Annotated in this window: 200 protein-coding genes, 1 tRNA gene, 13 pseudogenes and 2 riboswitches (1 of these 216 running past the window's edge); of the genes and pseudogenes, 104 read left to right on the top strand and 110 right to left on the bottom strand. The window is 56.7% G+C overall.

Annotated features, from left to right (window positions below):
* Positions 1-52: 52 nt before the first annotated feature.
* A riboswitch (cobalamin riboswitch) is annotated at positions 53-280 on the bottom strand.
* Between the two features lie 187 nt (positions 281-467).
* Positions 468-681: riboswitch (cobalamin riboswitch) on the top strand.
* A 101-nt stretch (positions 682-782) separates the two neighbouring features.
* From cobW to AB7M29_RS21710, 5 genes are all read left to right on the top strand, one after another.
* On the top strand, positions 783-1844 hold the full coding sequence (gene cobW, locus AB7M29_RS21730; protein WP_007898232.1) for a cobalamin biosynthesis protein CobW: 1062 nt from the start codon (positions 783-785) through the stop codon (positions 1842-1844).
* Between the two features lie 3 nt (positions 1845-1847).
* A complete protein-coding gene (gene cobN, locus AB7M29_RS21725; RefSeq protein WP_454247918.1) occupies positions 1848-5714 on the top strand; it encodes a cobaltochelatase subunit CobN in 3867 nt (1288 codons plus the stop codon).
* A gap of 161 nt (positions 5715-5875) precedes the next feature.
* Positions 5876-6883 carry an ATP-binding protein gene (locus tag AB7M29_RS21720; RefSeq protein ID WP_454247917.1) on the top strand — a complete coding sequence of 336 codons (1008 nt, stop codon included), beginning with the start codon at positions 5876-5878 and terminating at the stop codon, positions 6881-6883.
* 119 nt (positions 6884-7002) lie between these two features.
* Entirely contained in the window at positions 7003-7548 is a 546-nt protein-coding gene (locus AB7M29_RS21715) for a vWA domain-containing protein (RefSeq protein WP_454247916.1), read from the top strand.
* Between the two features lie 184 nt (positions 7549-7732).
* Complete coding sequence (locus tag AB7M29_RS21710) at positions 7733-9379, top strand: phospholipase D-like domain-containing protein (RefSeq protein WP_454247915.1); 1647 nt, start codon at positions 7733-7735, stop codon at positions 9377-9379.
* Between the two features lie 131 nt (positions 9380-9510).
* On the opposite strand, the gene AB7M29_RS21705 is transcribed toward AB7M29_RS21710, so the two are convergent.
* The gene (locus AB7M29_RS21705) at positions 9511-9960 is read right to left on the bottom strand and encodes a thioredoxin family protein (RefSeq protein WP_454247914.1); all 450 of its coding nucleotides are present in this window, start codon (positions 9958-9960) and stop codon (positions 9511-9513) included.
* 342 nt (positions 9961-10302) lie between these two features.
* On the opposite strand from AB7M29_RS21705, the gene AB7M29_RS21700 reads away from it, so the two are divergent.
* The 8 genes from AB7M29_RS21700 (at position 10303) to AB7M29_RS21665 (ending at position 16979) form a co-directional block, all read left to right on the top strand.
* A complete protein-coding gene (locus AB7M29_RS21700) occupies positions 10303-11151 on the top strand; it encodes a transporter substrate-binding domain-containing protein (RefSeq protein WP_454247913.1) in 849 nt (282 codons plus the stop codon).
* Positions 11152-11203: 52 nt separating this feature from the next.
* The gene (locus AB7M29_RS21695) at positions 11204-11866 is read left to right on the top strand and encodes an amino acid ABC transporter permease (protein ID WP_105341167.1); all 663 of its coding nucleotides are present in this window, start codon (positions 11204-11206) and stop codon (positions 11864-11866) included.
* 9 nt (positions 11867-11875) lie between these two features.
* Positions 11876-12538, top strand: a complete 663-nt coding sequence (locus AB7M29_RS21690) for an amino acid ABC transporter permease (protein WP_052964342.1) — start codon at positions 11876-11878, stop codon at positions 12536-12538.
* Positions 12535-13326, top strand: a complete 792-nt coding sequence (locus AB7M29_RS21685; RefSeq protein ID WP_063340152.1) for an amino acid ABC transporter ATP-binding protein — start codon at positions 12535-12537, stop codon at positions 13324-13326. Before AB7M29_RS21690 ends, AB7M29_RS21685 begins: the two co-directional genes overlap by 4 nt.
* Before the next feature lie 24 nt (positions 13327-13350).
* Positions 13351-13740, top strand: coding sequence for a RidA family protein (locus tag AB7M29_RS21680; protein WP_123356725.1), 390 nt, complete (start codon positions 13351-13353; stop codon positions 13738-13740).
* 143 nt (positions 13741-13883) lie between these two features.
* Positions 13884-14648, top strand: coding sequence for an IclR family transcriptional regulator (locus AB7M29_RS21675; protein ID WP_201062414.1), 765 nt, complete (start codon positions 13884-13886; stop codon positions 14646-14648).
* Between the two features lie 39 nt (positions 14649-14687).
* On the top strand, positions 14688-15905 hold the full coding sequence (locus AB7M29_RS21670; RefSeq protein ID WP_454247912.1) for an amino acid deaminase: 1218 nt from the start codon (positions 14688-14690) through the stop codon (positions 15903-15905).
* Between the two features lie 141 nt (positions 15906-16046).
* Positions 16047-16979, top strand: coding sequence for a sugar kinase (locus tag AB7M29_RS21665; RefSeq protein ID WP_454247911.1), 933 nt, complete (start codon positions 16047-16049; stop codon positions 16977-16979).
* Between the two features lie 144 nt (positions 16980-17123).
* Here AB7M29_RS21665 and AB7M29_RS21660 read toward each other — a convergent pair whose 3' ends face one another.
* Positions 17124-17399 (bottom strand): peptidylprolyl isomerase, encoded by a 276-nt coding sequence (locus AB7M29_RS21660; RefSeq protein WP_007898282.1) that lies wholly within the window; start codon positions 17397-17399, stop codon positions 17124-17126.
* A gap of 67 nt (positions 17400-17466) precedes the next feature.
* Positions 17467-20004, bottom strand: coding sequence for a PAS domain-containing hybrid sensor histidine kinase/response regulator (locus AB7M29_RS21655; protein WP_217856305.1), 2538 nt, complete (start codon positions 20002-20004; stop codon positions 17467-17469).
* Positions 20005-20123: 119 nt separating this feature from the next.
* Here AB7M29_RS21655 and AB7M29_RS21650 point away from each other — a divergent pair, with 119 nt between their 5' ends.
* Positions 20124-21233, top strand: coding sequence for a PilT/PilU family type 4a pilus ATPase (locus AB7M29_RS21650; RefSeq protein WP_217856303.1), 1110 nt, complete (start codon positions 20124-20126; stop codon positions 21231-21233).
* A 123-nt stretch (positions 21234-21356) separates the two neighbouring features.
* Here AB7M29_RS21650 and AB7M29_RS21645 read toward each other — a convergent pair whose 3' ends face one another.
* From AB7M29_RS21645 to AB7M29_RS21600, 10 genes are all read right to left on the bottom strand, one after another.
* A complete protein-coding gene (locus AB7M29_RS21645; protein WP_217856301.1) occupies positions 21357-23312 on the bottom strand; it encodes an acetoacetate--CoA ligase in 1956 nt (651 codons plus the stop codon).
* Positions 23313-23458: 146 nt separating this feature from the next.
* On the bottom strand, positions 23459-24232 hold the full coding sequence (gene hbdH / locus AB7M29_RS21640; RefSeq protein WP_454247910.1) for a 3-hydroxybutyrate dehydrogenase: 774 nt from the start codon (positions 24230-24232) through the stop codon (positions 23459-23461).
* A 7-nt stretch (positions 24233-24239) separates the two neighbouring features.
* Entirely contained in the window at positions 24240-25631 is a 1392-nt protein-coding gene (locus AB7M29_RS21635) for a GntP family permease (RefSeq protein WP_217856297.1), read from the bottom strand.
* Between the two features lie 283 nt (positions 25632-25914).
* Positions 25915-27330, bottom strand: coding sequence for a sigma-54 interaction domain-containing protein (locus AB7M29_RS21630; RefSeq protein WP_454247909.1), 1416 nt, complete (start codon positions 27328-27330; stop codon positions 25915-25917).
* Between the two features lie 148 nt (positions 27331-27478).
* Positions 27479-29059 (bottom strand): ABC transporter ATP-binding protein, encoded by a 1581-nt coding sequence (locus tag AB7M29_RS21625; protein WP_454247908.1) that lies wholly within the window; start codon positions 29057-29059, stop codon positions 27479-27481.
* 14 nt (positions 29060-29073) lie between these two features.
* Entirely contained in the window at positions 29074-30096 is a 1023-nt protein-coding gene (locus tag AB7M29_RS21620; protein WP_454247907.1) for an ABC transporter permease, read from the bottom strand.
* Entirely contained in the window at positions 30096-31157 is a 1062-nt protein-coding gene (locus AB7M29_RS21615) for a microcin C ABC transporter permease YejB (RefSeq protein ID WP_217856288.1), read from the bottom strand. The genes AB7M29_RS21620 and AB7M29_RS21615 overlap by 1 nt, the downstream gene beginning before the upstream one ends.
* Positions 31157-33025 carry an extracellular solute-binding protein gene (locus AB7M29_RS21610; protein ID WP_454247906.1) on the bottom strand — a complete coding sequence of 623 codons (1869 nt, stop codon included), beginning with the start codon at positions 33023-33025 and terminating at the stop codon, positions 31157-31159. The genes AB7M29_RS21615 and AB7M29_RS21610 overlap by 1 nt, the downstream gene beginning before the upstream one ends.
* A 135-nt stretch (positions 33026-33160) precedes the next feature.
* Entirely contained in the window at positions 33161-33442 is a 282-nt protein-coding gene (locus AB7M29_RS21605) for a peptidylprolyl isomerase (RefSeq protein WP_007898306.1), read from the bottom strand.
* Between the two features lie 134 nt (positions 33443-33576).
* Positions 33577-34458: an esterase/lipase family protein gene (locus AB7M29_RS21600; protein WP_454247905.1), complete on the bottom strand. Its 882-nt coding sequence runs from the start codon at positions 34456-34458 to the stop codon at positions 33577-33579.
* Between the two features lie 338 nt (positions 34459-34796).
* Between AB7M29_RS21600 and AB7M29_RS21595 the strand changes: the two genes are divergently transcribed.
* Positions 34797-35849, top strand: a complete 1053-nt coding sequence (locus AB7M29_RS21595; protein WP_454247904.1) for a hypothetical protein — start codon at positions 34797-34799, stop codon at positions 35847-35849.
* 60 nt (positions 35850-35909) lie between these two features.
* Here AB7M29_RS21595 and AB7M29_RS21590 read toward each other — a convergent pair whose 3' ends face one another.
* Positions 35910-36998 (bottom strand): 3-deoxy-7-phosphoheptulonate synthase, encoded by a 1089-nt coding sequence (locus tag AB7M29_RS21590; protein ID WP_454247903.1) that lies wholly within the window; start codon positions 36996-36998, stop codon positions 35910-35912.
* Positions 36999-37627: 629 nt separating this feature from the next.
* Here AB7M29_RS21590 and AB7M29_RS21585 point away from each other — a divergent pair.
* The 7 genes from AB7M29_RS21585 to AB7M29_RS21555 all read left to right on the top strand — a co-directional run bounded on the left by AB7M29_RS21585 (position 37628) and on the right by AB7M29_RS21555 (position 44234).
* Positions 37628-38386: a carbon-nitrogen hydrolase family protein gene (locus AB7M29_RS21585; protein ID WP_454247902.1), complete on the top strand. Its 759-nt coding sequence runs from the start codon at positions 37628-37630 to the stop codon at positions 38384-38386.
* The gene (locus tag AB7M29_RS21580) at positions 38387-38830 is read left to right on the top strand and encodes a GNAT family N-acetyltransferase (protein WP_217856276.1); all 444 of its coding nucleotides are present in this window, start codon (positions 38387-38389) and stop codon (positions 38828-38830) included. It abuts the gene before it with no gap.
* Between the two features lie 127 nt (positions 38831-38957).
* On the top strand, positions 38958-39599 hold the full coding sequence (gacA, locus tag AB7M29_RS21575; protein WP_008015884.1) for a response regulator transcription factor GacA: 642 nt from the start codon (positions 38958-38960) through the stop codon (positions 39597-39599).
* A gap of 2 nt (positions 39600-39601) precedes the next feature.
* Positions 39602-41425, top strand: a complete 1824-nt coding sequence (uvrC, locus tag AB7M29_RS21570; RefSeq protein WP_123722400.1) for an excinuclease ABC subunit UvrC — start codon at positions 39602-39604, stop codon at positions 41423-41425.
* 33 nt (positions 41426-41458) lie between these two features.
* A complete protein-coding gene (pgsA, locus tag AB7M29_RS21565; protein ID WP_052964322.1) occupies positions 41459-42019 on the top strand; it encodes a CDP-diacylglycerol--glycerol-3-phosphate 3-phosphatidyltransferase in 561 nt (186 codons plus the stop codon).
* Between the two features lie 63 nt (positions 42020-42082).
* A tRNA-Gly gene (locus AB7M29_RS21560) sits at positions 42083-42158 on the top strand.
* A 234-nt stretch (positions 42159-42392) separates the two neighbouring features.
* Positions 42393-44234 (top strand): tyrosine-type recombinase/integrase, encoded by a 1842-nt coding sequence (locus AB7M29_RS21555; RefSeq protein ID WP_454247901.1) that lies wholly within the window; start codon positions 42393-42395, stop codon positions 44232-44234.
* Between the two features lie 530 nt (positions 44235-44764).
* Here the strand turns inward: AB7M29_RS21555 and AB7M29_RS21550 are convergent.
* Positions 44765-45337, bottom strand: coding sequence for an ATP-binding protein (locus AB7M29_RS21550; RefSeq protein ID WP_454247900.1), 573 nt, complete (start codon positions 45335-45337; stop codon positions 44765-44767).
* 392 nt (positions 45338-45729) lie between these two features.
* A complete protein-coding gene (locus AB7M29_RS21545) occupies positions 45730-46620 on the bottom strand; it encodes a LysR family transcriptional regulator (RefSeq protein ID WP_454247899.1) in 891 nt (296 codons plus the stop codon).
* A 92-nt stretch (positions 46621-46712) separates the two neighbouring features.
* On the opposite strand from AB7M29_RS21545, the gene AB7M29_RS21540 reads away from it, so the two are divergent.
* Positions 46713-47321 carry a short chain dehydrogenase gene (locus AB7M29_RS21540; protein WP_454247898.1) on the top strand — a complete coding sequence of 203 codons (609 nt, stop codon included), beginning with the start codon at positions 46713-46715 and terminating at the stop codon, positions 47319-47321.
* Between the two features lie 445 nt (positions 47322-47766).
* On the opposite strand, the pseudogene AB7M29_RS21535 reads toward AB7M29_RS21540, so the two are convergent.
* Positions 47767-48021: pseudogene (locus tag AB7M29_RS21535) on the bottom strand (SulP family inorganic anion transporter); the annotation flags it as partial.
* Between the two features lie 608 nt (positions 48022-48629).
* Entirely contained in the window at positions 48630-50354 is a 1725-nt protein-coding gene (gene mobH / locus AB7M29_RS21530) for a MobH family relaxase (protein WP_454247897.1), read from the bottom strand.
* Positions 50355-50576: 222 nt separating this feature from the next.
* On the opposite strand from mobH, the gene AB7M29_RS21525 reads away from it, so the two are divergent.
* Positions 50577-50771 carry a DUF7740 domain-containing protein gene (locus tag AB7M29_RS21525; protein WP_020300924.1) on the top strand — a complete coding sequence of 65 codons (195 nt, stop codon included), beginning with the start codon at positions 50577-50579 and terminating at the stop codon, positions 50769-50771.
* A gap of 135 nt (positions 50772-50906) precedes the next feature.
* Here the strand turns inward: AB7M29_RS21525 and AB7M29_RS21520 are convergent, their stop codons facing one another.
* Together AB7M29_RS21520 and AB7M29_RS21515 are read right to left on the bottom strand one after the other, a co-directional pair.
* Positions 50907-51866 (bottom strand): ArdC family protein, encoded by a 960-nt coding sequence (locus tag AB7M29_RS21520; RefSeq protein ID WP_454247896.1) that lies wholly within the window; start codon positions 51864-51866, stop codon positions 50907-50909.
* A gap of 134 nt (positions 51867-52000) precedes the next feature.
* Complete coding sequence (locus tag AB7M29_RS21515; RefSeq protein WP_454247895.1) at positions 52001-52330, bottom strand: hypothetical protein; 330 nt, start codon at positions 52328-52330, stop codon at positions 52001-52003.
* A gap of 443 nt (positions 52331-52773) precedes the next feature.
* On the opposite strand from AB7M29_RS21515, the pseudogene AB7M29_RS21510 reads away from it, so the two are divergent.
* Positions 52774-53004 (top strand): annotated as a pseudogene (locus AB7M29_RS21510) (IS5/IS1182 family transposase); the annotation flags it as partial.
* A 250-nt stretch (positions 53005-53254) separates the two neighbouring features.
* Here the strand turns inward: AB7M29_RS21510 and csiR are convergent.
* Positions 53255-53998: a DNA-binding transcriptional regulator CsiR gene (csiR, locus tag AB7M29_RS21505; RefSeq protein WP_454247894.1), complete on the bottom strand. Its 744-nt coding sequence runs from the start codon at positions 53996-53998 to the stop codon at positions 53255-53257.
* A 150-nt stretch (positions 53999-54148) separates the two neighbouring features.
* On the opposite strand from csiR, the gene glaH reads away from it, so the two are divergent.
* The 4 genes from glaH to AB7M29_RS21485 all read left to right on the top strand — a co-directional run bounded on the left by glaH (position 54149) and on the right by AB7M29_RS21485 (position 59474).
* Positions 54149-55126, top strand: a complete 978-nt coding sequence (gene glaH, locus AB7M29_RS21500; protein WP_454247893.1) for a glutarate dioxygenase GlaH — start codon at positions 54149-54151, stop codon at positions 55124-55126.
* 89 nt (positions 55127-55215) lie between these two features.
* Positions 55216-56490 (top strand): L-2-hydroxyglutarate oxidase, encoded by a 1275-nt coding sequence (lhgO, locus tag AB7M29_RS21495; protein WP_454247892.1) that lies wholly within the window; start codon positions 55216-55218, stop codon positions 56488-56490.
* 13 nt (positions 56491-56503) lie between these two features.
* Positions 56504-57952, top strand: a complete 1449-nt coding sequence (gabD, locus tag AB7M29_RS21490) for an NADP-dependent succinate-semialdehyde dehydrogenase (RefSeq protein ID WP_454247891.1) — start codon at positions 56504-56506, stop codon at positions 57950-57952.
* A 100-nt stretch (positions 57953-58052) separates the two neighbouring features.
* Positions 58053-59474, top strand: coding sequence for an aspartate aminotransferase family protein (locus AB7M29_RS21485; RefSeq protein ID WP_454247890.1), 1422 nt, complete (start codon positions 58053-58055; stop codon positions 59472-59474).
* Positions 59475-60115: 641 nt separating this feature from the next.
* Here the strand turns inward: AB7M29_RS21485 and AB7M29_RS21480 are convergent.
* Positions 60116-60859, bottom strand: coding sequence for a PDC sensor domain-containing protein (locus AB7M29_RS21480; protein WP_454247889.1), 744 nt, complete (start codon positions 60857-60859; stop codon positions 60116-60118).
* A gap of 105 nt (positions 60860-60964) precedes the next feature.
* Complete coding sequence (locus tag AB7M29_RS21475; RefSeq protein ID WP_454248746.1) at positions 60965-61699, bottom strand: FadR/GntR family transcriptional regulator; 735 nt, start codon at positions 61697-61699, stop codon at positions 60965-60967.
* Positions 61700-61978: 279 nt separating this feature from the next.
* Between AB7M29_RS21475 and AB7M29_RS21470 the strand changes: the two genes are divergently transcribed.
* The 4 genes from AB7M29_RS21470 to AB7M29_RS21455 all read left to right on the top strand — a co-directional run bounded on the left by AB7M29_RS21470 (position 61979) and on the right by AB7M29_RS21455 (position 66276).
* Positions 61979-63472 carry an aldehyde dehydrogenase gene (locus tag AB7M29_RS21470; RefSeq protein ID WP_454247888.1) on the top strand — a complete coding sequence of 498 codons (1494 nt, stop codon included), beginning with the start codon at positions 61979-61981 and terminating at the stop codon, positions 63470-63472.
* An 87-nt stretch (positions 63473-63559) separates the two neighbouring features.
* Entirely contained in the window at positions 63560-65038 is a 1479-nt protein-coding gene (locus AB7M29_RS21465; RefSeq protein ID WP_454247887.1) for an APC family permease, read from the top strand.
* Between the two features lie 66 nt (positions 65039-65104).
* Positions 65105-65590, top strand: a complete 486-nt coding sequence (locus AB7M29_RS21460) for an ester cyclase (RefSeq protein WP_454247886.1) — start codon at positions 65105-65107, stop codon at positions 65588-65590.
* A gap of 278 nt (positions 65591-65868) precedes the next feature.
* Positions 65869-66276: a DUF3742 family protein gene (locus AB7M29_RS21455; protein ID WP_454247885.1), complete on the top strand. Its 408-nt coding sequence runs from the start codon at positions 65869-65871 to the stop codon at positions 66274-66276.
* Here the strand turns inward: AB7M29_RS21455 and AB7M29_RS21450 are convergent.
* The 5 genes from AB7M29_RS21450 to AB7M29_RS21430 form a co-directional block, all read right to left on the bottom strand.
* Entirely contained in the window at positions 66269-67807 is a 1539-nt protein-coding gene (locus tag AB7M29_RS21450) for a conjugal transfer protein TraG N-terminal domain-containing protein (RefSeq protein WP_454247884.1), read from the bottom strand. The two genes, AB7M29_RS21455 and AB7M29_RS21450, sit on opposite strands and share 8 nt — an antisense overlap.
* A gap of 10 nt (positions 67808-67817) precedes the next feature.
* Positions 67818-68126 carry a hypothetical protein gene (locus AB7M29_RS21445; RefSeq protein WP_454247883.1) on the bottom strand — a complete coding sequence of 103 codons (309 nt, stop codon included), beginning with the start codon at positions 68124-68126 and terminating at the stop codon, positions 67818-67820.
* Positions 68127-68129: 3 nt separating this feature from the next.
* Positions 68130-69512, bottom strand: a complete 1383-nt coding sequence (locus tag AB7M29_RS21440) for an integrating conjugative element protein (protein ID WP_454247882.1) — start codon at positions 69510-69512, stop codon at positions 68130-68132.
* Entirely contained in the window at positions 69509-70465 is a 957-nt protein-coding gene (locus tag AB7M29_RS21435; protein ID WP_454247881.1) for a TIGR03756 family integrating conjugative element protein, read from the bottom strand. The genes AB7M29_RS21440 and AB7M29_RS21435 overlap by 4 nt, the downstream gene beginning before the upstream one ends.
* A gap of 105 nt (positions 70466-70570) precedes the next feature.
* The gene (locus tag AB7M29_RS21430) at positions 70571-70825 is read right to left on the bottom strand and encodes a helix-turn-helix domain-containing protein (RefSeq protein WP_128593176.1); all 255 of its coding nucleotides are present in this window, start codon (positions 70823-70825) and stop codon (positions 70571-70573) included.
* Positions 70826-70993: 168 nt separating this feature from the next.
* Between AB7M29_RS21430 and AB7M29_RS21425 the strand changes: the two genes are divergently transcribed.
* Entirely contained in the window at positions 70994-71251 is a 258-nt protein-coding gene (locus AB7M29_RS21425; protein ID WP_454247880.1) for a LasR-specific antiactivator QslA, read from the top strand.
* A 40-nt stretch (positions 71252-71291) separates the two neighbouring features.
* Here AB7M29_RS21425 and AB7M29_RS21420 read toward each other — a convergent pair whose 3' ends face one another.
* Genes AB7M29_RS21420 through AB7M29_RS21380 form a run of 9 tightly spaced genes read right to left on the bottom strand, consistent with a single transcriptional unit; the run spans position 71292 to position 78756 of the window.
* Positions 71292-74045 carry a conjugative transfer ATPase gene (locus AB7M29_RS21420; protein WP_454247879.1) on the bottom strand — a complete coding sequence of 918 codons (2754 nt, stop codon included), beginning with the start codon at positions 74043-74045 and terminating at the stop codon, positions 71292-71294.
* Positions 74045-74461 carry a TIGR03751 family conjugal transfer lipoprotein gene (locus tag AB7M29_RS21415; RefSeq protein ID WP_454247878.1) on the bottom strand — a complete coding sequence of 139 codons (417 nt, stop codon included), beginning with the start codon at positions 74459-74461 and terminating at the stop codon, positions 74045-74047. The genes AB7M29_RS21420 and AB7M29_RS21415 overlap by 1 nt, the downstream gene beginning before the upstream one ends.
* Complete coding sequence (locus AB7M29_RS21410) at positions 74424-75938, bottom strand: TIGR03752 family integrating conjugative element protein (protein WP_454247877.1); 1515 nt, start codon at positions 75936-75938, stop codon at positions 74424-74426. The genes AB7M29_RS21415 and AB7M29_RS21410 overlap by 38 nt, the downstream gene beginning before the upstream one ends.
* Entirely contained in the window at positions 75928-76743 is an 816-nt protein-coding gene (locus AB7M29_RS21405; protein WP_454247876.1) for a TIGR03749 family integrating conjugative element protein, read from the bottom strand. Before AB7M29_RS21405 ends, AB7M29_RS21410 begins: the two co-directional genes overlap by 11 nt.
* Positions 76740-77381, bottom strand: coding sequence for a PFL_4703 family integrating conjugative element protein (locus AB7M29_RS21400; protein ID WP_079443345.1), 642 nt, complete (start codon positions 77379-77381; stop codon positions 76740-76742). The genes AB7M29_RS21405 and AB7M29_RS21400 overlap by 4 nt, the downstream gene beginning before the upstream one ends.
* Positions 77378-77791, bottom strand: a complete 414-nt coding sequence (locus tag AB7M29_RS21395; protein WP_454247875.1) for a TIGR03750 family conjugal transfer protein — start codon at positions 77789-77791, stop codon at positions 77378-77380. The genes AB7M29_RS21400 and AB7M29_RS21395 overlap by 4 nt, the downstream gene beginning before the upstream one ends.
* 7 nt (positions 77792-77798) lie before the next feature.
* Positions 77799-78170, bottom strand: a complete 372-nt coding sequence (locus tag AB7M29_RS21390; protein ID WP_454247874.1) for a TIGR03745 family integrating conjugative element membrane protein — start codon at positions 78168-78170, stop codon at positions 77799-77801.
* A 17-nt stretch (positions 78171-78187) separates the two neighbouring features.
* Positions 78188-78427 carry a TIGR03758 family integrating conjugative element protein gene (locus AB7M29_RS21385; RefSeq protein ID WP_454247873.1) on the bottom strand — a complete coding sequence of 80 codons (240 nt, stop codon included), beginning with the start codon at positions 78425-78427 and terminating at the stop codon, positions 78188-78190.
* Positions 78424-78756: an integrative conjugative element protein, RAQPRD family gene (locus AB7M29_RS21380; RefSeq protein ID WP_454247872.1), complete on the bottom strand. Its 333-nt coding sequence runs from the start codon at positions 78754-78756 to the stop codon at positions 78424-78426. Before AB7M29_RS21380 ends, AB7M29_RS21385 begins: the two co-directional genes overlap by 4 nt.
* A 304-nt stretch (positions 78757-79060) precedes the next feature.
* Between AB7M29_RS21380 and AB7M29_RS21375 the strand changes: the two genes are divergently transcribed.
* Entirely contained in the window at positions 79061-79432 is a 372-nt protein-coding gene (locus AB7M29_RS21375; protein ID WP_253424766.1) for a histone-like nucleoid-structuring protein, MvaT/MvaU family, read from the top strand.
* A 269-nt stretch (positions 79433-79701) separates the two neighbouring features.
* Here the strand turns inward: AB7M29_RS21375 and AB7M29_RS21370 are convergent, their stop codons facing one another.
* From AB7M29_RS21370 to AB7M29_RS21295, 16 genes and pseudogenes are all read right to left on the bottom strand, one after another.
* Complete coding sequence (locus AB7M29_RS21370) at positions 79702-80433, bottom strand: TIGR03747 family integrating conjugative element membrane protein (RefSeq protein WP_454247871.1); 732 nt, start codon at positions 80431-80433, stop codon at positions 79702-79704.
* Between the two features lie 90 nt (positions 80434-80523).
* Complete coding sequence (gene traD / locus AB7M29_RS21365; RefSeq protein ID WP_454247870.1) at positions 80524-82629, bottom strand: type IV conjugative transfer system coupling protein TraD; 2106 nt, start codon at positions 82627-82629, stop codon at positions 80524-80526.
* Positions 82630-82638: 9 nt separating this feature from the next.
* The gene (locus tag AB7M29_RS21360) at positions 82639-83154 is read right to left on the bottom strand and encodes an integrating conjugative element protein (RefSeq protein ID WP_454247869.1); all 516 of its coding nucleotides are present in this window, start codon (positions 83152-83154) and stop codon (positions 82639-82641) included.
* Complete coding sequence (locus AB7M29_RS21355) at positions 83151-83699, bottom strand: lytic transglycosylase (protein WP_454247868.1); 549 nt, start codon at positions 83697-83699, stop codon at positions 83151-83153. Before AB7M29_RS21355 ends, AB7M29_RS21360 begins: the two co-directional genes overlap by 4 nt.
* Complete coding sequence (locus AB7M29_RS21350; protein ID WP_454247867.1) at positions 83681-84400, bottom strand: TIGR03759 family integrating conjugative element protein; 720 nt, start codon at positions 84398-84400, stop codon at positions 83681-83683. The genes AB7M29_RS21355 and AB7M29_RS21350 overlap by 19 nt, the downstream gene beginning before the upstream one ends.
* A gap of 9 nt (positions 84401-84409) precedes the next feature.
* A complete protein-coding gene (locus tag AB7M29_RS21345) occupies positions 84410-85081 on the bottom strand; it encodes a chemotaxis protein (protein WP_454247866.1) in 672 nt (223 codons plus the stop codon).
* A pseudogene (gene pilL2, locus AB7M29_RS21340) lies at positions 85078-85619 on the bottom strand (PFGI-1 class ICE element type IV pilus protein PilL2). The gene AB7M29_RS21345 and the pseudogene pilL2 overlap by 4 nt, the downstream one beginning before the upstream one ends.
* 154 nt (positions 85620-85773) lie before the next feature.
* Positions 85774-87042: an OprD family porin gene (locus tag AB7M29_RS21335; protein ID WP_454247865.1), complete on the bottom strand. Its 1269-nt coding sequence runs from the start codon at positions 87040-87042 to the stop codon at positions 85774-85776.
* A gap of 94 nt (positions 87043-87136) precedes the next feature.
* Entirely contained in the window at positions 87137-88048 is a 912-nt protein-coding gene (locus AB7M29_RS21330; protein ID WP_454247864.1) for an aldose 1-epimerase, read from the bottom strand.
* Between the two features lie 14 nt (positions 88049-88062).
* Positions 88063-89154 (bottom strand): mandelate racemase/muconate lactonizing enzyme family protein, encoded by a 1092-nt coding sequence (locus AB7M29_RS21325; protein ID WP_454247863.1) that lies wholly within the window; start codon positions 89152-89154, stop codon positions 88063-88065.
* The gene (locus tag AB7M29_RS21320; protein WP_454247862.1) at positions 89151-89960 is read right to left on the bottom strand and encodes an NAD-dependent epimerase/dehydratase family protein; all 810 of its coding nucleotides are present in this window, start codon (positions 89958-89960) and stop codon (positions 89151-89153) included. The genes AB7M29_RS21325 and AB7M29_RS21320 overlap by 4 nt, the downstream gene beginning before the upstream one ends.
* 42 nt (positions 89961-90002) lie before the next feature.
* Positions 90003-91289: an MFS transporter gene (locus AB7M29_RS21315; RefSeq protein ID WP_454247861.1), complete on the bottom strand. Its 1287-nt coding sequence runs from the start codon at positions 91287-91289 to the stop codon at positions 90003-90005.
* A 151-nt stretch (positions 91290-91440) separates the two neighbouring features.
* Positions 91441-91734, bottom strand: a complete 294-nt coding sequence (locus AB7M29_RS21310; protein ID WP_454247860.1) for a Dabb family protein — start codon at positions 91732-91734, stop codon at positions 91441-91443.
* 12 nt (positions 91735-91746) lie between these two features.
* Entirely contained in the window at positions 91747-93153 is a 1407-nt protein-coding gene (locus tag AB7M29_RS21305) for an aldehyde dehydrogenase (NADP(+)) (RefSeq protein ID WP_454247859.1), read from the bottom strand.
* Entirely contained in the window at positions 93150-93614 is a 465-nt protein-coding gene (locus tag AB7M29_RS21300) for a nuclear transport factor 2 family protein (protein WP_454247858.1), read from the bottom strand. The genes AB7M29_RS21305 and AB7M29_RS21300 overlap by 4 nt, the downstream gene beginning before the upstream one ends.
* Positions 93614-94426, bottom strand: coding sequence for an RraA family protein (locus AB7M29_RS21295; protein ID WP_454247857.1), 813 nt, complete (start codon positions 94424-94426; stop codon positions 93614-93616). The genes AB7M29_RS21300 and AB7M29_RS21295 overlap by 1 nt, the downstream gene beginning before the upstream one ends.
* 185 nt (positions 94427-94611) lie before the next feature.
* Between AB7M29_RS21295 and AB7M29_RS21290 the strand changes: the two genes are divergently transcribed.
* Positions 94612-96222, top strand: coding sequence for an IclR family transcriptional regulator domain-containing protein (locus AB7M29_RS21290; protein WP_454247856.1), 1611 nt, complete (start codon positions 94612-94614; stop codon positions 96220-96222).
* A 14-nt stretch (positions 96223-96236) separates the two neighbouring features.
* On the top strand, positions 96237-97250 hold the full coding sequence (locus tag AB7M29_RS21285) for an alpha/beta hydrolase (protein WP_454247855.1): 1014 nt from the start codon (positions 96237-96239) through the stop codon (positions 97248-97250).
* 99 nt (positions 97251-97349) lie between these two features.
* Here the strand turns inward: AB7M29_RS21285 and radC are convergent, their stop codons facing one another.
* The 4 genes from radC to AB7M29_RS21265 all read right to left on the bottom strand — a co-directional run bounded on the left by radC (position 97350) and on the right by AB7M29_RS21265 (position 100102).
* The gene (gene radC / locus AB7M29_RS21280) at positions 97350-97844 is read right to left on the bottom strand and encodes a RadC family protein (RefSeq protein WP_454247854.1); all 495 of its coding nucleotides are present in this window, start codon (positions 97842-97844) and stop codon (positions 97350-97352) included.
* 100 nt (positions 97845-97944) lie between these two features.
* Positions 97945-98202, bottom strand: coding sequence for a hypothetical protein (locus AB7M29_RS21275; RefSeq protein WP_454247853.1), 258 nt, complete (start codon positions 98200-98202; stop codon positions 97945-97947).
* Positions 98203-98273: 71 nt separating this feature from the next.
* Positions 98274-98855, bottom strand: coding sequence for an STY4534 family ICE replication protein (locus AB7M29_RS21270; RefSeq protein ID WP_454247852.1), 582 nt, complete (start codon positions 98853-98855; stop codon positions 98274-98276).
* A gap of 905 nt (positions 98856-99760) precedes the next feature.
* Complete coding sequence (locus AB7M29_RS21265) at positions 99761-100102, bottom strand: helix-turn-helix domain-containing protein (RefSeq protein ID WP_454247851.1); 342 nt, start codon at positions 100100-100102, stop codon at positions 99761-99763.
* 209 nt (positions 100103-100311) lie between these two features.
* Here AB7M29_RS21265 and AB7M29_RS21260 point away from each other — a divergent pair, with 209 nt between their 5' ends.
* Positions 100312-100569, top strand: coding sequence for a hypothetical protein (locus tag AB7M29_RS21260; RefSeq protein ID WP_454247850.1), 258 nt, complete (start codon positions 100312-100314; stop codon positions 100567-100569).
* A 42-nt stretch (positions 100570-100611) separates the two neighbouring features.
* On the opposite strand, the gene AB7M29_RS21255 is transcribed toward AB7M29_RS21260, so the two are convergent.
* From AB7M29_RS21255 to AB7M29_RS21205, 11 genes are all read right to left on the bottom strand, one after another.
* Entirely contained in the window at positions 100612-102579 is a 1968-nt protein-coding gene (locus AB7M29_RS21255; protein WP_454247849.1) for a DNA topoisomerase III, read from the bottom strand.
* Positions 102580-102805: 226 nt separating this feature from the next.
* Entirely contained in the window at positions 102806-103276 is a 471-nt protein-coding gene (locus AB7M29_RS21250; RefSeq protein WP_454247848.1) for a single-stranded DNA-binding protein, read from the bottom strand.
* Positions 103273-103791, bottom strand: a complete 519-nt coding sequence (locus tag AB7M29_RS21245) for a DUF3158 family protein (RefSeq protein ID WP_454247847.1) — start codon at positions 103789-103791, stop codon at positions 103273-103275. Before AB7M29_RS21245 ends, AB7M29_RS21250 begins: the two co-directional genes overlap by 4 nt.
* Positions 103788-104543, bottom strand: a complete 756-nt coding sequence (locus AB7M29_RS21240) for a PFL_4669 family integrating conjugative element protein (RefSeq protein ID WP_454247846.1) — start codon at positions 104541-104543, stop codon at positions 103788-103790. Before AB7M29_RS21240 ends, AB7M29_RS21245 begins: the two co-directional genes overlap by 4 nt.
* Before the next feature lie 242 nt (positions 104544-104785).
* Positions 104786-105976, bottom strand: a complete 1191-nt coding sequence (locus AB7M29_RS21235; protein WP_454247845.1) for an STY4528 family pathogenicity island replication protein — start codon at positions 105974-105976, stop codon at positions 104786-104788.
* On the bottom strand, positions 105973-106521 hold the full coding sequence (locus tag AB7M29_RS21230; protein ID WP_454247844.1) for a DUF2857 domain-containing protein: 549 nt from the start codon (positions 106519-106521) through the stop codon (positions 105973-105975). Before AB7M29_RS21230 ends, AB7M29_RS21235 begins: the two co-directional genes overlap by 4 nt.
* Positions 106518-108146 carry a ParB family protein gene (locus AB7M29_RS21225; protein WP_454247843.1) on the bottom strand — a complete coding sequence of 543 codons (1629 nt, stop codon included), beginning with the start codon at positions 108144-108146 and terminating at the stop codon, positions 106518-106520. The genes AB7M29_RS21230 and AB7M29_RS21225 overlap by 4 nt, the downstream gene beginning before the upstream one ends.
* 14 nt (positions 108147-108160) lie before the next feature.
* Entirely contained in the window at positions 108161-108370 is a 210-nt protein-coding gene (locus tag AB7M29_RS21220; protein ID WP_454247842.1) for a hypothetical protein, read from the bottom strand.
* Positions 108371-108454: 84 nt separating this feature from the next.
* The gene (locus AB7M29_RS21215) at positions 108455-109297 is read right to left on the bottom strand and encodes a ParA family protein (RefSeq protein ID WP_454247841.1); all 843 of its coding nucleotides are present in this window, start codon (positions 109295-109297) and stop codon (positions 108455-108457) included.
* A 4-nt stretch (positions 109298-109301) separates the two neighbouring features.
* Positions 109302-109532, bottom strand: a complete 231-nt coding sequence (locus AB7M29_RS21210; protein ID WP_454247840.1) for an AlpA family phage regulatory protein — start codon at positions 109530-109532, stop codon at positions 109302-109304.
* Between the two features lie 113 nt (positions 109533-109645).
* Positions 109646-110395 carry a hypothetical protein gene (locus AB7M29_RS21205; RefSeq protein ID WP_454247839.1) on the bottom strand — a complete coding sequence of 250 codons (750 nt, stop codon included), beginning with the start codon at positions 110393-110395 and terminating at the stop codon, positions 109646-109648.
* Between the two features lie 474 nt (positions 110396-110869).
* Here AB7M29_RS21205 and rdgC point away from each other — a divergent pair.
* From rdgC to AB7M29_RS21190, 3 genes and pseudogenes are all read left to right on the top strand, one after another.
* A pseudogene (gene rdgC, locus AB7M29_RS21200) lies at positions 110870-111070 on the top strand (recombination-associated protein RdgC); the annotation flags it as partial.
* 87 nt (positions 111071-111157) lie between these two features.
* A complete protein-coding gene (locus tag AB7M29_RS21195) occupies positions 111158-111694 on the top strand; it encodes a GrpB family protein (protein ID WP_454247838.1) in 537 nt (178 codons plus the stop codon).
* A 104-nt stretch (positions 111695-111798) separates the two neighbouring features.
* Positions 111799-111903: pseudogene (locus AB7M29_RS21190) on the top strand (hypothetical protein); the annotation flags it as partial.
* 257 nt (positions 111904-112160) lie between these two features.
* On the opposite strand, the gene AB7M29_RS21185 reads toward AB7M29_RS21190, so the two are convergent.
* Positions 112161-112796, bottom strand: coding sequence for a LysE family translocator (locus AB7M29_RS21185; RefSeq protein WP_454247837.1), 636 nt, complete (start codon positions 112794-112796; stop codon positions 112161-112163).
* A gap of 128 nt (positions 112797-112924) precedes the next feature.
* Complete coding sequence (locus AB7M29_RS21180) at positions 112925-113542, bottom strand: helix-turn-helix domain-containing protein (RefSeq protein WP_454247836.1); 618 nt, start codon at positions 113540-113542, stop codon at positions 112925-112927.
* A gap of 45 nt (positions 113543-113587) precedes the next feature.
* Here AB7M29_RS21180 and AB7M29_RS21175 point away from each other — a divergent pair, with 45 nt between their 5' ends.
* Positions 113588-114283, top strand: coding sequence for a B3/B4 domain-containing protein (locus AB7M29_RS21175; RefSeq protein WP_454247835.1), 696 nt, complete (start codon positions 113588-113590; stop codon positions 114281-114283).
* Between the two features lie 239 nt (positions 114284-114522).
* Positions 114523-115416 (top strand): dihydrodipicolinate synthase family protein, encoded by an 894-nt coding sequence (locus AB7M29_RS21170; protein ID WP_454247834.1) that lies wholly within the window; start codon positions 114523-114525, stop codon positions 115414-115416.
* A 343-nt stretch (positions 115417-115759) separates the two neighbouring features.
* Here AB7M29_RS21170 and AB7M29_RS21165 read toward each other — a convergent pair whose 3' ends face one another.
* Positions 115760-116242 (bottom strand): DinB family protein, encoded by a 483-nt coding sequence (locus AB7M29_RS21165; protein WP_454247833.1) that lies wholly within the window; start codon positions 116240-116242, stop codon positions 115760-115762.
* Between the two features lie 374 nt (positions 116243-116616).
* Between AB7M29_RS21165 and thrC the strand changes: the two genes are divergently transcribed.
* The 14 genes and pseudogenes from thrC (at position 116617) to AB7M29_RS21095 (ending at position 130677) form a co-directional block, all read left to right on the top strand.
* Positions 116617-118053: a threonine synthase gene (gene thrC / locus AB7M29_RS21160; RefSeq protein WP_454247832.1), complete on the top strand. Its 1437-nt coding sequence runs from the start codon at positions 116617-116619 to the stop codon at positions 118051-118053.
* Positions 118034-118471: an Lrp/AsnC family transcriptional regulator gene (locus AB7M29_RS21155; protein WP_454247831.1), complete on the top strand. Its 438-nt coding sequence runs from the start codon at positions 118034-118036 to the stop codon at positions 118469-118471. The genes thrC and AB7M29_RS21155 overlap by 20 nt, the downstream gene beginning before the upstream one ends.
* Positions 118472-118602: 131 nt before the next feature.
* Complete coding sequence (locus AB7M29_RS21150) at positions 118603-119652, top strand: homoserine dehydrogenase (protein ID WP_454247830.1); 1050 nt, start codon at positions 118603-118605, stop codon at positions 119650-119652.
* Positions 119653-119654: 2 nt separating this feature from the next.
* Complete coding sequence (locus AB7M29_RS21145; protein WP_454247829.1) at positions 119655-121073, top strand: aldehyde dehydrogenase family protein; 1419 nt, start codon at positions 119655-119657, stop codon at positions 121071-121073.
* A gap of 69 nt (positions 121074-121142) precedes the next feature.
* Positions 121143-122711: an amino acid permease gene (locus AB7M29_RS21140; RefSeq protein WP_454247828.1), complete on the top strand. Its 1569-nt coding sequence runs from the start codon at positions 121143-121145 to the stop codon at positions 122709-122711.
* A 35-nt stretch (positions 122712-122746) separates the two neighbouring features.
* Positions 122747-123949 carry a trans-sulfuration enzyme family protein gene (locus AB7M29_RS21135; RefSeq protein WP_454247827.1) on the top strand — a complete coding sequence of 401 codons (1203 nt, stop codon included), beginning with the start codon at positions 122747-122749 and terminating at the stop codon, positions 123947-123949.
* 209 nt (positions 123950-124158) lie between these two features.
* Positions 124159-124476, top strand: coding sequence for a DMT family transporter (locus AB7M29_RS21130; RefSeq protein WP_454247826.1), 318 nt, complete (start codon positions 124159-124161; stop codon positions 124474-124476).
* A gap of 544 nt (positions 124477-125020) precedes the next feature.
* Complete coding sequence (locus tag AB7M29_RS21125; RefSeq protein ID WP_454247825.1) at positions 125021-125803, top strand: transporter substrate-binding domain-containing protein; 783 nt, start codon at positions 125021-125023, stop codon at positions 125801-125803.
* Between the two features lie 57 nt (positions 125804-125860).
* A complete protein-coding gene (locus AB7M29_RS21120) occupies positions 125861-126589 on the top strand; it encodes an ABC transporter permease (RefSeq protein WP_454247824.1) in 729 nt (242 codons plus the stop codon).
* A complete protein-coding gene (locus AB7M29_RS21115; RefSeq protein WP_454247823.1) occupies positions 126586-127296 on the top strand; it encodes an ABC transporter permease in 711 nt (236 codons plus the stop codon). Before AB7M29_RS21120 ends, AB7M29_RS21115 begins: the two co-directional genes overlap by 4 nt.
* Positions 127297-127399: 103 nt before the next feature.
* Entirely contained in the window at positions 127400-128161 is a 762-nt protein-coding gene (locus tag AB7M29_RS21110) for an ABC transporter ATP-binding protein (RefSeq protein ID WP_454247822.1), read from the top strand.
* 12 nt (positions 128162-128173) lie between these two features.
* Positions 128174-128671 carry an Lrp/AsnC family transcriptional regulator gene (locus AB7M29_RS21105; protein WP_454247821.1) on the top strand — a complete coding sequence of 166 codons (498 nt, stop codon included), beginning with the start codon at positions 128174-128176 and terminating at the stop codon, positions 128669-128671.
* Between the two features lie 116 nt (positions 128672-128787).
* Positions 128788-129819 (top strand): annotated as a pseudogene (locus AB7M29_RS21100) (HAMP domain-containing protein); the annotation flags it as partial.
* Between the two features lie 72 nt (positions 129820-129891).
* Positions 129892-130677 (top strand): methyl-accepting chemotaxis protein, encoded by a 786-nt coding sequence (locus AB7M29_RS21095; RefSeq protein WP_454248745.1) that lies wholly within the window; start codon positions 129892-129894, stop codon positions 130675-130677.
* 194 nt (positions 130678-130871) lie between these two features.
* Here the strand turns inward: AB7M29_RS21095 and AB7M29_RS21090 are convergent, their stop codons facing one another.
* The 6 genes from AB7M29_RS21090 to AB7M29_RS21065 form a co-directional block, all read right to left on the bottom strand.
* Positions 130872-131744, bottom strand: coding sequence for a phosphonopyruvate hydrolase (locus tag AB7M29_RS21090; protein WP_454247820.1), 873 nt, complete (start codon positions 131742-131744; stop codon positions 130872-130874).
* A 48-nt stretch (positions 131745-131792) separates the two neighbouring features.
* Positions 131793-133013, bottom strand: a complete 1221-nt coding sequence (locus AB7M29_RS21085; protein WP_454247819.1) for a pyridoxal phosphate-dependent aminotransferase — start codon at positions 133011-133013, stop codon at positions 131793-131795.
* Positions 133010-134665: an ABC transporter permease gene (locus AB7M29_RS21080; protein WP_454247818.1), complete on the bottom strand. Its 1656-nt coding sequence runs from the start codon at positions 134663-134665 to the stop codon at positions 133010-133012. The genes AB7M29_RS21085 and AB7M29_RS21080 overlap by 4 nt, the downstream gene beginning before the upstream one ends.
* Positions 134659-135729 carry an ABC transporter ATP-binding protein gene (locus AB7M29_RS21075; RefSeq protein ID WP_454247817.1) on the bottom strand — a complete coding sequence of 357 codons (1071 nt, stop codon included), beginning with the start codon at positions 135727-135729 and terminating at the stop codon, positions 134659-134661. Before AB7M29_RS21075 ends, AB7M29_RS21080 begins: the two co-directional genes overlap by 7 nt.
* 25 nt (positions 135730-135754) lie before the next feature.
* On the bottom strand, positions 135755-136735 hold the full coding sequence (locus tag AB7M29_RS21070) for an ABC transporter substrate-binding protein (RefSeq protein ID WP_454247816.1): 981 nt from the start codon (positions 136733-136735) through the stop codon (positions 135755-135757).
* A 468-nt stretch (positions 136736-137203) separates the two neighbouring features.
* Positions 137204-138502: an aminotransferase class V-fold PLP-dependent enzyme gene (locus AB7M29_RS21065; protein WP_454247815.1), complete on the bottom strand. Its 1299-nt coding sequence runs from the start codon at positions 138500-138502 to the stop codon at positions 137204-137206.
* A gap of 330 nt (positions 138503-138832) precedes the next feature.
* On the opposite strand from AB7M29_RS21065, the gene AB7M29_RS21060 reads away from it, so the two are divergent.
* Positions 138833-139723 carry a LysR family transcriptional regulator gene (locus AB7M29_RS21060; protein WP_454247814.1) on the top strand — a complete coding sequence of 297 codons (891 nt, stop codon included), beginning with the start codon at positions 138833-138835 and terminating at the stop codon, positions 139721-139723.
* Positions 139724-139939: 216 nt separating this feature from the next.
* On the opposite strand, the gene AB7M29_RS21055 is transcribed toward AB7M29_RS21060, so the two are convergent.
* The 10 genes from AB7M29_RS21055 to AB7M29_RS21010 all read right to left on the bottom strand — a co-directional run bounded on the left by AB7M29_RS21055 (position 139940) and on the right by AB7M29_RS21010 (position 148277).
* Entirely contained in the window at positions 139940-140938 is a 999-nt protein-coding gene (locus AB7M29_RS21055) for a GlxA family transcriptional regulator (protein WP_454247813.1), read from the bottom strand.
* 142 nt (positions 140939-141080) lie between these two features.
* Positions 141081-141794, bottom strand: coding sequence for a CbtA family protein (locus AB7M29_RS21050; RefSeq protein WP_454247812.1), 714 nt, complete (start codon positions 141792-141794; stop codon positions 141081-141083).
* 24 nt (positions 141795-141818) lie between these two features.
* Entirely contained in the window at positions 141819-141998 is a 180-nt protein-coding gene (locus AB7M29_RS21045; RefSeq protein ID WP_454247811.1) for a CbtB domain-containing protein, read from the bottom strand.
* Positions 141995-142360: a nitrile hydratase accessory protein gene (locus tag AB7M29_RS21040; RefSeq protein WP_454247810.1), complete on the bottom strand. Its 366-nt coding sequence runs from the start codon at positions 142358-142360 to the stop codon at positions 141995-141997. Before AB7M29_RS21040 ends, AB7M29_RS21045 begins: the two co-directional genes overlap by 4 nt.
* Before the next feature lie 10 nt (positions 142361-142370).
* Positions 142371-142994: a nitrile hydratase subunit alpha gene (gene nthA / locus AB7M29_RS21035; RefSeq protein WP_454247809.1), complete on the bottom strand. Its 624-nt coding sequence runs from the start codon at positions 142992-142994 to the stop codon at positions 142371-142373.
* Positions 142995-143033: 39 nt separating this feature from the next.
* Entirely contained in the window at positions 143034-143783 is a 750-nt protein-coding gene (gene nthB / locus AB7M29_RS21030) for a nitrile hydratase subunit beta (protein ID WP_454247808.1), read from the bottom strand.
* Positions 143784-143810: 27 nt separating this feature from the next.
* Complete coding sequence (locus AB7M29_RS21025; RefSeq protein ID WP_454247807.1) at positions 143811-144314, bottom strand: DUF1097 domain-containing protein; 504 nt, start codon at positions 144312-144314, stop codon at positions 143811-143813.
* Positions 144315-144366: 52 nt separating this feature from the next.
* Positions 144367-145341 (bottom strand): CobW family GTP-binding protein, encoded by a 975-nt coding sequence (locus tag AB7M29_RS21020; RefSeq protein ID WP_454247806.1) that lies wholly within the window; start codon positions 145339-145341, stop codon positions 144367-144369.
* Positions 145342-145792: 451 nt separating this feature from the next.
* On the bottom strand, positions 145793-147436 hold the full coding sequence (locus AB7M29_RS21015) for an MFS transporter (RefSeq protein ID WP_454247805.1): 1644 nt from the start codon (positions 147434-147436) through the stop codon (positions 145793-145795).
* A gap of 61 nt (positions 147437-147497) precedes the next feature.
* Positions 147498-148277: an alpha/beta fold hydrolase gene (locus AB7M29_RS21010; RefSeq protein WP_454247804.1), complete on the bottom strand. Its 780-nt coding sequence runs from the start codon at positions 148275-148277 to the stop codon at positions 147498-147500.
* A 216-nt stretch (positions 148278-148493) separates the two neighbouring features.
* On the opposite strand from AB7M29_RS21010, the gene AB7M29_RS21005 reads away from it, so the two are divergent.
* Entirely contained in the window at positions 148494-149858 is a 1365-nt protein-coding gene (locus AB7M29_RS21005) for a sigma-54 interaction domain-containing protein (RefSeq protein ID WP_454247803.1), read from the top strand.
* A 224-nt stretch (positions 149859-150082) separates the two neighbouring features.
* On the opposite strand, the gene AB7M29_RS21000 is transcribed toward AB7M29_RS21005, so the two are convergent.
* The gene (locus AB7M29_RS21000; RefSeq protein WP_454247802.1) at positions 150083-151036 is read right to left on the bottom strand and encodes a LysR family transcriptional regulator; all 954 of its coding nucleotides are present in this window, start codon (positions 151034-151036) and stop codon (positions 150083-150085) included.
* A gap of 309 nt (positions 151037-151345) precedes the next feature.
* On the opposite strand from AB7M29_RS21000, the gene AB7M29_RS20995 reads away from it, so the two are divergent.
* Positions 151346-152524 carry a M20 aminoacylase family protein gene (locus AB7M29_RS20995; RefSeq protein WP_454247801.1) on the top strand — a complete coding sequence of 393 codons (1179 nt, stop codon included), beginning with the start codon at positions 151346-151348 and terminating at the stop codon, positions 152522-152524.
* Between the two features lie 1484 nt (positions 152525-154008).
* On the opposite strand, the gene AB7M29_RS20990 is transcribed toward AB7M29_RS20995, so the two are convergent.
* From AB7M29_RS20990 to AB7M29_RS20960, 7 genes and pseudogenes are all read right to left on the bottom strand, one after another.
* A complete protein-coding gene (locus tag AB7M29_RS20990) occupies positions 154009-154746 on the bottom strand; it encodes a 3-deoxy-manno-octulosonate cytidylyltransferase (protein ID WP_454247800.1) in 738 nt (245 codons plus the stop codon).
* A gap of 80 nt (positions 154747-154826) precedes the next feature.
* Positions 154827-155165, bottom strand: a pseudogene (locus AB7M29_RS20985) (OprD family outer membrane porin); the annotation flags it as partial.
* Between the two features lie 110 nt (positions 155166-155275).
* Positions 155276-155431: a hypothetical protein gene (locus AB7M29_RS20980; protein WP_454247799.1), complete on the bottom strand. Its 156-nt coding sequence runs from the start codon at positions 155429-155431 to the stop codon at positions 155276-155278.
* Between the two features lie 524 nt (positions 155432-155955).
* Positions 155956-156978 (bottom strand): annotated as a pseudogene (locus tag AB7M29_RS20975) (transketolase family protein).
* Positions 156975-157823, bottom strand: coding sequence for a transketolase (locus AB7M29_RS20970; RefSeq protein WP_454247798.1), 849 nt, complete (start codon positions 157821-157823; stop codon positions 156975-156977). The pseudogene AB7M29_RS20975 and the gene AB7M29_RS20970 overlap by 4 nt, the downstream one beginning before the upstream one ends.
* An 18-nt stretch (positions 157824-157841) precedes the next feature.
* Positions 157842-159141 (bottom strand): annotated as a pseudogene (locus tag AB7M29_RS20965) (MFS transporter).
* Between the two features lie 98 nt (positions 159142-159239).
* Positions 159240-159848: pseudogene (locus AB7M29_RS20960) on the bottom strand (SDR family NAD(P)-dependent oxidoreductase); the annotation flags it as partial.
* Here AB7M29_RS20960 and AB7M29_RS20955 point away from each other — a divergent pair.
* The gene (locus tag AB7M29_RS20955; RefSeq protein WP_454247797.1) at positions 159825-160046 is read left to right on the top strand and encodes an IclR family transcriptional regulator domain-containing protein; all 222 of its coding nucleotides are present in this window, start codon (positions 159825-159827) and stop codon (positions 160044-160046) included. The pseudogene AB7M29_RS20960 and the gene AB7M29_RS20955 sit on opposite strands and share 24 nt — an antisense overlap.
* 474 nt (positions 160047-160520) lie before the next feature.
* Here AB7M29_RS20955 and AB7M29_RS20950 read toward each other — a convergent pair whose 3' ends face one another.
* Together AB7M29_RS20950 and AB7M29_RS20945 are read right to left on the bottom strand one after the other, a co-directional pair.
* Complete coding sequence (locus tag AB7M29_RS20950) at positions 160521-161474, bottom strand: alpha/beta hydrolase (protein WP_454247796.1); 954 nt, start codon at positions 161472-161474, stop codon at positions 160521-160523.
* A 17-nt stretch (positions 161475-161491) separates the two neighbouring features.
* A complete protein-coding gene (locus AB7M29_RS20945) occupies positions 161492-162658 on the bottom strand; it encodes an OmpP1/FadL family transporter (protein ID WP_454247795.1) in 1167 nt (388 codons plus the stop codon).
* Positions 162659-163002: 344 nt separating this feature from the next.
* Between AB7M29_RS20945 and AB7M29_RS20940 the strand changes: the two genes are divergently transcribed.
* The 4 genes from AB7M29_RS20940 to AB7M29_RS20925 all read left to right on the top strand — a co-directional run bounded on the left by AB7M29_RS20940 (position 163003) and on the right by AB7M29_RS20925 (position 168471).
* Positions 163003-164472: a benzaldehyde dehydrogenase gene (locus AB7M29_RS20940; RefSeq protein ID WP_454247794.1), complete on the top strand. Its 1470-nt coding sequence runs from the start codon at positions 163003-163005 to the stop codon at positions 164470-164472.
* A gap of 21 nt (positions 164473-164493) precedes the next feature.
* Positions 164494-165615, top strand: coding sequence for an NAD(P)-dependent alcohol dehydrogenase (locus AB7M29_RS20935; RefSeq protein ID WP_454247793.1), 1122 nt, complete (start codon positions 164494-164496; stop codon positions 165613-165615).
* A gap of 64 nt (positions 165616-165679) precedes the next feature.
* Entirely contained in the window at positions 165680-166570 is an 891-nt protein-coding gene (locus AB7M29_RS20930) for a transporter (protein WP_454247792.1), read from the top strand.
* 89 nt (positions 166571-166659) lie between these two features.
* Complete coding sequence (locus AB7M29_RS20925; protein WP_454247791.1) at positions 166660-168471, top strand: sigma-54-dependent Fis family transcriptional regulator; 1812 nt, start codon at positions 166660-166662, stop codon at positions 168469-168471.
* Between the two features lie 54 nt (positions 168472-168525).
* Here the strand turns inward: AB7M29_RS20925 and AB7M29_RS20920 are convergent, their stop codons facing one another.
* A complete protein-coding gene (locus AB7M29_RS20920; protein ID WP_454247790.1) occupies positions 168526-169428 on the bottom strand; it encodes a LysR family transcriptional regulator in 903 nt (300 codons plus the stop codon).
* A 149-nt stretch (positions 169429-169577) separates the two neighbouring features.
* Here AB7M29_RS20920 and salA point away from each other — a divergent pair, with 149 nt between their 5' ends.
* Positions 169578-170867, top strand: coding sequence for a salicylate 1-monooxygenase (gene salA / locus AB7M29_RS20915; protein ID WP_454247789.1), 1290 nt, complete (start codon positions 169578-169580; stop codon positions 170865-170867).
* 68 nt (positions 170868-170935) lie between these two features.
* On the opposite strand, the gene AB7M29_RS20910 is transcribed toward salA, so the two are convergent.
* The gene (locus tag AB7M29_RS20910; protein WP_454247788.1) at positions 170936-172093 is read right to left on the bottom strand and encodes an alpha/beta hydrolase family protein; all 1158 of its coding nucleotides are present in this window, start codon (positions 172091-172093) and stop codon (positions 170936-170938) included.
* A gap of 304 nt (positions 172094-172397) precedes the next feature.
* On the opposite strand from AB7M29_RS20910, the gene AB7M29_RS20905 reads away from it, so the two are divergent.
* The 12 genes from AB7M29_RS20905 to AB7M29_RS20850 all read left to right on the top strand — a co-directional run bounded on the left by AB7M29_RS20905 (position 172398) and on the right by AB7M29_RS20850 (position 185997).
* On the top strand, positions 172398-173351 hold the full coding sequence (locus AB7M29_RS20905) for a VOC family protein (RefSeq protein ID WP_454247787.1): 954 nt from the start codon (positions 172398-172400) through the stop codon (positions 173349-173351).
* Complete coding sequence (locus tag AB7M29_RS20900; protein WP_454248744.1) at positions 173344-173697, top strand: Rieske (2Fe-2S) protein; 354 nt, start codon at positions 173344-173346, stop codon at positions 173695-173697. Before AB7M29_RS20905 ends, AB7M29_RS20900 begins: the two co-directional genes overlap by 8 nt.
* Before the next feature lie 212 nt (positions 173698-173909).
* A complete protein-coding gene (locus AB7M29_RS20895) occupies positions 173910-175580 on the top strand; it encodes a DUF1302 domain-containing protein (RefSeq protein ID WP_454247786.1) in 1671 nt (556 codons plus the stop codon).
* A gap of 14 nt (positions 175581-175594) precedes the next feature.
* The gene (locus AB7M29_RS20890) at positions 175595-176962 is read left to right on the top strand and encodes a DUF1329 domain-containing protein (protein WP_454247785.1); all 1368 of its coding nucleotides are present in this window, start codon (positions 175595-175597) and stop codon (positions 176960-176962) included.
* 133 nt (positions 176963-177095) lie between these two features.
* Positions 177096-178148, top strand: coding sequence for a WD40/YVTN/BNR-like repeat-containing protein (locus tag AB7M29_RS20885; RefSeq protein ID WP_454247784.1), 1053 nt, complete (start codon positions 177096-177098; stop codon positions 178146-178148).
* A 3-nt stretch (positions 178149-178151) separates the two neighbouring features.
* The gene (locus AB7M29_RS20880; RefSeq protein ID WP_454247783.1) at positions 178152-180644 is read left to right on the top strand and encodes an efflux RND transporter permease subunit; all 2493 of its coding nucleotides are present in this window, start codon (positions 178152-178154) and stop codon (positions 180642-180644) included.
* Positions 180634-181821 (top strand): MFS transporter, encoded by a 1188-nt coding sequence (locus AB7M29_RS20875; RefSeq protein WP_454247782.1) that lies wholly within the window; start codon positions 180634-180636, stop codon positions 181819-181821. The genes AB7M29_RS20880 and AB7M29_RS20875 overlap by 11 nt, the downstream gene beginning before the upstream one ends.
* 61 nt (positions 181822-181882) lie before the next feature.
* Positions 181883-182464, top strand: a complete 582-nt coding sequence (locus tag AB7M29_RS20870; protein WP_454247781.1) for a cupin domain-containing protein — start codon at positions 181883-181885, stop codon at positions 182462-182464.
* The gene (locus AB7M29_RS20865; RefSeq protein ID WP_454247780.1) at positions 182461-183468 is read left to right on the top strand and encodes a fumarylacetoacetate hydrolase family protein; all 1008 of its coding nucleotides are present in this window, start codon (positions 182461-182463) and stop codon (positions 183466-183468) included. The genes AB7M29_RS20870 and AB7M29_RS20865 overlap by 4 nt, the downstream gene beginning before the upstream one ends.
* Complete coding sequence (locus AB7M29_RS20860; protein ID WP_454247779.1) at positions 183456-184466, top strand: NAD-dependent epimerase/dehydratase family protein; 1011 nt, start codon at positions 183456-183458, stop codon at positions 184464-184466. Before AB7M29_RS20865 ends, AB7M29_RS20860 begins: the two co-directional genes overlap by 13 nt.
* The gene (locus AB7M29_RS20855; RefSeq protein ID WP_454247778.1) at positions 184453-185238 is read left to right on the top strand and encodes a cyclase family protein; all 786 of its coding nucleotides are present in this window, start codon (positions 184453-184455) and stop codon (positions 185236-185238) included. Before AB7M29_RS20860 ends, AB7M29_RS20855 begins: the two co-directional genes overlap by 14 nt.
* A gap of 12 nt (positions 185239-185250) precedes the next feature.
* Positions 185251-185997, top strand: coding sequence for a FadR/GntR family transcriptional regulator (locus tag AB7M29_RS20850; protein WP_454247777.1), 747 nt, complete (start codon positions 185251-185253; stop codon positions 185995-185997).
* On the opposite strand, the gene AB7M29_RS20845 is transcribed toward AB7M29_RS20850, so the two are convergent.
* On the bottom strand, positions 185987-186910 hold the full coding sequence (locus AB7M29_RS20845; protein WP_454247776.1) for a LysR family transcriptional regulator: 924 nt from the start codon (positions 186908-186910) through the stop codon (positions 185987-185989). The two genes, AB7M29_RS20850 and AB7M29_RS20845, sit on opposite strands and share 11 nt — an antisense overlap.
* A gap of 283 nt (positions 186911-187193) precedes the next feature.
* Here AB7M29_RS20845 and AB7M29_RS20840 point away from each other — a divergent pair, with 283 nt between their 5' ends.
* The 5 genes from AB7M29_RS20840 to AB7M29_RS20820 all read left to right on the top strand — a co-directional run bounded on the left by AB7M29_RS20840 (position 187194) and on the right by AB7M29_RS20820 (position 193154).
* Positions 187194-188153, top strand: a complete 960-nt coding sequence (locus AB7M29_RS20840; protein WP_454247775.1) for a LysR family transcriptional regulator — start codon at positions 187194-187196, stop codon at positions 188151-188153.
* Positions 188154-188252: 99 nt separating this feature from the next.
* Positions 188253-189263, top strand: a complete 1011-nt coding sequence (locus AB7M29_RS20835; RefSeq protein ID WP_454247774.1) for an ornithine cyclodeaminase family protein — start codon at positions 188253-188255, stop codon at positions 189261-189263.
* A 27-nt stretch (positions 189264-189290) separates the two neighbouring features.
* Positions 189291-190307 (top strand): dihydrodipicolinate synthase family protein, encoded by a 1017-nt coding sequence (locus AB7M29_RS20830; protein WP_454247773.1) that lies wholly within the window; start codon positions 189291-189293, stop codon positions 190305-190307.
* A gap of 16 nt (positions 190308-190323) precedes the next feature.
* Complete coding sequence (locus tag AB7M29_RS20825; protein ID WP_454247772.1) at positions 190324-191793, top strand: NAD-dependent succinate-semialdehyde dehydrogenase; 1470 nt, start codon at positions 190324-190326, stop codon at positions 191791-191793.
* 227 nt (positions 191794-192020) lie between these two features.
* Positions 192021-193154: an FAD-dependent oxidoreductase gene (locus AB7M29_RS20820; protein WP_454247771.1), complete on the top strand. Its 1134-nt coding sequence runs from the start codon at positions 192021-192023 to the stop codon at positions 193152-193154.
* Between the two features lie 31 nt (positions 193155-193185).
* Here the strand turns inward: AB7M29_RS20820 and AB7M29_RS20815 are convergent, their stop codons facing one another.
* From AB7M29_RS20815 to mhpT, 3 genes are all read right to left on the bottom strand, one after another.
* Positions 193186-193380 (bottom strand): helix-turn-helix domain-containing protein, encoded by a 195-nt coding sequence (locus AB7M29_RS20815; RefSeq protein ID WP_454248743.1) that lies wholly within the window; start codon positions 193378-193380, stop codon positions 193186-193188.
* A 289-nt stretch (positions 193381-193669) separates the two neighbouring features.
* A complete protein-coding gene (locus tag AB7M29_RS20810; RefSeq protein WP_454247770.1) occupies positions 193670-193996 on the bottom strand; it encodes a DUF4372 domain-containing protein in 327 nt (108 codons plus the stop codon).
* A gap of 167 nt (positions 193997-194163) precedes the next feature.
* Complete coding sequence (gene mhpT / locus AB7M29_RS20805) at positions 194164-195375, bottom strand: 3-(3-hydroxy-phenyl)propionate transporter MhpT (protein ID WP_454247769.1); 1212 nt, start codon at positions 195373-195375, stop codon at positions 194164-194166.
* A gap of 315 nt (positions 195376-195690) precedes the next feature.
* Between mhpT and AB7M29_RS20800 the strand changes: the two are divergent.
* Positions 195691-196999 (top strand): annotated as a pseudogene (locus AB7M29_RS20800) (OprD family porin).
* Positions 197000-197077: 78 nt separating this feature from the next.
* Here AB7M29_RS20800 and AB7M29_RS20795 read toward each other — a convergent pair.
* On the bottom strand, positions 197078-197566 hold the full coding sequence (locus AB7M29_RS20795) for a MarR family winged helix-turn-helix transcriptional regulator (RefSeq protein WP_454247768.1): 489 nt from the start codon (positions 197564-197566) through the stop codon (positions 197078-197080).
* Positions 197567-197780: 214 nt separating this feature from the next.
* On the opposite strand from AB7M29_RS20795, the gene AB7M29_RS20790 reads away from it, so the two are divergent.
* The 7 genes from AB7M29_RS20790 to AB7M29_RS20760 all read left to right on the top strand — a co-directional run bounded on the left by AB7M29_RS20790 (position 197781) and on the right by AB7M29_RS20760 (position 208379).
* A complete protein-coding gene (locus AB7M29_RS20790; protein ID WP_454247767.1) occupies positions 197781-198611 on the top strand; it encodes a p-hydroxycinnamoyl CoA hydratase/lyase in 831 nt (276 codons plus the stop codon).
* Positions 198612-198717: 106 nt separating this feature from the next.
* Positions 198718-200166, top strand: a complete 1449-nt coding sequence (locus tag AB7M29_RS20785; RefSeq protein WP_454247766.1) for an aldehyde dehydrogenase — start codon at positions 198718-198720, stop codon at positions 200164-200166.
* A gap of 143 nt (positions 200167-200309) precedes the next feature.
* Positions 200310-202187 carry a feruloyl-CoA synthase gene (locus tag AB7M29_RS20780; RefSeq protein ID WP_454247765.1) on the top strand — a complete coding sequence of 626 codons (1878 nt, stop codon included), beginning with the start codon at positions 200310-200312 and terminating at the stop codon, positions 202185-202187.
* Positions 202184-203425 carry a thiolase family protein gene (locus AB7M29_RS20775; RefSeq protein WP_454247764.1) on the top strand — a complete coding sequence of 414 codons (1242 nt, stop codon included), beginning with the start codon at positions 202184-202186 and terminating at the stop codon, positions 203423-203425. Before AB7M29_RS20780 ends, AB7M29_RS20775 begins: the two co-directional genes overlap by 4 nt.
* Before the next feature lie 58 nt (positions 203426-203483).
* Positions 203484-205238: an acyl-CoA dehydrogenase family protein gene (locus AB7M29_RS20770; protein WP_454247763.1), complete on the top strand. Its 1755-nt coding sequence runs from the start codon at positions 203484-203486 to the stop codon at positions 205236-205238.
* A gap of 452 nt (positions 205239-205690) precedes the next feature.
* Positions 205691-206587, top strand: coding sequence for a SphA family protein (locus tag AB7M29_RS20765; protein WP_454247762.1), 897 nt, complete (start codon positions 205691-205693; stop codon positions 206585-206587).
* Between the two features lie 82 nt (positions 206588-206669).
* A complete protein-coding gene (locus AB7M29_RS20760) occupies positions 206670-208379 on the top strand; it encodes a CocE/NonD family hydrolase (protein WP_454247761.1) in 1710 nt (569 codons plus the stop codon).
* A gap of 84 nt (positions 208380-208463) precedes the next feature.
* Here the strand turns inward: AB7M29_RS20760 and AB7M29_RS20755 are convergent, their stop codons facing one another.
* Complete coding sequence (locus tag AB7M29_RS20755; RefSeq protein ID WP_454247760.1) at positions 208464-210080, bottom strand: sigma 54-interacting transcriptional regulator; 1617 nt, start codon at positions 210078-210080, stop codon at positions 208464-208466.
* 258 nt (positions 210081-210338) lie between these two features.
* On the opposite strand from AB7M29_RS20755, the gene mhpA (AB7M29_RS20750) reads away from it, so the two are divergent.
* Genes mhpA (AB7M29_RS20750) through AB7M29_RS20740 form a run of 3 tightly spaced genes read left to right on the top strand, consistent with a single transcriptional unit; the run spans position 210339 to position 213921 of the window.
* Positions 210339-212003, top strand: a complete 1665-nt coding sequence (mhpA, locus tag AB7M29_RS20750; RefSeq protein ID WP_454247759.1) for a bifunctional 3-(3-hydroxy-phenyl)propionate/3-hydroxycinnamic acid hydroxylase MhpA — start codon at positions 210339-210341, stop codon at positions 212001-212003.
* Complete coding sequence (locus tag AB7M29_RS20745; RefSeq protein ID WP_454247758.1) at positions 212003-213070, top strand: maleylacetate reductase; 1068 nt, start codon at positions 212003-212005, stop codon at positions 213068-213070. The genes mhpA (AB7M29_RS20750) and AB7M29_RS20745 overlap by 1 nt, the downstream gene beginning before the upstream one ends.
* Positions 213071-213072: 2 nt before the next feature.
* A complete protein-coding gene (locus AB7M29_RS20740) occupies positions 213073-213921 on the top strand; it encodes a dioxygenase family protein (RefSeq protein ID WP_454247757.1) in 849 nt (282 codons plus the stop codon).
* Between the two features lie 187 nt (positions 213922-214108).
* Here AB7M29_RS20740 and AB7M29_RS20735 read toward each other — a convergent pair whose 3' ends face one another.
* Positions 214109-214918 carry an IclR family transcriptional regulator gene (locus tag AB7M29_RS20735; RefSeq protein WP_454247756.1) on the bottom strand — a complete coding sequence of 270 codons (810 nt, stop codon included), beginning with the start codon at positions 214916-214918 and terminating at the stop codon, positions 214109-214111.
* Between the two features lie 307 nt (positions 214919-215225).
* Between AB7M29_RS20735 and AB7M29_RS20730 the strand changes: the two genes are divergently transcribed.
* The 5 genes from AB7M29_RS20730 to AB7M29_RS20710 all read left to right on the top strand — a co-directional run bounded on the left by AB7M29_RS20730 (position 215226) and on the right by AB7M29_RS20710 (position 221062).
* The gene (locus AB7M29_RS20730) at positions 215226-216626 is read left to right on the top strand and encodes an MFS transporter (protein WP_454247755.1); all 1401 of its coding nucleotides are present in this window, start codon (positions 215226-215228) and stop codon (positions 216624-216626) included.
* 167 nt (positions 216627-216793) lie between these two features.
* Positions 216794-218662 (top strand): FAD-dependent oxidoreductase, encoded by a 1869-nt coding sequence (locus AB7M29_RS20725; protein ID WP_454247754.1) that lies wholly within the window; start codon positions 216794-216796, stop codon positions 218660-218662.
* 36 nt (positions 218663-218698) lie between these two features.
* Positions 218699-219439, top strand: a complete 741-nt coding sequence (locus AB7M29_RS20720) for an SDR family NAD(P)-dependent oxidoreductase (RefSeq protein ID WP_454247753.1) — start codon at positions 218699-218701, stop codon at positions 219437-219439.
* Between the two features lie 97 nt (positions 219440-219536).
* On the top strand, positions 219537-220190 hold the full coding sequence (locus AB7M29_RS20715) for an HAD family hydrolase (protein WP_454247752.1): 654 nt from the start codon (positions 219537-219539) through the stop codon (positions 220188-220190).
* A gap of 68 nt (positions 220191-220258) precedes the next feature.
* A complete protein-coding gene (locus AB7M29_RS20710) occupies positions 220259-221062 on the top strand; it encodes a sugar phosphate isomerase/epimerase family protein (protein ID WP_454247751.1) in 804 nt (267 codons plus the stop codon).
* 176 nt (positions 221063-221238) lie between these two features.
* Here the strand turns inward: AB7M29_RS20710 and AB7M29_RS20705 are convergent, their stop codons facing one another.
* From AB7M29_RS20705 to AB7M29_RS20695, 3 genes are all read right to left on the bottom strand, one after another.
* Positions 221239-222318: an alpha/beta hydrolase family protein gene (locus tag AB7M29_RS20705; RefSeq protein WP_454247750.1), complete on the bottom strand. Its 1080-nt coding sequence runs from the start codon at positions 222316-222318 to the stop codon at positions 221239-221241.
* Entirely contained in the window at positions 222315-223985 is a 1671-nt protein-coding gene (mhpA, locus tag AB7M29_RS20700) for a bifunctional 3-(3-hydroxy-phenyl)propionate/3-hydroxycinnamic acid hydroxylase MhpA (RefSeq protein WP_454247749.1), read from the bottom strand. The genes AB7M29_RS20705 and mhpA (AB7M29_RS20700) overlap by 4 nt, the downstream gene beginning before the upstream one ends.
* A 563-nt stretch (positions 223986-224548) precedes the next feature.
* On the bottom strand, positions 224549-225445 hold the full coding sequence (locus AB7M29_RS20695; protein WP_454247748.1) for an alpha/beta hydrolase: 897 nt from the start codon (positions 225443-225445) through the stop codon (positions 224549-224551).
* A gap of 129 nt (positions 225446-225574) precedes the next feature.
* Here AB7M29_RS20695 and AB7M29_RS20690 point away from each other — a divergent pair, with 129 nt between their 5' ends.
* From AB7M29_RS20690 to AB7M29_RS20675, 4 genes are all read left to right on the top strand, one after another.
* Positions 225575-226489 (top strand): LysR family transcriptional regulator, encoded by a 915-nt coding sequence (locus AB7M29_RS20690; RefSeq protein ID WP_454247747.1) that lies wholly within the window; start codon positions 225575-225577, stop codon positions 226487-226489.
* A 628-nt stretch (positions 226490-227117) separates the two neighbouring features.
* Positions 227118-227702 (top strand): hypothetical protein, encoded by a 585-nt coding sequence (locus tag AB7M29_RS20685; protein WP_454247746.1) that lies wholly within the window; start codon positions 227118-227120, stop codon positions 227700-227702.
* Between the two features lie 34 nt (positions 227703-227736).
* On the top strand, positions 227737-229362 hold the full coding sequence (locus AB7M29_RS20680; RefSeq protein WP_454247745.1) for an FAD-binding oxidoreductase: 1626 nt from the start codon (positions 227737-227739) through the stop codon (positions 229360-229362).
* Entirely contained in the window at positions 229362-229691 is a 330-nt protein-coding gene (locus AB7M29_RS20675; RefSeq protein ID WP_454247744.1) for a c-type cytochrome, read from the top strand. The genes AB7M29_RS20680 and AB7M29_RS20675 overlap by 1 nt, the downstream gene beginning before the upstream one ends.
* Positions 229692-230024: 333 nt before the next feature.
* Here AB7M29_RS20675 and AB7M29_RS20670 read toward each other — a convergent pair.
* Positions 230025-230382 (bottom strand): annotated as a pseudogene (locus AB7M29_RS20670) (integrase core domain-containing protein); the annotation flags it as partial.
* Between the two features lie 234 nt (positions 230383-230616).
* On the opposite strand from AB7M29_RS20670, the pseudogene AB7M29_RS20665 reads away from it, so the two are divergent.
* A pseudogene (locus AB7M29_RS20665) lies at positions 230617-230686 on the top strand (IS21 family transposase) (its annotated part continues 341 nt past the right edge of the window); the annotation flags it as partial.

Genomic DNA, 230686 nt, shown 5'->3' with positions numbered 1-230686 from the left:
AGATTTCGAACAGCGCCCGCCCACCGCGGGTTTGTTATTCAGTGAACGTAAAAGTCACTTTGTGTTGCGGGCCGGTCTCCGGGCTCGCGAGGGGCAGGGCTTGCGCCGAAACCTGCAAGCATCACCTTCCCATGCCGTATGACGGGCACAGTGGATCTGACGCTTCACTCGCTTACCGTTGCGGGGGCAGCACCGGACTGACATGGCTTTAGAGTAAAGCACATGATTCACCGGTTTCCCGTTTCACCCTGTGAAGGGCACCCGTAACAAGGTGTGTAGGAGAGCATGGGCGGGGGTTGGGCGTCAATTGGCAAGGGTTCTCACTTGGATACCGAGTCGCTCCTTTCGCGAGCAAGCCCGCTCCCACAGGGGAACGCATTTCAAATGTGGGAGCGGGCTTGCTCGCGAAGGCGTCGGCTCAGGCGCCACAGAACTCAGGTGGACATTGACCCGCCCCCACACGATGCGTAGCCTTGCGCTTTCGAGGTTCTTCGGCGTCTGCCGAAGCTAAGAAGGGAACGCGGTCGAAGCCGCGGCTGCCCCCGCAACTGTGAACGGTGATGTTCGCTGCCACGCCACTGCAAGCCCTGATCCATCAGGTTCGCGGGAAGGCGCAGCAAACGCCAGTCGAACGATTGGCACACCGTCAGCCAGGAGACCTGCCTCGACACAGATTCTCACTACAACCGGGCGGGGTGATCCGGTGGCGGAACTCTTGCGCGCGTGCACCTGCCGCTGCGATTGTCGTCCCGTATGCCCGCCACCTTGCCAAAGGGCATCCGATGAAAACACTGGCCAAACTCCCCGTCACCATCGTTACCGGCTTCCTCGGCTCGGGCAAAACCACCTTGCTGCGCCACATGCTCGACAACGCCCAGGGCCGCCGTATCGCGGTGATCGTCAACGAGTTCGGCGAGCTGGGCATCGACGGCGAAATCCTCAAGCAGTGCTCGATCGGTTGCACCGAAGAAGAAGCCAACGGTCGCGTCTACGAACTGGCGAACGGCTGCCTGTGCTGCACGGTTCAGGAAGAGTTCTTCCCGGTGATGCGCGAACTGGTCGCTCGTCGCGGCGACCTCGACCACATCCTCATCGAAACTTCGGGTCTGGCCCTGCCAAAACCTTTGGTTCAAGCCTTCCAGTGGCCAGAAATCCGCAGCGCCTGTACGGTTGACGCGGTGATCACCGTGGTCGACAGCCCGGCCGTGGCTGCTGGCACCTTCGCTGCGTTCCCGGATCAGGTCGATGCCCAGCGCAAACTCGATCCGAACCTGGACCACGAATCGCCGCTGCACGAGCTGTTCGCCGACCAACTGGCCAGCGCCGACCTGGTGATCCTCAACAAGGCCGACCTGATCAGCGCTGAAGACCTGGCCCGCGTGCGCCTGGAAGTCGCCGAAGAACTGCCGCCAGCGGTGAAAGTCATCGAAGCCAGCAGCGGTCGTCTGCCACTGGACGTGCTGATCGGCCTGGGCGCCGGTTCCGAAGAACACATCGACAGCCGTCACAGCCATCACGATCATCACCACGAAGGTGAAGACGACCATGACCATGACGCGTTCGATTCCATCTCGATCGAGCTGCCACAAGCCGACGAAAGCCTGCTGATGGATGCGCTGACTCAATTGGTGGTCCAGCACGGCATCCTTCGCGTGAAAGGTTTTGCAGCAGTGCCGAACAAGCCGATGCGCCTGCTGATCCAGGGCGTGGGCACGCGTTTCGACAAACACTTCGACCGTCAGTGGGGCGCTGAAGAAGCGCGCACCACCCGTCTGGTGTTGATCGGTCAGGATCTCGACGCCGCTGCACTTGAAGCGCAATTGCGCGCTGCGCTCAGCGTTTAAACCATGCACCTGCTCAGGACCCAGCCCGGCGGTTTCGTGTCGGATGACAATATTGCCGACCTTGGACAAACCCCCGCCGAGCTGGTGATCCTGTGCAGCGGCGATTCCAGCCTGGCGTTGCTCGCCGAAGCGGCGCAGCAGTTGCCCGACGATTACCCGAGCGTGCGCCTGGCCAACCCGATGCAGGTGCAGAATCACGCCTCGGTCGATCTCTACGTCGACGAAGTGCTGCGCCACGCCAAGGTGATTCTGATCTCGCTGCACGGTGGCATCGCCTATTGGCGTTATGGCATCGAGCGTCTGGTGGAATTGTCCGAGCGCGGCGTGCAACTGATTCTGGTGCCGGGGGACGATCGTCCGGACCCGGAACTCAGTGACCTGAGCACCGTAACTCCGCAAGACCGCGACCGGCTCTGGTACTTCCTGCGTCAGGGCGGCATGGCCAATGCGCTCGACCTGTTTCGCTGCCTGGCCAATCGCTGGTTGGACCGTGATTACGCCTGGTCCGAGCCGCAAACCCTGCCACGCACCGCGATTTACCACCCGCAAAAAAGCCCCGCAGAACTGAAGGATTGGCAAGCCGGCTGGCAAGCTGATCAGCCGGTGGCGGCGGTGCTGTTTTACCGCTCGCATTTGCAGGCGGCGAACACTGGTTTCATCGATATTTTCTGCCAGCGTTTGCAAGCGGCGGGGTTGAACCCGTTGCCGATTGCGCTGGCCAGTCTGAAAGAGCCCGGCTGCCTGACGGTGGTTGAGGACTTGCTGGATGAAGTCGAGGCGGGGGTGATTCTCAACACCACTGGTTTCGCCCAGTCCAGTCCCGAAGCGCCGCACGTGCGGCCGTTTCGCCGCAACATTCCAGTGATTCAAGCAATCTGCGCCCAAGACAACGAACCCGGCTGGCGCGCCAGCGAACAAGGTCTCGGTCCTCGCGATCTGGCGATGCACATCGCGCTGCCGGAACTGGACGGCCGGATCATCAGCCGGCCGATCAGCTTCAAGGATCTGGCCTGGCGCAGTGAGCGCAGTCAGTCCGACGTGGTCTGCTATCGGCCGCAGCCGGAACGCATGGATTTTGTCGCCGAACTGGCGCGGCGCTGGATCGATCTGGCGCGAGTGCCCAATGGCGAAAAACGCATTGCCCTGATCCTCGCCAACTACCCGACTCGCGACGGGCGCATCGGCAATGGCGTTGGCCTGGATACCCCGGCCGCTGCGTTGAATATCCTGCGGGCCTTGCATGCCGAAGGTTATCCATTGCCAGCTGAACTGCCGGACAGCGGCTCCGCGCTGATCCAGCAATTGCTCGGCGGTGTCAGCAACGACCTCGACACCCTCGACCAGCGTCCCTGTCATCAAAGCCTCGCGCTGGACGACTACAACCTGATGTTCAACGCGTTGCCCGAGGCCAATCGCCAAGCCGTGCTGGAACGTTGGGGCACACCCGAAAACGATCCAATGTTCCGTGGCGGACGAATGATGATTGCCGGTCTGCGCTTCGGCCTGACCTTCGTTGGCATTCAACCGGCCCGGGGTTACCAGGTCGATCCAAGTGCTGTCTATCACGACCCGGACCTGGTGCCGCCTCACGGCTATCTCGCTTTCTACTTCTGGTTGCGCAACACCTACGGCGCTCACGGCGTGATCCACGTCGGCAAACACGGCAACCTCGAATGGCTGCCGGGCAAGGGCGTCGGGCTGTCGGAAAACTGCTGGCCGGACGCATTGCTCGGGCCGTTGCCGAACATCTACCCGTTTATCGTCAACGACCCGGGCGAGGGCGCCCAGGCCAAGCGCCGTACGCAAGCCGTGATTATCGATCACCTGATGCCGCCACTGACCCGCGCCGAAACCTACGGTCCGCTGCGTAATCTCGAATTGTTGGCCGACGAATATTACGAAGCGCAATTGCTCGATCCGCGCCGCGCTCGGGAACTGCAACGCGACATTCTGCAACTGGTGCGCGACACGCACATCGACCGCGAACTGCAACTGGACGAGAAGCTCGACAGCGATGCCGATGCGGCGATCTGGTTGCCGCGTCTGGACACGTATCTGTGCGATTTGAAGGAGTCGCAGATCCGCGATGGCCTGCACGTGTTTGGCGAGTCGCCGGTCGGGCGGTTGCGCATCGACACCTTATTGGCCTTGCTGCGAATTCCTCGCGGCGATGGCCGTGGGGCGCAATCGAGCTTGCTGCGGGCGCTGGCCAAGGCGTTTGCGTTGGGGTTTGATCCGTTGGATTGTGCGTTGGCCGAGCCGTGGACCGGACCACGTCCCGCGGAACTGCAATTGCTTAACGATGAACCCTGGCGCACCGCCGGGGATACCCGTGAACGCCTGGAGCTGTTCGCCACTCAACTGATTTCGCATACGTTGAACCAGCCTCAAGCCCAACCCGGCCCCTGTGGGAGCAGGCTTGCTCGCGAAAGCGGAGTGTCAGTCGACATTGATTTGCCTGACACACCGCTTTCGCGAGCAAGCCCGCTCCCACAGGAAGCAAGTTGGTCGGAGGTGAACGCGATCATCGACAGCCTGCGCAACGTCGTTGCCCCACGTCTGGACGCCTGCGGCCCGGCAGAAATGCGCGGTCTGCTCGACGCCCTCAGCGGCCGATTCGTCCCCGCCGGCCCGAGCGGCGCACCGAGTCGCGGCCGGCTGGACGTGCTGCCCACCGGGCGCAATTTCTATTCGGTGGACGTGCGCAACCTGCCGACCACCACCGCGTGGCGCATCGGCTTCCAATCCGCGAACCTGATTCTTGAGCGGCACTTACAGGACCACGGCGATCACCTGCGGCAGCTCGGCCTGTCGGTCTGGGGCACCGCAACCATGCGCACCGGCGGCGACGACATCGCCCAGGCCATGGCGCTGATGGGCGTGCGACCGGTATGGGCGACTGGCAGCCAGCGTGTCGATGACTTCGAAATTCTGCCGTTGAGTTTGCTGGACCGCCCGCGAGTGGATGTGACCTTGCGCGTCTCCGGATTTTTCCGCGATGCCTTTGCCAACCTGATCCGCCTGTTCGATGCCGCCGTGCAAGCGGTCGCCGCGCTGGATGAACCGGACGATCTCAACCCGTTGGCGGCCAAGGTCCGCGCCGAGCGGCAAGCGCTGCTGGAATCCGGTCTGGATGAAGACGCGGCGCGGCGGCAGGCCGGCTGGCGCATCTTCGGGGCCAAACCGGGCGCTTACGGAGCGGGCGTGCAGGGCGCCATCGACGGTCGCTTGTGGCAAAGCCGTGAAGACCTGGCCGAGGTTTACCTGAACTGGGGCGGCTACGCTTACGGCGGCTCCGATGAAGGCACCGCCGCCCGCGAACAATTCGCCCAGCGTCTGAGCCAGGTGCAGGCAGTGCTGCAAAACCAGGACAATCGCGAGCACGACTTGCTCGATTCCAATGACTATTACCAGTTCCAGGGTGGCATGCTGGCGGCCGTCGAAAGCCTCAGCGGTGAAGCAGCGGCCAGTTATCACGGCGACCACAGTCAGCCGGACTTGCCGAAGATTCGCACCTTGAAGGAAGAGCTAAACCGGGTGATCCGTTCCCGGGCGGCCAATCCGAAATGGATCGACGGGGTCAAGCGTCATGGCTATAAAGGCGCGTTCGAACTGGCGGCGACGGTCGATAACCTGTTTGCGTTCGACGCCACCACGCAGTTGATCGACGACCACCAATATGCGTTGCTGGCGGACGCCTATTTGCTCGATCCGGCGACCCGGGAGTTTGTCCGCGAACACAATCCCCATGCCTTGCGCGACATGACCGAGCGCATGCTCGAAGCGCAGCAGCGGGGGATGTGGAAAGAGCCGGGCGAGTACCGCGAGGCGCTGGAGAATTTGTTGCTGGATATAGAAGAAGACGGCTAGTGCGCTTAAACCTGTGGGAGCGGGCTTGCTCGCGAATGCGATGGGTCATTCAATATTGATGTTGGCTGACACGCCGCCTTCGCGAGCAAGCCCGCTCCCACAGGGATGAAGGTGCCTGTGATATTTGCTGATGGATCACCGACCATGACTGAGATTTGAAAATGACCGACACCCCCCATTTCCCGCTTTCCGCCGTGGTCGGCGCCGATGACTTGAAGCTCGCGCTGTACCTGACCGCCATCGACCCGAAAATCGGTGGCGTGCTGATCGAGGGGCCGCGCGGCATGGCCAAATCCACCCTGGCCCGAGGCCTGGCGGACCTGTTGGCCAGCGGTCAATTCGTCACTTTGCCTCTGGGCGCCACCGAAGAACGGCTGGTGGGCACCCTCGACCTCGACGCGGCTTTGAGCGAAGGTCGCGCACAGTTTTCCCCCGGTGTACTGGCCAAGGCCGACGGCGGCGTGTTGTATGTCGATGAAGTCAATCTGCTGCCCGATCACCTCGTGGACTTACTGCTCGACGTGGCCGCCAGCGGCACCAACCTGATCGAGCGCGACGGGATTTCCCATCGGCATTCGGCGAAGTTTGTGCTGATCGGCACCATGAACCCGGAAGAGGGCGAACTGCGTCCGCAATTGCTCGACCGCTTTGGCCTGAACGTCGCCCTCAGTGGCCACACCGCACCTGCCGAGCGCGGTCAGATCATCCGTCGTCGACTGGATTTCGACAGCGACCCGCAAGGGTTCTGCACCGAATGGGAAAGCCAGCAACACGCACTGCGCGAGCGTTGCCAAAAGGCGCGCTCGGCACTGGCGGGCATTCCCCTCGACGATGCCGCGCTGGCGCAGATCACCGAGCGTTGTTTTGCTGCCGGCGTCGATGGCCTGCGAGCCGATCTGGTCTGGTTGCGCGCGGCACGAGCCCACGCGGCATGGCGGGGCGCGACCGCGATCAGCGAGGAAGATATCGACGCGGTCGCCGAGTTTGCCTTGCGCCATCGTCGTCGCGAACACTCGCCACCGGCGCCGCACCAATCACCCGCAGCGCAGCCGCCTTCCAATCAGAACAACAACTCGAGCGAAGGTCAGGGCCAGTGGGGCGAAATGCCCGCCCAGGCGCTGCCGGTCGGCGCTCGACGTGAAGTGCCGAGCTGGCCAAAAAAGCCCTAGGCATTCGCCCTCGATCAGACGCGGGGGCGAATGCCAGACCCCGCGCAGGACGGCTGGATCACGGTAAACAGGGCAAGCATCACGCAGCCCGTAGCGGATCGATCAATTGGCCCGGCACCTTGCTCAATGGCCGACCGCGTCAACGCGACGATCTGCTGTTTCACTTGCGCACCCGCAGTCCTCATGAATTATGGCTGGTGATCGTCGATGCCTCGGCCTCGACCCGACGCCATCAGGCGTTGAGCGATGCCAAGGGACTGTTGGCGCAGCTGTTCGACGATGCCTATCGACAGCGTGCGCGCTTGGCTTTGCTGACTGCCAGCGGCCATGTACCGAAGTGGCAGGTGCAAGGGTTGAAAGCTTCCGCTGGCTTGCGCGACTGGCTCGAAGGGCTTGGTGCCGGTGGCGGAACGCCGATGCTGGCGGCGCTGAGTGAAGCAGGGCACTGGCTAGCGGCACGGCAAAAGCGTTTTCCGGCAGAACAGCAACGGCTGTTGCTGGTGACGGATGGACGGGTGAAGGAATGGTCAACGTTGCCGGCGCTGGAGTGTCCGGGGTTGCTGATCGACATTGAGCGCGGACCGATTCATCTTGGCCGGGCAAAGGTGTTGGCAGCGCAGTTGCAGGTTGATTATCGACATATCGATGAGCTGATTTCAGGTTGAGTTTTGTGCTGACAGTATTGACTCCATCGCGAGCAGGCTCGCTCCCACATTTGATCTGCGGCGCTCAAAATCCCATGTGGGAGCGAGCCTGCTCGCGATGGCATCACCTCGGAATCGGATAATCGCAGTTCATCTGCATCGCTGCCCTATGCTGCTGTAAGCAAGCCAATCACAGGAGTGACCCATGCGCGTTCTAGCCCGCAACGACCAGGACGATTTCCGTGTCAAAGCCTACGCTGGCACCAACGGCGTTTTGCTGGCGATCGATCTGGCGGAGCACCGCCGCAAAGGCCTGCTGGGTTTCGCCATCGAAAAACAGCAAGGCAACAAACCCTGGTTGTTTCTGTTCAATAGCCTGACCTTCCCCGGCAAGGCTCATACGTTCCCCCAGTTTCGCGCCACCCCCAGCGATGCCGCGCCATTGCAGAAATTTCGCTGGGCCGATTACGCGGTCAATCCGGGCATGACGATCCATTATCGGATTCACCTGGCCTACGGCACCGCCGATGCGCCGCAGCTGGGTGAGTTTCTGGAAGTGACGCTCACCACCGACAATGGCCTTCCAGCGGGCCAGAACGTCATCTTCAACCGGGCGGTGGCCGCGAGTCAGGCCTTCCAGCGCAAGTTCGCCGACCTTGATGCGCTGCTCAGCGCCAACAAGAAACTGCCCATCGAAGCCTGGCCCGACGCTCCGCGACAATGGCTGGAAAATGGCCTGCTCGCACGCTTGTTGGGGTTCATCGAGCGGGCCGAGGATGGCCAGTGGGCGCTGGACATCGCGATCTACGAATATCAGTTGAAGGTGATCGTCGATGCGGTGAACGCCGCGTTTGAGCGCGGTGTAAAGGTTCGGGTTCTGTACCACGCCCAACCAGACGAAGACACCACGGCGCTGAACGAAGCCAGCCTGGAAAAAATCCCGGCGGCGAACAAGCGCGGGCGAGTCACTCACAACATCTTTCACAACAAGTTCATGGTGCTGAGCCGGCTCGACGCGGCGGGGCAGCATCAGCCCGAAGCGGTACTCTGCGGCAGCACCAATTTCACCGCCAACGGCGTTTATCGTCAGGCCAATGTTGTGCATGTGCTGGACGATGCTCGGATCGGCGCCAGTTACCTGCAAACCTTCGAGCAAGTCTGGGCCACGCCGGCGGACGTCGGCGCCACCCGGGAATGGCTCACGGAAAACAATCCGATGCAGCCGGATCAGGCGCTGTTCGCCGGCTTCTCACCGCGTTCGGGCCAGGGCGACTTGCGTGAGTTCGTTGAAATCATCAACGCCGCAAGAAAAGACCTGCTGTTTGTCACGGCGTTTGCCTTGCCGGAGGAAGTGCTCAACGCGTTGCTCGGTCAGCCTCACGACGACATCTTGCGTTACGGCCTGCAAAACACCGTGAGCCGCATCACCGGGTTTCACGCCGACCGCACCGCCCAATTTGCCGCCACCGCGCTGCTCAATACGGGTCTGGAAGGCTGGCTCAAGGAAAACATGAAAGGCCAGAAGGGCAACCTGCTGGTGCACACCAAAGCCATCGTCGTCGACTTCACCACCGACACACCGACCATCATCAGCGGCAGCCACAACCTCAGCGCCGCGGCCAGCAACGGTAATGACGAGAACTACCTGATCATCCGTGGCGACACCGATCTGGCCGATCGTTACGGCCTGGAACTACTGCGCTTTTATGAGCATTACCGGTTCCGCTACTTCGCAAAAAAACTGGCGCTCAAGCAGGTCCGGCCGTTGGCTGCGGATGACAGCTGGACCGATGACTATTATCTCCAGGGCGATTTGCGCATGCTGTCGCGGTTGCGCTTTGCCGGACGATAAATAGCTGGCGAGGAGCGGAACCTGTGGGAGCGGGCTTGCTCGCGAAAGCGGTGTGTCAGGCGACATCAATGTTGATTGTGCCGCCGTCTTCGCGAGCAAGCCCGCTCCCACAGGTTTTGCGCCCAGACGACTCAAACATTACTCATGAAACGTACATTCAACAGCCCCTGTGCCCGAGGCGCGGTGCATAAAGTGCTGAAGGTTTTCTGCAACCACGGCAAGTCATGGCGGGGTTTGTGGGCAATCTGTTTGGGCCTGAGCTTGCCGATGTGCTTTTTGAAGTTTTCTTCCAGGGTTTCCCGGGTTCCAATCCCCTTGAGCTTCTTCAGTAATTTCCCTTCCTTGTAAAACAGCACAGTGGGTGTGCCGGTGACATCTGGATGCCGAGGAGATTCGCTCGTACTCAGCACATAGATGTGTGCGTGATCTTTGTACTTCTCGGCAATTGCACGGAAAACTGGCTCGGCCATTTCGCAGGCGGGACAGTGTTGGCTGCCGAAATACAGAATCACCGGGCGCCAGGTTTTCATCGCCTTGCGGTAGACCGCAGCCATGGTCGGGTGGGTGGTCATCGAGCTCATTGAAATCTCCTTTTCAAAGACTATCGAAGGCCTGTTGACGTTAAAGGAGGTGAGCAGGTGGGTCTACTGTCAGAAATTACAGGTAGGGCTCTGCTTCATTTTGAATCGCTATGGCTTCAGATGTGGTGCAAGTACTCGAGCGTTGTGTCCCACGGTAGCGTTCTCTTATTTGTGCGTTTCGTAACGCCTTCTTCGCGCTAACGCGCATCCATCTGATTCAAAACACTTTTCAATTCCCCCGAGATTCCACTCATAACCTGTGGCACACTTTCTGCTGTCTATTCCGTTGTTACATACCTACTTCCGGTATAGCGGAATAAACATGACCCTGGAGTGCTTGCCATGCATCGCCGACCTTCGTTGTTTAAAGCGTGTGTTTTCGTTCTCGCGGCTTCGGCCGCTGTCATGGGTGTCGCTCAAGCGGCAGACAGCAAGCTCGACAGCGTGCTGGCCCGTGGGAAATTGATTGTGGGCACGGGCAGTACCAATGCGCCGTGGCACTTCCAGGGAGCGGATGGCAAGTTGCAGGGTTTTGATATCGATATCGCGCGGATGGTGGCCAAAGGGTTGTTCAACGACCCGAGCAAGGTCGAGTTCGTGGTGCAGTCGTCCGATGCGCGAATTCCGAATCTGCTGACCGACAAGGTCGACATGAGTTGCCAGTTCATCACCGTGACCGCCAGCCGCGCCCAGCAAGTGGCGTTCACCCTGCCGTACTACCGCGAAGGCGTGGGCCTGTTGTTGCCGGCCAACAGCAAGTACAAGGAAATCGACGACCTGAAGGCCGCCGGCGACGGTGTGGTCGTGGCGGTGCTGCAGAACGTGTATGCCGAAGAACTGGTGCATCAGGCGTTGCCCAAGGCCAAGGTCGACCAGTACGACAGCGTGGATTTGATGTATCAGGCGGTGAACTCCGGTCGTGCCGATGCGGCGGCCACCGATCAGTCGTCGGTGAAGTACCTGATGGTGCAGAACGCTGGTCGCTATCGCAGCCCGGCCTATGCCTGGAGCCCGCAAACCTATTCGTGCGCCGTCAAACGCGGCGATCAGGACTGGCTGAACTTCGTCAACACCGTCCTGCATGAAGCCATGACCGGCGTTGAGTTCCCGACTTACGCGGCATCGTTCAAGCAGTGGTTCGGTGTAGACCTTCCGACACCTACGATTGGTTTCCCCGTCGAATACAAATGATCCCGTGAGAGCGGGGCGGTTTTAAATCGCCCCGCTCAAGGTACTGCTGACCATGAACTATCAGTTGAATTTTGCCGCCGTCTGGCGCGACTTCGACACCTTGCTGGCGGGGCTCGGTCTGGGCCTTGAGCTGGCGCTGGTGTCGATCGCCATCGGCTGCGTGATCGGCCTGCTGATGGCGTTTGCTTTGCTGTCAAAGCATCGCGCATTGCGGGTGCTGGCGTCGGTGTATGTGACGGTGATCCGTAATACGCCGATTCTGGTGTTGATCCTGTTGATCTACTTCGCGTTGCCGAGCCTTGGCATTCGTCTGGACAAGATCCCGTCGTTCATCATCACCCTGTCGCTGTATGCCGGGGCGTACCTGACCGAAGTGTTCCGCGGCGGGTTGTTGAGCATTCCCAAGGGGCTACGTGAAGCCGGCCTGGCCATCGGGCTCGGTGAGTGGCAGGTCAAGGCGTACATCACCGTGCCGGTGATGTTGCGCAACGTGCTGCCGGCCCTGTCGAACAATTTCATTTCGCTGTTCAAGGACACCTCGCTGGCGGCGGCGATTGCCGTGCCGGAGCTGACCTATTACGCGCGCAAGATCAATGTCGAGAGCTACCGGGTGATTGAAACCTGGCTGGTGACCACAGCGCTCTATGTTGCGGCCTGTTACCTCATTGCCATGATGCTGCGTTACCTCGAGCAGCGTCTGGCGATTCGCCGATAGGAGGCCCCCATGTACGAATCCCCCAGCTGGTTGCATGAGTTATGGGTGGCGCGGGACGTCCTGTGGCAGGGCTTTCTGACCAGTGTGCAGTGCTCGGCGCTGGCGATTTTGTTGGGCACGCTGGTCGGCATCGTTGCAGGTTTAGTGCTCACCTATGGCACGTTCTGGATGCGCGCGCCGTTCCGGTTTTACGTCGACATCATTCGCGGCACGCCAGTGTTTGTATTGGTGTTGGCGTGCTTCTACATGGCGCCGGCACTGGGCTGGCAAATCAGCGCATTCGGCGCCGGCACCCTGGGGCTGACGCTGTTTTGCGGCTCCCACGTCGCCGAGATTGTGCGCGGTGCGTTGCAGGCGCTGCCCAGTGGCCAGATGGAAGCGAGCAAGGCCATCGGCCTGACGTTTTACCAGGCACTGGGCTACGTGTTGTTGCCCCAGGCGTTGCGGCAGATCTTGCCGACCTGGGTCAATTCGTCCACCGAGATCGTCAAGGCCTCGACGCTGTTGTCGGTGATCGGCGTCGCCGAATTGCTGCTCAGCACCCAGCAGATCATCGCCCGGACGTTCATGACCCTGGAGTTTTACCTGTTCGCCGGTTTGCTCTTTTTCATCATCAATTACGCCATCGAATTACTCGGCCGGCACATTGAAAAGCGGGTGGCCTTGCCATGACACAAGCTCAAGTTTCGACACAGAATCAAGCGCTGCTGGACATCCGCGGCCTGCACAAACAATACGGCCAGCTCGAAGTGCTCAAGGGCGTCGACTTGACCATGCAGCGCGGCAACGTGGTCACGCTGATCGGCTCCAGCGGCTCGGGCAAGACCACGCTGCTGCGCTGCGTGAACATGCTCGAAGAGTTCCAGGGCGGGCAGATTCTGCTCGACGGCGAATCCATCGGCTATCACGAGGTCAACGGCAAGCGCGTGCGGCACCCGGAAAAAGTCATCGCCCGCCATCGAGCGATGACCGGCATGGCGTTCCAGCAATTCAATCTGTTCCCGCACCTCACCGCGTTGCAGAACGTCACCCTCGGGTTGCTCAAGGTCAAAAAGCTGCACAAGGATGAAGCCGTGGCGCTGGCGGAAAAATGGCTGGAGCGGGTTGGCCTGCTGGAACGTCGCGACCATTACCCCGGTCAGTTGTCTGGCGGTCAGCAACAGCGCGTGGCGATTGCCCGGGCGATTGCGATGAACCCGAGCCTGATGCTGTTCGATGAAGTCACCTCGGCCCTCGACCCGGAACTGGTCGGCGAAGTGCTGAACGTGATCAAGGGCTTGGCCGAAGACGGCATGACCATGCTGCTGGTGACCCACGAAATGCGCTTTGCCTTTGAGGTCTCAGACAAGATCGTGTTCATGAATCAGGGGCGGATCGAAGAGCAGGGGCCACCCAAGGAACTGTTCGAACGCCCGCAGTCGCCGCGTCTGGCGGAATTTCTCAAGAACACTCGTTTTTAACTTTTTCAATCAGGAGAAACACCCATGAGCATTACTCGTTACGGCACCGGCAGCACCGCCGGTGGCGGCCAGCCCCGTCCTTTCGCCCGCGCCGTCGAAGCCGATGGCTGGCTGCACGTGTCCGGCCAGGTGCCGGCGCTGGATGGTGAAATTATCGTGGGCGGCATTGTCGAGCAGACTCACCAGACCATGAAAAACCTGATCGCGATTCTGGAAGAGGCCGGTTACGGTCTGGAAGACGTAGTCCGTACCGGCGTGTGGCTGGAAGACCCACGGGATTTCTGGAGTTTCAATAAAGTGTTTTCCGAGTACTTCAAAAGCGAACACGCACCGGCGAGGGCCTGCGTACAGGCGAGCATGATGGTCGATTGCAAGGTCGAGATTGATTGCGTCGCGTACAAGAAAAAGGCCTGAACCGCGGTGACTTCATCGCGAGCAGGCTCGCTCCCACAGGGTAACGCAATCCAATGTGGGAGCGAGCCTGCTCGCGATGGCGGCCTAACAGTCACCACCGCACTCTGGTTAAACTCCCAGCACTTTGAATGGGAACCTGAAACATGACCGAAGACACCATCAAGCGCCGGGCTCGCGGTCTGGACCGGGCGTTCGACATTCTCGAATTCCTCAAGGAAATCGGCCAGCCCCTGCGCCCGAATGAAATCGCCAGCGGCATCGGCAGCCCGAAATCCACGGTCTATGAACTGGTCGCCTCCTTGTTGGAACGGCGCATTCTTGAACCGGTGGGCAAGGACGGTCACGTTTACCTCGGTCGTCAGCTGTACTTCCTCGGTCAGGCGCATCTGCGTCATTTCGACCTGACCCGCGAGGCCGATCTTGCCTTGCAAGAGATCGTCAGCCAGACCCGCGAAACCGCGCAGATGTGCCTGCTCAACGGGCGCAAATACACCGTGGCGTTGATGAAAGAGGGCGAACGACATTTCCGCATTTCCTCGGACATCGGCGAGAACGCGCCGATCCCCTGGACTGCTTCCGGGCGCCTGTTGCTGGCGCACCTGAGCGATCAGCAGATAGTCGATTTGATCGACCCCGACGACTTCATCCTGCCCGGCGGTGAACGCCTGCCGCTGGAGCGGTTTCTCGAGGAAATCCGCCAGGCCGGTATCGATGGGTTCTTTTCCTTCGATAGCGTCGCCGACACCTTTACCCATTGCTTCGCCGCCCCGGTGAAAGACCCGAACGGCGTGGCCATTGCGACCCTGTGCATCGTCGCCCCACGGGCCGATGCGAAGAACAATTACAACGACTATCGTCGGGTGCTGATCGACAGCGCCAACAGCCTCGCCCGGCGTATCAACGAATAACAGCGGCTGCCTGCGGCCGCGAATGTGAGGAGTTCGACCATGTCTTCTGCCAAAAATACTGCCGCCGTGGAAAAGGGCTTTGCCCACACAGGCGCCAATCTTGTGCGCGACGTCAGCCTGCCTGCGCTGGTGCTGCACCGCGAAGCGCTGGAACACAACATTCGCTGGATGCAGGACTTCGTCAGCAACAGCGGCGCAGAACTGGCGCCGCACGGTAAAACCAGCATGACCCCGGCGCTGTTTCGTCGCCAACTGGACGCCGGTGCCTGGGGCATCACCCTGGCCAGTGCCACGCAAACCCGCGCGGCCTACGCCCATGGCGTGCATCGGGTGCTGATGGCCAACCAATTGGTCGGTACGCCGAACATGGCGCTGATCGCTGATCTGTTGGTAGACCCGACCTTCGATTTCTATTGCATGGTCGATCACCCGGATAACGTCGCGGACCTCGGCGCGTATTTCGCTTCGCGCGGTGTGCGCCTGAACGTGATGATCGAGTACGGCGTGGTCGGCGGTCGTTGCGGCTGCCGCACCGAAGCCGAAGTCCTGGCGCTGGCCGAGGCGATCGCAGCTCAACCGGCGCTGGCATTGACCGGTATCGAGGGTTACGAAGGGGTGATTCACGGCGATCACGCGGTGAGCGGCATCCGTGAGTTCGCCGATTCCCTGGTGCGTCTGGCGGTGCAGTTGCAGGACAGCGGTGCGTTCGCCATTGCCAAACCGATCATCACGGCGTCGGGTTCGGCTTGGTACGACCTGATCGCTGAGTCGTTCGAAGCGCAGAATGCCGGCGGGCGTTTCCTCAGCGTGCTGCGCCCCGGCAGTTACGTGGCCCACGACCATGGCATCTACAAAGAAGCGCAATGCTGCGTGCTCGACCGTCGCAGCGACCTGCACGAAGGTTTGCGCCCGGCGCTGGAAGTCTGGGCGCATGTGCAGTCGTTGCCGGAACCGGGTTTTGCGGTGATCGCCCTGGGCAAACGCGACGTCGCCTATGACGCCGGTCTGCCGGTACCGTTGCTGCGTTACAAGGCCGGTGTGGTGCCGGCGATCGGCGAGGACGTGAGTGCCTGCAAGGTGACGGCGGTGATGGATCAGCATGCGTTCATGACCGTGGCGCCGGGGGTTGAGTTACGGGTGGGCGATATCATTTCGTTCGGTACTTCGCACCCGTGCCTGACGTTCGACAAGTGGCGCATTGGGTGTTTGGTGGATGAGCAACTGAATGTCATCGAAACCATGGAAACCTGTTTTTAAGGTTCGGAACCGAGGCGCGGCCTTCGCGAGCAAGCCCGCTCCCACATTGGATCTTCAGTGTTCACAAGACCCCTGTGGGAGCGGGCTTGCTCGCGAAGACGTCCGCCCAGACACCACCGAAACACCAGAGACCCCACAACGATGAGCAGCATCAGCCCCCTGGGCCCCAACACCCCGCGCATCGCCCTGATCGGCGAGTGCATGATTGAATTGCAGCAGCGCGCCGATGGCACGCTGCAACAAAGCTTCGGCGGCGATACCCTGAACACTGCGGTCTACCTGGCCCGTGAGCTGGGCGATGGCGGTACGGTGGATTACGTCACCGCCTTGGGCGATGACAGTTTCAGCGACGCGATGTGCCAGAGCTGGGCCAGCGAAAACATTGGCCTGGACATGGTCCAGCGTTTGCCCGGTCGCTTGCCCGGCCTGTATTGCATTCAGACCGATGCGTCCGGCGAGCGGCGTTTTCTCTACTGGCGCAACGAAGCAGCGGTGCGCGATTGCTTCACCACCCCGGCGGCCGCGCCGATTCTGGCGGCGCTGCCGGATTACGACGTGTTGTATTTCAGTGGCATCACCCTGGCGGTGCTCGGTGTGCAGGGGCGGGAAAAACTTCTGGAAACCCTGATCGAAGCCCGGCAACGGGATGCCCGGATCGTGTTCGACAACAATTATCGACCACGCCTGTGGGCGTCGATTGAAGAGGCACGGGCGGCTTATCGCAGCGTTCTGCCCTATATCGACCTGGCGTTGCTGACGGTTGACGACGAGCAGGCGTTGTTCCACTTTTCCGATTGCGCGGCGGTGTTTGCCGCTTATGAGCAGATGGGCACGCCTGAAGTGGTGCTCAAGCGCGGGGCCGAGGCGTGTCTGATTCGCTGTGGCGGTGAGTCGTTCGAAGTGCCGGCGCAGGTGGTCGAACGGGTGGTGGACACCACGGCGGCGGGGGATTCGTTCAGCGCGGCGTATTTGGCGTGTCGGCTTAAGGGCGGTAGCCCGGTTGAGGCTGCCGAGGCGGGGCATCGGTTGGCGAGTCGGGTGATTCAGGTGCCGGGGGCACTGATACCAAAGTAAGCGGAGGATGGCTGCTTGCTGCGCAATCGGTTCGCGAGCAAGCCCGCTCCCACACTAGATCTTCAGTGAACACATAATGGGTGAACATCACCGATCAAATGTGGGAGCGGGCTTGCTCGCGAAGGGGCCCTGAAGCCAAGCCCATCAATCCCGATAAAACACCTGCACCAGGTGATAACCAAACTTGCTCTTGATCGGCCCATGCACGACCCGCAGTGGTTTTTTGAAGATCACCGCATCGATCACGCCGACCATCTGCCCGGGCCGCACTTCGCCCAAGTCGCCGCCGCGTTTGCCGGACGGGCACGTGGAGTATTTCTTGGCCAGCACATCGAAGGCTTCGCCCTTGGCGATGCGTTGTTTGAGCTGCTCGGCTTCTTCCGAGGTTTTCACCAGAATATGGCGGGCTTGGGCTTTCATTGAGGCGTACCTTGCAACGGTGGTGGCTATGTTGGTGCCAGCGTGGGGCGCGCGATTATGCCTTAACTCAGTCCGCTTGGCCGATCATCGTGCGAATCTTGTTGGCCAACAGGTCTATGGAAAAGGGTTTGGCCACCATGTCCATGCCTTCTTCCAGGAAGCCCTGGCGTTCGGCGGCTTTCTCCGCATAACCGGTCATGAACAGCACCTTGAGATCCGGGCGATGCTGACGCGCGATTTCCGCCAGTTGCCGACCGTTCATCCCCGGCAGCCCGACATCGGTCACCAACAGATCGACCCGCAGGTCCGATTCCAGCAAGGGCAGGGCGGCCTTCGCGTCTTCGGCTTCATGGGCGTGATAACCCAACTCATTGAGCAGATCGAGCACCAGCATGCGCACCGCCGGATCGTCTTCCACCAACACCACGGTTTCACCGGCCACCGCTGCCGGTGTTTCGCCGGTGAGCGGCACCAGCGTGAGTTCCGGCACCGCGACGTGCAACCGTGGCAAATACAGGCGAACGCAGGTGCCCTGGCCCGGCAGGCTGTGAAGATTGACATGCCCGCCCGACTGCTGGGCGAAGCCATAGATCATTGATAGCCCAAGGCCGGTGCCCTGGCCGATGGGTTTGGTGGTGAAAAACGGGTCGAAAGCCTTGGCCAACACAGTCGGCGTCATGCCGGTGCCGTTGTCGCTAACGGCAATCATCAGGTAATCCCCGGCCCTGACCGGTTCCAGGGGGGTGATGTCGCTACCGTCGAGGTGAACGTTGGCGGTTTCGATCAGCAGCTCGCCGCCTTCGGGCATCGCATCCCGGGCATTGATAACGAGGTTGAGCAGGGCGTTTTCCAGTTGGCTGACGTCAGTGCTGACGGGCCAGACTTCATCGGCCAGCTGCATTTTGAGTTCGATATGGTCGCCCTTGGTCCGGCGGAATAAATCTTCCAGGGAATGCACCAGCTCGTTGGCATTGAGCGGCTTGCGATCCAGCGACTGACGCCGGGAGAACGCCAGCAGCCGATGGGTCAGGGCGGCGGCGCGGTGAGCCGAGGATACCGCGGCTTCGGTAAAACGACCGATCTCGGCGGCACGCCCGTCGGCGATGTAGCGCTGCATCAAATCGAGGCTGCCGATGATCCCGGTGAGCATGTTGTTGAAGTCATGGGCGATGCCGCCGGTGAGCTGTCCCACCGCCTCCATTTTCTGCGCATGGCGCAAGGCGTCTTCGGCGCGCTCGCGTTCGACCATCTCGTTTTGCAGTCGCTGGTTGGCTTCGGCCAATTGCTGAGTGCGGGCGCTGACGCGTTCTTCAAGGGTTTCGTTGAGGTTGCGCAGGGCTTCTTCGGTCTGTTTGCGCTCGGTCTCGTCGATCACGAAGATGTAGAAACCATTGACCGCGCCGTCCGCGCCATGACGGGGCAGGTAGTTCATCAAGGCCTGACGGTTGCTGCCGTCGCGGTGCGCGGCGCTGATGCTGAAACTGCAGGCCTTGCCTTTCAGTGCCTCGGCAATGTATTCGGCGCGCAGGGCATAGGCTTCATCGCCCAGCACTTCACGGACGGTGCGGCCGTAAAGCTCCTGGGGCGTCAGGCCGTACCATTCCAGGTAGGCGGCATTGTTGAGGCGAAAGCGCTCCTCGCTGTCGACGTAACTGATCAGGATCGGCATCGCGTTGATGATCAGTTGCAGCTCGGTCTGGCTCTGGCGCAAGGCCTGTTCGATGTGTTTGCGCTCGGTCAGGTCCAATGCGGCACCGAGGAAACGGATCGGTCGGCCATGATGATCCTTGTAGCAACGGCCCCGAGCAAACACCCAGCGCAGTTGGCCGTCGGCTTGCAGCAAGCGATATTCCTCGGCGTACTCGCTGCCATGGGTGATGCAGTGCTTGATGCTGCGGGCAATCATCGCGCGATCTTCCGGGTGCACACCGTGGAGGTATTCGCTGATGGGCAACTGGCTGGCCAGGCTTGCGTCGACGCCATGCAATTGGGCGAAGTGGGCATCGGCGATGAAACGGTCTTCGCCGATGTCCCAGTCCCAGGTGCCGACGGCATCGGTGGCGGCCAGCGCCAGTTGCAGACGCTGCTCGGTTTCGTGCTGGGCCTTGAGACTGGCGGCGGAGCGTTGTTCGAGTTCCAGGGCGATGCGGCGGCGTTCGTTGGTTTCGATGGCCGTGACCAGAATCCCGGCGACCTCGGCGCTTTCATTGCGAATGGGGCTATAGGTCAAATCCAGCCAGAAGTCAGAATCCTCACCATCACGCTGCAAGGTAAAGCGCTGTTCGCTGTAGGTCCGCACCTGGCCCTGTAGGACGGCGCTGTAAATCGGGTCGGTGAAGTCTTTCAGTTCTGGCCAAATCAGGTGCGTCGGTTGTCCGAAAGCGTGTGGGTGCTTGCTGCCGGCGAGGAAGGCGAAACCGTCGTTGTAGATCTGCGTGAGCTGCGGGCCCCACAGCAACAGCATCGGCATGGGCGAGTGAATCACAATGTCCACGGCGGTGCGCAGGCTCTGCGGCCAGTGATCGGCGGCGCCCAAGGGGTTGTTTGTCCAGTCCAGTCGAGCAATCAAGGCCTGGGCGTCGCTGGCGGTCGGTGGTGCGTTCATTACAATGTCCTGCGCGTCAGTCGGTGTGGCGGCGTCTACTATCCTTGCATGGCGGTAGACGCTGGATGACCCGTTTTGGGTCATTTTTTCAATTGAATGCTTCGCGGGTGCTTTTTGCCATGGAAATCGATGCACTGTTGCAAATTCTGGCCAGCCGCAATGGCTCCGATCTTTACCTGTCCACGGGCGCGCCACCCAGCGCGCGATTCGACGGTGTGCTCAAACCCTTGGCCGAGCAACCGTTCAAGCCCGGAGAAATCGCGGCCATCGCGGCGTCCATCATGGACGCTGAACAGCGCCTGGAGTTCGATCGCGAACTGGAGATGAACCTGGCGCTTTCCCTGGCCGGCGTCGGACGCTTTCGGCTCAATATCTTCAAGCAGCGCAATGATGTGTCCATCGTGGCGCGCAACATCAAACTCGACATTCCACGCTTCGAAGACCTCAAACTGCCACCGGTGCTGCTCGAAACCGTGATGCTCAAACAAGGGCTGATATTGTTCGTCGGTTCGACCGGTTCGGGCAAGTCGACCTCGCTGGCGGCTCTGATCGATTACCGCAACCGCCACAGCAGCGGCCATATCATCACCATCGAAGACCCGGTCGAGTTTATCCATCGGCACAAGAAGTCGATCGTCAATCAACGTGAGGTTGGCGTCGACACCCGCAGTTTTCATGCAGCGTTGAAAAACACCCTGCGCCAGGCGCCAGACGTGGTGCTGATCGGCGAAATCCGTGACCGCGAGACTATGGAGCACGCGCTGGCGTTTGCCGATACCGGTCATCTGGTAATTTCCACTTTGCATGCGCACAACGCCAATCAGGCGCTGGACCGCGTGATCAACTTCTTTCCCGAAGAGCGCCGGACGCAACTGCTCCATGACCTGGGCAATAACCTCAAGGCCTTTGTTTCCCAGCGGCTAGTGCGGACCCGCGATGGGCAGCGCCGGGCGGCGGTGGAGGTGATGCTGGGAACGCCGACCATCGGCGACCTGATCCGGCGCAATGAGCTTTCCGAGCTCAAGGGGATTATGGAAAAGTCGTCAGAGGCGGGGATGCAGACGTTTGATGGGGCGCTGTTCGAACTGTTTGCCGAAGGCGCGATCGATGAGGCAGAGGCGTTGAAACATGCGGACTCGGTGAACAACTTGCGACTGCGCCTGAAAATGCACGCCGAGGCCACGCCCGGGCCCCATACACCGCCGGGAGAATGGGGATTGGTGGACTAGCGCTGACAACGACGATCAAATGTGGGAGCGGGCTTGCTCGCGAAAGCGGCCTATCAGACAACATCAATGTTGAATGTGAAATCGTCTTCGCGAGCAAGCCCGCTCCCACAGGGGATCTACGTTTCAATCGTTTAATTCAGGGCGGTCGCGAAACTGCTCCAGGGCCTCGGGATTGGCCAGTGCGTCGGTATTATTCACCTTCTGGCCATGCACCACATTCCTCACTGCCAGCTCGACCACCTTGCCGCTGATGGTCCGTGGAATGTCCGTCACCGCGACTATCTTCGCCGGCACATGCCGTGGCGTGGTGTTGGCGCGGATGACCTGGCGAATCTGTTGTTGCAGCGCTTCGTCCAGCTCGACACCGTCGCGCAACTTCACGAACAGCACCACTCGCACGTCATCCTGCCATTGCTGGCCGATGGCGACGCTGTCCAGCACCTGCGGGACTTTCTCCACCTGACGATAGATTTCCGCCGTGCCGATGCGCACGCCACCGGGGTTGAGCACCGCATCCGAGCGACCGTGGATCAGCATCCCTCCATGGGGCAGTTGCTCGGCGTAATCGCCCTGGGCCCAGACGCCGGGGAACAGGCTGAAATAGGACTTTCGCAGTTTCTCCCCGTCAGGGTCATGCCACAGGCCGATAGGCATGGCCGGAAAATGGCGGGTACACACCAGCTCGCCTTTTTCCCCGATCACCGGCTGCCCGGCGTCGTTCCAGACTTCGACCGCCATGCCCAGGCTCTTGCACTGCATCTCGCCACGGCGCACCGGCAGCACCGGATTGCCGATCACAAAGCACGAAACGATGTCGGTGCCGCCGGACATCGAGGACAGGCACAGGTCGGACTTGAACGCGCGATAGACGTAATCGAAGCTTTGCGGGGACAGCGCGGAACCGGTGGACAGCACGGTTTTCAGGCTGCTCAGGTCATGACTTTCGCACGGCTTCACGCCATTGCTTTCCAGCGCGGTGAGGAACTTGGGACTGGTGCCGAAGACGTTGATGCGTTCGTCGTCGATCAGATCGATCAAGCGCTCCGGACCTGGATGAAACGGCGAGCCGTCGTAAAGCACCACGGCGCTGCCGACTGCCAGGGCCGAGACCAGCCAGTTCCACATCATCCAGCCGCACGTTGTGTAATAGAACAAGCGGTCGCCGGGGCCGAGATCAGTGTGCAGGCCATGTTCCTTGACATGTTGCAGCAGCACGCCGCCGGTGCTGTGAACAATGCACTTTGGCACGCCGGTGGTGCCGCTGGAGTAGAGGATGTACAGCGGATGAGCGAAGGGCACGGGAACGAATTGCGGCTCGCCGCCCGGGTCGTAGAAATCGTCCCACAGCGTCACGTTGGCCTGGCTACGGAAGTCTTCGATGCGCGCCCGGGGTCGTGCGTAAGGCACAACGATCAACTGTTGCAAGGACGGCAGTTGCCCGAGGATTTCGTTGATCTTGACGGTCTGATCGATCTCTTTGCCGGCGTAGCGGTAACCAGCGCAGGTGATCAGCACTTTCGGCTCGATCTGGCCGAAGCGGTCGATCACCCCGTGGGTACCGAAGTCGGGGGATGAACAAGACCAGATCGCGCCCAGACTGGTGGTGGCGAGCATCGCCACCAGGGTTTGCCAGGTGTTTGGCATGCACGCGGCTACTCGGTCGCCGAGGCCGACACCGGCGGCTATCAGGCCGTTTTGAAAACCCGCGACATGGCTCGCCAGTTCGACCCAGGTCAGGTGTTCCCGTTGGCCGTTTTCACCGATGGCCACTACCGCCACGGCATCGTCGCGACGACGTAGCAGGTGCTCGGCGAAGTTCAGCGTGGCGCCGGGGAACCACTGGGCGCTGGGCATTTGTGCGCCCTCAATCAGCACCGTGTCTGGCTGATTGTGAAAACGAATGTCGAAAAAATCGACGATGGCCTGCCAGAAGGCTTCCCGCTGATCGATGCTCCACTGGTGCAGGGCAGGGTAGTTGGCGATCTCAAGGGCATGTCGCTGATTGACGAAGCGCCGGAAGGCCTCCATGCGGGTTTTGCCGATGCGCTCGGTGCCGGGTTGCCAGAGGATGTCGGACATGGCTTGGCCTCTTTTTCTTATGTGTACACAGTCTACTGTGGCGAGGGAGCTTGCTCCCGCTGGACAGCGAAGCTGTCCCAAAACCGATTTACGACTGCTTCGCAGCCGAACGGGAGCAAGCTCCCTCGCCACAGGTTACCGGTGGTTCATTGCGCCAACCACCCACCATCAATATTCCACGCAGCGCCACGCACCTGGCTACCGGCCTCGCTGCATAAAAACAGCACCAACTCACCCAGCTGCGACGGCGTCACGAATTCCAGCGACGGCTGCTTTTCGGCCAGCAAATCATGTTGCGCCTGCTGCGGGTCGATCCCGGTCGCGGCGCGATCATCGATCTGCTTCTGCACCAGTGGCGTCAGCACCCAACCCGGGCAGATGGCGTTGCAGGTGACGTTCGTCGTAGCGGTTTCCAGACCGACCACTTTGGTCAGACCGATCACACCATGCTTGGCCGCGACGTACGCCGCCTTGCCCACCGAACCGACCTGGCCATGCACCGACGCGATGTTGATGATCCGTCCCCAGCCCTTGGTGCGCATCCCCGGCAAACTCAAACGGGTGCTGTGAAACACAGACGACAGGTTGATCGCAATGATCGAGTCCCAGCGCTCCACCGGAAAATTTTCCACCGACGCCACGTGCTGGATACCCGCGTTGTTGATCAGGATATCCACGCCGCCGAACTCACGCTCGGCGTACTCGATCATGTCGGCGATCTGCGTCGGGTCGCTGACGTCGGCGGGGTGATGGCCGACCTTGCCGCCGAATTGTTCGACTTCGGCAACTACCCTGGATGCATCGCCGAAACCGTTGAGGATCAGATTGGCGCCAGCCTTGGCCAGGCTCAGGGCGATCCCCAGACCGATGCCGCTGGTGGAACCGGTGACCAGTGCGGTCTTGCCCGAAAGAGTCGTCATGAATACCTCACACAATGCCAGTGGCGTAGAAAGTACCGATCACCACAAAAACAGCGAGTGTCTTGATCAGCGTAATACAGAAAATGTCTTTGTAGGCCTCGCGGTGGGTCAAACCGGTGACCGCCAGCAAAGTAATCACCGCGCCGTTGTGCGGCAGGGTATCCATGCCGCCACTGGCCATCGCGGCGACCCGGTGCAGCACTTCCAGCGGAATATTGGCGGCATGGGCGGCGCTGATGAACGTCTCGGACATCGCCGCGAGGGCAATGCTCATGCCGCCCGACGCCGAACCGGTGATGCCGGCCAGCAGGGTCACGGTAATCGCTTCGTTGACCAGCGGGTTGGGAATGCTTTTGAGCCAGCCGGACAGCACCAGAAAACCCGGTAGCGATGCGATCACTGCACCGAAACCGTATTCCGACGCGGTGTTCATCGCCGCCAGCAGCGCGCCGCTGACCGCACTTTTACTGCCTTCGGCCAACTTGCCGCGAATCGTCTGAAAGGCGAATACCAGCACCATGACGATGCCTACCAGCAAGGCTGCCTGGACCGCCCAGATCGCCGTCAGTTTGGCGATGTCGGTGGTCACCGGTGCTGCCATGCCTGGCAACGAGAGACTGTGAGTCTTGCCGTACCACAGCGGAATCCAGCGGGTGAACAGCAGGTTCATCAAGCCCACCATCAACAGCGGCGAGAGCGCGATCCACGGGTTGGGTAGCTTGATGTCCGGCGCGGTTTCCGGCTCGTTGCGCAGCTCGGAACCATAACCCTCACCCCTGCGCTGGGCCTTGTTGCGCTGGCTCTGAAGGAACAGCATGCCGGCGCAGAACACGAAAATCGTGCCGATCACACCCAGCCACGGTGCCGCCCAGGCGGTGGTGTTGAAGAAGGTGCTAGGGATGATGTTCTGGATCTGCGGCGTGCCGGGCAGGGCGTCCATGGTGAACGAAAACGCGCCGAGGGCGATGGTCGCCGGGATCAGGCGCTTGGGAATATTGCTCTGGCGGAACATCTCGGCGGCAAACGGGTAGACCGCAAACACCACTACAAACAGTGACACGCCGCCGTAAGTGAGCAGGGCGCAGACCAGCACGATCACCAGCATCGCCTGGCGAGTGCCGAGCAAGCGAATTGCCGCTGCGACGATGGAGCGGGAGAAACCCGACAACTCGATCAGCTTGCCGAACACGGCACCGAGCAGAAACACCGGGAAATACAGTTTGACGAAGCCGACCATTTTTTCCATGAACACCCCGGTGAAGACTGGGGCAACGGCGGAAGGGTCGGTGAGCAGGACGGCGCCGAGGGCGGCGATCGGGGCAAAGAGGATAACGCTGTAGCCACGGTAAGCAGCCACCATCAGCAGCGTAAGAGCTGCCAAGGCAATGATCACACTCATGGTGTGTCTCCTGGATTGTTATTTTTGTAGGTGAAGCTTTGTGGGAAGGGCTATAGCGAGTTTCGTGCCAGAAGTTAAGCTATTGAAATTTAAAGGGATTATTTGGTTTTGAGAGGGTTGTTCGAGTTTTTGTCTCTGTATTGAGATTTTTGATGGCTGGGCTGACGCTTTCGCGGGCAAGCCTCGCTCCTACGGATTGGGATTATTCGTACAATTGCATCACCTGTAGGAGCGAGGCTTGCCCGCGAAGAGGCCCTATCTACCAATAGAGATCAATGTCTCTTTATTGAGACTCGACAATCCCCAACGCCACCATCTTCTTGTACAACGTCGACCGCCCCAACCCCAACCGCGCCGCTGCTTCGATAACCTTTCCGCCGCATTGCGCGAGGGCGGATTCAATCAATTGCCGATCAAACCGTTCGCGAGCCTCACTGAAGGTTTCATGGGCAACCGGCTCAATGGCTTGGGGCGCCACACGCTGCACCGGCGTAAAACTGCCAATCGCCGCGCGGATATCTGCCGCATTCAGCATCAAATCATCACTGAGCAACGCCGCGCGTTCCAGCACGTTACGCAGTTCGCGGATGTTCCCTGGCCAGGCGTGTTGACCCAACAAATCCAGGGCTTCGGCGTTCAGTTCGTGCTGACTGCGCAGCTCCTCGAGGATCGCTTCGCTGAGGGCCGGCAGGTCATCAAGGCGATCACGCAGGGGCGGGACCTGAATCGGCAGCACGTTGAGGCGGTAATACAAATCGGCGCGAAACTCGCCGCGTTTGATCGCCGCTTCCAGATCGGTGGAGGTGGCTGCGATCACCCGCACATCGCTCTGGATCACTTCGTTGGAGCCCACCGGCTCGAATTCCTTTTCCTGCAAAACTCGCAGCAACTTGCTTTGCAGCGGCAGCGGCATGTCGCCGATCTCGTCGAGAAACAGCGTGCCGCCCTGAGCGATTTGCAACTTGCCGGTGCGGCCCTTGCGATCGGCGCCGGTGAATGCACCGGGGGCGGTGCCAAAGAACTCGGCTTCCAGCAGCGACTCGGGGATCGCCGCGCTGTTGATACTGACGAAGGCCTTGTGCGCCCGAGGCGAGGCGCCGTGGATCGCCTGGGCCAGCAACTCCTTGCCGGTACCGGTTTCGCCCAGCAGCAACACCGGAGACTCGGCGCTGGCGCTGCGCCTGGCGCGGCGTTTGACGTCCAGGCTGGCGGCGCTGGTGCCGATGAAATGGGCGAAGTTGTATTTGGTCTGCCGTGCCCGCAGCAGTGAGCGGGTCGATGCCAGTTCTTCCTGCATGCTCAGGTAGCGCTTGAGCATCGGCGACAGGCTGCGCAATTCATCGAACAGGGCAAAACCGATGGCACCGATCACCGCGCCGGCATCGTCGTGAATCGGCAGGCGCATCACCACCAGCGGTTCCTTGGGGGTGTCCTGCATGTCCAGCAGGATGGGTCGTCCGGTGCGCACCACGTCGCGCAACAGGCTGCCGGGGATCACGCTTTCACAGGCCCTGCCGATCGCACCTTCGGCCGATTCGAGGCCGAAACGCCGGGCATAACGCTCGTTCATCCAGACGATGTTCGCATCGCGGTCGACAATCACCGTGCCTTCGCTCGATTGCTCGATGATTTCGAACAGCGAGCGGATCGCCAGGGTGCGAACGCGCTGGTAGTCCTTGAGGCTTTCGGTGGTGTTCATCGGTGTCATATCCAGAATGTGTGGTGTTGTTATGGGCGTCTTCGCGAGCAAGCCCGCTCCCACATTTGAATTGAGGTGTTAATGCGATCCAATGTGGGAGCGGGCTTGCTCGCGAAGGCCGCGACACGGTCCAACGACATGACGCCGATTATGCCCACCCCGGACGCGCCGCCGCCAACAGCTCTTTGGTATAGGGATGCTGCGGCGAGTCGAACACGTCGTGGCTGGCACCGCTTTCCACCACTCTGCCTTCCTTGATCACGATCATGTCGTGGGCCAGGGCGCGAATCACCGCCAGGTCGTGACTAATGAACAGGTAGGTCAGGCCATGTTTCTCCTGAAGCTGGCGCAGCAGGGCGACCACTTGTTTTTGTACCGTGCGATCCAACGCCGAGGTCGGTTCGTCGAGCAGGATCAGCGCCGGTTTCAGTACCAGTGCGCGGGCAATGGCGATGCGCTGGCGCTGGCCGCCGGAGAATTCGTGCGGGTAGCGATGACGGCTTTGCGGGTCGAGGCCGACTTCTTCAAGCACCCGGATCACCTGGGCTTCGCATTCGTCCGGGGTGGACTGGCTGTGCACCTCAAGTCCTTCACTGATGATCTGCGCCACCGACATCCGCGGGCTGAGACTGCCGAAGGGATCCTGGAACACCACCTGCATCTTCTTGCGCCACGGTCGCAGCTGCTTTTGTGTCAAGCCATCCAGCGCCTCACCCTGAAAGCGAATGCTGCCTTCGGAGTCGAGCAAGCGCAGGATCGCCTGACCAAGCGTGGACTTGCCCGAACCGGACTCGCCGACGATGCCCAACGTCTTGCCGCGCTGGACGTTCAGGCTGATGCCATCCACCGCGCGCAGGTAGGTTTTACGCTGAAACAGGCCACCACCGATGACGAACTGCACCTGCAAATTGTCCACTTCCAGCACCTTTTCACGCTCGTCCCGGGGCAGGGCTTCACCTTCCGGTTCGGCGTTCAGCAGCACGCAGCTGTAAGGGTGTTTCGGCTCAGTGAACAGTGTTTCGCAGGGTGCCTGCTCGACGATTTCCCCGGCGTGCATCACACACACTCGCTGAGCAATGCTGCGCACCAGATTGAGGTCGTGGCTGATCAGCAGCAGCGACATGCCGAGCCTCCGTTGCAGGGATTTGAGCAACAGCAGGATCTTGCGCTGCACTGTCACATCCAGCGCAGTGGTCGGCTCATCGGCGATCAGCAATTCCGGCTCGCAGGCCAGGGCCATGGCGATCATCACCCGTTGCCGTTGACCGCCGGACAGTTGATGGGGATAGGCCTTGAGCCGCTCTTCGGGCTTCTGGATGCCCACCAGTTGCAGCAACTCGAGAATCCGCGCTTGCGCCGCTTTGCCGCCCAGTCCTTTATGCAGCAACAGGGTTTCGCCAATTTGTTTTTCGATGTTGTGCAGAGGGTTGAGGGAGCTCATCGGCTCCTGAAAAATCATCGCGATCCGGTTGCCGCGCAGCTCGCGCAAAGTCTTGATGTCAGCGCCGATCAATTCCTGGCCGCGATAGCGAATGCTACCAGTGGTTTCAGTGCCGGTCTCGGGCAGCAGTTGCAGGATCGAGTGGGCGGTCACCGATTTGCCGCAACCCGACTCGCCGACCAACGCCAGGCACTCGCCGGGGCGGATGTCCAGGCACAGGTTGCGCACCACGGTCTGGCCGCTGAAGGCCACGGAGAGGTCACGGATTTCGATCAGGTTGTCACTCATATCAATAATCCGCGTCAAGATCGAGGGTCAAAGGCATCACGCAGCGCCTCGCCAATGAACACCAGTAAAGAAAGAATCAGCGCCAGGGTGAAAAACGCTGTGAGACCCAGCCACGGTGCCTGCAGGTTCTGCTTGCCTTGACCGATCAATTCGCCCAGGGAAGCACTGCCAGTGGGCATACCGAAGCCGAGAAAATCCAGCGCCGTGAGGGTGGAAATCGCGCCGGTCAAAATGAACGGCAGATAACTCAGGGTCGCATTCATCGCATTGGGCAGAATGTGCCGCACGATCACCTTGCGGTCGGTCAGGCCTAGCGCACGGGCGGCCTTGACGTATTCCAGGTTGCGTCCGCGCAGGAACTCTGCGCGCACCACGTCCACCAGGGCTAGCCAGGAAAACAGCGCCATGATCCCCAGCAGCCACCAGAAATTCGGCTCGACGAAGCCCGACAGAATGATCAGCAAGTACAGCACCGGCAGCCCCGACCAGACTTCCAGCAAGCGCTGACCGATCAGGTCAACCCAGCCGCCGTAATAGCCTTGCAGCGCACCGGCGGCGATACCGATCAACGCACTGATGAAGGTCAGCGCCAGTGCGAACAGGATCGACACCCGCGCCCCGAAAATCACCCGGGCCAGCACGTCGCGGGCCTGATCGTCGGTGCCCAGCCAGTTGACCTTCGATGGTGGACTCGGCGCCGGTTGATTGAGGTCGTAATTGGGCGTGTCGTCGCTGAACGGGATCGGCGGAAACAGCATCCAGCCGCCGTCCTTGTGAATCAGCTTTTGCACGTATTCGCTGCGGTAGTCGGCTTGAAAGGGCAGTTGCCCGCCAAATTCCTGTTCGGTGTGGCGTTTGAATGCCGGGAAATACAGCGAGCCCTGATAACTGACCATCAGCGGTTTGTCGTTGGCGATCAGCTCGCCACCGAGAGTCAGCAGGAACAGGCCGATAAACAACCACAGCGACCACCAGCCCCGGCGGTTTTTCTTGAAACGGTCGAAACGGCGACGGCCCAGCGGCGAGAGCTTGAACATCAGGCGTTCCTCGCGGCGAAGTCGATGCGTGGGTCGACCAGGGTGTAGCAGAGGTCGCCGATGAGTTTTATCAGCAGGCCGAACAAGGTGAAGATGAACAGCGAACCGAACACCACTGGATAGTCCCGTGATACTGCGGCTTCGTAACTCATGCGCCCCAGGCCATCGAGGGAAAAAATCACTTCGATCAGCAGCGAGCCGGCGAAGAAGACGCTGATGAAAGCCTGGGGGATTCCCGACACCACCAACAGCATCGCGTTGCGAAACACATGGCCGTAAAGCACCCGGCGTTCGCTCAAGCCCTTGGCTCGGGCGGTGACCACGTATTGGCGGGTGATTTCATTGAGGAAGGAATTCTTGGTGAGGATCGTCAGCGTAGCGAAACCGCCAACCACCAGCGCCGTCACCGGCAGCACCAGGTGCCAGAAGTAATCGGTGATTTTGCCCAGGGTCGACAGTGATTCGAAATTGTCCGAGACCAGGCCGCGCACCGGGAACCAGTTCAACGAGGTACCGCCGGCGAAGATCACGATCAGGAACATCGCGAACAGGAACGCCGGCATCGCATAACCGATGATGATCGCGGTGCTGCTCCAGATATCGAAATGGCTGCCGTGATGCACAGCCTTGCGGATGCCCAGAGGGATCGACACCAGGTAGGTGATCAACGTGGCCCAGAGCCCGAGGGAAATGGTTACCGGCATCTTTTCCAGAATCAGGTCGGTGACGGTGGCGCCACGGAAAAAACTCTTGCCGAAGTCGAGGCGGGCGTAACTCTTGAGCATCAGCCACAGACGTTCCGGCGCCGGCTTATCGAAGCCATATTGCTTTTCGATCTCCTTGATCAACTGCGGATCGAGCCCGCGACTGGCACGCGAACTGCCCTGCACGGCGTCGCTAGAACCGCCGCCGACACTCGCGCCGCCGATGCCTTGCAACTGCGCGATGGCCTGTTCCACCGGGCCGCCGGGTGCAGCCTGGACGATAACGAAATTGACCAGAAGAATGATCACCAGTGTCGGAATGATCAGCAGCAAGCGCCGCAATACGTAAGCCCACATTAGTGCGGCCCTCCGGGTTTGCCGCGTTTGATGAGCTCGGCAGTCATCTGTTGGTTGGTCAGCGGGGTGGAGCTCACTTGCCACCAACTCTCGATGGCTTCGTCATTGCTCGCTTGCACAGAGGGAATGCCAAAGCGGTTCCACCATACAGTCGAGCTGCCCGGCGGGTAATAATTGGGAATCCAGTAGAAGTTCCATTGCAGGACGCGGTCCAGGGCGTGGGCGTAGCGCAGCATGTCAGCTTGGGTGGTGGCGCGGACCAGGCCGTTGACCAGCGTGTCGACCGCCGGGTTCTTCAGCACCATGTAGTTGTTGGAACCAGGATCGTTGGCCGCCGCCGAGCCAAAATAGTTGTACAACTCGTTGCCCGGCGAAGTGGTGACCGGGTAGCCGGTGACGATCATGTCGTAATCCCGGGACATCAAGCGGTTTACGTACTGGGAAGCGTCGATGTGGCGAATATTCATGTCGATGCCGATTTGTTTCAGGGTGCGCTTGTAAGGCAGCAGCAATCGGTCCATGCCGTTCTGGCTGATCAGGAAGGTGAAGCTCAGCGGTTGGCCTTGGGCATTGACCAGTTGATCGCCATCGGGTTTCCAGCCGGCCTGTTCGAGCAGGTCCAGGGCTTGCAACTGTTTATCGCGGATCACGCCGCTGCCATCGGTTTTCGGCGCTTCGAAGACTTGGGTAAAGACTTCGTCGGGGATCTGTCCGCGTAGCGGTTCGAGGATCGCCTGTTCACCTGCGTCGGGCAGCTGCCGGGCTGCAAGGTCAGTATTGGAAAAGTAGCTCTGCTGGCGGATGTAGAGGTCGCGCATCATTTGCCGGTTGCTCCACTCGAAATCCCAGAGCATGGCCAGGGCCTTGCGCACTCGGCGGTCCTGGAACATCGGGTTTTGCAGGTTGAACACAAACCCCTGGGCCGTTTGCGGTGCCTCTTTGGCCAAGTGGGCTTTTTGCAGGCGACCGTCGTTCAGGGCAGGGCTGTCGTAGCCGATGGAATAGGCGGTGGCGGAGAATTCGCGGTTGTAGTCATAGGCGCCGCCACGCAACACCTGACGGGCAACGTCGGTATCGCCGAAGTACTCGATGCTGAAATGATCGAAATTGTAGAGGCCGCGGCTGACCGGTAAATCCTTGCCCCACCAGTCGGCGTTACGTTCGAAGGTGATGCTGCGCCCGGAGTCGATTTTACTCACGCGGTACGGCCCGCTGCCCAGCGGTGGCTCGTAACCACCGCCGCTGGCAAAGTTGCGGGTTTTCCACCAGTGCTCGGGGAATACCGGCAAGGTCGCGAGGTCCAGGGGCAGGGTACGGTTTTCGTTGCTCTTGAAGTCGAACCGAACGGTGAGTGGTGACTCCATTTCGACGCCTTTGACATCGGCGAATTGCGTGCGATAGCGCAAGCTGCCTTGGGTCATCAGCAGATTGAAGGTGTAGCGCACGTCTTCGGCGGTGATCGGCTTGCCGTCGGCGAAACGGGCCTTCGGATTCAGATAGAAGCGCAGAGACAGTCCGTCATCGGAACGCTCCATCTGTTGGGCGACCAAGCCGTAAACGGTATAGGGCTCGTCCAGCGAGCGCTGGGCCAGGGGCGAGTAGATCAAACCGTCGATCTGCGTGACACCCGTGCCCTTGTCGATGTACGGCAGGATATGGTCGAAATGGCCAATTTCCATCGCCGAGCGACGCATCGTGCCGCCCTTGGGCGCTTGCGGGTTGGTGTAGGCGAAGTGGCTGAAGCCAGCGGGATACTTCGCCGGTTCACCGTACACGGTCAACGCATGTTGCGGTGCAGCGTTCACACCGGCGGCGCCCAATAACAGGGCCACGGCAGTGAACAACAAAGTGGGGAAAACCAGTCGCATTGTCAGCCTTAGAGCCGGGTGGTCGATAACCACAATTTGTACGCTAGCGGCGCGTCCCTCGCCAGCCGTATCACGTAACGAAAACACAACGGCCCACCAAAAGGCGGGCCGTTATGCAGCAAACTCAAGGGTTGATCAGTCCTGACGGCTGGTCACTTCCAGCAGGTGGTAACCGAACTGGGTCTTGACCGGGCCTTGCACCACGTTGATCGGTGCGCTGAAGACCACGGTATCGAATTCCTTGACCATCTGGCCTGGACCGAACGAACCCAAGTCACCGCCCTGGCGGCTGGACGGGCAGCTGGAGTTGGCTTTAGCGACTTCGGCGAAGTCGGCACCGGCCTCGATCTGGGCTTTGAGTTCGTTGCACTTTTCTTCGCTGGAAACCAGGATGTGACGGGCAGTAGCTTTGGCCATGGGAAAATACTCCATTCAATGTTCAATAAAGTGCGGAGCCTACCGGATTCAGTGGGCTATTTCTCTCTCAAAGTTCCGTGAATATCAATTCCGTGGATATCAGTTCCGTCTATCGCGTGGCATCAAGACATTGCTTAAAGGCCGGCATTTCTCAAGCGTTCGGCATGCTGTACGTACAGGGCGATCGGGTCGATGCCCTTGCGGACCTTACCGGTTGTCTGGCCGAGGCTATCTAGATGATCCAGCGGATAGTCTGAACGGATCACTTTCCCCAAATGGGCGCTGAATCGGCCGACCATGCCGTCATTCTGTTCGGCTTCGGTGGTGAAATAGTGGGAGAAGGCCCGCAGGAATCCGTGCAGCGGATTGAGTGCATGGAGCCCCTCATCGAGAATGTTGCCCTGCAGGATGCCGCTCCAGGAATAGTAGCGCACGCCGTTCACCAATTCGCGACCCTTGCCGCCCCAGGTTTTCGGTAACCCTTGAGGGTACTTGTCGTTGAATGCGCCGACGCCTTCGGTGGTCAGTGCATTGAGGGCGGCGATGGCGTTCTGAGGCAGGTGTCGGCTGCCACTGAGCAACGACAGGAAGTCGGCGAACAGGGTGGCCACCGCTCCGGCGACTTGTTCCGGCAGGCGCCCGGGTGTCAGCGCCTTGCGCAGGAAATCGGCCAGTTCCGAGCCATGGTTCGGCCCGCTGACCGATGTCACCGAAGCGACCGCCTCCGGCGCCAGCGCCCCCGCATACCGTGCCGCCAGTGCCCCCTGACTGTGACCGATCAGGTTGACTTTGCTTGCACCGGTTCCTTGCAATACCCGGTCAATCTGCGCCAACAGTTGTTCGCCGCGGGTTTCATTACTGTGGGTGGCTGACAGGTGTGGGATGAAAACTCTTGCGCCTGCGTTTCTCAGGGCCAGTTTGACGTCATGGAAAAGCTCCAGGTTGCCGATGCGATCGAAGCCGAAGAGCCCGTGCACCAGCAGGATTGGATAGTGAGTGATCGCATTCCGTAGCATGTACATTCCTTTTTCGCAGTAGGTCAGGTGTGTGCTCAAGGGCGCACTCTAAAGCACACCACCCGTTCGGCGATGTATGAAAAAGCCGCTGTAACCTGATGAAAACGGAATAGAAATTGTACGAAAGCTCGGATGAACATGAGGTCTTGGTCGGAATATCCGGACATCTTTTTAACGATGACTGCGAGCTTCCTCGCAATGACCTACCGCTGAAACGTCCTTTTACCGTGCAAGCCGACGCGATTGTCCGGCAGCGCGAATCAGCACCGCGGGTTTCAATAGGCTTCGTTCGATGTCGACCTCAAGGCGACATTCATTCCAAGGACTGGAGCGTATAAATGACTTCTTATGAAGCAGATAACTTGAATGTTGTAGAGCAATGCCTGGTGGCACCACAGCTGGATCAGGCGGATAACGCCACACTCGATCCGTCCGACAATAAGGCGATTATCACCGTCGCGCCTTACCCGGACATGACCTGCGGAGACAAACTGGTCATGTTCTGGTCAGGTATTGATGCAGAGGGTGTTGCGTATCGGCATGAGGTATCGCGTTTTGTCAGCGAAGCTCAGGTGGGCAGGGCGATTGTCTTTTGCGTATCGGCCGTGCACATCGCCGCATTGGACGGCGGGTCACTCGAGGTTTATTACGCCCTCTACACTGCGCGCCTTTGTGAACCTGTGGAGTCCGGGCGTTTATACCTGAGCGTCGGTGATGTCCGGCCAGATTTGCTGCCAGTGATTGTGAACGATGCGGTGGGCGGCACGCTCGATCCGGACCGAGTCGTGGAGGGTGCACGCGTAACGATCAGGCCGTATGCCCGGATGGCGGCGGGAGATCGGGTCTTGCTGTCCTGGGCAGGTGTTACGCCACAAGCGAGTTTCAATGACACGTTGAAAGTCGAATCCTTTGCAGTGGGTGGTGAGCTGTCGTTCTGGGTAAGTCCTGACTGTATTGCACCCAATCTCGGGGCAGCCGTTACGATCGGCTACCGCGTCGAGCAGAAGGGGCAGGCGTCACGCTTCTCGGAGCTGGCACCACTGTTGATCGGGCCGCTGGATAGAGAGCCGCTTTTACCACCTACCGTGCTGGAAACCGATGAGGGTTGGCTGGATGTGCAAGATGCGATCGATGGTGTCACCGTCGTGATCGACAATGCTCAGGCTGAAGAGGGGGAACTGGTCTATCTGAAATGTGACGGGGAGCATTTCAATCATCGCGATGATCGTGAAATCTCCAGGGAAATGGCCGGTCAACCGCTGGTATTTATCGTTCCCTACAGGTTTTGGCGCGAGCATCAGGACTTGACGGTCCGAGTAGCCTATTCGGTCGAGCGTCTCGACGATGTGAGCCAGCAGTCCGAAGCCACGTTGGTGCATGTGCACTCGTAAACCTGTTTTAACGTCAACCGCCTTCCGGTATTCGATTGAAAACCGGAAGGCGGGGATTGGTCACTTTGGCTGTTGAATATGGCGCTGCGTACGAAGTCGCTCGGCTGCCTGCAGCAACAATTGTTCCGTCCCGGTCCAGCCAAGGCAGCCGTCCGTTACCGACACACCGTAACGCAGCGACGGGCTCAATGGCTGGCAGCCTTCGAACAGATGGCTCTCAATCATCATGCCGACCAGCGAACGATCACCTTGCAGGCGTTGTTCAAGCACGTCGTTGAACACGACTGGCTGACGCAATGGATCTTTACCGCTGTTAGCGTGGCTGCAGTCGACCATGATCCGCGCCGGGATCTTGAGTCTGGTCAAATCGCTGTGCACCTGGGCGATGCTGTCGCGGTCATAGTTCGGCCCGCGATGGCCACCACGCAGTACCAGATGGGTGTCGGGGTTGCCCGGTGTCTGAATAATCGCCGGATGCCCTTGGCTATCGACGCCGAAATGGCGATGCGGATGGGCGGCCGAGCGCATGGCATCGCTGGCGACAGCCACACCGCCATCGGTGCCGTTCTTGAACCCTACCGGCATGCTCAGGCCGCTGGCCATTTCCCGGTGGATCTGTGATTCGGTGGTACGGGCGCCAATCGCGACCCAGCTCAGCAGGTCGTCGAAGTAGCCGGCGGCCATCGGTTGCAGCAATTCGGTGGCAACGGGCAAGCCCAGTTGGAGCATTTCGCGCATCAATTCGCGGGACAGCGTTAAACCGCTCGCCATGTCATCGCTGCCATCCAGATGCGGGTCGTAGGCCAGGCCTTTCCAGCCGATCGTGGTGCGGGGTTTTTCGACATAGGCGCGCATCACCAGCAGCATCTCATCGCTGACTTGCGTGGACAGACGGGCCAGGTTGGCGGCGTATTCGAGAGCAGAACGGGGATCGTGAATCGAGCAGGGACCGACGATGACCAGCAGACGGGAGTCTTCACCGTTGAGGATCGCGCGAACCGCCTCACGGTGGTCGGCGACTTGCCGGGTCAGGGCATTGCTGAGGGGTAATTGCTGTTTGAGTTGCAATGAACTGGGCAGACGCAAGGTCAGCGCTTCATTGGCAGGGCTCAGGGTGGACAGCGGCAGAGCAGAGACGGACGAGTTCATATTCGGGCTTCCTGGGGCTGGCGGCGGGTTCGTTCCCGCGCGCTCGGCCCTACTGGGGTGTTCGACAATTGGCCGGATTGGCTGCGTGTGTGTGCTTGCCACCTGTGGGTGACCGATCGGAGGCGGCAGGCTGTCCCGAGCGGAGGCTGGTAAATCGCCAGGCGGTAAAACTGTCGTAACGGTAATAAGTGGCGTAGTTCATGTCGTGAATCCTCAAATTGTCTGGTTGACGCTAAAAATGTTCAGGGCTGAAAAAAACAAAACCCCCGGTCGGGAGGCCGACCGGGGGTTGAGAATTCTCTGGTGGCGACCCGTTTAAAGTGGGCGCCGTGTGGGTATCAGGCGCGCCAGTGGCTAAACCAATACCCAAAATAAAAGCTGACCGAAGCACAAACGTCATTCGCCCGGGCAGCCGCAACCGAGCGCGGGGCGCTGGCGGTACGAAGCTGTGAGAGGGCGTTGAGCATGGTCTGTCTCCGATGAATGCGCCGAGCTTACTAGAGGCCGGTACGCGGATTCAATCAGAAAATGCTATCGATGATCATGGGCTTGTCTATCGCTTGAGTACGTCGGGGGTTGTGACACACTTTGCGCTGCGCCCAACCACCACAACGTCACAAGGACGAACCATGACGACACTGACCATTGCCGCCGCTCAATCGATCTCCATCGTCGGTGATCTTGCCGCCAATATGGCCTGGCATCGGCGCTTCATGCAGATTGCTGCGGAGCAGGGCGTGCAATTGCTGGTGTTTCCGGAACTGTCGCTGACCGGGTATGAACGCGGCTTGGCGGTGGAGCTGGCCATAGCGCCAGACGCCGATGTGCTGCAACCGTTGCGCGATTTCGCGCGGGAAGTCGGTGTGACCAGTGTCGTTGGGATGCCGATTCGTCTGTCGGACGATTCGCCGGTATTGATCGGTGCGCTGGTATTGGGTGCCGATGGATCGCTTGGGGTTTACAGCAAGCAGCATCTGCACCCGGGCGAGGACGTGGCATTTGCCCCGGGAACGGGCGGTTCGACATTAAAGATCGGCAGCGACACCGTCGCGCTAGCGGTATGCGCCGATTTTTCTCACGCCAGTCACGCGGCAGCCGCGGCACGGCAGGGTGCTGATCTTTATGCCGCGGGCGTGTTGATCACGGAAAACGGCTACGCTCCAGATACCGCACTATTGCAGGGCTATGCTCGCACCCACTCGATGGCGGTACTGATGGCCAACCATGGTGGCGCAACGGGTGGCTGGGAGTCGGCAGGGCGCAGTGCAATCTGGGCAGCGGACGGGACGTTGATTGTGGCGGCGCTGGGTACGGGGAACCTTATGGTCGTTGCTCGTCGCAACGCTGATGGCTGGAAAGGGCAAATCGTGGCTGTGGCGGAGGCTTGAATGGGTTTCGAATTGCGTCCGGCAACGTCTCGGGATCTGGACTTTGCTCGTGACCTGACTTGTCGAAATATGCTTCGCTACTACATTCAACATGAGCTGTTGTGGCTGGACGAGGCCTTTGATGTCGCCTGGGAGGGACGCGAAAACTGGCTGATTGTGCGTGATGACACGTTGATGGGGTATGTCAGTCTGAGCCGCGACGCTAGAGCCTTGTATATCCGCGAATTGCATTTATTAGCAGCGTACCAGGGGCAGGGCGCCGGTTCCTGGGCGATCGATCAGGTATTCGCCATGGCGTGCAAGGAACGACGTCCGGCATTGCGTCTGACCGTCTTTGAAAATAATCCGGCAAAAATGCTTTACGAGAGAAAGGGTCTCAAGGTGGTCGGTCAAGACCAGTGTTTCCTGAGAATGCAGCGTGATATCAATGAACTGCATCGCTGAAACACACTGGCGGCAAGCCTCGCAAGAAGAATTGACACTTTTTATATGCGGCTTGCCGCTAGGTCTGCCAGTTGCTTTTTGCTAAGGTGTCCGACAACCCAATAAGACCAAATCGCGAGGTGTCTGCTTGATTAGGGTGCTAGTAGTCGATGACCATGATCTCGTTCGTACAGGCATTACACGAATGCTGGCTGACATCGATGGCCTGCAAGTAGTCGGCCAGGCTGAGTCAGGGGAGGAATCCCTGCTTAAAGCGCGTGAGTTGAAACCTGATGTGGTGCTGATGGACGTCAAGATGCCCGGGATCGGCGGTCTTGAAGCCACGCGCAAATTATTGCGCAGTCATCCGGACATCAAAGTCGTTGCGGTCACCGTGTGCGAAGAAGATCCGTTTCCTACCCGGCTGTTACAGGCAGGTGCCGCAGGTTACCTGACCAAGGGCGCCGGACTGCCGGAAATGGTCCAGGCCATTCGCCTGGTATTTGCCGGGCAACGCTACATCAGCCCGCAGATTGCCCAGCAACTGGCGATCAAGTCGTTCCAGCCAACCAATGATTCGCCCTTCGACGCCTTGTCGGAGCGGGAAATCCAGATTGCGTTGATGATTGTCGGCTGTCAGAAGGTGCAGATCATTTCCGACAAACTGTGCCTGTCGCCAAAAACAGTGAATACCTACCGTTACCGTATTTTCGAGAAGCTTTCGATCAGCAGCGATGTCGAGTTGACGCTGTTGGCGGTTCGTCACGGCATGGTTGATGCCAGCCTCTGAAAATGACTGAAATCTTCGATCCAAGTGCTTTTCTGTCGACGGTCAGTGGGCGGCCGGGCGTCTATCGCATGTTCGACAGCGATGCGCGGCTGCTTTATGTCGGCAAAGCCAAAAATCTCAAGAAGCGCTTGGCGAGCTACTTCCGCAAAGCCGGTCTTGCCCCCAAGACCGCCGCGCTGGTGGGCCGTATCGCCCAGGTCGAAACCACCATCACGGCCAACGAAACCGAAGCCTTGCTGCTTGAGCAGACGCTGATCAAGGAATGGCGTCCGCCGTACAACATCCTGCTGCGCGACGACAAATCCTACCCTTACGTCTTTCTCTCGGATGGCCAGTTCCCACGCTTGAGCATTCATCGGGGCGCGAAAAAGGCCAAGGGCAAATATTTCGGCCCTTATCCCAGCGCAGGGGCGATTCGCGAAAGCCTCAGTCTGCTGCAAAAGGCTTTTTTTGTTCGTCAGTGCGAAGACAGCTTCTACAAGAACCGTGCTCGACCTTGTCTGCAATATCAGATCAAGCGTTGCAAGGCGCCGTGTGTGGGGCTGGTGGAGCCCGAGGTGTATGCCGAAGATGTACGCCACTCGGTAATGTTTCTTGAAGGTCGCAGCAATGCCCTGGCGGACGAGTTGTCTGCGGCCATGGAGGAAGCGGCGGTTAACCTCGAGTTCGAGCGCGCCGCCGAGCTGCGTGACCAGATCTCATTGCTGCGTCGGGTCCAGGACCAGCAGAGCATGGAAGGCGGGACGGGCGATATCGATGTGATTGCGGCGTTCGTCAATCCAGGTGGCGCCTGCGTGCACTTGATCAGCGTGCGCGGTGGCCGGGTGTTGGGGAGCAAGAACTTCTTTCCGCAGGTGGGTATCGAGGAAGACGTTTCCGAAGTCATGGCAGCGTTCCTCGGTCAATATTTCATCAGCAGTCCCGAGCGCGACTTGCCGAGCGAGCTGATCGTCAACGTGGTTCACGAAGACTTTCCGACCCTGATCGCAGCCATCGAAGAGCTGCGCGGTCGCGAATTGACCATCAGCCATCGAGTTCGCGGCACCCGAGCGCGCTGGCAGCAATTGGCGGTCACCAATGCCGAGCAAGCGCTGGGCGCACGTCTGGCTAACCGGCAACACGTTGCGGCACGTTTCGATGCCCTGGCCGAAGTGCTGAAACTGGACGAGCCGCCGCAACGTCTCGAGTGTTACGACATCAGTCATTCCAGCGGCGAGGCCACGGTGGCGTCCTGTGTGGTGTTCGGCCCGGAAGGTCCGATCAAATCAGACTACCGTCGCTACAACATTGAGGGCGTGACGCCGGGCGATGACTATGCCGCGATGCACCAGGCCCTGACCCGACGCTTCAGCAAATTGAAGGACGGCGAGGGCAAGTTGCCGGATATCCTGCTGGTCGACGGCGGCAAAGGTCAGCTGTCCATGGCCCGTGATGTGCTTAACGAACTGGCTGTGCCAGACCTGATTCTCTTGGGTGTGGCCAAGGGCGCGACGCGCAAGGCCGGTTTCGAAACCCTGTACCTCAACGACGCGGCCCATGAATTCACCTTGCGCGGCGATTCCCCCGCGCTGCATCTGATCCAGCAGATCCGCGACGAAGCGCACCGTTTCGCCATTACGGGGCACCGCGCACGTCGTGGCAAAACTCGCCGCACGTCTACACTTGAGGGCGTTGCCGGCGTCGGACCGACACGTCGACGCGATTTGTTGAAACATTTTGGTGGATTACAGGAGCTGACTCGTGCCAGCATCGAAGAGATCGCCAAAGCACCCGGAATCAGCAAAAAGCTCGCAGAGTTGATTTATGCAAATCTGCACAGCGAGTAGAATGCCCAACTCACCTCGTAGCCAGTTGTGCCGATGAATATCCCTAATCTGATTACCGTTCTACGCGTCCTGCTCATCCCGATCTTCATTTTGCTGTTTTATTTGCCTTACCACTGGAGCTATTTGGCTTCTGCCTCGGTCTTTGCATTTGCCGCCGCGACCGACTGGCTCGACGGGTATCTAGCCCGTCGTCTGGAACAAAGCACACCGTTCGGAGCCTTCCTCGACCCTGTTGCGGACAAGCTGATGGTCGCCGTTGCCCTGGTTCTGCTGGTGCAAGAGCATGGCAACCTGTGGCTCACGCTGCCGGCCGCCGTCATCATCGGTCGCGAAATTGTCGTCTCGGCACTGCGCGAGTGGATGGCCGAACTCGGTGCCCGCGCCCATGTAGCGGTGTCGAACCTGGGCAAATGGAAAACCGCCGCGCAAATGCTGGCGCTGGTGATCCTGCTGGCCAACCCTTCCGACTTTACCTTCTGGGTCCTGATGGGGTACGCCTTGCTGCTGGTGTCCGCTGGCCTGACATTGTGGTCCATGGTCCAATACTTGCGGGCTGCCTGGCCGCATCTGAAGACGGACGTGGAAAAGAAATAAAACTTTTTTGAATCAAGGGGTTGACGGGGGATGTGGATTCTATAGAATGCGCATCACCAAGACGCGGGAATAGCTCAGTTGGTAGAGCACGACCTTGCCAAGGTCGGGGTCGCGAGTTCGAGTCTCGTTTCCCGCTCCAAATATTGCGCTGCAGAGTTCCACTGAATTCTGTAAGTGATTGAAATCAGGACCTTCGGGTCCTTTTTTCGTTCCGGCGGGAACCACTGAAATCCTGCACTATCCGGTGCGTTTAAGTCCCGATTTAAGTCCCGATGGGAATCTTGAATTTGGATGAGTACTGAATCGGTTTGTTGCTGGATCAGCTTGGATCGCGAGATGAGCATCTGGCCCTGACTCTGTTCAGGAGCTCGCGATGGCACTCTCGGATATGACCGTTCGGCACGCCCGAATCACCGGTAATGATTACACGTTAGGCGACACGGATGGGCTTGCGCTCAATGTGACGGCTCAGGGCGGAAAAATCTGGCGTTTCAGGTACTACTGGGCGGGCACGCAGAAGCGTATGTCTCTGGGTAGTTATCCGCAAATCGGCCTCAAAGAAGCCAGAGCGCGACGTGATGAAGCGCGTGCTTTGGTTGCTCAAGGCATCAACCCCTATGAACACCGTAAACAGCAGCGTCGCGCTGTTCGTTTTGCGGCAGAGCATACCTTCGAGGCCGTGTTCAATCAGTGGGTGGATTTCCGCAGGCTGAGCCTGAAGGAAGGCCGTCAGAGCACGCTCTCGCAAATCTTAAGAATCTTCAATAAAGACGTCCTGCCTTCGCTTGGAGAGCGGTCCGTCTACGATATCAATCGTCACGATCTGCTGAATTTGCTGAGCAGGATCGAACAGCGCAAGGCCTTAACCACAGCCGAAAAATGTCGGACCTGGTTCAATCAATTGTTCCGCTATGCGCTGGTGAAGATCGAGGGGCTGGAACACAATCCGGCTTCAGACCTCGATGTTGTCGCACTACCCAAGCCTCCGGTTGCGCACAATCCATTTCTTCGTATGGACGAGCTCCCTGCATTGATGGCTGCTCTTCGAAACTACGGTGGCGCAAACCAAACACGCCTTGGTCTTCGATTGTTGCTGCTGACCGGTGTCCGCACGGGCGAGCTGCGCTTGGCGACACCCGACCAGTTCGATCTGGAGCAGCGGTTATGGATCATACCCGCGGAGGTGGTGAAACAACTCCAGCTAGCGATGCGTAAGCCAGGGAAGCAGGTCTCAAACATACCCCCCTACATCGTCCCGCTGTCGGTTCAGGCGCTGGAGATAGTGCGTCACTTGCTGGACCAGGTGCTCCCGGCACAGCGTTACTTATTTGCGCATCGAAGCGACCTGAGCAAGCGCATCAGCGAGAACACTCTGAATGGAGCGTTACGCCGGATGGGGTACGCTGATCAACTCACCGGTCATGGCATGAGGGCGACGATCTCGACGGCGCTGAACGAGATCGGATACCCGAAGGTATGGGTGGATGCTCAGCTTTCTCATGCCGACCCGGACAAGGTGAGTGCGGCCTACAATCACGCAGAATACGTCGAGCAGCGTCGGACGATGATGCAGGATTGGGCGAACCGTTTGGATCTGTGGGGGCAGGGCCAGCTGAAAGCGGCAAGCTCTCCGCTGACTATTCGTTTAGAGGGTGCAGCTTCGCTGCCCTCGTTGGAAAACGCGAACACAAACTCCGTTCTGTACAACGGCAGCTTTCCAGCGACGACCGTCCTGGCGCCCAAAATGTTAGTCAGCAACGAACCGGCCCTTATCGCGCCCCAACAGTCGCCTGCCGTACCCGTTCCAATCCAGACTGAAAAACTGCAAAAACCTCAGATGTCTGAGATCCAGCGCGAGCGCGCTGAGATGCTGGTCACTTATGAGGCTTCGAGCAATTTGCCGTTGCTGGTCTTCGCTAGACTGGCAGGTAAATCCCGCGATCAGGTCAATCGCGATATCAAGGCCCGGCGCCTACTGTCCCTGAGCCTAGGTAATCGTGGTCAGCGCATTCCCGATTGGCAGCTTGATCCATTGCGGCACAAGTTGGTTCTCGCGGTGCTGATGCGGTCTCCGGATGCGGATGCATGGAGGCTTTATCGCGCTCTTTGTAAACCTCATGAACGACTAAAAGGTCGTTCGCCAATCGATGTGCTCACTCTGGAGAATTTCGATGTGACTGCACGGATCGTTTGCACCGCGCTGGGCTCAAGCTGAGGTGCTGCCTTCGAGCGGTGACAACGGATGTCGCAGCTTGCTTAAGTGCATCTGGCACGGGCTACTCCTGATGCGTGGAATTCACAAATCACATGAAGTGTTGGAGCGGGTCGGAAAGAGGCTTCTATTGCGCAGAATGACATCATTTGGCAATATCTCGCCCCCCGCACTCTCTTGTCAGCTCTCCATCCCTCTCATTTGGGGGCTGCGTCTTGGAGATGCTGGGTAACCCGGCCTCGCGCCGGGTTTTTTATTCGTCCGGCAAGCATGGCTGGCGGATAAATTTTGAGTATCCAGCTACCCCATGTTTGGGGTGCTAGGGGTCGAGTGTTCGAATCACTCCCTCCCGACCATATTTTTCAATGACTTAGCCCGATTTGAAAAGATTGGGCTTTTTCATGTCTGAAAAAATACTCCCACATTTACTTCCACGAATATTCTGGATCTAGGTAGCTTTGGTATCTAAAGGGCTGTGAGCTAGCGACGGCTTTCTCCACTAGTTGCCCTGGCGAACCTGACACTCTAGGCATTCAAGCTTCAACTCCTGGAGCGCCCCAAAGAGTTTGATAGCTTGGCCCATCTGAGAGCGGAGGCTGGGAGGGCCTGTCGATCTGGATGGTAACGGGGATCGGAAAATCGACTCCTACGATGGCAACCTCGCTTTGCTTGAGGTTTGGAAGAAAGGCAGCAGCCGACCTATCTATCTCTCCACAAGCTCTTTCGACGACGTCGCGATCTCGATCATTGGTCAGACGATGAACCAACATCGTCCCCATTTGACTCAGTACTCCTTCAGTAATGTCACGAGGCCTTTGAGTTGCGAGACAGATGTTCAGGCCATACTTACGCCCCTCCTTGGCGATCATTTCAAACGCATCAAGGTTTTGCAGATCGTCTTCACTGCCCACCGACTTCCCTAAGAAATTATGTGCCTCGTCTAGGATCACCAGGAGCGGATTCGTGCGAAAAGCGTCTGCCCTTGCACGCTGTAAAAGCATGCGGCCGATTGCGTTAGCGACGACTTCTCGAGCGTTGAATTCATAGCCGACAGCGCTAAGGCAGACACGCAAAAGCTTGGCATCATCATCTAAGAGTTCGTCCATCTGAGCAGATAGGCTTGGAAGTGCTGCGTCAGGGTTGAAAACGCATGCAAGTGAAGGGGAGTCCATAACTCCCGTTATTTTCGTCAGAAGCGATCTCTTTTCGATCTCTCAACCAGAGGGGGAGAACAACAATTTTATTCCAGCCCCTCCGAAAACTAACGCAAGAGGGGCCTTGATCGTATGCATCCGGGTATCACACCTTGCGTGATTGAATGGGCTGACTTATGCGGAAGCAACTAATCAATTTCACTAGTTCGCTGAGTCGGTAGGCGTGTAAGGATTGCATTTTACATCACCGTTTTCAGGCTATTCCCTGGCTGAGACAGCGTCAGATAATGACTCTAGGTCAGGATATCAAAAAACGGTGGGCGTACGGGCTGGTTGATTTTGAGCTAACGCGACGTGGGTAATTCTACAATAACCTGGGCAAGCCAATCTCTGGATGCACTACCCGAAGCTCTTCTATGCCATCCCACAACCACATTGAAGTTTAGGGAAGACAAATCTATATCGATCACTTGAAACCCCCCGGCGGCGGCAATGGCCGAGGGTACGAAGGCCACCGTGTCATTCACGTGCATAAACGCTTGCAGAGACGTGTAGCAGGGCAAAGTGGCGATCACGGTGCGGCTGACCTCCTGGGCGCTAAGGAAATCATCTACTCGGCTCCCCAGATTGCCTACGCCACTGGCGAAATCCACATGAGGATGGGAAGACACATCGCTCAGTACCCGTATCTGCCGAGGCAGCGGCGAACCTTGCCGAGCGACGCAGCAGTAGTGGTCGCGTCTCAGCGTATTCCTTACCAGTCCAGGATCGACGTAGTCAGAAAAACCAATCACCAGGTCAGCCTCTCCTTGCGCCAGCGTCTTGGCATGCTGATCGGGATTGAAGTCAATGACTTCAAGTTTCACCCTGGGAGCGCGTTCGCGCATAAGCAACGAAAGCGACGGGATGATAGACAGTTGCGCATATTCATTTGCGATGACCCTGAACACGTACTCACTCGTTGCAGGATCGAATGGGAATGAATTGAAGATGCCGTCGACCTCTTCAAGTATTTTCTCGAATTTAGCCGCTAGGTCGTACGCATAGTCGGTAGGCTGTAGGCCTGCGCTCTGGCGCAGGAACAGCTCATTGGGAAACACTTCACGCATGCGCTTGAGGTAGTTGCTAACCGCCTGTTGTGATATCTCAAGCTGCTCGGCAACGCGAGAAACGTTTTTCTCGCGCACGAGATGCAGCAAAACCCGCATGTGCCGGACATCGATTTTCTCAATCATTGGAGTTGTATCTCATACAAATCAGTCGTGATTTTCATTGTATCAGTGAGCGCCTAGAGTATCGCCTCCCTAAGATTTAATGAGGTACTGCTATGAAAACCGTAATCTTGATTGGCGCCCAAGGGCACATGGGTCAAGCCGCTATGACCGGCCTCAAGAACCACAATGTCATCACCGCCAGCCGCTCCGGTATATGCTGCGACCACACGGTCGATATCACCAGCAAGGCGTCGATCAAGGCGCTGTTTGAAAGGGTCGGGCCGTTCGATGCCGTTGTTAATACGGTTGGCTACTGCGAATACGCTAACTTCAGCGAAATGACCGATGAGCAGTGGGACACGACTATCCAAAGCAAAATGGTCGGCCAGATCAATCTGGTAAATGTGGGCCTGAGCTACATCAACGATGGCGGTTCGTTTACGCTGATTTCGGGTATTCTCAATGTCAAACCCATTCCCATGGCAATCGCGGACGCCACCACCAGCGGCGCCATCGACACCTTCGTGCAGTGTGTAGCGCACGAGCTTCCACGCCAGGTTCGCATCAACGTGGTCAACCCTACAGTTCTGGAAGAGGCGTGGGACGTATATGGGGAAATGATGCCAGGCTTCCAGCCTGTCCCTGGCGCGCTAGTAGGCAAAGCCTTCGAGCGTTCGGTTGATGGCTTCATCACCGGAAAGGTTATATTCGTCGACGCCTGACGAAGAGTTCTTTCTCTACTGAAAGTAGCCTGTGACAGGTTAAGAGGGCACCGACTTTAATATTAATCAGGTCGGATGCCCCCCCCAGCGCTATACAATTCGCAGCTTGTTAATACGATATTTTCCATCAGAAGACTTGAGCCTAGTCTCGGCGCTGATTGAAAATTGACCCAGGGCGGACTGCTGATTTTTGCATCAGCAATTGTGGATAAGCTTAGCAGCAGTGTCCCAGTGGAAGAGGCATCAAGCCCCACTGCAGGTAGGCATGCGGTAGAGCATTCCCGGTGTAGATCAAAACGGCTCATCCTCCTCTTTACCATCATCGTCCTTGTGCTTACGTTCGCGTGATTTGATCTTCGTCTGTAAGCGTCCGCTAGACACACCTTGACGACTTCATGTCCAACGAATGGTGTCTTTCGTCTCCGACACACACCACTTCCTCTTGTGCCCTTCCTGCGCTCAGCGTCGACAGGCGAGTTCGGCCACCAGACCTCACGTTGATCATCGACTGACCGATCATTGCACAGCCCGCCATACCGCCGATGAGGCCGCTCGTGATGTTGGCGATGCCCTGACCTTTGCACTCGCGGCTTTTATCACTGGACGTATCGGTCAGGTCATCGACGATGGTCGCAGTCATCATCGACTCCAGCAAACCCACCACCGCCAACGCAGCGGAGTACGGGAGCCCGATAAGTAGAGGACGCTAAGCACAGCGCATCCAGCCAGTATGATCGCGACCGTTTGTGGCGAAGCATCCGGGCCCAGCCCAAGTGTCATCGTAGCGATCCAGCCGAGCAGCGCCTTAGGGTTTGTTAGATGCATGAGCAAACCGCGCTTATAGAGGCTAAAGCCCGCCACGAGACGTACGGCTGCCATTTCGTTGCATCGGGAGCACTCTTCTTGTGAAGGGGCTTGAGTTTGACCACGCCGTGGTTGTGCATTCGACCAACATGTCTATGAAGGACCGGTATGTGGCGCTGACGAGAGCAACCCGAACCATCAGGGTTGTGAGTCCAAAACCTTCAATTCGAGCAGTGAAATCTTGACGGAGCTTATGCGTCTTTTACGCGTCAATAGACAATGCTGATGTGATGCAGTGTGCAGGGCTCAAAAAACCATTGCATCAGATTAAAAGTTACCCACAAACAGCGTGGGTATTTCTGTGGATAACTGTCTATGCGCCAATGACGTATGCAGGATGCAAAGGATTGATCACTAACTGATCACCTCAGTTTGAAATAGCAGGAGTGCGGCCCTAATGTCATTCTGTAGCCATAGGCGGCAGGCTTTGCTATATCTGCATGTTCATTCTGGGTCAAGCACGAGAAAAGGATTGTCGGGAGGGACTGTTCCGAATAGCAGCTCTGTTTTTCCTAATAGATAACCTTTGAGTTTTGCCCTCTTGCGGGGGCCTTGGATCTGGCAGGTCCATATGTTTAGACCGTTCTCACGCTTTTTGTGAACCTTGAGTTTCTCGAATTGTTTCTGCACCCAACGCCATTCTTCGATCTCTTGATCGGCACTCTGTGAGATATCAGGAAACTCCTGCGCGTAGCGTTGGAAAAGTCCTGGTGTGACCAGAAATACGCTGCTACACACCGTGTGGATTTTAGCCTTGCTGTCATTGATGATCAGCTTGTGACTCAGGATGCCTTCCTTGACCCAATTCAGGAATGCCTGACCAGGGTCATCCGATGGTAGGGGGGAGGTTTCGGGTGGGCTTTCTGACGGCGAGTCACTGGCCTCTGGCCCCTCCAACTCGAACATATCCAACAGCGTGCCGAGATAGTCAGCGTCTTCCATCGCCATGGGATCTTTCGGCGAAGAGCTTTGACGCGATCCTGTACTGACAGTCTTAGGCGCTGGTAGTGATGCCGAAGCGTCAGTCGAGTGGTCATCGGCTGCTACGCTCACCGTTCCGCTGAAAGCGGCGGGGCGGTCTTCGCTTCCCCAAATCAACGCCGGTTGAAGGCGCAGAAAGGTAAAGCTCTGCTGCCAGTCTCCCTGTGTCACTTGCGCAGTCCAGATGGCTTTGCCTTCCGGGGTCGACTCGACCAGCCCATGCGATTGCAGCTCGTCGAACACAGCAATGTTGGAGGAGGGAATGCCCTCAATCGATTGCGACAGCAGATAGGCTCGCAGCTTGTCCGTGGCCGTCTTGCTGACCAGCCAGAGGGCGTCCCGGGTCAGCCATCCCGCGGCACCCGGTTGGTTGAGTTTCAGCTCGTGTTGAACCAGATGACGCAGTCCGCTGATCAAGTGATGTTGCAGCGAATGCATCGGCGCCTGCAGTGCCTTGTTTGGGTTGCCGCCAATGTTCTGTGCGGTGGAGACGCGGTCGGCTTGAATCACCAACTCGCCGAGCACGCCAGCACGTTCATACTGACCGGCCAGGACATACAGCAGACTGGCCCAAAGTTGAGGGAATCCACTGAGCCAGTCCAAGATCGGGCGGTCGAGAATCTGGGTGTAGAGTAAGCCGGCGGCGGCGCCGTGCAGGTGGTAGTCGCGACCTTTGAGGTAGCGAAAACGGTAGGGCTGATCCAGGGGACCCTGCCAAGGATGCCAAAGACGGCCATCCTGGCGTTCGACCAGCAGATCCACGGCGATCTTGCCAATGTCATGCAGCAGGGCACCATAAGCGATTCCGGCCGACCAGGCATCGGTCTGGGCGGCTTGGTCTTCGGGCGCGGCGCCGGTGGGCAGCAGATAGGACTGACGCAGTTTCAAACTGCAAGCGACCAGCTCCAGACCATGGTCGAGCATGCCGCCGAGATACGCATGGTGGTGCGTCTCGCTGGCCGGGAGTTGCTGGACCTGCTCGGTGTAGCGATGGATCGGATTTAAATAGAGCTGGGTGAATTGGGCGTGGGAGAGGGCGGTGTACTGCCAGATGCGATCGAGCAACTGACGGCGGTGCTCCGCTGCTAACAAGCTGTGGGCCGACTCCATGGGCAGGTAACCTTCGGCGACGCTCACGGTCGGCGGCGGAGGGGGCTTCTGCCTTTTGGGGCGAAACAGACTGAGCATCGTGACCTCCGGGAAGTGGTTGGGTCAGTGGCCTTTTAGCCTTTTCGGATAGCGCTCTTACCCTTGAGTCCCCATTCCTTTCCAACCCTTACCCGTCCTTTTGGCTCTTGTCCCTTTGTGCGGCAATCGGGATATTGATTCTGCTAGACATCGTTTTGTTGGGGGCTAGTACGGAAAAGAAAAGAGTCGGTACACTGCGGTGCATATTTTTTGGGTCTTGCCATGAACCTTACTGACGCCACGCTTGTACTGCTGCTCGCGGCACGTATCCATGGGACCGACGAAGCCGTCAGGGCCTCGGCGAAGAGCGTGGTCAAGAAGTTGCCGCGCAGCAAACGCGATCTGATTTACAAGGTGATCGACAGCCGGAGTCCACTCGAACTGGTGGATTTTCTGGCGCAGAACCTGGATACGTAACGGCATGCTTCGGGTGTGTGCGCAAATCTTTTGTAGATTGCGTCAGAGTCCCGCGGCATGGGAATTTTCTGCGCGCAGAAAAAAGGGCTCAACTCGCGTTGGCCCTGTGAAGCGTTTACATCGGATAGGTAGCGATTAAGCTCCCTCGTGCATGCAGAGTGAGTCGTCCAAGACCGCTTGCTTCAGTTGCTGCTCCAGATTGAGTACATATTCCGAGGCACTTCGGGCGTGACCACTGGCGCAAAAGATCGCGCGTTTGTCTGCCTTGAGCAGGCGGAGCCAGGAGTCGATGTAGCCCTCGTGGCGCAGCTCTCCTTGTATACCCGTATAGGCGCATAAAAAAGCAGCGCCCATTTCGGCGATCAATTCCTCAAACGCGTAGCCTGGCGAGCCGAACGGATAGGCTGACGTCACCCCCTCGCGCTGCAACCGAGAGTGATGCCCAGTCCAGTGCGTCAGCTCGTGCAGTTCGGTGGCGTAGTACCCGCCTTCGTCGTGAAATTGTGCTTTTGTCGGCAGTTGGATGAGATCCCTGATCGGGTGGTAAAAGGCTTCGTCGGCAGGCCGATGAACGATGTGTGCTCCTGAACTTAGCAGCAGATTATCTGCAGCGCTGTTGGCCTGGAGGGGACCACTTGGTTCCGTCTCGGGCAGGGTTTCATTGAATGTATCGAGTCCCTCCGTTTGCTCGATGTTGAACAGAAAATGCGTCCTGAGAATGCCAAATTGAGCGACCTTGGGCTGACCGTTTTCATCGAGTACGGGTTGGCCTGACTCGTGTTCTTCGCGTTCCATTGGCTTGTAGAGCACCGCTAGGGTGCTGTGCTCACCGTTACGGATGTGCCCACCGGCTTTTTTGGCTTGGTTGAAGGTCAGCCAACGATCTTGAGTGAATCCCTGCAACCTGGCCTCGGCCCAGAGCAACGGTAAATTGATACCCGAGTAGGGGCGCCGCGTGATGGCGTTGATGGGGTAGGGTTGATGATGACCGACGTCAGCTGAACCACTTGAGGACCAAGGTTTGATCCAGGGGACAACGCCTTGGTCTAACGCGGTAACGATCTTGTCTGTCACGTCTTGGTAGATATCGCGCATGGCATTTTCCTCGAGAGTAAACGGAGGAACGCCTTGCCCGTCGGGGAGGGTTCCCCGATTGGGTGATGGGTGGATTGATGCAGGTCTTGCATGCTGTCCGATGTGGATTTGAGCGCCGAGTACGGTTATGTGCGTTAGGTGTTGGCCTCTCCTGCAAGCGCTATCAGCAAGGCGCCAGGCTGACCCGGTTCTTGGAGTAGGCTGAGACTCAATTGCAGCAACGGGTCGTGGTCTAAGTGGTCGGTTGGTTCAATGTGGATTACCTCGAACAGCACGTAGGGCTTGTGTGGATAGGCCCGGTGGGCTTCGAAGGCTGCGCGCAATACGTGGCTCAACCGATCGACCTGCTGCTTCTCAGCGTGATCGGATTGCTCGAACAGTACTGCGCGTTGCCACGCGCCAGGGGTGAACACGATGGGCAACCGAAGGGTGTTCAGTGTTTCCGGTGTAGGTGAGTCGGGCATGGTATGTCTCCGTTGAAAACGCGAAGAAACCTGTCCTGTGCGGGGAAAGATTTCCCCGCAGTGGGTTGAAGAAAATCAAGAGGGTTTATCTCACGAGCAGCGCTCGAAAGGCGCTCAGGAGAGCAGTAGGCGTTCATCACCGTAGCAACGGTCACCGTGCGAGCCACCGAACGCTAATCGCACTTTGGGAGAACCATCAGCGAAGTGACGTAGCCTTGAAGGTTCTGGCTACCTGGGCAGGGTGCTGTCGATAACAGCGATCCGTACTCATATTTAGCTTAGGGGTTTATGCGGATCAACCACTTCAGAGGCGCTATTTCATGAAGGTTGTCTACTCGTTTCCAGAGTGGATTTTCCAGGTGAGTGAACTGATAGACGGTCAAGTGTGAAATTGCTTTTGACCTGAACAGGTGTAGGTCACCACGGGGGCCATTTGAACTTGGCGTATTGAAGAGCAATTCGATATCAAGCCAGAACACCTCATCGGCGACACCACCTATGGTAAGGCGCCGATGTTGGCCTGGATGCTGGAGGAAAAAAACGTCGAGCAGCATAGGCTGGTGTGGGAGAAAACCGAGCGCAACAACGGCAGTCTCTCGAGCAATAACTTCCACTGGAATGAAGAGGCTGAGGAATACCGCTGCCCAGCTGGCAACGCATTGCGCAGCGAATGGTGAGCCTTCAAGAAAGAGCGTTCGCACGTCACCATCCCCATCACCTTCCGATCCAGGCAATGCGTTCTGGCCATACGGTTACGTCGCTGTGTTGGGCAAGGGCATTGATAGCCACATAGTGCTGTCCCTGAGGAACATGGCAAGGGGAAACCTGCAGGGGGCTGCGCGAAGTAAGGGTTTGCAGACGTCGTCGAACTTCAGCTAGAGAGGGCGGGTATGCTCGCTTCGGCCGATCCGTTTGATCTCAAATTCATGCAGCGCTGCCCATTCCTTGCACCAGCATGATCTCGGTGATGATCGGCACCGGCGTCATCAGATGAGTGCGCATCATGGTACTGGCCCGTGGCGCATCGCGCGCCAGAATAGCTTCAACCAGCGCGGAATGTTCCTTGCGTTTCAACGCCAGGGCTTCTTCGGAGAAGACCGTCCGGGTCAGCCAAAGGTGGCGGTAGCGTTCGGCCTGATCAAACAGATAACCGCGCGCCTGTAACAGGTGTTTTGAGCCACAACCGGCGGCGATAGCCGTGTGGAAGGCCTTGTGCCGTTCGTCCCAGACATCCAAGACCTGCTCTCGGGTTTTCACGTCCATGACTTTGGACAGGGTATGGGACTGGGCCAGGATCTGCGCCTCCCAAGCGTCGTCACCGCGCTCAATAGCCAAGCCTACTATCATCGCCTCGAGGTTGGCGCGGGCATCGTAGATGTCCTGCATTTCCTGCAACGACATGGTCGCGACCCGGTAGCCCTTCTGGCTGATCACCACGACCAGATGCTCGGCCACCAATTGCGAAAGCGCCTCTCGCAGCGGGCCAACCCCCAAGTCATAACGCTCCTTGAGCCCGCTCATGAGAAGCTTCTCACCGGGCTTGAAGACACCACGAATAATGTCCTGTTTGAGCCGCTCATACCCGCTGAATGCAGAGTTCTGCTTGGGGGCGAAGCTATTCAAAGGTGCTGCTCCTGATATCGACAAGGTCCAATCATACCTAAACATCTGTCATACGAAAAATGTAAGGCGGAATGTGATTTTGTCGATCAAAAATAAAAATGTAGACATTATAAAATTATGGCGATATTTTTGATCTGCGCCTGATCCAGATCAATGCTGGAAGGGCTAATCCCTACCTTCTGCCCAGGAACTGCCATGAACGCCTTTACCCACATTCAGGACCTTGTGATGCCACTCCCATCGGAGACCAAGGGCTTCATCCTTACCCCTTCCAGCCAGTCGCCGCGCCTGCTTGAGCTGAAATTCGCCAAGGAAACCGTCGACGCATTCGTCAAGGCGGTGGCGGAATGGCCGGTCCAGGCCCTGGAGTACAAGTCGTTCCTGCGTTTCCGGGTCGGTCAGATCCTTGACGAGCTGTGCGAGGGCACCCTGCGCCCGGTGTTGGTCAACACCATTCTGGACCGCGCTACCGGCGGCATGCTGATCACGCCTGAAGGTTTGAATGACGTGACCCAAGCCGATGACATGGTCAAGTTCTCCTCGGCCGTCGCACACCTGATCGGTCGCTCCAACTTCGATGCCATGAGCGGACAGTTCTACGCGCGCTTTGCGGTGGTCAACACGGACAATTCCGACAGTTACCTGCGTCAGCCACACCGGGTCATGGAACTGCACAACGACGGCACCTTCGTTCAGGAACGTACTGACTACGTGCTGATGATGAAGATCGACGAGCAGAACATGGAAGGCGGCAATACCCTGCTGCTGCACCTGGACGACTGGGAAGACCTGAACCACTACTACACGCACCCGCTGGCCCGCCGTGAAATGCGCTTCACCGCGCCACCAAGCAAGAACGTGCGTGAAGACGTGTTCCACGCGGTGTTCGACAACGACGCCGAAGGCCGCCCGACCATGCGCTACATCGACCAGTTCGTGCAGCCCAAGGACTTCGAGGAAGGCATCTGGCTGACCGCCATGAGCGAGTCCCTGGAAGGCAGCCAGAAGAAGGTTTCGATACCGGTGCCGGTCGGCAGCTTCGTGTTGGTCAACAATATGTTCTGGCTGCACGGCCGTGACCGCTTCACTGCTCACCCGGGCCTGCGTCGTGAACTGATGCGCCAGCGTGGCTACATCAGCTACCAGAAAACCATGTACCAACGCGGCCAATAAGGTTTTCCAAGCGCTGAAATGACCAGGGCCAGCACGTATGGCCCTTGTTGTGCTTCCAACAAAAACGTAACTCAAGTGGGTGCAAGCTAATGGCTGCGTACGACTTCATCATCATCGGTGGCGGCATTGTGGGCATGTCCACGGCCATGCAACTGACCCAGGTTTACCCGGACGCAAAAATCCTCCTGCTGGAAAAAGAGTCCGGCCCGGCCAAGCACCAGACCGGCCACAACAGCGGTGTCATCCATGCCGGCGTCTACTACACCCCGGGCAGCCTGAAGGCGCGTTTTTGTCTGGAAGGCAATAAGGCCACCAAGGCCTTCTGCGACAAGCACAGCATCCGTTACGACGAGTGCGGCAAGCTGCTGGTGGCCACCAATGAGCTGGAAATGCAGCGCATGAGCGCGCTGTGGGACCGCACCGAAGCCAACGGTTTGAGGCGTGGATGGCTGTCGGCCGCCGAGCTGCGTGAGCGCGAGCCGAACATCGTTGGCCTGGGCGGTATCTACGTGCCGTCGAGCGGCATCGTGAACTACGCCGAGGTCACTGCGGCCATGGGCCGCGAATTTGAAGCCGCCGGTGGCGAGATCCGCTACAACAGCGAAGTAGTCGCCATCGACGAGCGCCCCGATGAAGTGGTGGTCCGCACCGACGCTCTGGAGCACCACGGGCGTTTCCTGATCACCTGCTCGGGCCTGATGGCCGACCGCGTGGTGCGCATGCTCGGGATCAAGCCCCAATTCATCATCTGCCCGTTTCGTGGCGAGTATTACCTGCTGCCCAAGCAGCATAATCAGATCGTCAACCACCTGATCTACCCGATCCCGGATCCGGCCATGCCATTTCTCGGTGTGCACCTGACCCGCATGATCGACGGTACCGTCACTGTCGGCCCCAACGCGGTGCTGGCAATGAAGCGCGAAGGCTATCTCAAGACCGATTTCTCGCTGTCGGACATGTTCGAAACCCTGACCACCCCGGGCATTCTCAAGGTGTTGATGAAAAACCTGCGCCCCGGCCTGATCGAGATGAAAAACTCACTGTTCAAGGGCGGCTATCTGAAGCAAGTGCAGAAGTACTGCCCGAGCATCAACAAGAGCGACCTCACCGCCTACCCGGCCGGTGTGCGCGCCCAGGCGGTCTCGCTGGACGGCAAGTTGATCGATGACTTCCTGTTCGTCAATACCGCCCGTAGCGTCAGCGTCTGCAACGCGCCGTCGCCCGCAGCGACCTCCGCCATCCCGATCGGCGCCTACATCGTCGACAAGGTCCGCGAGCAGCTCGCCAGCACAGGCGTCAGTTTTGTCACACCCGCCAACTCCACTCGGACCGCCCCGATGGCGGCCTCCGTCGCAACCCGCTAACGAGGAATTTCGCGTGCAACTCAACGATCCGAAACTGTTCCGCCAGCAAGCCTATATCGACGGTGTCTGGGTAGATGCTGACAATGGCCAGACGCTCAAGGTCAACAACCCGGCCACCGGTGAGATCATCGGCAGCGTTCCGAAGATGGGGGCGACCGAAACCCGTCGTGCCATTGAAGCTGCCGACAAGGCGCTACCGGCCTGGCGCGCCTTGACTGCCAAGGATCGCGCCAACAAGCTGCGCAAGTGGTTCGATCTGATGATGGCCAACCAGGAAGACCTGGCCCGCCTGATGACCCTGGAGCAAGGCAAGCCACTGACCGAGTCCCGCGGCGAAATCGCTTACGCCGCCTCCTTTCTGGAGTGGTTCGGCGAAGAGGCCAAGCGCGTGTATGGCGACATGATCCCTGGCCATCAGGTTGACAAGCGCCTGATGGTGCTCAAGCAACCGATCGGTGTCACCGCGGCCATCACGCCGTGGAACTTCCCGTCGGCGATGATCACCCGCAAGGCCGGTCCGGCCCTGGCCGCCGGCTGCACCATGGTCCTCAAGCCGGCCTCGCAAACCCCTTACTCGGCCTTGGCGCTGGCCGAACTGGCAGAGCGCGCAGGCATTCCGAAAGGCGTGTTCAGCGTGGTCACCGGCAGTGCCGGCGAAGTCGGCGGCGAGCTGACCGGTAACCCGATCGTGCGCAAGCTGACGTTCACCGGCTCCACCGAAATCGGCCGTCAGCTGATGATCGAGTGCGCCAAGGACATCAAGAAAGTCTCGCTGGAACTGGGCGGTAACGCCCCCTTCATCGTGTTCGATGACGCCGACCTGGATGCGGCCGTCGAGGGCGCATTGATCTCCAAGTATCGTAACAACGGCCAGACCTGCGTCTGTGCGAACCGTCTGTATATCCAGGACGGCATCTACGACGCCTTCGTCGAAAAACTCACCGCGGCCGTGGCCAAGCTGAACATTGGTAATGGCCTGGAAAACGGCATCACCACCGGTCCGCTGATCGACGCCAAAGCCATGGCCAAGGTCCGGGAGCACATTGAAGACGCCGTGAGCAAAGGCGCTCGAGTGGTTGCCGGCGGCAAGCCGCATGCCCTGGGCGGGACCTTCTTCGAACCGACTGTACTGGTTGATGTACCGCGCAACGCCGCCGTTGCCAAGGAAGAAACTTTCGGCCCGCTGGCACCGCTGTTCCGCTTCAAGGATGAAGCCGATGTGATCGCCATGGCCAACGATACCGAATTCGGCCTGGCGTCCTACTTTTATGCCCGCGACATGAGCCGTGTGTTCCGTGTGGGCGAAGCGCTGGAATACGGCATTGTCGGCATCAACACCGGGATCATCTCCAACGAAGTGGCGCCGTTCGGTGGTATCAAGGCCTCGGGTCTGGGTCGTGAAGGCTCCAAGTACGGCATTGAGGACTACCTGGAAATCAAATACCTCTGTATCGGCGTGTGATCACGGCGGACATTGAGCAAGCGTCAAGAGGGGTGGAAATGAACACCCACCCAAGCCTGTAACAACGCCATATGGCCGCCATTCCCCGGAGTTCCTTAATATGAATCGCTCGTATCTTTCTCTCGCTGAAAAGGATGTTCAGCATCAACTGCACCCCTACACGGATGCGCGACTTCACCAGGAAGTCGGCCCGCTGATCATCGAGCGTGGCGAGGGTATTTACGTCTATGACAACCAAGGCAAGCGTTATCTCGAAGCGATGTCGGGTCTTTGGAGTGTGGCGCTGGGTTTCAGTAATGAGCGCCTGATCAAGGCGGCAGAGCAACAGCTACGCAAACTGCCCTTTTATCACCTCTTCAGCCACAAGGCGCACACGCCCAGTATCGAATTGGCCGAGAAGCTGATCGAAATCGCCCCGGTGCCGATGAGCAAGGTCTTCTTCACTAACTCAGGCTCTGAAGCCAACGACACTGTCGTCAAGATGATCTGGTATCGCAATAATGCCATTGGCAAGCCTGGCAAAAAGAAGTTCATCAGTCGTCACAATGCATATCACGGCATTACTGCTGTCAGCGCCAGTCTGACCGGGCTGCCGGTGAACCAGCGTGGCTTTGATGTGCCGCTGCCCGGCTTCTTTCACGTCGCCTGTCCGCACCACTATCGCAATGCCAAACCTGGCGAGACCGATGAACAATTTGCTGATCGCCTGGCAGCCGAGCTGGAAGATGTCATCCTCCGGGAGGGCCCGGAAACCGTAGCCGCTTTTTACGGCGAACCGCTGATGGGGGCGGGCGGCGTGATCGTGCCTCCGCGCACCTATTGGGACAAGGTTCAAGCGGTGTGCCGCAAATATGATGTGCTGGTCGTCGCGGATGAAGTCATTTGCGGCTTCGGTCGAACCGGGAAGATGTTTGGCTGCGAAACCTTCGGCATCAAGCCGGATGTCATGGTGGTTTCCAAGCAACTATCCTCTTCGTATCAACCGATCGCGGCAGTCCTGATCAACGATAAGGTCTTCGAGGGGATCGCCGATCAGAGCCACACCTTCGGTACTCTGGGTCATGGGTTCACCGGCAGCGGCCACCCGGTTGCGACCGCAGTTGCGCTGGAAAACATAAAGATCATTCAAGAAGAACGGCTTGTTGAGCACGCCTGCGAGTTGGGCGAACAACTGCAAGTCGGACTGGCTCAATTTGCGGGTCATCCGTTGGTAGGGGAGGTTAGGGGCTGTGGATTAATCGCTGCTGTGGAGCTCGTTGCGGATCGTCGGACAAAGGAGCCGCTGGATACGGTTGGGAAGCTGGGGCGCTACCTGGCGGGACGTGCGCAGGAGTACGGCATGATCACAAGGGCGATGGGAGACTCGATCGCATTCTGCCCGCCGTTGATTTCCACGAAAGAAGAAATACAGCTCGTGGTTGATATTTTCAGCCGCGCCCTCGACGACACAGACCGCTGGTTTGGCTTGGGTGTCAACCAAAGCCTGTGGCATCAGTGGGAGGGCTACACGCACAACGCCTGATAGCGTCAGTCAGCGTCATAAAGTCGTATCAGTCATTGGCGCGGCGCAGGGTACTGGTCGCGCCACGACCTTCGTTCTTGAGTAAAAAAATGATCTGATTGATCACTGCTCGGCTACATGTGATGACCGCGTAGAAAAGATTGAAGGCCTACCGTACTTTCAGGCAATGCTGGCTAACCTCCAGCTCAAAAGCTGTATTCATGTTCACCGCACGGCCTCGACTTGAGCACAACCCTCTGGCTCCATTCTTCGAAAAATGATCTGACCGCGGTGCGGGTTTTGACAGCCCCGACAGGCAGGAAGCGTGTGGCATGAAGCGTCAAATTTCTTGTTTCTTTCGATCCCGGGTTTCGTGAAGAACCTCAGTGGCTGTGCCGCCACCTGCGGCTATGGAAATGACAGTCCTTCCAGAGGTGGTGTTCTTCCAGTGCCGCGGCGAGCGAGCACAGCCTTGCCAAGTCGGTTGCGTTGGTTCTTGTGCAATAGCCTGACGGGATAGGCGGCTGGATGGGGGGAACGCTTTTCAGTAATGCAGAGCGAGGCGACCTTCAGCCATCCATGGCTGGAGTTTTCATTCGACGGGATCCTTCCTCAAGCGCATGGGTTGTGATTTGGTTCTTCAAACCAAGATGGAGTCTTAATCAAAACCTTGGGACAGGCCGCTCCACGACGCTCCAATATGACGATGTGTCGATAAGGCTCAGGACGCGACCCTGTTCTTTGTCCAGGCTCAGGGTGCCTCGGATCAAATCACCAGCGAGCCAACTCGGTGTGTTAGCCGCCAGCACTCTACCTTCGGCGTTGAGTAACAACGCCTCGTTACTAACCCGCATAAGGCTGCGCACGAGCAAGGGTTCCAAGGAGTGCAGAGAAATATCGGCAGCAGCTACACCAATGAAGCGATCTGCGAAAAAAATAGGGACCGAGAAGGCAACGATGTACTGCTCTGTGCCGTACAAATCCACAAACGGGCCGTCTATGGAGGGCTGCCGGGTTTGCTGGGGGCGGGTGTACCAAGGCATGTGCAGGTAATCGTAAAAGCGGTCACTACGGCTATTAAAATTCAGTGTCAGAGGCTGGATCTCTTCTTTTTGGGTTCGGCACCACCACTCCAGATGCATCTCGCGATCTTCCAACTCACCAGGAGCGAAGACAACTCCGGCGCCATGAAACTTGAGGCTCTCCGAGTTCAGGATTTTCCGAATTATCGGCAACAATGGCTTGAGGTCGCCTTGGCTGGGGTGCTTCGTTTTGCAACACTGATGTTCCCAAATGCTCAATACTTGGGCACTCATATCGTTGAGCCCCTTGAATACGTTACTAATGGAAGCGTTGATCAACGTGGCACATTGGGACAACTCGTTTGCTGACATTTCGTTAGCCATGGCTCTACCTCATGACTCAGAGAAGATAATGCGGTGCCTGCAGTCGACGAGATATGCGACGCCGAGCTGCATAGCGAGCGAGTTATTCAGCAAGTTTCGTTCCATTCATAAGTCGCCTTCTGCCATTTGTTGTAGTCGTAGGGTGCTTAGGCGGCGAACGCCTCGTGTTACATGTGCTTCTGCCAGTGCGCCGGCCAGATTGGCGTCGTTCGCTACGATGGCTTCCAGGATAGCTCTATGTTCCCGTTCGATGGTCTGTGGATCCGGTTGACCGGCAAACGGCAGCCATAACAGTTCCCCAAGTTCCGCCTGCAAGCGCGCTTCGCTGTGAGTCAGACGCACAGACTGCGATGCCACGGCTATTTCGATATGGAATCTGGCGTCGGCTCGTCGGCGCTCTCGCCGCTCTTGAGCGTTGGCCAGAGCGTCGACAAAGCTGCTCAGTCTTGCATGTTGTTCAGGCCCGGCGCGCTGAGCCGCCAGTCGGGCGGCCGCGCCTGAAATGGCGGCGTGTTCATCGGCGAGGTCGCGCAGTTCAAGTGTGCTGATTTCACGAAGTTGATCGAACAGGGACTGATCTGAGGTTTGCGGCGCGGCGCAGATGAAGCTCCCGCCGCTGCGTCCGCGCCGGGTTTCGATAACCTCCCGTGTTCGCAAGACCGCCAGCGCGTCCCGCAGTGTGACCGTGGCAACGCCAAGTTGGGTAGCCAGGACACTTTCATTGGGGAGCTGTTCGCCTTCTGAGAACAAACCCAGATCGATCATTTCTATCAGGCGACGGGTAACAGACTCCGTTTTACCTTCCTGGTTAAGGCGTATGAGGCTTGAAGTAGGGCTCATGGTTGATTCATTCATGGGCGGCGCCGTTTTACGCCTGTGGCAATAGTCCGAGGTAGCGTCAAGCGAGCCCGGATGTGTGTTTCTTTAAAGATTCTATTTCATATTTAATATTGTTTTTGTGCGTGTTTGTGGGGCGATCCTAGAATTATAGCGCATAAAAAGTCAAAAAAATCACATAAGAATCCGTTTTTCGGGGTTCTCATGGGTTAAAAGATATGGTTCCATATGTTTAAGGCGATTTGAGATCGCATCCATATGAACCCAGGAGCACTTTTAACCATGAGTCAGTTGACCCGATCAGAGTGGGAAGCCAGAGCCAAGGCGCTGAGCATCGAAGGGCGAGCCTTTATCAATGGCAAATATGTGTCGGCCAGTTCGGGTGCAACCTTCGAGTGCATAAGCCCTATCGACGGGCGTGTGCTTGCCCTGGTCGCGAGTTGCGATGCGGCGGATGCCGATTTGGCGGTAGCCAGCGCCCGGTTGGCGTTTGAGTCCGGTGTCTGGTCACGCCAGGCACCTGCAATGCGCAAGGCAGTGATGGTGCGTTTTTCCGAATTGTTGCAGGCCCATGCCGAAGAGCTAGCTCTGTTGGAAACGTTGGACATGGGCAAGCCGATTTCCGATTCGCTGTCCGTCGACCTCCCGGGGACCATTGACAGTATTCGCTGGTGCGGTGAGGCAATCGACAAGATCTACGATGAGGTGGCAGCGACCTCGGTCGATCAGCTCGGGCTGGTTACCCGTGAGCCGGTTGGGGTGGTCGCCACTATCGTGCCGTGGAATTTCCCACTGATGATGGCGTCCTGGAAGTTGGGGCCGGCGCTGGCTTCTGGTAACTCGGTGATCCTCAAACCCTCGGAGCGTTCTCCGCTGACCGCTATCCGCATCGCACAGCTAGCTCTGGAGGCAGGTCTGCCAGCGGGTGTCCTCAGTGTTTTGCCGGGCTATGGCAACACCGTGGGCAAGGCGTTGGCCTTGCACGGTGACGTTGATACCTTGGCGTTTACCGGGTCTACCCAAGTGGCCAAGCAATTACTGGTTTATGCGGGTGAGTCGAATATGAAACGGGTCTGGCTCGAGGCCGGCGGCAAGAGTCCCAACATTGTATTTGCCGATGCCCCTGATCTGCAGGTGGCGGCTGAAGCTGCAGCGGCAGCCATCGCCTTCAACCAGGGCGAGGTTTGCACCGCCGGTTCACGTTTGCTCGTGCAGGCGTCAATCAAGGAGCGTTTTGTACCGATGGTTGTCGAGGCCATGAAGGGCTGGAAGCCAGGACATCCGCTCGACCCTGATACTAATGTCGGTGCACTGGTGGACGGCCGTCATCTGGAAGGGGTGTTGCAGTACATCCACGAGGGTCAGTTACAAGGTGCGCGGTTATTGCTGGGGGGGCATGCAGCACTGGCAGAAACCGGCGGCAGTTATGTCGAGCCGACCCTGTTCGACAATGTAAGCAACTCGATGAAAATCGCCCGGGAAGAGATCTTCGGTCCTGTACTGTCAGTGATCGAATTTGACGAAGCCGAGGATGCGATACGCATCGCCAATGACACTCCCTACGGACTGGCAGCAGCCGTCTGGACGGCTGACCTGTCTCGAGCCCACAACATGGCCCGCGCACTTCGTGCCGGGAGTGTTTGGGTCAACCTCTATGACGGCGGTGACATGATGGCGCCGTTCGGAGGTTATAAACAGTCTGGTAATGGACGTGACAAATCCCTGCACGCCTTTGATAAGTACACCGAGATCAAGGCCACCTGGATACAACTCTGAGGCAACGCTCGTTAACTGCGCTACGGGCGGGATTGCGCCGTCCGATCAACGCCTACTAAAACAAATTCCTTTTTGAAGGATGTTGGAATGAACAGCTCAATAAGTCCTAATGTGGCTGTGGACCAGGATGCGGAGCAACTCCGTGCTCTTGGGTACACCTCGAATTTCGAACGTAGTATGAGTCTGTGGCAGAACTTTGCCCTAGGGTTCACTTATCTGTCCCCGGTGGTAGGGGTCTACACCTTGTTCGGCCTGTGCTTGGCCGCCGGCGGGCCACCAATGTTCTGGTCCTACCTGCTGGTGGGGTTCGGCCAGATGCTGGTGTGCCTGATTTTTTGCGAAGTGGTATCTCAATACCCGATTTCCGGTGGCGTCTATCCTTGGGCCCGTCGTCTGGTTGGCAAGAAGTGGGCCTGGATGGTCGGGTGGATCTATGCCATCTCTCTATGCGTAACCATTGCTGCAGTAGCGCTAGGTGCTGGTCCCTACATCGCTAACCTTCTAGGTTTCGAGTCGTCGCCGGTGACTAATACGTTGGTCGCGCTGTTTCTGACGGCCACGGCGACGGTCTTGAATCTCAGTGGCACCAAGCTGTTAGCTCGGGTGGCGATGTTTGGTTTTCTTTGCGAACTAGTCGGGGCTTTGTTGATCGGTGGCTACCTGCTGATCTTCGAGCGCCACCAGCCCTTGAGCGTATTGTTCAACACCTTTGACATTTCCATCGATGGGGCCTATTGGCCAGCCTTCCTTACAGCCTCGTTGGCGGGGATGTTCCTCTACTACGGCTTTGAAGCCTGCGGCGATGTAGCCGAGGAAACCCCAAATCCTAGCCGCCAGGTTCCAAAGGCCATGCGGATGACTATTTGGATCGGCGGCGCTGCCTCGATCTTTGCGGCCTTGGCATTGATCCTGGCTGTGCCTGACATGGCCGCAGTTATTTCCGGACAAGACAAGGACCCTATGTCCACGATTTTCGGCGCGGCGTTCGGTCCAGTTGGCTCTCGGGTAGTCATGGCGGTGATTACGGTTTCGTTCGTTTCCTGCGTGCTGAGTTTGCAGGCATCCGCCAGTCGTCTGCTCTATGCCTATGCTCGAGACGAAATGCTCATGGGCAGTAATGTGCTGAAAAAACTCTCGCCTACGACGCACGTCCCGACCGCGGCCCTGGTGGTGTGTGGCGTGCTGCCGGCGATCATTGTGTGTGTCGGCTTTTACCTTCAGAACGCTATTGCGCTGGTGGTGAGCTTTGCCGCCATCGGTATTTACCTGGCGTTCCAGATGATAGTTGGCGGTGCGCTGTATGCCCGTATTCGTGGCTGGAAACCCAAGGGCCAGTTCACCATGGGACGTTGGGGATGGGTCGTTAACATTGCCGCCCTCTGCTACGGCATGTTCGCCATTGTCAACATGTCCTGGCCGCGTACTCCGGAGGCGCCCTGGTACGTGAACTACGGCATCGCACTTGTCGGTGCCATCGTCATCCTCGTCGGTGTCCTGTACATGACCCTGTTTCGTCCCTATGAAAAGGGCAGAGCTCCAGCTTCGGATGCCTGGAAAAACCGCTAATTGACATCAATGCCTGCCGCTGAGCGCGGCAGGCAACTCCATCTTCTGACAAAAAGGTTGAAGGCTATGACGTCTCGAATCCACTCACTGCTGTTCGGGCTACTTCTGGTTCTGGCCAGTCATGCAAGTATTGCGGCTGGACAAAACACGACCCTTGATATGGTTCGTGACTATATGAAGGCTTGGAATGCCCATAATGCGGATGCCGCGGCCGAGTACTTTTCTGACAACGTTGAGTTCCTCGACGCCTCGGTGGGCACGCCTCAGGTGGGTCGCGAAAACGCCAAGGCCCAAGTAATTCAGGTGTTCATGCAGGCGGTGCCGGATCTGCAATGGAAAATGTTAGGCGAGCCGATTGTTAACGGCGAGAGCATTGCCTTCGAATGGGAATTCAACGGCACCAATACCGGCCCCTGGAGTGCTGAGACCCCAGCCACTCAGCGCCCCCTCAGCTTTAAGGGCGTTAGTTTCATACATCTCAAGAACGGCAAGATTCTCACGCAGCATGACTACTACGACGCCCTTGGTTTTAACAAACAACTGGGCTGGTAACGGGGTATTACAGTTTGCAGTACTAGAGGAGGCAAGCTTACGCAGTGACGTCATCCTCGGCAGAGTGTTGTCGATAATAGCGATCCGTACTTGTATTTAGTGGAGCGTTTTATGTGGGCCAACCTCCGCAGAGAAGCGGTGTCACGAGGTTGGTCTTACGTCTTCGAGTAAGGGTTTTTCGGCTGAGCAAACTGATAAACGGTCAGGAGTGGGCCTTTTTCAGTAGTAGGCTATTACTCCTGTCTCAACCATGAAAACGCTCAGAAGAGGGCGAGACCATGCCGACTCAGCAACCGGTTCAGAATTCACGTGCCCACCGCTGGGCGTATGCCTGTGGCATGTCGGTAAAGCGTGGTAATCGCAAGTTGAAGGCGTTTGAGTCCCGCACGGCTGAGCGTGCGGTGACGGCAGGTATGCCCGTAGGTAAATTTCTTGTTCGCGGGAGTTTTCTGACTGCCAAGTTGGCGTTGGTCGGAGGGCTGCTCTATATCGGTTTCTGGCTGGTTGCTTCTATTGTGGTGGTGATCGCTGTGATTGCCCTTCTGCAGTCCAAGGCTGTCATCGACACGGATCTTGAAGAGGACAATCCAGGTCCTGACTACCTTGGGGCTAACTCCTATCTTGGCAACTACGATGACAACGGCCACTACATAGGTCATTTCAAATCATCTGATGACGTCAGATAAGCTTCTTCGTAGCCCCCATCAACTGACCTGTTCCTTTGCCCGCTGCACCATGCGCGGCTTTGCTTGCACCACCTAGCATCCCCTCAAGGCTGTTGCCGATTGAGTAGCCAGCCCAGCTCATGGCGACCAAAAACAGTCCAGGCAGCACCAAGAACATCGCCCCCATTACATACTCAATGACCTGCGCGGTGATCGTCCCATCCATGAAGCCGGATGTGGGCAGAGATAACAGCACCTGATTGGAAGCCGACACCTGGTTGTACAAGGTATCGAGCATACTGGAGTCGACCCAGCGTGCCAGTTCCCACCAAAAGCTCAGCATGTGCAGCGTGAACAGCGCGAATGTCACGGTCATGACGGTCTTCAGCTGGTAGGTACTGACCAATAGAATTAACGGCAAGCTGATGATGACGCCCATGATCAGGAAAGCCTGCACCATCGGCAGGGCAGCTCGTAGGGCATTCATTGCCGGGAAGTTGCTGAAGGAGCCGAGGGCCAACCCGGTATTGGTTGCCAGGTTATTGAGCCCCTGATTGATCGAGCCGCCACGAGCGCTGGAGCCATAGTCCTGATACACCTGTCCGGGTGACATGGACATCGATTGCTGGCGCGGGCTGACCAGCTCACGCAGGGTGGCATCCTCGATCTCGTTGCTCGAACGACCAGTCAACCAACCTTTCAGCTGAGTCAGCAGCGAAGGATCTACCTGCTGAATCAAGCGCTCGCGCAACCCAATACCGCTGTCGCTCCACCACTGCTTGCAGGTGGGATATCCCGCGCCATTCTCCAGCCTCGGTAAGGAAACATCGCGGCTGTCGTCATACGGCCAGCTGACTCGCGGTGTGCGTGAACGATCCGTATCGTAGTAGCCGGGCGTGTCGAGAAAATAGCTTGAGCCGATCCAGGACGTGTCGTGACTTTGTGCCTTGTCCAACTGCGGACGGTTGGTGAACAACCGAGAACGGGAATAGCCATAGCAGTCGCGGGTGAAGTCGGCGACTTCCTGCAGCAGTACCTGGCTATCGATGCGCGAACTGTCGATCTCCATGCGCATCTGCCGGATATCCGGTGCGCAGGGAATGGAGGCGGTGGCCGCCGCGGTCACCCCTTTGCTCAGGGCATGCACCAGAAACCACCAAATCGGTACGTTGGCGGAGCGTTCGCCAATGGTATTGAAGGTCGTCCCCCAGGCGGTTTCCGCGGGCTTGGCCACACTCACGCCGCAGCGCTGGCTCGCCGCATCATCGAACGCCATTGACGAGAGGCTCAACGGAAAGACCGGCGCGCAGCCGAACAAGACGACGATGTAGGCCAGCCACAACCGGTTCTCGATCCGCGGTACCGAGAGCAGTCCCTTGTTGCCTTCATCCGCGCCTTGCTGACGGGCCGACAACCATTCTTGCAAAATGATTGCTCCGAAGGGCGCGGCGAACAGTCCGGTATCGGACAGGACGCTCCAGAGGCCGTTGTTGATGATCCAGGCCAGCAGGGAGAGGTAAAACTCCAGGTAGCTATTGGTGCTCATGAGCATGGTGGTGACCTCACAGTCGGGTGAGTTCGACGACGGTCAAGAGCACGAGCCCTAATGTTCCGATGCGTTTCACGCGCAGTCGATCCTGTGGTCGATGTCGGTAGCGCCGAAGCAGATCCCACCAGAGCGCAAAGAGGGCGCCGTAGAGCAGGGCACGCCACCACCGTAGATAGGGCTGTACCGATTCCAATGCCTGCTGCCAGGCCTCGAAACTACCCAGCGCAGCGCGGCCGATCCATGCGACTAGTGTGGCGCTCAGGATCATCACCGCGACAATCCCCAGACCCGAAAGCAAAGTGAATAGCGGTGAGCGTTTCATGGCTCACTTGCGCCTGGCGTCAGCATCATTGAGCCGACCGGGCTCGGGGTCGCCTTGCTCGACGGTTCGCGAAGCATCGGCACCACCGGCATGCCGATCGAGCACCAGGCTGGCGGTATTGGTGGTCAGCATCTGCCGGACCTGCAGGTCGGTCTGCAGCAGGCGGATTTCACGCTCCAGAGCGTCGATGTTTTTCGTCAAGGCGGTCTGGGCCGGTTCGGCGGAAGCGATGTTCGGCTCGTGACTGCCCGCCAGCAGGGTGCGCAGTAGCAGCAACGCTTTGTCGAGCACGCTGGACAAGGCCGTTTCACTGGCCAGGCGCCGTGCCAATAGATCCTGGTCTGGATCGTCGCGCAGGGCTTCAACCACACCACGGGTCACCGGCAGCATCGGGCTGGAGGCTTTAGTCAGATTGTCAGGGGTAGGTGGCAGTGAGCCAGACAGCAACCCTTGCAGGGCCTTGAGGCGTTCGCTATAGGCCTCCTGAATCAACGGCGTCAATCCGCTGCCAGCGGTAGCACGCAGGGTTTCGCAGGTGTCGCAGGTTGCGACTGCGGTCTCGCCCAACACCCGAACAGCCCAGTCGGATTCCTCCTGCGGCGAGGCCCAGGTCTGGCAAATGGCCCCACCCAGGCAATCGCTGCTACTGATCGAGGCACTGTCATCCACCGACCGGTTATGCAGCAGGTTATAGCCCGCGCGCACCACGTCGGCGGTCACCCGAATGGGCGTCTGCCCATCACCACCAGCCTTCGAACCGCCGATCCAGGACACCCCATTGGTGCCGTTCCGGACCTCGGTGTTTCTCACCGCCGCCACCGCATCACCGCCTGTTTGCTCCAGATTGCCCTGCATTTCCTGGTTCTTGGCCAGCGCGCCCCAGCCGGCTTGACCGACCTTGTCCGCCATCTTTTCGGCCATGGCCTGGCAGGTCAGCTTGGAACGGTCGAAGTCGATACGACCCTGCATTACCCCGTTACTGAGCAACTCATAGAGGCCGGGGTTGGCGCGCTGGATGATCAACGCCGGCAGCGACATCACGGCTTGGGTCGCGTTCTGCACGATGCTGCCCATGATCTGCTGGAAACCTTCGGTGACGCCGTTTAGCTGGTTTTGCAGGGTATTGGTGAGGCTCATGTTTCCGCACATCATGTTGGCTCGCCAGGCGCCGCCGACACCGAGACCGCTGGGTCGGTAGAGCGAACTCGGTGAGCCCACTGCCGAGCCGCCACCGATGGTGTACATCACGCGGCCGTCGAGGACTTCGCCTTGGGTGCCCAAGCGGTAATCGCCTTCGGCGGCGTGGGCATGCGTGGCCATGGCGAGCAGTCCACAGAGCAACAGACTCATCGTGCCCAACCAGGATCGTGCGATAAGCCGGCTCATGAAGCACCGCCTTCGAAGTCGATGCTGAACAGGAAGGTCTGTCCCTCGCGTTTGCAGCAGCTATAGGGACGCCACAGCGACCAGGCGTAGCCGCCATCCGCGCTCTGTACCGGATCGCTGGGGAAGATGGCGCACGTTGGCTGCACCTGGGGGTAGAGCAATTGCCATTTGTGGGTCGAAGCGTCGTTTTCAACGATCGGGCCAGGCGGCCAGTAGCCGTCGCGTTTGGCGGGCGTGAGGGGTAAGTACACATGCGGCTGCCAGTTGCGGGTAATCACATCGCCGGCCCGTTGCGCCATGACGGCGGCCGCCTTGAAATCGTCGGGCTGTACCAGAAAGCCCTGCCGGGGATAAACGTTGCCCCACATGTTTCCAGAAGCCTGACGACCAATTTCACGGATCTCCGGTACGAGCGACTCGGGGTAGAAACTTTCTGGTGTGCCATGGCGCCAGGCCAGTGAATCCAGGGTACTCAGGTAGTAAGGCATGAATGCCGTTGCACCGCTGGCGCAGGCATAGCCGGATTGCGAAGCCAGTTGTGTTGCGGCCCAGCCACCGGGGTGACCGATGCCATCGACGTTCTTGAAGCGGGGCAGGTTATCGCGCCGGGTGTTCGGCGTGATCAGGTTGCCGCCACCCTCCGCGCCGCTGATGGGAGAGGAGAGGACGGCCATCTCGGTCCAGGGGTTATTGCCCGTGGTGGCGTAGCTCGAGACCACGAGTTCAGGAATGAAATGACGTACCTTGGTCGAGGTTTTGACTGTGCAGCCGAAGGGCGTGCAGAGGAGCCAGAAACAAATGCCGACGACCCTGTATTCGAGACAGCTTGGAGAAAGCACGGAGGATGTGATGCTGCCGGTGTTCAGCGCCATGCTTGGGCCGCACGCCAGCAGGACGCTCAGCGCCAAGGGCCTTAGCTTTGTGGGCGGGATTGACGAGCAGGCAACAGGCATGATCCAGGCTCTTGGTGTATGGCCTGGGCAGGTTCGGTTAGGGACGGAAGACTGTCAGTGGAAATTATGAAGGCGGATCTATCGGGTTTGTGAGACGTGAGACTATTATTTGACGTGAAGGGCGCTGCGCAGGATATCGGGTTCCACAAGTAACTGATCTGCGGTAATTTCGAAAATATTGGCGAGCTTGCACAGGACCAACAGCGACGGATTGCCCGTGCATCGTTCGATTTGGCTGACGTAGGTGCGATCCACCTCGGCCATGAGCGCCAGTTGCTCTTGGGTAAGGTTTTTCACGCGTCGCATCCAGCGGATGTTTTCCGCCAGCTGCAGACGAAGCTGTTCGTAGTCTTGAGTCATGCGCGCAAATTGCGCCTTGAGGGACTCTCAATCCACGGGATATAGTCTACATTGGCATTGATCTAGGCCATTTGGTGTTCATGTCTGTTATCGAGCGTTCATTTGGTGTCGTTAGCTTTTCGAAGCTGGGCCCAGCGTCTAACAATAAATCAGAAATCTAGGGTGTGTATGGACGAAAACTACATTTCAATTCCTGCGGCGGATGGTTGCCCAAGTCTTCTGATACCTTGGGGCAACGAGTTTGCCTCGATGATCGAACGTGGCGTGCAATGTGCCCAGGCTTGGCTTGATACGCCCGGCGAGGTTCCCCTGTGGTGGGAGCTGGCGCAAACCCGCAAGACCTTTCCTGTCGGTGACTGCCAGGATGCCTTCGAAGCCGGATTCCTGTTGAGGATTCAGCAGCGGCTCCGGGGCGTACCGCAATAACCGGTCACTCGCTTTAGAGCGAGAGCCTCAATAGATTCCCCTATGCGGGTTCTATTCCTCGCGCTCTATCGATCCGTTCAGCTACCCTATACGCCGCTTCCAGTTCTGAGCAGCCGTTCTCCTGCATCAGCGTCCAACGCTCGGCTTTTTCCTCGGGCTCGGTCATGGCCAGGGCGAGGTAAAGGCTGGGTGGCACGGCTCGAAACAGTGTCTCGAGCTTCTTCGACAGCACGACACCCTCAGTGTACTTCCCCGGCTCCTTACTAGCGGAGAGCAACAAGGCTTTCTGTGCCGGCGTGAGTTTCTTGAACCGTGCGATTTCTTCGATTTCCGCGGGCGGCATGTTCAAACAAATCCACCATTCGATCATGTTGAGCATGGTCTGCGCAGCAGCGGGGAAGTCGGCAAGGTTTTGTGTCGCCAGCCAGAACCAAGCGCCGAGCTTGCGCCACATCTTCGTCCCCTTGACCACGAATGGCGCCAGCAGCGGGTTCTTGGTGATGATATGGCCCTCGTCGGTGACCATGATGATCGGCCGCCCCAAATACTGATCGCGCTCGGCAAGGTTGTTCACGGTGTTCATCAGGCTGATGTAACTGATGGACATCTGCGCCTCGTAGCCTTCGCGAGCGTAAGTGGCGAGGTCAACAATGGTCACATCACTCTCGGGCCAAGGCGTGCCCTCGCGATCGAACAGTTCGCCCTCGAAACCCTGGCAAAACAGGTCGATGGACTCGCCCATTTCCTGGGCGCGCTCGCGACGTTTTTCCGGCAAGTGCGGGTCGGCGGCAAAGCGCAGCAAGGCGTCGCGCACGTCGCGAGTCAGCACCTGACGGCCCGACGCGACACAGGTCTGCGCCGTATCGAGAATGCACTCGCGGATCAAGCTGCGATCGGCTCGGCTCAGGCGGGCTTCTTCCTTGGCCTCGCCGCCGGTGATCATCAGCCGGGCGGTGATTTCCAGTTCGCCGAGAATGTCGCGCTGGTCTTCGCGACTGGGTACCACCTCATCGTCCAGCTCATCGATCGACAGACTCGCGACCTGATCCGGTTGCTCGACCAGGCGCCAAGCATCGACAAAGGGGGCAAGACTGACCGAAGCGCCAGGTTTCAATTGGACCTTGTTGACCGACAGGCCCTGTGTCGCGAAGTAATCGCCCTGCAAGCCGAATGAGTTGCCGGCCTCGACGATAAACAGGCGAGGGCGGTATACGGCCATGACCTGCATCAGTAGGGTGACCAGGGTGGCCGACTTACCGGCGCCGGTGGGGCCGAACAATAGCAGATGGCCGTTCATGGCCCGGTCTAGACGTGACAACGGATCAAAACTCAACGGCGAGCCACCACGATTGAACAAGGTGATGCCCGGGTGGCCGGTACCGGTGTTGCGGCCCCACACCGGAACCAGATTCGCCAGGTGCTGGGCAAACATCAGGCGGGTGTACCAATTGCGTGTGTCGCGAGATGGGTTATAGGTCATTGGCAACCAACGCAGGTAGCTGTTGCAGGCGGCGACCTCATCGCCTTCACGTACCGGTTGCAGCCCCGCGCCCAACAGCGCGTTGGCCAGGCTGACCGAGCGCTGGTGCAATTGCTGTTCATCGCGACCGCGCAGGTAGAACGCCAGGGTGCCGCGGTACAGCTTGTGCTGGCGGCCGATGATCGCGCGGGCTTCTTCGACATCCTGACGGGTCTGGGTCGAGGCCAGGTTTTCACCGATGGCTTTGCGCGCCAGGCGATTCAACTGATCCTCGAGCACATCTTGGGGTTTGACCACCAAAGTTAGACTTATCACCGTCCCTTCGGGTAACTGGTCGAACAGGGCATTCACCGCGTCGCCCTTGCGGATTTCGCCAGTGAGTTGGCCAATCGACGGTGCGCGCCGCAGCTTGTCCACCACCATCACCCGATGGGGCTGACCATCGAAAAACCAGAGTCCGCGCTGCACATCCGAACGCGGTTCGTTGAAGAACAGCCGCTCGGCGAAGTCATGATCGAAGGGCAGTTCCAGCGACTCACCGTCGCCCGACTCTGGATAGGACACGCGGCGGTAGAACTCCTCGGGCGCTTCATCGGTGAGCCTGGGCGCAGGATTGAACCAGGGCAATAACCAGGCATACAGACCTGGGCCATCGACTCGTATCGATTGCACGCCGCACGCCTGCAACGAAGCCGCGATACGCTCGCAAGTCTGTTGCAGGGATTGCACCGGGGTGAGTCCCGTTTCCTCAGCGCCAGACTCCAGCCAGCGATAGACAACCAGGCGCACCCGCCGGTTGTTACCGCGCCACGGCAGGCGCGTGACTGCCTTGTCCTCGAACAGTCCTCCTGGCTTGGCGATGGCCTTCAGGTGTCGGCGAGTAAGTTCCAAGTACGTGTCGGTGAAAACCGTGCCTCGCGCGCGGTCCTGAATATAGCCCGTGAGCCGGGTCAGGTAGGGAGTGAAGTCGTTGTCGTCCTGGCAGAAAAACTGCGCCACCCAAGGCGCTTGATCCAGCTCGTCAAAGCTATCCTGCAGGGCATCCTCAAGGGCATCGCGGGCCGCCATCAACCAATCGGGTTCGCGCCCTTCGGTGCCGATAGGTAGCAACTCGAACACCGCACCCACCGAACGATTGTCATCGAGCAGAAAACACTGCTCGGTGTCGAGGTATTCGACCCAAGGCAGGTGATCGATGAAGCTGGGGTTGTGTGCGTACAGTGCGGCTTCATCAGCCAAGGTGGCGCGAGGACGCAATGGATTGCGCCAAGCTTTCCACGCAGGAGTACGGTTCTCCGAATCGCCGGTACGCACTACAAGTCTTCCTGACGTTCACCCGGCAATGCGTACTGCACACGCTGGTAAAACGGAAAAACGGTCGAGTAGCCCGGGACCGGTGCCTGCTCGGTACCGCTCAGGTGCGGATACACGTACAGCACCAGATCGGGATTGGGCAGGCGAGGGAACAGGTTACGGATCTCGTTCGTCGCTGTGCGTGTGTACGGTTCCTGGAGAGGGGCGGAGAAATCTGTCTGGGCCAGGGGACGGTGTAACTGTTGCCGAGCATCCAGCAGTTGCTGCTGAGTGCCTTGTGAGCCGGCGCTGTTCCAGATGTCCAGCATGGTTTGCTCGCCATGGGGCAGCAGCGTCTCCTTGTCGGTGGAACACCCCACCAGGACTAAGCAAAGCACGCTAATCCAGATCAGGCAGGGAGGCATGGTCTTTTTCATGGCGAACGCTCCGGCCCTTGGGCTCGTAGTCGATGGTGATCTCATGGTCGAGGTGCAGCGCGACCTGTGCGGCCGGTGGCACGTACACGGCAGCAAAAGCCTCGCCATACAGCTTGTTCACCCACTCGCGGATGTCGCTGACCCCACCACTGAGGATTGAATTCAGCGCGCTGTTACCCGTGCTACTAGTGACCCCGAGCGTACTGCCGCCCGAACTGATCACGCTGCTGTTGTTTTGCTCATTCCCGAGCAAGGCAGCGACACCCGCGCCGGCCGCAGTGATCAGGCTCTGGCTGCCGAGATACTGCTGGGCGTTCGAGCGGCGCTCGCCGGCAATGCAAGGAATGCCATACGGATCGGAAAGGTAACCGAGTCCACCACGAATCTTGTCGGTGTTCGAACTCTGGGTGGTGGAGGCATTGCGGCTGGCGACTGCCTTCGGCTGAGGCACCGTACGGATGGTGCCATCGGTAAACACAAAGGTGATTGACTCGACCTGTCCACGCACGCAGGACAGGGTCCAGTCACCGGACGCCGTACCGCTCATCACGGCACCCGCGACGTCCGGCAGGTCGATGCCGTTGGCCGTCAGATTCTCCGGACCGACCAGCACCTTGAAGGGATAGGGATCATTCACGGTGCCGTCCACTGGGACTCGGCCAATCAGCGCGGTCATGGCGACTGAGCCCATCAATGTTGCGTTTTCGGGAATGGTGTAGACCGGCTTCGTGCCTTCGGTACGATCAGCGGATCGTGTCGGGTCACGCTCGCTCTGGGTGACTGCACGCAGTTGTTTCTGGCTGCGATCAATAGCGTTATCTTTCAAGCCTTCCAGTGAGTTGAAGGCGGTAGGGAGACTCAATGCGGGGGAAGTCTTGGTTTTGCCTCGGGCGTCGGTGGACGGAGCATCCGAGGGTTCAATCCACTGCAGCGCATCATTGGTAGAGTGCTGCTCTTCAAACTGAGCACCGTCACCGGGCTCAAGCCCCAATCCGATCGGCATGTCCTTGCCTTTGCCGGTCAGTCCCGACAACTGGTCCTGCAATTGCGTCAGCAGACCGCGGGCCTGGCGACTGTCTTGTTCAGCCTTGAGTCTTGATTCGTTGGCTTGACGGCGGCCTTCGTCGACCTGCTGGGTTACGCTGCCAAGCGCCGTCTGGATACGCGAATCGACACTGTTTTCCCGCTCGCGTAGGCGGTTGTTTTCCGTCTGCAGTGAGTCATTGTGTTTCTTCAAACCGAGCATGTCGCTGCGCATGGCCTTCACCTGGCCGACAAGGGTGGCGACCGTATCCCGGGGAGTATCGCCAGCAATGCCGAGCGACTTGGCTTGCTCGACGGATAATTGAATGTTGCCCTGATTAACAGGGTGCTCTGGAGAGGGAGTACTACCCGCGACCCAGCTTTTCAGGATGATCAACACCACGGCCAACAACGCAGCCGGTACCAGCCATTTGAGCAAGGCGTTAGCTTTCATCGCTAGCACCTCGCGCAACGGGCGGAGGTAATAGCACCGCGTGTTCGAGGCCGGCACCGCGGGTGACGAGGTAGGCAATCGTGGTGTCTTCAGCACTGCCGACAGGTCCGAGGAAAGCATGCTGGAAGGCCGCGGCAAATAGCTTGGCCTGAAGCCGGCGCGGATCGAGTTGCACCGTCTCTAAGCCACGATTGCGCAACTTCACCGCCGTCACCCAATAATCACCGAGTCGCCAGGCGGCGATGGGTGTGCTGGATACGTTTTCGGTCGGCAGCAGGGTTGGCAGTTCGGTGCGCAGCTTGAGCGGTACGCGGCGTACGCCGGGCAGGGACTCCACGGTGCGCAGCGGAGCGTACAGGCTTTGCGCGGCATAGCGCGTCAAAGCGACCGGGATCGGCGTGCGTTCTGGAACAGGGGCGGTGTTAGATTCAGCCTCGGTAGCCTGCACCTGAGCGATCTTGAGAATACGCACGGGCTCCAACGGTTGTTCACCAGGCGTGGCCGCGATATCCAGCAGGATGATCTCGCCCGTCGCGACTGATTGCAGTTGCAGGCGGGTCGGTGCAATGGCTTCCGACGCTCGCAAGTACAACGTACCGCCGGTTGATTGCACGCGCAGCTTGCCCGTCAGGGTTGAGGGCACGCCGACTCGAACAGCCTCATCGACAAAGACCACCCGTTCCTGGTTGATCACCAGCGGGACCGCGAGGGGGAGGCGTTCCCAGTGCATCAGCTCGACGGCCTGCGCTGCAGCTCCCCATGTGGTCAGTGCGACGGCGAGTCCCAGGGTAGAAATCCGCTTCATGGCTCACCTCCAGGCAGGGAGATTTTTTGCGGTGTGCCCTGATAACAATCCAGCGCCAGCCCCCATTTGTTGCGCTCTGGATCCAGGTCAAAACGCACAACGCGCAATGGATAACGCACCACCACCCGTTTCACCGGTTCGGCGGCGTAATATTCATCGGCATTGAGGTCGAGCTTGACCAACCAGCTGTCGCGGTCGAGTTGCTTGACCCTGAGTTCCGGATCCTCACTGTAACCTCGACCCAGAATTTCGTAGACGCCACGCACCCGCTGGCGCAGTTCGCCGGCGGCCTTGCGGTACTCGTAGTCGCCGTCGAGGAAGGCCTTGCAGGCGGGTGTCAGGTAAGACTGCAAACCATAGATAGCGCGGCGATAATCCTGCTCGCCATCCGAGGGCCAACGGTTGAGCTGACCGAAGATGTACAGGGCAAAGGCATAGACATTCTCTGAGGGGATATCCCACCACTTGCGCGTGCTGCCCGAGCGCAGATCCGGGGGGACATGCACGGTCAGATCGGTCGGTGCCGAGCGCCAGCCGTACCAGAGTCCGGCACAGATCAGAGCCAGAATCACCACTGCCAGGCGCAGGCTGAAGATATGGGCCTGTTGGGCATCCACCTTGTTCCGAAATCGGCTCATGGCTGCCACCGGGACAGGGCAGGACGCAGCCGACGCGAACGGCGAACCGTCCAGGCGCCGGAGTGGAGGATCAGACTGCCGCGACCCAGGCGGCAACGGCTGGCCAGTACCCATTCGAGCTTGCGGTACAGCCAGGTCTCGGGGCGGGCTCGTTTGGCCCGCCGCAGTAGCGTGCCACCGGCCAATAGCACCACCGTCATGCCCGCGATCATGCCGGTCGGCGCCACTGCAATGGAGGCGGTGGTGATCGCCAGAGGGATGCCCAGCAGCAGACCAATGACTGCGCCAGCGCCGAGCGCTACCCACATCTCATCATTGGTCAATCCGCGCAACACGGCGGGATCACGGTTGAGTCGCTCCGGTAGAAAGACCAAGGTGCCGTCGGCAAGACGTTCGATAGTGTCGTTCATGCCAACCTCACAAAATCGCGGCGGCCTTGGTCAGAAACCAGATGATGATCACCACCAGCAGGGCGCCGATGCCAACCACCGCGCCGAGGTCTTTCCAGGTCTTGCGCTGGTTCTGCACGTCGGCATAAACGGTCAGGGAATGCCACGCCACACCCAAGAAAGCGAGCAGGGTGATCAGCAAACCGAGCAGGATGCCGCCGTCGTAGGCGTAGTTTTTGATCGTCTCGATCAACCCGGAACCTTCACCACGTGAAGGCGCTTCCATGGTCGGGAGTTCGGCAAAAGCCAGGCTTGGACCGAGTACCAACAGCAGACCGATCAGGCGCTGACTGGCACGATCACGCAGGTTGTTTTTCAGGGGGACAAGGCACTTGAGCATGACGGCGATCTCCTGGGTTAGGACAGGGTGAAGAACATCAGGACCAACAATGCGAGCAGCACGCGCGCGGCGCTGCCGCCAAACGCGCCGAAGCGCACACTGCCGGCCGCCCATCCCCGGTAAGCCGTCCACAACACCCAGGCGCACCAAAGCAATGCCAGAACGAGAACCAGGGATAGCCAGAGCGTCGAACTGCTCTGCGGGGAGAAACCGGAGGCGTTTTGGAATGCTGAGGTTTGGGCGTCAGTCATGCTCATGGCGAAGGCTCCGCGGGCGGAGTATCGAGGCGGTAATCGCCGACCAATTCAGTAGAATCGCGGGGTTGAGCGCGGGAAGGGGACAGGTAGCCCTGTACTCCGTGACGAATGCGCTGAATGTCCTGGGTCAGTCGTGGATAGTCGAAGCGATAGCGCTCGACTGATTCAGCCGTGCTGGCTGTCTTAGCTCGTGTCACAAGGCGTTCGATAGTGTCGAGTTGTTGCAAAATCAGACTGAACTGATCTTGTTCATGGGCAGACGCGGCATAGCTGCTGCCATCAACGATAGCCAGTGAGAGCAGTAAGCAGCGAGGTACGGTAGTTGGCATGATGCTGGCTCATATGGATCTGGGAGCAGAATCAAGTCAGGGGTCGAATTATTCAGTATTAAACGCGAGGTGGAATGTATCGCTTTTTTGGGGGAGAGCCGAATAGGTTTACTCACACATACATCAGCAATCGATTCGGCGAAAAAGACAGCTCAGACAGTTCTCCTAGCCCAATAATAATGTGTTGTTCAGGCGGCAATGAGTGGATTAGCTCATGCTTGAGGCAGCATGGTGACGAAGAGCTAATCATCGCTTAGCATTGGAATGTTCATTCCTCATTACTCTAACCTGAAGGAAGTTTCATATGTCTCGTTTGGCTGAATTTCGTAAGCTTGAGCAGCAGCTGGCCGAACAGCTCGCAGAGCTTGAGTCGATGAAAAGTGATTCCGGCCTGAAAAAAGAAATGGAGTTTGAGAGTAAATTGCGGGCGTTGCTTGGCGAGTACGGCTTCAGCTTGAAGAACATCATTAGCATCCTGGATCCAGAGGCTGGCCGTCGTACCTCGGCACCAATAGCAGCACCTGTAAAGGCAGCCCGTAAAGCTCGCGATGTAAAAATTTACAAAAATCCGAACTCTGGTGAGCTGATCGAAACCAAGGGAGGTAACCATCGGCAGTTGAAAGAATGGAAAATCGAGTTTGGCGCGGACGTTGTCGAGTCGTGGCGTACTCAGTAAAAACGGTTTGATTACTAGGGCTCTGCAAGGGCCCTTTTTTGTTGGCGCGGATGCTGAGTCCCGAAAGCGAATCTTGGTCCCACTTCTGGGCTAATCTTGAGGCATATCCCCAAACTGTGAAAGTTTGCCTTTCATTCACCGCTCCGCTCGAAGTGGGGAGTCGAAGTCGAATACGGGCAGGTCAACACTGCGCTGTGTCAGTTCTGCAGTCGCTGAATAACGATCCTGACACCAGGGGATATCTAAAGGGAAAATATAATTTTTCCGAGTCAGAGATATTTCTTAAATGTAGTTGCCGTGATTGCTACTGTGATGCCAAGCATTACAGCACAAGGCAAAAATACGACCATAGGATTGAGCGAAAAGGGCAGGGATAGGTAAATGATCCAGGGCACAAGCAATAGCGGTATCACTGCCCGTTTAGCGCGGTGATAAACAAAACTGCTTTCTCGCCCCGCGCCAAATTTGCGCAGGTCGCGACGCATCAAACCATCGATAAAACCGGTGAGAGAGGCCAGCAGAAACAATGGTGTGGCCAGGACCAGAATGGTCAGGCGCACCACGAAGGTAAAGGTCACATACACCGCCGCCAGCACAAAATCTTCAATGCTCACGTAAAACTGGTTGATCCACCCCCAGAAGCTGTTGCCCATGCTCGATACCCGAGCCTGCTGGGCAAAATCTGCAAAACCAGTTTTGACCAGTAACCAATGATTGAGGAGATCCATCCACTGGATAATCGTTGGCCCAGGCTGTTGGATGAGCAGTGAAGATTTGAAGTGCTCGCTGAGCCAGCCTAACTCACTGGTTAGCATGGCCTGACTATGCCGCCAGCCCTGATCACCCCAGAACAGCAGCAAACCAGCGAACTCGATCAGGATCGAGAACAGCAACGAGGCGATCAACAAGCCGATGACGCGCAGTACTAGGCTGATCGTCGAGATGATCAGTCCTGGACGCTGGATCGGTTGTGGTGGCGTGTTCTGGGCGGAAGTCGCCATCGTTCACTCCATAGCGCGCTGCAGAGTTGATGTGGGCACTACATCTTCTGGATCGTTTTCTGCTGAATTGAAACCTGTGGCAGGGGCGGGCTACCCCACCTGATCCAGATCGAAGTTTGTTGTTGGGCCACCACCACTGGCGCTCCACCATTGCCCCGCCTGCGCGTTGTAGGTGACCCGCATTCGCTGGGTGAGCTCCTGCAAGTCCTTGGGCATGGCATCGTCGTTGGAGGGTTTTGGTAAGGGCATGCGGACTTTCCAGAGCTGCCCACCGGCCTGGAAGGAGAACATTTGCCCTTTGGGCAAACTGACGATGTGTGCAGGCTCGATCAGCGGCACACTGGCGCTGCTGACACGGTCCTGTGAGGACGAGGTGAAGTCGGTGTTGGCCTCAGGATCGGAGGTGTCGGTGGCACCCGACACCAGGGTTTTGGTCAGCACGTTGACCTTGGGTAACTGTTGGGTAAGCAGCTCAGCGGTGGCGGTTTCGCGCACACGGAGCATTTGCAGGGTGTTGAAATTACCGATCACCTGGCCGGCCTTGGCGCGGTTACCGATGCGCGCTTCGATATCGCTGAGGGTCTGGGTGTAGGCTGTCACCTGGATGCCGGCACCACCGCCCTTGTTGATCAGCGGGATGAATTCATCGCCCATCAGCTCATTGAACTCGTCAGCGTGCAGGTTGATCGGCAGCTTGTCGGTGCTCCTGCTCGATGTAGGCAGACCATGGTCGATACCATGTTTGTAGATATGTCCCGCGACCGAGACCAGGTCGGCGAACATGGAGTTGCCCACGGCGGCAGCGACCTCGGCATCGGTCAGCGCATCCAGGCCGACGTAGACGATGCCGCGTTTTCGGATGATCTGCATCCAGTCGAAGATAGGCCGTGGGTCATCCAGATCGGTGTAGTTGGGAGCCAGTAACTGGGCGGTCTTGCCGGTGGTGAGTTTCTCCAGCAGCGGTAGTAGCGAGGCGACGATTTTGTCAAAGTAGGTGCGGTCATACCGCACTGCTGAACGCAGTCCGTCCATTACAGGATCAAACACCCGCTTTACCGCCAGGTACTGCTCGATGGCCACCACCCGCTTTTCGCGCCCGATCATATGCCGGGGAATGTTCTTCTCGGTGAGCTTGCTTTCAAGTTGGACGATCACTTCCCACGCCTTTGGGTCGGTCTTGGCGAAAAACTGCTGGGCGTACTCGATGAACAGGGCGTCGATGTTGACCACATGTCGCTGGATCTGCAGGTAGTCCGGGCGTCGGCCCAGCTCGATCAGGGCGCGGGCGATGATGTTGACGAAACGCCAGGCGAACTCACGAAAGGCTGCGGAGTTACCTTCGCCGCTGAGCTGCCCAGCGATGCGTGACGCCACTTCCGAGATACGCCCGAAGCGTCCCACCGCATTGTATCGAGCGGAGATCTCCGGCCAGCCTAGATGGAAAACATAAAACTCCTTATCTCGATCGGCGCGTTTGGCTTCGACATACATGCGCTTGAGCAGGTCGGCATCGCCCTTCGGATCGAAGACGATGACCACCTCATGTTCGATGCGATGAATGTCCTGGGTGATGTACACCTCGGCGAGTCGCGTCTTGCCGACACGGGTAGTGCCGAGCACCAGGGTGTGACCGACCCGTTCGCCCAGCGGTAGACTGACTTCTGTTTCGTCAGGCTCGACCCCATGCAACAGCGGCGAGCCACCTACTGGGGGCAAAGGGCGCAACGGATTGAAGGCACTGTCCCAGGCGGTGGCTCGGGCCAGTGTCGAGAACGGAAACGGTGCATGTTCCAGGCGCCGTTCGAGTCCACGTGCCAGGCGGTAACGGGGTGGTTGGTCGACATAGTGAGCGACCGCCGGATCCTGGGCCTCGACCAAGCGCTGGGTGTGCAGGCGGGTCCAGCGAAAGCCTCGGCCCATGAACAGACGCTTGCGGCTGACCGGAATCTGCCGGCTGGTCAGCTCGTAGCGGGGCAGGCGACGGATATTGCGCCGATAACGCAGCACCTCCCAAGCTTGTCGCAGCCGGATAAAGCCGAACAGGGCATAAGCCAGCGCTGCAACCAGACCGATCTCGGGTGACAGGGCAACAGCCCAGGGCGAGTACACGCACAACACTGCAGCAGCGATGCAGATCGCTACGGTGTACAGCTCCACCGCTGGCCGGAGCTTGGACTCCATCGCATGCTCGGCCATGACTTGGACTTACTGTTCCAGTGAGGTGGCAGTGATCAAGACGGGGTAGTGCTCAATCTGCAGGCGGGTGGCGATGTCGTTGCCGTTGACCGGCAGGATGGTGATGCCTGGAGCGGCTGCTCGAATCCGGGCCAGGGCTTCAGTATCGGCCACTTCGACGGCGAGGCCAGCCGCGCCCATTTCCTGCAGTTTAGCCGCGCGTTGACGCAACCAAGCCAGTGAGTGAGGATCCTCACCGACCAGGAAAAATGGCCGCAAGCCTGGCATGTTCAGGGCGCGAGACGTGATCTGGCCTGGGCTCAAGTGAGAGCTGCGAACGGGCAGTATCCAGGCTCCATCGGCAAACGTGGACAGGTCCGCTTGCATGGCCCGATCAGACTGGATCTTGTTGTTTAATGGGGGCCTGGAAACTTGAAAATGGAGTCGGGTGAAGTCGCCAGCCGGATCCCCAGCTACGGTCAGCTCCGGCTGGGCGAAAGGCGCCAAGAGCAGGGTGAAATAACAGGCGATGGGGATTCGTTTCATGGTGGTGTGCCCTGTTTGAAGGAAACCTGCAACCGTTCGAGTTGCCGGGAGAAGCCGGCACGGTAACGTGCGGCCAGCGCGCCTCCTGCAGGGCGGTGATAGCGTCCCGCAGCCAACACCCAATCACCGGTGGCGGCGTGATGTTCCTGCAACAGAGCGGCGGTCACGGCGAGGTTTCGGTAGGGGTCGAGGGCTTCGCAGGGGCTGGAAAAACGTTGTCCGTGATAACCCAGGTTGGTTTGCCCGAGTCCGGCATCGACCCGCTTGGCGTCATGCCGGGCGAGTGCTTGAAGCAAGGCTTGGCAGGCGGCCTGTCGAGTGGCGAAGCGGTAGGGTGTTCCGGCGATGTTCAGGGTCCAGGGCCAGGGCAGCAGTCCACCACGGACGTGGACACCACTTTCCTGCAGAGCAATCGCGAACAGTACCGTAGATGGGATGTCGGCGTCATACGCCGCCAATTGATAGGCAGGAGGCGGAAGTTCGTCAGCCTGGACGGTGAGCACCATCAGCACGAGCGCAAGACCACTCAGTCGAGGCGTTGCCATTGTCCATTCACCTGTTGAAATGTGGCGGGCAATGGTCCCGGGGCACCCAGGCTGAACCAGCGACCACGGTCATGGTTCAAGGTGATTTGCCGGCGTTGCACCTTGGCCGGATCGATGTTTGTTCGCCGAGCCCATCTACGGACGCGTTCATCCTCGCCTTGACTGCCCACCAGGTAGATATCGAACGCCGTGTCATTGCTTTGCAGACGTTGCGCTTCGGCGGTGCACGCTGGGCAGTGGTCCTCGACAAACAGGGCCTGGCGCGGCACGACCGATGAGCTGGCAGAGGGTGGGGATGCCATGCCCTGGATCGGCAAGAGCCCGGGAAACAGCTTGGCCCAGGCAGCGGTGTAAGCATTTTGGTAGGCCAACTCGCGCTCTGCGCGTTTGGCTTCCAGCGCTACCTGCAATTCCGCATAGCGCTGGCGCTCTTGGTCGGTCTCGGCCTCAACCCCGAGTGCGGTCAGTGGGTCGAGGTTCGGGCTCCAGAAACCGCGAGGGCCAGCTTGGATCTGTTCGAAACGCGTCCACTCCTGCTCCGTCAGCCCCCAGCTCGCAGCCTGTTCAGAGTGAGAGCGCCCCAGGGGAGTGGACTGCGTGTCCTGACGCCGTGACGGTGTCGTGACGGGGTTGCCCACCGCCGCACCCATGGCCAGTAGCGAAGCCAGACAGATGACGGCGGGCAGTAGCGCTCTGTTCATGATCGCGTCTCAAGGGAGTTGCACGGTCTGGTCTGGCTGAGCGGCCACCGCGAAGATGGCTGAGTTCGGCTCCAGCACTTTTAGGTGCCAGGCCCCGAGCTGCTCACCGCTATGTAGCAGCCGGACATCCATGAGCGAGCGACTGTCATGGGGTGCGACCGCCAGAAAGCGCTCCCCCCCGCGGAACTCGACTCCGAACACTGAGAACGGTGGCGAAAGCGGGGTGGGTTTGGGGCGAGCGGTCTTTTTCGGTTTGGTCGCAGAAGGCGTCGGCGGTGGAGGGAATGGCTTTGTCCTGAGGTCCAGGAGTTGCTGCTCGACCTGCTCAAGGCGTGCGCGCAGCGCGGTCAGGTCTGCCTGGGTGGCGCGGGCTGCGAGACCATCGCGCAGTTCCTGTATCTCTTGCGCCCACTGATCCAACATCGGATCGAGGGTATTGGCCCGTTGCTCACCGGAGTCGACCATCTGTTTTAGGTCTTTCAGCGCGTACTGCAGCTTCTCCTGTGCGTCCTTGAGGGTGTTTGAATCACGTTGCAGGGTATCCAGGGTTTGTCGGTATTGGGTGTTCGTGCTCTGCAGCTCGGCCACGCGCTGATACTGGTTATACAAACCACCGCTCAGCCCGGCGACTGCCAGGCAAAGCAACCCAACAATGAGATTTTGAAACGTCGAGGCTTTCATCGATGTGCCTCCGCCTGATGGGACGGGCCTGGTGTGACCTGCACGATGCCGACATCAGCTTTCTGCTGTTCGAAGCAGACCGAACGGCCGACTTCATCGGTCGTAAGTTGCCAGGCGGGGCTAGCCAGCACTTGTAGCGCGCTGCGCAAAGGGATTGGCCCAAGCCGGTAATGGGCCGCGGGCAGGGGCCGAGTAAAGAGCATCCTCACCGACGCGGTAACGGGGCAGAGCGAATAGCCCGAGCGCTGCAGTACGTACTGCAACGCATCCTGCACGGAAGGGCTCAGGCTGGACGGAATGTTCACTTCAATGATTTGGGCAAGAAGATCGCGTTGTTCCGTGGTGGGCTCGGTGCTGACCAGCGTATAGCGGCCATAACGAAGTTCTGCCGGATGGCCTTCTTCGGTTGTGCCCCTCGAGTGCTGGGCCCGATTGGAGCCACTGCCGATTTCTGGATGAGTCGGCATTGGGGTGGGATTTGCGCGGTGCAGGCGCTCAACAAACCCAGCAGGCAGACAGGCGGGAGAAAACGCTCCATGGAAAAAACCTCGTGTCAGATTCAGTGCAGAACCTGACATGAGGTGAAGGAGCGATTCAGTGATAAAACCGAGTCATGGCTAATCGCTTTACAGGAGAGTTCGACTCATCCTCCATGATTTGCTCTCATGATGGACTTGGGGGCACATCCAAGATCAGAACAGCGCCAATGCATAGGAAACGATAAAGCGATTTTCATCGCGACGTCCTGTCGCATCACCGACCAGTTCGACGTTACGCAATCTGAACGACAGGTCTTTGAAGGTACCGCTCTGGATGGTGTAGGACAGGTCGATGTTGCGTTCCCACTCTTGGCCGTCTTGCCCGGCAACTTTGAAGTTATCGCCGTGGACATAACGTGCCATCGCCACCAGTCCGGGCAAGCCAACGCCTGCGAAGTCGAAGTCGTAACGTGCTTGCCACGAGCGTTCTTGCGCGCGATCGAAACGCAGCACCTGGACTGCGTTGGCCACACCGGGGAGGTCGGTGTCGTGAAGAAAGGGTAAAGCGCTATCGCCCGCGTTGTACTGCAAACCAAAGCGGAATGTTTGTGGGCCCAGATTCGCAGAAAGCAGGGTCGACGCCATGCGACTGTCGAGCTTGCCTGCGAGTTCTTCGCCGGCTTCGCTGGAGGCGAGGTAGTTCACCACAGCGCCGAGATTCCAGGCGCCCGCCGGCTGGTTGAGGGTGGTGGTGTAGAGCGTCTGACGATAAACGTCTTTCAGTTCGCCTTCCCACACGCCAACCGAGGCATTCGGAGTAATCCGCCAGGTTCCCCCCAGGTAGTTGAAGCGGTCGCTTTCTACCGACAGGTAGTTACCTGTCTGCATTTTGCGGCTACCACTGAATTCACGATAGTTGACCGCGCGCATCTGGCCGAGATCGATATCGACCTTGTCGAACTCGCGAACGCTGAGTATGGCACCTTCAAAAAACTGTGGCAGCAGGCGCGCGTCACCGGCAGACACCAGCGGGATTTTCGGGAACAGGCCGCCGACCTTCAGCTCGCTTTCCGATACTTTGATTTTTAGCGCACCGGTCGCCTCGGAATACTCATCAACGGAGCGTGGATCGGCGTTGCGCGGGCCGCCTGCGCGATTGTAGGCGCCGGGGAGCAGGGCCGAGCCACTGCGGTCGGGCGAGGAGTCGAGCTTGATCCCGAGACCGGCATACATGTCCAGACCCAATCCGACCGTGCCTTCGGTGTAACCTGATTCGGCCTTGAGGATGAAGCCTTGCGCCCACTCCTCGATCTTCGATTGAGCCGGAGCTTTTGAATCCCGAAGGTCATGGTTGTAGTAAAAATTGCGCATCAGCATTGAGGCTTTGCTGTCGCTGACGAAATCGGCGTGGGCTGCCAATGGCATGGCGCAGAGTGTCATGCAAAGGGTCATGGAGTGAGGCGATGAGGGTTTGATTTTCATTTTTTATTCTTTTTAGAGATGAGTTGGCTCACCACCCGAGATTCTCGGGCGGGCAGGTTGGCATCAGTTAACGGATGAAGGTCAGGCTGGAAGGTTATCCGGGCCGTTGTAAGGGCTCGATCCATTCGAAACAGAGGTCGGCCGAGAGGCTTTCCCCTGGCGCCACGACTTGGGTGCCGCTCAGTTCTCCTAGCAGCGGCTGCAGGTTGAAACCATCCGCTAGGTGTGAAACCGGCTCGATGCACAGATAAGGCGAACCGGCCGGAGCGAAGACCACCAGATGCGATAGTTCAGGGCTGGCCGTTAGGCGCAGGCGGCCCTGCGGATAGTCGAGATCGACCTTGCCGGTCCATTGCGACAGGTAGTGGGCACAGGTCTCGGATTGCCAGGCCTGACTGTCGAGTTTCATCGCCACGTTACCTTTCCGGTGCTGTCCGGTGCTCAAGTAGTCCGCTGTGATCTGCCATTGGCGGGTACAACTCAAACTGGCTTGCAGTTGCGGGTGAGCGAGGAAATACGGGTGCAGGCCTAAACCGGCCGGCATCGGCGTTTCCCCTTTATTGAACAGTGCAAGCCGGATCTGCAAGCGGCCGCCGCTCAGCTCGAAATGCTGCTCAGCCCGAATCGGCCATGGCCAGTGTGGGCCGCTGTAGTGCAGGCTCAAGCTGGCCTGGGTCGTCGACTGGCTATCGACGTGCCAAGCCAGGGTATGACTAATGCCATGCAAGGTGTGCGGCAAAGCCTGCGGATGGGCGGGCAGCTCGTAGTCCAGACCTTCAAAGTGCAACCGCGCATTGGCGATTCGATTGGAGTACGGGATCAGCGGATAGGCACCGCCCTTGGGCCAGTTCAGTGGGTCCAGAGACTGCGAGGCATCGATCGGCTGCAGAATTTCCAGGGCATGCTTGCGCACTTGCAGGCGACCGATTCGGCCGCCGTGTTCGGGGAGCAATTGCAGGCTCAGTTCGGCGTTTTGCAAAGTCAGTTGCTGAAAACGGGTCGACATTGTCTGCTCCTGATTCACGCGCGACGGAAGCGATCGAAGACGCTTTGATCCATCTGCTGGCCCAGGCCAGTGCCTTGCGGAATCTCGAGCAAATGGCCTTGGCGCATGCCCTGGATGTCGTACAACCAGGCTTGCGGTTCGACGAACAGGTACTCGATCTGTGCAACCTGCTCTTGAGCGACCGCCAGGTGCAAGGTGGCGAGGAAACCGGGGCCAAAGTAAGGGCAGTGTGGCAACACCGGGGTGTTGTAATGCCGTGCGAGTTCGGCAATACGCAAACATTCACTGATGCCGCCGACTTTGGTCACGCTCGGCTGCACCGAGTCGACCGCCCCGGCTTTGAGCGCCTGTTCGAACTGGAAGGCGCTGCACCAGTTTTCACCGGCAGACAGCGAAACCCCTTGGCCGCGCAAGCTGTTCAAGGTCGCGAAATCCTCCGGCGGGAAGATCGGCTCTTCCAGCCAGGCCAGTTGCAGCTCAGCAAGCTTCGGCAACCAGGCTCGGGTATCGGCAATCGACCAGCTGCAGTTCACATCAGTGGACAGCGGTACGTCGTAGCCGATGGCCTGCCGACACTGGGCGATTTCGGCAAGGGTCACTTCATGCAGCTTGATGTCCTTGAAGCCCATGTTCAGTGCCTTGCGGCAGACGTCCGGCGCGACCTCGCCATCGGCGTAGCGCACCAGGCTCGCGTAGGCCGGCACGTGGCTGCGAACCTTCTCGGTAAAGAGACGATGCAACGGCACTCCACGACGCTGGGCCGCCAAATCCCAAAGCGCGATATCCACCCCGGAAATGGCGAACATCGTCACGCCATAACGACCGAACAGATGCAGCTGACGTTGAGTCTTCAGGTTCCAGGCGCCAATGTCCTCGACCGTGCTGCCCTCCAGCACTGGCGCGATCAACCGATCAATGGTGGCCTTGGTAGCATCTGCGGTGAAGTAACCGAACGCTTCACCCCAGCCCACATACCCCTGATCATCCTCGATGCGCACCAGCACGTTTTCCAGCGTGCGCCAGGTGGTGGGCGTGATGCCTTGACCTTTGCCGCCGTCGTGAAAAGGGATTTCGACGATGAAGGTATCAACCTTGCGAATAATCATGCGCACTCCAGGCAACTGGCCAGTGGGCTGACCGCATAGGCACCACCGAGGAAGTCACGACCGGAGCTTTGCGCGCACATGGCGTCGTAGTCGAGGTAGCCGGGGGCGATGAAGTCCTTGGCATTGTCCAGCGGGCGATAGCCCAGCTCCCTGGCCCGGGTATTCTTGAAAAATGGCCGTGGGCTTTCGGAGACCCCGTAAAGCACCTCGAAGCGAATCTGTGGGTGTTCCATGCCGATACGTACCAACTGCGCCAGGTCGCGGGCACTGACCCAGAGGCGCAATCGACGGGCATCGCTGACCAGAGGGTCGGCATTACCGATGCGAATCGCGCAAATCGCCATGTCGTGGCGCTGGGCATAGGTCGCGCAGGACGCCTCGCCAAATACTTTGCTCAGCGCGTAGTAGCTGTCCGGTGCCATGGGCAAATCGTCGAACGACTCGGCGGCGTCAGTGCGATATTGCCCCAGCACGTGATGACTACTGGCGAAGATAAACCGCTTCACGCCTGACTTCTGCGCGGCCTCAAGCAATTGCAGGGTCGCGTTGTAGTTGGTCTTGAGGGTGCTCTCGAAATGGATATCGGTGCCGTGAGCGCAAGCCAGGTGCAGGACGCCGTCGACACCCTCAACCGCTTCGAGAATGTCTGCGGTGCGGGTCAGGTCACCGCAAAAGGTGCTTTCGTTTTCCGCCAGGTCGGTGATCGGCAGGCGATCGAACAGGCGCAGGGCATAGTGCTCGCGCAACAAGGGGCGCAGTGCCTTGCCGACAATGCCTGCGGCACCGGTAATCAGGATGGTTTGCATGTATCGCTCCTCAAATGTGTTTGCGCATTGCTCAGCGAAAGGTCAGGCCGGCGAAAGGGACGGAGTCAAGGATTTCGGCTGGACGACGAAGATCGCCACAATCAGTGCTCCGACAATGCCCAGACCACCGGCCAGAGCGAAGCCGCTGGCATAGGTACCGGAAGTCTGGATGATGAACCCAGTGGCGGTTGGCGCAACGATCCCTGACAGGTTGGCCAGGCCATGCATGAAACCGCCGGCGGTACCGACTTGATGACCCGGTACGGCGTCCTGAATTAGCGACCAATAGGCGGGAGCAGTCAGCATCAGGAAACCGATGGCAACCGTCATGACCACCACGCTTTGTGTCACGTCTTCGACCTGGCCGGTCAGTGCGATACAGCACGCCGCTATCAGCAGGCAGGTCACCAGTACGACTTTGCGCGAGAACAACTGCTTGCCGGTGCGCTTGTAGATGTAGTCGATCAGCACGCCACCACACAGGAAGCCGACAGTCCCCACCAGCCAGGGCAGCGAGGTGACGATGCTCATGGACTTCAGATCGATGCCTTTGGCGTCGATCAGATAGCTGGGGAACCAGGTCATAAAGAAGTACAGGATGTAGTTGTAGCAAAACAGCGACACGCCGGTAACCAGTACTGAGCGCTGCATAATGATTTCCAGCACCGGCGTACGTGGCGCTTCAGCGGCGGTCATAACCGGGACCTCGCGTTCGGCGTTTATCAGGGCAATTTCTTCAGCGCTGACTTTCGGGTGCTCCTGGGGCGTTGAGGTTGCCATGCGGAACCAGCAGACCGCCCAGATCAGTCCCATCACAGCCATCACGATAAAGGCCGCGCGCCAGCCCAGCCAAAGAGCGAGGAAACCGACAATCGGCCCAGCCAATGCACCGCCCAGAGGGCCGCCCGCCTGGTTAATGCCAATGGCGCGCGCCCGTTCCTTGATCGGGAACCAGTTGTTAACGGTTTTGTTGGCAGTGGTGGATACCGGGCCTTCACCCACACCGAACAGCGCGCGAACGATCAGCAGCGACCAGAAGTTGAAGGCTAGTGCGGTCAAACCGCAGAGGATCGACCAGCCGCTCATGGCGTAGGTGAGTACGCGCTTTGGTCCGTAGCGGTCGGCCAGATAACCGCCGACGAAGCAGAACAGCGCATAACCGATGAAGAAGCTGCTGAAGATCATGCCCTTTTCAGAAGGCGTGAGGTGGTATTCCTGGGTGATGAAGGGCATTGCGATGGACAGGGCAGCACGGTCCACGTAGTTGATGATCATGGCGATGAACAGCATCGTCAGGATCGTCCAGCGGTAGTTTTTTTTCTTGTGCATGTTGAAATCTCCGGCCGGCATCTGGAGCATGCCGATTATTGTTTTTGTAGTGTTCGTTCGATCAGCTAGGCGGACGTTCTTTTTGAGAACGCCCGTTTGAATCAGCCTCCATTCGGTGAAAACCGATGAGAGCTCTGGCGCCGTTGATAGGTCAGTCGCTGTAATCGATGGCAGCCCATTCAAAGTATTTTTTCAGCTCCGCCACCAACGCCATGTGGGCAGGGTGGGGCAGGTATCGCTGGACCGCTTCGGCATCGTCGAACGTGGCTTCGAGCAGGTAGTCCCAGCAGATCGGGCGGTCCAGCTCGTTGGCTGAGACTTTCCAGTCGCGAACGAAATCGATGTCCTTTTCCAGGCTGTGCATCCACTGGACCAGGCGAGCTTCGAGTTCATGGTCGGTGCTTACGTCGGGCAGACGACGGAACATCACAATGTGTTTCATCATGCTGTTCGCTCCTTATTCTTCGAGTGCCCAGGCCGGTGCGTCTTGCAGTGCCAGCGGTCGCAAAAAGCGTTGCAGAGCGGCATAACCGACCGATGTGGTTTGCGGCTGGGTCGACGCCGGCCATGGGCCGCCATGTTGTTGCGCGTGAGTCACGGCAACACCGGTCGGCACGCCGCTGAACAACACCCGACCGGCAATGCGTCGGGCAGCGCGGTACAAGCTTCGGGTCGGCTCGTCGGGGTTGTCGAAACCCCAAAGAGTGGCCGTCAATGTGCCGCCAATCGCTTCAAGTACTTCGATCGCTTGCTCAATGGAGGCGACTTTTACCACTGCGGCTGCGGGGCCGAAGACTTCTTCGCGTAGTGCGGCGTTATCGATAAATGCCTGCGCCGCTATTTCGAACAGTTGTGGCGCCGGGCCTTGGCCGTTGGCTTGAGGCGTAAACAGTGAGTGCGCGGCACTGGCCTGTTCCAGGCTGGCAATGCCGTGATCAAACCCGCGACGCATGCTCGGAGTCAGCATGGGATGCGTTGGCAAAGGTTGCAAAGCGTCTGCCAGTTGCTTGATGAAACGCTCGCTGGCGGGGTGCTCCAGCAACACGATCACACCAGGGCTGGTGCAAAACTGACCACAGCCCATGGTGATTGAGCCAGCCAGCGTTTTGGCCAGATGTTCACCGTCACGTTCGAGAATCTGCGGAAGGGCCACCAGTGGGTTAATAGAACCCAGTTCACCAAAGAAAGGAATCGGTCGGGGTCGCTCGTTGGCCGCTTTCCACAGTGCGCTGCCGCCTTGGAAGGAACCGGTAAAGGCCACTGCGGCAATCTGCGGATGTTCCACCAAGTGAACTCCAACGGCCCGCGAAGCGCCTTCGACCAGCCCTAGAAGACCTTGCGGTAAACCTTGTTTGGTGAGTACGCCAAGTGCGACCTCATACACGGCGCGCGACAGTTGTGGATGGCCAGAATGGGCTTTGATCACCACTGGGCAACCTGCGGCTAGTGCGGATGCGGTATCACCTCCGAGCACCGAGAAGGCAAAGGGGAAATTGCTTGCGGAAAACATCGCCACCGGTCCAAGCGGCTCGGATACGCGGGTCAGCCGTGGCCGACCGACTGGAGGTGGCGCCGCGACTGCTTGATCATCGACACGGGCATATGGCACGCCACTCATGACTTCGGTGGCGAAGCCGCGGAGCTGGTAAACCGTGCGGGCAACTTCTCCGGTCAAACGCGCTGTGCCCAGGTGGGTTTCCTCGTCGGCCAGTGCAATCAATGGCGTTTGACCGGTTTCCAGCGCTGCGGCCAGACCTTCGAGCAGTGTTGCGCGAACCTGGGGGCTGGATTGTGCCCAGAATGTCGCTGTGTCGGCGGATTGAGCGACCACTTGGTCGATCCGAGTCAGCTCTGACGTGCTCATTTCAAGCCTCCATCGAGAGGGTTGAGGTGGTAGCCCCGCGCTTGATAGTCGAAGTCCACCAGTTCATTGATGGAGACTTCCTTGTCAGCAGGCGAGGCGTAGTAAGCCCGAATCTCTTTGATCAGTCCGCTGTGCGGGTCAAAGATGTACCACTCATCCCCACGCAAGGCGGTACCGAGCTTGCCTTTCCAGTGGGTCCATTCGATCACCGCTTCGTGGCTGTCGTGGCTGACCAGGATTTTTTCGATGGTCCACTGCGAGCCCAGATTCTCCACGCACCAGACCCACTTGGCGGCGATGGTTTTGGCGCTGCGCCAAGGGATTTCCGGCAAACCAGCGGGGAAGTAGTGCACGGCGTCCGGAGTGAAGCAGGCCACCAGTTCATCGTGATCGGCGGCATTGCAGGCGGCGAAGTAACGACGGATCAGGGCGGCGTATGGATGTTCGGTGGGGGCTGACATCAGTTGCCCTCCTGCTGAGCGATGATGCTCGGGATAGGTTTGCGACCGTCAGCGATCCAGGCATGGTAAGCGGCGATGGCCTCCGGGCCTGGCGGATAAACACCCCACAAGGCTTCGCCAGAGGCGATGCGCATGGCCAGGTAATTTTCCAGATCGTCTTGAACCGAGCAGTACTCGGCCAGCTCCTCAGCGAGGTGGGCGGGAACCACGGTGATGCCATCCGCATCGCCGACAATGACATCGCCCGGGTACACCGCGACGCCTGCGCAGCCAATAGGCACCTGCAAGTCCGCGACGTGGTGGTAAGAAATACGGGTGGTTGCGGTGATTTCCCGGGCATAGGCGGGTAGCGGCAGGGCGGCTATTTCGCTGCCGTCGCGCAGGGCTCCGTCGGTGATGATTGCCTTGGCGCCGCGAGCCAGCAGGCGGGTTACCAGAATGTTGCCGGCCGAGGCTGCGCGCGGATCATTTTGGCTGTCGATGACCAGTACATCCCCGGGCTGAATCTGCTCTACACCCTGCCATTGCAGGTTGTCGCCATTCGGCTTGGTGGTCATGGTGCCGTAGGTGTCGATGTCTTCCCGTGCCGGGATGAACCGCATGGTGTAGGCGCGCCCGGCGAAGGGTTTGATGTTTTTGCTCAGGGCCCTCAGGCCGACCAGTGCTGGCTGACGGAAACCGAGTTTGAACAGTTGGGTGGTCAGCGAGCCGCTGCTGCAACCGGCGAGCATGGTCAGCACTTCATCGCTGACCGTTACCTTGCGGTTCGCGGAATTGTCATACGCGTCAGCGTATTGGTGGATCTGCGTCATTCTTGTTCTCCTGGCTCAGTCATGCAGCTCAAATGCGGCGCGCATTTGGATGGTTATTCCCGCAATTTGGGACTTTGTTTCGGTGTTTGGTCTCAGGTTGGATTCGATGCTAAGACTTAATTGACTCGCGGAAAACGACGTTTATTCTGCGCAGACCGGTTTGTTCCAACGAGTGGGAATTTCTGATGACTACGTCCTCCGACGGCACTGGCGCCCTCGAAAAAGCCATGGATGTGCTTGAAGCCATTGGCTCAAAACCTGACGGCCTGTCCCAGGCCGATCTCGGTGCCCAACTGGGTCTGCCACGCACCACGCTGTACCGGATCATTGCCAGCTTGATCGAGCGCGGCATGATTCGACGCGATCCGCTGCGTAAGGTTTATCGGTTGGGGTTCCGCTATTTGGAACTGGTGCGCAACGCCTACCTCATGCCGGATCTGGTGGCCGCCGCCAGTTTCGAGTTGCGCTCGCTACGCGACTTGACCGGCGAAACGTCCTATCTCGCGGTACTCGATGGCAATCAGGTGATGTCGCTGGAGCGTTGTGACGGGGCGCATACACAGCGCTCGGCCGCTGCATTGGGTCAGAGTAAGCCTGTCTATTGCACGGGGCAGGGCAAGGCGATATTGGCGGCGCTGGACGAAGTCAGCCGCGAAGAAATTCTCAAGGGGCTGACCCTCACCGCGCTTACCCCGCTGACCATCATTGACCGGCGTCGCTTGCACACCGAACTGAAGATCACCCGGGCCCGCGGTTATGCCATCGACGATGAGGAAATAGTGCTGGGGGTACGCTGTGTCGCTGCCGCCATCCGTGATAACGCAGGCAAGGTTCGCGGCGCACTGAGTGTCGCCGGCCCCGCTTACCGGCTGACCCTCGATCGTCTTGAATTGTTGGGCCCGGAACTGGCCGATGCGGCGCGGCGGGTGGGGGCGCAGTTGAGTGAGTCCAGCGTGCGCATCGCCGACAGTGAAGTCGAGTTGGTGGAGGGCGCCTGGTCATTCAATGGCGCTTTTCCCCGTTGGTGTGAAGCGAGCCAGGGACTTTATTGGGCGGACACCCTGGCCCCGGCAATCTGGGTGCTTGATGCGCAGGGTGAACGAATCTTTGCCCGACTCGACGCCCCGATCTGCGCCATGGAACTGCATCGCGATGGTTTGCTGATCGCCCATGCCAACGGTTGGTCGCTGCTCGACAAGCAAGGGCAAGAACATCCTTTGGTCAACTGGCCCGGCAAGCACCTGCTTGGCCTGGCCAGTCATCCCTCTGGCGCTCTTTGGGCTTGTCGAAGCAACGCCGGCGGCTGCACGCTCGGTGAGCTGGATACCCAAGGCGAATTGCGCTCGGCATGGCAATTTCAGGAGCGCATCAGTGCGTTTTGTTGGGATACCAAAGGCGAGTCGTTGTTTGCCGTGGGGCCGGACTCCGGCACCTTGTTTGTCATGCAGGCGGGTTCAAGCTCGGTGCGACGGTTCGCGTCTCTGCCCAAAGGCTCGGGACGCTTGAGCGGCTTGGCGCTGGATGATCAGGGAGGCGTGTGGACGACCTTGCGCGATGGCTGGAGCCTGATGCGCTTCAGCGAAGACGGTGGGCTCGACCGGACGATCGGTTTACCGGTGCCAAGCCCCACTGATCTGGCTTTTGCCGGGCCGAACAAAGACATCTTGTACATCACCAGTTCACGTCACGACCTGACCATGGAAACCCTGGGCAACGCCTCTGCGTCGGGGCGTCTGTTTCGTGTTCGACCAGAGCTGACCGGTTTGGTGGCCAGGCGCACCGAGTGGTGTAGTTAAAAGAACAGCCGCACATGACCCCCTCACTCATTACACAGGCCATCCGTCCCATGAGCGTGTCTCAAAGCGATCGTTACTCTCTTTCTCCCGAGATGCGGGAGTTTGTGCGCGTCAACCAAGGCTTTGCACCAGCCGACGCCAGCCTCAACGCCAGACGCGAGGCGTTTCTGCGAGGTTGTCGGCATTTCACCCCGGTCAAACCTCAGGGGCTGCAGATCACCGACACAGCGCTTGGCAATCTGCCGGTCCGTCTTTACAAGCCTTCGGGCATGGCCCCAAAACCAGCCTGGCCGGTACTGCTATATTTGCATGGCGGCGGCTGGGATCTAGGCAACCTGGATACCCACGACTGGTTTGTTTATGCGCTGGCTAAACGGCTGAACCTGGTTATTGTCGCAGTGGCTTATCGGTTGGCGCCCGAGTATCCCTATCCCGCCGCCCTGGACGACAGTCTGACGGTCTGGAAGGCCTTGCGGGCCGGCGAGTTGGGGGGCGATTTGAGTCGCGAACAGCTCGTGGTCTGTGGCGATAGTGCCGGAGGTACGTTGGCAGCGGGACTGTGCATGACGTTACGTGACAAGGGCGAGCTGCAGCCTCTGGGGCAGGCCTTGGTTTATCCCGTATTGACCACCGAAACCTTCCAGCCTTCGGCGACCCTCTATGCCGACGCGCCGTTGCTGTCGAATACGGGGCTAGAAGGTTCTTTCGAACGCTACCTCCCCAATGTTCAAATGCGTAGCGAGGCATCGGCAATGCCGCTGATGGCCCACAACTTTAGAGGGCTCGCACCGGCTTTCATTGGTGTCGCCGAGTTCGACATTCTACGTGACGAAGGTTACGCCTACCGGGATGCACTAGAGGCTGACAATGTTCCAGTCAGTCTTTACCTGGGGAAGGGGTTACTACACGGCAGTCTGCGTGCGCAGGGTGTCGAGCAAGTGGAGACTTTTTACGACGCATTGGCACAGTCAATTTCAACGTTTCTAGCGAACGCACATGACTCCATTAAGGGGACGTCAATCGGTTGAGATCTCGGTTGAGATCAGCTCTGATCTCAAGAGAGGGCAGTTCATAGTGAATCTCCGGACCACGAAAATGAACAAGGCGCCCGAAGGCGCCTGTAAGGGTTAAAGCCAGCCATGTTCGGCAAGGGAGAGAGGGCGACCTTCACCTATGATGAAGTGATCGAGTACGCACACTTCGATCAAGGCCAAGGTCTCTTTCAGCCGTGCGGTCAAGACGCGATCCGCCTGGCTGGGTTCTGTACAACCTGAGGGGTGGTTGTGAACAAAAATGGTGGCCGCAGCGTTATGCGCTAGGGAACGTTTGACGATTTGGCGGGGGTAAACGCTGGCCCCATCAATGCTGCCGTGAAAGAGGACTTCGAATGCCAACACCCGGTGCCTGGCATCGAGAAAAATCACACCGAAGACTTCATGCTCTTGTCGCGCAAGATGCAGTTTTAGGTATGAGGCCACAGCGTCAGGCGACGTCAGGTTAGGGCCGCGGGTGAACAGCCGACGATCCAGAATATGCAGCGCTTCGTCGATCACTCGGTCTTCTTGAACAATGCGATCAACCTCGAAATCCGAGGTCTCAATCAGTGTGAGTTGGGTGCTCATGGTGGTACCTCCGAAGGGAACCATCAGGGGTACACGCCCGAGGGGAGCGGTGTCCCCGAGGAGGGTGTGGAGTTGTGGGTGTTAGCCGATAGCGCGGTGTTTACAGCCGAGTAAATCGGTGGCGTTGACCGTGTAGAGGGGAGCCACAGCCGTCGCAGGGCAATGGTGAAAAGACTTCAATTCCCCAGTCGGTTTCGGGATCGAAGTCGGCACTGATGGGCAGCAACCGAACCAGTCCTCGATGGATACCGGCGATGCGTTTCTCGATTTCATCCGTCGTGTAGTAGAGCGATAACGTGCTGTAGTCCTCGTAAGCCGCAGCGAACAGGCAGTCGTCACAAAGCCAGAAGGATTCCATGAGGGTTCTCCTGTGCAGATAGAAGAAAAGGCGCTCGACGGAGCGCCTTGTTGAGGAACATCGTGGACTGTTCAGGTGGACTGAACGGTACGGGTGGCATCGCGGCGGGCCGTGCGCGGAGTGGGTGGAGATTCAGGTTCGACCCGAGCCTCTATTGGGTTTTCGGTCCCCTCAGCTTCGGTATCAGCCGATGGTGGGGATGGCTCACTGTTTGGCGCTTGCTCAGCAGGTGCTGTTGCTTCCTGCCTGGCGGGCGCTCTGTATTCGAACGTGCCGTTGACCTTGATCCAGTCAATGAACAGCAAACGACCTTTCAGGCTGGCGCCCGGTTGACCTTGTTTATCGCCTTTCTCGTAGAGAAACGGATCGATCCACAGGTCGCCGATACGGAACGACAGCAAGACCTTTTTCTCGTCGTTGACGGCGTCCATATAGAGACGAATCAAACGCTCAGCTTCGCCCCCAGCGATTTTGCAGTCGAAACGGGTGTACTCCACTGCATCGGTGGCACCGTGCAGGGCGGCGATATCGCAGGCCATGAATGGCTGGCCGCGGCGGACTTGTACTTCACGAACACGGTTGAGGTAGCCGATACCGACGGTGTGCAGATTGAAGTATGTAGTTGCTTCTTGGGAGTGGTTGGCGTGGGCCATGGTGGTTCTCCTGTTTCAAGGGAAAACGGCGACGCACTGTCCCTGATGGGGAAGTGAGCCCCCGTCAGGGTGGGTAAGGTGAAGGCGAGCGATGAACGACTCGTCACCGGCAAGCCGATGACGATCAGAACGATGCGTCTGGGGGAATAGCGGTGCAGCAGAAGAAAATCCGCGGTAGTGGTCCGCGAACTTGCGGTAGTGGGCATTCATCACCGCTGAAGCGGTAACCGTGCGAGCTTCCGAACGCTGATCGCACTTGGGTAAACCACCACAAATGTGGCGTAGCCTTGAAGGTTCAAGCTACCTGGGCTGGGCTGTCAACGACAGCGAACCACGCCCTTTGTATAAGCCTGTCACAGGGGAGCGTCAAGGCGCTGCAACCCGATTTTTTGCGCCTGGAATACAGTGGCAATCACTGGAATGAAGAAAATGAAGAGTGGCCTGGCGGGGCGCCAGGCGAGGAACAGAAAAGCCACCTTTGACGGTCATACGCAGTCGACATGCTCCTCGCAAAGCCTGGTTTAACTGCGCCCTGATTCGTCAACCAACCCTTGTCGTGGCCTGGGTTGGAACATGCTGGCACGCATCCGCGCACAAAGGGTGCCCAGTGTTTCCCCGGCAGGCTCCGGGACTGAATACGATCACCGAAGCGGATGACCGCTACTGCCTGGCAGAGGCAACAGTGGTCATCCGCCGCGACGATCTGGTCGAGCACAAATTGGGAACGACATCCCGCAGAAGAGAAGGCTCCGAACTCTAAGAGTTCGACCGAGCTGCCCGGAGCGAATCGGTCTTGGGTCGCCGTTGGCGATGATCCTGCGGCACTACAGCAGAGAGGGTGGGACGACGTCAAGGCAGAGGGCGTCCCCCTCAGCAGCCCCTATATCGAATGCGAGCGAATGAGCTCATTTGTTGGCGAGATGAGCAGCCAACTGTTCGACGGTTGCCAGGATAAAGGCACGGTCGCTTTCTTTCAGACCGCTCAGCAGACCTGCGATCATCTGGCCCTGGTCATTGGGACGATTGCTCGACTCCGTCAGCAGTTCATCCATCCGGCAGTCGAAAATGTCCGCCAGTTGCATCAGCTTGACTACGGAAAGCTCCACCACACCCCGCTCCAGGCGCGAGATGGCTTCGCTACCAATCCCCAAGCGTTCAGCCACCTCTTCCTGGGTCAGATTACGCGCGGTGCGGTGCTTCGCGATCATGCGCCCGATTTGGGCTTGGGTTGAATGTGTATGTGCCAAGTGATGAGTTCTCCAGTTCAACCCGAATGGTTGAGCAAAGACCCATTGACATGAACATCCTTAACGGTTGAGTATCGACTTTTAAGGTTGTTATATTGGCTGAAATCGCTGTGTAATGCGACGTGGCTTCTATTCCTCCAGGAATCAGAGTCCAGGGTGGTCAGTGAGAATGAACGGTCTGATAGGGCCAAGCTGAGGGATGGTTGAGCATGGAAGAGAAGAGCGAGAACGTCATGGATCTGATCTGGGATCGAACACTGGAGCTGTTCATCAAGATTCATGATTGCCCTGATAACCCCGAGCACTTCGACAGTCTTGTCCATTGGCTGAACGAAGATCCTGCACACCTGCAAGCCTTCAATGAATTGGGGCAGATCTGGATGGCTGCAGGCATTGCTTTGGCCCGTGAAATTGGACAACCCTTGAGCGATTTGGAGAGGGATCAGCCGTCGCTGATGATGCACTGACCCGTACATCACCCAGTACTCATGTCGATCTCCAGTGGAGCCTCATGGGCGACGTGTATCTTTTCTGGTCTTCACCGTGCCCTTGCAGTCCGGGTAGTGGGCGCATGACCAGAACGGCCCTGATTTCCCCTTTCTCCTGAGCATTGAGGCGTTGCAAATGGGGCAGGTCCGGCCGGCTTCGACAGGTACCGCCAAGGTGAGTGCGCCACAGTGTTCGACCAGTTGCGCAATCCAGTTCGCCTGCTTGGCGACGAATGCCTCCAGGGACAGGCGTCCCGCTTCGATTTCGTCTAGGGCCTGTTCCCAGATCGCGGTCATACCTGGATCTGCGATTGCAGCGGGTACCGCCTCAATCAGGGTATGGGCCGCGGCGGAAGCCATTAAGGCACGTTTTTTCTTCAGCAAATAACCGCGATCAATCAACCCCTTGATGATACTGGCTCGCGTGGCTTCGGTGCCGATACCGGTGGTGTCCCGAAGCTTCTGTTTCAGGCGTGGGTCATTGACCAGCTTGGCCACATTTTTCATGGCCTTTATCAGATCGCCCTCAGTGAGTGGTTTGGGAGCGGCAGTGCGCATGGACTTGAGTTCGACGTCGTTCACTGCGCACTGAGTACCCTGTTGCAAGACGGGCAATACTTGGGACTTGTGACTGGGCTCATCCTCTTCGGTATTTTCGCAGAGCAAGACTTTCCAGCCCTGGACCAGGATCTGTTTGCCAACAGCGGTCAATCGTTCTTCGCCACACTCCAGTTCGACCTGGGTCCGATCAAACTCATGATGCGGAAGAAATTGTGCGAGGTAGTGGCTACGGATCAGTTCGTAGACTTGGCGTTCTTGTTCAGACATCCGCGCAAGGTTCGCCGGCTCGGAGGTGGGGATGATGGCGTGGTGCGCGGTGACCTTGGCATCGTTCCACACGCGGGAATGCCGTGATCGATCGAGTCTTCCCAATGCGGGCTGAAGCGCGGGATCCGTTTTGAGCAGGGCATCGAATACTGCGGGTACCTCGTTGAACATACTCTCTGGCAAATAGCGGCAATCGCTGCGCGGATAGCTGGTGGCTTTGTGGGTTTCATACAGGGCTTGAGCGATGTTCAGGGTTTCCTGAGCGCCGAGTCCCAGCTTGCGTGAGCAGACTTCTTGCAGTGTGCTCAGGTCGAAGGGCATGGGCGGCGCTTCGCGGAAATGCTCAGTCTGCAGCGAGAGTACTGTGGCGGTCTTACCGCTAGAGATCGCTTGGACCGTCTGACTGGCAAGCGCCTGCTGCAGGCAACGGCCCGCCTCATCCCGTCCTGAGCGTGGCGGTAACCACGACGCAATGAATCGCTGGCCCATCGACGATAGGTGCACTTCAACGTTCCAGTAAGGTACCGGGACGAAGCTGGCAATCGCACGATCCCGATCGACTACCAGACGTAAAGTGGGTGTCTGGACGCGTCCAACCGACAATACTCCGTCGTAGCCCGCCCGCCGACCAAGAAGGGTAAACAAACGACTCAGGTTCATGCCGATCAGCCAGTCGGCGCGGTTGCGGGCGAGGGCTGAGTGGTACAGCGGGAAGGTCTCCTGGCCAGACTTTAGTGAGGACAGTGCTTTGCGAATCGATGCCTCATTGAGTGCGGACAACCAGAGGCGCTGCACGGGGCCTTGATACTTGCAGAGCTCCAGTAACTCACGGGCAATCATTTCACCTTCGCGGTCGGCGTCGGTGGCGATGACGACGGTGCTGGCTTCACTGAGCAGGCGTTTGATGATTTTGAACTGTGCCGCAGTTTTGGGTTTGACCTCGACCTGCCACTGCGCGGGAATGATCGGTAGATCATCCAACGACCAACTCTTGAATTGCTCGCCATAGGCTTCAGGCGATGCTGTCTCCAGCAGGTGGCCGATACACCAGGTGACGGTTGTCTCTGTGCCGATCAGGCAACCATCACCACGCCGAGTGGCCCCGAGTACCTTGGCGATGTCACGACCTTGGGAAGGTTTCTCGCAGAGGAAGAGGCGCATAGAACGGCTCCAAATTGAGTTCGGAGCAGCGTTGTTGGAAACAGCGTTGGCGAGATATGAGAAACCTGAATGGCAGGTTCCTCATATTAATCGGTGAGGACCGGCTTAATCGGTCCGAGGCCGCTAGCCGGTTGTAGCATGGGCAACAGGGTGGGGCCTCACGAGCAGCGAGTAAAAACAGCCCAGCAATTTCGCGCAAAGGCGCAATTTTTATGCCTGAAATCTGTCAGTCCGACGGTGGCGGCCCTCTGCGTTTTTTGGGTTTCGATGTAGGTGAGCTGGCCTGCTCTGTGTTTTGCCCGACGTGTGCCGCAGATGCCGCTGGTTCACTGGAGCGTTCGCGCATGACCACGCTGTGCACCCGGTGAGGCAGCATGCCGACTCGACGGGCCTCGATCTTGAAGGTGACCCGCGCATTGTCTTCGCTGTCCTCCCACTCATCGCGTACGGTGCGGCCTTCGACCAGCACGCGCATGCCTTTCTGGTATAGCGTGCTCCAGTGCTCAGCTTCGCGGTGCCAGAGTTCAACCGGCGCCCAGTAGCCGCCTCGATCTTCATAGCTGCCCTCGCGTGGCACGGGGTTGTCGAAGTACACATTCAGCCGTAGCAAACGCCGTGGCTCGTCATTGCCTGATGGAAACTCCTGGAACTCTGGCGCACTGCCGATATTGCCTTCGCCGACAAAAAAAGTACTCATCCTGATACCTCCACTGCGGTTGTGAGTTGGCGCAGTAACCGTTCGGCACTGGCCATTTTGATCGCGCAGGTTGATGCCTGGCGGTAGAGCGAATGCACCACGCTCATCTGTAGGTTCAGTGCAATGCGCTCGCATTCGAATTGGTGCAGTCCCTCGCGCACGACCTGCGGTAGGGTTTTGTTGCTCATCTGGCGTTCCCAGACGGCAACCCCCATACGGGCGAAGTCGCGGGTACGCCAACGCAAAAAGGTGCTGCCCGCGCTGGTGTTTTGCAGCACCAATCGAATATCCAGCAGTGAGTAAGGGGGCTGTCCGGTCTGCTGCACCACAGCCTCCATCAGGCGACATAACTGCGCCTCGATTTCCCTCGCCACCTGCGCTAGGTGCTCCAACTCCCCCTTACCCTTAAAGGGCTTTAAAAGGCCTTTTAGGGAGGCAGCATGTTCGAGCTGTCGATAGTCATCCGGTGTCAACGCTTCTAGGCGTATCGGCTGAGCCTGGATCATTGGACTCATGCTTCGTCCTCCGACTCATCCACTGTCGCAGAGGGCTCTCCCGCGTCCTCTGCCAACGCGTCAGCGTCATCCACTGCCACAGCACCACGACGAATGATCGGTGGCGCAAACTGGGAGCGGCGATGACCCTCAAGGATGTCCATGGGGGGTAAACCCAATTTATCAATGGCTGCCAGGGCACGGGCGTTGTTCGCCGCCATGTCATCACGCGTGACGCCGGCATGCCGATAGCGCTGTGCCTGGCCGAACAGGCTGCGCAGCAGATGGGCACCGTCGTCGATCCAGGCTTCCATGTCCCTGCGACCGATCAAGGCGGTGTGATGGGTCAATAGGGTCCGACGCACCAGGGTGTCGTAGTCGGTCAACAGGTAGACCGCCAGAAAACCCAGCTGGCTGCCGATGTACAACGGCAAGGTGACGGGGTGGATGTTGAGGTTGTCGCCCATGTCGATCTGGGTCGGCAGCTCTTGTCTGATCCGATCCAGCTGTTGGGTCAGTTCCAGCATCCCGGCCTTGGCCTGCATTAGTTTTTCTTCGAGTTGCACGATGGCCCAGTCGGCATAGGGATCGTCCTGCGCCGCGGTTTGTTTGATCAAGTTGGTGACACTGATGTAGCCGGCCATGCCCATGATCGAGTGGACGCCTTCGCGTGCGGCCCGACCTTGCCAGATGCGGGCGGCGTGGTGAGTGTGCAGGGTCAGGGTGATGCTGCTGCGCAATGAACCCAGGTTGAGTTGGTAGTGATCGGCCACGGTGTTGTCCTCGCATAGACTTGGATGGGAACGTTGCGACAGATGAGGGTCAAGGGCAGCCAAAAAGCTGAATGCGGTCTGTTCGGTTTGGTGTGAGAGGGTTCATTTCGGAGACGTTCGTGAGTGATGCCGGTGGCATCATTTCCACGGAGGGTGATAGCCGTATCGCTCGGATTGCACAGGTTTGGCCCTTTGCGATCTCACAGTAGAACTCAGTAGATTTGATGCCACTGGCATCAAATCTACTGATGTCCAGGGCGTTTACCGCGCAGTTGGCGTAGCTCATTCAGGCACGCTTGGGCAAGGGCGGAAGCGGGCTCACCCTGTTTTCGGGACGGGCGTGACGGTGCTGTTGGGGGCGGTTCTGCAACGGGTGAGGGCTCTGTCTGACCCGCCCAAGGCCGAAAGTCGCCTTTCAGTGCGCGCTGGATTAGGCCCATCAGATACGCCGCTGGTTTGCGGATACCTCCTGCCGTACAGCGTGCACCCGCTTCGTTGAGCACCGCCTGGCGATCCGCTGGTTTGAGCTTGTTCAGCGCCATGGCGACGGCCTGACGCTCGCTTGGACTCAGGTGCAGCGGATCGGGCCAGTGCAGGTTATCCACCGCTGGGGTCGCGCGCGGTACAGTACAAGTACTTTCTTTTAATACAGTACAAGCGGCGTTCGGATTCCGAACGGTGCCGGAAACACTGGTATTCAGGCCCGATTCGGAATCCGAACCAGGGCCTGCACGATTCCGAACGAGGTGATCTTCCCCCAGTTCGGAATCGTGCATAGTGGCATCGGTTGCCTGATCCAATCCTTGCTGCATCCAGTGTTCACCCCAGCTGTCGAGCCGCGTGGGTAGCTGACCTAAATCGATACGGGTGTCCTGGCGAGTTTCTTCCAGAACATGCTGAGCGACAATGCGCACTGCCTTGGTGTTATGACTGAGGCAATGTCCGACCAGCGCCAGGTAATCCTGATCCAGCTCCATGGCTTCGGCGGGGGTTAACGGCTCATCGTGCAGGACGTACAGAGAACCTTGTAGGCGCCCGCTGAGCTGATCGCGACCACGACTCACCAAGCTGAGCCAGCGGGTTAGTCTGAGCATGGTCAAGACGCGAGCGATGGTTTCACGGGAGGCTGACGCGCCGTAGGGCACGCTCGACAGGTAAGGCTGCAAATCTTCATAGCGCGGTGTGACCACGCCTTGACCTTGCAGCATGAGTCGAAACACTTGCCAGGCATTACGTTCCAACGGCGTCAGCCGATTATCCAACAGCAGGCGACGCGGCACGACTTCGTGTGATTGGCCACTGAACAGAAAGTCAGCCTGCAGGGCCTGGTTGGAGGGTTGTTCAGTGGTCGGGCGTACGGGCCAGCGTTCACTCAGCTGCTGGGTACATTGCTGCAGGACACGCTGCCAGCGACTGGAAGGGGCCGTGTTCATGTGTCGTTGCTGTACTGGTCGATCTGCTGCCAAACGATGGTCAAGCTGATCTGTTGCTCCTCCGCCAGCATCATCATGGCGTCGAGCTGATCCTCGGAACCGTCCCGAGCGCGTAGCTGGCACCATCGCTGCCAGAGCGCATGTTCCTGTGCTTCGCTCAAATGCTGAGGGCGGCCCTTACGGGTTTCTATCTTGAGCAGACGTCGACGCAGGGCCGTTTCCGAATGCGCCAAGCCGAAGCACTGGTACATGATGGTGCTGCTGGCGCCGAGCTTGAGCGCTCGATTGATCAATCGCTCGTTCTGCTCGTCGTGTTTGGCTTGCTCGATCAACCGATGCAGCACCGGCGAGTCGATCTTGATCTCGACCCAGGGCACGGTGGCATGGGCCAAGCGCGACAGCGTGGTGGGCGGTAAGGATTGCAACAGGTAAATGTCGTCCTCGCCCAGTCCGAGGGCTTTGCAGCGCTGCAGGTTACCCAGGCGCAGTTCATGCAGCACTTGGGTCAGCATGGCCTGGTTGAGCACATTGAAGGACAGGCTCATGGCAGCTCCTTCGGTGAGTTGTCTTCAGGGGGAAGTGTTAGGTCGATGAGACGACGGGCCAAACGGATCAGGCGATACAGTTTGATTAACAGCTTGTCGGGCAATCGCTCGAGGCCTACGTCCACGGCGGGACGATCGGTCAGCGGGAGTTGATAGACCCCCAGCAACAGCTGCCCGAATAGGGCTGAGGGCAGTTGCTTGCGGTCCTCCCAACTTACGTGGTCTTGAGCGCGCAGCAGGGCCAGGAGCAGTAGATGAACGCCGGTCGCGCGAGGCGCTGCAAGATCAAGTCGCTCGATGTTCAGGGCGAAGCCCAAGCCATGCGTTTGATCGATGATGCTCTCGGGGTGTCCGGCATAGGCCGCCATTTCCCGTGCCAGTCCGGCAATAGCCGAACGCAGTTGTTCGGGGGTATCCAGTGTTGGTGCGATGGTCCAGATGTCGTCGATCGTGCAGGATTCGAAGGTCGGTGCCGCTTCAGAGGCCGTGTCGCGCTCGATCTGTTCACGAATCTGTTGAACACGTGACGGAGGGCTGACTGCTGATACGACATTCGTTTCTGGCGGTGTGAGCAGATCCTCTCGCGCTGTTTCGGTCTGGGGCCTGGCCTCAGTTGATTTGGTATGAGGCTCGGGAGCGATGGACTGGAGTGTGTGCTCAATTGGCTTGGATTCGGAGGAGGGCGATCCTGCTGCAGCTTCATTCTCGTTCGGCAGATGGCTGTTCTTTGAGGATGTGGTGACAACATCACCAGGCGTTGAGATGACGCGTTGGGTGTCGCTAAGTTCCAAGGCCAACATGCGGTAGGATTGTCCGAGCAAGCGGCTCATGCGCTCGAGCAGTTCATCCTGGATTTGCTCAAGATCAAAGGATTCGGGATCGGCATCGAAGTAGCCCAGGGTATCGAGCCAAAACTCGGCGAACAAAAGGGGCGCGGTTGGATAGCGGTTCCAGGTTTTTTCTGCCTGGCTACGTAGGCCGATTAGGCGTTCAATCTGGGGTTTACCCAATCCGGCATACAGGGTTTGTGGAATGGCGGGCAGTAAGTGTTCAAGGGTGTCGAGCATCCGGCTGATGTGCGACTGTGAAATGGGATAGCCCCCAGCGGCAAGACGTCGTGCCAGCTCCCGTTGCGAGAGCACAGTCCCATTCAGCTCGAGCATAGTTTTGAGTTTGGCCACGGCCAGCGCTCGCTCGATGAAGATGAGCTGGCCATGCAAATCGCTTTCGGCCAAATGGCCGAGCAGGGCAGTGATTTCATTGGTCCAAGGTCGGAACAGGCAATGAATCCGAAAAAAGCGATCGTCGCGGGTTTCCTGCCACAGTTCGCCGAGAATCGCCAAGCGCGTATTACCGCCGTTGCGGATGATGAAGTAGGTTTCTCCCGGGCGGCGGGTAATCGGCGGTGGTTGATCCAGCCCACGTTCACGGATCGACGCCTTGATATCGTCATATAGCGGATTACGGATGAAGCGAGGGTTGTGTTCGTAGGGCCGCAACTGCTCCAGAGTGACCAGTATAGGCGTGTCAGTAAGTGGATCGGACAGCCGCTCCAGTTCTGGACCTCGAGGGAAGTGGTCCTGGTGCAGCTTGTCGGTGATCTGCTCCTGACTGAGCTTCTTCATTTGAACAGCCTCAGTTAACGCCGGTTGCACAAATGGTCACCGACCTCGAATTTGACGATCTCGGCAGTCCCCGAACCTTCAAAGTGTCGGGAAAGTTCTGCGAGGAACCACCCCATAGCCGAGCGCCCAGCCTGCACGCGAAAGACCACGGTGCAGTACTCCTCGCAAGGTGGACGGTGGAGTCGAAGGGGTGGCTGAACGATGGTGGGAAGCTGATCCAACATAAAAGACTCCTTGCCAAACACTGTTGGCCTCAAGGTCGATCAAACACAATGACTGGGTGAGAAATATGGGCCTATCGATTCGTCTCATTGAACCTCCGCGCATCTGCTCACCGTAGAGATCGCTTCACGCCATTCCGGAAACAACTCGATCGCCAGCGCTTGCATGGTTTTCAACGCTGATGACGAGCGTCGTTCATGTGACCGGCGCGTCTCGATTCGATGGACCGGTAGGCCGAGGGAGGCGGCATTGAGATACACCACTCGGTCTGGAACGACGGTGTCTAGGACCGAGATGTCGGTAGCCCCAGCGAAGGTCTCGCGCAGGCCACGGATGATCATTCGGGTGTCCACCCGAATCGCGTTCACCTGATTAAGCAGCAGTCGCAAGGGGGGCGGTGTAATGCTCAGGTGGCGGAACGGTTCGAGTTCACGCAGCAGCTTTAAGGTGCCGCGGTGCAGTTCGCGGGCGGCGAGCATTTCCGGGGTGATGGGCGAGAGGGCGAGATCGGAGGCCAGGATGGCCATCTCCAGCAACACGCTACGTGCGCCCTGGGTATCGATCAAAAGCAGGTCGTAACGGGGGCGAAAATTGTCCAGCAAATTGCGCAGCCGTAATCGTCCATCGGGGGCATGCAGCAGCAAGGTGTTCAGTCGGCCTTGATCATCGTTGGAGAGGATCAGGTCGAGCCCTGCAATCATCGTCCTGGAAACAATCTGTGCAGGAGTTGTCAGGTTGAGTGCGATGAACTCGTACGCACCAGCATCAGCTTTCTGGCTCAAGGCGTAATAGCTGGAGAGGGTGGGCTGGCTGTCCAGGTCCAGCAGCAGGACTCTCAGACCAGCATCTGCCAAAAGACCGCCAAGGTTGGCGGCTACTGTGGTTTTGCCCACCCCGCCTTTGGTGGAAACCACCGATACCACACGCATGACATCAGACCTGCTGGCCTAAGCGTTCAACGACCCACCGCTCGATCTCCAGCGAATCCCAGCCCACGGCACGCAAACCAATGCGTTTAGCTTGAGGGAATTTGCCTTCCTTCATCAGGTTGTAGATGTGCGCACGCTTGAAGCCAGTTTTTCGCTCCACCTCATCACGCCGCATGATGTGACGTTCGACTTGTGGTTGAGGTGCGTCAGTGATGGGGGATGGTTGGCTGGACATGCTGGTCACTCCTGGCGCCGATTGGCGCGTGGTGGGAAGTGACCTGATTGAATAACAGAGATGGGAGAGAGTCATTGCACTGCAATCTGAGTGATTGCAGTGCAATACACCGATTACTTGTGTTTCCTGAGACTACGGTTGGCTGCGGCAAATTTGTCGTCCAGCGTCCGTTTGCTGAGACCGGGCACATCCTTGTAGCGCGCGAGAACAGCATCAACGATTGCGGCTTGGTTCTTGAATACGGAGAGAGGCTTTCCAGCGGGTGAATGGCCCAGTAACAGATTGACTAAAACGCCAATGATATTCTGATACGTGATTTCGCTACGCTCGCTGACGTGGCCATGCGTTTTGACCAACGCTTTGAGCTCATCCCGCTCTAACCCGATCGCTTGAAGGTCTCTCAAAAAATCCTGGTGTTGCTGCTGGAGCGTATTCAGCTCTCGCAGGATGGCGTCCCGATCGGTTTTAAGTGTCAGGAACGTCCCTAGACTGACTTTTTCATAAGCATCCTGGCGGGGCTCAAACAGAAAGCTAGGCTTTTGATCGGGGTAGTGAGTCTGCATCCAGTGGCGCAAATCAGAGTGGCGTATCGTCAGCTGAAAGGATTCTACGTAAGTCCCCATGGGAACCGAAATACCGAGACAACCATAAGGCAGTTCACCATTACGTACTGCGTCGTAGATATTTTCTGTAGTTGCGCGCAGGCACGGCCATTGTGGGAAAATCTTTCCAAGCCTCTCTGGGCAAACCTCATCAGCTCGTATTATTTCTGCTTCATGACGAATGAGGTTGCACCAACGTAATGCTGCGTCGATGGGGCTATAGAAGGTTTTAGTTTGTGGATTAAAAATATGCACAGACATATATGGACGAACCTCCAATTCCGTGGAGAAGGTCTCCCGCGAAGCATCTCTATGTCAGCAAGCTGATGACCGCCGCTGTTCTTCTGGATTTCTCGCTCGGTGAGGTCGTTCCCCCTACCAATGCTTCGTATGGGACTGCCGATCAGGATGAAAAAAACTAAGCAAGGTCGTTATGTTGACTTTTTTGGTCGTTAATGGCTAGCAAAAAATGACTGTGCGTTCCTTCGGGTTTTCGTCTGGTCTACTGTTAACAAGGAGGACGGCTGGCCTATTCACCTCCTTGAAAAAAATCATAATCAATTCCACACACTGTGCTTATAGCTGTCAATTTCCACAAATTTACAAAAGTGATTTCTATTGGGGGCTAGCGGGTTGCTGGGGACAGGCGTGACTAGGTATGGGCACGCAATCATTAAACTGGCCTTTATAGCTACTGATTTAGAATCATGGCTTGAACCTCGCCTTTTTGAAGTGTTCTCGACGTTGCGCGAGGTCATGGGATCGCCTTTTCGACCACTCATAGTGAAGTCACCAAGGGCAACAATAACTGAGTGGTTGAAAATGCAGAAAGCTGTCGAGAGCTTCTTCGTCCTGGACGAATGTGAACTGCGGCCCACTCACGAGGACGGGGGCATTGTGCACTGCAACCGTCAGAACCTGACAACGGAAGAGATCGCTGTCTGACTGACATGTGTAGCATGTCAGTTTAAGCTCGCGCGGTAGATCTAGGTGATTGACTATTTCACGTTTGGGAAAATCCTGATGATTAAGCCTTTGAAAGTTAACTTGCTACCCTATGATCCCCAATGGCAAGAGCTTGCTGAAACTGAGAAGAACCGGTTGATATCTGCACTGGGTGACTCAGTAATTCGTGCTCATCACATCGGATCAACAGCGATTCCAGGCATACGGGCAAAACCAATAATCGATCTGCTCCTTGAAATCGCTGACCTTATGGCCTTTGAAAATCATCGACTATCGCTTGAAACGCTTGGTTATACCTGGTTGGGCGAAAACGGCTTGTCAGGACGGCGATTCTGTATGTTCAACGATCCAATAACCGGCCGTAGGTTGATACACCTTCATGCTTATATCGGTGGATCATCCGACATCAGCCGTCATCTAGCCTTTCGGGATTTAATGCTACAAGAGCCCGCGTTGGTACGCGAATATGAGCAGCTAAAACTTGATTGCCAAAAGCGACATCCAGATAACTCCGAAGCTTATAGCATCTGCAAAGCGTCCTGGATTAAAGCTGTCGAAACTCGGGCGCTCGCATCACTGGGCCTTGGCTCCTAGCATCATGTGATGTGTGCTAAGAGCTTTAAATGAGTTTAGAGAAGGACGTGCGTCGGCACTTGGCAACCCAGCCTTTAGGGTTAGGAGGGCGTGTTTGCCAGACGCTTACCGCCAAGGTGCCACATATCACCTTCCCCGGCGGCAGATACCTGCGCTCACCGCTATTGGTGCTGGGGATGCTTTGGCACAAGCTTAAAGAGCTGACCTGAGGTGGTTAGCGGATTGATACATTCCGCGTAACAGTTGGCGTAGCCTGCGTACAGCAGCGAAGTAGTCGAAAATCCGGTTGACTCGATTCTTTGTGAGATCGGGGTGGATCGGAAGCATTGCGGCGTGCCGTTTGAGCGGTTCGCTGTCGATATTGCTGTAACCGTCCGGGCAACACACCTTTCTGATGCCATCGCTTAAGGCGATCGTGTCCACCTATACCAATAGACCCTACATGTATGAATAGGCCAGACACCGGCTAGGGGTGGGAAAACATTAGCTTTAATCCTGCCGCTCCGAAAACTAGCGCAAGGGTGCCTTCGATCCATCGCCGCGCTCGGCGGTATCCCCGAATCATAGGCGCGGTGGAGAAGACGATCGCATAGCCACAGAAGATAGTGATGCTGAGCACGGCGCAACCGGCCAGAATCATCGCGACCGTTTTTGGCGACGCTTGCGGCCCCAAGCCAAGGGTCATGGTAGCGATCCAACCGAGCAGAGCCTTAGGGTTTGTGAGATGCATGAGCAAGCCACGCTGATAAAGATTAAAGCCTGAGACCTTCGGCGCGGCCGCCATCTCCTTCTCAAACCGCTCATTTGGAGTAAGAGCAGAGCGGCCTGCTTTGATGGCAAGGAAGAGTAGGTAAGCACCGCCAACCGTTTTTAAGACGCCCAGCGCTTGTGCATACTGTGCCAGGACCGCTGAGACGCCCGTGGCTGCCATCGATCCCCAGAAAATCGAACCACTGATAACACCCGCTGCTAGCAGAAGCGCAGGCTGCCTGCCTTGGTGCATCGCGACGCCCATAATCCGCATATTGCTAGGCCCAGGACTTGCCGCTCCAACGATATAGGCCGTGAAAACGAGTAGGAGATGGTGGTAATCAAATGACATTAAAAACTCCTCAACGATGTTCAATGCCAATCAGCAGATCTGCTGTCAGCAGCCCTATGACGGCGCGAGACCACAGGAGCCAACTCCCGCGGATCCTCTGAAAGCTTCAGCTCGATGCTGTCTGCACGCTATATTTCACGCCCGGATTGGTGGATCTCTGTTACAGACATGGTGAATATCAGTTTTGATTTGCCGCTATTCGAGTAAGCGTGAGGTACGTCTGTTTTTGCTACGGCGGAGCAACCCGCAGAAATGCTCAGTTCGGTATCACCGACTGTGAAGTGGAGTGTCCCTTTCTCCACGTGAAATAGCTCAGTTGTGCCGTGAGGGTGCCCTGAGGAGGCAAAAGTTTCACCGGGAAACATTTCCCACCGCCAAAGTTCAATCATGTTTGGACCACTGGTTCCAGCCAGGAGCCGAGCCGTCCCTCCCATGTGTCCTGTCCAGAGCGTGGGAATATCCTTGCTCTCGATGAGGTGGGCAGATGGGGCGTCGGACACGTTCACGACATCAGCAACAGAAAGACCCAAGGCCGCAGCGATTTTGCACAGGATCGCAATACTTGGGTTAGCTGTGCATTTCTCTATCTCCACCACCATCCCTTTGCTCACACCTGAGCGACGAGATAGCTCGTCCAGAGTGATTTTCCGTTTTTTTCGCTCCTGTTTGAGCCTACGGGAAACGGCTTCGCTAACGGTCTGAACGTCGGCCCCAGTATTGGTCGGTATATTGACTATTTTGGTCATTGATCGCTAGTATGAATTGAAATTTAGGATTAAAGGGATTCTCTGATGCTGTCCGTACTGCCGTCAATCGACCAAGATGTAATCAATTTGGCACCTGAGTTCAGAGCGCTCAGCATTGTGGTCGAAGCTGCACCAATCGCCAATCCAGATATTGGCAAGGAAGCTTTGGCTCGAGCCTGTCAATCGGTGACGGCGGGTGGTGCAATATGGGCAGACGCTCACCTGAGCGCTTGGGCGGATCTCTTCCGAAAGTTCGGTGCCAAGCCGCAACGCACTCCGTGCTCAGCTGATGCTCTCCGTAAACGGGTCCTGCGTGACGGCAGTCTGCCGAGTATCGATCCAGTGGTGGATCTCTACAACGCCATCAGCATTGAGTACGCAGTCCCTGTCGGCGGTGAGAACGTCGAAGCCTATGTGGGTTCGCCGCGACTGGCTGTCGCTGATGGATCGGAACCTTTCGACACCATGAAAGAAGGCTTGCCAACCCATGAATACCCTGATTCCGGTGAGGTCGTTTGGCGGGATGATAAAGGGGTGACTTGCCGTCGTTGGAATTGGCGCCAAGGCGTCAGAACTCGGTTGGGTGCAGATGCAAAGCACATGTGGTTCATTCTGGAAAGTCTGCCGGCAATGCCGCTTGAAGCTTTGACTGAAGCCGGTGACAAGCTGATTGAAGGTCTGCAACTGATGATGCCAGGTGCTCAGATTGAGAGTGCACTCATCGGCCCTGGCGGCCATTAACAAATAAGCGGGGCGGTGCTGCTGTTGGTGAGATGCATACGGGGATATGCCCAAACGGGGCTCGCCTGTAGCCTTTTATCAGCGGCCCTCCTGCTCAAACACGTCATCTTGGAAAAGCCTGCTGCTGGATCTAAGAGATCTCCGTCGTTCATAGATTTGACGATTAAACGATGGAGTTTTTCGGAGTTAGGCGGTCCTGTGATGAACTAATGGCAGAGTCCATAACGGAGTCATGAACGATGTTTACCGGTCTTAGCGCATTTCCTTTGACACCAATGAATGAGCAAGGTGTGGACGAAGGAGCATTTACTCGCCTTGTGGAGCAACTGGTGGCTGCGAAAGTGGACTCCATCGGTGCGCTCGGATCTACAGGAAGCTATGCGTACCTTTCTCGGACTGAACGCTCTCGAGTTACGCAGTTGGCAGTAGAGGCAGCCGGCAATGTTCCCGTCATGGTAAGCATAGGATCGCTGCGTACACGTGATGTGCTGTTGCTGGCAGAGGATGCGCAGAAAGCGGGAGTCAAAGCATTGTTGCTGCCGCCCGTTTCCTATCAGAAGCTATCTGCTGAAGATGTTTTTTTGCTGTACGAAACGGTCACGGCCAATATCTCCGTGCCGCTATGCGTCTATGACAACCCCGGCACCACCCATTTTGAATTTACTGATGAGCTCCACGGACGCATTGCCCATCTACCGAATGTGCGCTCGATCAAGATTCCGGGTGTTCCCGAAGCACCAGATCAGGCCAAGGCACGAGTCGATCGCCTTCGGGCTATGATTCCGGAGCACGTAACGATCGGGGTAAGCGGGGATGTATTTGCTGCTACTGGATTGAACACAGGCTGTGAGGTCTGGTACTCCGTCATTGGGGGCTTGTTCCCAAAGACAGCACTAGCAATCACGGGCGCGGCGTTGTCAGGTAACGCCGAAGAAGCAACCCGTCTGTCCGAACGATTAAAGCCCCTATGGGCCCTCTTCAGGCAATTTGGGGGAAGCTTCCGCGTCGTTGCAACTGCGGCCGAACTTCGTGGATTTACCAACTCTCCCAGCCTGCCGTTGCCACTCAGAACCATAAGTGGAGTAGGGCGTCTGCAAATTGCTAAGGTGATCGACGAGCTCGAACTGAGCTAGTAACAAGCGCTGCGAATGCATCCGCGACGCTGCAGCTGCATCATCATAATGATGCAGCGTGGCAGGTGCGGGAGGGCCGAGTTTGTGTGGATCCCAGCTCCAGGGCTTTGCTTCGAATCGAGTCGCTCATGAGAGGGGCGCAATGAGCCACGGCACTGCATTATCCCTTGATCCTTTAGGCGGATATTTCCTGCCTGTGCGCCTGTGCGCCTGTGCGCTTGTGCCTTATGTGATAGCTGCAGCCCTCGCACGCATTGGTGATGGTGGGGCTGCTAAATCGCTATTTTGAGTCGGTCCAGTGAAGCCTGCCTCATTGCCATCCATGTGGCAGGGCGATCAGCGCCTAGAGTTTCAAAAACGTCGTGAAATGGTCCTTGTGATCCTGCAGGATCTCACGAGGCAAGATAGTCGCCACGCTCCCTCGATGTTGCAGTCCGTGGGATAGCACGTGAGCAAGAATTTGCTCTTTCGTCATGTTGCCTGGTTTTCCATCCTTGAAAATAAACGCAACCGGATCAGACAGTTCCATTGCCGTGACCGATTGGGTGTAGTTCAAAAACCATCGATTCGCCTTAGAAAAATCCTCTTCAAGTAGACCCAGGTCTTGCCTCTGTTCGGTCAAGACGGAGTCAAATTCCTCCGGCTTTCCCTGCAGCCTGGCAATGAACAGCTGGTCAACAATGTTGATATGGGCGAGCCAATAAAGTGCTTTCTCCATTTCTATTGGAAAGCATTTTGCTGCGGGGGCCTTCAAACACTTGAACAGCTCTTCCTCGGACCATGCCTTGTATTTGTAAAGCGAATAAAGAAGGGTCGTGACACTCATGGCGTTCTCCTGGATTTCTAAAAGTTCTGGCTGCCCTAAGCGGTGTGATGGGAGAGCGGGCTCCTTTGCGCAGGGTCTGACCATGCACAGTTGGATAGACGGAATAGTCACTATATTGACTTTTTTAGTCAATAGGAGTTAGCTAGAATGGCAGGCGACGGAAATCGTCACGGCTGCCGAGTGAAGGGGCGCTGGCTGGAGCGAGCGATGTGCGACCCTCAACCATTCTGCGTTTGCTGATGAAGTTGATTCGGTTCAAAGCTTCATTAAAAGGCCTCGCATTGCGCAGAAAAGGCTCACAGCATCACTGAATTTCAGCAGGGCACCGCCTTACAGGTGGCAGGCTCAGAAATGGCGAGAGGGTGTCTCAAATCATGAAGTACGTCAGCACACGGACGCCTGGTAAAGAATTCGAGTTCAGCGAGGTCCTCATGGGCGCGTATGCACCGGATGGAGGGCTGTTCGTTCCTCGCAAGGTTCCTCGCTTCAAAAGGGAGGATCTCCTGAAACTTGAATGGCTACCATTTCATGAACTGGCACGTCATGTAATCGAGCCTTTCCTGGGGGACTATATCCCTCAAGATGAGCTGTCTCGAATTCTTGAGGAAACATTTGATCGCTTCAAAAGTAAGGCCGTTGCGCCGCTCTATCAGACGGCTACTAATGAGTGGGTATTAGAATTATTCCATGGTCCGGCAGGAGTCTATCAAGACTTCGGCCTTCAATTGATGTCTCGTTTGGTTGAATACTCCTTACTAAAATCTGGAAAGAAAGCGCTTGTTGTTGGTTGCACTGGTGGAGACACTGGCACTGCAGCCATAAAAGCCTTCAATGGCATGGAAGGAGTGACAGTGATTGTTCTGCATCCTTCAAGAGGGATAACGGATGAGCATCGACGTCGTCTATTGAGCGCTGCAGAAGAAAACATTGTAAATGTTTCAGTTGAAGGCGATTACGCCGATTGTCATCGCCTGTGTGAAAAGCTTCACAGAGGCATTAACGAAACAGGTCAACAATTAATATCATTTAATTCGGTGAATTGGGTGAGGGTGCTTGCGCATCTGTCCTTCTATTTCTATTCGTCGCTTCAACTAGGGGCTCCCAAAAGAGAAGTGGCGTTCAGTGTGCCCACCGGAAATTTTGGGGCTCTTTATGCCGGCTACATCGCTAGAGAAATGGGGTTGCCTATCAGGCAGTTGATTGTCGCAACGAACGCCAACGCGGGCTTGCATAACTTTCTTCAGTCTAACTTCTATAGACGGGATGAGATTCGTACTACGAATACGCCTTGCATGAATGTGTCGTTAGCCTCAAATTTTGAGCGGCTGCAATGGAGTATTCTCAATAGGTGCGGCGAAAAAGTGGCCAGGAATATGGAACTATTAGAGGTGTATGGCCAAATTCAATTAAAACAGGATGAGTGGTTGGAGGCTCGAAAACTGTTTGACTCGTTGGCGGTAGAGGATACAGAAGCGTTTTCTAGTATTCATGAAGTATTTGTTCAAAGTGGCTACCTGATCAGTCCTAATACCGCGATTGGATTACGAGCTGCACGAGTTAGCCGGCGTAGCTTACTGAGCCCAATGATCTGCCTGGCAACTACGCATCCAGCAACCTCTGCCTCAGTTTTAGCTGAGGCTGATGTTCCCTTTCCAATTAAGAGTGTGAGCACTCAACCCTTATCTAACGACGAATGCATTTCAATATCCAATGATGTCGACATCCTTGCGGAGCTCATTAAGGATATATCCCAGACACGAAGTCTCGCTCGCTATAATCTTGGGGTTAGAGATGAAACGCGTTTTAGATAAGACTGATGAAAGAATACTGGAAGAACTTACTCGCAATTCCCGGCTTGCGCATAATGACATTGCTATGAAGGTTAATTTATCCAGGAATGCGGTCAGGCTCAGGATTGAGCGGTTGGAGCGGGACGGGTATATCAGAGGTTATACTATCGTCAAAGGAGGGCCACCTTCTGAGGCGGGGCCAATCAATGCCCTGATCTTTGTGTATCGAAAAGACCGGATGCGTGGTGCTGAAGTGGTGCGTTCAATTATTGCAATGCCCGAAATTGTATCCTGCAATGTGATGAGTGGCGACCTGGATATTGTAGTGACAGTTGAAGCGACAAGCTCGGATTGTATTCATCGAGTCTGGACCGACATATCCGCGTTGCCGGGCGTTTTGAATACGGTCACGTCTTTTGTTTTGTCCTGCACAAAGTAGTTTGTTAGAAAAGCAAAACGCTCTCTCTAACGAGCATTTTGCTCGCAACAATGATCTGTTTGCCATATTCGTATGAGCACTGCAGCAGTTTAGTATTTCAGCACCGAAAACATAACAATGAGGCCCTTGCCGTGACTGAATATAAAATTGCTTTGCTTGGTTTTGGTGGTGTAAACCGTGCTTTGACGCAGCTCATCGCAGATAAGAACGAACGTTGGGCTGATGAGTTTGGTTTCAAACTAAAAATTGTTGGCGTCAGTGATCTGTACTTTGGCTCCATTATCAACAAGAACGGGCTAGATGCTCACGAATTGGCCGCGGTTCCTGCTGTAAAAGGTGGGTTTAGAACATTGCCAGCAGGTAGTTCTGAACCTGCCAATGAGACGGTTATCCGTTTTTCGGGGGCTGATCTTATCGCCGAGGCAACATTCACCAACCCTGTAGACGGAGAGCCAGCCACGACTTTCTGTCGCTGGGCTCTGGAAAAAGGCATCAGCGTGGTCACCACCAACAAAGGGCCTGTGGCGTTGCACGCTGAAAGCCTGAAAGCATTGGCCAGAAGCACCGGTGCCCAATTCGAGTTTGAAGGCTCAGTGATGAGCGGCACCCCAGTTATTCGTTTGGCCAAGGAGTCGTTGGCCGGCTCGGAAATCAGCGGGTTCAAGGGCATCATGAATGGTACGTCCAATTTCGTGCTTTCCAGCATGGAAGAGGGTCTCGACTTCTCTGATGCTGTCGCCAAAGCTCAGGAACTGGGTTACGCAGAAGCTGATCCCACCGCAGATGTGGAAGGGCATGATGTTCGTCTTAAAGTAGTCATTTTGGCGAATGAGCTTCTGGGGGCGAAATTGACTCCGAGCGATGTTCTTTGCAAAGGAATCTCGGAGATCACGTCAAAAGACATCACCGAAGCAACGAAGGCCAATGCTCGGTGGAAACTAATTGGCAGCGCGGAAAAATTGAGTAATGGCTCCATCGCCGCCTCTGTTAGTCCTCAATTGTTGCCTCTGGGTGACGCACTGGCCGGTGTCAGTGGCGCAACAAATGCCATTACCTTTAATACAAATATTCTTGGTCCGGTAACGGTTGTCGGAGCGGGTGCAGGTCGGTTTGAAACAGCATTCGCCTTGCTCTCGGATATCGTCAGCATTCACAAGAACAAAACTAAGATAGGTAAATGATCATGAATAGCTTGAGTCTTTCGCTCGCTGTTGATTATAAAACCATAACAGTTTTGAGTCCGTACGATGGCACTGCAGTTGGAGAGGTGACGGACATGCCTGCTTCATTTGCTACTGCGATCATTGATACGGCGAAGCTTGGTGCGCTGATCGCCAAAGAGCTCCCACGACATGAGCGTGCTCGCATACTGGAAAAAACTGCTGCTTTGGTCGAGAGCGATAAGGAGGCGTTTGCCAGTCTGATTGTTGCCGAGTCCGGGAAAACGATTAAGCAGGCGAGGAAGGAGGTTTTACGCTGCGTCAATACGTTGAAGTTGTCCGCCGAGGAGGCCAAGCGTAATGCAGGTGAAGTCATCCCGTTTGACTCCTATGTCGGATCCGAGTCCCGTCAGGGATGGTTTACTCGGGAACCTTTGGGTGTAATTGTTGCGATTACTCCATACAACGACCCGCTCAACCTAGTCGCTCATAAGTTGGGGCCTGCAATCGCTGGTGGTAATGCTGTTGTTCTCAAACCCTCTGAGCTAGCACCGTTATCTGCGATTAAACTGGTCGGTTGTCTCAACGCCGCTGGCCTCCCTCCTGCGGTCGTGTCCATTGCAACTGGAGGGGCCGCACTAGGCAAAGCACTGGTCGCTCATCGGGCGGTACGCATGGTTTCCTTTACGGGCGGTTTTGTTACTGGCGAACAGATCGCTCGCAATGCAGGTCTTAAGAAACTGGCGATGGACTTGGGGGGCAATGCCCCGGTCATCGTGATGGGCGATTGTGATCTGAATGAAACCGTTGAATCTTGTGTGTCCGGCGCCTTTTGGGCTGCAGGGCAAAACTGTATAGGTACTCAACGAATTCTTATTGAAGCGCCAATATATGAAGAGTTCAAAAAGAAATTCGTTTTTAAAACAAATGATTTAATCGTGGGGAATCCGGCTGACGAAGGAACTGATGTCGGGCCAATGATCACTGAAGCAGCTGCAAAACGAACCGAAGAAGTGGTCGCCGAGGCAATCGATAAAGGGGCTAACCTGTTATTTGGTAATGTACGTCAAGGCTCGCTTTATTCACCGACGGTCCTGGAGAATGTCAGCCAAAGCTGTAAGGTTTGGTGCGAGGAAGTGTTCAGTCCGGTTGTCATTCTTCAAAGCGTGGCCTCGCTTGATGAAGCTCTGACGTTGGCGAATGAGCCAGAATACAGTTTGCATGCAGGTATTTTTACCAGCAATTTAAATGTCGCCATGAAAGCAGCTAAACGGCTCGACGCCGGTGGAGTCATGATTAATGACTCTTCTGACTATCGTTTTGATGCAATGCCATTCGGTGGTTTTAAATACGGCAGTATGGGCCGCGAAGGTGTGCGATTTGCATATGAGGATATGACACAACCCAAAGTGATTTGCTTGAATAGCGTTGGCGAAAGTTGATCAAAGGATCGATGTGAATCCCTAGGATTAAATCTGGTCCTCGGCAAGGCTCTTCTGCCTGGAAGAGTCTTGTCCAATACAAAAATAAAAGGTAACAAAATGAGTGTGAATGATCTTAATCCCACACGTGTGGCATCGCCTGGCGCATCTCGAAAAAGAGACTTCAGCGCAGAAGATACGGGCTATCAAAAGGTGCTTAAGCCTCGCCAGGTTCAGATGATTGCCATAGGGGGCGCAATTGGAAGCGGTCTGTTTATGGGCGCAGGCGCACGCCTTGCAGAAGCCGGGCCCGCCCTTGTGTTTGTCTACGCAATCTGTGGTTTTTTTGCCTGGTTCATCATTCGGGCCATGGGCGAATTGGTGATGTATCGTCCATCCTCGGGCTCGTTTGTCTCTTACGCTCGAGAGTTCTACGGTGAGAAATGGGCTTTCGCCGTGGGGTGGATGTACTGGACTGACTGGGTAATGGTTGCCATTGCAGATCTAACAGCTACAGCGCTCTACCTTAATTTTTTCAAAGCGTATGTCCCTTTCATGGGCGACATCCCTCAATGGTCGTTGGCACTGGGGGCATTGGGTTTCGTCACTGCAATCAACCTTGTCTCAGTAAAGATTTTTGGTGAGCTCGAATTCTGGTTTGCCCTGATCAAGGTGGCTGCATTAACGACTTTCCTTGGGGTCGGCATTTACATGGTGCTGTTCGGCACGCCGCTGCCAGGCCATGAGGTCGGGTTCAAACTGATTTCTGACAATGGCGGTTGGTTCCCATCAGGCCTTCTACCCGCCGTAATCATGATCCAGGGGGTGATATTTGCGTATGGCAGCGTGGAGTTGGTTGGTACTGCGGCTGGCGAAGCCCAAGACGTCTCTACAGTCATGCCAAAAGCAATTCGGGCAGTTGTTTTCCGCATTATTGTTTTTTACGTTGGTTCTGTATTGCTGTTGGCAATGCTGCTCCCCCACACCGCGTACTCGGCGGGGGTAAGCCCGTTTGTGACTTTCTTCGGTTCGCTGGGGATCAAGGGCGCAGACGCGATTATGAACATGGTGTTGATTACTGCAGCCGTATCTTCTCTGAACGCTGGCATTTACTCCACTGGCCGGGTGCTTCGCTCGCTTGCAATCAACGGGTCAGCACCAAGCTTCTTGGCAAAGATGAACCGTCAAGGTGTCCCGTTCGCTGGCATCATGCTGACGACTGTTGCTTCACTCATTGGGGTCGTACTTAACGCAATTGTTCCGGGTGAAGCTTTCGAAATCGCGCTGACGCTCACTGCCGTTATGTTAATCGGTTCCTGGTCAACAATTGTCCTGTGTCAGATCAAACTCTTCAAATACTCCCAGCAAGGTGATCTGGAGCGTCCGGCGTTCCGAATGCCGTTTGCACCTTACAGTGGTTACGCCACTTTAGTGTTCTTCGGTTTGGTTCTGGTTCTTATCGCATTGGATTATCCCGTAGGTACGTACTCTATTGCTTCTCTTCCGTTTTATGCCGCCGCTCTTGTTGCTGGTTGGTACATGGTTCGCGGCCGTGTTCGTGCGATTGAAACTGGCGAATTGGTCTTTGATGAAGATCAAGAATTGGTCCGAGTAGATCAGGCCAGCCATCCTGCTTTCACTCAACTTCAGAATCAATGAAACCCAACAAAAAAGTAACATTGGAGGAAATAGACATGCGCCCTGATAAAAAGAATCTGTCCACACTTTCGGCGGCTACGCTGGCAGTTCATGGTGGTAACGTAACCGACACCACTACTGGTGCTGTTCGCACTCCGCTGGTGATGGCTAACTCTTATCTCTTGCCTGAAGATCCGGCCACGATGGACTGGTCCAGCCCAGACGGCCTTGTGTACACGCGGAACCAGGGGCATAACCAGGTATGCCTTGAAAAGAAACTTGCTGCACTCGAAGGCTGCGAGGCTGCGGTTGTATTTGCTACCGGCGTAGCCGCTTTGCATTCAGTGTTTTTCTCTTTCTTGAAAAGCGGTGACCACGTCATCGTCAGTGATATTACGTATCAGGCCGTATGGCGTCTTTTCGCGGAGCTTTTGCCCGAGCGTTATGGCATTGAAGCCACATTTGTCGACGTAGGTGACCTAGAGGCTGTTCGCCAAGCGATCCGCCCTAATACCAAACTGATCCATACCGAGACGATTGCTAATCCAACCACTAAGGTTGCAGATATCGCTGCGCTGGCTGAAATTGCCCATGCACATGGCGCACTGATTTCCGTCGATGCTACTTTCACTCCACCTCCGTTTTTCCGTGCCAGTCAGCACGGGGTCGACCTGGTCGTCCACTCTCTGACGAAGTATATCAATGGCCATGGTGATGCCATGGGCGGGGTGGTTATCGGCTCCACTCAGATGATTACCAAGATCAAGAATGACGCTCTTGTTGACCTCGGCGCGACCATCTCTCCATTTAACGCCTGGATGATAATGCGCGGTTCAGTCACGCTGCCTCTGCGTCTGAAACAACTTCTAAATACGGCTGAAAAATTAGCTGAGTTTCTCAATTCGGATGATCGTATAGCCTATATCTACTATCCGGGGCTTCCGTCCCACCCGCAGCATGAACTAGCCCGTCGGCAATTCGCAGGCAAGGGATATGGGGCGATGATGGCTTTTGCAGTAAAGGGCGATCCAGATACTCAGAATCGATTCGTTTCGAATCTGCGCATCATCACTTCTGCAGTATCCCTCGGGCACGATGAGTCCCTCATCGTTCACGTGGGTGCGGAAGGCCGAGGCGGCTTTGACAAGTACCCTGAAGAGTTCCGCACGTACGGTCACCTTCGGTTTTCGGTGGGGCTCGAAGATCCGGACGATTTGATCAAAGATATTTCCCTAGCCTTGGACGAGACATTCAATTGATCTGAACGCCAAAAAATTGGTGGCACCTTTAGCGTTGGATGTACGGCATTGCTCAAAATATGGTCTGGTCGGTAACCCTCCTTTGCCCCCGTACCAGCGGGGGCTTTTTTAAGAGCCCGATCCATTATTTTTATTTTCAGGGGCGCGGCCCCAATACATGTAGGTTGTATTCGTCTTAGTTGTGACGGATCTTTCAATGGAGGCTTATCATGGCTTGGATATGTTTAATATTTGCAGGGATACTTGAAGTTGTTTGGGCTTTTTCGATGAAGCAATCTGAAGGTATGACTAAGCTTGGTCCAACTGTTGTCACTCTGGTAATGGTAATCGCAAGTTTTGCGCTTCTGTCATTTTCTATGAAAAGTTTGCCACTAGGAACTGCCTATACGATATGGACTGGCATTGGCGCTGTTGGAGCGTTTGTAGTAGGTATCATCCTCCTGGGCGAGCCCGCTAGTCTCATGCGGGTTGTCGCAGCTGTCTTAATCATTAGTGGGCTTTTAATGATGAAGCTGGCTTCGGCTTAAATTTTTCTTGGCGAGGTTCCATTTCATTTTAAAGTGGGATCAGTCGTCGCAAGGGAGAGGCTATAGGGAGAGAGTAAGTCGTGCTGCTTATCAAGTTAACCAGCATGGACCGGAGTAATGTTTTCGCATCCCTTGGCTTATTCCGCTGTTTCTACTTCTTCGTTTGGGTTTGCGAAATGGTTTCAGTCAAGCATATTGCTCTCTACGGCGAGCGTTTTGCTCACAATATTGATCTGTTTGCCATATTTGGCTGGGCGGGCCATTAGCGTACTATTTAAGTATCCAGTGCATGGCCATGAGATCTTTGTCGCGACTGGATATAAAAATGCTTCACTCGAGCTCTTAAGAAACGGAGGTGTACAGCTAGATTTCTATCGCTAAGCGTTTGAGTAGTGGCTGTCAGTGGCCCGTAAATGGGCTAGCAGTATTAAAGTTCGACTGTTCTGATTCTATGTTCGTACAGTAGTTGCTAAAAACAATATGTTCTAAGCCGTCAAATCGTTAACTGCCCTTAAATCAAACTACAACATCTAGGGATTCTCATATGATTTCGCTTCGAAAGCTCTTCGTATTAGCACTTTTTCCCGTTTGCGCGAATGTCGCGCTGGCCAAGGAATACAAAGAATTGCGTTTTGGTGTTGATGCTTCTTACGCACCATTCGAGTCTAAAGCGGCAGATGGTAGTCTTACAGGATTTGATATCGATCTGGGGAATGCGATCTGTGCCAAACTGAAGGTCAAGTGCACATGGGTCGAGAGCGATTTCGACGGCACGATTCCTGGCCTGAAGGCCAACAAGTTCGATGGTATTCTTTCCTCCATGACGGTGACCCCAGCCCGTGAGAAAGTCATCGATTTCTCAAATGAGCTGTTCTCCGGCACCACCTCTTACGTGTTCAAGAAAAAATCTGGCCTGAGCGAAGAGGTTACTTCCCTTAAGGGCAAGACCGTAGGCTATTTGCAAGGAAGTATCCAGGAAGCCTATGCCAAAGCGGTTCTAGATAAGGCTGGTGTCAAAACTCAGGCCTATCAGAACCAGGATCAGGTTTATTACGACTTGGTTTCCGGTCGCCTCGATGCGGCGATCCAGGACATGCTGCAAGCTGAACTGGGTTTTTTGAATTCCCCCCAAGGCGCTGACTACGAAGTCAGCAATCCCGTTGACAGCGAGTTACTGCCAGCCAAAACAGCAATTGGTATCTCTAAAGGTAACAAAGACCTCAAGGCACTTTTGGATAAAGGCATCCAAGCGTTACACGATGACGGTACTTACGACTTAATCCAGAAAAAACACTTCGGTGATCTGAATCTCTACAGCGGAAAGTAAGGCCCCGGTGCCCGTCCTCGGGGCGGGCGCTTTATTATCGCGATAGGTTCCTGAATTATGTTTGAAATACTGTTACAGACACTCGGGCTCTCCACATACAGCATGAAAGGGTTCGGTCCTCTGTTGCTGGAGGGCGCCTGGATGACCGTCAAGTTATCAATACTCTCACTGCTCTTGAGTGTACTGCTTGGCCTTATTGGGGCCAACGCCAAACTCTCCAGCGTGAAAGTCCTGCGAGCCCCGGCCCAGCTCTACACCACCCTGATTCGCGGGGTGCCGGATCTGGTGCTGATGCTGCTGATCTTCTACAGCTTGCAAACGTGGTTGACCAGCATCACGGAGTCACTGGGTTGGGAATACATAGAGATCAATCCGTTTGTTGCCGGGATCATCACGCTGGGCTTTATCTATGGCGCCTATTTCACTGAGACCTTTCGCGGTGCGATGCTGGCTGTGCCCCGGGGACAGGTGGAAGCGGCCACGGCCTATGGCTTAAGTCGCACTCAGCGCTTTCGCTTTGTAGTCTTCCCGCAAATGATGCGTTTTGCTCTACCGGGCATCGGCAATAACTGGATGGTCATCCTCAAGGCCACTGCGCTGGTGTCGATCATAGGCCTTGCAGACTTAGTAAAGGCCGCCCAGGACGCTGGAAAAAGCACTTATCAATTGTTCTATTTTCTGGTGTTGGCAGCGCTGATTTATTTGGCGATTACCAGCACTTCGAACTATGTCCTGCGTAGGTTGGAACGGCGTTATGCCGCAGGCTCCCGGGAGGCAATACGATGATCGAACTCTTGCAGGATTACTGGAAGCCTTTTCTCTATAGCGACGGCCACCACATCACGGGTCTGGCCATGACCTTGTGGTTGCTCAGTGCCTCAATCTTCATCGGTTTTCTGGTGTCGATTCCGCTGTCGATTGCCCGGGTTTCCTCCAAGTGTTACTTGCGCTGGCCCGTACAGTTCTACACCTACCTGTTTCGGGGGACGCCGCTCTATATCCAGTTGCTAATCTGTTACACCGGGATATACAGCCTGGCTGCGGTACGCGCACAACCTGTGCTCGATGCATTCTTCCGCGATGCGATGAACTGCACCGTCCTTGCGTTTGCCTTGAACACCTGCGCTTACACCACGGAAATTTTCGCCGGAGCAATTCGCACCATGTCCCACGGCGAAGTCGAAGCTGCGAAGGCCTACGGCCTGACGGGTTGGAAGCTCTATGCCTACGTGATCATGCCGTCGGCGCTGCGCCGCTCGTTGCCGTACTACAGCAACGAAGTGATCCTGATGCTGCATTCCACCACCGTGGCTTTCACTGCAACCGTTCCGGACATTTTGAAAGTCGCTCGCGACGCCAACTCGGCGACCTTTCTGACCTTTCAATCGTTCGGTATTACCGCGCTGATTTACCTGATGGTTACCTTTGCGCTTGTAGGTCTGTTCCGCATCGCCGAGCGCCGTTGGCTAGCCTTCCTTGGTCCAGCTCACTAGGACTTAGTACTCCATATGGCCGCTCATTAGGCCTCAGGCTTTGTCGCCGGCTGTGACAGCTGCGCAGCGACGCCACATTTTCCCTTAGAGGATGATTGCGCACATGTACAAATTGACTGTTGAAGAACTACACAAGAGTTACGGTAACCACGAAGTACTCAAGGGCGTATCACTGAAAGCCAAAACCGGTGATGTGATCAGTTTGATCGGCGCCAGTGGCTCAGGCAAAAGTACCTTCCTGCGCTGCATTAACTTTCTCGAAACACCCAACGATGGAGCCATGAGCCTGGACGGCAAGCAGATTCGCATGGTCAAAACCCATCATGGCATGCATGTGGCCGATGCCGCTGAGCTACAAAGATTGCGCACTCGTCTGGCCATGGTCTTCCAGCACTTCAATCTGTGGGGGCACATGACCGTTCTGGAAAACATCACCATGGCCCCGCGCCGGGTGCTGGGTGTCAGCAAAAAAGATGCTGAGGATCGTGCCCGTCGTTATTTGGACAAGGTGGGGCTGCCAGCGCGTGTAGCGGAGCAGTTTCCGGCATTCCTCTCTGGCGGTCAGCAACAGCGAGTGGCGATTGCACGTGCACTAGCGATGGAGCCGGAAGTTCTCCTGTTCGACGAACCGACGTCGGCGCTGGACCCGGAATTGGTAGGCGAAGTGCTGAAGGTAATTCAGGGGTTGGCCGAAGAAGGCCGGACCATGATCATGGTGACCCACGAAATGAGCTTCGCCCGCAAGGTATCGAGCCAGTTACTGTTTCTGCATCAAGGCCGAGTCGAGGAGCAGGGTGGGGCAGACATTTTGGATAGTCCGCGCAGCGAGCGCCTTCAACAATTTCTGTCTAATGGGCTGAAGTGAATAAAACTAACAATGAAAAGGAAGGAAAAAAATCCCGATTCCTCACGAACATTGGGGCGTATTGACGAGGCAATCATTGACGTACTGCGCCATAACGGGCGCATCACGTACCAGAAACTAGCAACGCTTGTGCACCTAACCGCAAGCCCTTGCCAGCAACGAGTTCGCAAGCTGGAAAGGCTGGGGGTGATTCGCGGTTATGGTGCGTTCATTGATGTGCAAAAGGTCTCACCGGGGTTGTCCCTACAGGTATTGGTCGCTATATCCAACCAGAACCGACGCGCTGCGCAGAAAGCATTCGAAGGATGTGTAGATAACTGTCCTCAGGTCCTGGAGTGCCGGCTTATTGGTGGCCCGTTCGACTATAGCCTAAGCATGCGCTGCAAGGACATGAAGCACTATCGTGCACTTACGGAAGTTTGGTTGGAGAATGAGGAACTGTATATCGACAAATTGGTTGCTTATCCTGAGCTGGCTGTAGTTAAGCATTCATCTACGCACTACGACTAGCGGTGCAGGACACTAAAAGATGCAGGTTATGCATGAGATGAACAGGCGAAGGCCTGAACGTCTGTCGTTGGCGTTAAATAATAAAAACAGATTTTTTAATCTCGGGTAAATTGCCGATGACTGTCCGATTAAAGTTCAGCCACAAAGTTCTGCTCGCCGCATCGCTCGTAGTCATTACAGCATTCTCATTATTCACACTGTACAACGATTATTTTCAGCGCAACGCTATACGTACCAATTTGGAAAGCCACCTTGAGGAGATGAGCAAAATTACTGCAAGTAACGTCCAGGCTTGGTTGTCTGGACGTGTTCTGCTGATAGACACCATCGCGCAGACCGTTGCCAATGACAATAAGCCGGACAGTGTGGTGCGCCTGCTCGAACAGAAGACGCTGCTCTCAACATTTACCTTCACCTATCTTGGGGGTGGCGACGGCAGCTTTGCGATGCGGCCAAAAGACGAATTGCCCGCCGATTATGACCCGCGTACACGGCCTTGGTACAAGGATGCGATGGCAGCTGCTGGTACGACTTTGACTGAGCCGTACCTGGATGTATCCACTGGTCAGTTGATGATGACCATCGCTACTCCGGTTCACCATGAAAGCCAGCCTCTCGGCGTGGTCGGTGGTGACCTTACCTTGGATGCCCTGGCGAAAATTGTCAGTTCGCTTGATCTGGGCGGTATCGGTTATGCCTTCTTGGTCAGTGCCGATGGCAAGATACTCGCCCACCCGGATAAAGACCTGGTGATGAAAAATCTTACAGATATCTATCCGCAAGATACGCCCATTATCAGCACTCATTTCAGTGAGACTGAACAGGCGGGTGTTCCTTATATTCTGATGTTCTCCCCAGTCAATGGACTGCCCTCGGTGAACTGGTATATCGGCTTGTCCATCGACAAGAAAAAAGCCTACGAAGCGTTAGGCGATTTCCGCGATTCAGCTATTTTTGCCACTCTGATTGCCGTGCTAATCACGCTGCTTCTACTGGGCATGCTCATTCGCGCACTGATGCAACCTCTGAGGTTAATGGGCAAAGCCATGCGCGATATAGCCCAAGGGGAGGGGGACCTGACCCGATGTTTGGTCGTGCATTCTCAAGATGAGTTTGGAGAGTTGGCTCGCGACTTCAACTTTTTCGTGGAGCGTATCCAACACTCAATTCGCGAGGTCTCATCAGCGACCGAACAAGTCAACGAAGTCGCAAAGCGAGTGATGCTTACCTCCAGCTCATCCTTGGCAAACTCCGACGAACAGGTCAATCGCACCAACAGCGTTGCAGCAGCGATCAACGAGCTGAGTGCAGCCGCTCAGGAAATCGCGTGCAATGCCGGTGATGCCTCACTCCAGGCGTCAGATGCACGCCTTCAAGCTGAGGGTGGCCGTCAAGTGGTGGCCCAGACGATCAGCGCCATGAACGAGCTATCTGGAAAAATTCGTGCATCCTGCAGCAACATAGAGACGCTGAATGATAAGACGGTAAGGATTGGTCGGATCCTTGAAGTGATCAAGGGCATTTCCGAACAGACCAACTTGCTAGCGCTCAATGCCGCTATCGAGGCCGCGCGGGCGGGCGAGGCAGGTCGCGGTTTCGCTGTGGTGGCGGATGAAGTACGCAGTCTTGCATACCGCACTCAGACATCGGCACAAGAAATCCATACGATGATTGAGGAACTTCAGGTCGGCGCCCGTGAGGCGGTTTGCACCATGAGCGAAAGCGAGCGCTATAGCCACGATGGTGTGGTTATCGCCAACCAGGCTGGTGAACGACTGAGTAGCGTCACTCAGCGTATTGGCGAAATCGATGGCATAAATCAGTCGGTGGCTACTGCTACCGAAGAGCAGACCTCCGTAATCGACTCGCTGAATATGGACATCACCGAGATCAAATCCCTCAATCAGGAAGGCGTGGAGAATCTCCAGGCCACCTTGCTCGCCTGTGATGACCTTGAGCAACAAGCCAGTCGACTCAAGTATCTGGTGGATAGCTTTCGTACTTAAATTGAAAGCATTGAAAGATGCAGGTTATTTACAGATTTCCCCGCTCAGCGCCAGTCTTGATCCCGAGTGAAAAGACTACGGGTTTAGCTAAAGATGCGACGGCCACGTGTGCCGTCGCAAGAGCATCAGAATGAATACAGCCGCCCTCACGCTATGAGTCCGGCGTACTGCCGTGGACATATCGGATTACATTCCTATCTCAGATATTTTGCTTCCAGATCGCGCATTTGCGTATCGCCTTGCAGGGCGATGATATCTTTGACCGAGGGCAGGGCTTCATCCACATTCTGGATGCCTCCTTGCGCTCTGATCTTTGCGAACACGTTGCGCATTGCGCCGACGGCAGCCCTTATCGCATGGTTCCCGTAAATCACGATACCCACCTTGCCCAGCGCGGCGATATCTGCCTCGGTCAATTGAGGATAGGCTGTCGGCACCAATACCAAAGGCACGGACCCGTTCCATGCATCGATAAACGCGAGCACTTCAACAGGTGTCTTCTGCTTTGAATGGATCAGGATTGCATCAGCGCCAGCCTCTACGTAGGCTTCGGCACGTCTGATGGCTTCCGCCTGCCCTTGGCCCGCAATCAGCGCCTCGGTGCGGGCAATCACCACAAAGTCCTTGTCGCGGCGAGCACCGACGGCAGCTGCTACTTTTCCTTGAAACTCTTCGATTCTGACCAGCTCCTGGCGGCCATCGGCTCGCAAGCTTGTGTCTTTGGGAAAAGTCTTATCCTCCATGACGATTGCGGAGGCGCCGGCCGCCTCGTATTGCGGGACGACATAGCTGACGTTGATGGCGTTGCCGAACCCGGTGTCGATGTCGGCAATCAGTGGGATAGAGACAACAGACGCGATTGCCCTCATCATTTCAAGGTGCGTGCCTGCGGACAGGATGTTGGCATCGGGTACGGCGTAGCTTGCGGAAAGTTCAAAGCCGCTGCCCCAGATGCCCGCAAATCCAGCCTCTTCAGCCAACTTCGCCGCCAGCGGGTTGTGGGCGGCCATCGCCGTGAAGAGCTTGCCAGTGGCAAGGGCGCTACGAAGGGTTTGATTCTTAGTCATGGTCAAAACTCGGCATAAAAAAATAGGTCGTGTGCTCTATGACATGATTCAGCGCAGTGCTGAACATGCCGCTGCGATGCGCCTCATGGCTTCAACCAATTCGGTATCCGATGCGGCGTACGACACTCTGAAATGGCCTGGTAGTTCAAACGCACTGCCAGGCACTACTGCGACGCCTGCGGTGCGCAAGATGTACAAGGCGAGATCAGTATCGGTCTCGATCAAGTTGCCTGATTGATCGCGGGTACCGAGCAGTCCTTGGCAGCCAGGAAACGCGTAGAAGGCACCCGGGGGGACGTCGCACGTCAATCCTTTGATGGCTTGAAGCGCAGCGACTACCTTGTCTCGTCGTTGGCGGAATGAGTCGACGAATCCAGGTAAGAAATCCATAGGGCCATCTAGTGCCGCGACTGCGGCGGCCTGGCTGATCGAACTGGTATGTGAAGTTGACTGTGACTGCACCAAGTTCATCGCTTTAATCAGCTCCAGGGGGCCTGCGCCGAATCCCACGCGCCAACCGGTCATTGCATAAGACTTTGAAACCCCATTGATTGTCAGCGTGCGTGCTGCCAACTGGGGGGTAACCATGGCGGGTGTCGCAAATGGCGTGTCGTCGTAGCGAATTTTTTCGTAAATATCATCGGCCATCACCCATACATGAGGGTGGCGTAGTAGTACCTCGCCCAAAGCTGCCAGCTCGGCATGGCTGTAGATGGCGCCACTGGGGTTTGACGGCGAATTGAGCATTAGCCATTTCGTGCGCGGTGTGATGGCTTCTTCGAGTTGCGTCGGGGTGATCTTGAAACTGGTGGAGGCGCCGCAGCGTACGATCACAGGTCGTCCACCGGCCAGCAACACCATCTCGGGATAGGACACCCACGCTGGCGTCGGCACGACGACCTCATCGCCTGGATTGAGGGTCGCCTGCAAGGCGTTGTACAACACCTGTTTCGCCCCGCATCCCACTTGAATTTGATCAGGGCTGTAGTCAAGGCCGTTGTCGCGTTTAAACTTTCGCACCACGGCTTCGCGTAATGCGAGAGTGCCCGCTACCTCGGTGTATTTCGATTCATTGCGCTCAATGGCCGCTTTCGCTGCTTCACGGATGTGTTCTGGCGTCGGGAAGTCTGGTTCACCTTGGCTGAGTGTGATGACATCGCGACCCTCAAGCCTAAGTTGGTTGGCAAGCTGGGTCATTTCCTTGGTCGCTGAGGGTTTGGCTCCCAGGACCCGTTGGGCTAGAAAATTTTGGGTGGCAGTAGTGGTCATTCAACAGTTCCTATTTTTAAGCGAAAGAGCCATCTGGCGATGGCCAAGGGAATAAAGATGGTCAGCAGTAGTACCAGGCTGTAAGCACACGCGAGCGCCAGACGATCGCTATCCACCTGCTGGAATATCTCGATTGGCATCGTGCTCATGCCTCCGAAATACAGGACGATGGTTGCGGAAAGTTCTGACAGGGTGGTAACCCACATGAGCACGGCAGCGGCAGCGACCGAAGGGCCGATGACTGGCAAGACCACTTGGAAAAAACTTCGAATCGGGCTCACCCCCAGGCTCATGGACGCTTCTTCAATTGAGTCCTTGAGGTTGTGCAGGGGGCCGATGGCTGCGCGAACGCTGGTAGGGACGCGGCGCAAGAAGTAGGCCAGTGCCATGATGACCCAGCTCCCTGTCAGCACCAGCCAGCCGCTGCCGAACGTATTGATCAGCGCAATGCCTAGCACGGTGCCGGCGATCGTCAGCGGCAACGTCACCAGGACATCGAGGATATGGGTAAGCGCCGAGCGTCTCTTGACGATGAGATACGCTGCGATGATGGTGAACAAGGTGCCCGCAATTGTCGCAACTGTCGCCAAGAGCAAGGAGTGGTAGAGCGGCTCCGGCGCGCGAATCAAGACATGCGCCATGTTGCTCAGGGTGAAGCTGCCATAGCGCAGAACAGGCCCGGATGTCGGTGTAAATGCAGTGATGCTCACAACCACCGCGGGCAGCATCGACAGTGCGACCACCAACAAAACGCTGAGCGCGGCGGCAATCGCACGCCAGCCGATAATGGGTGATGCATCCGGGCTTCGCCCCGACTCCATCTGAAATTGTCGGCGTTCAACGAAGAACTTCTGTACCAGTAGTACAAGGGCGCCCAGGCCTACCAGCAGCGAAGCCATGGTCGTCTGCATTTGTGCATTACCGCCCATTTCACTCACGAACTCGTTGTAAGCCTTAACAGCCAATACGGGTGTTCGCGCGCCAAGGATGGCCGGTACGCCAAAGCTGCCGATAACCTGGGTGAATACGATCATCGCGCCGGCGAAGATCGAGGGCATCAACATCGACAGGGTCACACCGCAGATCACTCGTCCCATTGGGCGCCCCAGGCTCTGCGCAGCCTCTTCCAGATTCCGGTCCATGGATTTCAACCCGATGAAGACGGCTACGAAGGCGTACACGTAGTTGTTGAGCGTCATGACAAATACCAGACCCCACCACGAGTAGATGGACGGCAACGCCACACCGAGCGGTGCCAGTAGAGTATTCATAATGCCTTGTTTGCCCAGGACCAGCACCCACGCCGCCGCCACCACTACATCCGGAATAACGAGTGTGATAAGTGGCAGTGCAGTAACCAGTCCGACCAGCGGAAATTTGCAGCGAGCAACGACGATAGCAAGGCTGCCACCGACCAACATGGAGCTGAAGGTCACAGCGACCCCGAGAATCAGCGTGTTCGAAAATGCTTCGCGATAGGAACGATCCGAGAAAAAACGTACGTAACCACTGATGTTCACTGAACCATCGGGGCCTATTAGTGATTTGCCCAGCATGGTCGCCAGTGGCCAGATCAGAAAAATGCCAAGCGTGCAAATAGCCAAAATCGCTAAAGCAAGGCATACCGGGTCGCGTCGTAAAGGGCCTAGCATGGTCGGCCCTCGACGATATGCGCCGAGTGCGGGATCTCCAGCGCGACGGCATCGCCGCGTTGGCGCAGTTGCGCGTTTTGCGAAGCCCAGGTGTCGACATGAAGTGAACCAATAGCGGTTTGAATGGTGTAACCCACCGTGCTCCCGCGATATTCAACGTGCTGAATCACCCCCGGCACTTTGCCGTCCTGTGTGGTGCCGGGAGTGTGCAGCAGGATTTCTGCGCAACGTACTGCCAGAAGTGCCCCGGGTAGACAGGGTGCGTGACTGTTCGTAAACAGCGTTCCTACCGGCGTCCTCAATCGTCTTGTTCCACCTCCGGCAGCTGGAAGTTCCTCAAGGATTGGAATGAGATTCGCATTGCCAACGAAATCGGCGGCGAACGCCGTGCGTGGTTGTACGTAGATTTCTTGGGGTGTACCGATTTGTACGATTTGCCCACGGTCCATCACTGCGATCTGATCGGACATCGCCAGCGCTTCTTCTTGATCGTGCGTGACGAAAACAGTGGTGATGCCTGCCTCTTGCTGCAGTTCCCTGATCATGCAACGTAATTCGACACGCAGTTTCACATCCAGCGCCGACAGTGGTTCGTCGAGCAGGAGCAGCCTCGGTTTTATAACCAGTGCCCGGGCCATCGCCACGCGTTGGCGCTGACCGCCAGAAAGCGCTGCCGGCGCGCGGTCCTTGAAGGCCTCCAGGCCGACGCGCTTGAGCATGGCTGCCGCACGGTCCGTTGCCTCAGCCTTGGGGACACGACGGGCGAGCAGGCCGTAAGCGACATTTGCCTGAACAGAGCGATCAGGAAACAGCGCGTAATCCTGAAACACGATGCCCACGCCCCGATGGTGCACCGGTACCGAGGTGACATCATCGTTGCCGAAACGTACACGTCCTGCATCGGGCCGAACGAAGCCCGCAAGCATGCGTAACAATGTGGTCTTGCCGCAGCCGGAAGGGCCCAGCAGCGTAAAGAATTGGCCGCTTGGGATCTCTAGATCCAATTGACTGAATAGGGTTTGATTGCCGTAACTTTGATCGATTTTTTCGAATGAAACTTGCATGTGATACCCCTGGCGCAAAGAGATATCAGTTGGAGGACAGGAGCTGGTGCCATTGCGCAAGAAACCCAGCGCGCTCTGCTTCCATTTCGTGATCATCTAATGGGATTACCTTGATATTCTCCAGCGCGGGTAGTTCGGAAAGCTTGCTGACATCGATGTCCGTACGTAATGGGCGACGAAAAGCGCTTTTAAATATGTACGTCTGTACCGTTTGCGACGCCAGGAAGTCGTAAAGTTTGTGTGCTTCAGCGGGGTGCTTACCGCCTTTGATCAATGCCATCCCTTCGGGAGATAGGAACGTCCCTTCTGCTGGATAGACCAGCTTGATGTCCTTCATCCCACCAGCCACGTATTGATAAGCGGCGTATTCCATCGTTACAGCTACGGCGAACTCACCGTTGGCGACACCCTGGTAGGCAGCGGACGTCGTGCCGACAATGACGGCGTTGCGGACAATTTGCGCATAGACGGTGTCGCCAAGCGTCTTTCTGAGGCCATAAAGAGCAACGTATGAGGCACTGCTGAACATCGGATCGGGAATGACAATCTTGCCTTTCCACTTCCTGTCAGCGAGGTCCGCCCAGCCTTTGGGGAGTTCACCGTCCGGGGTCTGTTGCGAATTGACCATGAGCACGGTGACATGGGTATTCGTCGCCAACCACTGATCGTTCGGAGCTTGGTACTGAGCCGGTACGGCGTTTTCTGCAACGGATCTGTAAGGCTGAAACTGGTCTTGAAATGCACCGATCGTCGAAATTCCGCCAGACCAGAAAATATCGCCTGATGGGTTGGCTGCTTCGGCCTTGATACGCTGCATGAGCGCACCTGTCCCCGCGCGGACTACCGACACGTTGATGTCAGGGTTTTGCTGCTCGAACTGATCGACAAGAGCGCTGACGGTTTGCACGTCGTTGGAAGAGTAGAGCACGACATCCGAAGCGATTGCGGCGCTGGTTTGGCTGCCAAGAATGAGTAATAGGCATGATAAGAGCTTTTTGTTAAGCATAAGTTTGACTCGTGGCTAATGGGCGGAGGACGGGTCAATGTTATGGTTTGGAGTGTGAAGCTTAGATGTCACTTGTTATCGATCATCTTGTTTTTACTCATCAATGATGAGTATTACTCATCATATGGGAGGTGGGCGTCACGATGGTTGCGATTCGGGTGTTTGCAACGGTGGGCAGATTTGGCAACTTCACACGAGCAGGGTATGTGGGATCGTCGGCGAGGGTCGCGTTGAAGTCGCGACCAGATGAGAGGCCTACATGGACGGTCGCCAATGACATCTCAGTGGACACGTAGCGCAAGAAAATCCAGTGTGGTTGGCGGCACTTGGGTTTGAAGGGGGATCCTGCTGCCACTGGTCGTTCGGCCTGCGATCCAAAGGTTGTGCTGAAGCAATATATCTACGGTTAGCTCCGCAGTAAGGGGCCAGAGGTCGCCCCCTACTGCGCCAAAAGTCGAGAATCGAGTGTCAAGACATTGTGATTGTCTTCAGCGCGGCGACCAGGCGGTCGAGGTCGGACGTCTTGGTAAAGAGTGCGGTAGACACCCGCACACAGTCACCGCCAGCCACACCACCACGGCGCACGGTGAAAATATTGTGTTTTTCACGAAGCTCGTTCGTAATCGCGACATTGTCCGCTTTCGACACCTTGCCGGTCAGCCTGAAAGATGTGATTGCGCTGTAGCTTCCGGGCTCATCGGGAGTGAGTATGTTCATGCCCTTGAAGTCCCTGACCCGTGAAACCCAGTAGTCACGCAGAAAGCGCAAACGGGCCTGCTTGTTCGTCGCGCCCAGGTTGGTGTGCAAAGCCAACGCCACGGGGACCGTCATAACGTTAGCCGTATTGGTGGTGCCAGAGTGTACTCGCGAGCGAATGTCAGTAATGGCCGAGTCTTCATCAGCAAACGCCCGGTCAACGTCTGCAAGGCGGTCCTTGCGAATGTAGAGAAAGCCAACGCCCAGAGGAGCGCCCATCCATTTATGGAGGTTGAACGCGGCAAAATCCACGTTCAGATCGGGAATGCTGAAATCCATTTGGCCCCATGAATGGGCGGCATCGATGATCACATCAATGTCTTTCGCTTTGGCCATGGCTGATATTTCGGCGATGGGCATCACCATACCGGTTCGATGGCTGATATGTGTCAGTAGCAGGAGTTTGGTCTTTGGGTTCGCGGCAAAGGCAGCCGCATAAGTATCCAGAATGCCTTGTCTGGTGGCAGGTTCTGGCATATTGATGGTAACGACGCCGACCCCTCGGCGGTCTTTAAGATAATTCATTGCATACTGTGCGCTGTCGTAGTCGAGATCCGAGTACATGACAACATCACCCGGCTTGATCAGATTGTAGTTGGTGATTAAGTTCTGCAGGGCTTCAGTGGCGCCACGGGTGATTGCAATTTCCTCTGGTGATACACCGGCGATATGGGCGATCTGTGTTCGAACAGCTAACATGTCGGCTTCGTAGAAAGTCCGCATGTAATAGGAGTTGTTCAAGTTCAGGGTCTCAATATTGCGATGGTACGCTGCCAAGACGGATTTGGTCATAATGCCGTAGAAGCCGTTTTCAAGATTGGTAATATCAGAAGACACCTGATACTGAGCGGCAACATTGCTCCAATAGTTTTCATCGCCAGGCTCGACAGTGGCCAGGAACTCTGACTCAGCGCCACTGCGGTCCGCGGCGAAAAGCGATCCGGTAGACGCCGCTGCGGCCACGCAGACCGAGCGATTAATAAACGATCTGCGGGTGATTTGTGTAATCATAAAATTGCTTTCCGGGATTGTATCATTTGGCCGCAATAGCGGATGTTTGAACTTGAGCGTCACGAGACAATCGGGACACTTAGGCCATCGGGCAGGTGGGTTAGGCTTCAAGTAAGTCGCGTAAATGGCTTGTGCCCATTCCTTTGTCCCTGTGGTAGCGTTAATTATTTTTAAATTTTGCCAAGCATAAGTTTTTGACGCTTGGCTAACGGCTAACGGCTAACGGCTAACGGCTGGCGGATGGGTCAAGGTTATCGTTTCGAATATGAAGCTTAGATGTCACGCGGTATCGACTATCTTGTTTTTACCCATCAATGATGAGCATTACGCATGGTGAAGAAGGTTGGCGTCCCGATGGTTGCGATTCGGGTGTTTGCAACGGTGGGCAGATTCGGCAACTTCACGCGAGCTGCCCAAGCGCTTGGCATTACGCAGAGTGCCGTCAGCAGGCACGTCGCCGCGCTGGAGTCGCTGGCGGAGCTGAAACTGTTCGAGCGCCGTGGCCCTAACATCACATTCACTCCTTCGGGCTCGCAGTACTACGAAGCAGTGAGAGATGCCGTCTCCACGATCGAGTTGGCGACCCAGCAGATGGTGCAGGGCCAGAAAAGCCATGATCGGTTGATCGTGCGAACCTCTATGCCGAGTTTCGCCATGACGGTCGTCGTCCCAATATTGGGAGTTTTCATGGACAGTCATCCCGTAAAGGTCGATCTCATTACGTCCTTGTCCGCACCCCAGCCCCAGGAAGAATTTGACGTCTTGATTACCCGCGATCTGATCCTCCATGGAACGGAGAGCTGGGAATTGATCAAGGAAGATTTAGTCTGTGTGGGATCGCCGGCGATGGTCGCTGCCCATCGCGCACAAACCCTGTACAACTGGCCTCTGATCGCGTCGAAATCGCGACCCGATGCAATACCTATATGGGCGGTCGCCAACGACATCTCGGTGGATCGGCTACAGGTAGGAGCCGTCTACGATCATCTGTTTCTGGCGGTGGCGGCAGCAATCGGCGGCTCAGGCCTGCTCGTCGTGCCTCGTGTGGTGGTTAGGGAGCAATTACGTAACGGTACACTGATCTTGGCCGACGACGAACCGGTCGCATCCGGGGCTACCTACCTGGCCTTTGTGAATACCCACAGCAAGCACGTTGACCTGGCACGTGAATTTTGCCGCTGGCTCAAGAGGATGTTGCGTGAAAGTGAGCAACATTTTTGAGAAGAGCCCCATCGCCAGAGTCCCTGGACTTGACTGGTCCATTGTCTATTTCGGGTTGGGCCTCAAAGCAAAATTCACTTTTCATCTGGATTGAGGGTGCTACCGAAGGTGTTCGGTCGTTGTTTGATTGGATACTGGCCCCCGCGAGATGATTTTAGAAACGTCAGTCGCACGTTTACGGGTGGCCTATTTGTGGTTGATCTGGCGCAGGGGTCGTCAACTGCCAGCACTGGAGCCTGCATCCGCAGATGCCCCGGAGCGAAAGCGCTGGCGGTATTCCACCGGGCTAATGGCCAGGCGTTTTACAAAGACACGACGAAGGTTGTCGCTATGCTCGAAACCACAGCGGTGGGCTATCTCTTTGATTGACTGCTCGGTCGTTTCCAAATAACGCCGTACTGCGTCAATCCGTGCATCTGAAAGAAACACCATGGGCGAAGTACCTGTTTCCTTGGTGAACAGGCGTGACAGATTTCGCGGGCTCATATGCACCCGCTCAGCCAACGCGGTCAGGCTGTGATTAATGTGCAGATTAGCGAGCATGTAGTCCTGAATAGCCTCTACGTGAGAGTCGACACCGCCCTGAACGTCCAGTAATGGGCTGAATTGTGACTGCCCGCCAGCTCTGCGCAGGTACACCACCAGATACTTGGCGACATCGATGGCCATACGTTTGCCGAAATCTTCCTCGATCAATAGGAGCGACAGGTCGATTCCGGCTGTTACTCCGGCGGTGGTATAGATTACGCCGTCCTTCATATGGATATGGTCAGGATCGACTTGAGCCGAAGGGAACAATTCACTGAGATGGGCAGCATCCATCCAGTGAGTAGTCACAGACTTGTGATCGATCAGACCTGCCGACCCTAAGGCGAACACTCCGTTGCAGATGGCGGCGAGTCGTCGGACGCGTTTCTCCTGAGCCTTGAGCCAGTCACGCAGAGTAGAGTCGGTGTAAACGTCGAATATCCCAAGTCCACCGGGAACGATGATGGTATCGAAATGGGGGCAAGGGTCAAAAATGGTGCGGTCCGGGATTACTGTCAGTCCGCTGGATGATAGTAATGGACTGCGCGTTGTACCCACCGTGAGCATTTCATATTCGCATAGGCCATCGCTCAAAACCTTGACTTGAGCGAACGCGTCTTTGGGGCCCGCGATGTCCAACAGTTGGAAGTTGGGGAACAACAGCATGCCCACATTTATTTTTCGCATAGGTTTCCTTTTTTAATCAATGGATAGCGGTTACCGATTGCGTTGGCATTTCAATGGGCACTTCCCTGTGCGAGTGGGTTCTTGCAAGCCTTATACCTAGCACAGCCTCCTGGCATACCATTGCCCGCTATCGCTATCGTTTCTAAGCAATATTAAGAGGGCCATCAGCAGCATGCTGTTTCCAGAACCACCACCCACTCAATCCGCCCAATACCACCCAGAACACAGCATTGACCAGCAACGATGCCATGCGAAATTGCGCCAGCAGTTCATCTGGAACCAATGCGTGATGATCGGCCGGCAGGGGGACTCCGACCAGATGCGGCGCGGCGATCAGTACGATTGCACTCAGGCGCCAGAACCAGTGTCGGCTGAACGCCAGCAAGGCGAGTGCCATCGCCGTGGCTAACGCCGTGGCAACCCACCAGTCCTGTCGTGACGACAGTTCTGCTGCCATGGTACCGGGTAGTTCCGGTGGCAGCCCGGCAGCGGGTGCCAGGCAAAATGCTATGTACCCGGCCATTCCCCACAACATGCCGTGCAACGGGGTGATGGGCGTGCGCAGGTTGTACAACGCGCTGAGTACCAGAGCGAAACCGATAGCCACGACCAGATCACCAGCAAAGATGGACAATGTACGTTGCCAGCCATCCTCAGGTGCCCAGGTCTCATTGTTGTGTTCGTGCTCGTGGCTGTCAGCATGTTGCTCATGAACATGTTCATGCACCGTTTGCGCGTTTTCATACACTTCTGCCTGGAGAATCAGCGGCGAGATCCACAGGCTTTGCATCAACGTCAGCAACAAGGCCGCAATGGCCCCGGTGAAACAGGCGGTGGTAAGGATGCGAGTGAACATACTCGGGGTGCTCCGCAATGTCGCTCAGTGGCAGGGGAAACCGGCACTGTGGCGGGTGTCGTGGGCGGCGTTGTGAACCAGGTCCAGGTGTGAGAAGCCGGCGAAGTACACCAGCGATAAACCCAGCAGGATCGAACCGAAAGTTACGAGCAAGCGGTTGCCACGGCTGCGGCTGGTGGCGTGCGTCAGTACACTGCTATTCATGGGGTGTTCCTCAACTCTGTGTGTGGGGCAGGTTTGTGTGCGTTCAAGTGTGCCTGCAGTTCTTCGGCGTCCAGCAGCGAGTGTTCTTCCAGCACTTTGATCAGCGCTTCGAGAAACCGCTCGTAATAGTCCCAGGGCGGCTGGTTAGCGCAGGGCAGTTGCTCCCAGTGGGCAATCGAACCGATAAGGTTCTGGCGAAAGGCTTCCCACTCAAAATGCCCTTCCTTGGACAGTGCCAGCGCCATGCCGTAAAGACTGCGCTGCCAGTCCTGGCTGAAATGCAAACGACCCTGCGAGCGCGGCGGCGAATCCTTTTGGCCGAGCATGCTGTTGGCGGCGAACTCTTCGAATTGGGTAAACATGCGCGAGTCCTCAGGCGGCAGGTAGTTGGACCAGTGCCACGCCCATCATTGATTCTGGAGTAACCAGCTTGGCCAGTTGGGCTTCGCTCAAGTGCTCGGAGTTGGCGGGGCGTTCCGGTACTACGAACCAGCGGATCTGCGCACTGCTGTCCCACACCTGAACCTTGGTTTGGTCGCTCACGGGCACGCCGAATTCTCTAAGCACCGCACGGGGCTCACGCACGCCACGGGCGCGGAATACGGGGTCCTTGTACCAATAAGGGGGCAAGCCGAGGATAGGCCAGGGGTAGCAGGAGCAGAGGGTGCAGATGATCAGATTGTGCGCATCGGGGCTGTTGGCGACTGCCAGCATGTGTTCGCCCTCGGCGCCGTCCATGCCCTGAGCCAGGTTCAACTCGGCGATGGCTTTTGGGGTATTGGCCAGCAACCGCGCCTTGTATTCAGAATCGACCCAGGCACGGGCGACGATTTTTGCCCCGTTAAAGGGGCCAGCGACCGTCTCGAAGTGAGCCAGTACGGTGTCCACAGAGTCGCTGCCGATCACGCCTTTTTCGATCAGCAACACTTCCAGCGCCCGCACCTTCGCTGCGCTTTCGGCTTCCCGTTGTTGTTCATATTCGAAAAGTTGGCTCATGGAATAGCTCCCTAGCAAGAGTGGTTTATTGAGCGTTGATCAGGATAAAAATGCCGGCTGCAGATAGGCTTCGAACAGGTCTGCGTAAAGGGTGGTGTTGGCTTCGCTTTTTTCTTCGCCCCAGATGTCTGCTGCCTCGACGCTCACTCGATAAACCGGCATTGGCTCGCCAATACCATCCGCTCCGGTGTTCACGAAGTAGGAGAAAGCACCTGGATAAACCTCGACGATCTTTCCCTGCTTGTTGCGCAGGTAGCCGGGCAGGCGGGTATGGTCCACGGCCACCGGATCGGCAATGGTTACTGTGTCGCCCCGGGCAAACAGTGCCGCACCGGCATAGGGTCGTTGACCCGAATCACCCTCGTGCAAGTAACGTACGATCTGCTCTTGGATGGGCGCACTGGGCTTGTCCGGGAGTGGGGCGTCTGGTTGCTTGCGATAATGTTCTGTGAGGCGGCTTAGCTCATCACCACTGATGTAACCTTGGTCGACGAAGAACCCCGAGATGCCCATCAACCATTTTTCGTAGTATCGAAACTTGAAGTACTCAAATGGCTGCATGCCTTCGGCACCTGTACGCAACGATGCCCAGGTCCAGTTGCTTTTGAACGCAGTGGGCAGCGTGTCCATTGGGTACTTGGGCAGGGCATCGATCAGGTGCGCACTTTCAGCCATCATTGTGGTGTGGATGCCAAATATGCGTTTTTCCCATTCCTGAACAAATACCCGTCTCTCGAAATCTACGGCTCCGAGGTTTTCCAGGCCGCCGAGATAATGTTGTAGTTTCATTTTGTGCTCCGGTGTGAGTGGCGAGGGTCAGGCGAGTTGGGGGCCGGGTTTGCTGGTCAGTGCATCGCCCAGGCGCTCGGAGACGTAGCCGAACGATGCACCGGTGATCAGCGCGACGGCGGCGATCAGTGCCGGATTGGTCAGGTCAAGAGTGGTCATCGGCTTGCCGCTGACCGCAGTGGTGCCGACCGTAGAAGCAAAACCCCAGACGATCGCCGGCAGAATGCTCAGTAGCGGAATCTTGGAGGCTTGAACCATGGCGGCACTGCCGATCCCCACCACGACGGCGATGAAGAACGGCGCTTGACTGACCGTGGCAATCCCCAGCAGCACCAGTGAGCTGATCAGCACCCCGGTGAGATTGGAGGCAATGCTGCGGACAAAACCTGCAGTGCCGCCACCGACGATGAAGAACGAAGCCCAGGCGATAAATGTGACCCATACCGGTACGGGGAACACGGTGGCGGTCAGGTAGGTGTCCAGCACTGCGAGCAGGCCGATGCTGAGGGTGTAGGCTTCTTGCTTTTTCATGAGGTGATTTCCCCTGGTTTTGATGGGCGTTGTGTTGGGCAGGTGGGCAAGCTCACACGGCGTTCAGGCAGGCGAGAAACCCTTGGCGCAGGTTATTGCTGTCCAGGTCGCGACCGATGAATACGAAGCGGTTGTCACGGGGTTCGTCGTCCTGCCAGCGGCGTCCGGGCATTGCCTCCAATAGCATGTGTACGCTGTGGAAGTGGAAGCGCCGGGCTTCGCTGGCGAAGTTCAACAGGCCTTTCATGCGCATCAGTTGCTGCCCCTGGTTCTGCACCAGTTGGTTGATCCAGCGGTTGAAGCGATCGGCGTCCAGTGCGCCGGACGTGACTATCGAGCACGAAGAAATCGAGGCGTCGTGCTCATGGTCATGGTCTTCATCGTCGAGAATGTGCGGCTCGATCATCAGCAGGTTCGGCAGAGAGAAGCACTTGGTGCCGAGGAGGGTGTCCACTGGCACTTGGGAATTAATGGCCTGGATCAAGTGGGCGGTGCGGTTGACCTGACGTATCTGATTGTGAATGCTTGCTAGCATGTCTGAAGTGATCAGATCGATCTTGTTGAGGATCAGTGTGTCAGCGAAAGCAATTTGCTCGCGGACGATTTCATCGGCCAACTGAATATTCAGGTGCAGCGCATCGACAACAGTGATGACTGATTCCAGCTCGACCTGGGTGCGTAGATCCGGGTCGGCAAGGAAGGTTTGCAGCACCGGAGCTGGATCGGCCAGGCCGGAGGTTTCGACGATCAGGCGGTCCACACGCTGTCCAGCCAAGGCCAGTATTTCTTTGATGCTCGCCACAAGATCGGCGCGTACGGTGCAACACACGCAGCCGTTATTGATCTCGATCAGCGCCTCTTTCTCGGAAACGATCAATTGACCGTCTATGCCGACTTCCCCGAACTCATTGACCACCACGCCGATCCGATACTGCTTGTTCTGGCTGAGCAGATGATTGACCAATGTTGTTTTGCCTGCACCTAGAAAACCAGAAATAACTGTCACAGGAATTTTGCTGATCGCCATGTTTCGCCCCCCTTGTGATTGTGAGTCGGGCCGCCGGATTAAGCGGCTTTGGGGTTGCCGGTGCGATTTCCAGTCCGCTTTGCGCGGCATGTCTGGGGTGGACATACTGTTGTCATGATTGGTCGGCTTCTCTGGCTCGAATGGCCGGATCTGTCTGGAACAGACGGGGCCGCGACTCTGCGCTGTTTTCTACGGACCTATTCTTGATTACTGAACTGCACCACTTTGTTGCGCCAGCGCCACCGATGGCACAGGCGACGGATAATTTCGTGGTCTTCCACGGCATAGCTGTTCGGTGCTCTACGGGAGGAGGGTGCGCATGACGTTGCATACCTTTGAGCAGAAAGCCCAGCTGGTGCGTTTTGCCGGGGCGGGTTTGCGGTGCGCTTGATGGCCTGGCGAGGTGTCAGGCCACCGAGCGCGGGTGTTCAACCCCCACGCTGACGAGAGGTTATTCCGAAGTGCTACGGTGACTTGGCAAGGTGTTGGGCAGGGTTACAGCACCCATCTCGACATGGTGTTTATCTCGAATGAACAGGGTGCCGATGATCGCCGACACCAGCGCCACGAAGATGGTGTACATCAACCCGTGAAAAATATCGCCGGAACTCACTGCCAGTGCCGTGGCAATGAACGGGGCAAACCCGCCGATCCAGCCGTTGCCGAATTGCAGGCTGACGGAGACACCGCTGTAGCGCACCTTCGCCGGGAATTGCTCAACGAGAAACGCCCCGAGTGGGCCATAGACCATGGTTGCCAGAAATATCAGTGCGAACAGCAGCAATACCACCATAAGGCCATTGACTTGGGCTGGGGCGGCCGCAATCGGCATGCCGTGCTTGAGTAAAACCGCCTGTGTGGCGGCTTCGTCGAAGCCGGGCAATGTGGTGCTGCCAATCACAAGTCGCAACTCCCCCTCTGCCGGATGCAGGACATACGGCACACTGTTGGCAGACAAGTAGGAGCGCGCCCGTGTGCACAGCTTGGTGGCTTTTGGCTGGAACAGTTGGCCAATAAAGGACTGATCCTCGCGGCAGTCGCCGCCTTCAATGGTCACGCTGGTATTCGCACGGAAAGTCTCCAGCGCCGGGTTGCCGTATTGCGCGATGCCATGAAAGATCGGCATGAAAAATATGGCTGACAACAGGAACCCACTGATCATGATCCACTTGCGTCCGACTCTGTCGGACAGCCAGCCGAAGAACACAAAAAACGGCGTGGCCAGGACCAAGGCAATCGTTAGGTACAGATAAGCTGACTGTGCGGAAATCTTCAGGGTCGAGGTCAGGAACTGCAGGCTGTAGAAATGCGCGGTGTACCAGATCACCGCTTGGCCGGCGACCGCACCGACAATAGAGATTATGACGATCCGCAGGGTTCGCGCATTGCCGAATGTATCCTTGATCGGGTTCTGAGAAGCGCTGCCATGGGCCTTCATCTCCAGAAAAACCGGCGACTCTTCCAGGCTCATACGGACAAACAGTGAATAGGTCAGAAGAAGGATGGATAGCATGAACGGTACGCGCCAGCCCCAACTTAGAAAGTCTTCGGCAGACATCGACGAACGCAGCAGCAGAATCACTGCCAGCGAAAGCAGCAAACCGATGGTGCCGGTGATTTGTAGCCAACTGGTCATGTAGCCACGGCGATGGGGCGGGGTGTGCTCGGCGATATAGGTGACTGCGCCGCCGAACTCTCCGCCGATGGCTAGGCCCTGCAACAAGCGCAGAGACACCAGGATCGCCGGTGCAGTCCATCCCACGGTTTCATAGGTGGGCAGGAAACCGATGACGGCAGTTGCTCCACCCATGATCATCATGGTGATCAGGAAGGTTTTTTTGCGACCGAGTGTATCGCCCAGCCAACCGAAAAACACTGCGCCAAAGGGGCGCAAGACAAACCCTGCGCCGAATGTCGCCAGCGATGCAAGTATGGCTGCCGACTCGTTGCCTTTGGGGAAAAACAGACCGCCAAAGAATACAGCGAGACTGCCGTAGATAAAAAAATCATACCATTCGAAAACAGTTCCCAAGGCTGCGGCGAAAACCACTCGCCGCGTCTCAGTGGGGTTGTTCAGTATCGTAGTCGTGTTCATTTTCGTCTCCAGAAGCATGTTGTTCTGGCTGCCTTATCCGGGCAGCTCAAGTGACAAAGACTTATGCCGAGATTCGATCGACGAACGAGCGAAGTGCAGCATTGAACCGTTCTGGTTGTTCCAGCATCGGGAAATGTCCGGCCTTCTTCAGTAACTCAAGCGTTGCATGGGGAATGCCCTTCGCCAGATTCAATGATTGGTCGGGCGGGGTGATCTGATCTTCCTCGCCGCAGATGACTAACGTAGGCATTTTCAGCTTCGCCAGCAGCGGTCGGCTGTCTGCCGCATTCAGCGAGACAATGGCTTCACGCGCCACGAAAGCGGGGGTATTGATGACCTCCTTTTTGGCAAATGCCAGCAGCTCAGAGGAGGCGCAGGAGCCAAATGAACGATCAATCACATCCTGGCTTGATTGTTCGACGCCTAACCGCTCGATAGCCTCGAGCACGTTGTGCACTTGCACTGCGGGGCCGAGTCCATGAGGGGTTGCGCCCACCAGTACTAACGCTTTCAAAAGGTCAGGATTTTTCAAGGCGAAATGCTGGGAAACCGTGCCGCCCATCGAAAGACCGATCAGCACGGCGTCGGTGATCACCAGGGTTTCGAAGATCAACTCCAGGTCAGCGACAAACGCGTCGATGGTGTACTTGCGGTCGGCCGGGCGAGGGGAGCGACCATGGCCGGGGAGATCAAGCACCACCACACGATGAGTTTGGGAAAACGTGCCGATCTGTTCCCGCCAGAACCTTGCGGTGGTCGTGAAGCCGTGGCACATCACCAAGGTCGGCCCGCTGCCGTATACGCTCACTTGGGTGTCACCAATCAACATTGTGTTTTTCAAGGATATTGCTCCGCTGATGAAATTGAGACATTTGCCCGTTGAATCGGACAGTGCAATTGCATATCAGCAGGTTCCATGCCACACGCTATATTTAAAAAACTGATATACAAGTTATTGAAAATCAAGAGATAAATTTTGCTTATCTGAAGTTTAGGTTCATGTATATGAATAGGAGTGTTATGTATGTGTCTCAGATATCAACCTTGAGACTGTTGTATGCCATTTCCAGAATGGTTTGGTTCAGGACAGAACGAAGCGCTTTTCTTGCGCCGGGTACTCGACCATGTTTCCGATTGCCTGGTGGTAGTCGATGTCGAAGGCAGGGTGGTGCTGATCAACGACTCCTACTGTCGATTGCTCGGTGGCAGCCCGGTCGATTTTGTCGGTCGGCATATCACTGACGTGGTGTCACCCAAGTCCCGTCTGCATCTGATTGCCAAAGGGGCGCCAGTGGAGGCGGGCATGACACTCACGGTCAAAGGCCAACAACTGTTCGCCAGACAAGTCCCGGTTTATGACGGTGAAACCATTATCGGTGCCGTAGGTCTGGCCCTGTTTTCCAACCTCGATGCATTGAAAGCAGCAGCGTTGAGCGCTCAGCGAAGCCTGTCGATTCGCGGCCCGGAAAGTGGTTGGACTCCTCGCTACTCAATGGACGACATTATCGGTCAGGGGCCACAGATAGACAGTTTGCGGCAAAAAATTCACCAGGCTTCAGAGCACATGTTACCGACGCTCATCCTCGGTGAAAGTGGCTGTGGCAAGGAACTAGCGGCTAACGCTATTCATGGATTGTCTCGCCGCTCCAGCCGACCGTTCGTGTGGCTCAATTGCGCCTCGATACCTGACTCGTTGATCGACTCGGAGCTGTTTGGCTATGAAGGCGGGGCGTTCACCGGCGCACGGGCGCGGGGCAAACCGGGCAAGTTCGAACTAGCCAGTGGCGGCACCTTGTTTCTTGATGAAATCGGCGACATGCCAATCAATTTGCAAGCCAGCTTGCTGCGAGCGGTTCAGAACCAGGAGGTGGTGCGTGTGGGGGGCACTGCTCCCATCTCCATTGATACCCGCATAATCTGCGCGACCAACCGACCGTTGCCAGCACTGGTGCGCAGCGGGGCATTCAGGCTCGACCTGTACTACCGTCTCAACGTATTCAATATCCACTTGCCGGCGCTGCGTGAACGCGAGGATTTGGATTACCTCATCAGTTCTTTGCTCGAGCGCCTGGCAAAACGCCAAGGGCTGCCGATCCGCAAAATGCCATCCGAAGTGTTGTCACGTTTGCTGCACTATCCCTGGCCGGGAAATACGCGGCAACTGGAAAACGTTTTGCTGCGATTCTTGATTGCAGGGGGAATTGATCTGGACGAAGAGTTCCTTTCCTTGAGTCCCGTATCCGCCGGTTCAACGGGAGAGTCCCTGAATCTTGAGGCTTTTCTCGGTCAACAGCGTGATCTGCAGATCCGCCATGCATTGAGTGTCGCCCAAGATAACAAGGACGATGCGGCTCGGCTGTTGGGCATCAGCCGAGCAACTTTGTATCGCGAGTTGCGCCGGATGAAAGTCGGTACCTCTTAAAGGCATAAGTGCTGCGCCCCGATCACCTTCAAGAAAGCGACTTTTCAGTGAGCGAACTGCCCGTGCATGAATTACACAACCGGCGTATGCGATCCCTTCAGTAAGGTGCATTCCCTTGCGCGGATGCCGTCCCACCGTCCAGCGCCATAGCGTCGGCCAAGCCTCGCTGTCTATCTGATTGAAGACTTTCTTGGCGAAGATACGAAGAATCAGCACTCAGATTTCTAGATCAGCAGGGTCAAAGTGTCAAATAAACATACATCTTCTTTCTTGGATGATCGAGCGCGGCGGCGGATAACTTGAAGCAAGCACTCGACAAAGCATTGGGCGGCGACGCCCAATTGTGTATTACGTAGTTGAGTAATACCGATAATGTCAGTTGCAAAATGTTCCTTGAGATGGAGGCTCATCACACGCCCCGCATACAGGGGCGCGCACAGGATTGGTTTGGGGAAGTAGCTCAGCATGTCAGTCTGTTCGGTCATTGCCAGCATCAATTGAACTGACTGTGCTCGCTGCAGGCGTTGCACACTGATATTAGCCCCGTGTTGCCAGAATATTTCGGTCATCACCTGGTCGTGGCTGGTATCTGGATAGTTGAGCACCCAGTCGTGTTCAATTAGCTCATGAATTGATTGACTGTGCTGCTTGGAGTGACCCTGTCGAGCCACAACGACCATTTCGTATTCAAGCAACGGATCGCAGGCAAACTCGGGTTGCGGCAAGGACGCACTGACGAGACCGACAGCAAACTCGATGGTTCCATCTCGCAAACGAGGGAGGGCAACGGCCATAAGGCCTTCAAAGACCTCCAGACGAACCTTGGGCATTTTCTCGCGAAAGAGTGTCACGGTTTCCGGTAGAAGTGTCAGCCCCATCCATGGCGATATACCCAATCGCAAATGACCTTCTGCCTGGTTGCTCAAATGGGCCAACTCAAGCTGGGCGCGCTCTAGTTGGCCCAACATCAAACGGGCATGTTGGAGCAATGACTGACCGTAACGTGTCAGGGTGATGCCATTAGTATTGCGTATCATCAGCGGCAGTTGAATCTGTTCTTCCAGTTCTTTCAATGTTTTGGCCACCGCTGTTTGCGAGAGACCCATTTTGCGGGCCGCGGCTCTGATACTTCCACAATCTGCAACCATCGTAAGTGCCCGAAGTTGACGCATTTTCATCTTTACATCCTGCTGTTGGCTGCACATTTTTTGTTTTCCTGAGGGGCAGCACTTTCTGAATGAGGAGGTGCATGATGCCTCACAGTCTCTGGAAATTGACTCATTGTGAGCATCAGCACAAGCCGGTACAGGCTACTGAATAGCGTAAAATCAGGTGTAAACCATAGGTTGTCATGCGGCAGTTTTTGCGACTCCCAGTAGCTTCTCTGCCTGCATATAATTGAGCAGAGCTTGCAGCACTTAACGTTTATAGTTTTACATCCTCGCACGTTGCAGGCGAGCCTCCCTTACATGAATCAGGTGAAGTCCATGACTGCTCGACCCATGCTGCCGGGTATCCGTGCCATTGAAGCTGAAATGATTGAGTTGCGCCGCCAGCTTCATGCTTACCCGGAGCTCAGCCTTCAGGAGTTCAAAACCTCAGATCTGGTTGCTGCTAAGCTCGAGTTGTGGGGATTTGAAGTGCATCGCGGCTTTGGTGGCACAGGTGTCGTAGGGCGTTTGCAGCAAGGTTGTGGAAGCAAGGTCATTGGTATTCGGGCTGATATGGATGCGTTGCCGATTCTGGAGCAGACCGGACTGCCGTATGCGAGCCAGCATCCAGGCGCCATGCATGCATGTGGACACGACGGCCATACTGCAATGCTCCTGGCTGCCGCGCGGCACCTAGCCAGCTACCGGCAGTTCGACGGTACGCTGGTCGTCATCTTTCAGCCCGCCGAAGAAAGCGATGGGGGCGCGCAGAAAATGCTGGATGATGGTCTCCTGAAGCGATTCCCCTGTAATGCGTTGTTCGGCATGCACAACATGCCTGGTTTGCCAGTAGGTAAGTTGGGGTTCCGTGCCGGTCCGTTCATGGCCTCTACCGATACTGTGGAAATTCGAATTGATGGTACGGGGGGGCATGGAGGCATGCCACACAAAGCCATTGATCCCATACTTACTGGGGGGGCGATTGTCATGGCGCTGCAAAGTATTGTGTCGCGCAATACGGACCCTCTGGACACCGCGGTGATCACTGTGGGCTCCTTCCATTCCGGTGAGGCGCCCAATGTCATTCCGGGGCATGCAGTGCTCCAGCTCTGTGTTCGCGCCTTGAAGCCTAACGTTCGAGCTGACCTTCTCAAGCGGATTGTCCAAGTTGCCCAGGCGCAGGCGCTTAGCTTCGGTGCCAGTGTGAGTGTGGAGGTTGATAGGGGAGAATCGTTGCCACCCTTAATCAATGATCCTCAACTTACTGCGTTTGCCCGTCAGGTTGCTGTTGATTGGTTGGGTGAAGAGGGGGTAATTCAGGACATGGTGCCTATTGCTGCCAGTGAAGATTTTGCGGTGATGCTTGAGCATTGTCCTGGGAGCTATCTCTTTATCGGTAATGGCGATGGGGAGGTGGGGTGCATGGTGCATAACCCTGGATACGACTTTAATGATGACTGCCTGGGGACGGGAGCCAGTTACTGGGTTCGGTTAGTTGAACAGTTTTTGGTTTGAGTTGGTTTAGATCAGGCTGCTGTACTTACCAGATCCAGCACCATTTGTGAGCGAGAAACAGGAGCAGCACAGTCACCAGGATAATGATTGCGGCACTGATGGAAACCAGGGATTGGCCCCCCGGCAAAACTCTATGGAAGAAGAAAGAACTGTCCGGAAAAAAGTTGCAATTAAAAAGTACGCAAGGTCGTGTCCCATTTGGTATACGTCACTCTGCTCAATGGTGATGTGGTTGACCAATGGAACTGATAGCCGCCTAATTCAAATGCCAACTTCACTGTAGGACCGTTTCATTCGGTGAGGCACCTAATGTTATTCCGGTTCATGCCGAGCTGCAGTTATGTGTTCGCGCTTTGAAACCTGAACTTAGGAAGATGTTGCTCACTCGCATTGCTGAGGTTGCACAAGCTCAATCGATCAGTTTTGGTGCCTGCGTGAGTGTTGATATAGAGGAGAAAGGGTCCTTCCTGCCCTAGATCAATGCCCCCAACTCACTGCATTTGCTCGTTAGGTAGCTGTAGGTTGGCTAGGGGAGGAAGGGGTGTTCGAAGAAACATCCCCAATTGCAGCCAGCGAAGATTTTGCTGTGAGGCTTGAGCATTGTCCTGGGAGCTACCTCTTTATCGGGAATGGTGAGGGGGGTGGGTAGGCATGGTGCAGTGCACAACCCCGGGTACGACTTCAACGATGACTGGGGGGGCAGCTATTGGGTTAGCTGGTTGAGGGTTTCCTGGTTTGATTGGGCTGCTTGTGAACTCTGAATCGATGAAAAAAATGTACTGTGGTGTTGCCCAGACTGCCATTTCGTTGGGCGATTGGCTCCGGACTTCAAAACCATTACCGACTTTCGCAAGAACCACGGCAAGGTTGGAGCTCCGAGTAGCATCAGCGCAAATGATTTGCCTATGCTTCCGCTACTCTAGGCACATCCATGTTTATCTTGCGCCAAGCGGCTTCGGCAAAGCTGTAAACAGAAAAGGCGAGATGCCGAGATAGCGATGTTGCTTCGGCATGTAGTGGTCAACTAATCGCGGACACGACGTTAAGTTTTTCCTCGGCCAGAGCTGGCGCCAGCCCACCGTTGAATTGGTGCAGCAATCGCCACCAGTGCATTAAGTGGTAACGATCAGGAATTGGTCAAAGCGTTACGTAATTTGTAGGGCTCCTTGATTGATCTGATCGACTGCAGCTCCTGTGACACCAGGATGATTAAGGCGCAGATCATGCACTGCCAGACATGCACAGGTTTCCTAGATGCCTTTACGACTGGTAGGGGCAAATCACTGTTTCATCTCCTCGGGTACCGCCCGGATCAACCGGGCGAGGAAGGTTGAATCGCCAGCAACTACGTCAGAAAGTCGCAGCTCCGGTTATAGAAGCTATGGCGGTACTGCGCGGTAACGATGTCGGGTTTGGGCGCAAGGTGCGATCGGTTTACTGTCCATGAAGCTTTTTGCTAGAGCGTTACTTTTTAACCTTATCAGTTATATGCTGCGTAGTAACGTTCTCGCTTGTTCCAAATCTGCAAGCGTATCGACGCCTAATGGTTGAGTCTGGATTATAACAACACCTATGTGCATTCCATTCTCCAGAGCCCTTAACTGTTCCAAGTTCTCCCGCTGTTCTAGAACACCGCAGGGCAGGTTCACAAATTTAGCAAGAGCATCACGCCGATAGGCGTACATACCAACATGGTGATAGTGCTCGCCAGCACCGAAGGGGATGATTGAACGACTGAAGTACACTGCTCGCCCAATAGGCTCGTCACCAATGCGTGCCAATGCAATCTTCACCACCTGTGGCGCTTTTAGTTCAGCGGCATTCCCAATCACTGTTGCAAGCGTTGCAATATCACATTCTTTATTCTGGATTAAGGGCAATAACGTTGCACGGACTGCTGCCGGATCAATTGTTGGTAGGTCGCCTTGGAGGACCACGACAATATCATGCTCCGCATCGGGATCAATTTTGCATAGAGCCGCATACGCTCGATCTGAGCCAGAGGGAAGAGCAGTATCGGTCAAAACAGCCTGACCGCCTAAGTCTCTGATTACTTCGACCAGTTGTTCGTCGCCGCAGGCAACAACAACTGGTCCAATGTCCGCTTCCATACCTCGACGCCAGACATGAGAAATCATGGGCTGACCGTTAATCATACGCAGCGCTTTGCCAGGCAGCCTAGTCGATGCGAGTCTTGTGGGTATGATTATAATAGGGTTCAAAATATGCTCTTTACTTTGTAGTGTCGTAGCATTATGGCTTTTCTGCCGTCACGATCAAGCCTGATGGCGGTGGGTATTTACTCGTCCGGCGCTCGCCCGTCATCATGTACGGGTAGCAGGTCTGTACCAGTTCTATCGGGGCTGGAGTCCAGTTTAAGGCCGAGCATGCCCAAGGCATCCACGCCAAAACCGAGAGTGCCAGCGGTAAAGCCCGATTGATAATCAAGGATGAATCCCTGCGCCCATTCATCACGTTTGTTCTGCCCGCTGTCATCACGGAAGTCACGGTTGAGGTAGAAGTTTTTGGTTTGAAGTCTGGCCTTGCTGTCTTCCAGGAAACCTTCGGCATGAGATGCACCAGAGGTGCTCGCCAAGCTGATGATGCCGGCGATTTTCAGTGCGTTTTTATAGTTGTGCATCGTTGTTCCACTTTTTCAGTGTGCGCAACCTGTCGCCCGGGGACCGGGTGATTCAGGTATACGGAGGAGGGCGTCGGAGTGCTTGCCCGATTGCCTGGCGACTAAGCGCGTCAATTGTCTAACTGGAAGCCGTAAAGTCGTGAAGGAATTCTCATCAGCATCTGTTCCCGTTGGGCGTTGTCAGCGACCCAACTCAGTGACAGATTGAACAACTGCGCATTGGCGTTGGCGGTTCTGCTTATGCGACGAGAAAGGTCGAGCTTCATCGAAACCTCATTATTGTTGATTTGACGAACGGAGGTCGCGTCCCTGAGCCGAAGCCCAAAGGCACAGTAGACCAGGGATAATTCCCTGGCTCCGTTAGCCTGAGGTCAGATCATGGGGTTAACAGTGAGTTTTATAGCCTTCACACCTCACTTTTTGTTTGGGTTTGTAATGCGTAATGTATTTGATCTAAACCGGTCGCAGCCACGCGATCGCGAGCTAAAAGCTGCCGCCAAACTGGCTGCTCATGCCGATCCACTCCGTGGACCTAGGTTCTTGGCCAAGTCGCCTCCCTAAGGCACGTAAGCTTCATGTGTGGACTCCTTCTCACGACTAACTGTGGTTCGCACCTTCAGTCCGGGAGTCAAGATGGCGAGTTAAGAGGAGTCCACCCCATTACTTTTAGCCGATTGCTTCCTGTGAAGAAGGGCTGCGATCGATTCAGGCCGTGTGAAAACACGTTAGATGCGTTGAAGTCTGGGATGTACATAAGTTGCTTGCGAAATTCAGGCGCCTCACTTTGCAGTTACAACCAGGCTTTGATCCGCGTGCAAACGGCTTGAGTAGAAATGCCATAGCGATCATGCAGTGTCGGCAGAGCTCCGGCATCAAGGAAGGCGTCTGGTAAAGCAATTTACCTGAAGGTTGGCGTTACGCCGTTTTGCAGCAAGACCGTAGCAACAGCTTCGCCCAGTCCACCGATGATGGAGCTGTTTTCTGCGGTCACCACCAGTCGTCCGGGCTTTCTGGCTTCTGCAAGGATGGTTTGTTCATCCAGCGGTTTGATCGTTGGTACGTGGAGCACGGGGACGTCAACGCCATCGGCTTGCAACTGCTTGGCCGCTTCCAGAGCGCGCATCGTCATCAAGCCCGTGGAGATGATCAGCACGTCGTTGCCGGTACACAGGGTTTTAGCCTTGCCGATCTCGAATTTGTAGCTGTACTCGTCCAGCACCAGGGGCACATTCCCGCGCAACAAACGCATGTAAACCGGCCCTTGGTGCGCTGCGATGGCGGGTACGGCCTGTTCTATTTCAAGCGCGTCCCACGGATCGACGATCATCAAGTTCGGCATGGCGCGAAAGATCGCCAGGTCATCCGTGGCCTGATGACTTGGACCGTAGCCGGTCGTGAGGCCAGGTAATCCACAGACGATTTTGACGTTGAGGTTTTCCTCAGCAATCGCCATGCAGATGAAGTCATAGGCGCGGCGGGAGGCGAACACTGCATAGGTTGTGGCGAAGGGCACAAAGCCCTCTCTGGCCATGCCCGCCGCGGCACTCATGAGCAACTGCTCGGCCATGCCCATCTGATAGAAACGCTTCGGATGCGCCTTGGCGAAGATGTGCAAATCGGTGTACTTGGACAAGTCGGCGGACATTCCAACGATATCTGAACGCTGATCGGCAAGAGCGGCCAGGGCGTGCCCGAACGGCGCGGATTTTGTGGCTTGGCCTTCAGAGGCAATCGAGGCGATCATCGCCGAGGTGGTCAGGCGCTTTTTGGCCGGTTCGCCAGTCGAAGTCGAAGTGTTGGCAGCGTTACTCATTGGTTTTTTCCTTCTTCAAGGTTGCTCAGTGCCAGATCCCATTCGTGCTCTTCCACGCGGATGAAGTGTGTCTTTTCCCGGGTTTCAAGGAAGGGCACACCTTTACCCATTTTTGTATCGCAAATGATGACCCGTGGTTGGGTTCCGAGATGGTCGCGCGCGGCGTCGAAGGCTGCGACCAGCGCGTCAAGATCATTTCCATCGACTCGCTGGGTGAACCAGCCGAATGCCTGCCAGCGATCAACGATGGGTTCGAACGAAAGGATCTCGCCCGAATAGCCATCGGCTTGCTGGTTGTTCACATCGACGATGGCGATCAGGTTGTCGAGCTTCCAATGAGACGCCGACATGACGGCTTCCCAGGTCGAGCCTTCATTCAACTCGCCGTCCGACAGCAAGTTGTAGACGAAGGAAGTCGAGCCCTTGCGCTTGAGTCCCAGGCAGGCACCAACCGCGATGCCCAGGTTCTGTCCAAGCGAGCCGCCGGTAATTTCCATGCCTGGGGTGTAGGTGGCAATGCCCGACATCGGCAGGCGACTGTCATCCGAACCGTAGGTTTCCAGCTCGTCGAGCGGGATGATTTCGGCTTCTATCAAGGCTGCATACAACGCGATTGCGTAGTGACCGATTGACAGGTAGAAGCGATCGCGCTCCTCCCATTCAGGATTTTCGGGGTGATAACTCAGGGCGTGGAAGTAAGACACTGCCAGCAGGTCGGCAGCGCCAAGTGCCTGGCCGACATAACCCTGTCCCTGGACTTGTCCCATTCGCAGTGCGTGGCGGCGAATGTTGTGGGCGCGCTCCGCCAGGGTTTTGGATGAAAGATATGAAGGATTAGTCATCATGGTGAAAACTCCGTTAACTCAACGATTGACCAGGGCAGCGGGAATTCGCAGCACCAATAAGGCACCGCCCATCAGTACGCCGGTGATCAGATACATGCCGATGGCGCTGGATCCAGTCTGCGTGGTGATCCAGCCGATCAGATAGGGCGAGCAAAAGCCGGCGAGGTTGGCGAAGCTGTTGACCGCCGCGATGCCCGCGGCGGCGGAGACACCACCGAGCAACGTGGTGGGCAGCATCCAGAACATGGAGGACGCAGCCAGGATGCCGGACGCCGCCAGGCACAGGCTCAGGATGGAGAGGACGATGTTGCCGCCAAGTAGCGCGGCGAGTGTCAAGCCGAGTGCCCCCGCAATCATCGGACCGATCAGATGCCAGCGACGCTCGCGATGTTTGTCACCACTGCGCCCTACCAGCAGCATGGCTGCGATTGCGCAGAGGTAGGGCAGGCTGGTCAGAAAGCCGATATGCAGTGGGTCGGAGACCCCCGGCGTTACGCACTAGCGTAGGTAGCCAGAAGGTGATTGCGTACTGGCCCATCACGACGCAGAAGTAGATGCCCGCAAGCAACCAAAGGCGACGGTCGCGAATGAACTCCCCCACAGAAGCATGGGTGACTTTCTTCTGGTCATCCTCGGCCAGTTCGCGACTGATCAGGGCTTTCTCGTCATCATCGAGCCAGGTGGCTTGATGCACGCCATCCTTGAGATAGCTCAGCACCAGCAGCCCGACCACGACCGTAGGCGCCGCTTCGAGTACGAACATCCATTGCCATCCGGCCCAGCCGTGCACACCGGCGAAATGGTTCATGATCCAGCCAGAGAGCGGGCCGCCCACCATCCCTGACAGCGGAATGGCGATAAACCACAATACGGTCATGCGGGCTCGCCGATAGGAAGGAAACCAGTAGGTCAAATACAGCAATAGACCCGGTGCCAGACCGGCTTCGGCAATGCCAAGCAGAAAGCGCAGAGCATAGAATTGCCAGGCAGTTTCGACGAAGGCGAACAGGGCGGAAACGATGCCCCAGGTGATCATGATGCGCGCAATCCACACCCGCGCACCAACCTTGTGAAGAATGATGTTACTTGGGACTTCGCAAAGGAAATAACCGATGAAGAACATGCCTGCGCCCAGTGCGTAGACGGTTTCGCTGAGCGCCAGATCGTTCATCATTTGCAGCTTGGCAAAGCCGACATTGACCCGATCCAGATAGGCACACAGGTAGCACAGCATCAGAAAAGGCATTAGGCGCCACGCGGTTTTACGGTAGGCATTGGAGCGCACGGTCGAAACCGCTTCGAGCGACATAGTTGTCATGGTGGTCTGATCTCTTGTTTTTATTGACCGCCAGGCCCTGAGGCCCGGCTGCGTCGTCGATCCAGAACCGTACGGGCCGTCAGGCCCGCCAGGTGTAATCAGTGAATTAGCATGCCGCCGTTCACATCCAGCGTAATGCCGGTCAGATAAGAGGACAGGTCGCTGGCCAGGAATAAGGCTGCATTCGCCACATCCTGTGCTTCCCCAAGACGACCCAACGGGATGCCGTCGATGATCGCGTGGCGGCGTTCGTCCTGCATCAGACCGCCGGTAATGTCGGTGTGGATCAAACCGGGAGCGATAGAGTTAACGCGTACCTTGTCTGGGCCCAGTTCCCGTGCCATCGCTTTGGCTAGACCCAGCACGCCTGCTTTGGCAGCGCTGTAATGCGGGCCGCCGAAAATGCCGCCGCCGCGCTGAGCAGAAACAGACGACATGCACACGATGCTGCCGGACGATTGTTTTCGCATGGTGGGGATGACTGCCTGTGACATGAGCAATGTCCCGCGCAGGCTGACGTCCAGCACCTTGTCGTAATCTGAAGGGCGAATGTCCAGGGTCTTGAGGGGCTGAGTGATGCCAGCGTTGTTGACGAGGATGTCGATGCGGCCAAATTGCTCGATGATTTTAGCGACAGCTTGCTGAACCTGCGATTCGTCAGCTACGTTCGCTGCGAGACCGAGATGACCTTCGCCCAAAGATGCTGCGGTCAGGGGGATCCTGCTTTGACGGAGGTCCGTGAGCGCTTTTGGGCCAGCTCTTTTGGTGAGCGGGATCCAGAAACTACCGCTGTGTCCATACCCGTGTTTTCGATGGGCTATGAACTGAAGGGGGCACTAACACTATCGGGCCCGTCAGACCGTCTGTTGCAAGAACATATCCAGCATGCAGCATCGATCCTGTAACGTAACGCCGCGATTGCAACAAATGCTTTGGGTGGCAGCGATGCCGAGTTGCGAAATGCGCTGAAAAAACTCAACCCCTAAGTATCCTTCAATACTCAATGGCCATAGATTGACTGCACACTTATATTGGATCTTTTTTGATTTATCAGACACAGCGTGGAAGTATGCATCGATCCAGTACCATGACATTGGAAGGGGGGGGGAAGGCTCAGGTTTGCTAGCGCGTTTAGACACTGGTTTTGCCCAGTGTCCTCGAAGGGTGAGGGCGATGTCAGCTTTGCGATATGCTTTGGACTGCGCAACGTCCGAGATATCGACTTTTGGAAGGTCGCAGCCTTTGCAGAGTACTGAATCGCCAGAAAAAATCGGAGAAGACTAGGGCTCGGTCAACTTATGTCAGAATTGAACCCCTGCTAAGTTACAGTGTCGCGCCCTAAGAAGGGCGCAACAAATTAGCTTATGAGAAAGTGAAAGCTACATTTTTTCCTGGATAAAGCTGGCGGCCTTTTCCATGGTTTTAGCGGTACCAGGAAGGGCCCCTATCAATTCGATGAAGCCATGCACCATTCCTGGTAACTCGATGTGCTCGACGGTATTCCCGGCAGCCAGCAACGCCTCGGCATAACGTGCACCGTCATCTCTCAGGACGTCGTGTTCTGCCGTGAAAATCAGGGTGGGAGGAAGTCCAGTGAGGTCAGGGTAAGCAAGGGGCGAGAGATCGAGAGTTTGCCTCGCTTGCGCGGTTAATAGATACACATCCATAAGCTTTTTACAAAGAGCGCGTGTTAGTGGAGGTACATCTTCATTGATTCTTCTTGAGGGGTAATCCCATGCCTGTTCACGGAGATCTGTGCAAGGATAAAATAGTACTTGGGCGCGAATTTCAATATCGGAATTACGTAGTAGGGTACTGCATAGGGCAGCAAGGTTGCCTCCAGCACTGTCGCCGGCTATGGCAATTCGATGGGCGTCTACTTCAATTTCATTAGCCTGTTTATGGATCCATTGTGCTGCCAAAAGTACATCACTGATGCCGGCGGGCGCTGCATTTTCCGGCGCCAGTCGATAGTCTACCGATGCCACCACGTAGCCCGTTGCCTTGGCGAGACGGCGACAAACTTTATCATGGCTGTTGATGTCTCCCATCACCCATCCGCCACCGTGTAAATAAATGACAACGGGTTGCTTGCCCTTTAAGTTTTCAAGTGGGTAATACAGACGAATTTTTACGGAGGATTCGTTTCCTTGAATAACGTGATCGGTAAATTTATGAATGTCGACGGGGCTTCCGCCCAACATGGCACTTAGCTGGAGGTAAGCTTGTCGGGCGTCGGTTAGGCTTAGCTGAGCCATGTCAGGAAAGCCAGCAGATTGCATATGCGCAAACAGCGCGAGAACTTCGGGGTCAAATGTTTTATTTGAAATCATTTTTAATCTGCCTATGCTCAGTATTTATATGAGGCGCCTACGTTGAAGTAGTCGATACTGCCGCCAATCTTTACCCCCGAACTACCTTGGGTGCCTGAGGTGTCATTGCTTAATGCATGCATGTAGCTGCCGGTGATTTCCCATTGTGTATTGAGTTGATAGGTTGCCCCAAGAGAGTAATGGTCGTACTGGTTAAGCGGGGCAAGTGTATTGAACAAGACGTCTTCGCTCCCGATGAGTTCTGAGGCCAGCGATATCCCTGTGCGCACAGTCCATTTCGGATGGATTTTGTAGTTGGCACCCAATCGATAAACGTACTGATCTTTCCATCCAAAACCGGGCCCATTGCTATCGCCCAAGGCGCCCCCTTCATTCATAGAGTTGCCGTAGGCATTTTCACCCGACCAATTGATCCACAGGATGTCCATCGCGAGTGAAAGAGCATCTGTCGCTTGGTATGAGAGTCCAAGTCCTGCCTGCTGCGGTAGGTTTAGATCCCCCCCCGGTAAAAGTTTTTTATAGCGATCCAACTCTTGAAACCAGATGGGACTTGAATAGGAGGCGCCAATATTGATTTTGTCCGTCAATTTGCCGAGATAGCCAATGGAAAAACCCGCTCCGTAGGCGCTGTCTGCCCCTTCGTAGGTCACTCCAAACCCTTCCAGTCCTGCCAGATCCAATCGTTGATACGCGATTCTTGGTGACAGGCCCATGTAATGGTTTTCCTTAAACTGCCAAGTCAGGGTCGGGGCTAGCACAACCTGAGTTAGTTTATTGCGCATGTCGCTCGAACCTAAAGCGGGCGCATCATAATCAAGATCCAGACCTTGGCTGAATATGGACACTCCCCACGAAAAATCTTGATTTATTCGGTTCGTAAAACCACCGCCAGGAATGGCTACCAAAGCCGTATCCTTGTGCTCGGATGACCCAATTTGCATGTCCATGGGAGCATTTATTAGGGTGGCGTCTATATCGACCTGATCATCAAGCAAAGCGATTCCGGCTGGGTTATTGGCAGTGACTACAGCATCTTGGGGAAGAGCAATGGCGCCCCCCCCCATTCCAGCAGCTTTAGCGCCATAGGCCGGGAGCATCACGCCATTATTGGCAAAGGTAACGAGGGAGTGGGACAAGGCTATAGCGCTGATGAATCCAAGAGTGGATAGATTGGGCTTTATCATAGTGTCTTCTTATTTTTTTAGTTAAGGGTGTGCACAGTGTTCAGTTCAATTAACGCATGGCGATGCTGGTGCAGCGAATTCTGTGCCAACCCTTGTGTACGGGCTTGATTTCGATTTAAAGGGAAGTTTGTGTTCACTTGCTGAACATGGACTGTCCAGAATGTGAACAGTGTGCGCGTTAATTTTGACGAGATTCGCCGTCTATTATTTCTTTACATAGAACTTCAGCATGAGCGCTGGCTGCTGCCAAGTTGACGGCGAAACAGGGTGATAGATATTTGGCATATCCCTTGCTTGTAGCGTTGGTGCGCTAATCCAATAATCACCATAAGAGGATGTCTTTAATGAGCGGAAACTTTTCGCTTTTGCCCGCCGATATATGGCATGAGCGCCTTTTCAACGGAGCCTGGGTACCCAGTCCGCTCTCGCCGCTTAATGTTATTGAGCCTGCTACCGGTAGTGCCCTCGGTCGCATCGGGATGGCGGATGCCAGCATTGTTGCGGCTTCAAGCCAGGCCGCTCGCCTGGCCCAGGCCAAGTGGTTTGGACTGCCCTATGACGAGCGCGCATTAGTACTCCGGAAAGCGGCGCAAATTGCCGAAAGCCATTTCGAGGAAATTGTTGGCTGGATTGTTCGTGAAAGCGGTTCTGTACAGGCTAAGGCGGCTTTTGAGGCCAGTCTGTGCATCAAGGCACTCCATGAAAGCTCAGGGCTTCCTTCTCGCAGCCAAGGCGAGTTGCTGCCATCGACTGCCGGGCGGCTCAGCATCGCCCGTAGACGACCTCTTGGCGTAATTGGCGTCATTTCGCCATTCAATTTCCCGCTGTACCTGGCGATTCGGGCCGTGGCACCGGCGCTGGCGCTGGGAAACAGTGTTGTATTGAAACCTGATCCACGCACGACGGTTTGCGGTGGGTTTGCCATTGCTCGGATTTTCGAGTTGGCGGGCTTGCCTGAGGGTGTATTGCATGTCCTCCCTGGTGGCGCGGAGGCCGGGGCGGCTCTGGTCAGTGATCCTAACGTTGCAATGATTCAATTCACCGGCTCGACGGGAGCAGGTCGTAAAGTCGGTGAAGCTGCCGGCCGACACTTGAAGAAGGTGTCGTTGGAATTAGGCGGCAAGAACTCGTTGATCGTCCTGGACGATGCTGATCTGGATATTGCATTGCGTAACGCCACTTGGGGTGTCTATCTCCACCAAGGGCAGATATGTATGTCCACCGGACGTCTGCTCGTCCAGCGCGGTATCTATGAGCGCTTTGTGACGCGGTTGGTCGATAAGGCTCGCAGTCTTACAGTTGGGAACCCGGCGAACGGCGAAGTTGCGCTGGGGCCGTTAATCAATGCGCAACAGCGAGACCACGCTCATCGGATCGTCCAAGAAGCGGTAAAAGCAGGGGCTAAATTGGAAACGGGCGGCAGTTTCGAAGGTCTTTTCTTCCAGCCAACAGTGCTCACCGGTGTGCAGCAGCACAATCCCGCCTTCCACGAAGAAATATTTGGCCCGGTCGCGGTGGTTGTTCCATTCGACACCGATGAAGAAGCTGTCAGTCTTGCCAATGACACTGACTATGGACTGTCGGCTGGGATCATTTCCAAAGACGTCGGGCGCGCGCTTCAGCTGGGGGAGCAATTGCGAACCGGACTTTTGCATATCAATGACCAAACGGTAAACGACGAGGTGGTTAATCCGTTCGGAGGTGTTGGCGCTTCCGGCAACGGGACCAGCATCGGAGGCGCCGCCAATTGGGAAGAGTTCACACAGTGGCAGTGGCTGACCCTAAAGGCTGACGCACCTGCTTATCCGCTCTAATAAACCAGGAGAACAACAAAAATGAGCAACGCCTTCCGTGAAATAAAAGCTGCGGTGACCCGCGCCAAAGGCGCCCCTTTCGTTATCGAGTCAGCTCGTATCCGAGCGCCTCGGGAAGATGAGGTGTTAGTGCGCATTGTGGCCACCGGAATGTGCCACACCGACATGATCGTTCGCGACCAATACTACCCTGTTCCGCTACCGGCAGTCCTGGGCCATGAAGGCGCAGGTGTTGTTGAAGCCGTCGGACCCCAGGTGAGAGGGTTGGAAGTCGGCGATCATGTTGTGCTGACTTATGGTTACTGTGGTCATTGCCTGCCATGTGGCAGTGGCCATGCTTCCTACTGTCAGGACTTTTTTGGGCGCAATTTCAGCGGTGCTGACCCGCATGGCCATTGCGCCATCGAGGATAGCTCCGGGGCTCCATTGCATGACCACTTCTTTGCTCAGTCATCCTTCGCAACGTTTGCGCTGAGTCGCGAGAACAACACTGTCAAGGTCTCCAAAGAGGCTCCGCTTGAGTTTCTGGGGCCCTTGGGTTGTGGCATTCAGACCGGTGCCGGGGCGGTTATTAATTCGCTGAAAGTTACGGCCGGTAGCAGCTTCGCAGCATTTGGCGCCGGGGCGGTTGGTCTTTCCGCCGTCCTAGCTGCAAAGGTGGCGGGTGCATCGACCATCATTGCCGTGGACGTTGTTCCGTCTCGTCTTGAACTGGCACGTGAACTGGGTGCAACACATACAGTGAACAGTCGAGAGGTCGATGTGGTTGCCGCGATACGTGAGGCAACTAAGGGCGGGGTAAATTTTGCTTTGGAGTGTACCGGTCGGCCGGAGGTCCTGCGAAATGCGGTTGACTCGCTCGGAGGGCTGGGTTGCCTCGGTGTCGTGGGGGCTCCGTCCCTTGGCACTACCGCCGAATTCGATGTCAACGATCTGTTACTGGGAGGCAAGTCTATTCGAGGAATTGTTGAAGGTGACAGCGTCCCGCAACGGTTCATTCCGCAGCTGGTTGAGCTCTTCATGCAGGGCCGATTCCCCTTCGACAAGCTGGTGAAGTTCTATGCTTTTGAAGACATCAATCAGGCAGCAGCAGACAGTGAAAAAGGGATCACACTCAAGCCGGTCTTGAAAATCGGAGCGTGACCTGTAGGGAGGGGTTGCGGCCCCTTCCTTCGATCCTCTTAAAACAATAACTGGGATTCCTTCCATGCATGCTCTCTCGATGCGGCCTACCGCATTAGTGTTAGGACTGCTGCTATCCAAACATGCCTTAGCTGTCGATGTTAATGCGGGGGACTATACCGCATTACCTTCTGGTACGAATGTCGCGGCTTGGTACCAACAATACGGTCGGGCAACAAGTTTCAACCTTGACGATGGTCCGACAAGTTCTAAGTCCACGAGTTTGAAATCGAACATCAGTATTCTTCGTCTCATTCACTTTGATGAGATTGGCGGTATTACTGTTGATCCTCAAATACTGCTCCCCTTCGGCAATGTTTATGACGCGAAAATCGGTGGCCACTCATTGGGCAGCGCCAGTGGAATGGCTGATCCTATTTTGGGCGCGACATTCTGGTTGATTAATCAACCGACAGCAGGCGGCAGCGGTCGCTACTTCGGTGTCACTCCATTGGTTTATCTCCCCTTGGGCCGCTACGACAAAGATGAGGCGCTGAATTTAGGCGAAAATCGCTACAAGTTTGATCTTCAGCTTGGCTGGGTCGAACCGCTTTGGGGGAAATCAGCCTTGGAGCTTTATGCTGACGCAGTCTTCTATGGGGATAACGATGATGCTGGCACGGGTAATCAAACCCTGGAGCAGGACCCGACTTACCAACTGCAGGCGAATCTGCGCTATGACTTCAATCCTCAGCAACGCATTGCGTTTGGCTATTCAGCGAGCGCTGGAGGCAAACAGTTCCTGGAGGGGGACTACACCGGTCAGAAGACTGAGGTTCAGCAGGTTCGTTTCGAGTTTCAACAAATGGTGGGCAGTTCTGTGCAGCTCAGCACACAGCTCACTCGCGATACGTATGTCGAAGGCGGCTTCAAGGAAGATCTCGGGGTGAACCTGCGAGCCCTGTTGCTTTTCTGACCGAGACACCAATTGACACGAGACCTTTGCTCCAGATTAAACTGGGCACCTTCATGGCCTAACCACGCTGATAATAAAAGGTGCCGCCGATGGATGCCTTGCTCCCGATAGATCTTCATGCCTTAGACATTGCTCGCCGACGCCTATGGAATGGAGAGTCGCTGCCGACAGGCTTGCTCCCTGCGCCGATCGCCCGCTCATGGGAGCGTTCGCGCGATGCTGGCCTGAGCCCCTGGGCTGGACGATTGTCTGGTGGTGAGGCAAGAGAGGTCGTACTGGACGAATCGGACTTGCAGCTTCAGGAAAGTGTTCGTCCGGAGTTAGAACGGCTCTGGCAGGTATTTGGTGGTCAGTCCTGGACACTGTTTTGCGTCAATACGCAGGGTGTCATCGTTGATGCCCAGCACGCAAAAGAACCTGGTCGACTTGACAGTCTGCATATTGGGCGATGCATTGATGAGGCCGATATCGGTACTACTGCCCCTGGCTGCACTTTGCTGGACGGAAAGCCGATCGTTCTTCGGGGCGGCCACCATTACCTGACCGAGTTCGGCAATTTTTTTTGTGTCTCAGTCCCCATTCACGGTGTAAACGGGAATCTTATCGGCGCTCTCGACATAACCGGGCTAGGTGAGCGCAATGCAACGGCGGTTATGGAGCAACTATGCATTGCTGCGATGGGCGCGGAAAATCGTTTGTATGGGGGGTTGAAAGATTGTCAGGTTATCTCACTGCAACATGATCCGCGTTTAATAGGGACACCGTTCCAAGGACTGCTTGCGATAGATCAATTTGGCCGAGTGGTCGCTGCGAATTCGACAGCCTGCAAGTTGCTGAACCTACAGAAGAATATGATGAGTGATGTCACCGATTGGAGACATCTCTTTGAGGTCGATCCGATTGCATCGGCCTCTCGACAGGTACCCAGTTTGATACGTCTGAACGATGGATCGAGCGTCTATGCCCATACCATCATCCAGGCGCCTTCAAGATCCATCAGGAGTGTCAAGGGAGCTATAGCACAATCTCCCCTTGGTCGGGATGCCTCCCTGAATCTGCAGTTTGAGGCTGCACGAAAGGCCTTCAAAGCTGGGATACCTGTGCTGCTTCGAGGGGAAACGGGTACTGGCAAGGAAGTATTTGCTCGTGCCTTGCATGATGCGTGCACACCTGATGCACCTTTTGTTGCAATTAACTGCTCGGCCATTCCAGAAAGCTTGATTGAGGCGGAGTTGTTTGGCTACACCGATGGCACGTTTACTGGCGCAAAAAAAGGCGGTGCGGCGGGGCGGTTGGAAGAGGCTGATGGCGGAACGCTGCTGCTTGATGAAATAGGTGACATGCCGACTTCTCTTCAAACCCGCCTGCTTAGAGTTCTGCAGGAGCGTCAGATCACACGCCTCGGTAGCTCGTTACCCAAGCCTTTAAATGTACGCGTAGTTAGTGCTACTCATTGCGACTTGGAACTTATGATCTCAGAGCGCAGGTTCAGAGAGGATTTGTACTATCGCTTGGCCGGCTTTCAAGTAGCGTTGCCTGCATTGCGAGAGCGCCAGGATATCGACTTTATAATCCAGACGTTATTGTCGCGATATGCGGTTAAAGAGATTGATGAACAATGCCTTGAGCAGCTAAAAGCATGTGAGTGGCGAGGAAATGTTCGAGAGCTGGAGCAAGTGATACGACTTGCCGCGGCGCTATCAGGAGATGATGGATCGATATTGCCTGAGCATCTTATCGGCTTGCCCACGGCTGTTCCAGAAGAGGCTTCTCCGTTACTTGCAGCGGAGCAGCGTACTATCGATCAAGTCTTGCGTGCTCATAAGGGCAATATCTCTGCAACTGCGAGCGCTTTAGGTATTTCGCGTACGACACTTTATAAAAAGATTAAGTCGTTTTAGGAGTGGGGCGAGTGAAGGGTCTTTCATTCGCTCCGCTGCCCGCAGAACCGGCCATCAATCGGAAAACAACTCAAACATCAACTGCCGCAACCAGCGATTAGCCGGTTCCTTGTGGTATTTGGCGTGCCAGAATAGATTGATGGCAATTTCCGGCAACTCGAGCGGATGGGGCAGGGCGGTGAGGCCGAAGGGCTCCACGCAGCATGCGGCAAATCGTTCCGGGACGGTGGCCAATAGATCGGTGCACTGAAGGATGTGGCCGACGGCAACGAAGTGAGGCACTTCCAACCGGATATCGCGCTGGATGCCGATGCGGGCCATATGGCTGTCCACTTCACCGTGGCCGGTATTGGCGGAGATGACCCGAACATGGCCGTACGAACTGAAGCGTTCCAAGGTGAGTGGTTCGCGGGTGACCGGGTGGTCCTTGCGGCACAGGCAGACGTAGCGGTGGTGGAACAGTCGACGCTGGTAAAAGCCCGCTTGCAAGTTGGGCAGCAAGCCCACGGCCAGGTCGACGGTGCCGTTGCGCAGAGCTTCTACCAGGCTTACGGAACTGTTGCGCACAGTGCTGACTATGCATTTTGGCGCCAGGCGGACAAGCGCATCCATCAACCTGGGCATGAAGTAAATTTCGCCGATGTCGGTCATCGCGATGGTGAAGGTGCGTTTGCTGATTTGCGGGTCGAAGCTGTCCTCACGTAGCAGTGCGTCGCGCAGCGTCTGGATGGCGAGGGCGACAGGCTCGGCCAATTGCGCGGCATAGGGCGTTGGCTCCATGCCTTGATAGGTCCGCACGAAGAGGTCGTTCTGCAGCGCCGTACGCAGGCGTTTGAGGGCATTGCTGACGGCTGGTTGGGTCAAACCGAGGTTTTCCGCAGCTGTGGACACGCGCCGGTCCACCAGCAGTTGGTGAAAGACTAGCAGCAAATTCAAATCGAGATCACGTAGTTCCATAAGCCCTCACGCGGTTGTGGAGTGGGAAATCGCCAATGGAATAAAGCGACATTCGCATTCGTAATATTCTGTATATGGATCAGTGCATTTATCAATATTACTGCGTTCGCCATGATCGGTCCCACTCCAACAACATCAAGGGTACAAACATGAACAACAAACCTGCCTTGCGTATAGGTATTGTTGGCGGCGGCATCTCGGGGGTTGCCTTGGCCTTGGACCTGTGCCGTCAATCCCACCTTGACGTCCAGCTGTTCGAAGCGGCAGCGGCTTTCGGTGAAGTGGGCGCGGGAGTGTCCTTCGGAGCCAACGCCGTGCGTGCCATCGCCGGACTCGGCATTGGCGAACCTTATCTGGAGATCGCCGATCGCACGCCAGAGCCGTGGCAGGACGTGTGGTTCGAGTGGCGCCGAGCCAGCGATGGCGGGTATCTGGGCGCCAGCGTGGCGCCGGGGGTCGGTCAGTCATCGGTTCACCGTGCTGATTTTCTCGATGCCCTGGCCAGCAGACTCCCCAAGGGCGTCGCTCGGTTCAACAAGCGCGCTGCCCAGATCGAGCAGAAGGGCAATGAAGCCCGTGTGATTTTCTCTGATGGCACCGATTACCACTGCGACCTGTTGATCGCCGCTGATGGTATCAAGTCAGCTATCCGCAACCATGTGCTGGAAGGGCTGGGGGACCGTCCCGTTGTACCGCGTTTTACCGGCTCCTGCGCTTATCGCGGGATGATTGATAGCCGCTACCTGCGAGACGCCTACCGCAGCCAGGGCATTGATGAGCACCTGGTGGATGTTCCGCAGATGTACCTGGGGCTTGACGGTCACATCCTGACCTTCCCCGTGAAGCACGGCCGCATCATCAACGTGGTCGCCTTCATCTCCGATCGCAGCCGACCGGACCCGCTGTGGCCGCAGGGTGCTGCCTGGGTGCGCGAAGCCAGTCAGCGCGAGATGCTTGATGCGTTCGCCGGTTGGGGCGATGCGGCTCGGGTCCTGCTCGAATGCATTCCTGCTCCCACCCACTGGGCCTTGCATGATCTGCCTGAGCTGCCGGGGTATGTGCATGGTCACGTCGCCCTGATTGGTGATGCCGCCCACGCCACGTTGCCGCACCAAGGGGCCGGTGCCGGGCAAGGTCTGGAAGATGCTTACTTCCTGGCCCGAATGCTCGGCGATCCGCAAGTGAGCAGCGAAAACCTCTCTGCCTTGTTGGCCGCCTACGATGCCTTGCGCCGTCCTCGCGCATGCCGTGTGCAACGCACCTCCTGGGAAGCCGGAGAGTTGTATGAACTGCGCGATCCTTCCGTGGGCAATGATGAGCAGGCCCTTTCTGCGACACTGCGCAGTCGCTTTGACTGGCTATGGAACCACGATCTGGATGCTGATGTGGCTCAGGCGCGAGCGCTTCTGGGCTGGGAGTCTCTGCGCTCCTGTGTCTGATACTCGTGACCGGGGGGATCGCCCCCGGTTTGATAGTCATCACCAGAAGAGCCCGGCCATGGGTGGATTCAAACGGTGCGTCCACCCAGTGTCTGCGCCACCCAATCGGCAATGTAATGCCCAGCGTTGATGCTGTTGTCGAAGCTGGAGTGCTGCACGCCACCTTCACGCTCGGTGAAAATCTTCAGCTCGCTTTTGGGGCTGTTGATCAATTGCTCGAAAGTTCTGTGAGCCCACTTCACCGGGATCTGTGAGTCCTTTTCACCATGGGTCACGAGGAACGGGACTTTGATGCGTTCGAGGATGCCGTCCAAATGAACCTGTTCGGCGATGTGCATGAAATCGTTGATGTCCTTGGCGCCCCAGACCCAGCATACATGGGACCAGTAATGCGGGACCGGGAAGCTGCCTTCTTTTTCCAGGCGATGTTTTTGCACATCCCGCCAATCGTGATTGGCGCCCCAGACCACACCGCAGGCAAAGCGCGGCTCGAATGCGACCGCGCGGGGGCAGTAGTAGCCGCCGAGGGATACACCTTCCAAGCCGATGCGCTTGGGGTCCACGTCGCTGCGGGTCTCTAGCCAGTCCACTACCACGCTGGCCCAGTGTTCACTGTCAAAGCGCGCGGTCAGTTCATGCAGGCGCAAGGCTTCGCCGCTGCCAGGCTGGTCGATGATCAGCGATGACACGCCGCGCCTGGCCAGCCACATTGGCAGGCCGACCCGGTATTTCATCTCCTTGGTGGAGTCCAGTCCATTGACCTGGACCAACAGCGGCGCCGGGCCATCGACACCTTCGGCGCGTACGTACAAACCACTGATGACCTTACCGGCATAAGGTACTTCTACCCGCTGGCAGTTTTCCCGGGACAGCTCGACGCCGCGAGCAAAAATCTGCAGGAAGCGTTGGTAAAGTGCCACGCGTCCGGGAGTACCGTGGGCTTGCAGGCGCTCGCAGGTCAGGTAGTAGGTGGCGGCGCGATTGTATTTCTCCCCTGCGGACAACATCCTGCCCGCAATTTCGTCCTCGTCGGCCAGGGCGCAGAGCTTGTCTGCCATCTTGACCCAGGTTTCGCGAAACGCCTGGGTGCCGCTGGCATCCGGTTGTCTGGCAGCGTCTTGCAGCGGGGCGCACATTTCTTCGATTTCACCCATTCTGGCGCCCATTTCGATGGCCAGGTCGACCGACAGATTCCAGACGTAGTTGGTGGGGAAATAACGAAACATGATGCGCTTCCTTTGATTTTTATAGGCAGAAGGGTGGATGCCGGAACGTTAAGCAGTGCCCCGGCATTTAGCCAATCGTGAGTGGGGATGGGAGGTATCGCATCGAGCGATATGCCAGCAGGAATCAGGTATCGCGTTTGCCAATACATCGCATCCTGACATGCGATTAGTCACCGTCCTTGCTCAGCGGCAACCTCTGCACCCAGTCGGTCGTTACACCGCCTGAACTGCCCACCGGACTCGCGAGCCCAAAGATCGTGAGTCTGGGCGGGTCCAAATAACAATTTTAATGGAGCGGTATGGCATGAACATTATTGGCCTTGACGCCCTGACTTTTGGTGTCGATGACGTCCTGGCGTGTCGCGCCTTTTTGTGTGATTACGGTCTCATCCCTGTCGCAGCTGATGACGACGGCGGGCGTTTCGAGGCGCTGGACGGTACTTCGATTATTATTCGCCGCGCTGATGATCCGACGCTGCCACCGGCCATTGGTCCGGCGCCGTCGATACGCGAAACGATCTATGGTGTAGCCAGTGCTGCTGACCTCGACGCCATCGGCCAAGAGCTGTCGCGTGACCGTGACGTAACGTGGGATGCCGATGGTGCTCTGCACAGCGTTGATGACTCGGGCTTTGCCATCGCTTTTCAAGTCAGTGTACGGCGAGACTTCCACGCAGCGGCTGATCTCACTAACTCGCCGGGTAGCGTGTCTCAGCGCCCAGTCAATCAAGTGGGCATCTATCCCGATATGCCCGCAATGCCCAGGACCTTATCTCATGTTGTGTACTTCGTGCCCGACGCGGTCAAGGCCGAGGCATTCTATGCCGAACGTTTGGGCTTCAGAACCACGGATCGTTTTGTCGGCGTAGGCCCGTTCATGCGGCCGGCCGGTTCGGACGAGCATCACTGTCTGTTCATGATTCAAACCCCGCCGCACATGCAGGGCTGCGAGCACTTCACCTTCCATCTGGGCAGCGGCACTGAAGTATTACTGGCAGGCAGGCGATTCGAACAAAACGGCTGGACAAGTTTTTGGGGACCGGGTCGTCATCTCTTCGGCTCCAACTGGTTCTGGTATTTCAACAGCCCACTGGGTTGTCACATTGAGTACGACGCAGACATGGACAGGCACGATGATGCCTGGGCTGCGCGACAGGCACCGTTGTCGGCGGACAACTCCCAGTTGTTCCTGTTTACCTCGCGTGAGAAGTGGGCGCCTTCCGGTGCTCCACCGGAAAAGGGCAGTGAGAGTGCGTGATGGGGCGGTTTTCCTATGCCGCATTGATGGGCTGATTGAGGGCCAGGCATTGGGTTTTGATCCCCTGGCGCAGGGGCGTGACAGCGTATTCGCATTGCGTCACCAAGGCCGAATCCGGGTGTACCTCAACAGTTGTCCCCATCTCCAGGTGCCCTTGCAGTACCGAAAGGACCGGTACCTGAGCGCTGATGGTGAGCGAATTGTCTGTTATGCCCACGGTGCGCAATTTATGCCGGATACCGGTGTGTGTGTTTATGGACCTTGCCTGGGGCAAACCTTGCAGTCGCTTGAGTTCGGCCAGGAAGCAGGGTGGTTGGTGTTGCCAATTGCCCAGTTGATACCGTGATCCAGGTATCGCGTTTGGTGATGGATCGCATCCTTGTATGCGATTAGTCAAATTGGAGTTTTGGCGAGAAGCTATTTCAACCCAAACCGTCAGAGTGTGTATGCGGGAACTCTAGTTCCATCGTTTTATCGTTGGTGAGTCAACGCGCTGTTCGCCTTGCTAAGTCACAGCGTGATGAAACTAAAAAATAAAAACAACAGAGAGGTTTCTACATGGCCTGTTTTGATATCGCCGTTTTTCGCGGCGAACGTCCCCCCTTTGCCCTGAGTTTAGCAGCGCTGATGTTTGGCATGGTCGGATCCACCGCCCATGGGTTTGAACTTGACTCCGGTAATCCCGATCTTCGCATGCGTTGGGACAATACGCTGAAGTACAGTGCCGGTTGGCGGGTGAAGAGTCAGTCCGACAAATTGACCCAGGGGCAGACGGCTCTCAATTTGGATGACGGTGATCGTAACTTCGACAAGGGTCTGATTTCCAATCGCCTTGATCTGCTATCTGAATTCGACATGTCTTATAAGAACGTCGGCGCTCGGGTGAGTGGTGCTGCCTGGTATGACGATGTCTATAACAAGAAAACTGACAATAACGCCTCGGATCGCATTAATAGTTTCTCAGGCGATCACTTTCCCAGCGACACCCGCGAGTTACATGGCCGTAAGGTTGAGCTACTGGATACGTTCATCTACGGCAAAGGTGAAGTGGGTGGTAACGCGATCTCCGGTCGAGTGGGTCAGTACGCCATGCAGTGGGGTGAAAGCCTGTTCTTCGGGATGAACGGTATTGCCGGAGGTATGGCGCCTATCGATGTGGTCAAGAGTTTGTCTGTACCCAATACCCAATTCAAAGAGTTAATCCGTCCGGTCAAACAAATATCTGGGCAATTGGAACTGACACCTGAAGTGTCGGTCGGTGCCTACTATCAGTTTGAGTGGGAGGCTAACCGTCTCCCAGCCTCTGGTAGTTACTTCTCGACTAATGATTTTTTTGCTGATGGCAGCGAGAGGTTGTTTGTGGGGGCGCCAGTAATGCCTGGAGGTGAGCCGCTTGCCTTCTATCACGGCAAGGACAAGGACGCGAAAGACTCAGGGCAGGGCGGTTTGCAACTGCGCATTCGCGGCGAAACGGTGGACTGGGGTCTTTATGCGATCCGTTTCCACGACAAATCACCGCAGCTCAACGTGCGTCCGGATTTTGCGAACCTCAATCCCCAGACGGGCAATGCAGGTCAATTCTATTGGCTCTATCCCGAGGGGATTGAAGCCGTTGGCGGCAGTTTTTCCCTTACACAAGGCAACTACAACATCGCCGGCGAAATCTCGACGCGTTGGCACCAGCCCCTGGCTTCATCCAATCAGCGCTCGCTGCTGGCGGGAGAAGCCCTGAACAACGACAACGACCCTCTCTACGCGACCGGCCATACGCTGCATGCCAACCTGTCCTGGCTGGCGAGTCTTGAGCCTTCGTTCGTCGCCCAGGAAGCCAGTTTCATGGGCGAGTTCGCCTGGAACCGCACGCTCAGCATCACCCGTAGCCCGGACGCCCTGGAGCCCAACGCCGACCGCGACGCCTGGAGCATGCGTACTGTCTATGAACCGACCTACCGCCAAGCATTCCCGGGGCTGGATATCAGTGTTCCGGTGGGGGCCAGTTACACCCATGGCAATTCGTCAGCGCTGGGCAGTGGCTTTGGTGTCAACCACGGTGGCGATCTCAACATCGGAATCAAGGGTAACTACCTCAACAGCTGGAATGTCGGCCTGACTTACACCCATTTCTACGGGCCGGAAAATACCTTTCTCGACGCAAACAGCCACACCACCTACGGCCAGGCGATGAAAGACCGCGACTTTGTTTCTTTCTCCGTCAGCCGTACTTTTTGAGTCAGGGGCAACATATGAATTCTTATAAGCGCATCGCTACTGTGTTTACCTGCCTGGTTTCTTCATTGCTAATCGCCCAAGGGGCCCTTGCTGCCGTATCGGCCGAGGAGGCAGCCAAGCTAAAGACTTCACTGACGCCTCTGGGCGCTGAGCGCGTCGGTAACGCCAGCGGGACGATTCCTGCGTGGGATGGGGGCTACACCAAGGCCGACCCAAACTATAGGGATGGCGGCAAACGAAGTGATCCGTTCGCCAATGAAAAACCGCTGTACACCATTACGGCGCAAAACATGGGGCAGTACAGCGATCAACTGTCCGAAGGCGTCAAAGCGATGCTCAAGAAGTATCCGGACACCTACCACCTGGATGTCTACCCGACCCACCGCACCGCTGCCGCGCCGCAGATTGTGTATGACACGACGTTCAAGAATGCGACCCAAAGCAAGCTGGTTGACAGCGAGGGTGGACCCAAGCCCGAGAATGCTGAAGGTGGTATTCCATTCCCGATTCCGCAGAGCGGCGCTGAGGCGATCTGGAACCATCTGACTCGCTGGCGAGCGGCGTCCTGGCATGCCAGTTTCTTTCAATACTTGATCACCTCTGATGGTAAGCCGGTGCTGACCAACGACTCGCGAGCCGCCTATCAGATGCCTTGGTATTTGCCCCAAGGCGCCAACGACAGCGGCGTCTTCTGGACGACGCGGATGATCAACGATGGGCCACCGCTGCGCGCCGGTGAAGGAATCGTCGGGCGCGAGAATGTTAGTGCCGACAAGACAGTTGTATGGACTTACCTGCCAGGCCAGCGTCGAGTTCGCCGTCTGCCCAATGGTTGCTGCGATACACCGACACCGGCCAGCGCCGGAGTTATGAGCTTTGATGAACTCTATGTGTTCAGCGGACGAATTGACCGTTTCAACTGGAAACTGGTGGGTAAGAAGGAGTTGTACATTCCATACAACTCAAACAAGGTCTTTACCGCCAATGCACCCACCGATCTGCTCGGTCAGCATCACCTGAACCCTGATTCAATCCGTTGGGAGCTGCACCGCGTTTGGGTAGTGCAAGCGTCTCTTGTGGACGGTAAGCGTCATGTGCTGCCCAAGAGCACCTACTACCTCGATGAAGACACCTGGAGTGCCGTACTGGCCGAGCGTTATGACGCCCAGAACCAACTGGTGAAAATGCTCTGGACGACCCCCGTCGTATTGCCTGACCTGCCAGGGGTGGTGACCGTTAACAACGGCTTCTATGACCTGCTGTCCGGGGCTTGGTTTGCTGGCGACATCTTTGCCGGCAAGAGCGAGCAGTACCGGATTATGCCGACTTATCAGGACTCGGCTTTTACCGGCGATTCGCTGGCCGGTGAAGGTGTTCGCTGATCTCAGGCGTTACGCCCGTACATACGGGCGTATCCACTCGAGGAGAGGATTGATGATCCGTTGTTTTAACAACAAGAGGCTGCTTGCAAGCGGGCTGTTTGGTGGGTGGTTGGCTTTGGCGCCGATATCGGACGTGAACGCAACCGAGCTGCCAGATGTGCTGGCGCAACCCAGCGTCATCACACCGCAGGCCGGTCATGCCGTGCTGTTGGACATCACCCGGGCTGGAAAGCGGCTGGTGGCAGTGGGTGAGCGCGGCGTCGTGCTGCTGTCCGATGACAATGGCATCGGCTGGCGCCAGGTGCAGGTGCCTGTCAGTACGACGCTGACGGCGGTGCAATTCGTTGATCCCCAGCATGGGTGGGCTGTGGGGCATTCGGGTGTGGTACTGCACACCCTGGACGCCGGACAGAGCTGGACCTTGCAACTGGATGGCCGGCGCGCTGCCTTGCTGGAACTGGAGGAGGCGCAGAAGGCCGTTGGGGCGCCTGGCGCCACCGACGAGGTGCAACATCGACTCCTGGCGGCGAAGCAACTGGTTGCCGATGGCGCGGATAAACCCTTCCTCACCTTGAGCTTCAGTGATGCTCAACATGGCATTGTTGTCGGAGCCTACGGCCTGGCGATGCGCACCGAAGACGGCGGCAAAACTTGGCATTCCTGGATGGGGCATATTCCCAATGCCAGGAGCTTGCATTTGTATGCGTTGGCTGGTTCGGCAGAGGTCTTTTATATCGCTGGTGAGCAGGGATTGTTGTTGCGCTCGCTGGACTCCGGCAGGCATTTCGAACAGTTGGACGGTCCCTACGACGGCACTTATTTCAGCCTCGCCATTCAGGACGACGGCGCACTGCTGATTGGGGGGCTGCGTGGCAAAGCCTTTCGCTCGCGAGATCAGGGCGACACCTTTGAAGCGTTGACCAACCCGATTCCGGTATCGCTAGGGGCGGCACCCCGTGTTGGCCATCAGACGCTATGGGTGAATCAGGCGGGCAGTGTCTTGCATGGCGCCGACGACAGCCTGGTGCTGCAACCCTTGGCCACGCCCGAAGGATCGCATTGGATTGACCTGGTGAGTGCCCCTGACGGCTCGTTGGTCGGGGTCGGGTTTACTGGCGTATCGCGGGCCTCGATGCCCAACGTGAGTGCTCTGTCTACCATTCCTGCCCAAGCAGCCCTGGAGTAGTACATGAACATTACAACTCCTTGCCCGGCTCAACCTGCTCTCGGAAGCCTGGCTGATTTCGATCGCCAGTCCGGTTCGCTGCTTGAACGGGCATTGTTCAATCATCGGTATCTGGTTCTACTGATATGCCTGCTGATCACCACGTTGCTCGGTTGGCAGGCGACTCATCTGCGACTTAATGCCAGTTTCGAAAACATGATCCCCAACGATCATCCGTACATCGTTAATTATCTGGAAAATCGCAAGCAGTTGTCCGGACTCGGCAATGCGGTGCGCATCGCCGTCGAGAACAAGTCGGGCTCGATTTACGACGCCGATTACTTGAAGCAACTGCAAAAGCTCAATGACCAGGTGTATCTGCTGGCAGGTGTTGACCGGGCCCATATGAAGTCCTTGTGGACACCTGCCACCCGCTGGGTAGGTGTGACCGAAGATGGGCTGGAGGGTGGGCCGGTCATTCCGGATGGTTACAACGGTGATGCCACCAGTCTTGCGGCGCTCAAGCGCAATGTCGAACGCTCCAATGAAATCGGTCAGTTAGTGGCTTTTGACCAACGCTCTAGCATCTTGTACGTGCCTCTGCTTGCGACCACCGCTGATGGCCAACCACTGGACTACACAACACTTTCCCAGCAGATGGAAGGTTTTCGTCAGCAATATCAAAGCGAAACCATCGGGATTCATATCACAGGCTTCGCCAAGGTAGTCGGTGACCTGATCGAAGGTCTCAGGCAGATCCTGCTGTTTTTTGCTGCGGCGCTGATTATCACGACTGCGGTGCTTTATTGGTTCACTCGCTGCCTGCGAAGCACATTGTTGGTGGTCAGTTGTTCGCTGGTGGCGGTGATCTGGCAACTGGGCCTGTTGCCCATTCTGGGCTATCAGCTTGATCCGTATTCGGTGTTGGTGCCGTTTCTGGTGTTCGCCATTGGCATGAGCCATGGTGCGCAGAAAATGAACGGGATCATGCAGGACATCGGGCGGGGCGTTCATAAGCAGATCGCTGCGCGCTATACCTTCCGCCGGTTGTTCCTGGCTGGTCTGACCGCACTGCTTTGCGACGCGGTGGGCTTTGGTGTGCTGATGATCATCAAGATCCAGGTGATTCAAGACCTGGCGGTGATCGCCAGTATTGGCGTGGCGGTGTTGATTTTCACCAACCTGATCCTGTTGCCGATTCTGCTGTCATTTCTCGGTGTGAGCCAGGCCGCAGCCATGCGCAGCCTCAAGAGCGAGCAGGTGGCTGAGGTGGGTGGCCAGAAACATCCCGTGTGGCTTTTCCTCGATCTGTTTACCCGAGGCAAGTGGGCCAGCGTGGCTGTTGTCGTTGCGGGAATGCTGGCTATCGGCGGTTATCTGGTCAGCTTGCATCTCAAGATTGGTGATCTGGATCCTGGTGCCCCTGAGCTGCGGGCCGATTCGCGTTACAACAAAGACAATGGGTTCATGACCGATCACTACGGTGCCAGCAGTGATGTGTTCGCGGTCATGGTCAAGACTCCGGTCGGTGCCTGCTCCCATTACGACACCCTGCGGCGGCTGGATAACCTGGACTGGCAGCTCCGAGGCCTGGAAGGCGTCGACACGACCAATTCGCTTGCCTTGCTCAACCGTCGCGTGCTCGTCGGTCTCAGTGAAGGCAGTCCGAAGTGGTATGAGCTGCTGAACAATCAGGCGACCCTGAACATGGTCACTGCCGGGGCACCCCGGGGGCTGTACAACGAAGACTGCAGTCTGCTGACCTTGTACGGCTACCTCTCTGATCACAAGGCCGACACACTGAATCGGGTCGTCGATGCCGTGGAAGTTTTCGCTCGGGACAACAACAGCGATCAGGCACAGTTTCTTCTTGCCGCGGGTAACGCCGGAATCGAGGCGGCAACCAATATCGTCGTCAAGCAAGCCAGTCACGAGATGCTCTGGTGGGTTTATGGCGCGGTCATCCTGTTGTGCCTGGTGACCTTCCACTCCTGGCGCGCGGTGCTTTGTGCGGTGTTGCCACTGGTGCTCACATCCATCCTTTGTGAAGCGCTGATGGTGGCGCTGGGCATCGGCGTCAAGGTCGCTACCTTGCCGGTGATCGCGCTGGGCGTGGGTATTGGCGTGGATTACGCACTGTATGTAATGAGCATTGTGCTGGCCCGTCTGCGTCTGGGGGAAAGTCTGTCCCAGGCCTATTACCACGCCCTGTTGTTCACCGGAAAAGTCGTGATGCTAACCGGCGTAACTCTGGCCATCGGGGTTGGCACCTGGGTGTTGTCCCCCATCAAGTTTCAGGCCGACATGGGCATTCTCCTGGCGTTCATGTTCGTCTGGAATATGGCCGGGGCACTGATCCTGTTGCCGGCCCTGGCTTACTTCTTGTTGCCCGTAAATCGCCGTGTGCAGGCAGGACAGATCGCCGACCGGTTAGCTGACATCCAAAGCACTCCTTCCACCGCTGCCATGCAGTGCGAGACCTATAAGAAATTTCCGGAGATGGCTAATGAGCACTGAACGCAAGGCAAGCTTTGTGCAATCGTTGTTGTTGCTGGTCGGGAGTTGTCTGCCAGTGTTGGGCGCGGTGCTTCTGGCGCCGGTGCTGCCAGGCATGCATGCGCATTTTGCCGATACGCCGGGGGCCAGTGTGCTGGTGCCTGTCGCATTGACGCTACCGGCTCTCATGATCGCGTTGCTGGCGCCCTTTGCCGGGATCATCGCCGACCGCCTGGGCCGCAAGCCGTTGCTGCTTGGCGCCATGCTGCTCTACAGCGTGTGTGGTCTGTTGCCGATCTGGCTTGAGTCGTTACCCGCCATTGTCGCGAGTCGGGCGGGGATAGGTCTTGCCGAAGCGGCGATCATGACCTGTTGCACCACCTTGATGGGCGACTATTACAGCGGTGCCCGTCGCGCGCGTTTGTTTGCCTTGCAGATGGTCGCCACGTCGTTATCGGCGACGCTGTTCATTACCCTCGGTGGCGTGCTGGGTGAAAGTGGTTGGCGAACGCCCTTTACCCTGTATGCAATTGGGTTTGTGTTGCTGCCGTTGATGGCTCGATGGTTATGGGAGCCGAAGGGAAACCACGCAACCGTCGACAGTTTGAAGTCACAGTCCAGTCAGATGCCATGGCGCACCCTGACACCGGCTTATCTGCTGGCCGTCATGGCTGGGGTGAGCCTGTACGTTGTGCCGGTACAAACCAGTCATCTGCTCAACTTGTTGCACATCGATTCTCCTCGACAAATCGGCATGACCATGGGCGCCAACCAGCTCGGAATACTGGTCGGGTCCCTTGGTTTTCCTTTACTGGCACGCTGGCGTGCGCAGTACCTCTTGACACTGGCCTTCATTTTGACCGGTGCCGGTGGCTGGTTGATGGCTGTCGCCTCCAGCCATGCGGTCTTGGCCATCGCCGTGACGATCAACGGTCTGGGTATCGGTTTGATGATGCCAACCCTGCTCACCTGGGTCATGGCCCAAGTCGATTTCAACCAGCGTGGTTATGCCGCCGGTGGGTTTACCTCAGCATTTTTCGCCGGTGAGTTCGCCAGCCCGTTGGTGGTCATGGCCATTATGGGGGGCGGCGGGATCGAGTTGCCGACAGCACTTTTGGTGCTGGCGGCCGTTCAGCTCCTGATCGCTTTGGCGTGTTTCGCTGCGGGGGTTAAACCGCGGCGAATCCTTGCGACCTGAGCACTCATTCGAATTCATGTACTGCCATCAACGATGGCTGCTAATCAAGGAATCTAACGCGATGCAAACACTTCCTGATTTCAAGCGCGTAGTCACCGGCCATGACCAACGAGGTCTGGCAACGGTCGCTTCGAGCGGGCCGACGCCCAACAATTTTCCGCTTAAGGCCGTACCCGGTACGGTGTTCTATGAAGTGTGGAACAGCACCAACAGCCCGGCGTTGCTGGATAACGGAGACGATCCCACGGCCAAGCCTTTGCAACTGAGCCCCTCGACTCTCGGCAATCTGATTCGTGTAGTGGATATCCCGCCTGACAGTGTGCAAAACCAAGTCAGTGACGCGGACGCCGCGGCAGCTTTCGCCGAAATCGGCGAGTCCCATGCAGGCACCGGGACGACGGATTCCCGGCACAAATTAATGCACCGCACCGAGACCCTCGACTACGGCATCGTCACCGAGGGTGAAGTGTGGCTGGTGCTGGACCAGGAAGAGGTACACCTCAAGCGCGGCGATATCGTCGTGCAACGCGGCACCAATCACGCGTGGAGCAATCGTACTGAACATCCTGCACGGATGGTGTTCATTCTGCTTGACGGACGCTACAGCGACGAACTGACCGCTATGCAGGGAATTCACCCATGAAACTGGCAACCTTAAAAAGCGCCGGTCGCGACGGACGACTGGTGTTGGTATCGCGCGATTTGCACCAGGCACTGGAGGTCGGCGATATAGCAGCCACCCTGCAACAAGCCATCGATCGTTGGGCCGAGGTCGAGCCGCAGTTGCAGGCGTCGTATCGCGAACTGAACGAGGGGCGGGCACCAGGTGCTTTCGCCTTCGATCCGGCGCAGGCCGCTGCGCCATTGCCGCGCACGTATCAATGGTTGGACGGTTCGTCCTTCATCTCCCATGGTCAACTGATGCAAAAAGCTTTTCATCTTGAGCCCATCGAAGGCGTGGAAAGTATTGCTCTGATTTATCAGGGCGCCGGTGATGACTTTCTCGGTTCGCGTGACGATATCCCGTTGCCGAGTGAGCAACACGGTATCGATTTCGAAGGCGAGTTCGCGGTGGTGGTCGATGAGGTGCCAATGGGGTGTTCGGCCGAAGCGGCCATGGCGCATATCAAGCTGGTGCTGCAGCTCAACGATGTCAGCCTGCGGGCCCTGGCCCCACGTGAGATGAAAACCGGATTCGGCTTCCTTCAGGCCAAACCATCCTCCAGCTTCGCTGCCGTTGCGGTAACGCCCGATGAGTTGGGCGATGCCTGGCGTGAGGGGCGGGTGCACCTGCCTCTGCAAGTGGAATGGAATGGGGAGTGGTTCGGCAATCCCCATGGCGGTGCCATGCACTTCGGCTTTCACCAGCTCATTGCCCATGCCGCACTAACCCGGCGCCTGGGGGGCGGTACGGTCGTGGGGTCGGGTACGGTCTCCAATGTCGATCGCAAAATGGGTTCGGCCTGCATCGCTGAACGGCGAGCCATTGAGATGATCGAGCACGGCGCCCCGCGGACGGGCTTCATGCGTTTTGGCGACCGGGTGCGCATGGAGGTGCTAGGCAGTGACGGACAGTCGCTGTTTGGAGGCATCGATCAGCGCGTCGTTTCAAGTCAAGGAGAGGGGAAAGCATCATGCGAATCTTAGTCACGGGAGCCAATGGTTTCATCGGCCGCATCCTGGTCCAACGTCTGCTTGCGACCGGGGTTCTACGTGGCGTGCCAATCAGTGCGCTGATCTTGCTGGACAAAGAGCTGAGTGACTTTCCCGAGGACAATCGGCTGCGACGTAACCTGGGGAGTGTCAGCGACCCTGCGTTGCTAAGGCGCATACTGGCCGATGGTATCGATGTGGTCTTTCATCTGGTGAGCATACCGGGCGGCGCTGCTGAGGAGCATTATGCTCAGGGCTACGAGGTCAATTTACTGGCCAGTCTGGAGTTGCTTGAGCAACTGCGGCAACAACCTGCAAAACCTGTTTTGATCTACGCCAGCAGCGTAGCGGTTTACGGTCCGAGCCTGGCGGGGCGTATGGATGAGTCTGCCAGAGCGTGTCCTGAACTGTCCTACGGCTCGCACAAGTTGATGGTTGAGACCGCCTTGAACGATCTGGCTCGGCGGGGCGAGGTTGATGGCCGTGCGCTGCGGTTACCCGGCATTGTTGCTCGCCCTCGGGCGCCCAATGGATTGCGTTCGGCGTTCATGAGCGACCTGCTGCATGCTTTCGCTGCTGGCGAGTCCTACTGCTGTCCCGTTTCCCCGCAAGCGACCGCATGGTGGATGTCGGCACGCTGCTGTGTCGATAACCTCTTGCATGCAGCCGAAGTGGATGAAGCCACGCTGGGGGGACAACGTGCCTGGCAACTACCCCTGCTGCACCTTTCCATTGCTCAGATCATCGACGCCCTGGCGGCGGTATACGGTGAGCAGCGGCGAGAACTCATCACTTTTGCACCGGACGAAAGGCTTGAGACGCTCTTTGGCCGCTTCCCTGCGATGAGCACTCCCAAGGCGCGTGCTCTGGGGCTTCGTCATGATGGGTCTGCTGCGGCCCTGGTTCGAAACGCACTCAATCCCGTCCCCCGAACTCGGCGTGCACATCGGGCAGATAATCCTGCTGGAGTGGTCGTTCATGAAATCGACTAATCGACGGTTGGTGGATTTGTCCGTCTGCCTGGAGAACAATCCGTACACCGACCCACCTCCTTTGTTGCCGAAGATTGAATACAGTAACCACCAAGAAGGTTGGCCGGAAATGGCGGCAATGTTTCCCGGCCTGAAAAAATCTGATCTGCCGGGAGATGAGTCCTGGGCCGCCGAGCGCTTGATCATAACCACTCACAGTGGCACCCATATGGATGCGCCTTGGCATTATGCTTCGACCACCGATGGCGGCAAACCCGCCTACGGTATTGATGAACTGCCTCTGGATTGGTGCCTTCAACCTGGCGTGAAGCTGGATTTTCGACACCTGCCCGACGGGCATGTGGTCACAGCCGCTGAAGTGGAAGACGAGTTGGCACGCATCGACCATGATTTGCAGCCGCTGGATATCGTCTTGGTCAACACGCGGGCAGGTGCCTTATTCGGATTGCCCGGGTATCTGGATGCCGGCGTCGGCATGGGGCGTGAGGCGACGATGTATCTGCTGGAGAAGGGAGTGCGGGTTGTCGGTACCGATGCGTGGAGTTGGGATGCGCCATTCAAGTACACACGCGCGCGCTTCGCTGAAAGTGGTGATGCCTCAATCATCTGGGAGGGGCACAAGGCTGGTCGGGATATCGGTTATGGTCAGATGGAAAAACTCGCCAATCTGGAAAGTCTGCCGGCCCATGGTTTTTTGGTCTCTTGTTTCCCTTACAAGATCAAGCATGCATCGGCCGGTTTTATCCGGGCAGTGGCGATTTTCGAGGATTGAGAATGATCGATCATGACTGATATGAGTGTGCCCACAGACGTTCGAAAAAAGCGCCGTAGTCTTTCTCAAGACCTTGAAGCGTTGCTGTCGAAATACATTAGCGAGGGGCGGTTGCGAGGGGGGGAAAAGTTGCCCGCCGAGACGGCCATCATGCGTGAATATGGTGTGAGCAGGACAGTCGTTCGCGAAGCCATGTCTCGTTTACAGGCCTGCGGCATGGTTCTGACACATCATGGTATCGGGACTTTCGTGCGGGGCAGTACGCTGTCGCCAGGTCCACTCATTGATCCGGCCACGATCGACATCATCGTCGATTCGCTGGCCATCATGGAGCTGCGGATTGCTCTTGAAGTAGAAGCCGCAGGGCTCGCCGCTCAACGACGAACACCTGAACAGTTGGAGGAGATGCGGGCGCTGCTCGATCGGTTAAAACCCAGGCAGGTCATGGCTGATGATGTGGCCGCCCTGGACTTTCAGTTCCATTTGAAAATAGCTGAGACCACAGGCAATCCCTATATTGGCGACACCCTGCGCACCCTCGGCGTCGTCATCGTCCCGCGCAGCCGACTCGATTCTGCCCGTCTGTTCCATGAAGACCCCCTGAGTTACGAACAGCGCATTCACAATGAGCACGAAGGGATTTATGACGCAATCCTGCGTCAGGATGTTGAATGCGCGCGCGCTGCCATGCGCCTGCATCTGGATGACAGTCGCGGGCATCTACATCAGGCCTATGAACAGAGTCGAGCTAGAGAATAAGCGGCGTATCGAGGCTGCGGATCGTATCGACCACTTTTTCGCGAAGCCAACGCAACATCGGGTCGCTATCCATGCTGCGGTGCCAGGCCATGAATTCTTTCATCGTGGTCAACTCGACCGGGGGCCGAATCAGTCGAAGAGGCAGCGTTTTGGCGTACAGGGCAGCAAGCCGGCCGAGCATGGTCGCTATACGTTCGGTGCCCATGATCAGGCTGGGTATGGTGCTGAAATCGTGTGTAATGACCTCCAGTCGACGACTGCATCCGTACTGCTTAATCAGCCACTCATCGACTCCTGGCGTCCTGTTCCTGCCGAATGCGGCGGCGATGTGACCCAGCTCCAGATAGCGTTCTAACGTCAGGTTTTGACCAACGCTGGTATTACCTTCCCATACAACGCAGACGTGTTGTTCCTCGAAGAGCAGCTCTGAGGGGTGCTGGGGGGAAATGTAGTGTTCTGGTGCGATCATCAAATCGATCTCACCATGCATGAGCATCTCCAGAGGGGAGTCATTCGGGCTGACCAGTTCGAAGGTCACGAAAGGGGCTTCACGATTCGCTGCCTTGATGACTTCGGCAAAGATCACGCAAATCAGATAGTCGGACGCCATGACACGAAAATGGCGTTTGCTTTCAGCGATGTTTTCCCCAGGTTTGTTTGTGATTGAAGTCTGGATCTTGAGAAGAATTTCGCGCACGGGGCTTTGTAGTTGCTTGGCTCGTGGGGTGAGCATCATTTTGCGACCCACCTGCACAAGCAAGTCATCTTCGAAGTAGGTCCGCAGACGCCCGATGACGCCACTGGTTGCTGATTGAGTCATGTGCAAACGCGCTGCGGCACGGGTGATATTTTGCTCATCCAGCAAAATATCGAGGGCCACTAGGAGATTAAGATCCAGATGTTCGAATCGCATGGCATTGATCTCTTATTGTTTTTATTTTTCGATACTTTCATTGTGAACTATCAGATTGTCAACTACCTGCCAATGGAGGGCGTGGCAGAGGGAAAGGAGGCGTGCACACGACGTGAGTTGCGTCATGTATCTTTTAATCCGATATCTCTTATCGCCAATCGCGATGGGTGGCCTGTGGATACCCTGTGCAAGACTTGGTCGAGGGCTCTATTGTTCGTATAACGTATTGATTCGCTTGGCGGTCGGAGAGTCAGAGCCGGTCGGAAGTATTGGAGTTAACAGCATGAAGAATAATAAAAATGCTCACAGTACCTATAAACCCGACCCAGTATCGCAATGTCCTTCCAGCGTTCTTACGATTGTCGATCCTCGATGGATATTATTTATACGTGTCGCGGAGGTTGGAAGTTTAAGTAAAGCGGCTACATTGCTTGACATGCCTCAGTCCATGGTCAGTCGAAATATTGCTCTGCTCGAATCGCAATGTGGCGAACGCTTGTTTCATCGTACCGGGCGCGGAGTGGTCCTGACTGAGTTTGGTGAGCAGTTGCTGCCTTGCGTATCGAGCCTTCTGGTGGAGGCGCAGAGCATTGTCGATGACATTCGTAACCTGCGTGGCAAACCGGTAGGCGAAGTGGTTGTCGGTATGCTGCCTTCAGCGGTACGTCGTTATGCGGGGACTCTTTTTGCGGCAGTGAGCGAGCACATGCCGGGGGTGAGATTGCACCTGATCGAGGGAGCAAGTGCTCAACTGGAAGAGCAGTTGCACGATGGCCGTCTCGATATGGCGTTGGTCCTGCGTGAGGATGAGACAAGTATTGGTGAGGCCTATCCACTGGTCAGGGTCCCTCTGCATCTGGTGGGGCCCGCCACGGACCCCGTCATCGGCAATCGAGATATCCCATTGAAGCAGCTGTCCGGGTTGCCATTGGTGGTGCCAGGGCGTCCCCATCTGCTGAGGGCCAGGCTCGATCACTTGGCGGTGGAGCATTCAATGGCTTTGTGCGTTGCGGTTGAAGCTGATTCCGTCCAACTTCAATACGAAGTCGTTGCGGCGGGCGGGGGATATGCGATTGCCTCTGTGCTGCCCGATTCGCTTGATCAGCGACTGACGTCGTCACGCATAGTTGAGCCGGTTCTTGAGCGCTTTGTCGTGCTTGTCGAATCTCCCCGTCGCCCCTTGACCCGTGCCTCCCGGGAGGTACGACGGTTAATCTGTGATTTGGCCATGCCATCGACTTGAGTGATAACTGCTTTCCACTCCATGCAGTATTCACCGTGGCAAGTGCCTCGTAGGGTGTCAGTCAATCAATGACTGATCCCCGATTGCGAGGTGAACGATATGCATGATTCCAAGGTGCCTCAGGCCATTGCGCCGACGCTCTTTCTCAGTGACTCCGATGTTGCTTCGCTTGCCGACTGGAGCGCAGCTGTAGCCGTGCTCGCTGATGCCTACGCCTACCCGACATCGGATGCCATGGTGCCGCCTCGCTCCATGGCTCGAGGCGATGGTATCTGGCTGCGCAGTTTGACCGCGGTGTCACCCGCCGGCGGCCACATGGGGTGCAAGTTGATCGCGGCCTCGATGCGGGCCCGTTGCGCCAGTTACCTGATCGCATTGTTCAATCAGCAAACCATGGCGCTCAGCGCCTTGATCGACGGCAACCGAGTGACAGGCTTGCGCACGGCTGCAACCGCCGCATTGGCGATAGATCTGCTAGCACCCCAGCGAGCGTTGCGGGTTGGTGTGATTGGGGCTGGGTTCGAAGCACGCGGTGCGCTTGACTGCCTCAAGTCCGTGCGGGAGGTGGCTCGGGTACGGGTGTTCAGTCCAACACCGGCGAGTCGCGAGCGGTTTGCCGAGAGCTTCAGGCCCGCGCTGGATATCGAAGCGGTAAACAGTGCGCAAGAGGCGGTGCAGGATTGCGATGTGGTGATTTGCGCCGCCCGCAGCCGCGATGAATCTCCCGTGTTGCAAGGGGAGTGGCTGCCCGCCGGCGCTACGGTCGTGTCATTAGGTTCGACCTTGCCTGAGCAGCGGGAGGTTGATGCGGTCACGATGGAGCGAGCCGTCTGCATCGTCGCTGACATACCCCACGAAGTGCTTCACGACACGGGCGATGCCATCGCTGCGCTCAGTGCTGGCGTAAAAGTCGCCGAGAAGTTAGTACCGTTGGCCGATTTGGTCGCGGGTCGTGCCCATCCGCGTCGAAACGAAAGCGACATTGTCCTCTACAAATCGGTCGGTTCGGCCCTGCAGGATGTCGTCATTGCTGAAATGCTTTACGAGCGCGCCAAACAGCAAGGCCTCGGTATCGACCAGCCCGCCAGTATTGTCCCTATCTCGAAATAACCCCCCACTGTTTGAAGGAAGATTGTCATGGCTATCTACAAAAAAACTGATGCCCGCGCCTGGGCGCGCGAAAATCTGGTGGGCTGCTCGGCAGTCACCATCCCCAGCTTCAGCGCCGACCTCAAGTGCCTCAATGAACGTGGCATTCGTCACGACATCGAGCATACGGTCGGGCTCGGTTACAGCGCCACACTGCTCTGCAGCGAGCTGGCGATCACTGCGCAAGAGAACGCTCAATTCACCGCCTGGGCCCGTGAATCCGGAAAAAACCTGATCCTGTTCTTCCATGCGGCGTTTGGCACCCTCGCCGAGAATATCGAGGCCGCGAAGCTCGCCGAGAAAGCGGGTGCAGACATTGTCCTGCTCTCCTATCCGCCGCAGTTCTGGCCGACTTCCGAGCAGGAGATCTACGACTACACCAAGTCATTCTGCGACGCGACGGATCTGGCGGTCATGCTGTTCCCGATTCCGCTCTGGGGCTTTGAGCGCGTGCATCCGTCTGGCATGTCCCTGGAACTGGTACGTAGACTGCTGGCCGATTGTCCGAATATCGCGGCGATCAAGGCGGAGCAGGGGTTCCCACTGCCGGCAGGTATCTGTGAGATGTACCACCACTTCCGGGATCAAGTCGTGATCAGTTGCCCCATCGAAGGCGATGCGATTCCACTGATGAGCCTGATGGAGTTGCAGTTTTCCGGCACCAGCAACACCGCCTGGATGAGCGACTACTACCCGAAGGCTTTCGAGTTGGCACGCACCGGCCGATTCGAAGAAGCGATGGAATTGTATTGGAAGGTCAACCCGGCACGTGGTGCCAACGGTGCCGCGGCTCAAACCTATGCGGGCGGTACAGGGGTGCTCAATCGCACCATGTGGAAATACCAGGACTGGCTGGCCGGCTTTAACGGCGGCCCGCTTCGTGCACCCGCGATGCGAGTTCCGGATCGCCTCATGAAGTCTTTGCGTCAAGGCTTGGTCGCGGCCGGTCTGCCAGTGACTTCGGATCCTGATAGCGCCTTCATGATCGGGCGTAACCCTTGCTGAGTACGAGGATTGCAAAGTGAAGCATTTACTGAAAGATCCGACCCTATGGCGTACTGGCGCCTACATCGCAGGAGAGTGGTTGAACGAGACGCCGCACGGTCAGTACACGCTGCGTAATCCGGTCGATCAAACAGTGCTCGCCGTCCTGCCGCGCTGCCGTGAAGCCGAAGTACGCCGTGCAATCGATGCCGCGCATGAGGCATTTGGACCATGGCGTCGCTTGACGGCTAAAAGCCGTGGTGAGGTGCTGCGTCGTTGGTATGAGTTGATGGTTGAACATCGCGAGGATATTGCCACGCTGATTACTTTGGAGGAGGGCAAACCACTGGACGAGGCGCGCGGTGAAGTCGATTACGCTGCTTCCTTTGTTCGATGGTTTTCGGAAGAGGCCACTCGTGTGCGCGGTGACCTGATTCCCGGTGTAAAGGAAACCCAGCGCATTGTTGTACTGCGCGAGCCCATCGGAGTCTGCGCTGCGATAACGCCCTGGAACTTCCCGGCCGCCATGATCACGCGAAAGGCTGCTCCGGCGCTCGCGGCGGGTTGCACAATGGTCGTGAAACCGGCAAGCCAGACGCCCTTGACCGCAATGGCACTTGCCGAACTTGCGCAACGCGCTGGAGTGCCGGCCGGCGTGTTCAGTGTGATCACGGGTAATGACACTCGAGACATCGCGGGTGAACTCACCGGTAACCCCTTGGTACGCAAACTCACGTTTACGGGCTCCACTGAGGTGGGTCGGCTGCTGTTGGCGCAAGCGGCGCAGACAGTCAAGAAATGCTCAATGGAGTTGGGTGGCAACGCTCCATTCATTGTCTTCGATGACGCGGATCTTGATGCCGCAGCCGACGGTGTGATGTTGGCCAAGTTTCGCAACGGCGGGCAGTCCTGTATCGGGGCGAATCGGGTGCTGGTCCAGTCAGGGATTTATGACGCATTTGCCGATCGCGTCGTCGAGCGCATGGCTCAACTGAAGGTAGGGAATGGCCTGGAACCTGATGTGCAGGTGGGGCCGTTGATCGATGAAGCGGCGGTGCGAAAATCCCAAGAGCTTGTTGATGATGCGCTGGCCCAAGGTGCTCGACTGTTGTCCGGCGGCAAGCGACATGCAATCGGCGGGTGTTTCTTCCAACCCACTTTACTTGCGGATGTCACGCATGGAATGAGGGTTGCACGCGAAGAGATATTCGGCCCAGTCATGCCACTGGTGCGTTTCGATAGCGATGACGAAGCCATCGCGATGGCCAATGACAGCGAGTTTGGCCTGGCGGCGTATCTGTTCAGTCGTGACGCAGCGCGCATCTGGCGGAACGCCGCCCGCATTGAGTCGGGCATGGTCGGCATCAACTGTGGCTTGATTTCAAATGAAGTCGCACCCTTTGGTGGTGTGAAGCAGAGTGGCCTTGGGCGGGAGGGATCCCACCTTGGAATCGATGAGTTCCTGGAAGTGAAATACCTTTGCTGGGACGGACTGGAAAGTGTCTGAAGTGCCGTAGTCAACAACGGGTGGCGGGGGCTGCAACATCTCAACCTCGCCACCAATCATCTCCTGCGATACCTCGGATTGTGGAATGCGATTTCAGCGCAGACATTCAATTCGATAGTCTCTCTTTGATCCGCCATCGCCAGTCAGAAATATGAGTTTTAGCAACCAGTCGACGGTGTGCACTACCGGGTCAGCTCGATTGAAATAAGAATAATTAGGAGAGCGTGATGATTGCAGCAGTCAATAAGGTGCTGGTTATCGGAGGAGGTTTCTCCGGTATGACGGCGGCTATCCAGCTTGCCCGTCAAGGCGTGGAAGTGGACTTGATCGAAATAGATCCCCTCTGGTGTCCCTTGGGGGCCGGGATCACGCTCAGCGGTCCCACGCTGAGAGCCCTCGACACTGTTGGAATCCTTGAGAGGGTGGCTCGCGAAGGGTATCTCTCGACAGATTTCGATGTGTTTTCTCCAGCGGGAGACTTGATCGTGCAATTGGCAATTCGTCCTCCGGTCAGCGATAAGGCGTTGCCAGGTGGTGGCGGTATCTTGCGTCCTGTACTGGCTCGAGTTTTTGCTGACAAGACGCTGGAAGTGAACACCAACGTGCGCCTTGGCCTCACATTCGAAACCATTAGCCAGCACCAAGAGGGCGTAGATGTCACCTTCACTGACGGATCGTCAGGTACCTATGATCTGGTGATTGCCTCTGACGGGATGCATTCACGGGTGCGCAAGGAATTGTTTGCACAAGCACCATCGCCCAAACCCATCCAGCAGAGCGTCTGGCGTGCAGTGTTGAAGCGGCCACAGGAAATTATTCGCCCCAGTCATTGGTTGGGACGCACCAAGGTCGGTGTCAATCCTATTTCCGCAACGCACATGTATATGTTCATTATGGAAAACCGAGACCATTCCGAGTGGATTGATCCAGCAAACTGGCCGAGCGAAATGGCGCGTTTGCTGGGTGAGTATCCAGCCCCCATCCTACAAACGCTTGTGCCTCAGCTGTATGAGCCGCAAGCGAGTATTGATTACCGCCCGCTGTCCAATCTATTGGTGCCATTACCGTGGCATAAAGGTCGCGTCGTGATGATTGGAGATACGGTGCATGCCACCACGCCCCATCTGGCTTCTGGCGCCGGAATTGGAATTGAAAGTGCGATCGTGCTCGCTGAAGAGCTCCTTCGCCATTCCGACTTAGAGGTCGCTCTGAATAGTTTCGAAGAACGGCGTTGGGAGCGCTGTCGATTGGTGGTTGAGAAATCTGCAAGACTTTGTGAAATAGAGAAAAGCGCAGGCGACAAAGAAGAGCATGCGCAAATTATGCATGAGTCTTTTATTACATTGGCTGAGCCAATCTGATTCCGGCGACTGAATCTGAAAAGAGGGACGCTTAAAGGTCCCTCCCACCAGTTGCTGATATTGACGCTGGGGGCTCGAAGCAGAAGCGCTGGCGATATTCCACCGGGCTGATTGCCAGATGTTTTACGAATGCACGGCGCAGGCTGTCGGTATGCTCAAAGCCACAACGGTGGGCTATCTCCTTGATTTGACTGCTCGGTGGTTTCCAGATAACGCCGAACCTCATCAATCCGTGCATCAGCAAGAAACGCCGTCGGTGACGTACCGGTTTCCTCGGTGAACAGGTGCGCCAAGATTGCGCGGGCTCATATGCATGCGCTCGGCCATGATGTGCAGGTTCGCGAGCCTATACTCCAGTGTCGCCTCTACCTGAGAGTCGGCGCCGCCCTGAACATTGAGTAACGGGCTGAATAGCGACTGCCTGCCTGCCCGTCGCAGGTACATCACCCGTGAGGTCCGCGCAAGGTGATCGATGTGGAATCAATCAGGCTGACCATGACACCGACTTCTTTGCGCTACTGGCGACAGATGCCGCACAACAGCAACTCGCAGAAGTCCTGGAATGGCTGGTAGTCACGCTTGTTCAACGCATCCGACAGGGTCGAGCGGGCGACGGGACCGGCGTAAAGATGGTAGCTATGCGGGCCGAGAGTTTCGGAGACAGTCACCAAGGACCGCAGGCTTAGGGCTTGGGTTACATGGCTGCTGACCAGTGTCACCAGCAATTGCCAGGAGATGCAGCGTTTGACGTAGCGATCAGCCTGGTGCTTTTCGGTGGATTGCCGGAAGAGCTGACGTGAGATCGTACTGAGTAGGTGGGCTAAACGGGTGCCGGTAAACATGAGTCAAAATCGAGTCTGAAAAATCCGACCATGACTGTTGGCCGCCAACAGCAAGGGGGAGCAAGCGCCCCCCTTCGGTTTTTACCGGACATTTGTGACGCAGAGCGTGGGAACGATCAATCTGACCTTGTGCTTGTGGCGAGGAAGCAGCCCTTGGGCTCTTGTGATCAGCGCACCGTCTGCGGCGTACCCGTCGACACCGCGCGCGCCATTACGCTGATCGCCGCCAGAGCGGCAATCACCAACCCTGGCGAGGTTGCCACCAGCACACCGGTGGTGCCGGCGCCCGCTGCAAGGATTTGCCCGGCTGCCAAAGGTCCGGCCACCGAACCCAGGCGGCCAATGGCGACCGCTGCTCCGACACCCGTGGCGCGCACGGCAGTGGGATAGGAGGGCGGCGTCAAGGCGTAGAGCACCAGTTGCGCTGCCATGACGAACAGCCCGGCCGCAAACCCGGCGATGGCCATCGGTACGATGCCGATCGACAGCCCAACCCCGGCCAACGCCATCAGTAATCCGGCATAAACCACCAACACCACCTTGGTTGCATTGCAACGATCCAGCAGCACCCCTCCCAACAACGAACCCAGGGCGCCGCCGATGTTGAACAGCATCTGCACCAGGCCGGCCTGGGGTTTACTGAACCCTTGTTCGAGTAGCAACGATGGCAGCCAGTTGAGCAACATGTACATCACGGTGAGGGTGAAGAAATAACTCAGCCACAACGCGAGGGTAGTGCGACCACGACCTTGGCCGAACAGCGCCTCGCCGGTGGAGGTGCGCGCCACGCCAACCGCCTCCTGCTGCTGGCGAAAGGCGCTGGATTCGGGAAGCCACATCAGCATCAACGGCACCACCAGTAACGGCACCACACCGCCGATGAAGAAAGTCATTTGCCAATGTTCGCCATACACCATGGCGACCACGGCAGCCAGCGCGCCGCCCAATGGCACGCCCGCATACATTACGCTGATGGCCGTGCCGCGATGTTGTTCACCCACGGCTTCGGCGCACAGGGCGATCAGGTTGGGTAGGGCAGCGCCCAAGCCCAGGCCTGTCATGAGGCGCACCAGCAGCAGGCTGGAGACGTGTTCGACGTAGACGGTACTAAGGGAGAACAAGCCGAACAGCAAGACAGCAGCGACGAGGATTTTCTTACGGCCGATACGATCGGCAATCCAACCCCCAAAAAATGCCCCTGGCAACAACCCGATGATGCCGGCGCTGAACACCCAGCCCATCATTTTCGGGTCCAGGGTAAAGGTCTGTCGCAGGCCGGTAGCGGCCGTGCCAGCCGATTGCAGGTCGAAGCCTTCGATCAGCGCCACGATAAAGCACAAGGCGATGGTCAGCGTCGAACGACGCGTTGAACGGTTCATGGGCAAAACCTCTTGTTTTTGTTGTGGTGTTGAGTCGGTACAAGAGCGCGGCAGGTGATTAATAAGCTTAACAAAGCTAACTAAAAAAGAAGATCAACTTAAAGATACGAAAAAAATAGCCTATAAGGGTTTTTAAATCAGTCGGTTAGCGGTGCGACGTGTCATTGTAGGTAAATTAGTTAATAAAATTAATGTTCGATTATCGGCTGCTCTGAATTGGCGAAGCCCGGTGCCGTTTCCATTCTCTGTTCCGCGGACCCCACCCTCCGGGCGCCGGACCTGCTCCAGAACAACAACAATAAATGGACCTCGAACATGCCAAACCTTGCTCGGCGCGCCCTGGCGGCGACTTCAACTCCACTGGCCTGTGGCTCCCATGGGGGGCGACTGCTGGCCTTGCTGTACCTGAGTCTCTTTTCCACTTCGCTGTTGGTAGAAGGTTTTATTGCTGACAGTCACGGCACACTGACCCCACGCAATTACTACCTGGACCGCGACTACAAGGACGATGGCGCAAAAACCGCCGCTCGGGAATGGGCCCAGGGTTTGATCATGAACATGGAATCGGGATTCACCCAGGGCGCCGTTGGTTTCGGGCTGGATGCCCGGGGGTTGATGGGTCTCAAGCTCGATTCCGCGCCGGACCGCAGTGGCACGGAGCTGTTGCCGGTATCGAGCAGCGACAAGCGCGCGGCGGATGAATATTCACGCCTGGCCCTGACCGGCAAGCTGCGATTTGCCCAGACCACGGTGAAGACCGGCGATGTCTCGATATTCCTGCCATTTGCTTTCGCCAGTCCGTCGCGGCTGCTACCGCAAACGTTCCGCGGTACGACACTCAGCTCCCAAGATATCGAAGGCTTGACCTTCAACACCGGCTACATCGATCGGGTCAACAAGCGCGACTCCACCGACTATCAACCGATCAGCATTGCCTCACCCAACCGGCGTTTCAACGGCGCTGCTATCTCGTCCCACATGGTCAATGTCGGCGGTGACTATCAGGTCAACAAGAACCTCAGCCTGCGGGCCTATCACGCCGAAGTGGCGGATTTGTATCAGTAAAACACCCTGTCTTTGCTGCACAATTTGCCCTTGGGCGACGGCGTGTTGACCACCGACCTGCGCAGTTTTTTCAGTGACGAAGACGGCAGTGTCAGGGCTGGTAAGGTCGATAACCGCAATCTCTCGGCGCTGCTCGGCTATCGCCTGAGCCTGGGTTACATGCACGCCAGCGGCGATACGGCCATGCCATATGTCTCTGGCACGCAGGTGATGAACTTGAGTGAGATGGCCATGAGTTCGGATTTTCTCAAGGCCGGGGAACGCACCTGGCAAGCCATCTATGACTATGATTTTGCAGCCTCCGGTGTGCCCGGTTTGAAAAGCCGATTGCGCTATTTACGCGGTGACCACATCGAGTTGACCGTCCTGGATGCCGACGATCGCAAGGAACGCGAGTTTCAGATGGAGCTGGGGGTATGTGATCCAGAGCGGGCCATTGAAGAACGTCGGGCTGCTGGCGCGCAAATCGATCTACCGTAACAACTTCCCCGGCGGCGCTGCGTTTCGCGATGAAAACCAGACCCGCTCTCTGGTGACCTACCGCGTGCCGATCTGGTGACGCAGAGAGTGCGGAAGGAAGGCAATGCTGCTCACTTAAGGAATGAATAGAGTCCGTGGCGAGGGAGTAGATTTGCCACTATTGCTGATAAACCTTCCTCAGCAGCCGTAGCAGCTCCTCGCGCTCGGTACCTGTCAGGGTGGCAGTAGAATCGAGGTCGCTTTGGACGGCAATCTGCTTGAGTTCCTTGAGCAGGGTTTCGCCGCTCTTGCTCAGGAAAATCCCGTAGGAGCGCTTGTCCGGTTTGCAGCGCACCCGCACCGCCAGTGCCCGGTTTTCCAGTTTGTTCAGCAGCGGCACCACTTGCGGCGGCTCTATTGTCAGGGCCTTGGCCAAGTCGGCCTGCATCAGGCCGGGGTTCTGGTCGATGATTGCCAGGGCCGAGAATTGCGCGGGCCGCAGGTCGTGAATCGCCAGCCGACCAATCAGGTTCTGGAACAGTTTCAGTTGGGCTCGACGCAGGGCGTAACCAATCAGATCGTCCAGCGCGGAGTCCAGGGACGCCTGTGCTTTGGCGCCGTCGGCAAGGGCCTCGGCGGGTTCGGCGATCTTGGAAGACTTGGCCATCGAAGGGAATCTCCTCAGGGTGAGTGATTAATAAGGCTATCCAGTTTGCCGAGGTTGCGTGGCGATAGCTACGGTCGATGTCAGATTCGTTGATCTGACGCACTGGTTAACAGGTCAAAAAAGTTGCTCAAATCAATTAATAGTTAATTGACATAACTAAATTTCAGGTTTAGTTTTTTACTCATCTTCAAGCCAAGAACAAGAGAGCATCGCCATGAGCAATTACGAGGGTCGCTGGACAACGGTCAAAGTGGAAATCGAGGAAAGCATTGCCTGGGTCATCCTCAATCGCCCGGAAAAGCGCAACGCCATGAGCCCGACATTGAACCGCGAAATGATCGACGTTCTGGAAACCCTGGAGCAGGATCCCGACGCCGGTGTGCTGGTGCTGACCGGTGCGGGCGAAGCCTGGACTGCAGGCATGGACCTCAAGAAATACTTCCGCGAAGTGGACGCGGGCCCGGAAGTCCTTCAGGAAAAAATTCGCCGTGAAGCCTCTCAGTGGCAATGGAAACTGTTGCGCATGTATGCCAAGCCAACCATCGCCATGGTCAACGGTTGGTGCTTCGGTGGCGGTTTCAGCCCGCTGGTGGCCTGCGACTTGGCGATCTGCGCCGATGAAGCGACCTTCGGTCTGTCGGAAATCAACTGGGGCATCCCGCCGGGCAACCTGGTGAGCAAGGCCATGGCCGATACCGTGGGTCATCGTCAATCGCTGTACTACATCATGACCGGCAAGACCTTTGGCGGGCAGAAGGCCGCCGAGATGGGCCTGGTCAACGAAAGCGTGCCGTTGACCCAGCTACGGGATGTGACCGTGGAGCTTGCACGCAACCTGTTGGAGAAAAACCCGGTGGTGCTGCGTGCCGCCAAGCACGGCTTCAAACGCTGCCGCGAGCTGACGTGGGAGCAGAACGAAGATTACCTGTACGCCAAGCTCGATCAATCGCGCCTGCTTGACACCGAGGGTGGTCGCGAGCAGGGGATGAAACAGTTCCTCAACGACAAGAGCATCAAGCCGGGCTTGCAGACCTACAAGCGCTGAGACAGCGGCGCGGCGGGCGTCAATCACATGCCCGCAAGATGTTCGTCCAAGTCCCTTGACGTTACTGTGATCGTATTCCCGATAAAGACAATAAAGAGGAATCACCATGCTGGACGTGCCCCTGTTAATCGGCGGCCAGTCGTGCCCCGCCCGCGACGGTCGAACCTTCGAACGTTGCAACCCGGTGACCGGCGAAGTGGTGTCCCGGGTGGCCGCCGCTACCCTGGAAGATGCCGACGCTGCCGTCGCCGCCGCCCAGGCCGCGTTCCCTGTCTGGGCGGCCCTGGCGCCCAATGAGCGCCGCACCCGCCTGCTGCGTGCGGCCGAGCAATTGCAGGCTCGCAGCAGCGAATTCATTGCGGCGGCTGGCGAAACCGGCGCCATGGCCAATTGGTACGGTTTCAATGTGCACCTGGCCGCCAACATGCTGCGCGAAGCGGCGTCCATGACCACTCAGATCAATGGCGAAATCATCCCCTCCGATGTGCCCGGCAACTTTGCGATGGCCTTGCGTCAACCGTGCGGCGTGGTGCTGGGTATTGCCCCATGGAATGCTCCGGTGATCCTCGCCACCCGCGCCATCGCCATGCCCCTGGCCTGTGGCAATACGGTGGTGCTCAAGGCCTCCGAAATCAGCCCGGCGGTGCATCGGTTGATCGTTCAGGTGTTGCAGGATGCGGGGCTGGGCGACGGAGTGGTCAACGTCATTACGAATGCGCCAACCGATGCGGCGGCGATTGTCGAACGGCTGATCGCCAACCCGGCGGTGCGGCGGGTCAACTTCACCGGCTCGACCCATGTTGGGCGCATCGTCGGCGAACTCTCGGCGCGCCACCTTAAACCTGCTTTGCTGGAGCTAGGCGGCAAGGCGCCGCTACTGGTGCTGGAGGATGCCGACCTGGACGCTGCCGTACAAGCCGCTGCGTTCGGGGCCTTTTTCAACCAGGGGCAGATCTGCATGTCCACCGAGCGGTTGATCGTCGATGTCAGCATCGCCGAAGCCTTTCTCGCTCGGCTCACGGCGAAAATCGCCACCCTGCGCGCCGGTGATCCAAATGCCGCGGATTCGGTTCTCGGCTCGCTGGTGGATGCCAGCGCCGGCCTGCGCATCAAGGGGCTGATCGACGATGCCCTGGCCAAAGGCGCGACATTGGTGGCGGGTGGGCAACTGGAGGGCAGCATATTGCAGCCGACCCTGCTCGACGGCATCACCCCTGACATGCGTCTGTACCGCGAGGAGTCCTTCGGCCCGGTGGTGGTGGTGTTGCGCGGTGAAGGGGATGAGGAACTGCTGCGCCTGGCCAACGATTCCGAGTTCGGCCTGTCGGCGGCGATCTTCAGTCGCGACACCGCCCGCGCATTGGCCCTGGCCCAGCGGGTCGAGTCGGGTATTTGTCACATCAATGGCCCGACCGTACAAGACGAGGCGCAGATGCCCTTCGGGGGGGTCAAGTCCAGCGGTTACGGCAGTTTTGGTGGCAAGGCGGCCATCAAGCATTTCACCCAATTGCGCTGGGTGACCTTGCAGAACGGACCCCGGCATTACCCGATCTGATATCCGTCAGATTCTCGGGCGCAGGATTTGAAAACTGTCGCCCGAGTGCAGGCCAGACATAACAATAACAAGGCTGCAGCCAGACGCTGCCACGCTCCGTTCGCTTAGTGCGGCCCGGGCGTGCCTTGATGGAGGAAATGCACGTGAGTTCCGAATTCAGATCGCCCCCCCGGCCAGACCCTGTGCGTTATCGCCAGGTGTCGATCGGCCGCCCCGCCGTTGAAGTCAGCGAAGAGCATGGCATCCTGCACATGCGGTCCCTGGAACCTTTGGCTGAGTTGCCCATACGCTTGTTGGATCGTCTGGTTCATTGGGCCCAGGTGCGCCCGCAACAGACCTTTATCGCTGCTCGTCAGGACGGCGGCGACTGGCGCCGGGTGAGTTACGCCCAAATGCTGACCAGCGTCCGTGCCATTGCCCAGCGGCTGCTGAGTTACGGTCTTTCAGCCGAGCGCCCGTTGGCGATCCTCTCGGGTAACGACATCGAACATTTGCAAGTTGCTTTGGGCGCCATGTACGCCGGCATTCCCTATTGTCCCGTATCGCCGGCCTATTCGTTGTTGTCCCTGGATTTCGCCAAGCTGCGGCATATCTGCGACCTGTTGCAACCGGGCCTGGTGTTCGTCAGTGACGCCGCGGCTTATCAGCGGGCGATCGATGCGGTGCTACCGGCCGAAACACCGTTGATCAGCGTGCGAGGACAAGTGCAGGGCCGCCGGCAGGCGAGCTTTGCCAGTTTGCTGGAACAACCCGGGGGGGCCGAGGCCGATTGCGCCTTCACGGCTACCGGGCCAGACAGCATCGCCAAGTTTCTGTTTACTTCAGGCTCCACTAAGCTACCCAAGGCCGTGATTACCACCCAGCGCATGCTCTGCGCCAACCAGCAGATGCTGTTGCAGACCTTTCCGGTGTTTGGTGAGGAGCCACCCGTACTGGTGGACTGGCTGCCGTGGAACCACACTTTCGGCGGCAGCCACAATGTCGGCATCGCGCTCTACAATGGCGGAACATTTTACCTGGACGATGGCAAGCCCACGGTTCAGGGCTTCGCCGAAACCCTGCGCAACCTCAAGGAAATTTCTCCCACCGCTTACCTGACCGTGCCCAAGGGCTGGGAAGAACTTGTCAATGCCCTGGAACAGGACGCAGAACTGCGTGAGCGTTTTTTCGCCCACATCAGCCTGTGCTTTTTCGCTGCGGCCGGTTTGTCGCAAAGCGTCTGGGACCGACTCGACAAGGTGGCCGAGCAGCATTGTGGCGAACGCATTCGTATGATGGCCGGGCTGGGCATGACCGAGGCCGCGCCGTCCTGCACCTTCACCACCGGGCCGTTGTCCATGGCCGGTTATATCGGTCTGCCGGCCCCCGGTTGCGAAGTGCGGCTGGTGCCGGCCGATGGCAAGCTCGAAGGGCGCTTTCGTGGCCCGCATATCATGCCCGGCTATTGGCGCTCGCCGCAGCAGACCGCCGAGGTATTCGACGAGGATGGTTTCTACTGCTCCGGCGATGCGATCAAACTGGCCGACCCCAAGGACCCGCAACTGGGCCTGATGTTCGACGGCCGGATCGCCGAAGACTTCAAGCTATCGTCCGGTGTGTTTGTCAGCGTCGGGCCGTTGCGTAATCGCGCGGTGCTGGAAGGTTCACCCTATGTCCAGGACCTGGTCATCACGGCACCGGATCGCGAATGCCTGGGGGCACTGGTATTTCCAAGGCTCTATGAGTGCCGACGCTTGTCGGGCCTGGGGCCGGACGCCAGTGATGCCCAAGTGTTGGCCAGCGCGCTGGTGCGCCAGTGGTTCGGCGACTGGCTGCAGCGTCTGAACCGCGAGGCTAGCGGCAATGCCAGTCGTGTGGAATGGATTACCTTGCTCGATGAACCGGCGTCCATCGACCGGGGAGAAATCACCGACAAGGGCTCGATCAATCAGCGGGCGGTGTTGCAGTGGCGGGCGGCGAAGGTCGAAGCGTTGTATCGCGGCGAGGAAGCTTCCATCCTGCGTGCCGGACCCAAGCCATGAGTCACGTCGGGCAATACTCGGCTTTTACCGACGTGGCGATCTTCGACGCCGTGCGTACCCCCTGGGTCGACCTTGGTGGCGCTTTGGCCCAGGTTTCGCCGATCGATCTGGGAATCAAGGTCGGCCGTGAAGTGCTGGCTCGCACTGGCATCGATCCACAAACGGTGGACAGTGTGCTGGCTGGCTCCATGGCCCAGGCCAGTTTCGATGCCTACCTGCTGCCACGGCATATCGGCTTGTACAGTGGCGTGGCGCCAACGGTCCCGGCGCTGGGGGTGCAGCGCATCTGCGCTACTGGTTTCGAGCTGTTGCACCAGGCCGCCATGCAGCTGGATGACGGCGTGCAACTGGTTTTGTGTGTGGCCAGTGAATCCATGTCGCGCAATCCGATTTCCGCCTATACCCACAGGGATGGTTTTCGTCTCGGTGCAGAGGTGCAATTCAAGGATTTTCTCTGGGAAGCGCTCTACGACCCGGCCCCCGGGTTGGACATGATTGCCACTGCCGATAACCTGGCGCGCCGGTATGCGTTGAGCCGCGAAGCGGTGGATTGCTATGCCTGCGACAGTCACCATCGGGCCTTGCAGGCGCAGCAGACAGGGGCCTGGGTCGAGGAAATCGTCGCCGTTAATAACCAGGTGTTTGAACTTGAGGGCTATCAGCCGCGTGGCATCAGCCTACCCCGCAGGGCTGGTGCCGTCACCGAGGACAGTCATCCACGGCCCACCGACCTGTCGGCGCTGGCTCGCTTGCGCGCGGTGCATGAGGGCGGTGTGCAAACCGCTGGCAACAGCTGCGCGGTGGTCGATGGTGCGGCGGCGGCCCTGGTGGGGCGTGCCTCAGCCTACAAACGTCCGGCTCTGGCCTGGCTGCTGGCCAGTGCGGTGGTCGGTGTGGCCCCGGAGTTCATGGGGATCGGCCCGGCTCCGGCGATCCGCCTGCTGCTGCAACGCAGCGGGTTGAACCTGGACGACATCGCGCGTTTCGAGATCAATGAAGCTCAGGCGGCCCAGGTGCTCGCGGTGGCGCAAGAGCTGAAGCTGGACGGTTCCCGGCTCAACGCCCAAGGCGGCTCCCTGGCTATTGGGCACCCACTGGCCGCCACGGGCTTGCGACTGGTCATGACCCTGGCTCGCCAATTACGCCAACACAATCTTCGCTACGGGATTGCCGCTGCCTGCGTGGGTGGTGGGCAGGGCATGGCGCTGCTGATCGAGAACCCGGCGTACCGCGCGTGAGGTGTTGGCCGCCTGTCCAGCGGGGCGGGCGACTTTTTTCTATCCGATGAGGTTTCCCATGTGGAGCTATCAGGCGCCCCTGCGCGATATGCAATTTGTTCTTGAACACTGGCTGCAGGCGCCTAGAGCGTGGTGCCGCAGCCCGGCGTTCGAGGGGCTGGATCTGCCTTTGGCGGTACAGGTGCTGGAGGAGGCGGGACGTTTCAGCGAGGGTGTGCTGGCGCCGTTGAACGGCAGCGGCGATCGTCAGGGCTGTCGCTGGACGGCGGGTCGGGTCAGCACCCCGGACGGCTTTGCCGACGCTTATCGAGCCTATGTCGACGGTGGCTGGCCCTCGCTGGCTTGTGCCGAGGCGCTGGGCGGGCAGGGGTTGCCGCAACTGCTCGACGCGGCGCTGCAAGAGATGCTCTACGCCAGCAACCACGCCTGGGCCATGTACACCGGCATCGCCCACGGCGCCTACCTGTGCCTCAAGACCCATGGCGCGCCCTGGCTGCAGGAGCGCTACCTGCCCGACATCGTCAGCGGCCAGGCCTTGCCCACCATGTGCCTGACCGAGCCCCAGGCCGGCAGCGATGTCGGGCTGCTGCGTTGTCGTGCCGAACCCCATGACGATGGCAGCTATCACCTTCACGGCAACAAGCTGTTTATCTCCGGCGGCGAGCACGATTTCACAGGCAATATCCTGCACCTGGTGCTGGCGCGCTTGCCGGGTGCGCCGTCGGGCAGTCGTGGTGTTTCCCTGTTCCTGGTGCCCAAACAACTGGACACTGGCCAGATCAATGGCGTGCGCTGCGACGGCATTGAACACAAGATGGGCATCAAGGGCAGCGCCACCTGCTCCCTGGTGTTTGAAGGCGCTCGGGGTTGGCTGATCGGTGAGGCCAACCGGGGCCTGGCGGCCATGTTCGTGATGATGAATTCGGCACGTCTGCATGTCGGCCTGCAAGGCCTGGGACACGTCGAGGCGGCTTGGCAGAACGCCCGGGAGTATACCGCCGAGCGCCGACAGATGCGTGCTCCGCTCAGACCTGAAGGGATGGCGGCCCAAGCCGCCGACCCGATCAGCTATCACCCGGCCATGCGCCAGGTGTTGCTGGAGCTGCGCACAACCAGCGAAGGTTTGCGGGCCATCGGCTACTGGGCCGCCCATTTGCTGGATCAGGCCGAGCATGACCCGGACCCACAGGCGCGGCAGCAGGCCGAGCAACTGGCGCAGCTGTTGACTCCGATCATCAAGGCGTTTTTCACCGAGCAAGGGTTTCGCCAGGCGAGCAACGCTTTGCAAGTCTTCGGCGGTTACGGTTACGTCACCGAGTTCGCCATCGAGCAGACTCTGCGCGACAGCCGCATTGCCATGATCTATGAGGGCAGCAACGAAATTCAGGCCAATGACCTGCTGTTACGCAAGGTTCTGGGAGACGAAGCCCGGGCGTTCGGTCTGCTGCTAGCTCAGTTGCGCGACGAAGCCGGGCAGGGCGGTGAATGGGTCGAGTGTGCGAGTTTTGCCGCCGCGCTGGGCAACCTGTGCGGCTCGCTGGCGGCTGTGGTCGATGACGTGCGTGAACTGTCCCGAGAGGACAGCGAATACCCCTATCGGGCCGCCGGGGATTTCCTTCAGCTGTGCGGCGTGACGATGTTGGCCCTGGCCTGGGCGCGGGCGGCGCGGGTTTCCAGGGTGCTACCCGAAGATGATCCGTTGCGCGCCAGCAAGCTGCAAAGCGCCGGGTTTTTCTTCAACTACTTGCCATCCCGGGTGGCGCAGCACCTGGCAGCGATAGAGGGCGCCCGCGCAGCCTTGGCTTTTGTCTGAAGGGGTGATCAATTAACAGAAAGCACAGAGCATGCTTTGCTTGCAGAGGCCTTGGCCTGATCAGAATATCCAAATGAGTTCTGGAATGTGGCCTTGATATTTGTTCTTGCGCTTGTAAAAAAGCCAGTAATTTAAGCGATTGAACATATATGTGATGTCCGCACTCTCCGGTCTCACAAATTTGTGGAGGTTGAATGAGCGACACGGGTTAAGTGCCCACTCAAGAACTTTTTATCCTATATATATCAACTGTTTGTTGGTTGTTTTGGCTTGGCATGATACTTGAATAGGTTGTCTGCACAGGCATTGAGTTTGATCAGCAGGTCATTGCAGATCCAACTTCTTCAGGCGGGCGAGCCTCCAGGCTCGCTGACCCCCTTGCGAATGATGAGCCTGTATGGAAACTGCCTCTTCGAAAAACGTACGGCCCAACAAAAATAATAGGAAACCATATGTTGAGAAAAATAAGTTCTTTGGTCGCGGGTGCTTCTCTGTGTCTAACCGCCGTTCCTGCAATTGCACAGGTGGGTCACTACTCTGTAGGGGCTGAAGGGTTATTGATCGCAACCCTGCCACCACCGGGTGTCTACTATAGAGGTTACCTTGTAAATTATTCCGCTGATACGCTGAATGACAAGCACGGTACGGAGAGATCCGGGCACAATAAAATTGACGTGCACGCATTCGCTAACCAATTTATATGGATAACCGATTATTCCCTGCTGGGTGGGAACTATGGCATGAACGCCATCGTACCCATTCAACAGCAGGAAACCAAAATAAGTAATTTTGGTGTGAAGGGTGATGCCGAGGGTGTTGGCGACATATTGTTGCAGCCCATCACGATAACCTGGCACGCCCAGCAATGGGATGCGGTCAGTATGTTAGGCGTCTGGGTTAAGACCGGCGACTATGATAGCGACCGATCTGTGTCAATTGGTAAAGGCTACACCTCCTATATGTTCACCCTTGGCGGAACCCGGTACTTGGATCACGAAAAAAAATGGGCCGTCTCCGCTACATCCAGATATGAAAAGAATGGCGAGCAAGAGGGAACCCATTTGACACCGGGCGATGCATTTTCTGTGGAGTGGGGTATCAGCAGAAAGATAAACCCACTCTTGGATGTAGGGCTTGTAGGGTACGACGTCTGGCAGTTGACAAATGATTCGGGGACTTCTGTCTTCCATCCCGGGACTAAAATAGAGCACCATGCAATAGGTGGTGAGGTTCAGTATTTTTGGCGTGATACTCAATTACTCCTCAATGCGGCGGTGTATCACGAATATAAAAGTGAAGATACTTTTCAGGGCGATACTGTCCGATTCACAGTTACAAGGCGGCTCTAACTCCAACGTAAAGCGTAAAGTTCATCCCCTGATCCGCAGCCAAGATAATGCAGCTGTAGGTTCATCCAGAAGAGAAGTCAGAATGACTACCATCCGTGTCGGCAATATTGAGGTCCTGTTTAGACCGTCTACCCCGGTTGAAGAATCGTCATACCCGGGGTTTAATCAAGGCTCTTACATCCTTCCCAAAGGGTCAGTTCATCGCGAAGGAGGGATGCCTCTTACATGCGACATACTTGTTGAGCAGGATGTGCCTATCCGGCTGCGAGATGGTGTTACTGTCCGCACAGATATCTATCGTCCGGTCGACGCGGTCAATGTGCCAGCCATTGTAGGGTGGAGTCCTTACGGCAAACGGGGTAGCTGGCTGACCAATGATGTGTTCGGGCATCCGACAAGGATGGATGTTCCTGTCCATTGGGAAGATGGCCTGAACAAATTTGAAGCGCCAAATCCGGCCTATTGGGTTGCTCATGGTTACGCCGTCGTTGCTCCCGATAGCCGGGGAGTATTCATGTCCGAGGGGGACATCCGTACGTGGGGGCCTCAAGAGCCGCTTGATGAGTATGACGTTATCGAGTGGGTGGGAACTCAGCCCTGGTGCAACGCAAAGGTGGGCCTGAGCGGCAACTCAATGCTCGCGATGTCACAATGGTTCGTCGCGGCCCTGCGTCCACCTCATTTGGCGGCTATTGCGCCTTGGGAAGGAGCATCTGACATTTACAGAGACACTTCCTGTCGTGGTGGGATTCCTGAAATCAAGTTCAGCGGCGGTATCTTTTCTCATATATATGGACATACCCGCACTGAGGATTTAATCGCCATGACGTTGGCGCATCCGCTTTACAATGAATATTGGGATGCGAAAGCCGCGAAACTTAAAGACATCATTGTTCCAGCGTATATTGTCGCTTCCTGGACCAATATCCTCCATACCGCTGGCACGCTACGCGGATGGAAAGAAATATCCTCAGCTGAGAAGTGGCTGCGAGTCCACAACACGTTTGAATGGCCAGACTACTATAGCCCCGCTAATGTCGATGACTTACGCCGCTTCTTTGATTGCTATCTGAAGGGTATCGACAATGGGTGGAGCGCCACGCCTCGTGTGCGTCTTACAGTCCTGAACCCCGGTGGCATGGATACCGTCGGACGGGCGGAACTTGATTTTCCGTTGAAGCGAGAGGTCCTGACCCCCTTCTTCCTCCACATCGCTTCGGATGGAAACGTACTTTCCAAAGAGCCACAAGCAAGCAAGAGGGAAATTTCATACGACGGTCATTCCAAAGCTGGCGCAAGGTTCCAGATCCGCTTCGATCAAGATACTGAAGTGACGGGTTACATGAAACTCAAGCTTTGGGTGGAAACCCGTGAGCATGATGATATGGACGTGTTCGCTTTTATCAGGAAGCTGGATGTCAACGGCCAGGAACAACAGACCGAAGTTGTAACAGGCCGTCCGTTTCTCGGTCCGAACGGGCGTCTGCGCGCCTCATTGCGGGCTATTGATGAGACCAGGTCCACGGCGTCGGAACCCTACTTGAATTACGACAAATCAGAAAAACTCAAATCAGGCGAAGTGCTGCCCCTTGAAATCGGTTTCTGGCCATACTCCATGCGTTGGAAGCAAGGGGAAACGCTCGAGTTGATTATTTGCGGGGTTAATCTGTTGGTCCGTCCCGAGTTTCCGCAGGTTCCACCCGAAGACACCCTCAACAAGGGTGCGCACATCATCCACACCGGTGCAGAGTACGATTCCCATCTCTTGATTCCTATTATTCCTAATGCTTGACGCTCGATAATATGGCGCCCGGGCAAGTGAGCAATTGCTTGTACGGGTGTCATTCAGCTAATGCGTCATACGCTTGGGGCGTTTCTAGGCCGAGTTCTCTGCCTGACTTTTAATCGACTCTTTCTTAAGTCGGTGCTCCAATTGCCGTCTTGTCAGACCAAGAAGGCGAGCCGCCTGAGCGATGTTTCCTTCTGCTCGTGACAGGGCTCTTTCAACCGCGGTGTCAATAATGGACTCTAAAGGCCTTTCATCCAGCCAATGCTCCAGCACCTCTTGCTTCGGCCGTATGGCCTGAGCATCGCGAGGCGGGGATAAAAATAGCTGGCTCAAGCCAATCGGCTCATTATCATCAGCCAGGACAACACCTCGCTCGATGAGATTTTCAAGTTCTCGGATATTTCCCGGATAGTCGTACTCCAATAGGGCCCGGACCGCGGCTTGAGTGAGCCCTTTGATCTGCCTGCGATGTTGAGTTGAAAAGCGCTTGATGAAGTGCCGGATCAGAAGAGGGATGTCATTGCGTCGTTCACGCAATGCGGGGATGTGCACAGGTACTACGTTGATCCGGTAATAAAGATCCTCGCGAAAGCGTCCCTCCCGGACATCTGCTTCCAAATCCGCATTAGTCGCGGCGACCAGCCGGAAATCCACTTTCCGCGTCGCATCATCCCCCAATCGCTGAACTTCGCGTTCCTGTAACACACGTAACAGCTTCTCCTGGGCAACCGGAGCAAGCGTGCCTATTTCGTCCAAAAAAAGCGTGCCTCCTTCTGCCTGCTCGAAACGACCGGGGCGGCTGCGCAGCGCTCCAGTGAACGCACCCTTCTCGACGCCGAAGAGTTCAGACTCGATTAGCGTTTCAGGCAGCGCCGCGCAATTGACCGCGATGAACGGAGCCGCCGAGCGATGGCTGAGGCGATGCAGGAGACGGGCAAAACGCTCTTTGCCTACGCCTGTTTCGCCGCGAAACAAAATAGTCACGTCGCGCTCGGCGACCTTCTCTATTTGCCGGCAGGTGGCCAGGAAAGAAGGGTCGGCTCCAATCAGGTCGGCCAGCGCCAAGGCATCGTCCATATGAGCGTCATGCAGCGATGCGTTCACATAGTCAGAGGTATCGAACACGTTAAGCTGATCCGCATCGGCCCCCCACTCTTCAATAGGCTTACCGATAATCCTGCAATGCGGATGACCCATTGCTCGACATTCGACCTCTCGAAATAACACGGCCCTGCCGAAGAAAGCGCTATTGAATCCAGAAGCGTGACCTACCTGCATCCAGCAAACAGGCTCCATTGCATGAGGGGAGTGCGCCAGAAATGCGCTCGCTTCCATCGAGTCGTGCCAGAGCTGCTCGACGTAATGATGACCCGACTCGACATTCACCTCCATGCGTATGGTTTCTACCCGAGTGATTCCTTCCATTGCGTGTAATAAAGGCCCTGCCATAAAAGCCTCATCGCTCTCATCCCCTCGAAGGTTTCTTGCTAAACCGGCATCACTGGAGCCGGCTGCATAACCCAGTCTGGCCAGCAATCTTCGTGCTTGGCTTATGCCTATCTCAGCAATCAACTCATGACGGAACGCCGCAAAGGCGGGGAGCTGCATCAGGAATGCGCGTTGCTGGCCAATCCAGATATGGCCGCGTTCCGGGTCCATTCGAAGCTGACGAATTAGAGTGGCGGGGAGCGTTTCAGTGCGCATTCAGAGGTTCCACATTTTTGTTATTAAACAAGATCTATCTAACAAATACGTTTAACACTGGCAATGAAATATAACGACGCCCAGAGATTTTCTTACTAATCATTTGATAGGTAAGGACTTATTTGGTTAGGCATGGTGTTTGCTTTTGGCTAAGGGCTGCAGCACGAATGTCTTTACGGATTTCAGAAAAAGGGACAGGACCCTGCAAACACCCAAATTTTTGCCAGCAGCGCTGCTGATGGTTGGAGATCAATAATAATGACAATCGAGATCTATGCCGCGACGCCAAATTCAATGACCGTTGCTCCCCTTCGCTACGATTGCGATGTGGCGATTGTCGGCGCCGGCCCGGTGGGCTCGCTTCTCGCCATTCTCCTCGCTCGACAGGGTCATCGGGTGCATCTCGTCGAGCGATGGCCTCAGCCTTATGACCGGCCACGCGCAGTAACCTTTGATCATGAGATCGCGCGAATCCTTGCCATTCTGGGAATTGACTCAGACAACGATCCAGCGATCGAATATCACGACGACCTGTATTACTGGCGAAACGCTGCTGGCGAAGACTTGCAGCTGGTGGATTGGAAAAGTACGTCCGCCTCTGGCTGGCGAGTCCGTTATTGGTTCCACCAGCCGGCTCTGGAAAGGCGACTTCTCGACATCGTTCACGCGATGCCGCAGATTCATTTGCTGCGAGGTTGGGAAGCGAACGAACTGACTCAGGACGACGCGGGCATCTGGTTGAGCGGTAAAACAAATGATGAGGTCGCGCCCACACATCTGCGAGCTCGCTACGTTGTTGGCGCCGATGGAGCTAACAGCTTTGTGCGCGACAAGCTCGGTCTTAGCAGCACGGACCGTGGCTTTTTCTATGACTGGCTAATTCTCGACATGATTCCGAAGACACCGCGTATTCATGATCCGGTGCATTGGCAGTTGTGCGATCCACAGCGACCTACGACGATCGTGCCCGGCGGTCCTGGTCGGTTGCGTTGGGAGTTCATGGCCCTGCCAGGTGAAATAAGCACCGAATTGGCGGATCCGGTAAACGCTTGGCGCTTATTGGAACCTTGGGATGTAACGCCTGAAAACGCCACGCTCGAAAGAAGCGCTGTTTATCGGTTCCAGGCACGGCTGGCGAATAATTGGCGTAATGGACGTGGCGTAATTGCGGGGGATGCGGCTCATTTGATGCCTCCCTTTGCCGGCGAGGGTATGTGTGCCGGCTTAAGAGATGCTGTGGCGCTTAGTTGGAGGCTGGATGCAATTTTGCGCGGCATCATGCAAGACACTGTCCTGGATTCCTATACCTGCGAACGCAGGGAACACGCCAAGCATTACCTCGAGTTTTCGATGGCGCTGGGCCGAATCATCTGCATTACCGACGACCAGCAAGCGGCCATCCGAGATGAGCGGATGAAGCTCGAGCTTGAAGCCAGTGGCCGTACTCCTCTTATAACCGACAAGGTTGCACTTGGCCCTGGGGCATGGTGTGCGCACGCTCCGCACTGCGGAGAGCTGTCGGTACAAGGCATCGTACTGAGCAATGGTCGAAAGGGCCGTTTTGACGAGATCGTGGGGCGCGGTTGGCTTCTGCTCTGTTGGGGCATGAATCCGGTGGATGCGCTCAATCTAGTTCACTTCCCAGTGCTTGAGGCGCTCCAAGCGCGACAGGTGCACATCGGGGCGCCGGGTAGCAATAGTGAGGTCGTGGACGTTGACGGGACCTATGCAGCCTGGTTCGAGTCATTGGGTGCGTGCTACCTGCTGATCCGCCCGGACTTTTATGTCGCTGGCTGTGCTGCCTCGCCAAAAGCACTTCAAGAACAACTGGAACTTCTAGCTCAACGTTTAGGCCTCCATCAGTCGCCCAAGGGTGCGGTGTTGGACCTGTTGCGGCCAACTTCTGAACCGAGGACCGTTTAATGTACGACTTTACCTACCACTCTAATTCTGCCCGCGTGATATTCGGGATCGACAAGTCTCATCTTCTGGCAGAAGAGATTCAGGCTTTAGGCTGTAGTCGCGCACTGCTGCTTTCAACTCCAGAGCAGCGAGCGGACGTTGAACGCCTGGAAACAGTGCTCGGCCCTCTGTGCGTAGGTATTTTTGCCAACGCTACCATGCATACACCAGTCGAGGTGACCGAGCAGGCGCTGGACTATTACCAGCGTGTTGGCGCTGATTGCGTAGTGGCCTTGGGTGGAGGGTCGACGATCGGCCTCGGCAAGGCTATCGCCTACCGCAATGATGCGCCGCAGCTGGTCATTCCGACCACCTATGCGGGGTCGGAGGTCACCCCGATTTTGGGGCAAACCGCTGAAGGGATCAAAACGACTCTTTCATCCAATAAAATCCTTCCGGAAGTGGTGATTTATGACGCTCAGCTTACCCTGGGTTTGCCGGTAGCGATGAGCGTTACCAGCGCGCTGAACGCGATGGCGCATGCCGTCGAAGGCTTGTACGCAAAGAACCGTAACCCGATCACATCGCTGATGGCGATAGACGGTATCCGAGCCCTTCATCGTGCTTTGCCACAGATCATTCTCCAGCCAGACAACCTTGAAGCGAGGCGCGAGGCGCAATACGGGGCTTGGTTGTGCGGGACGGTATTGGGCAGCGTAGGCATGGCGCTGCACCATAAGCTATGCCATACCCTCGGTGGCAGTTTCGGTCTGCCACACGCCCAGACGCATGCCGTGATGTTGCCTCACACCGCTGCTTATAACCAAGACGCTGCCGCAGAATGGCTGCGACCTCTCGGCGATGTGTTTGGAAGCGATCTGGGCGCAGGATTGTACGACTTCGCCAAGGATCTAAATGCTCCAATGGCTCTTCGAGACCTCGGTTTATCAGAGTCCGATCTGGATTGTGCTATGGAACTGGCGCTTCGCAATCCCTACTGGAATCCAAGGCCGTTGGAGTCAGCGGCTATTCGTGATTTATTACAGCGCGCCTGGTCCGGTGATCGCCCTGTCAGCGGGGGGCTTTGATCGTGGAGTATTTTAGCGAAGAGGCCTCGGCCCAAGTGGTAAATGCCCATATAGGCGATGGTGCCGATGTGCGTTTGCGCACAATTATGACCTCGCTGGTTGAGCATCTGCACGCGTTCATCAAAGAGGTCGAAATAACCGATGCAGAGTGGGGGGAGGCTATCGACTTCCTGACTCGCACCGGTCAGATGTGCTCTGAACATCGGCAAGAATTTATTCTGCTGAGCGATACCCTTGGAGTGTCAATGTTGGTGGATGCGATCAATCATCGACGCCCCTCTGGAGCGACTGAGAATACGGTGCTTGGGCCGTTTCACGTTGCCAATGCGCCCATACGCAGGATGGGCGAGACTATAACCCTGGATGGAAAAGGGGAGAGCTGCTTGTTCCAGGGACGAGTCGTGGACCTTCATGGCAATCCAATTGCTCAGGCGACAATTGACGTCTGGTCGGACAATCCAGAGGGTTTCTATGACGTGCAACAGCCGGATCTGCAGCCTCGATGGAACAATCGGGGGCGTTTCATCACGGGTGATGATGGACGCTACTGCTTCATCGGTATCAAGCCAGTCTCATACCCCATTCCCGATGATGGGCCGGTGGGGCAAATGCTCGCGAGGCTGGGAAGGCATCCTTGGCGGCCAGCGCATATGCACTTTCTTGTGACTGCCCCAGGTTTGCGGCGTATCGTCACCCATACTTTCGTTGCTAATGATCCCTATCTGGAGTCCGACACTGTCTTCGGCGTGAAAAATACGTTGGTACAGCACTTCAGGCGCTGCGCTGAAGCTAATACCGAATGGCAGGCAGAGTTCGATTTCGTCATGGTCCCCGAAGAAATCCTGTCTTAGTCAGGGTGGATATAATGGTGTCCACTTAGGTGGACACCATAGCCTCAAGCGACAGTGTCAGGAAGGTGTGTAGCCCGGGCGGTTACCTTTAAAGCGCTTTGGACAAAGACGTTCATTGGTGCTTAGCAACTCGTCCTAAGCTTTGGGCTCAGGAAGGCGTGTGATAGATCGATGTATTTCACAAGATTCAAGAAGTCTTCTTCAGAATTCCCCCATAGGAAGTCTTTCGAAAGAAGGGAGAAGTGCCGCTACCGGCCGCCATCAGGGCTGTAGCCTCCAGCAGCTTGTCTCCAAGAGCATGCATACGCTCCTCAGTGAAGCGCACTGTTGGGCCGGCGATGCTGATAACACCAATCGGCCCTCGACCGACGGGCTGAACGACCGCCCCCATGGCGCTCAGGCCCGGAGTATAGGTATCAATCGCGATGCTATAGCCTCGTTCACGCGAAGAGTGTACCAGTGCCATTATCTCCTTGAAGGTGCGTGGAGCGTTCGGGCCATAGTCCTCGAGTCGACCTAACCCCTGGCGTGAGACTAGCGCGATTGCCTCGTCATCGGTGAGTGCAGCTAACCAAGCCAACCCCGAGGCAGAGCAAGACAAGCGCGCATCGCTGCCCATGTCAGGGTCATAGCGCAAACCCTGGCGTGCGCCTTGAGCGCGTGCAACCCAGGTGAGTCGATCTCCATCGATTACTGCAAGACGTGTCAACTCACCCGATACGTTTGCTAGTTCATCCAAAAGCGGCTGGGAGATATCGACGATGCCGCTTTGGCTAAGAAAAGACAGGCCTAGCGCCGTTAATTTGGTAGTGAGCATGTAATCGCCCAACTCTCTCGGCTGACGCACGTAGCCATTACGGATTAGTTCTGCCAATAGGCGGTGTGCAGCGCTGCGAGGCATATTGAGCGTGTCAGCAATGGCGGCCAGTTCCAGCCCTTCACCATGCTGGGCGAGCAGTTCGAGAATGCCCAGCGTTCGATTGAGTACACCACTCATTGAGAAGTCCTTAAGGTTTTACATAACGCGTTAGCCTACAACATTAGATGCGTTGCGTGGCCAGTGTACCGCGGATCCTCCCGCGGAATTTGGCATGATTTCCAGGGTTCACATTCCCCCCGTAGACACCTCGATAGGAGGTCCGGTGCCGGTCACGGTACCTGGATGCTTAATCGTTCATATCCAATTCGTAAAATAGAATAGCATTCAACTATTGACTGAGGTTCTGTTTTGACGCAACATTTCTAAACACTGCTTCAGAGCATTGTGCCAATCCCATAAAACAAAAATATCGGAGACATCTTCCATGTCGATCTCCATCCAGGCGCGAGAACCGAAAGGACAGCATCAATCGAGAAAAGCCGCGATCAGCGGCTGGATAGGCTCGGCGCTTGAGTACTACGACTTCTTCATCTACGCCACTGCTGCGGCGCTAGTGTTTCCGCAGATTTTCTTTCCCAAAGGTGACTCTTCAATCGCCATTGTTGCCTCGCTGGCGACTTACGGCGTGGGCTATATCGCACGGCCTGTCGGTGCCTTCGTACTCGGCCACATCGGCGATACTCGCGGGCGTAAGCAGGTTCTGGTGTTGTGTATGTTTCTCATGGGCTTATCTACGCTCGCGGTGGGGCTGCTGCCGACTTACGATCAGGTCGGTGTGTTGGCTCCAGCGCTGCTGGTAACGTGCCGGCTCATTCAAGGGTTTGCCGTTGCAGGAGAAATCTCCGGTGCAAGCTCAATGATTCTGGAGCATGCGCCTTTTGGCCGTCGCGGCTTCTTTGCCAGCTTTACCCTCCAGGGTGTACAGGCCGGTCAGATCATGGCCGCGGCAGTGTTCTTGCCGCTGGCGCATTTCATGTCTGCCGACAACTTCAATGAGTGGGGTTGGCGCATTCCTTTCCTTTTAAGCTTCATTGTCCTGATTGTGGGTTGGATCATTCGCCGTGAACTCGACGAAACTCCCGCTTTTATCCAGGAAGGGGATGAGAAACCACATTCGCCAATCCTGGAAGCATTCAGGCATCACAAGGCTGACATGCTGCGTGTCGTGTGCATGGCACTGATGAACGTGATCTCGGTAGTGACTGTCGTCTTCGGTGCCGCCTATGCAGTCCAGCCTGCCTACGGAATTGGCTTCGACAAGGAGATCTTTTTGTGGATTCCTGTGCTTGGCAATATTTTGGCGGTACTGGTCATCCCGTTGGTGGGCAAGCTGTCTGACAAGATCGGCCGCAGACCACCGATTATTGTCGGCGCGCTGCTTTCGGGACTCTCCTCCTTTGGCTATCTGTATGCGATCAGCATCCACAACGAAGTGCTTGCTATCCTGATGTCCCTCTTGATGTTTGGTGTCTTGTTTCAGGGCTATAACGCCGTCTTCTGCAGCTTCTATCCAGAGCTCTTTCCTACCCGTACACGCGTATCGGCAATGGCGATTTCCCAGAACGTGGGGACTGCAATTTCAGCATTGCTGCCAGCTGTGTTTGCGACAATCGCTCCTCCCGCAGCCTCGCACATCTGGTTGACAGTGGGCGCATTGACCTTGGGCATTACAGCGATTTCTGCAGTCGCCGCCTGGAGTACCCGCGAAACCTATCGTGTCGCCATGAACGACCTGGGGGAAAAGGATGCTCAGCCTCTTTGCGAGCATGAGTATCGTCGACTGCGTGAGGGCTTCATGACCGAGCGTCAGATGCGACGCGGCTAAGTAGTTGCTGGTGCTCGCAACGTTCGCTTCGCAACACGGCGCGAATGTACCCAGAGAACTATGGGCCATGAACGAACGCTATTGCATTTGAAACAGAGGGATTATCCATGATCCGAAGGTCAATGAGACCTCTCGACGTACACTCGAGCGTGGGCTGTGCAGGCGAGATGAACAACAAGTCGGTAAGAAACGAAGGACGAGAGCTTTCCAATCAAAGAGATAAGGCATCGCTGACGCGAGGTCGTGATACTGCCTCGGGGGGAGTGACAGTTGGCGATGCGCGTGTTCAGGAGTTTGACTTGCTTGTTGTTGGGTCTGGCGCTTCAGGTCTGGCAGCCGCAGTCACGGCTGCGTGGCATGGTTTGAGTGTTGCCGTGGTGGAGAAAGACCCTGTGTTTGGCGGAGCGAGTGCTTGGTCAGGCGGGTGGATGTGGGTGCCGGGCAATCCCCTCGCCAAGCGCGCAGGAATTCACGAGAATCCAGAGCAACCGAGAGCTTATCTGAAACACGAAATGGGCGACCGTTATGATCCGGTGCGCGTTGATGCATTCCTGATCAATGGTCCGCGCATGGTGGAGTTTTTTGAAACGCACACCGAGCTCAAGTTCACAGATGGCAACGGGATTCCTGATATGCATGCTCATCTGCCAGGAGCTGCGACACAGGGACATCAGATAATTGCCGCACCCTACGATGGCAGGCGCATCGGCGGGCTTATTAAGCGACTGCGCGTGACGATGCGGGAGACCTCGTTCATTGGCATGCCAATCATGGCCGGAGCCGACCTCACGGCCTTTCTTACAGTCACTCGGTCAATCAGGTCTGCACTTCATGTGTGCAGACGGGTGGCCCGGCACTTGCTCGACCTTGCATTGCACGGCCGTGCAATGCAGCTGGTCAACGGGGTCGCGCTGATTGGTCGGCTGGCGAAGTCCGCTGAAAAACTTGGGGTGTTGCTGATTGAGTCCGCCCCTGCCAAGAGTCTGATCAGTGAGCACGGGGTGGTTTGCGGTGCAGTGGTGGAGACGCCACAAGGACCACTGGAAATCCGGACTCGAAAGGGAGTCGTCCTCGCGAGCGGAGGGTTTCCAAATGATGTTAAGCGTCGCAGAGCGTTGCTTTCTTCAGCATGGGCAGAGCAAGAGCATTTGGCCCTGCCGCCTGAGGCGTGCAGCGGCGATGGCGCCACCCTTGCTGAGTCGGTGGGGGGGCGCATCGTTGGAGATCTCGCCTCGCCCTTGGCATGGGCGCCTGTCTCCAAGATCATGCATGCGGACGGTAGCGTTGGGCATTTCCCGCATATTATTGATCGCGGCAAACCGGGGGTCATTGGCGTCTTGGCCAATGGCCGACGATTTGTGAACGAAGCTGGGGGATATTACGATTATGCCACGGCGATGCTGGAGAGCGTGCCTGCGGGGCAGGAAGTCACCTCCTGGCTGATTTGCGATCACCGTTTTCAGCGCTCGTATGGGCTCGGCTTCGCGAAGCCATTTCCGCTTCCGCTCGGGTCGTACGTGCGCAGTGGCTATCTGAAGCGAGCGGCTTCGATCGAAGAACTAGCCGTGCAATGCGGAATTGATGCGCAGTGTTTGGTACAGACTGTTCAAACCTATAACGTAAATGCCCGAAGAGGAGAGGATCCTGAATTCGGCCGAGGCAGTACTCCGTACAACATCAAGCAGGGCGACCCGGCGCATCGACCGAACCCATGCGTTGCCCCCATCGAAGAAGCCCCGTTCTATGCCGTTAAGGTGCAATTGGGAAGTTTTGCAACCTTTGCGGGATTGAAAACTAATGAACACGCCCAAGTCCTTGATCGTGACGACAAGCCGATCACAGGGCTTTATGCGATAGGAGCAGATATGGCTAGCGTCATGGGAGGCTTCTATCCATCGGGCGGCATCAATCTTGGTCCCGCTATGACGTTCGGTTACGTCGCAGGGCGACATGCCGCAGGCATCGTGGATGACCAGGACGATGAAGCAGCGATTGCACAGCCAATCCATTCACCCGCGACTCGCGCCAAAGGCTAGAGCTTCGCCACCTATAGTCAGTATAAGGATCAGCCTATGACCACCTCACTTCAGATACCCACTGCCATCATTACCGGGGCCGCACGAGGTCTCGGGCTCGGAATTTCCAAGCGACTAGTCGCCGACGGATATCGAGTCATTCTCTGGGACGTCGACTTCGAGGGGTTCGTCGAGAGAAATCCCGACTTTGAACCACTTCTCCTGCAGCGCGTCGACGTGACTGACAGTGATTGCGTTACGAAAGCCTTCGAGGAGGCGTTAGCCATTGCCGGGCGAGTGGACGTACTCGTCAACAATGCTGGCATCAACGGTCCCATCCTGCCTTCATGGGAGTACCCACACGATCAGTGGCAGCGTGTTCTAGATATTAACCTGACGGGGGTCTTCAACTGCTGCCGTGCAGCGATCCCACAGATGATGGCGAATGGATATGGGAGGATTATCAATATCGCCTCCATCGCTGGAAAGGAAGGCAACCCAAACAACAGCGCGTATGCGGCGGCCAAGGGAGGCGTTATCGCTTTCACCAAGTCGATTGCGAAGGAACTGGCTCAATCAGGTGTGCTGGCCAACTGCATAGCGCCGACGATGGCTGAAACCGACCTTCTTAAGCAGGTGACGCCGGAGTTCATCAATATGATTAAAGCAAAGATCCCAATGGGTCGATTTGTCACCATTGATGAAGTCGCGGCAATGGTCGCGTGGATTGCGAGCCCAGGATGCAGCTTCACGACCGGTTTTACCTTCGATTTGACAGGCGGACGCGCTACGTATTGAAGTCCTGCGGCATCGCATGTTGCGGGACTTTGGAAATGCGCTCCAACCGCGCTTGCAATGTCCACAGGCGCAAACCGATGACTGAGTATCGAGCATCATGAAAACAAATGTGAAAGCGGTCATCTTCGACTGCGACGGTACGCTAGTGGAAAGCGAGGAGCTCGCGCTTGGAGTCTTGGTGCAGTCCGCGTTGAGCCTTGGGCTTGCGCACGATGCAGCGCTTGAGCTTGGAATGATGCGCGGTGAAGCGATGAGCGTCTGCATTTCATTTGTCGACGAACGTATCAAGTGCCCACTTCCAGCAGAGTTTGAAGCAATCGTACGGGAGCGAATGGCGCATGCATTTCGCGCACACCTAAAGCCGATGCCTGGAGCTCGACAGGTCGTAGAGAGACTGCAGTTACCGGCATGCGTCGCTACTAACGGACCGCGTTCTCGGGCAGAACTCACGCTAGGCATCACTGGCATGCTGCCCTATTTTGAAGGTCGCATTTACAGTGCTCCGGATGTTGGTTTTTACAAGCCGGACCCGGGCCTGTTCCTGTTTGCAGCGGCAAGCTTGAATGTCTTGCCGCATGAATGCGCGGTGGTGGAAGACAGTTCGCCCGGCATGCGCGCAGGGCTTGCAGCCGGGATGCGGGTCTATACGGTGCGATCAGCCCATTCGATATCGGCCGATTTGGCCGGGCGTGTACATGTTCTTGATCGTTTCGAAGATTTACTCGATCAAGTTGCAAGTAATCAGAGGTAAATGGCGGCCACGGGCTCAGCTTTATTTTCGGGGCCGACAGTACGACGAACTCACTTGAGGAAAATATCATGCGGGAATACTCCTTGGCATACCTGACCGTTCATGGCTGCACGCCTGCAGAAGCCATACGCGTGGCCGCGCAAGCAGGATATGACTGGGTCGGCCTGCGGCCCTGGCCGGTCGCTCCTGGCGCTGCAGCACAAGATTTGCTCGACAACCCATTGGCAATGCGTGCCACCCTGGACGCAATCAGGGAAACCGGCGTCCGTATCTTTGATCTGGAAATTATCAGGATCGCAGATCATTTTGACGCCAAGGCTTGGGTGCCTTGCTTGGAGGCCGCTGCACCGTTGAATGCACGCGCCGTGCTGGTAGCAGGGGATGATCTTGACGAAACCCGTCTCACTGATAACTATGCGCAGCTGTGTGAAGTGATGCAGCCATTTGGCTTAACAGCTAATCTGGAGTTCATGCCATGGACAGCGGTGCCTGACGTCGCCACTGCAAAGAGGATTCTGCGCAATGCCGGCGCACCACAGAACGCAGGGATTCTGGTAGATGCACTGCACTTCGGCCGCTCGAGTACGTCTGTGCAAGACATTCAATGCATACCCCGCGAGTGGCTGCATTACGCGCAGATGTGCGACGCACCTGCCGGTATGAACTTTACGAATCAACAGTTGATACAAACAGCTCGCAGCGAGCGATTGCTTCCGGGAGAAGGTAGCATCGATCTCGAAGGTCTTGTTGCTGCGCTTCCGGTCGACTTGCCGATCAGCATCGAGGTTGTCAATTTGCAGCGTCAAGCCGCCCAAACGCCAGTCGATTGGGCCGCGCAGTGTCTTGCTGCTTGCCGCGCGTACTCCAGGTAGCTGCACCAGGCGGTGCAGCTCTTTAAGACATTAAGGCGTTATGCTGCCTTCAAAACGCTCGGAGAATTGGGATACCTCAATGTCACCGGCGGCATGGCTTTTCCTGACACCCTCGCATAAGGCGATGGCGTTCACTTGATGTAAGTGCACGCCATGTTTTGGCTTTGTAGAGCGGGTTAGATGACTTTGCCGCCCGGATACAGTTTGTCTGCGAACCAGTCCGCCACGAATGCAGTTCGCTCCGTCGCGTGGTTATAAATCGTATGTTCGCCGTCCGGCCAGGTTTTCAGCGTAACGTTTTCCTTGTCGGCGGCGTCCATGAACGGTTGCTGATCTTCGAGTTGTACAAGGGGGTCGGCGCCCCCGTGCAGAACAAGGAGAGGGCAAGCAATCCTGTCGCGTCCTGAGTGAAAGCTCATACGATCGAAGTTCGTCTGTATAGCGTTTGGATCCTCGTTCCCAAGCATTGCTGCTGCCTGCTCCGTAAACATTCGGTAAGGCAGCAATTTTGGAGAAGCAAAAGCACCATTTACGCAACACGCTCGAATTCGATCATCGGCAGCTGCCGTTTTAGCGGCCCATAACCCACCAATGCTATTGCCCCAAATGCCCACGGCACCTAATGAATGATCGTCTGCAATATGGGTGATGAAGCTTTGGTAAGCGGCTGTGATGTCACCGTTGACGTATATGCCTTTATTCAATCGCGTTTCTCCTTGGCCAGGACCTTCAGCCAAGAGTGTCGCGAGCCCTCGACGAGCAAGGGCTTGAGCGATAGGAAAGTATGCCATCCCCCAGCCGCTCTGGCCCCCAAATACCAAGACGGTGCCACGCACCTGGTCCGGTGGACGTATCAGCCAACCGACTGCATGGGCGTTTTCGAAAGGCACCTCAATCCGCATCATTTGAGCTGCAGAATAATCTGCGAGCCAGTGAGTCTCTTCTGCAAGCCGGCCATAAAGGAAACGCTTGCGTGGGTCGTCAAAATTCAACGCCATTTGAGCAAAGACCAAGCTGGCGATCCCTGCTGCCTGGGCTTCTCTCGCCGTCGTAAGGTGTCCTCTAGTCATCGCGCGGCCAGCGCGCTCAAATTGTCTGTTAGCAAGCAATTCAGCTTTTTTGTCCCATTCGCATCCGGCGCTCGTTTCCTTGAACAGTTCCTGCGCATCGGCATAATCCATGCCGCAGTCCAGCAAACGAGTGATCGGCATCGCCCGCTGAAGAGCAAGGATTGCCGAGGATTCTGTTGTGGTCATTGCGCTGATCCTCCGCTCAAAGACGCTTGTGACTTTGCAGCGTTCATGGAAGTAGCCGGTTCTTGCCAGTGCAATTGTTCCCGTAGGTCCTGGATAAGATCGGGTAGTCGCTCCATGGAGTCGACTGAACCGAATACCAGAAAATCCGGACGACTTATGTACGCTTGCATGCCATGAGTAGACATATAGGTGCTTAGCTTGTCATCCAGCTCGGAAACAACCCCCGACACATTTGGATCTTCCGTGAGGATGATCTGTCGGCAACCAAGCTGGTTCAGGAAGTCCATCAGTTCATCATTCAGGACATCCGTGGGGTCCTGGAGAGCCACCAGATGGAAGCCCTGGCCAACAACATCATCAAGGCGTTTCTCTGCATTCCCTCGCCAAACACGCCCTTGTGGTGCAGGAGCACCCGTTGACGGAAGCAGTGTGCCGTCTGACTCGCGGTATAAAACGCCATCTTCAAGCTTGGGAAACGGTGGCATCGGCGGGACCTTGCCAGTTAGAAAGGCATGGTCACGCTGCGCCACTTTCTCGGGATCGTCCTCATTGGCCAGTTGGCCAAGAAAGAGCGCCATTTCCATGATTTTCATGACATGCGGCCTACGCTCCTGTTCATACGAGTCCAGGAGGGGGGGGGTACAACGGCCGCTGAGAACCAGATCGAGCTTCCATGCCAGATTGATACCGTCGCGCATACCAGAGCATGCGCCTTGCCCCATGTATGGCATCATCGTATGGGCTGCATCACCGGCCAACAGCACGCGGTCGACGCGCCATTGGTTCGCGATTCGCGTTTCGAAGGTGTAGACAACATGACGCAGCAGGTGCAGATCATCTGGACCGAGACCATGCTGTTCCTCGAGCCATTGCCAACCCGTGGCTTCCTTTTCCCAATACGCTGTGTCTTCACCCGGCAGAACACGCAGCTCGAAGCGGGTTCGTTTGCTGCCTATCGGCATGTACATGTGCGCGCGGGCAGGGTCGCAAAAAATTGTGGAGTGTGAAAACCTGCCACCCAGATCATGTTTATTTTCAGAATCCAAATTGAGCCAACGCTCATTGTGACCAAAATCAGTACGCTCAATCGCCAGCGCCCGTCGTACATAGCTATTGGCACCATCGGCACCAATCAAAAACTTAACTGAGAACTTACGAGAAATACCGGTCCACTCGGAGTCTTGGTCGCGACTTACGCTGCGAGCAGAAACAGTTACCTCGTCTTTAGTTTGCTTTAGCGCCTGAGCTTCCCACCCGCGAAGAATTTTGACTCTAGGGAAGGTCATGACCTGCTGGTTAATGGCTTCTTCAATATCAGGTTGATAAATTGAGATATGGGCAGGAAATCCACAAGCCTCTCCTGTCCAATCCAACTCGGTCAAAAGGTCGCCATGAGCATCTCGATAGTGGTAATCCTGCACCGCGCAAGCATCTCGAAGTGCATCCTCAACATTGCCGCTGGCCTGGATGATACGAGCGGTCTCGCCATCGATATGGCTCAGCCTCGGAAGGCCATAGGGGGCCGGCCATCGTTCGATGACCAAGACCTTGTAGCCTGCTCGACCGAGCATCGAAGCGGCGACAAGTCCTGTGGGACCATAGCCGATAATGGCTACATCAAAAAATTCAGTCCGCTCAATGGGTTCTTGATCTTGGTTGGGTAACATTTAATGTCTCCTTCTTATAATAATAGAACCAGACACCACTCTGGGTACTCAGCGCTTGCTAAGTTCGTGACGTTAAAGAATCTTTGTTGCGTTTTTGGTGTCTCTCGAATGCGCTCTATAGCGGCTTTTTTTGGCACAGAAGTGGATGGGTCGTGGACTCCAGAAAAAGTTAGAGCAGGTTATTTCAGTTACCCGATCGAAATATGTTTGAGCCATACCCAACTCACGCAGCGACATCTATACGCGATTGTCGCGGGCCCGTTCATAGACACCCTCTACGGCGTTGCCAGTATTAAAAGCACGAGCAATACGCTGCATTGCCTCTGGTATAAAGCGGGAGTTATAGGCAAAACATGCCGACACTGCCCGGCACCGTTTCACAAAACCAAGCGCCATGGAGCGCGCGATTGTGAGCGTTGATGTCGCGAGCATCGGCACGTAAGCCGGTCTGTTTATTCAAGGCTTTTGGTTTCAGACAGCGAACCGTCGGGTCGTCCGCAATATGTAAGCCCAAGACAAACAGTCACGGTAAGCGGCTCTGAGCATCTTGCGACCTTTTCCGGTCACGCCAGGCCCAGTCGTGAGCAAAGCCAGCCTGCCGTGCGTTTCACAATCGCCTCATAGCCGTCAACCAGGATTCCATAGTGCTGGCCGGGATACTCAATCAGTTCCTTGTCGCGAGAGGCGACACGTTCGAACATTTCACGGGCATCAGAAGCCGGCGCGACGGTATCGTCCGAAGCCAGTACTAGCAACAGTGGCGTGTTCAGCCGCTCCGCATAGGCTGGTGCCTCGATCTCGAAGAGATGGTCGAGAGATCCGATCGCCAGTTCGTTACGAAAGCTTGGAATGTGATTGTAATGACGACCGACGAAATCGATCCCGGCCTGGTCGGTGAACATGACCGGCGGCCCTCCCGGTGTGCGCTCTCCCGAGGTGATCAGCATTTTAGGTGGCATCCCCTGTAGCTGTGCGGCACGGTCGGCATAAATCGCGTCATCAACATGGCGCAACTGTTCTGGTGGAAATAGCTTGCGCGCCGACCAGCCACTGACCGGAGGCACGATGGAGCAGATCGCACTGATGCGCCGATCCGTGCTGGCCGCGAACAATGAAACCAAACCCCCCAGGCTAACGCCCCATAGTGCGATGCGAGATTCGTCGATGTCTGTGCGAAGCGATAGATGAGTAATGACATGGCGAAGGTCGCGGCCGAACTGCCATGGGTCCACCAACTGACGTGTTTCTCCATCACTAAGACCAAAGCCACGGTGATCGTAAAATAGGACACCCAACCCCATGGCTGTAAATATTGGGGCTAGCGCCCGGGTTCCTTCAGCCACGCTGCCAATTCCTGAATGGGCGATCACTACGGGGTGAGGGCCTTCTACATCGTCAGGTAAGTAAAGGCGACCCCGTAGAATTGCACCAGGTACAGAAAATTCCACGTCTTCAAACATCTTTGCTCTCCGTTGTTGGTTAGGTTGTGACCCAATCTATCTGTCCCCTAGCCATACAACAATTCGCATGTGATTATATCGTACATTCATCAGACAAATGTATCTTCCCGGTATTATGAAGGCTGTCATATGAAGCTTGATCTCAATCTGCTGATAACGCTTAACGCCTTGTTACAGGAAATCAGCGTAACCCGTGCTGCGCAGCGCATTGGACTTTCCCAGCCGGCATGCAGTGCTGCGCTGCGAAGACTGCGAGCACATTTTGACGACCCGCTCCTAATCCGTGCAGTTGGGCACAGGATGCAACTCACCCCGCTGGCTTATGGCCTTCGAGAGCGCGTTTCTGTGCTTATAGCGGACATTAATAAACTGACCACGGCATCAAACGTCTTTCAACCTGCGCTCCTTGAACGCGAGTTCACCGTTATGCTTGGTGATGCCGAGTCTGCATTGTTGGCGCCACGCTTATTGCAGTTGGTCAGGGTGCGCGCCCCCGGCGTTATTCTTCGACTGAAGCCACCACATCCGAGTGTCCACTGGTCCCTGACTGATGAAATGCGCAACGTGGATGCGGCAATACTCCCGTCTCATATCGTTTCCAATACCTTGCCCAGCCATGGGCTATACGAGGACGAGTGGTCCCTGGTGTCCGACAGTATTGAGGGGGTAGATCATCCGGACGATGTAGACGAATTGCTTCGCCGCCCTTGGGTCCTATGCTTCGACTATCCTCCAATGTACTGGTCGCCGGCTCGGATGCTGGAGCAAGAGGGGCGCCCGCTGTCGGTCGCAGCGCGCACGGACGGCTTTGCCGATCTGATGCGCCTGATAGCCGGTACCAATGTGGTCGGCCTTGCTCCTCGCAGCTTTGCAGCCGCACACAGCAGCCTCATGGGAATGCGATGCCAGACACCGCCGTCCCAGCTATCACATCAACTTCCCATGGCATTGACATGGCACCCGATCCACAATAACGATGTTGCACATAGGTGGTTCCGCTCCCTGATAGTTGAGGCCGCTCGGCACACATTGGCAGAGGAGTGAGCGTCTCCCTTCCATATCCCGGTTTCGTTGCAAAATCCTTATGCCCGGTCAGGACACTGCCAAGTTACTCAAGCCCGGCCATGACCCTACCGTCAGCATCCTCTGTGGGTTAGACCAGCAGTAATCGCATCCTCGGAGGGTACTGATCAGTCCCATTGCTTCTAGCCTGGCACCGCGCAGCAGTGTCGGCTATCCCTCGCGCCACTGTCGCGCTTAAGGCTGTCGATGAGATAGACGGTTTGGGCCGATGGTGCGCGACTGCACGCTTTTTCAGCGTTGAGTGGTCCTGAACTCGCCAATCGATTACTAAATATAACTTTACGATAATCGAACACTTTTAGGCGGGGAAGAGATGCAGATTTTGCATGCTTAGAAGTGATAGTGATTCTGTTTTTTTTGCAGTGTATTGATTTTAAACGATATTAATTGAGTTTTGTTTTCTGTGATGGCCGACTTGTCGGGATGACGCTCCACGTCTGACGTTGATCATAATAGTTAGTCATGATAACAATATGCTGCGCTCATTGAGCGTCACAAGAATAACAAAATAATGAGGTCCTCTTCTCATGCCCTATGCCATCCCACTTCCGTTTTTTACGGCGCAAACCTCCACCCGATTGGAGGCGTGATGATCAACAGAAGAGCATTTCTCGAAGCGAGCTTAGGTGTCGGGGCTGTATCGGTGATGGCGAGCGCGGCTGCGTTGCCATTCCATTCATACCAATGGAGCGCAAGATTTCATTCGCTACTGGTTGATCAGCGGTCAGTCGAAGGTTTTCTTTTCGCCAGAGCGGCGAGAAACCGTGGCTTGTTGGTGACGCCAGTGGAGGGCGATGTGACCGCGTTCTGGGGCGAGCATCTTCACCAACGTTGGCACCTCACCCAAGGCGTTATTGCAGGCCTGACCAGCTATAGCGTTTTGATCTGCCTCGGGCAACTGGCCCGCGACCACGGCATGCGGCTGGTTTATCAAGGCGAACACCACCCTTTGGGCGCACAAGGCATCAGGCACACGCTGGAAGGCGCACCCACAATTCTCGCCACAGTGGCCGACGTCAAGTGTTCAGACGCCTGGCCGCATGATGTTCTCGATTTACTATCCGCAAACGTTAAGAGTGTTCCTCATGTGAGTCATGAGAAACGCTCTTTTAAAGGCCCGGGACGGATGTCTGGTTCATTGTATTCCTGGTTAATAGTACCTCGCACAGTTTGATGATTGGCTCCTCAAATCATCTGGAGTGAATGCAATGGCTTCATACAATATCAATAATAACGGCGCCTATGGCCAGGCAATCGACTCTTTCAGAAAAACGGTCGGTCCAGAGTGGGTGTTTACCAGCAAGGAGGATCTCTCCACCTACAGGGATCCCTACTCGGTTATCTGGGACGAGCCGGGGGAAGTGCTCCCTTTAGCGGCGGTGGCGCCTGGTAATGTCGAGCAAGTTCAAGAAATTGTTCGTGCGGCCAATGAGCATGGCATAGCGTTGTACACCATCTCCACGGGTAAAAACCTTGGCTACGGTGGTGCATCTGCCAATCACGCAGGTTGCGTTATTCTCGATCTGAAGAGGATGGATCGCATCATAGAAGTTGATGACACTCGCAACTTCTGCATCGTGGAGCCGGGCGTATCTTACTTCGACCTGTACCGTTACCTGGAGGCTCGTGGATTACGACTGATGCTGGACTTGCCCTCTAATGCCATGGGCGGACCAATCGGAAATTCGCTGGATCATGGGGTTGGTTACTCCGCTGCCCCATACCGCGACCATTTCGCCAATCATTGTGGAATGGAAGTCGTTCTGGCAAATGGCGAAATTCTTCGTACCGGAATGGGGGCGGTGCCAGGGGCAGAGACATGGGCAGAGTTCAAGTACGGATTTGGACCGAATGTCGATGGTTTATTTTCTCAGGCCAACTATGGCGTCGTGACCAAAATGGGTTTCTGGTTGATGCCGATGCCTGAACACTTCTTGTCGGCCAGCGTGTCGGTGGCACGATATGAAGACATTATTCCACTGGTACGACACCTCAATTATCTTGAGGATTCCGGGCTGTTGGGATTCGTTCGTTACAGCAGTCCGTTGGAGATTCCGCGCGTCCTCAAGTCTGCGCCAGACCCGGTATTATTAAAGTTGATGGCTCAGCCTGGGGGAGGGGAGCCGCAAGCATATGAGCATTATGCAAAAAGCCATAATCTGCCCTTCTGGACAGCCACACTGAATTTCTATGGACCGCAAACCACCAACAGCGCCAATTGGGACTATGCCAGGCAGCGTCTGGCATCAATACCTGGCGTAACGTTTCAAGAGGCAGAATCCATCAGCTTTCCGTTGAGCGCTGAAGCAAAAAATAACGCTAGAAGCCAAGTCAGCCTCGGTGTGCCGAACCTCTCAGCCTTTGCGCTGGGGAGTCGGTCTGCGTTCAACGCCAATCCCTCGGATGGCCACCTGTGGTTTTCACCAGTCATTCCCCGCTCTGGAGAGGCTTTGCTCAAGGCTCATAACGTATTCGGCCAAGCGTTCAAAGATCTTGGAATGCCATCAAGAATCGGCCCTTATAGCGGGCCTCGAACGTGGATGTATCGAGCGTTCGTTTTGGTCATGGACTTCAATACCTCTCGATCAGACAAGGTTCAAAATCAGCAGGTGAGGCAGGCGTTCGAACACCTTATCAAGGTTGGCGCAGAACATGGCTGGGCGGAATACAGGACGGCGCCAATCTTTCAAGATCTGGTTGCCAGCACATACTCTTATAACAACAACGCCCTCCTGAGATTCAACGAGACCTTAAAGGATGCGCTTGATCCTAAAGGCATACTGTCGCCAGGGCGTGGTGGAATCTGGCCGAAGCACCTGCGTGGAGGTCACTGATGAACCGATATCATCCAATGATCCTGATGGTTTCGCTTCTGCCTTTGACTATCCAGGCGGGTTCTGTTCTTGACGGTAAAGCGCTTTACGATCACTGGTGTGCAGCATGCCATGCGCCTGGCCCCGGCCATCCAGGGACCCAGGCACTCAAAGCGCTGTATCAGGATGCCTTGCCCGCGGCGCTGGAACAGCGCGAAAGCTTGGTGCCTGACGTCATTGAGTATGTTGTGCGCAATGGTCGCTCGACGATGCCGTCATTCCGGAAAACTGAAATCAATGACGAACAGCTCAATGCAATTGGCGCCTATCTCAGCAACCCTAAACCTTAGTGCAAAGGTTTAGGTATCAGGGGGGGCAAGCACTGTTTGCGACCCCTGAGCAATAGCGAAGTCGATTCTGTTGATTCGTTCCACAACTGCAATTGTGCGATTGAGATCGAGTGCGGGATTATCGAGATGGCATACGAGCATCTGTATCGGGTTATGTCTGGGTGAATAACGCCGTGCGTCAGCACGGTAACGCGTGGCGGATCAGCCAGTGGTTGTAAGGTTGTATGGGCGTCCGCTTTAATGGTGTCACTTGCACCTCAAAGTTTGGAGACGGCTTGATGATTGTTCGTCTGATTTGGACTTGCCCTTACAAAATCGGACACCAACTCACTGTTAAATTGATGCGGCTGCCAAGCGCCTGAACTCCCTCGGCGAGATAGTTCAAGGCGCTGTGCGGATGCTGCTCGTTGTAATGCTCGAAGGCAATGGCCAGGTTGCGCAACGCCGTTTCTCGATCCGGCTTGGGCATGTGTGCCACGTAGTCACGCTTGATTGTCTTCACGAAGTTCTCGGCCATGCCGTTGCTCTGCGGGCTGCGTACCGGGGTGGTCACCGGCTGCAAGCCGATCTGTCGAGCAAACAGGCGTGTCTGCTCGGCTGTGTACGCCGAGCCGTTGTCGCTAAGCCATTGCACCGGCGTTGTCGGCAATTGATCACCAAAACGTTTCTCCATGCTTTCCAGCATCAAGTCGCGGATATCATCGCCGCTGTAACCGGTCTTCAACGACGCAATCGTGCAGATCTTGGCCCTCGGTGTATTCCAAGTGACCTTGTCCACACAGGGGGTATTTTTGCCTTTGTTTGTTGCCGCTGACCGAAAACTGACCCAGTAAAGGCTGTTCTGCCGACTGAAAGCTGACCCAGGTGTTCAACTGCTTCTGCTCACTTTCCGGGCAGGAGAGCGCAGGGTGATCAGCATGGGAATATGGGAAAAATTCGGCGCATGTATTTTCGCGACAAGTTGTCGCTGCATCAGATAGCCAAGCGTACCGGGC

It is taken from the genome of Pseudomonas sp. F-14 TE3623, from assembly GCF_053629015.1.
Note: the sequence above shows the minus strand (reverse complement) of the source record. Positions and strands in the feature narration are given on the sequence as shown.

Excerpts from the sequence above, each read along its gene's own strand:
- cobW (WP_007898232.1), top strand. The coding sequence starts at position 783 with ATGAAAACACTGGCCAAACTCCCCGTCACCATCGTTACCGGCTTCCTC.
- cobN (WP_454247918.1), top strand. The coding sequence starts at position 1,848 with ATGCACCTGCTCAGGACCCAGCCCGGCGGTTTCGTGTCGGATGACAAT.
- AB7M29_RS21720 (WP_454247917.1), top strand. The coding sequence starts at position 5,876 with ATGACCGACACCCCCCATTTCCCGCTTTCCGCCGTGGTCGGCGCCGAT.
- AB7M29_RS21710 (WP_454247915.1), top strand. The coding sequence starts at position 7,733 with ATGCGCGTTCTAGCCCGCAACGACCAGGACGATTTCCGTGTCAAAGCC.
- AB7M29_RS21705 (WP_454247914.1), bottom strand. The coding sequence starts at position 9,960 with ATGAGCTCGATGACCACCCACCCGACCATGGCTGCGGTCTACCGCAAG.
- AB7M29_RS21700 (WP_454247913.1), top strand. The coding sequence starts at position 10,303 with ATGCATCGCCGACCTTCGTTGTTTAAAGCGTGTGTTTTCGTTCTCGCG.
- AB7M29_RS21695 (WP_105341167.1), top strand. The coding sequence starts at position 11,204 with ATGAACTATCAGTTGAATTTTGCCGCCGTCTGGCGCGACTTCGACACC.
- AB7M29_RS21690 (WP_052964342.1), top strand. The coding sequence starts at position 11,876 with ATGTACGAATCCCCCAGCTGGTTGCATGAGTTATGGGTGGCGCGGGAC.
- AB7M29_RS21685 (WP_063340152.1), top strand. The coding sequence starts at position 12,535 with ATGACACAAGCTCAAGTTTCGACACAGAATCAAGCGCTGCTGGACATC.
- AB7M29_RS21680 (WP_123356725.1), top strand. The coding sequence starts at position 13,351 with ATGAGCATTACTCGTTACGGCACCGGCAGCACCGCCGGTGGCGGCCAG.
- AB7M29_RS21675 (WP_201062414.1), top strand. The coding sequence starts at position 13,884 with ATGACCGAAGACACCATCAAGCGCCGGGCTCGCGGTCTGGACCGGGCG.
- AB7M29_RS21670 (WP_454247912.1), top strand. The coding sequence starts at position 14,688 with ATGTCTTCTGCCAAAAATACTGCCGCCGTGGAAAAGGGCTTTGCCCAC.
- AB7M29_RS21665 (WP_454247911.1), top strand. The coding sequence starts at position 16,047 with ATGAGCAGCATCAGCCCCCTGGGCCCCAACACCCCGCGCATCGCCCTG.
- AB7M29_RS21660 (WP_007898282.1), bottom strand. The coding sequence starts at position 17,399 with ATGAAAGCCCAAGCCCGCCATATTCTGGTGAAAACCTCGGAAGAAGCC.
- AB7M29_RS21655 (WP_217856305.1), bottom strand. The coding sequence starts at position 20,004 with ATGAACGCACCACCGACCGCCAGCGACGCCCAGGCCTTGATTGCTCGA.
- AB7M29_RS21650 (WP_217856303.1), top strand. The coding sequence starts at position 20,124 with ATGGAAATCGATGCACTGTTGCAAATTCTGGCCAGCCGCAATGGCTCC.
- AB7M29_RS21645 (WP_217856301.1), bottom strand. The coding sequence starts at position 23,312 with ATGTCCGACATCCTCTGGCAACCCGGCACCGAGCGCATCGGCAAAACC.
- hbdH (WP_454247910.1), bottom strand. The coding sequence starts at position 24,232 with ATGACGACTCTTTCGGGCAAGACCGCACTGGTCACCGGTTCCACCAGC.
- AB7M29_RS21635 (WP_217856297.1), bottom strand. The coding sequence starts at position 25,631 with ATGAGTGTGATCATTGCCTTGGCAGCTCTTACGCTGCTGATGGTGGCT.
- AB7M29_RS21630 (WP_454247909.1), bottom strand. The coding sequence starts at position 27,330 with ATGAACACCACCGAAAGCCTCAAGGACTACCAGCGCGTTCGCACCCTG.
- AB7M29_RS21625 (WP_454247908.1), bottom strand. The coding sequence starts at position 29,059 with ATGAGTGACAACCTGATCGAAATCCGTGACCTCTCCGTGGCCTTCAGC.
- AB7M29_RS21620 (WP_454247907.1), bottom strand. The coding sequence starts at position 30,096 with ATGTTCAAGCTCTCGCCGCTGGGCCGTCGCCGTTTCGACCGTTTCAAG.
- AB7M29_RS21615 (WP_217856288.1), bottom strand. The coding sequence starts at position 31,157 with ATGTGGGCTTACGTATTGCGGCGCTTGCTGCTGATCATTCCGACACTG.
- AB7M29_RS21610 (WP_454247906.1), bottom strand. The coding sequence starts at position 33,025 with ATGCGACTGGTTTTCCCCACTTTGTTGTTCACTGCCGTGGCCCTGTTA.
- AB7M29_RS21605 (WP_007898306.1), bottom strand. The coding sequence starts at position 33,442 with ATGGCCAAAGCTACTGCCCGTCACATCCTGGTTTCCAGCGAAGAAAAG.
- AB7M29_RS21600 (WP_454247905.1), bottom strand. The coding sequence starts at position 34,458 with ATGCTACGGAATGCGATCACTCACTATCCAATCCTGCTGGTGCACGGG.
- AB7M29_RS21595 (WP_454247904.1), top strand. The coding sequence starts at position 34,797 with ATGACTTCTTATGAAGCAGATAACTTGAATGTTGTAGAGCAATGCCTG.
- AB7M29_RS21590 (WP_454247903.1), bottom strand. The coding sequence starts at position 36,998 with ATGAACTCGTCCGTCTCTGCTCTGCCGCTGTCCACCCTGAGCCCTGCC.
- AB7M29_RS21585 (WP_454247902.1), top strand. The coding sequence starts at position 37,628 with ATGACGACACTGACCATTGCCGCCGCTCAATCGATCTCCATCGTCGGT.
- AB7M29_RS21580 (WP_217856276.1), top strand. The coding sequence starts at position 38,387 with ATGGGTTTCGAATTGCGTCCGGCAACGTCTCGGGATCTGGACTTTGCT.
- uvrC (WP_123722400.1), top strand. The coding sequence starts at position 39,602 with ATGACTGAAATCTTCGATCCAAGTGCTTTTCTGTCGACGGTCAGTGGG.
- pgsA (WP_052964322.1), top strand. The coding sequence starts at position 41,459 with ATGAATATCCCTAATCTGATTACCGTTCTACGCGTCCTGCTCATCCCG.
- AB7M29_RS21555 (WP_454247901.1), top strand. The coding sequence starts at position 42,393 with ATGGCACTCTCGGATATGACCGTTCGGCACGCCCGAATCACCGGTAAT.
- AB7M29_RS21550 (WP_454247900.1), bottom strand. The coding sequence starts at position 45,337 with ATGGACGAACTCTTAGATGATGATGCCAAGCTTTTGCGTGTCTGCCTT.
- AB7M29_RS21545 (WP_454247899.1), bottom strand. The coding sequence starts at position 46,620 with ATGATTGAGAAAATCGATGTCCGGCACATGCGGGTTTTGCTGCATCTC.
- AB7M29_RS21540 (WP_454247898.1), top strand. The coding sequence starts at position 46,713 with ATGAAAACCGTAATCTTGATTGGCGCCCAAGGGCACATGGGTCAAGCC.
- mobH (WP_454247897.1), bottom strand. The coding sequence starts at position 50,354 with ATGCTCAGTCTGTTTCGCCCCAAAAGGCAGAAGCCCCCTCCGCCGCCG.
- AB7M29_RS21525 (WP_020300924.1), top strand. The coding sequence starts at position 50,577 with ATGAACCTTACTGACGCCACGCTTGTACTGCTGCTCGCGGCACGTATC.
- AB7M29_RS21520 (WP_454247896.1), bottom strand. The coding sequence starts at position 51,866 with ATGCGCGATATCTACCAAGACGTGACAGACAAGATCGTTACCGCGTTA.
- AB7M29_RS21515 (WP_454247895.1), bottom strand. The coding sequence starts at position 52,330 with ATGCCCGACTCACCTACACCGGAAACACTGAACACCCTTCGGTTGCCC.
- csiR (WP_454247894.1), bottom strand. The coding sequence starts at position 53,998 with ATGTTTAGGTATGATTGGACCTTGTCGATATCAGGAGCAGCACCTTTG.
- glaH (WP_454247893.1), top strand. The coding sequence starts at position 54,149 with ATGAACGCCTTTACCCACATTCAGGACCTTGTGATGCCACTCCCATCG.
- lhgO (WP_454247892.1), top strand. The coding sequence starts at position 55,216 with ATGGCTGCGTACGACTTCATCATCATCGGTGGCGGCATTGTGGGCATG.
- AB7M29_RS21485 (WP_454247890.1), top strand. The coding sequence starts at position 58,053 with ATGAATCGCTCGTATCTTTCTCTCGCTGAAAAGGATGTTCAGCATCAA.
- AB7M29_RS21480 (WP_454247889.1), bottom strand. The coding sequence starts at position 60,859 with ATGGCTAACGAAATGTCAGCAAACGAGTTGTCCCAATGTGCCACGTTG.
- AB7M29_RS21475 (WP_454248746.1), bottom strand. The coding sequence starts at position 61,699 with ATGAGCCCTACTTCAAGCCTCATACGCCTTAACCAGGAAGGTAAAACG.
- AB7M29_RS21470 (WP_454247888.1), top strand. The coding sequence starts at position 61,979 with ATGAGTCAGTTGACCCGATCAGAGTGGGAAGCCAGAGCCAAGGCGCTG.
- AB7M29_RS21465 (WP_454247887.1), top strand. The coding sequence starts at position 63,560 with ATGAACAGCTCAATAAGTCCTAATGTGGCTGTGGACCAGGATGCGGAG.
- AB7M29_RS21460 (WP_454247886.1), top strand. The coding sequence starts at position 65,105 with ATGACGTCTCGAATCCACTCACTGCTGTTCGGGCTACTTCTGGTTCTG.
- AB7M29_RS21455 (WP_454247885.1), top strand. The coding sequence starts at position 65,869 with ATGCCGACTCAGCAACCGGTTCAGAATTCACGTGCCCACCGCTGGGCG.
- AB7M29_RS21450 (WP_454247884.1), bottom strand. The coding sequence starts at position 67,807 with ATGCTCATGAGCACCAATAGCTACCTGGAGTTTTACCTCTCCCTGCTG.
- AB7M29_RS21445 (WP_454247883.1), bottom strand. The coding sequence starts at position 68,126 with ATGAAACGCTCACCGCTATTCACTTTGCTTTCGGGTCTGGGGATTGTC.
- AB7M29_RS21440 (WP_454247882.1), bottom strand. The coding sequence starts at position 69,512 with ATGAGCCGGCTTATCGCACGATCCTGGTTGGGCACGATGAGTCTGTTG.
- AB7M29_RS21435 (WP_454247881.1), bottom strand. The coding sequence starts at position 70,465 with ATGCCTGTTGCCTGCTCGTCAATCCCGCCCACAAAGCTAAGGCCCTTG.
- AB7M29_RS21430 (WP_128593176.1), bottom strand. The coding sequence starts at position 70,825 with ATGACTCAAGACTACGAACAGCTTCGTCTGCAGCTGGCGGAAAACATC.
- AB7M29_RS21425 (WP_454247880.1), top strand. The coding sequence starts at position 70,994 with ATGGACGAAAACTACATTTCAATTCCTGCGGCGGATGGTTGCCCAAGT.
- AB7M29_RS21415 (WP_454247878.1), bottom strand. The coding sequence starts at position 74,461 with ATGAAAAAGACCATGCCTCCCTGCCTGATCTGGATTAGCGTGCTTTGC.
- AB7M29_RS21410 (WP_454247877.1), bottom strand. The coding sequence starts at position 75,938 with ATGAAAGCTAACGCCTTGCTCAAATGGCTGGTACCGGCTGCGTTGTTG.
- AB7M29_RS21405 (WP_454247876.1), bottom strand. The coding sequence starts at position 76,743 with ATGAAGCGGATTTCTACCCTGGGACTCGCCGTCGCACTGACCACATGG.
- AB7M29_RS21400 (WP_079443345.1), bottom strand. The coding sequence starts at position 77,381 with ATGAGCCGATTTCGGAACAAGGTGGATGCCCAACAGGCCCATATCTTC.
- AB7M29_RS21395 (WP_454247875.1), bottom strand. The coding sequence starts at position 77,791 with ATGAACGACACTATCGAACGTCTTGCCGACGGCACCTTGGTCTTTCTA.
- AB7M29_RS21390 (WP_454247874.1), bottom strand. The coding sequence starts at position 78,170 with ATGCTCAAGTGCCTTGTCCCCCTGAAAAACAACCTGCGTGATCGTGCC.
- AB7M29_RS21385 (WP_454247873.1), bottom strand. The coding sequence starts at position 78,427 with ATGAGCATGACTGACGCCCAAACCTCAGCATTCCAAAACGCCTCCGGT.
- AB7M29_RS21380 (WP_454247872.1), bottom strand. The coding sequence starts at position 78,756 with ATGCCAACTACCGTACCTCGCTGCTTACTGCTCTCACTGGCTATCGTT.
- AB7M29_RS21375 (WP_253424766.1), top strand. The coding sequence starts at position 79,061 with ATGTCTCGTTTGGCTGAATTTCGTAAGCTTGAGCAGCAGCTGGCCGAA.
- AB7M29_RS21370 (WP_454247871.1), bottom strand. The coding sequence starts at position 80,433 with ATGGCGACTTCCGCCCAGAACACGCCACCACAACCGATCCAGCGTCCA.
- traD (WP_454247870.1), bottom strand. The coding sequence starts at position 82,629 with ATGGCCGAGCATGCGATGGAGTCCAAGCTCCGGCCAGCGGTGGAGCTG.
- AB7M29_RS21360 (WP_454247869.1), bottom strand. The coding sequence starts at position 83,154 with ATGAAACGAATCCCCATCGCCTGTTATTTCACCCTGCTCTTGGCGCCT.
- AB7M29_RS21355 (WP_454247868.1), bottom strand. The coding sequence starts at position 83,699 with ATGGCAACGCCTCGACTGAGTGGTCTTGCGCTCGTGCTGATGGTGCTC.
- AB7M29_RS21350 (WP_454247867.1), bottom strand. The coding sequence starts at position 84,400 with ATGAACAGAGCGCTACTGCCCGCCGTCATCTGTCTGGCTTCGCTACTG.
- AB7M29_RS21345 (WP_454247866.1), bottom strand. The coding sequence starts at position 85,081 with ATGAAAGCCTCGACGTTTCAAAATCTCATTGTTGGGTTGCTTTGCCTG.
- AB7M29_RS21335 (WP_454247865.1), bottom strand. The coding sequence starts at position 87,042 with ATGAAAATCAAACCCTCATCGCCTCACTCCATGACCCTTTGCATGACA.
- AB7M29_RS21330 (WP_454247864.1), bottom strand. The coding sequence starts at position 88,048 with ATGTCGACCCGTTTTCAGCAACTGACTTTGCAAAACGCCGAACTGAGC.
- AB7M29_RS21325 (WP_454247863.1), bottom strand. The coding sequence starts at position 89,154 with ATGATTATTCGCAAGGTTGATACCTTCATCGTCGAAATCCCTTTTCAC.
- AB7M29_RS21320 (WP_454247862.1), bottom strand. The coding sequence starts at position 89,960 with ATGCAAACCATCCTGATTACCGGTGCCGCAGGCATTGTCGGCAAGGCA.
- AB7M29_RS21315 (WP_454247861.1), bottom strand. The coding sequence starts at position 91,289 with ATGCACAAGAAAAAAAACTACCGCTGGACGATCCTGACGATGCTGTTC.
- AB7M29_RS21310 (WP_454247860.1), bottom strand. The coding sequence starts at position 91,734 with ATGATGAAACACATTGTGATGTTCCGTCGTCTGCCCGACGTAAGCACC.
- AB7M29_RS21305 (WP_454247859.1), bottom strand. The coding sequence starts at position 93,153 with ATGAGCACGTCAGAGCTGACTCGGATCGACCAAGTGGTCGCTCAATCC.
- AB7M29_RS21300 (WP_454247858.1), bottom strand. The coding sequence starts at position 93,614 with ATGTCAGCCCCCACCGAACATCCATACGCCGCCCTGATCCGTCGTTAC.
- AB7M29_RS21295 (WP_454247857.1), bottom strand. The coding sequence starts at position 94,426 with ATGACGCAGATCCACCAATACGCTGACGCGTATGACAATTCCGCGAAC.
- AB7M29_RS21290 (WP_454247856.1), top strand. The coding sequence starts at position 94,612 with ATGACTACGTCCTCCGACGGCACTGGCGCCCTCGAAAAAGCCATGGAT.
- AB7M29_RS21285 (WP_454247855.1), top strand. The coding sequence starts at position 96,237 with ATGACCCCCTCACTCATTACACAGGCCATCCGTCCCATGAGCGTGTCT.
- radC (WP_454247854.1), bottom strand. The coding sequence starts at position 97,844 with ATGAGCACCCAACTCACACTGATTGAGACCTCGGATTTCGAGGTTGAT.
- AB7M29_RS21275 (WP_454247853.1), bottom strand. The coding sequence starts at position 98,202 with ATGGAATCCTTCTGGCTTTGTGACGACTGCCTGTTCGCTGCGGCTTAC.
- AB7M29_RS21270 (WP_454247852.1), bottom strand. The coding sequence starts at position 98,855 with ATGGCCCACGCCAACCACTCCCAAGAAGCAACTACATACTTCAATCTG.
- AB7M29_RS21260 (WP_454247850.1), top strand. The coding sequence starts at position 100,312 with ATGGAAGAGAAGAGCGAGAACGTCATGGATCTGATCTGGGATCGAACA.
- AB7M29_RS21255 (WP_454247849.1), bottom strand. The coding sequence starts at position 102,579 with ATGCGCCTCTTCCTCTGCGAGAAACCTTCCCAAGGTCGTGACATCGCC.
- AB7M29_RS21250 (WP_454247848.1), bottom strand. The coding sequence starts at position 103,276 with ATGAGTACTTTTTTTGTCGGCGAAGGCAATATCGGCAGTGCGCCAGAG.
- AB7M29_RS21245 (WP_454247847.1), bottom strand. The coding sequence starts at position 103,791 with ATGAGTCCAATGATCCAGGCTCAGCCGATACGCCTAGAAGCGTTGACA.
- AB7M29_RS21235 (WP_454247845.1), bottom strand. The coding sequence starts at position 105,976 with ATGAACACGGCCCCTTCCAGTCGCTGGCAGCGTGTCCTGCAGCAATGT.
- AB7M29_RS21230 (WP_454247844.1), bottom strand. The coding sequence starts at position 106,521 with ATGAGCCTGTCCTTCAATGTGCTCAACCAGGCCATGCTGACCCAAGTG.
- AB7M29_RS21225 (WP_454247843.1), bottom strand. The coding sequence starts at position 108,146 with ATGAAGAAGCTCAGTCAGGAGCAGATCACCGACAAGCTGCACCAGGAC.
- AB7M29_RS21220 (WP_454247842.1), bottom strand. The coding sequence starts at position 108,370 with ATGTTGGATCAGCTTCCCACCATCGTTCAGCCACCCCTTCGACTCCAC.
- AB7M29_RS21215 (WP_454247841.1), bottom strand. The coding sequence starts at position 109,297 with ATGCGTGTGGTATCGGTGGTTTCCACCAAAGGCGGGGTGGGCAAAACC.
- AB7M29_RS21210 (WP_454247840.1), bottom strand. The coding sequence starts at position 109,532 with ATGTCCAGCCAACCATCCCCCATCACTGACGCACCTCAACCACAAGTC.
- AB7M29_RS21205 (WP_454247839.1), bottom strand. The coding sequence starts at position 110,395 with ATGTCTGTGCATATTTTTAATCCACAAACTAAAACCTTCTATAGCCCC.
- AB7M29_RS21195 (WP_454247838.1), top strand. The coding sequence starts at position 111,158 with ATGATTAAGCCTTTGAAAGTTAACTTGCTACCCTATGATCCCCAATGG.
- AB7M29_RS21185 (WP_454247837.1), bottom strand. The coding sequence starts at position 112,796 with ATGTCATTTGATTACCACCATCTCCTACTCGTTTTCACGGCCTATATC.
- AB7M29_RS21180 (WP_454247836.1), bottom strand. The coding sequence starts at position 113,542 with ATGACCAAAATAGTCAATATACCGACCAATACTGGGGCCGACGTTCAG.
- AB7M29_RS21175 (WP_454247835.1), top strand. The coding sequence starts at position 113,588 with ATGCTGTCCGTACTGCCGTCAATCGACCAAGATGTAATCAATTTGGCA.
- AB7M29_RS21170 (WP_454247834.1), top strand. The coding sequence starts at position 114,523 with ATGTTTACCGGTCTTAGCGCATTTCCTTTGACACCAATGAATGAGCAA.
- AB7M29_RS21165 (WP_454247833.1), bottom strand. The coding sequence starts at position 116,242 with ATGAGTGTCACGACCCTTCTTTATTCGCTTTACAAATACAAGGCATGG.
- thrC (WP_454247832.1), top strand. The coding sequence starts at position 116,617 with ATGAAGTACGTCAGCACACGGACGCCTGGTAAAGAATTCGAGTTCAGC.
- AB7M29_RS21155 (WP_454247831.1), top strand. The coding sequence starts at position 118,034 with ATGAAACGCGTTTTAGATAAGACTGATGAAAGAATACTGGAAGAACTT.
- AB7M29_RS21145 (WP_454247829.1), top strand. The coding sequence starts at position 119,655 with ATGAATAGCTTGAGTCTTTCGCTCGCTGTTGATTATAAAACCATAACA.
- AB7M29_RS21135 (WP_454247827.1), top strand. The coding sequence starts at position 122,747 with ATGCGCCCTGATAAAAAGAATCTGTCCACACTTTCGGCGGCTACGCTG.
- AB7M29_RS21130 (WP_454247826.1), top strand. The coding sequence starts at position 124,159 with ATGGCTTGGATATGTTTAATATTTGCAGGGATACTTGAAGTTGTTTGG.
- AB7M29_RS21125 (WP_454247825.1), top strand. The coding sequence starts at position 125,021 with ATGATTTCGCTTCGAAAGCTCTTCGTATTAGCACTTTTTCCCGTTTGC.
- AB7M29_RS21120 (WP_454247824.1), top strand. The coding sequence starts at position 125,861 with ATGTTTGAAATACTGTTACAGACACTCGGGCTCTCCACATACAGCATG.
- AB7M29_RS21115 (WP_454247823.1), top strand. The coding sequence starts at position 126,586 with ATGATCGAACTCTTGCAGGATTACTGGAAGCCTTTTCTCTATAGCGAC.
- AB7M29_RS21110 (WP_454247822.1), top strand. The coding sequence starts at position 127,400 with ATGTACAAATTGACTGTTGAAGAACTACACAAGAGTTACGGTAACCAC.
- AB7M29_RS21105 (WP_454247821.1), top strand. The coding sequence starts at position 128,174 with ATGAAAAGGAAGGAAAAAAATCCCGATTCCTCACGAACATTGGGGCGT.
- AB7M29_RS21095 (WP_454248745.1), top strand. The coding sequence starts at position 129,892 with ATGCTTACCTCCAGCTCATCCTTGGCAAACTCCGACGAACAGGTCAAT.
- AB7M29_RS21090 (WP_454247820.1), bottom strand. The coding sequence starts at position 131,744 with ATGACTAAGAATCAAACCCTTCGTAGCGCCCTTGCCACTGGCAAGCTC.
- AB7M29_RS21085 (WP_454247819.1), bottom strand. The coding sequence starts at position 133,013 with ATGACCACTACTGCCACCCAAAATTTTCTAGCCCAACGGGTCCTGGGA.
- AB7M29_RS21080 (WP_454247818.1), bottom strand. The coding sequence starts at position 134,665 with ATGCTAGGCCCTTTACGACGCGACCCGGTATGCCTTGCTTTAGCGATT.
- AB7M29_RS21075 (WP_454247817.1), bottom strand. The coding sequence starts at position 135,729 with ATGCAAGTTTCATTCGAAAAAATCGATCAAAGTTACGGCAATCAAACC.
- AB7M29_RS21070 (WP_454247816.1), bottom strand. The coding sequence starts at position 136,735 with ATGCTTAACAAAAAGCTCTTATCATGCCTATTACTCATTCTTGGCAGC.
- AB7M29_RS21065 (WP_454247815.1), bottom strand. The coding sequence starts at position 138,502 with ATGATTACACAAATCACCCGCAGATCGTTTATTAATCGCTCGGTCTGC.
- AB7M29_RS21060 (WP_454247814.1), top strand. The coding sequence starts at position 138,833 with ATGGTGAAGAAGGTTGGCGTCCCGATGGTTGCGATTCGGGTGTTTGCA.
- AB7M29_RS21055 (WP_454247813.1), bottom strand. The coding sequence starts at position 140,938 with ATGCGAAAAATAAATGTGGGCATGCTGTTGTTCCCCAACTTCCAACTG.
- AB7M29_RS21050 (WP_454247812.1), bottom strand. The coding sequence starts at position 141,794 with ATGTTCACTCGCATCCTTACCACCGCCTGTTTCACCGGGGCCATTGCG.
- AB7M29_RS21045 (WP_454247811.1), bottom strand. The coding sequence starts at position 141,998 with ATGAATAGCAGTGTACTGACGCACGCCACCAGCCGCAGCCGTGGCAAC.
- AB7M29_RS21040 (WP_454247810.1), bottom strand. The coding sequence starts at position 142,360 with ATGTTTACCCAATTCGAAGAGTTCGCCGCCAACAGCATGCTCGGCCAA.
- nthA (WP_454247809.1), bottom strand. The coding sequence starts at position 142,994 with ATGAGCCAACTTTTCGAATATGAACAACAACGGGAAGCCGAAAGCGCA.
- nthB (WP_454247808.1), bottom strand. The coding sequence starts at position 143,783 with ATGAAACTACAACATTATCTCGGCGGCCTGGAAAACCTCGGAGCCGTA.
- AB7M29_RS21025 (WP_454247807.1), bottom strand. The coding sequence starts at position 144,314 with ATGAAAAAGCAAGAAGCCTACACCCTCAGCATCGGCCTGCTCGCAGTG.
- AB7M29_RS21020 (WP_454247806.1), bottom strand. The coding sequence starts at position 145,341 with ATGGCGATCAGCAAAATTCCTGTGACAGTTATTTCTGGTTTTCTAGGT.
- AB7M29_RS21015 (WP_454247805.1), bottom strand. The coding sequence starts at position 147,436 with ATGAACACGACTACGATACTGAACAACCCCACTGAGACGCGGCGAGTG.
- AB7M29_RS21005 (WP_454247803.1), top strand. The coding sequence starts at position 148,494 with ATGCCATTTCCAGAATGGTTTGGTTCAGGACAGAACGAAGCGCTTTTC.
- AB7M29_RS21000 (WP_454247802.1), bottom strand. The coding sequence starts at position 151,036 with ATGAAAATGCGTCAACTTCGGGCACTTACGATGGTTGCAGATTGTGGA.
- AB7M29_RS20995 (WP_454247801.1), top strand. The coding sequence starts at position 151,346 with ATGACTGCTCGACCCATGCTGCCGGGTATCCGTGCCATTGAAGCTGAA.
- AB7M29_RS20980 (WP_454247799.1), bottom strand. The coding sequence starts at position 155,431 with ATGAAGCTCGACCTTTCTCGTCGCATAAGCAGAACCGCCAACGCCAAT.
- AB7M29_RS20970 (WP_454247798.1), bottom strand. The coding sequence starts at position 157,823 with ATGATGACTAATCCTTCATATCTTTCATCCAAAACCCTGGCGGAGCGC.
- AB7M29_RS20955 (WP_454247797.1), top strand. The coding sequence starts at position 159,825 with ATGACCTTCGCCCAAAGATGCTGCGGTCAGGGGGATCCTGCTTTGACG.
- AB7M29_RS20950 (WP_454247796.1), bottom strand. The coding sequence starts at position 161,474 with ATGATTTCAAATAAAACATTTGACCCCGAAGTTCTCGCGCTGTTTGCG.
- AB7M29_RS20945 (WP_454247795.1), bottom strand. The coding sequence starts at position 162,658 with ATGATAAAGCCCAATCTATCCACTCTTGGATTCATCAGCGCTATAGCC.
- AB7M29_RS20940 (WP_454247794.1), top strand. The coding sequence starts at position 163,003 with ATGAGCGGAAACTTTTCGCTTTTGCCCGCCGATATATGGCATGAGCGC.
- AB7M29_RS20935 (WP_454247793.1), top strand. The coding sequence starts at position 164,494 with ATGAGCAACGCCTTCCGTGAAATAAAAGCTGCGGTGACCCGCGCCAAA.
- AB7M29_RS20930 (WP_454247792.1), top strand. The coding sequence starts at position 165,680 with ATGCATGCTCTCTCGATGCGGCCTACCGCATTAGTGTTAGGACTGCTG.
- AB7M29_RS20925 (WP_454247791.1), top strand. The coding sequence starts at position 166,660 with ATGGATGCCTTGCTCCCGATAGATCTTCATGCCTTAGACATTGCTCGC.
- AB7M29_RS20920 (WP_454247790.1), bottom strand. The coding sequence starts at position 169,428 with ATGGAACTACGTGATCTCGATTTGAATTTGCTGCTAGTCTTTCACCAA.
- salA (WP_454247789.1), top strand. The coding sequence starts at position 169,578 with ATGAACAACAAACCTGCCTTGCGTATAGGTATTGTTGGCGGCGGCATC.
- AB7M29_RS20910 (WP_454247788.1), bottom strand. The coding sequence starts at position 172,093 with ATGTTTCGTTATTTCCCCACCAACTACGTCTGGAATCTGTCGGTCGAC.
- AB7M29_RS20905 (WP_454247787.1), top strand. The coding sequence starts at position 172,398 with ATGAACATTATTGGCCTTGACGCCCTGACTTTTGGTGTCGATGACGTC.
- AB7M29_RS20895 (WP_454247786.1), top strand. The coding sequence starts at position 173,910 with ATGGCCTGTTTTGATATCGCCGTTTTTCGCGGCGAACGTCCCCCCTTT.
- AB7M29_RS20890 (WP_454247785.1), top strand. The coding sequence starts at position 175,595 with ATGAATTCTTATAAGCGCATCGCTACTGTGTTTACCTGCCTGGTTTCT.
- AB7M29_RS20880 (WP_454247783.1), top strand. The coding sequence starts at position 178,152 with ATGAACATTACAACTCCTTGCCCGGCTCAACCTGCTCTCGGAAGCCTG.
- AB7M29_RS20875 (WP_454247782.1), top strand. The coding sequence starts at position 180,634 with ATGAGCACTGAACGCAAGGCAAGCTTTGTGCAATCGTTGTTGTTGCTG.
- AB7M29_RS20870 (WP_454247781.1), top strand. The coding sequence starts at position 181,883 with ATGCAAACACTTCCTGATTTCAAGCGCGTAGTCACCGGCCATGACCAA.
- AB7M29_RS20865 (WP_454247780.1), top strand. The coding sequence starts at position 182,461 with ATGAAACTGGCAACCTTAAAAAGCGCCGGTCGCGACGGACGACTGGTG.
- AB7M29_RS20860 (WP_454247779.1), top strand. The coding sequence starts at position 183,456 with ATGCGAATCTTAGTCACGGGAGCCAATGGTTTCATCGGCCGCATCCTG.
- AB7M29_RS20855 (WP_454247778.1), top strand. The coding sequence starts at position 184,453 with ATGAAATCGACTAATCGACGGTTGGTGGATTTGTCCGTCTGCCTGGAG.
- AB7M29_RS20850 (WP_454247777.1), top strand. The coding sequence starts at position 185,251 with ATGACTGATATGAGTGTGCCCACAGACGTTCGAAAAAAGCGCCGTAGT.
- AB7M29_RS20845 (WP_454247776.1), bottom strand. The coding sequence starts at position 186,910 with ATGCGATTCGAACATCTGGATCTTAATCTCCTAGTGGCCCTCGATATT.
- AB7M29_RS20840 (WP_454247775.1), top strand. The coding sequence starts at position 187,194 with ATGAAGAATAATAAAAATGCTCACAGTACCTATAAACCCGACCCAGTA.
- AB7M29_RS20835 (WP_454247774.1), top strand. The coding sequence starts at position 188,253 with ATGCATGATTCCAAGGTGCCTCAGGCCATTGCGCCGACGCTCTTTCTC.
- AB7M29_RS20830 (WP_454247773.1), top strand. The coding sequence starts at position 189,291 with ATGGCTATCTACAAAAAAACTGATGCCCGCGCCTGGGCGCGCGAAAAT.
- AB7M29_RS20820 (WP_454247771.1), top strand. The coding sequence starts at position 192,021 with ATGATTGCAGCAGTCAATAAGGTGCTGGTTATCGGAGGAGGTTTCTCC.
- AB7M29_RS20815 (WP_454248743.1), bottom strand. The coding sequence starts at position 193,380 with ATGAGGTTCGGCGTTATCTGGAAACCACCGAGCAGTCAAATCAAGGAG.
- AB7M29_RS20810 (WP_454247770.1), bottom strand. The coding sequence starts at position 193,996 with ATGTTTACCGGCACCCGTTTAGCCCACCTACTCAGTACGATCTCACGT.
- mhpT (WP_454247769.1), bottom strand. The coding sequence starts at position 195,375 with ATGAACCGTTCAACGCGTCGTTCGACGCTGACCATCGCCTTGTGCTTT.
- AB7M29_RS20795 (WP_454247768.1), bottom strand. The coding sequence starts at position 197,566 with ATGGCCAAGTCTTCCAAGATCGCCGAACCCGCCGAGGCCCTTGCCGAC.
- AB7M29_RS20790 (WP_454247767.1), top strand. The coding sequence starts at position 197,781 with ATGAGCAATTACGAGGGTCGCTGGACAACGGTCAAAGTGGAAATCGAG.
- AB7M29_RS20785 (WP_454247766.1), top strand. The coding sequence starts at position 198,718 with ATGCTGGACGTGCCCCTGTTAATCGGCGGCCAGTCGTGCCCCGCCCGC.
- AB7M29_RS20775 (WP_454247764.1), top strand. The coding sequence starts at position 202,184 with ATGAGTCACGTCGGGCAATACTCGGCTTTTACCGACGTGGCGATCTTC.
- AB7M29_RS20770 (WP_454247763.1), top strand. The coding sequence starts at position 203,484 with ATGTGGAGCTATCAGGCGCCCCTGCGCGATATGCAATTTGTTCTTGAA.
- AB7M29_RS20765 (WP_454247762.1), top strand. The coding sequence starts at position 205,691 with ATGTTGAGAAAAATAAGTTCTTTGGTCGCGGGTGCTTCTCTGTGTCTA.
- AB7M29_RS20760 (WP_454247761.1), top strand. The coding sequence starts at position 206,670 with ATGACTACCATCCGTGTCGGCAATATTGAGGTCCTGTTTAGACCGTCT.
- AB7M29_RS20755 (WP_454247760.1), bottom strand. The coding sequence starts at position 210,080 with ATGCGCACTGAAACGCTCCCCGCCACTCTAATTCGTCAGCTTCGAATG.
- mhpA (WP_454247759.1), top strand. The coding sequence starts at position 210,339 with ATGACAATCGAGATCTATGCCGCGACGCCAAATTCAATGACCGTTGCT.
- AB7M29_RS20745 (WP_454247758.1), top strand. The coding sequence starts at position 212,003 with ATGTACGACTTTACCTACCACTCTAATTCTGCCCGCGTGATATTCGGG.
- AB7M29_RS20735 (WP_454247756.1), bottom strand. The coding sequence starts at position 214,918 with ATGAGTGGTGTACTCAATCGAACGCTGGGCATTCTCGAACTGCTCGCC.
- AB7M29_RS20730 (WP_454247755.1), top strand. The coding sequence starts at position 215,226 with ATGTCGATCTCCATCCAGGCGCGAGAACCGAAAGGACAGCATCAATCG.
- AB7M29_RS20725 (WP_454247754.1), top strand. The coding sequence starts at position 216,794 with ATGAACAACAAGTCGGTAAGAAACGAAGGACGAGAGCTTTCCAATCAA.
- AB7M29_RS20720 (WP_454247753.1), top strand. The coding sequence starts at position 218,699 with ATGACCACCTCACTTCAGATACCCACTGCCATCATTACCGGGGCCGCA.
- AB7M29_RS20715 (WP_454247752.1), top strand. The coding sequence starts at position 219,537 with ATGAAAACAAATGTGAAAGCGGTCATCTTCGACTGCGACGGTACGCTA.
- AB7M29_RS20710 (WP_454247751.1), top strand. The coding sequence starts at position 220,259 with ATGCGGGAATACTCCTTGGCATACCTGACCGTTCATGGCTGCACGCCT.
- AB7M29_RS20705 (WP_454247750.1), bottom strand. The coding sequence starts at position 222,318 with ATGACCACAACAGAATCCTCGGCAATCCTTGCTCTTCAGCGGGCGATG.
- mhpA (WP_454247749.1), bottom strand. The coding sequence starts at position 223,985 with ATGTTACCCAACCAAGATCAAGAACCCATTGAGCGGACTGAATTTTTT.
- AB7M29_RS20695 (WP_454247748.1), bottom strand. The coding sequence starts at position 225,445 with ATGTTTGAAGACGTGGAATTTTCTGTACCTGGTGCAATTCTACGGGGT.
- AB7M29_RS20690 (WP_454247747.1), top strand. The coding sequence starts at position 225,575 with ATGAAGCTTGATCTCAATCTGCTGATAACGCTTAACGCCTTGTTACAG.
- AB7M29_RS20685 (WP_454247746.1), top strand. The coding sequence starts at position 227,118 with ATGATCAACAGAAGAGCATTTCTCGAAGCGAGCTTAGGTGTCGGGGCT.
- AB7M29_RS20680 (WP_454247745.1), top strand. The coding sequence starts at position 227,737 with ATGGCTTCATACAATATCAATAATAACGGCGCCTATGGCCAGGCAATC.
- AB7M29_RS20675 (WP_454247744.1), top strand. The coding sequence starts at position 229,362 with ATGAACCGATATCATCCAATGATCCTGATGGTTTCGCTTCTGCCTTTG.